This is a genomic window from Pseudomonas sp. AC463, assembly GCF_979253585.1.
In genome coordinates this window covers 199,119-397,855 of record NZ_CEEDDZ010000002.1, presented here as the reverse complement: position 1 = coordinate 397,855, position 198,737 = coordinate 199,119, and the positions used below count along the sequence as shown (strand labels likewise).

184 protein-coding genes, 1 other RNA gene and 1 riboswitch (1 of these 186 only partly in view) are annotated in these 198,737 nt (G+C 61.4%); of the genes, 76 read left to right on the top strand and 109 right to left on the bottom strand.

Annotated features, from left to right (window positions below; all coding sequences use genetic code 11):
• Positions 1–111 precede the first annotated feature (111 nt).
• The 26 genes from AC0IYH_RS04030 to AC0IYH_RS03905 form a co-directional block, all read right to left on the bottom strand.
• Positions 112–459 carry an Hpt domain-containing protein gene (locus AC0IYH_RS04030; protein ID WP_116626202.1) on the bottom strand — a complete coding sequence of 116 codons (348 nt, stop codon included), beginning with the start codon at positions 457–459 and terminating at the stop codon, positions 112–114.
• Between the two features lie 30 nt (positions 460–489).
• Complete coding sequence (locus AC0IYH_RS04025; protein WP_471833013.1) at positions 490–2,208, bottom strand: ATP-binding SpoIIE family protein phosphatase; 1,719 nt, start codon at positions 2,206–2,208, stop codon at positions 490–492.
• Entirely contained in the window at positions 2,205–2,510 is a 306-nt protein-coding gene (locus tag AC0IYH_RS04020) for an STAS domain-containing protein (protein WP_471833012.1), read from the bottom strand. The genes AC0IYH_RS04025 and AC0IYH_RS04020 overlap by 4 nt, the downstream gene beginning before the upstream one ends.
• Positions 2,511–2,582: 72 nt before the next feature.
• Positions 2,583–3,032 (bottom strand): flagellar export protein FliJ, encoded by a 450-nt coding sequence (gene fliJ / locus AC0IYH_RS04015; RefSeq protein WP_101272330.1) that lies wholly within the window; start codon positions 3,030–3,032, stop codon positions 2,583–2,585.
• 3 nt (positions 3,033–3,035) lie between these two features.
• Positions 3,036–4,394, bottom strand: coding sequence for a flagellar protein export ATPase FliI (gene fliI, locus AC0IYH_RS04010; RefSeq protein ID WP_116626199.1), 1,359 nt, complete (start codon positions 4,392–4,394; stop codon positions 3,036–3,038).
• Complete coding sequence (gene fliH, locus AC0IYH_RS04005) at positions 4,384–5,148, bottom strand: flagellar assembly protein FliH (protein WP_122772307.1); 765 nt, start codon at positions 5,146–5,148, stop codon at positions 4,384–4,386. Before fliH ends, fliI begins: the two co-directional genes overlap by 11 nt.
• Before the next feature lie 10 nt (positions 5,149–5,158).
• Entirely contained in the window at positions 5,159–6,178 is a 1,020-nt protein-coding gene (gene fliG / locus AC0IYH_RS04000; protein WP_010563975.1) for a flagellar motor switch protein FliG, read from the bottom strand.
• Positions 6,171–7,949: a flagellar basal-body MS-ring/collar protein FliF gene (gene fliF, locus AC0IYH_RS03995; protein ID WP_116626197.1), complete on the bottom strand. Its 1,779-nt coding sequence runs from the start codon at positions 7,947–7,949 to the stop codon at positions 6,171–6,173. The genes fliG and fliF overlap by 8 nt, the downstream gene beginning before the upstream one ends.
• 16 nt (positions 7,950–7,965) lie before the next feature.
• Positions 7,966–8,295 (bottom strand): flagellar hook-basal body complex protein FliE, encoded by a 330-nt coding sequence (gene fliE, locus AC0IYH_RS03990; RefSeq protein WP_116626196.1) that lies wholly within the window; start codon positions 8,293–8,295, stop codon positions 7,966–7,968.
• Between the two features lie 147 nt (positions 8,296–8,442).
• Positions 8,443–9,819, bottom strand: a complete 1,377-nt coding sequence (locus AC0IYH_RS03985) for a sigma-54-dependent transcriptional regulator (protein WP_471833011.1) — start codon at positions 9,817–9,819, stop codon at positions 8,443–8,445.
• A gap of 7 nt (positions 9,820–9,826) precedes the next feature.
• Positions 9,827–11,038: a sensor histidine kinase gene (locus AC0IYH_RS03980; RefSeq protein WP_471833010.1), complete on the bottom strand. Its 1,212-nt coding sequence runs from the start codon at positions 11,036–11,038 to the stop codon at positions 9,827–9,829.
• Positions 11,039–11,148: 110 nt separating this feature from the next.
• Positions 11,149–12,624: a sigma-54-dependent transcriptional regulator gene (locus tag AC0IYH_RS03975; protein ID WP_116626193.1), complete on the bottom strand. Its 1,476-nt coding sequence runs from the start codon at positions 12,622–12,624 to the stop codon at positions 11,149–11,151.
• Positions 12,625–12,792: 168 nt separating this feature from the next.
• The gene (gene fliT, locus AC0IYH_RS03970; protein ID WP_101272335.1) at positions 12,793–13,089 is read right to left on the bottom strand and encodes a flagellar protein FliT; all 297 of its coding nucleotides are present in this window, start codon (positions 13,087–13,089) and stop codon (positions 12,793–12,795) included.
• Between the two features lie 41 nt (positions 13,090–13,130).
• Complete coding sequence (fliS, locus tag AC0IYH_RS03965) at positions 13,131–13,535, bottom strand: flagellar export chaperone FliS (RefSeq protein WP_101272336.1); 405 nt, start codon at positions 13,533–13,535, stop codon at positions 13,131–13,133.
• Between the two features lie 140 nt (positions 13,536–13,675).
• Positions 13,676–15,082, bottom strand: coding sequence for a flagellar filament capping protein FliD (fliD, locus tag AC0IYH_RS03960; protein WP_471833009.1), 1,407 nt, complete (start codon positions 15,080–15,082; stop codon positions 13,676–13,678).
• Positions 15,083–15,162: 80 nt separating this feature from the next.
• A complete protein-coding gene (locus tag AC0IYH_RS03955) occupies positions 15,163–15,513 on the bottom strand; it encodes a flagellar protein FlaG (RefSeq protein ID WP_471833008.1) in 351 nt (116 codons plus the stop codon).
• A 74-nt stretch (positions 15,514–15,587) separates the two neighbouring features.
• Complete coding sequence (locus AC0IYH_RS03950; protein WP_471833007.1) at positions 15,588–17,012, bottom strand: flagellin N-terminal helical domain-containing protein; 1,425 nt, start codon at positions 17,010–17,012, stop codon at positions 15,588–15,590.
• A 265-nt stretch (positions 17,013–17,277) separates the two neighbouring features.
• Positions 17,278–18,207, bottom strand: coding sequence for a ketoacyl-ACP synthase III (locus AC0IYH_RS03945; protein WP_116626189.1), 930 nt, complete (start codon positions 18,205–18,207; stop codon positions 17,278–17,280).
• 278 nt (positions 18,208–18,485) lie between these two features.
• Positions 18,486–20,120 (bottom strand): flagellar hook-associated protein 3, encoded by a 1,635-nt coding sequence (locus tag AC0IYH_RS03940; RefSeq protein WP_471833006.1) that lies wholly within the window; start codon positions 20,118–20,120, stop codon positions 18,486–18,488.
• Between the two features lie 14 nt (positions 20,121–20,134).
• Positions 20,135–22,189: a flagellar hook-associated protein FlgK gene (flgK, locus tag AC0IYH_RS03935; protein ID WP_116626187.1), complete on the bottom strand. Its 2,055-nt coding sequence runs from the start codon at positions 22,187–22,189 to the stop codon at positions 20,135–20,137.
• Between the two features lie 10 nt (positions 22,190–22,199).
• Positions 22,200–23,471 carry a flagellar assembly peptidoglycan hydrolase FlgJ gene (gene flgJ / locus AC0IYH_RS03930; RefSeq protein ID WP_116626186.1) on the bottom strand — a complete coding sequence of 424 codons (1,272 nt, stop codon included), beginning with the start codon at positions 23,469–23,471 and terminating at the stop codon, positions 22,200–22,202.
• 4 nt (positions 23,472–23,475) lie between these two features.
• Entirely contained in the window at positions 23,476–24,585 is a 1,110-nt protein-coding gene (locus AC0IYH_RS03925) for a flagellar basal body P-ring protein FlgI (protein WP_163821314.1), read from the bottom strand.
• A 6-nt stretch (positions 24,586–24,591) separates the two neighbouring features.
• The gene (flgH, locus tag AC0IYH_RS03920; RefSeq protein ID WP_116626184.1) at positions 24,592–25,287 is read right to left on the bottom strand and encodes a flagellar basal body L-ring protein FlgH; all 696 of its coding nucleotides are present in this window, start codon (positions 25,285–25,287) and stop codon (positions 24,592–24,594) included.
• Positions 25,288–25,340: 53 nt separating this feature from the next.
• Positions 25,341–26,126, bottom strand: a complete 786-nt coding sequence (flgG, locus tag AC0IYH_RS03915) for a flagellar basal-body rod protein FlgG (RefSeq protein WP_078734118.1) — start codon at positions 26,124–26,126, stop codon at positions 25,341–25,343.
• 68 nt (positions 26,127–26,194) lie between these two features.
• Positions 26,195–26,935 carry a flagellar basal body rod protein FlgF gene (locus AC0IYH_RS03910; protein ID WP_116626183.1) on the bottom strand — a complete coding sequence of 247 codons (741 nt, stop codon included), beginning with the start codon at positions 26,933–26,935 and terminating at the stop codon, positions 26,195–26,197.
• 263 nt (positions 26,936–27,198) lie between these two features.
• Positions 27,199–28,761 carry a sigma-54-dependent transcriptional regulator gene (locus AC0IYH_RS03905; RefSeq protein WP_122772312.1) on the bottom strand — a complete coding sequence of 521 codons (1,563 nt, stop codon included), beginning with the start codon at positions 28,759–28,761 and terminating at the stop codon, positions 27,199–27,201.
• Positions 28,762–29,018: 257 nt separating this feature from the next.
• Here AC0IYH_RS03905 and phhA point away from each other — a divergent pair, with 257 nt between their 5' ends.
• From phhA to AC0IYH_RS03890, 3 genes are all read left to right on the top strand, one after another.
• Entirely contained in the window at positions 29,019–29,825 is an 807-nt protein-coding gene (gene phhA, locus AC0IYH_RS03900) for a phenylalanine 4-monooxygenase (RefSeq protein WP_116626180.1), read from the top strand.
• Between the two features lie 99 nt (positions 29,826–29,924).
• A complete protein-coding gene (locus tag AC0IYH_RS03895; protein WP_010208721.1) occupies positions 29,925–30,281 on the top strand; it encodes a 4a-hydroxytetrahydrobiopterin dehydratase in 357 nt (118 codons plus the stop codon).
• Positions 30,281–31,474, top strand: a complete 1,194-nt coding sequence (locus AC0IYH_RS03890) for an amino acid aminotransferase (protein ID WP_471833005.1) — start codon at positions 30,281–30,283, stop codon at positions 31,472–31,474. Before AC0IYH_RS03895 ends, AC0IYH_RS03890 begins: the two co-directional genes overlap by 1 nt.
• Positions 31,475–31,536: 62 nt before the next feature.
• Here the strand turns inward: AC0IYH_RS03890 and AC0IYH_RS03885 are convergent, their stop codons facing one another.
• Positions 31,537–32,346, bottom strand: coding sequence for a UDP-2,3-diacylglucosamine diphosphatase (locus AC0IYH_RS03885; RefSeq protein WP_122772315.1), 810 nt, complete (start codon positions 32,344–32,346; stop codon positions 31,537–31,539).
• Positions 32,347–32,482: 136 nt separating this feature from the next.
• On the opposite strand from AC0IYH_RS03885, the gene AC0IYH_RS03880 reads away from it, so the two are divergent.
• From AC0IYH_RS03880 to AC0IYH_RS03870, 3 genes are all read left to right on the top strand, one after another.
• The gene (locus tag AC0IYH_RS03880) at positions 32,483–33,232 is read left to right on the top strand and encodes an AraC family transcriptional regulator (protein WP_122772316.1); all 750 of its coding nucleotides are present in this window, start codon (positions 32,483–32,485) and stop codon (positions 33,230–33,232) included.
• 101 nt (positions 33,233–33,333) lie between these two features.
• Positions 33,334–34,218, top strand: coding sequence for a DMT family transporter (locus tag AC0IYH_RS03875; RefSeq protein ID WP_116626176.1), 885 nt, complete (start codon positions 33,334–33,336; stop codon positions 34,216–34,218).
• Between the two features lie 128 nt (positions 34,219–34,346).
• Positions 34,347–34,628, top strand: a complete 282-nt coding sequence (locus AC0IYH_RS03870; protein ID WP_471833004.1) for a hypothetical protein — start codon at positions 34,347–34,349, stop codon at positions 34,626–34,628.
• A gap of 41 nt (positions 34,629–34,669) precedes the next feature.
• On the opposite strand, the gene AC0IYH_RS03865 is transcribed toward AC0IYH_RS03870, so the two are convergent.
• Positions 34,670–34,957 carry an Rdx family protein gene (locus tag AC0IYH_RS03865; RefSeq protein ID WP_116626174.1) on the bottom strand — a complete coding sequence of 96 codons (288 nt, stop codon included), beginning with the start codon at positions 34,955–34,957 and terminating at the stop codon, positions 34,670–34,672.
• A gap of 84 nt (positions 34,958–35,041) precedes the next feature.
• Between AC0IYH_RS03865 and AC0IYH_RS03860 the strand changes: the two genes are divergently transcribed.
• Positions 35,042–37,225: a patatin-like phospholipase family protein gene (locus tag AC0IYH_RS03860; protein WP_471833003.1), complete on the top strand. Its 2,184-nt coding sequence runs from the start codon at positions 35,042–35,044 to the stop codon at positions 37,223–37,225.
• Positions 37,226–37,276: 51 nt separating this feature from the next.
• Here the strand turns inward: AC0IYH_RS03860 and AC0IYH_RS03855 are convergent, their stop codons facing one another.
• A complete protein-coding gene (locus AC0IYH_RS03855; RefSeq protein WP_101272355.1) occupies positions 37,277–37,711 on the bottom strand; it encodes a MarR family transcriptional regulator in 435 nt (144 codons plus the stop codon).
• A 121-nt stretch (positions 37,712–37,832) separates the two neighbouring features.
• A complete protein-coding gene (gene recQ, locus AC0IYH_RS03850) occupies positions 37,833–39,962 on the bottom strand; it encodes a DNA helicase RecQ (protein WP_471833002.1) in 2,130 nt (709 codons plus the stop codon).
• Between the two features lie 264 nt (positions 39,963–40,226).
• On the opposite strand from recQ, the gene AC0IYH_RS03845 reads away from it, so the two are divergent.
• The 3 genes from AC0IYH_RS03845 (at position 40,227) to AC0IYH_RS03835 (ending at position 44,803) form a co-directional block, all read left to right on the top strand.
• Entirely contained in the window at positions 40,227–40,814 is a 588-nt protein-coding gene (locus tag AC0IYH_RS03845; RefSeq protein ID WP_116626171.1) for a YecA family protein, read from the top strand.
• Positions 40,815–40,834: 20 nt separating this feature from the next.
• Complete coding sequence (locus AC0IYH_RS03840; protein WP_116626170.1) at positions 40,835–41,218, top strand: YbaN family protein; 384 nt, start codon at positions 40,835–40,837, stop codon at positions 41,216–41,218.
• Between the two features lie 114 nt (positions 41,219–41,332).
• The gene (locus tag AC0IYH_RS03835) at positions 41,333–44,803 is read left to right on the top strand and encodes a hybrid sensor histidine kinase/response regulator (RefSeq protein WP_471833001.1); all 3,471 of its coding nucleotides are present in this window, start codon (positions 41,333–41,335) and stop codon (positions 44,801–44,803) included.
• 39 nt (positions 44,804–44,842) lie between these two features.
• Here AC0IYH_RS03835 and AC0IYH_RS03830 read toward each other — a convergent pair whose 3' ends face one another.
• Positions 44,843–46,207 carry a DNA recombination protein RmuC gene (locus AC0IYH_RS03830; RefSeq protein ID WP_163821316.1) on the bottom strand — a complete coding sequence of 455 codons (1,365 nt, stop codon included), beginning with the start codon at positions 46,205–46,207 and terminating at the stop codon, positions 44,843–44,845.
• Between the two features lie 175 nt (positions 46,208–46,382).
• The gene (locus tag AC0IYH_RS03825) at positions 46,383–46,706 is read right to left on the bottom strand and encodes an SEL1-like repeat protein (RefSeq protein WP_101272361.1); all 324 of its coding nucleotides are present in this window, start codon (positions 46,704–46,706) and stop codon (positions 46,383–46,385) included.
• 457 nt (positions 46,707–47,163) lie between these two features.
• Here AC0IYH_RS03825 and AC0IYH_RS03820 point away from each other — a divergent pair, with 457 nt between their 5' ends.
• The 4 genes from AC0IYH_RS03820 to AC0IYH_RS03805 all read left to right on the top strand — a co-directional run bounded on the left by AC0IYH_RS03820 (position 47,164) and on the right by AC0IYH_RS03805 (position 50,345).
• Positions 47,164–47,469 carry a hypothetical protein gene (locus AC0IYH_RS03820; RefSeq protein WP_116626166.1) on the top strand — a complete coding sequence of 102 codons (306 nt, stop codon included), beginning with the start codon at positions 47,164–47,166 and terminating at the stop codon, positions 47,467–47,469.
• Between the two features lie 443 nt (positions 47,470–47,912).
• Complete coding sequence (locus AC0IYH_RS03815; RefSeq protein WP_024076751.1) at positions 47,913–48,134, top strand: hypothetical protein; 222 nt, start codon at positions 47,913–47,915, stop codon at positions 48,132–48,134.
• Positions 48,135–48,411: 277 nt separating this feature from the next.
• A complete protein-coding gene (locus AC0IYH_RS03810; protein WP_101272363.1) occupies positions 48,412–48,894 on the top strand; it encodes a hypothetical protein in 483 nt (160 codons plus the stop codon).
• Positions 48,895–49,040: 146 nt separating this feature from the next.
• A complete protein-coding gene (locus AC0IYH_RS03805) occupies positions 49,041–50,345 on the top strand; it encodes an outer membrane protein transport protein (protein WP_122772322.1) in 1,305 nt (434 codons plus the stop codon).
• 65 nt (positions 50,346–50,410) lie between these two features.
• Here the strand turns inward: AC0IYH_RS03805 and AC0IYH_RS03800 are convergent, their stop codons facing one another.
• From AC0IYH_RS03800 to AC0IYH_RS03710, 19 genes are all read right to left on the bottom strand, one after another.
• Positions 50,411–50,965 carry a redoxin domain-containing protein gene (locus AC0IYH_RS03800; protein WP_116626164.1) on the bottom strand — a complete coding sequence of 185 codons (555 nt, stop codon included), beginning with the start codon at positions 50,963–50,965 and terminating at the stop codon, positions 50,411–50,413.
• Between the two features lie 34 nt (positions 50,966–50,999).
• On the bottom strand, positions 51,000–51,122 hold the full coding sequence (locus AC0IYH_RS03795) for a hypothetical protein (RefSeq protein ID WP_277420874.1): 123 nt from the start codon (positions 51,120–51,122) through the stop codon (positions 51,000–51,002).
• The gene (locus AC0IYH_RS03790; RefSeq protein WP_163821335.1) at positions 51,119–52,318 is read right to left on the bottom strand and encodes an MFS transporter; all 1,200 of its coding nucleotides are present in this window, start codon (positions 52,316–52,318) and stop codon (positions 51,119–51,121) included. The genes AC0IYH_RS03795 and AC0IYH_RS03790 overlap by 4 nt, the downstream gene beginning before the upstream one ends.
• 63 nt (positions 52,319–52,381) lie before the next feature.
• The gene (locus AC0IYH_RS03785; protein ID WP_116626162.1) at positions 52,382–52,786 is read right to left on the bottom strand and encodes a MarR family transcriptional regulator; all 405 of its coding nucleotides are present in this window, start codon (positions 52,784–52,786) and stop codon (positions 52,382–52,384) included.
• A 42-nt stretch (positions 52,787–52,828) separates the two neighbouring features.
• Positions 52,829–53,557, bottom strand: coding sequence for an adenosylcobinamide-GDP ribazoletransferase (locus AC0IYH_RS03780; protein WP_471833000.1), 729 nt, complete (start codon positions 53,555–53,557; stop codon positions 52,829–52,831).
• A 2-nt stretch (positions 53,558–53,559) separates the two neighbouring features.
• Positions 53,560–54,135: an alpha-ribazole phosphatase family protein gene (cobC, locus tag AC0IYH_RS03775; protein ID WP_471832999.1), complete on the bottom strand. Its 576-nt coding sequence runs from the start codon at positions 54,133–54,135 to the stop codon at positions 53,560–53,562.
• Positions 54,132–55,187, bottom strand: coding sequence for a nicotinate-nucleotide--dimethylbenzimidazole phosphoribosyltransferase (gene cobT, locus AC0IYH_RS03770; RefSeq protein WP_471832998.1), 1,056 nt, complete (start codon positions 55,185–55,187; stop codon positions 54,132–54,134). Before cobT ends, cobC begins: the two co-directional genes overlap by 4 nt.
• Positions 55,184–55,705: a bifunctional adenosylcobinamide kinase/adenosylcobinamide-phosphate guanylyltransferase gene (cobU, locus tag AC0IYH_RS03765; protein ID WP_471832997.1), complete on the bottom strand. Its 522-nt coding sequence runs from the start codon at positions 55,703–55,705 to the stop codon at positions 55,184–55,186. The genes cobT and cobU overlap by 4 nt, the downstream gene beginning before the upstream one ends.
• A 373-nt stretch (positions 55,706–56,078) precedes the next feature.
• Positions 56,079–57,530: a cobyric acid synthase gene (locus AC0IYH_RS03760; RefSeq protein WP_471832995.1), complete on the bottom strand. Its 1,452-nt coding sequence runs from the start codon at positions 57,528–57,530 to the stop codon at positions 56,079–56,081.
• Positions 57,527–58,516 carry a threonine-phosphate decarboxylase CobD gene (gene cobD / locus AC0IYH_RS03755; RefSeq protein ID WP_471832994.1) on the bottom strand — a complete coding sequence of 330 codons (990 nt, stop codon included), beginning with the start codon at positions 58,514–58,516 and terminating at the stop codon, positions 57,527–57,529. Before cobD ends, AC0IYH_RS03760 begins: the two co-directional genes overlap by 4 nt.
• Entirely contained in the window at positions 58,509–59,417 is a 909-nt protein-coding gene (gene cbiB / locus AC0IYH_RS03750) for an adenosylcobinamide-phosphate synthase CbiB (RefSeq protein ID WP_471832993.1), read from the bottom strand. The genes cobD and cbiB overlap by 8 nt, the downstream gene beginning before the upstream one ends.
• The gene (gene bluB / locus AC0IYH_RS03745) at positions 59,414–60,064 is read right to left on the bottom strand and encodes a 5,6-dimethylbenzimidazole synthase (protein WP_471832992.1); all 651 of its coding nucleotides are present in this window, start codon (positions 60,062–60,064) and stop codon (positions 59,414–59,416) included. The genes cbiB and bluB overlap by 4 nt, the downstream gene beginning before the upstream one ends.
• Positions 60,061–61,458, bottom strand: coding sequence for a cobyrinate a,c-diamide synthase (locus AC0IYH_RS03740; RefSeq protein ID WP_471832991.1), 1,398 nt, complete (start codon positions 61,456–61,458; stop codon positions 60,061–60,063). The genes bluB and AC0IYH_RS03740 overlap by 4 nt, the downstream gene beginning before the upstream one ends.
• Positions 61,455–62,066: a cob(I)yrinic acid a,c-diamide adenosyltransferase gene (cobO, locus tag AC0IYH_RS03735; RefSeq protein ID WP_158876912.1), complete on the bottom strand. Its 612-nt coding sequence runs from the start codon at positions 62,064–62,066 to the stop codon at positions 61,455–61,457. Before cobO ends, AC0IYH_RS03740 begins: the two co-directional genes overlap by 4 nt.
• A 78-nt stretch (positions 62,067–62,144) precedes the next feature.
• Positions 62,145–62,380: riboswitch (cobalamin riboswitch) on the bottom strand.
• Positions 62,381–62,452: 72 nt separating this feature from the next.
• Entirely contained in the window at positions 62,453–62,992 is a 540-nt protein-coding gene (locus AC0IYH_RS03730) for a C40 family peptidase (protein ID WP_471832990.1), read from the bottom strand.
• Between the two features lie 144 nt (positions 62,993–63,136).
• Positions 63,137–63,766 (bottom strand): NlpC/P60 family protein, encoded by a 630-nt coding sequence (locus AC0IYH_RS03725; RefSeq protein WP_122772333.1) that lies wholly within the window; start codon positions 63,764–63,766, stop codon positions 63,137–63,139.
• Positions 63,767–63,975: 209 nt separating this feature from the next.
• On the bottom strand, positions 63,976–64,680 hold the full coding sequence (gene hda, locus AC0IYH_RS03720; protein WP_471832989.1) for a DnaA regulatory inactivator Hda: 705 nt from the start codon (positions 64,678–64,680) through the stop codon (positions 63,976–63,978).
• A 195-nt stretch (positions 64,681–64,875) separates the two neighbouring features.
• Positions 64,876–65,949 carry an AI-2E family transporter gene (locus AC0IYH_RS03715; protein ID WP_101272380.1) on the bottom strand — a complete coding sequence of 358 codons (1,074 nt, stop codon included), beginning with the start codon at positions 65,947–65,949 and terminating at the stop codon, positions 64,876–64,878.
• 68 nt (positions 65,950–66,017) lie between these two features.
• Positions 66,018–67,058, bottom strand: a complete 1,041-nt coding sequence (locus AC0IYH_RS03710; protein WP_116626147.1) for a DUF2066 domain-containing protein — start codon at positions 67,056–67,058, stop codon at positions 66,018–66,020.
• A 355-nt stretch (positions 67,059–67,413) separates the two neighbouring features.
• On the opposite strand from AC0IYH_RS03710, the gene purM reads away from it, so the two are divergent.
• The 4 genes from purM (at position 67,414) to AC0IYH_RS03690 (ending at position 70,350) form a co-directional block, all read left to right on the top strand.
• Positions 67,414–68,472, top strand: a complete 1,059-nt coding sequence (purM, locus tag AC0IYH_RS03705) for a phosphoribosylformylglycinamidine cyclo-ligase (RefSeq protein WP_122772335.1) — start codon at positions 67,414–67,416, stop codon at positions 68,470–68,472.
• Entirely contained in the window at positions 68,472–69,122 is a 651-nt protein-coding gene (gene purN, locus AC0IYH_RS03700) for a phosphoribosylglycinamide formyltransferase (protein ID WP_471832988.1), read from the top strand. The genes purM and purN overlap by 1 nt, the downstream gene beginning before the upstream one ends.
• Before the next feature lie 8 nt (positions 69,123–69,130).
• On the top strand, positions 69,131–69,844 hold the full coding sequence (locus AC0IYH_RS03695; protein WP_122772336.1) for a DUF3108 domain-containing protein: 714 nt from the start codon (positions 69,131–69,133) through the stop codon (positions 69,842–69,844).
• 317 nt (positions 69,845–70,161) lie between these two features.
• On the top strand, positions 70,162–70,350 hold the full coding sequence (locus AC0IYH_RS03690; RefSeq protein ID WP_101272384.1) for a hypothetical protein: 189 nt from the start codon (positions 70,162–70,164) through the stop codon (positions 70,348–70,350).
• A 94-nt stretch (positions 70,351–70,444) separates the two neighbouring features.
• Here AC0IYH_RS03690 and AC0IYH_RS03685 read toward each other — a convergent pair whose 3' ends face one another.
• The 7 genes from AC0IYH_RS03685 to AC0IYH_RS03655 form a co-directional block, all read right to left on the bottom strand.
• Positions 70,445–70,990: a DUF2058 domain-containing protein gene (locus tag AC0IYH_RS03685; protein WP_101272385.1), complete on the bottom strand. Its 546-nt coding sequence runs from the start codon at positions 70,988–70,990 to the stop codon at positions 70,445–70,447.
• A gap of 25 nt (positions 70,991–71,015) precedes the next feature.
• Complete coding sequence (gene mazG / locus AC0IYH_RS03680; protein ID WP_122772337.1) at positions 71,016–71,849, bottom strand: nucleoside triphosphate pyrophosphohydrolase; 834 nt, start codon at positions 71,847–71,849, stop codon at positions 71,016–71,018.
• Positions 71,850–71,913: 64 nt separating this feature from the next.
• On the bottom strand, positions 71,914–74,157 hold the full coding sequence (gene relA, locus AC0IYH_RS03675; RefSeq protein WP_471832987.1) for a GTP diphosphokinase: 2,244 nt from the start codon (positions 74,155–74,157) through the stop codon (positions 71,914–71,916).
• 123 nt (positions 74,158–74,280) lie between these two features.
• Entirely contained in the window at positions 74,281–75,633 is a 1,353-nt protein-coding gene (gene rlmD / locus AC0IYH_RS03670) for a 23S rRNA (uracil(1939)-C(5))-methyltransferase RlmD (RefSeq protein WP_122772338.1), read from the bottom strand.
• Positions 75,633–76,535 carry a cysteine synthase CysM gene (gene cysM, locus AC0IYH_RS03665; RefSeq protein ID WP_124363840.1) on the bottom strand — a complete coding sequence of 301 codons (903 nt, stop codon included), beginning with the start codon at positions 76,533–76,535 and terminating at the stop codon, positions 75,633–75,635. Before cysM ends, rlmD begins: the two co-directional genes overlap by 1 nt.
• Before the next feature lie 209 nt (positions 76,536–76,744).
• A complete protein-coding gene (locus AC0IYH_RS03660) occupies positions 76,745–77,350 on the bottom strand; it encodes a tRNA-uridine aminocarboxypropyltransferase (protein WP_471832986.1) in 606 nt (201 codons plus the stop codon).
• Between the two features lie 6 nt (positions 77,351–77,356).
• The gene (locus AC0IYH_RS03655; protein WP_078049670.1) at positions 77,357–78,250 is read right to left on the bottom strand and encodes a LysR family transcriptional regulator; all 894 of its coding nucleotides are present in this window, start codon (positions 78,248–78,250) and stop codon (positions 77,357–77,359) included.
• 149 nt (positions 78,251–78,399) lie between these two features.
• Here AC0IYH_RS03655 and speB point away from each other — a divergent pair, with 149 nt between their 5' ends.
• The 4 genes from speB to AC0IYH_RS03635 are packed head-to-tail and all read left to right on the top strand — an operon-like array spanning position 78,400 to position 82,709.
• Entirely contained in the window at positions 78,400–79,350 is a 951-nt protein-coding gene (gene speB / locus AC0IYH_RS03650; RefSeq protein ID WP_101272391.1) for an agmatinase, read from the top strand.
• Positions 79,350–79,769 carry a YybH family protein gene (locus tag AC0IYH_RS03645; RefSeq protein WP_471832985.1) on the top strand — a complete coding sequence of 140 codons (420 nt, stop codon included), beginning with the start codon at positions 79,350–79,352 and terminating at the stop codon, positions 79,767–79,769. The genes speB and AC0IYH_RS03645 overlap by 1 nt, the downstream gene beginning before the upstream one ends.
• A 21-nt stretch (positions 79,770–79,790) precedes the next feature.
• Positions 79,791–81,302: a purine-cytosine permease family protein gene (locus AC0IYH_RS03640; protein WP_471832984.1), complete on the top strand. Its 1,512-nt coding sequence runs from the start codon at positions 79,791–79,793 to the stop codon at positions 81,300–81,302.
• A 24-nt stretch (positions 81,303–81,326) separates the two neighbouring features.
• The gene (locus AC0IYH_RS03635) at positions 81,327–82,709 is read left to right on the top strand and encodes a sodium:solute symporter family protein (RefSeq protein ID WP_116626136.1); all 1,383 of its coding nucleotides are present in this window, start codon (positions 81,327–81,329) and stop codon (positions 82,707–82,709) included.
• 206 nt (positions 82,710–82,915) lie between these two features.
• Here AC0IYH_RS03635 and AC0IYH_RS03630 read toward each other — a convergent pair whose 3' ends face one another.
• The gene (locus AC0IYH_RS03630; RefSeq protein WP_256347311.1) at positions 82,916–83,038 is read right to left on the bottom strand and encodes a PA1414 family protein; all 123 of its coding nucleotides are present in this window, start codon (positions 83,036–83,038) and stop codon (positions 82,916–82,918) included.
• A gap of 142 nt (positions 83,039–83,180) precedes the next feature.
• Complete coding sequence (gene ptrR / locus AC0IYH_RS03625; RefSeq protein WP_471832983.1) at positions 83,181–84,074, bottom strand: putrescine utilization regulator PtrR; 894 nt, start codon at positions 84,072–84,074, stop codon at positions 83,181–83,183.
• Between the two features lie 103 nt (positions 84,075–84,177).
• On the opposite strand from ptrR, the gene AC0IYH_RS03620 reads away from it, so the two are divergent.
• On the top strand, positions 84,178–85,383 hold the full coding sequence (locus AC0IYH_RS03620; RefSeq protein ID WP_471832982.1) for an MFS transporter: 1,206 nt from the start codon (positions 84,178–84,180) through the stop codon (positions 85,381–85,383).
• On the opposite strand, the gene AC0IYH_RS03615 is transcribed toward AC0IYH_RS03620, so the two are convergent.
• The 3 genes from AC0IYH_RS03615 to AC0IYH_RS03605 all read right to left on the bottom strand — a co-directional run bounded on the left by AC0IYH_RS03615 (position 85,295) and on the right by AC0IYH_RS03605 (position 88,211).
• Positions 85,295–86,737: an NCS1 family nucleobase:cation symporter-1 gene (locus AC0IYH_RS03615; protein WP_116626132.1), complete on the bottom strand. Its 1,443-nt coding sequence runs from the start codon at positions 86,735–86,737 to the stop codon at positions 85,295–85,297. The two genes, AC0IYH_RS03620 and AC0IYH_RS03615, sit on opposite strands and share 89 nt — an antisense overlap.
• A 186-nt stretch (positions 86,738–86,923) precedes the next feature.
• Positions 86,924–87,322 (bottom strand): DUF2177 family protein, encoded by a 399-nt coding sequence (locus tag AC0IYH_RS03610; protein ID WP_116626131.1) that lies wholly within the window; start codon positions 87,320–87,322, stop codon positions 86,924–86,926.
• 52 nt (positions 87,323–87,374) lie between these two features.
• The gene (locus AC0IYH_RS03605) at positions 87,375–88,211 is read right to left on the bottom strand and encodes a CvfB family protein (RefSeq protein WP_471832981.1); all 837 of its coding nucleotides are present in this window, start codon (positions 88,209–88,211) and stop codon (positions 87,375–87,377) included.
• A 322-nt stretch (positions 88,212–88,533) separates the two neighbouring features.
• On the opposite strand from AC0IYH_RS03605, the gene AC0IYH_RS03600 reads away from it, so the two are divergent.
• From AC0IYH_RS03600 to AC0IYH_RS03590, 3 genes are all read left to right on the top strand, one after another.
• Positions 88,534–88,713, top strand: coding sequence for a hypothetical protein (locus AC0IYH_RS03600; RefSeq protein WP_003193095.1), 180 nt, complete (start codon positions 88,534–88,536; stop codon positions 88,711–88,713).
• Between the two features lie 205 nt (positions 88,714–88,918).
• A complete protein-coding gene (locus AC0IYH_RS03595; RefSeq protein ID WP_471832980.1) occupies positions 88,919–89,641 on the top strand; it encodes a TorF family putative porin in 723 nt (240 codons plus the stop codon).
• 66 nt (positions 89,642–89,707) lie between these two features.
• Positions 89,708–90,574, top strand: coding sequence for a DUF6279 family lipoprotein (locus AC0IYH_RS03590; protein WP_116626128.1), 867 nt, complete (start codon positions 89,708–89,710; stop codon positions 90,572–90,574).
• Positions 90,575–90,701: 127 nt separating this feature from the next.
• Here AC0IYH_RS03590 and AC0IYH_RS03585 read toward each other — a convergent pair whose 3' ends face one another.
• Complete coding sequence (locus AC0IYH_RS03585; RefSeq protein WP_116626127.1) at positions 90,702–91,091, bottom strand: transcriptional regulator; 390 nt, start codon at positions 91,089–91,091, stop codon at positions 90,702–90,704.
• A gap of 157 nt (positions 91,092–91,248) precedes the next feature.
• Here AC0IYH_RS03585 and AC0IYH_RS03580 point away from each other — a divergent pair, with 157 nt between their 5' ends.
• On the top strand, positions 91,249–91,524 hold the full coding sequence (locus tag AC0IYH_RS03580) for a hypothetical protein (RefSeq protein WP_471832979.1): 276 nt from the start codon (positions 91,249–91,251) through the stop codon (positions 91,522–91,524).
• 49 nt (positions 91,525–91,573) lie between these two features.
• Here AC0IYH_RS03580 and AC0IYH_RS03575 read toward each other — a convergent pair whose 3' ends face one another.
• Positions 91,574–92,920 carry a DEAD/DEAH box helicase gene (locus tag AC0IYH_RS03575; RefSeq protein WP_116626125.1) on the bottom strand — a complete coding sequence of 449 codons (1,347 nt, stop codon included), beginning with the start codon at positions 92,918–92,920 and terminating at the stop codon, positions 91,574–91,576.
• A 193-nt stretch (positions 92,921–93,113) separates the two neighbouring features.
• Here AC0IYH_RS03575 and AC0IYH_RS03570 point away from each other — a divergent pair, with 193 nt between their 5' ends.
• Together AC0IYH_RS03570 and AC0IYH_RS03565 are read left to right on the top strand one after the other, a co-directional pair.
• Positions 93,114–94,412, top strand: coding sequence for a mechanosensitive ion channel family protein (locus AC0IYH_RS03570; RefSeq protein WP_116626124.1), 1,299 nt, complete (start codon positions 93,114–93,116; stop codon positions 94,410–94,412).
• An 83-nt stretch (positions 94,413–94,495) separates the two neighbouring features.
• Positions 94,496–95,773 carry an OprD family porin gene (locus tag AC0IYH_RS03565; RefSeq protein WP_471832978.1) on the top strand — a complete coding sequence of 426 codons (1,278 nt, stop codon included), beginning with the start codon at positions 94,496–94,498 and terminating at the stop codon, positions 95,771–95,773.
• Here AC0IYH_RS03565 and AC0IYH_RS03560 read toward each other — a convergent pair.
• The 3 genes from AC0IYH_RS03560 to AC0IYH_RS03550 form a co-directional block, all read right to left on the bottom strand.
• A complete protein-coding gene (locus AC0IYH_RS03560; protein WP_471832976.1) occupies positions 95,763–96,629 on the bottom strand; it encodes a carboxylate/amino acid/amine transporter in 867 nt (288 codons plus the stop codon). The two genes, AC0IYH_RS03565 and AC0IYH_RS03560, sit on opposite strands and share 11 nt — an antisense overlap.
• 203 nt (positions 96,630–96,832) lie before the next feature.
• Positions 96,833–97,432 carry an FMN-dependent NADH-azoreductase gene (locus AC0IYH_RS03555; RefSeq protein WP_471832975.1) on the bottom strand — a complete coding sequence of 200 codons (600 nt, stop codon included), beginning with the start codon at positions 97,430–97,432 and terminating at the stop codon, positions 96,833–96,835.
• 151 nt (positions 97,433–97,583) lie between these two features.
• Complete coding sequence (locus AC0IYH_RS03550) at positions 97,584–97,898, bottom strand: 3-phosphoglycerate kinase (protein WP_122772350.1); 315 nt, start codon at positions 97,896–97,898, stop codon at positions 97,584–97,586.
• A 49-nt stretch (positions 97,899–97,947) separates the two neighbouring features.
• Between AC0IYH_RS03550 and AC0IYH_RS03545 the strand changes: the two genes are divergently transcribed.
• From AC0IYH_RS03545 to aqpZ, 5 genes are all read left to right on the top strand, one after another.
• Complete coding sequence (locus tag AC0IYH_RS03545) at positions 97,948–98,871, top strand: LysR family transcriptional regulator (RefSeq protein WP_116626119.1); 924 nt, start codon at positions 97,948–97,950, stop codon at positions 98,869–98,871.
• Between the two features lie 14 nt (positions 98,872–98,885).
• A complete protein-coding gene (locus AC0IYH_RS03540; protein ID WP_471832974.1) occupies positions 98,886–99,689 on the top strand; it encodes an alpha/beta fold hydrolase in 804 nt (267 codons plus the stop codon).
• Positions 99,690–99,692: 3 nt separating this feature from the next.
• Positions 99,693–100,256 carry a peptidylprolyl isomerase gene (locus tag AC0IYH_RS03535; protein ID WP_116626117.1) on the top strand — a complete coding sequence of 188 codons (564 nt, stop codon included), beginning with the start codon at positions 99,693–99,695 and terminating at the stop codon, positions 100,254–100,256.
• Positions 100,257–100,339: 83 nt separating this feature from the next.
• Positions 100,340–102,172: an ABC transporter ATP-binding protein gene (locus AC0IYH_RS03530; RefSeq protein WP_471832973.1), complete on the top strand. Its 1,833-nt coding sequence runs from the start codon at positions 100,340–100,342 to the stop codon at positions 102,170–102,172.
• 202 nt (positions 102,173–102,374) lie between these two features.
• Complete coding sequence (gene aqpZ, locus AC0IYH_RS03525) at positions 102,375–103,076, top strand: aquaporin Z (protein ID WP_116626115.1); 702 nt, start codon at positions 102,375–102,377, stop codon at positions 103,074–103,076.
• Positions 103,077–103,087: 11 nt separating this feature from the next.
• Here aqpZ and AC0IYH_RS03520 read toward each other — a convergent pair whose 3' ends face one another.
• Positions 103,088–104,212: a GNAT family N-acetyltransferase gene (locus AC0IYH_RS03520; protein ID WP_116626639.1), complete on the bottom strand. Its 1,125-nt coding sequence runs from the start codon at positions 104,210–104,212 to the stop codon at positions 103,088–103,090.
• A gap of 283 nt (positions 104,213–104,495) precedes the next feature.
• Between AC0IYH_RS03520 and AC0IYH_RS03515 the strand changes: the two genes are divergently transcribed.
• Positions 104,496–105,839, top strand: coding sequence for a putative porin (locus AC0IYH_RS03515; RefSeq protein WP_122772353.1), 1,344 nt, complete (start codon positions 104,496–104,498; stop codon positions 105,837–105,839).
• 107 nt (positions 105,840–105,946) lie between these two features.
• On the opposite strand, the gene AC0IYH_RS03510 is transcribed toward AC0IYH_RS03515, so the two are convergent.
• The 5 genes from AC0IYH_RS03510 to aceK all read right to left on the bottom strand — a co-directional run bounded on the left by AC0IYH_RS03510 (position 105,947) and on the right by aceK (position 113,938).
• On the bottom strand, positions 105,947–106,192 hold the full coding sequence (locus AC0IYH_RS03510) for a zf-HC2 domain-containing protein (protein ID WP_116626111.1): 246 nt from the start codon (positions 106,190–106,192) through the stop codon (positions 105,947–105,949).
• The gene (locus AC0IYH_RS03505; protein WP_116626110.1) at positions 106,186–106,800 is read right to left on the bottom strand and encodes an RNA polymerase sigma factor; all 615 of its coding nucleotides are present in this window, start codon (positions 106,798–106,800) and stop codon (positions 106,186–106,188) included. The genes AC0IYH_RS03510 and AC0IYH_RS03505 overlap by 7 nt, the downstream gene beginning before the upstream one ends.
• 17 nt (positions 106,801–106,817) lie before the next feature.
• Entirely contained in the window at positions 106,818–107,939 is a 1,122-nt protein-coding gene (locus AC0IYH_RS03500) for a beta-ketoacyl-ACP synthase III (protein WP_116626109.1), read from the bottom strand.
• A gap of 244 nt (positions 107,940–108,183) precedes the next feature.
• Positions 108,184–112,095 (bottom strand): ATP-dependent RNA helicase HrpA, encoded by a 3,912-nt coding sequence (hrpA, locus tag AC0IYH_RS03495; protein ID WP_471832972.1) that lies wholly within the window; start codon positions 112,093–112,095, stop codon positions 108,184–108,186.
• Between the two features lie 127 nt (positions 112,096–112,222).
• The gene (aceK, locus tag AC0IYH_RS03490; RefSeq protein ID WP_471832971.1) at positions 112,223–113,938 is read right to left on the bottom strand and encodes a bifunctional isocitrate dehydrogenase kinase/phosphatase; all 1,716 of its coding nucleotides are present in this window, start codon (positions 113,936–113,938) and stop codon (positions 112,223–112,225) included.
• Between the two features lie 389 nt (positions 113,939–114,327).
• Here aceK and AC0IYH_RS03485 point away from each other — a divergent pair, with 389 nt between their 5' ends.
• From AC0IYH_RS03485 to AC0IYH_RS03475, 3 genes are all read left to right on the top strand, one after another.
• Positions 114,328–115,953, top strand: coding sequence for a methyl-accepting chemotaxis protein (locus AC0IYH_RS03485; RefSeq protein WP_471832970.1), 1,626 nt, complete (start codon positions 114,328–114,330; stop codon positions 115,951–115,953).
• Between the two features lie 65 nt (positions 115,954–116,018).
• Positions 116,019–116,921 carry a DMT family transporter gene (locus tag AC0IYH_RS03480; RefSeq protein ID WP_471832969.1) on the top strand — a complete coding sequence of 301 codons (903 nt, stop codon included), beginning with the start codon at positions 116,019–116,021 and terminating at the stop codon, positions 116,919–116,921.
• A gap of 58 nt (positions 116,922–116,979) precedes the next feature.
• Positions 116,980–118,545 carry a methyl-accepting chemotaxis protein gene (locus AC0IYH_RS03475; RefSeq protein WP_116626104.1) on the top strand — a complete coding sequence of 522 codons (1,566 nt, stop codon included), beginning with the start codon at positions 116,980–116,982 and terminating at the stop codon, positions 118,543–118,545.
• Between the two features lie 102 nt (positions 118,546–118,647).
• On the opposite strand, the gene AC0IYH_RS03470 is transcribed toward AC0IYH_RS03475, so the two are convergent.
• Positions 118,648–119,340 carry an alpha/beta family hydrolase gene (locus AC0IYH_RS03470; RefSeq protein ID WP_471832968.1) on the bottom strand — a complete coding sequence of 231 codons (693 nt, stop codon included), beginning with the start codon at positions 119,338–119,340 and terminating at the stop codon, positions 118,648–118,650.
• A gap of 79 nt (positions 119,341–119,419) precedes the next feature.
• Here AC0IYH_RS03470 and ccoN (AC0IYH_RS03465) point away from each other — a divergent pair, with 79 nt between their 5' ends.
• The 16 genes from ccoN (AC0IYH_RS03465) to hemN all read left to right on the top strand — a co-directional run bounded on the left by ccoN (AC0IYH_RS03465) (position 119,420) and on the right by hemN (position 134,110).
• Positions 119,420–120,844 carry a cytochrome-c oxidase, cbb3-type subunit I gene (gene ccoN / locus AC0IYH_RS03465; protein WP_116626102.1) on the top strand — a complete coding sequence of 475 codons (1,425 nt, stop codon included), beginning with the start codon at positions 119,420–119,422 and terminating at the stop codon, positions 120,842–120,844.
• 10 nt (positions 120,845–120,854) lie between these two features.
• Positions 120,855–121,463 carry a cytochrome-c oxidase, cbb3-type subunit II gene (ccoO, locus tag AC0IYH_RS03460; protein ID WP_017735321.1) on the top strand — a complete coding sequence of 203 codons (609 nt, stop codon included), beginning with the start codon at positions 120,855–120,857 and terminating at the stop codon, positions 121,461–121,463.
• Positions 121,464–121,466: 3 nt separating this feature from the next.
• Positions 121,467–121,667, top strand: coding sequence for a cbb3-type cytochrome oxidase subunit 3 (locus AC0IYH_RS03455; RefSeq protein WP_116626101.1), 201 nt, complete (start codon positions 121,467–121,469; stop codon positions 121,665–121,667).
• Positions 121,664–122,611 carry a cytochrome-c oxidase, cbb3-type subunit III gene (ccoP, locus tag AC0IYH_RS03450; protein WP_471832967.1) on the top strand — a complete coding sequence of 316 codons (948 nt, stop codon included), beginning with the start codon at positions 121,664–121,666 and terminating at the stop codon, positions 122,609–122,611. Before AC0IYH_RS03455 ends, ccoP (AC0IYH_RS03450) begins: the two co-directional genes overlap by 4 nt.
• Positions 122,612–122,948: 337 nt before the next feature.
• Complete coding sequence (ccoN, locus tag AC0IYH_RS03445) at positions 122,949–124,391, top strand: cytochrome-c oxidase, cbb3-type subunit I (RefSeq protein WP_116626099.1); 1,443 nt, start codon at positions 122,949–122,951, stop codon at positions 124,389–124,391.
• Positions 124,391–124,999 (top strand): cytochrome-c oxidase, cbb3-type subunit II, encoded by a 609-nt coding sequence (gene ccoO / locus AC0IYH_RS03440; RefSeq protein WP_003193167.1) that lies wholly within the window; start codon positions 124,391–124,393, stop codon positions 124,997–124,999. Before ccoN (AC0IYH_RS03445) ends, ccoO (AC0IYH_RS03440) begins: the two co-directional genes overlap by 1 nt.
• Positions 125,000–125,004: 5 nt before the next feature.
• Positions 125,005–125,190 (top strand): CcoQ/FixQ family Cbb3-type cytochrome c oxidase assembly chaperone, encoded by a 186-nt coding sequence (locus AC0IYH_RS03435; RefSeq protein WP_005790274.1) that lies wholly within the window; start codon positions 125,005–125,007, stop codon positions 125,188–125,190.
• Positions 125,187–126,164: a cytochrome-c oxidase, cbb3-type subunit III gene (gene ccoP, locus AC0IYH_RS03430; RefSeq protein ID WP_116626098.1), complete on the top strand. Its 978-nt coding sequence runs from the start codon at positions 125,187–125,189 to the stop codon at positions 126,162–126,164. Before AC0IYH_RS03435 ends, ccoP (AC0IYH_RS03430) begins: the two co-directional genes overlap by 4 nt.
• Positions 126,165–126,316: 152 nt before the next feature.
• A complete protein-coding gene (locus AC0IYH_RS03425) occupies positions 126,317–126,571 on the top strand; it encodes a type II toxin-antitoxin system Phd/YefM family antitoxin (protein ID WP_116626097.1) in 255 nt (84 codons plus the stop codon).
• Positions 126,571–126,981 carry a PIN domain-containing protein gene (locus tag AC0IYH_RS03420; protein WP_471832966.1) on the top strand — a complete coding sequence of 137 codons (411 nt, stop codon included), beginning with the start codon at positions 126,571–126,573 and terminating at the stop codon, positions 126,979–126,981. Before AC0IYH_RS03425 ends, AC0IYH_RS03420 begins: the two co-directional genes overlap by 1 nt.
• 207 nt (positions 126,982–127,188) lie before the next feature.
• Positions 127,189–128,592: a cytochrome c oxidase accessory protein CcoG gene (gene ccoG / locus AC0IYH_RS03415; protein WP_116626095.1), complete on the top strand. Its 1,404-nt coding sequence runs from the start codon at positions 127,189–127,191 to the stop codon at positions 128,590–128,592.
• 15 nt (positions 128,593–128,607) lie between these two features.
• A complete protein-coding gene (locus AC0IYH_RS03410; RefSeq protein WP_116626094.1) occupies positions 128,608–129,147 on the top strand; it encodes a FixH family protein in 540 nt (179 codons plus the stop codon).
• Between the two features lie 115 nt (positions 129,148–129,262).
• A complete protein-coding gene (locus tag AC0IYH_RS03405) occupies positions 129,263–131,713 on the top strand; it encodes a heavy metal translocating P-type ATPase (RefSeq protein ID WP_471833019.1) in 2,451 nt (816 codons plus the stop codon).
• A gap of 22 nt (positions 131,714–131,735) precedes the next feature.
• Positions 131,736–131,948: a cbb3-type cytochrome oxidase assembly protein CcoS gene (gene ccoS / locus AC0IYH_RS03400; RefSeq protein ID WP_116626092.1), complete on the top strand. Its 213-nt coding sequence runs from the start codon at positions 131,736–131,738 to the stop codon at positions 131,946–131,948.
• Complete coding sequence (locus tag AC0IYH_RS03395; protein WP_471832965.1) at positions 131,941–132,624, top strand: sulfite exporter TauE/SafE family protein; 684 nt, start codon at positions 131,941–131,943, stop codon at positions 132,622–132,624. Before ccoS ends, AC0IYH_RS03395 begins: the two co-directional genes overlap by 8 nt.
• Before the next feature lie 103 nt (positions 132,625–132,727).
• Positions 132,728–134,110: an oxygen-independent coproporphyrinogen III oxidase gene (gene hemN / locus AC0IYH_RS03390; protein WP_471832964.1), complete on the top strand. Its 1,383-nt coding sequence runs from the start codon at positions 132,728–132,730 to the stop codon at positions 134,108–134,110.
• Here the strand turns inward: hemN and AC0IYH_RS03385 are convergent, their stop codons facing one another.
• Positions 134,111–134,578 (bottom strand): hypothetical protein, encoded by a 468-nt coding sequence (locus tag AC0IYH_RS03385; protein WP_471832963.1) that lies wholly within the window; start codon positions 134,576–134,578, stop codon positions 134,111–134,113. It lies immediately after the preceding gene.
• 153 nt (positions 134,579–134,731) lie between these two features.
• Between AC0IYH_RS03385 and fnr the strand changes: the two genes are divergently transcribed.
• Positions 134,732–135,466 (top strand): fumarate/nitrate reduction transcriptional regulator Fnr, encoded by a 735-nt coding sequence (fnr, locus tag AC0IYH_RS03380; RefSeq protein ID WP_116626088.1) that lies wholly within the window; start codon positions 134,732–134,734, stop codon positions 135,464–135,466.
• Positions 135,467–135,545: 79 nt separating this feature from the next.
• Positions 135,546–136,094, top strand: a complete 549-nt coding sequence (locus AC0IYH_RS03375) for an adenine phosphoribosyltransferase (RefSeq protein WP_122717944.1) — start codon at positions 135,546–135,548, stop codon at positions 136,092–136,094.
• Between the two features lie 63 nt (positions 136,095–136,157).
• Here the strand turns inward: AC0IYH_RS03375 and AC0IYH_RS03370 are convergent, their stop codons facing one another.
• From AC0IYH_RS03370 to dnaX, 5 genes are all read right to left on the bottom strand, one after another.
• On the bottom strand, positions 136,158–137,306 hold the full coding sequence (locus AC0IYH_RS03370; protein ID WP_471832962.1) for an acyl-CoA dehydrogenase family protein: 1,149 nt from the start codon (positions 137,304–137,306) through the stop codon (positions 136,158–136,160).
• A 109-nt stretch (positions 137,307–137,415) separates the two neighbouring features.
• A complete protein-coding gene (gene recR / locus AC0IYH_RS03365) occupies positions 137,416–138,018 on the bottom strand; it encodes a recombination mediator RecR (RefSeq protein ID WP_471832961.1) in 603 nt (200 codons plus the stop codon).
• 66 nt (positions 138,019–138,084) lie between these two features.
• Positions 138,085–139,119: an NADP-dependent oxidoreductase gene (locus AC0IYH_RS03360; RefSeq protein WP_116626084.1), complete on the bottom strand. Its 1,035-nt coding sequence runs from the start codon at positions 139,117–139,119 to the stop codon at positions 138,085–138,087.
• A 132-nt stretch (positions 139,120–139,251) separates the two neighbouring features.
• A complete protein-coding gene (locus tag AC0IYH_RS03355) occupies positions 139,252–139,590 on the bottom strand; it encodes a YbaB/EbfC family nucleoid-associated protein (protein WP_116626083.1) in 339 nt (112 codons plus the stop codon).
• Between the two features lie 43 nt (positions 139,591–139,633).
• Positions 139,634–141,691 carry a DNA polymerase III subunit gamma/tau gene (dnaX, locus tag AC0IYH_RS03350; RefSeq protein WP_471832959.1) on the bottom strand — a complete coding sequence of 686 codons (2,058 nt, stop codon included), beginning with the start codon at positions 141,689–141,691 and terminating at the stop codon, positions 139,634–139,636.
• A 133-nt stretch (positions 141,692–141,824) separates the two neighbouring features.
• Here dnaX and AC0IYH_RS03345 point away from each other — a divergent pair, with 133 nt between their 5' ends.
• The gene (locus tag AC0IYH_RS03345) at positions 141,825–142,583 is read left to right on the top strand and encodes a type 2 periplasmic-binding domain-containing protein (protein WP_116626081.1); all 759 of its coding nucleotides are present in this window, start codon (positions 141,825–141,827) and stop codon (positions 142,581–142,583) included.
• Here the strand turns inward: AC0IYH_RS03345 and AC0IYH_RS03340 are convergent.
• Positions 142,534–143,433, bottom strand: coding sequence for a DMT family transporter (locus tag AC0IYH_RS03340; protein WP_471832958.1), 900 nt, complete (start codon positions 143,431–143,433; stop codon positions 142,534–142,536). The genes AC0IYH_RS03345 and AC0IYH_RS03340 overlap by 50 nt on opposite strands.
• A gap of 102 nt (positions 143,434–143,535) precedes the next feature.
• Between AC0IYH_RS03340 and AC0IYH_RS03335 the strand changes: the two genes are divergently transcribed.
• Positions 143,536–144,399 (top strand): LysR family transcriptional regulator, encoded by an 864-nt coding sequence (locus AC0IYH_RS03335; RefSeq protein ID WP_471832957.1) that lies wholly within the window; start codon positions 143,536–143,538, stop codon positions 144,397–144,399.
• A 61-nt stretch (positions 144,400–144,460) separates the two neighbouring features.
• Positions 144,461–145,363, top strand: coding sequence for a DUF2167 domain-containing protein (locus AC0IYH_RS03330; protein ID WP_116626078.1), 903 nt, complete (start codon positions 144,461–144,463; stop codon positions 145,361–145,363).
• 57 nt (positions 145,364–145,420) lie between these two features.
• Here the strand turns inward: AC0IYH_RS03330 and AC0IYH_RS03325 are convergent, their stop codons facing one another.
• The 3 genes from AC0IYH_RS03325 to AC0IYH_RS03315 all read right to left on the bottom strand — a co-directional run bounded on the left by AC0IYH_RS03325 (position 145,421) and on the right by AC0IYH_RS03315 (position 148,251).
• Positions 145,421–146,017, bottom strand: coding sequence for a hypothetical protein (locus AC0IYH_RS03325; RefSeq protein WP_116626077.1), 597 nt, complete (start codon positions 146,015–146,017; stop codon positions 145,421–145,423).
• Position 146,018: 1 nt separating this feature from the next.
• A complete protein-coding gene (locus AC0IYH_RS03320) occupies positions 146,019–147,065 on the bottom strand; it encodes an N-acetylmuramidase family protein (RefSeq protein ID WP_116626076.1) in 1,047 nt (348 codons plus the stop codon).
• Between the two features lie 184 nt (positions 147,066–147,249).
• Positions 147,250–148,251 (bottom strand): N-acetylmuramidase family protein, encoded by a 1,002-nt coding sequence (locus AC0IYH_RS03315; RefSeq protein WP_471832956.1) that lies wholly within the window; start codon positions 148,249–148,251, stop codon positions 147,250–147,252.
• Positions 148,252–148,551: 300 nt separating this feature from the next.
• Between AC0IYH_RS03315 and AC0IYH_RS03310 the strand changes: the two genes are divergently transcribed.
• Complete coding sequence (locus AC0IYH_RS03310) at positions 148,552–149,109, top strand: hypothetical protein (RefSeq protein WP_116626074.1); 558 nt, start codon at positions 148,552–148,554, stop codon at positions 149,107–149,109.
• A gap of 199 nt (positions 149,110–149,308) precedes the next feature.
• On the opposite strand, the gene ffs is transcribed toward AC0IYH_RS03310, so the two are convergent.
• The 6 genes from ffs to AC0IYH_RS03280 all read right to left on the bottom strand — a co-directional run bounded on the left by ffs (position 149,309) and on the right by AC0IYH_RS03280 (position 158,623).
• An RNA gene (gene ffs, locus AC0IYH_RS03305) (signal recognition particle sRNA small type) lies at positions 149,309–149,405 on the bottom strand.
• Positions 149,406–149,604: 199 nt separating this feature from the next.
• On the bottom strand, positions 149,605–150,771 hold the full coding sequence (locus AC0IYH_RS03300) for a putative zinc-binding peptidase (RefSeq protein ID WP_116626073.1): 1,167 nt from the start codon (positions 150,769–150,771) through the stop codon (positions 149,605–149,607).
• Positions 150,772–150,890: 119 nt separating this feature from the next.
• Positions 150,891–153,257 (bottom strand): NAD-dependent DNA ligase LigA, encoded by a 2,367-nt coding sequence (gene ligA / locus AC0IYH_RS03295; RefSeq protein WP_471832955.1) that lies wholly within the window; start codon positions 153,255–153,257, stop codon positions 150,891–150,893.
• 86 nt (positions 153,258–153,343) lie between these two features.
• Positions 153,344–154,213 (bottom strand): cell division protein ZipA, encoded by an 870-nt coding sequence (zipA, locus tag AC0IYH_RS03290; protein WP_471832954.1) that lies wholly within the window; start codon positions 154,211–154,213, stop codon positions 153,344–153,346.
• A gap of 259 nt (positions 154,214–154,472) precedes the next feature.
• Positions 154,473–157,961: a chromosome segregation protein SMC gene (smc, locus tag AC0IYH_RS03285; RefSeq protein WP_471832953.1), complete on the bottom strand. Its 3,489-nt coding sequence runs from the start codon at positions 157,959–157,961 to the stop codon at positions 154,473–154,475.
• A gap of 2 nt (positions 157,962–157,963) precedes the next feature.
• Positions 157,964–158,623, bottom strand: a complete 660-nt coding sequence (locus AC0IYH_RS03280; RefSeq protein ID WP_116626069.1) for a GntR family transcriptional regulator — start codon at positions 158,621–158,623, stop codon at positions 157,964–157,966.
• A gap of 280 nt (positions 158,624–158,903) precedes the next feature.
• Here AC0IYH_RS03280 and xdhA point away from each other — a divergent pair, with 280 nt between their 5' ends.
• The 4 genes from xdhA (at position 158,904) to guaD (ending at position 165,012) form a co-directional block, all read left to right on the top strand.
• Positions 158,904–160,352 (top strand): xanthine dehydrogenase small subunit, encoded by a 1,449-nt coding sequence (xdhA, locus tag AC0IYH_RS03275; RefSeq protein ID WP_122772374.1) that lies wholly within the window; start codon positions 158,904–158,906, stop codon positions 160,350–160,352.
• Positions 160,345–162,744, top strand: coding sequence for a xanthine dehydrogenase molybdopterin binding subunit (gene xdhB / locus AC0IYH_RS03270; RefSeq protein ID WP_471832951.1), 2,400 nt, complete (start codon positions 160,345–160,347; stop codon positions 162,742–162,744). Before xdhA ends, xdhB begins: the two co-directional genes overlap by 8 nt.
• A 111-nt stretch (positions 162,745–162,855) precedes the next feature.
• Complete coding sequence (gene xdhC / locus AC0IYH_RS03265; RefSeq protein ID WP_471832950.1) at positions 162,856–163,695, top strand: xanthine dehydrogenase accessory protein XdhC; 840 nt, start codon at positions 162,856–162,858, stop codon at positions 163,693–163,695.
• 12 nt (positions 163,696–163,707) lie between these two features.
• Positions 163,708–165,012 carry a guanine deaminase gene (gene guaD, locus AC0IYH_RS03260; protein ID WP_471832949.1) on the top strand — a complete coding sequence of 435 codons (1,305 nt, stop codon included), beginning with the start codon at positions 163,708–163,710 and terminating at the stop codon, positions 165,010–165,012.
• 152 nt (positions 165,013–165,164) lie between these two features.
• On the opposite strand, the gene AC0IYH_RS03255 is transcribed toward guaD, so the two are convergent.
• Positions 165,165–165,929 (bottom strand): GntR family transcriptional regulator, encoded by a 765-nt coding sequence (locus AC0IYH_RS03255; protein ID WP_116626064.1) that lies wholly within the window; start codon positions 165,927–165,929, stop codon positions 165,165–165,167.
• Positions 165,930–166,143: 214 nt separating this feature from the next.
• Between AC0IYH_RS03255 and AC0IYH_RS03250 the strand changes: the two genes are divergently transcribed.
• On the top strand, positions 166,144–167,334 hold the full coding sequence (locus AC0IYH_RS03250) for a benzoate/H(+) symporter BenE family transporter (protein ID WP_471832948.1): 1,191 nt from the start codon (positions 166,144–166,146) through the stop codon (positions 167,332–167,334).
• Positions 167,335–167,371: 37 nt separating this feature from the next.
• On the opposite strand, the gene AC0IYH_RS03245 is transcribed toward AC0IYH_RS03250, so the two are convergent.
• A complete protein-coding gene (locus AC0IYH_RS03245; RefSeq protein WP_016979277.1) occupies positions 167,372–167,716 on the bottom strand; it encodes a YggL family protein in 345 nt (114 codons plus the stop codon).
• 236 nt (positions 167,717–167,952) lie between these two features.
• Here AC0IYH_RS03245 and dacB point away from each other — a divergent pair, with 236 nt between their 5' ends.
• Positions 167,953–169,413, top strand: a complete 1,461-nt coding sequence (gene dacB / locus AC0IYH_RS03240; protein WP_116626062.1) for a D-alanyl-D-alanine carboxypeptidase/D-alanyl-D-alanine endopeptidase — start codon at positions 167,953–167,955, stop codon at positions 169,411–169,413.
• A gap of 35 nt (positions 169,414–169,448) precedes the next feature.
• Here dacB and AC0IYH_RS03235 read toward each other — a convergent pair whose 3' ends face one another.
• Positions 169,449–171,848, bottom strand: a complete 2,400-nt coding sequence (locus tag AC0IYH_RS03235; RefSeq protein ID WP_471832947.1) for a sensor domain-containing diguanylate cyclase — start codon at positions 171,846–171,848, stop codon at positions 169,449–169,451.
• A gap of 139 nt (positions 171,849–171,987) precedes the next feature.
• Positions 171,988–174,252 carry a bifunctional 23S rRNA (guanine(2069)-N(7))-methyltransferase RlmK/23S rRNA (guanine(2445)-N(2))-methyltransferase RlmL gene (rlmKL, locus tag AC0IYH_RS03230; protein ID WP_116626060.1) on the bottom strand — a complete coding sequence of 755 codons (2,265 nt, stop codon included), beginning with the start codon at positions 174,250–174,252 and terminating at the stop codon, positions 171,988–171,990.
• A 532-nt stretch (positions 174,253–174,784) separates the two neighbouring features.
• Here rlmKL and rmf point away from each other — a divergent pair.
• Positions 174,785–175,000: a ribosome modulation factor gene (gene rmf, locus AC0IYH_RS03225; protein ID WP_002553055.1), complete on the top strand. Its 216-nt coding sequence runs from the start codon at positions 174,785–174,787 to the stop codon at positions 174,998–175,000.
• A gap of 121 nt (positions 175,001–175,121) precedes the next feature.
• Here rmf and AC0IYH_RS03220 read toward each other — a convergent pair whose 3' ends face one another.
• From AC0IYH_RS03220 to sctC, 5 genes are all read right to left on the bottom strand, one after another.
• The gene (locus AC0IYH_RS03220; RefSeq protein WP_116626059.1) at positions 175,122–176,150 is read right to left on the bottom strand and encodes a quinone-dependent dihydroorotate dehydrogenase; all 1,029 of its coding nucleotides are present in this window, start codon (positions 176,148–176,150) and stop codon (positions 175,122–175,124) included.
• Between the two features lie 86 nt (positions 176,151–176,236).
• Entirely contained in the window at positions 176,237–176,698 is a 462-nt protein-coding gene (locus AC0IYH_RS03215) for a transglycosylase SLT domain-containing protein (RefSeq protein WP_116626058.1), read from the bottom strand.
• Entirely contained in the window at positions 176,691–177,107 is a 417-nt protein-coding gene (locus tag AC0IYH_RS03210; protein WP_471832946.1) for a winged helix-turn-helix domain-containing protein, read from the bottom strand. Before AC0IYH_RS03210 ends, AC0IYH_RS03215 begins: the two co-directional genes overlap by 8 nt.
• Before the next feature lie 155 nt (positions 177,108–177,262).
• Positions 177,263–177,475 carry a FliM/FliN family flagellar motor switch protein gene (locus AC0IYH_RS03205; protein ID WP_116626056.1) on the bottom strand — a complete coding sequence of 71 codons (213 nt, stop codon included), beginning with the start codon at positions 177,473–177,475 and terminating at the stop codon, positions 177,263–177,265.
• 15 nt (positions 177,476–177,490) lie between these two features.
• Positions 177,491–178,930, bottom strand: a complete 1,440-nt coding sequence (gene sctC / locus AC0IYH_RS03200; RefSeq protein WP_122772408.1) for a type III secretion system outer membrane ring subunit SctC — start codon at positions 178,928–178,930, stop codon at positions 177,491–177,493.
• A 274-nt stretch (positions 178,931–179,204) separates the two neighbouring features.
• Between sctC and AC0IYH_RS03195 the strand changes: the two genes are divergently transcribed.
• From AC0IYH_RS03195 to cobA, 5 genes are all read left to right on the top strand, one after another.
• A complete protein-coding gene (locus AC0IYH_RS03195) occupies positions 179,205–180,431 on the top strand; it encodes a CmpA/NrtA family ABC transporter substrate-binding protein (protein WP_122772409.1) in 1,227 nt (408 codons plus the stop codon).
• A gap of 12 nt (positions 180,432–180,443) precedes the next feature.
• A complete protein-coding gene (locus AC0IYH_RS03190; RefSeq protein ID WP_065940675.1) occupies positions 180,444–181,019 on the top strand; it encodes an ANTAR domain-containing response regulator in 576 nt (191 codons plus the stop codon).
• 210 nt (positions 181,020–181,229) lie between these two features.
• On the top strand, positions 181,230–182,441 hold the full coding sequence (locus tag AC0IYH_RS03185; protein ID WP_116626054.1) for an MFS transporter: 1,212 nt from the start codon (positions 181,230–181,232) through the stop codon (positions 182,439–182,441).
• Positions 182,441–184,111, top strand: coding sequence for a protein kinase domain-containing protein (locus AC0IYH_RS03180; protein ID WP_471833018.1), 1,671 nt, complete (start codon positions 182,441–182,443; stop codon positions 184,109–184,111). The genes AC0IYH_RS03185 and AC0IYH_RS03180 overlap by 1 nt, the downstream gene beginning before the upstream one ends.
• Before the next feature lie 26 nt (positions 184,112–184,137).
• The gene (cobA, locus tag AC0IYH_RS03175) at positions 184,138–184,881 is read left to right on the top strand and encodes a uroporphyrinogen-III C-methyltransferase (protein ID WP_116626053.1); all 744 of its coding nucleotides are present in this window, start codon (positions 184,138–184,140) and stop codon (positions 184,879–184,881) included.
• Positions 184,882–184,941: 60 nt separating this feature from the next.
• Here the strand turns inward: cobA and AC0IYH_RS03170 are convergent, their stop codons facing one another.
• The 8 genes from AC0IYH_RS03170 to ppsA form a co-directional block, all read right to left on the bottom strand.
• Positions 184,942–185,922, bottom strand: coding sequence for an OmpA family protein (locus tag AC0IYH_RS03170; RefSeq protein WP_116626052.1), 981 nt, complete (start codon positions 185,920–185,922; stop codon positions 184,942–184,944).
• Positions 185,923–186,029: 107 nt separating this feature from the next.
• The gene (gene sigX / locus AC0IYH_RS03165) at positions 186,030–186,620 is read right to left on the bottom strand and encodes an RNA polymerase sigma factor SigX (protein WP_116626051.1); all 591 of its coding nucleotides are present in this window, start codon (positions 186,618–186,620) and stop codon (positions 186,030–186,032) included.
• Positions 186,621–186,707: 87 nt separating this feature from the next.
• Positions 186,708–187,532 carry a mechanosensitive ion channel family protein gene (locus AC0IYH_RS03160; RefSeq protein WP_003175519.1) on the bottom strand — a complete coding sequence of 275 codons (825 nt, stop codon included), beginning with the start codon at positions 187,530–187,532 and terminating at the stop codon, positions 186,708–186,710.
• A 2-nt stretch (positions 187,533–187,534) separates the two neighbouring features.
• Positions 187,535–187,780 (bottom strand): hypothetical protein, encoded by a 246-nt coding sequence (locus AC0IYH_RS03155; RefSeq protein ID WP_005790375.1) that lies wholly within the window; start codon positions 187,778–187,780, stop codon positions 187,535–187,537.
• Between the two features lie 85 nt (positions 187,781–187,865).
• The gene (locus AC0IYH_RS03150) at positions 187,866–188,861 is read right to left on the bottom strand and encodes a zinc transporter ZntB (protein WP_471832945.1); all 996 of its coding nucleotides are present in this window, start codon (positions 188,859–188,861) and stop codon (positions 187,866–187,868) included.
• A 25-nt stretch (positions 188,862–188,886) separates the two neighbouring features.
• Positions 188,887–189,378, bottom strand: a complete 492-nt coding sequence (gene rraA / locus AC0IYH_RS03145; protein ID WP_049711998.1) for a ribonuclease E activity regulator RraA — start codon at positions 189,376–189,378, stop codon at positions 188,887–188,889.
• Positions 189,379–189,565: 187 nt separating this feature from the next.
• Positions 189,566–190,555 (bottom strand): alpha/beta fold hydrolase, encoded by a 990-nt coding sequence (locus tag AC0IYH_RS03140; protein WP_471832944.1) that lies wholly within the window; start codon positions 190,553–190,555, stop codon positions 189,566–189,568.
• Between the two features lie 105 nt (positions 190,556–190,660).
• Complete coding sequence (gene ppsA, locus AC0IYH_RS03135) at positions 190,661–193,036, bottom strand: phosphoenolpyruvate synthase (RefSeq protein ID WP_471832943.1); 2,376 nt, start codon at positions 193,034–193,036, stop codon at positions 190,661–190,663.
• A 178-nt stretch (positions 193,037–193,214) separates the two neighbouring features.
• Here ppsA and ppsR point away from each other — a divergent pair, with 178 nt between their 5' ends.
• Positions 193,215–194,033, top strand: coding sequence for a posphoenolpyruvate synthetase regulatory kinase/phosphorylase PpsR (gene ppsR / locus AC0IYH_RS03130; RefSeq protein WP_116626047.1), 819 nt, complete (start codon positions 193,215–193,217; stop codon positions 194,031–194,033).
• A 54-nt stretch (positions 194,034–194,087) separates the two neighbouring features.
• Here the strand turns inward: ppsR and AC0IYH_RS03125 are convergent, their stop codons facing one another.
• Complete coding sequence (locus AC0IYH_RS03125) at positions 194,088–195,512, bottom strand: aminotransferase-like domain-containing protein (RefSeq protein ID WP_116626046.1); 1,425 nt, start codon at positions 195,510–195,512, stop codon at positions 194,088–194,090.
• Between the two features lie 160 nt (positions 195,513–195,672).
• On the opposite strand from AC0IYH_RS03125, the gene AC0IYH_RS03120 reads away from it, so the two are divergent.
• The 3 genes in view from AC0IYH_RS03120 to AC0IYH_RS03110 are tightly spaced (at most 26 nt apart) and all read left to right on the top strand, a layout consistent with a single transcriptional unit that may run on beyond the window.
• Positions 195,673–196,566, top strand: a complete 894-nt coding sequence (locus AC0IYH_RS03120) for an EamA family transporter (protein WP_163821339.1) — start codon at positions 195,673–195,675, stop codon at positions 196,564–196,566.
• Between the two features lie 26 nt (positions 196,567–196,592).
• Positions 196,593–198,455: a molybdopterin-synthase adenylyltransferase MoeB gene (gene moeB, locus AC0IYH_RS03115; protein WP_471832942.1), complete on the top strand. Its 1,863-nt coding sequence runs from the start codon at positions 196,593–196,595 to the stop codon at positions 198,453–198,455.
• 24 nt (positions 198,456–198,479) lie between these two features.
• A protein-coding gene (locus tag AC0IYH_RS03110) for a PLP-dependent cysteine synthase family protein (protein WP_471833017.1) crosses the window boundary here: on the top strand, positions 198,480–198,737 show its beginning. 657 nt of this gene lie beyond the right edge of the window; the window shows 258 of its 915 coding nt (coding positions 1–258); it begins with the start codon at positions 198,480–198,482; its stop codon lies beyond the right edge, outside the window.

Sequence of the window (198,737 nt, the reverse complement as noted above, 5' to 3'; positions counted from 1 at the left end):
CGAGTGGTGGGGCGAGGACCTTTTGGTTACTTTTGGGTCCTTCCAAAAGTGACCCGCTGTAAGAGCGGAACCATAAGCCGCCGTTACCTAAACAACGGATATACACACAACTCAAACCCCGGCAAACCGCTCCCGCTCGGACTCATACAAAGGCCGGACCAAAGCAAACTCCCGATCAATCTGGTCCACCAAATCCCCAAGGTCCGCCGTCACCTCAGACGACTCCACCTCAAGCCGCTGACACAACTGCGCCAACCGCACCGCCCCCAAATTCCCGCTGCTACCTTTAAAACTATGGGCAATCCGCCCCAAAGCCGGCGCATCCCCCCGCGCCTTGCGCAACGCCTCGACCCGCTTCTGGGAGTCATCAAGAAAGGTATCCAGCAACTTGGGGTACTCGCCTTCCATGACCTCCTGCAAACCCGACAACACCTCCGGGTCCATATGAATCTCTGCCACTTGCTCGCTCCTTGATCAAGAATCGGCGGATTATGCCAGACCCCCCCAGCAAAACTCCACGCAGACGCTACGCCCGCCGTCCGACCAGCGTACATCGCTGCTCAACTGACGCACCAGGCTCAGCCCCCGGCCAGACAGACGGTCGATATCCAGCGGTCGGGCCAGCACCTGCTCCACGTCAAACCCCGGGCCGCTGTCTTCCAGGCGCAAGCTCATTTTGCCGCCCGATGGCGTCGGCACCACCTCCACATGCACGCGCAAAAACCCCGTGTTCAATAGCGCCAGGCGGTCATTACGCTGACGGTAATACTCGGCAAAACCTTGAGCATCGCGTTTGAGCCGCGAGTCCAGGCCCAGCACGCCATGCTCCAGCGCATTGGAATACAGCTCGGCCATCACACTGTAGAGCGCCCCGCTCTGCTCACGCAGCCCATGAATCTCCAGCAGCAGTTGCAGCAGGTAGGGCAGCGGGTTGTAGCGCTTGAGGGTTTCGGCGCGAAACTCGAAACTCACCGACCAATCCAGCGGGCACGACTGGCCGCTGTCGGCATACAGCGGCCCGGTGGCGCGCAGCGCCTGGCCGTCCTGCAGGGTGATTTCGACCATGCTCACGTCATCGCGCACTTCACCGCGAAACGCCGCCAGGGCTTGCTCGATGTCTTCGAACAGGCGGTTCGGCTCGCGGTTGGCGGCGAACACCTGCTGCAAACGCTCGGCGCCAAATAGCTGGTCATTCGCGTCGGCGGTGTCCAGCACGCCATCGGAAAGCAAAAACACGCGGTCACCCAGCGCCATGGGCCAAACTTCGGTGCGGTCATCAAACGCCTGCGCTGACAGCACGCCCAAGGGCAAATGCCGCGACTGCAGCGACGTGCGTTTGCCGGTGGCAACCTCATGCACATAGCCATCAGGCATGCCGCCGTTCCACACCTCCACCACCCGCCGCTGGGTGCTCAGGCACAACAAGGTGGCGCAGCAGAACATGTCCACCGGCAGGATACGCTTGAGCTTGGCGTTCATCTCGCGCAGGGTCTGCGCCAGGCCGTAGCCCTTGGCGGTCATGCCGTAGAACACTTCTGCCAGGGGCATGGCACCTACCGCTGCCGGCAGGCCATGGCCGGTAAAGTCGCCGAGCAGCACATGCATGTCACCGGAGGGCGTGTACGCCGCCAGCAGCAGGTCACCGTTGAACAGCGCATAGGGCGACTGCAGGTAACGGATATTCGGCGCGGCATTGATACAACCGGAATGCGCGACCTTGTCGAACACCGCCTTGGCCACGCGCTGCTCATGCAATAGATAGTCATGGTGCTTGGCAATCAAGTCGCGCTGCTGCAACACCGTGGCTTGCAGGCGGCGCAGGCGGTCCATGGCGTTGATCTTCGCCGCCAGGATCAGCTGGTTGTAGGGTTTGGGCAAAAAGTCATCGCCACCGGCATCCAGACACTGGGCCAGCGCTTCGCTTTCGCGCAGGGAGGTGAGGAAGATGATCGGCACCAGCTCTTCACCGGCCAGCTGCTTGATCCGGCGCGCGGCCTCGAAGCCGTCCATCACCGGCATCAGCGCGTCCATCAACACCAGTTGCGGACGCTCGCGGGTGAACACCTCCACCGCTTGCGCGCCATTGCTGGCGGTGAGGACCTGATGGCCCTGGCGGCGCACGATGGTCGACAGCAGCAGCAGGTCGGCGGCGCTGTCCTCGGCGATCAGGATGGTCAGCGCTTCAAGCACGGGGGCCAGGGCGCTCAACTGATGTCGAACAATTTGTCGAAGTTGGAGATAGCGAGGATCTTGCGCACATCGGAATTGCTGTTGACCACCCGCACATCCGCACCATCACCGCCGGCATGGTCACGCAGCAGCAACAGCATGCCGAGGGCAGAACTGTCGAGGTAGGTGGTTTCTTTCAAATCCACCACGATGGCATCGGGCCTGGAGTCGATACGTTCGTAGGCTTCACGGAAGCACTGGTGGCTGCTGAAATCGAAGCGTCCCTTGATCAGGATCGTCAATTTTTTCCTGTCTTCGGATATTTCAGAAACGACTGACATGCGACTGCTTCCTTGTCATTGGCAATGTGCAACAAGGTTTAGCAGGTGAACCGACTGTGGGCAACACCACATTTAGAACTGTGACTGGCGCGGAAGTCGCTGGGAAAGCTCATCCAGCAGCTTTTGTTCGCGCTTGTCTTCAATCGCGCGGGCTTCGTCGATGTAGCGCTGCACCAGCTTGCGCAAGCCTTCGACGCGGGCAAAGGCTTCCTGCCAGCTCTCGCGAGCCTTGTCGAGGTTGTTCTGGTGCCAGGCCAGGCTCTGGCGCTGCTGGCCGACGGCGGTTTCCAGCTGGTTGAGAAAGCCCTGGTAACCCATCAGCCACTGGCCCGACACGCCTTTGGTGCCGCGCTCGATCCATTGCTCCTGGTATTCGGCGCGAAAGCGCTCGAGGTCGCCCAGCTTGCTTTCGGCCAAGCGCACTTGGCCCTGGAAATAACCCAGGCGCTGCACCGCGGTTTTCTCGGCCTTTTCGGCCATGTCCACCACTGGGGCCAGGCGTGAAGAGCGGGTGCTGGCCATGGCTTAGCCGCCTGGCGCCGGGGCGAAGATCGAGCCCAGGTGCGCTTCGCTTTCACCCATGCTGATCTTGTCGTTGAGGCCCTGGCGCAGGTAGGTCACCAACTGCGGTTGCAGCGCGATGGCCAGGTCGGTTTCGCGGTCACCGCCGGCCACATAGGCGCCCACGCTGATCAGGTCGCGGCTTTGTTGATAGCGCGACCACAACTGTTTGAAATGCTGCGCGCGGGCCATATGCTCCGGCGTGACCACCGCCGGCATTACCCGGCTGATGGACGCTTCGATATCGATGGCCGGGTAATGCCCCTCTTCCGCCAGGCGCCGCGACAGCACGATGTGGCCGTCGAGTACGCCCCGCGCCGAGTCGGCAATCGGGTCTTGTTGGTCATCGCCTTCGGACAACACGGTGTAGAACGCGGTGATCGAACCGCCGCCCGCCTCGGCGTTACCGGCACGTTCCACCAGCTTGGGCAGCTTGGCGAACACCGACGGCGGGTAGCCCTTGGTCGCCGGCGGTTCGCCGATGGCCAGGGCGATTTCCCGCTGGGCCTGGGCGAAACGCGTGAGCGAGTCCATCAGCAACAGGACGTTCTTGCCCTTGTCGCGAAAATATTCGGCAATACGCGTGCAGTACATGGCGGCGCGCAAACGCATGAGCGGCGCGTCATCCGCCGGCGAAGCGACCACCACCGAACGCTTGAGGCCTTCTTCGCCGAGGCTGTGCTCGATGAACTCCTTCACCTCGCGACCCCGCTCGCCGATCAGCCCGACCACAATAATGTCGGCCTCGGTAAAGCGCGTCATCATGCCCAGCAACACCGACTTACCTACACCGGTACCGGCAAACAGGCCCAGACGCTGGCCGCGGCCGACCGTCAATAAGCCGTTGATGCTGCGAATGCCCACGTCCAGCGGCACGCTGATGGGGTTACGGTTGAGCGGGTTGATGGTGGGGCCGTCCATCGGCACCCAGTCTTCGGCTTTCATGCCGCCCTTGCCGTCCAGCGCGCGACCGGCGCCGTCGAGTACGCGGCCAAGCATGCTCATGCCCATGGGCAGGCGGCCGGTGTCGGCCAGCGGCACCACGCGGGCGCCGGGGGCGATACCGGCCAGGCTGCCGACGGGCATCAGGAAAATCTTGTTGCCGGAAAAGCCCATCACTTCGGCTTCGACCTGCACCGGATGGTAGCTGTCGTCGTTGATCACCATGCAGCGGCTGCCCATGGCGGCGCGCAGGCCTTCGGCTTCGAGGGTCAGGCCGACCATGCGCAGCAGGCGCCCTTCGAGGATCGGCTGGGCCGGCAATTCGGTGGCCTCGACGTAGCCGCTCAGGCGCTTGGCGAAGCTGGTGCGGTCAAGGCGCATCGGGGGCGTCCAGGTCCACGCTCAGGTCCGGCTCGGCCGGGTTCAACACCTGTTCGTGCACTTGATCGAGCAACTTGGCCATGATCTGGCTGATGCGGGTTTCCACCGTGGCATCGATGCGGCTGTGTTCGGTTTCGACGCGGCAACCGCCGGGCTGCAGCGCCGCGTCCTCGACAATGCGCCAGGTTTCTTCATGGCGCTCGCGCAGGGCTTTGACCTGTTCGAAATCCTGCGGATTGATGTACAGCCGCACATTGCCGACGCCCAGGGGCAGCAGCTTGAGGGCTTCGCGCATCACGCTTTCGATATGGCTGGAGTCGAGCACCAGCTCGCGCTGGATCACCTGGCGAGCGATGTGCTCCACCAGGCCGACCATGGATTTTTCGATCTGCGAGTCCTGCTCGGCGATGGGGTCGAACAGCGTGCCCATCAGGCGTTCCAGGCTGGCCAGCTTGACGCTCAGGGCCTCCTCGGCTTCCTGGCGCACCTTGAGGGTGGTGGCGCGAAAACCGTCTTTTTCGCCGGCGGCAAAGCCTTCGTTGTAGGCCTCCTGGCGGATGCTTTCCAACTCTTCCAGGGTCAGTGGCTGGACTTCGTCCAGCGGCACTTCTTCCATTTCTGCCGGTAGTTCCTCAACCGGCTCCGGCTCAGGCTCGGGCACATGCGGGTCGAAGCTGGGCAACGACCAGATGTCGAACCCACCGACGTCCCGTGCGCGAATCAGATCGCTGGGCGCCTCATCTTTGTTCGACATGAGGGGCGCCTTAGATCATTTCTTCGCCGCCCTTCCCACCGAGAACGATTTCTCCGGCTTCGGCCATACGGCGGGCAATGGTGAGGATTTCTTTCTGTGCGGTTTCCACGTCGCTGACGCGCACCGGGCCTTTGGCCTCGAGGTCGTCGCGCAACAGTTCGGAGGCACGCTTGGACATGTTCTTGAAGATCTTCTCTTTGACGCCTTCGTCCGAGCCTTTGAGGGCCAGCACCAGCACGTCGGAGGACACTTCGCGCAGCAACGCCTGGATGCCACGGTCGTCGACATCGGAGAGGTTGTTGAACACGAACATGAGGTCTTCGATCTGGCCGGACAGGGTGTCGTCGATCTCGCGGATCGAGTCCATCAACTGGCCTTCGACCGAGCTGTCGAGGAAGTTCATGATGTCCGCCGCGCGCTTGATACCACCCAGGGTGGTGCGCGAGGCATTCGAGTTGCCGGAGAACTGCTTCTCCAGAATCGTGTTGAGTTCTTTCAGGGCCGCTGGCTGCACAGTGTTCAGCGACGACACGCGCAGGATGATGTCCAGGCGCACTTTATGGTCGAAGTGGCCGAGCACTTCACCGGCCTGGTCGGGGTCGAGGTACGCCACCACAATCGCCTGGATCTGCGGGTGTTCGTAGCGGATCACGTCGGCCACGGCGCGCGGCTCCATCCACTTGAGGCTGTCCAGCCCGCTGGTGTTGCCACCCAGCAGGATGCGGTCGATCAGGCCGTTGGCCTTGTCTTCGCCCAGCGCCGAGGTGAGCATCTTGCGGATATAGCTGTCGGAGCCGACGCCCAGGCTGGTCTGGTCGCCGACGATCTCGACGAACTCGCTCATCACCTGCTCGACTTGCTCGCGGTGCACATTGCGCATTTGCGCCATGGCCACGCCCACGCGCTGGACCTCTTTGGGGCCCATGTGGCGCAGCACTTGGGCGGCGTCGGTTTCACCGAGGGACAGCAGCAAAACTGCGGCTTTGTCGACCTTGGTGAGCTTGGCAACAGCGGCTCGATTATCACTCATCTGCGTTGATCCACTCTTTCACGACCTGGGCCACACGACCCGGGTCTTCTGCCACCAGACTTTTGATTGCGTTCAGCTGAGCGTCGTAACCTTCGCTCGGGCTAGGCAACAGGATGCTTTGCGGGCCGCCGAGGCTCACACGGTCGTTGGCCAGTTCGCCATCCAGACCGCCCATGCCACCCAGCTCGACGTCGCTGCCACCGAAGGCGGCGAGTTGTTTCTTGCCATTGCCGGTGATGTTGTTGAGCACCGGGCGCAGCACGCCGAACACCAGCACCAGGATGAACAACACACCCAGCACTTGCTTGACGATGTCCCAGAACCACGGCTGGGTGTAGAACGCTGCTTCGGCGATCACTTCGCCACGCTCGGCGGAGAACGGCATGTTGATCACGCTGACGCTGTCACCACGGCTGGCGTCGAAACCGACGGCGTCCTGCACCAGGCGAGTGAAGCGCGCCAATTCGTCGGCGCTCCACGGGGCACGGGTGACGGCGCCGTCAGCGGCATTGACCTTGACCTGGTCATCGACCACCACCGACACCGACAGGCGATTGACGCGACCCTGTTGCTGCTTGGTGTGGCTGATGGAACGGTCGAGTTCGAAGTTCTTGGTCGACTGGTTACGCTTGTCGGCCGGGTACGGGGCGAGCATTGGCTGGCCGGTGGCCGGGTCCATGATCTGCTGGCCGTTGGCGTCCAACAGTGGCTGGCCAGGCTGGATCGCGCCAGCGGTGGCGGCGGCGCCGCCGGTGGTTTGCGGGGCCGAGGCCGGCGCCGGTGGCTGGTTGCTCAGGGCCCCCGGCACACCTTGCGGGCCGTTGCTGGCGGTGCGTTGTTCGCTGGTGGACTGCTCGCTGCGCAGGGCGGGCTGGTCCGGGTTGAACTGTTCGGAGGTCGATTCGACCGCACTGAAGTCCACATCGGCGGACACTTCAGCCTTGTAGCGGTCGTTGCCCAGCACCGGTTGCAGGATGTTGTGCACACGCTGGGTGAGCATGCTTTCCATGCGTCGGCTGTAATCGAACTGCTTGCCGGCCTGGGTCAGCGCGGAGTTTTCGGCCATGTCGGAGAGCAGGTTGCCCTTCTGGTCGACCACGGTGATTTGCGATTTGCTCAGCTCGGGAACACTGGTGGCCACCAGGTTGATGATCGCAAGCACCTGGCCAGGCTCCAGGGAGCGGCCGGAGAACAGCTCAACCAGTACCGAGGCGCTTGGCTTGCGCTCGTCGCGCACAAACACCGAGCTTTTCGGGATGGCCAGGTGCACGCGGGCACCCTTGACGTTGTTCAGGCTGGAGATGGTGCGCGCCAGTTCGCCTTCGAGGCCACGACGGTAGCGGGTGGCTTCCATGAACTGGCTGGTACCCAGGCCCTGGTCCTTGTCGAGGATTTCGAAACCGATATTGCTGTCGGACGGGGTCACGCCGGCGGCCGCGAGCTTCATGCGCGCACGGGCCACGTCGTCAGCCTTGACCAGCAGAGCGCCGGAGTTGGGCTCCACGGTGTAGGCGATGTCGGCAGCGGCCAGGGTTTCCATGATCTGCTTGGAATCCATGCCGGCCAGGCTGCCGTACAGCGGCCGGTAATCCGGTTGCTGCGACCACAGCACCACGGCAAAACCAATCGCCACGCTGGCAGCCAGGCCGACCATCAGGCCCACCTGACGCAGCATGGTCATTTCCGAGAGGTTTTCCAGGAACGACAGGCCAAACAGCGGCGGCTTGCCGTCTGTCTTGGCGGGTACGTTATCCACGACTGCTTCTGCCATGACTTAAATCTCGTCCTTAAACCGGCATCTGCATGATGTCTTGATAGGCTTGAACCAACTTGTTACGCACTTGGGTCAATGCCTGGAACGAGACGCTGGCTTTTTGCGAAGCGACCATCACGTCGGTGAGGTCCACGCCGCTTTTGCCGATCTCGAACGCGTTGGCGAGCTGGCTGGAGGCTTGCTGGGTGTCGCTGACTTTGTTGATAGCCGAACCGAGCATGTCGGCAAAACTGCTTTGGCCCAATTCCGGCGCCTGCGCGACGGATTTCGGTTGAGCCATGGCATCCATTTGCATGGAGCGCATATCCAACATCAACCGATTGAACTCAATACCCTGGCTCATGACCTTCTCTCTCCGGCAACACGCAAATTTTTGACACTAGGCAGCGATTACTAGGGGAGGTAGCAACAAGGGTGCCAGCTCTGTATCAACTCGTAAGAAAAGGCGACAAAGGTTGTCGACCTTGTTACCGGTTGTTATTACCGGTGGTCAGGTGGCGAACAGATACGCTTCCACATCCATCCCGGCATCGCGCATCTGCGCCAGCTTGTAGCGCAGGGTGCGTGGGCTGATGCCCAAGCGTTCGGCGGCCTCTTTGCGGCGGCCGCGCTCGGCGCGCAGGGTGTCGATGATCATCTGGAATTCGCGGCGGCGCAGATCGTCGCCCAGGGCACCGGCCGATTCGGCTTCGGCCACCACCGGCGCAGGCGCCAGGGTGGGGAGTGGCGCGGCGCCGCTGCCCATGGCCAGGCAGAAATCCTGGGGCTGGATCAGGCCGCCCTGCTGCAAAATCAGCGCGCGCTGGATGGCGTTGTCCAATTCCCGCACATTGCCCGGCCACGGGTAGCTGATCAGGCAAGCCTGGGCCTCGGCCGATAGCCGCGCCTGGGCGTGCTTCATTTTTTTGACGTGGTTGTTCAGCAGGCGCTCGGCCAGCGGAATGATGTCCGCCGGGCGTTCGCGCAACGGGCGCCAGGCCAGCGGGAACACCGACAGCCGGTAGAACAAATCTTCACGGAAGCGCCCCGCCGCTACTTCACCGGCAAGGTCGCGGTTGGTGGTGGCGACCACGCGGATGTCCAGCTGGATCGGCTTGCGTGCGCCGACGCGCTCAACCTCACGCTCCTGCAGCACGCGCAGCAATTTGGCTTGCAGGCCCAGGGGCATTTCCGAGATTTCATCCAGCAATATGGTGCCGCCATCCGCCTGTTCGAACTTGCCCGCCTGGGCCGCGATGGCGCCGGTGAACGAGCCTTTTTCATGGCCGAACAGCGTGGCTTCGAGCATGTTGTCGGGGATCGCCGCGCAGTTGATGGCGATAAACGGCTGTTTGGCGCGGGTCGATTGCTGGTGGATATAGCGCGCCAGCACCTCTTTACCGGTGCCGGACTCGCCGGAGATCAACACGGTGGAATCGCTGCGCGCCACGCGGGCGGCCAGTTCGAGCAATTGCGCACTGGCGGGCTCGAAGGCAATCGGGCCCTCGCCTTCACTGGCCGCGATCACGCCGAGGGCATGCCGTGCTACCAGTTCGATCAGCGCCTTGGGCTCGAAGGGTTTGACCAGATAATCCGCCGCGCCCTGGCGCATGGCATCCACCGCGCGCTCCACGGCGCCATGGGCGGTCATCAGCAACACCGGCAGTTGCGGCTGGCGCGCGCGCAGCAGGCCGAGCAACTGGTGGCCGTCCATGCCAGGCATGTTCACGTCGCTGACCACCAGGCTGAAGGTTTCCTGCTCCACCGCCTCCAAGGCGTCCTCGGCAGAACCGACCGCCCGGTAGTCATGGCCCGCCAACAGCAGCGTGTCAGCCAATGCTTCACGCAGGGCGCGATCGTCTTCCACCAACAGAACCTTGATAGCCATTACTTTTTTACTCCGCGCTTGCCGCGCATGAAAACAGCGGCAAGGTCATCAATGCACAAGTGCCACGCCCTACACGGGAATGCAGCTGCAATTCTCCCTGATGGGCACGGGCCACGGCCTTGACCACGGTCAGCCCGAGGCCGGTGCCGTTGGTCTTGGTGGTAAAAAACGGCTCGCCCAGACGTTGCAGCACGGCAGGGTCGATGCCGCTGCCGCTGTCGCTGATGCACAGGCGCAGGGTTTGCCCGCGGTTGTACAGGTGCACCTTGAGCCGCGCGCCGGGGCCGCTGGCCTGGGTGGCGTTTTCGATCAGGTTGAGCAGCGAACCGACCAGGGTGTCGCGGTTGCACAGCAATTCGCCGAGGTGGCTGTCGCACTGCCAGCGCACCTGGACATCTTCGATATGGGTGGCGGCAGCCGCTTGCAGGGCCTGCATCAGCTCGGCCGGGGTGAGGCGGTCGGTGAGCGGCAATTCGCCACGGGCAAACACCAGCATGTCACGCACCTGGTGCTCCAACTCATGCAGGCGCTCCTTGAGGCGGCCGGCAAATCGCTGGTGGGTGGCGGCGGGCAATTGCTCATCAGTCAAATGACTGGCGTAGATCAACGCCGCCGACAGCGGCGTGCGGATCTGATGCGCCAGAGAAGCGACCATGCGCCCCAGCGACGACAACCGCTCATGCCGTGCAAGCTGGTCTTGCAGGTGACGGGTTTCAGTCAGGTCGTTGAGCAGCACCAGCTGGCCCGGTTCCGCGTCCAGGGAACGGGTGGCGATGGACAAGCGGCGGCCGTCTTTCAGGGAAATTTCATGGCCGTCGTCTTCACGCGGCGCAAAGCAGCGGGTGATGACGTGGCGCCACAGCTCGCCTTCCAGCGGCAGGCCGAGCATGTCGCAGGCAGCCGGGTTGGCTTCGCGCACGCGGCCCTCTTCATCGATGACGATCACGCCACCGGGCAACAGCGACAGCAGGTTTTGCAGACGGTTGGCCAGGCGTTCTTTCTCGGCCAACTCTTCCATGCGCTGGGCACTGACCACCGCCAGCTCACCCTTGAGCTCGGACACCCGCGCTTCGAGCAGGCTGTAGGAGTCAGTCAATTGGCTCGACATCTGGTTGAACAGCGAAAAGGCCGTTTCAAGGCCCTGACGGCTTTGCTGCTCTACAGACGGAAGAAGCCCCGGGATGGCAGGGCTGGCGGATTGTTGGGCGGCGTGGGGCATCATGCTCTCTCGCTGGCTGACCGTCAGTTAAACGGAACGTTGCGAGGGCTGTAGCAATACCCGTGCCGAAAAAAAACCGCTGATAAATCAGCGGTCTTTGGAATCAGGCGTCAATCATCTGCCTGTTCATCGCCTTCACGGCGGCTCATGCCGTACTTGCGCATCTTCTCCACCAGGGTGGTGCGGCGGATGCGCAGGCGCTCGGCGGCACGGGCGACGATGCCGTTGGCGTCGTCCAACGCCTGTTGAATCAGGCCTTGCTCGAGGTTGCCGAGGTAGTCCTTCAGATCCAGGCCTTCGGGCGGCAGCATCGCGGTGGAACCGAAGTCCGGAGTGTGGCCGTTGATGGCCACGCGCTCTTCCATGTCGCTGCGCAGGCTGTCGACAAGTTGCTCGTCTTCGTCGTCGACATAGCGGAATTTCTTCGGCAGCTCGACCACGCCGATCACGCCGTAGGGGTGCATGATCGCCATGCGCTCCACCAGGTTGGCCAGCTCGCGGACGTTGCCCGGCCAGCCGTGGCGGCACAGGGACATGATCGCGGCGGAGTTGAAGCGGATGGAGCCGCGCTTTTCGTGTTCCATGCGCGAGATCAGCTCGTTCATCAGCAGCGGGATGTCTTCCACGCGCTCACGCAGCGGGGCCATCTCGATTGGGAAGACGTTGAGGCGGTAGTACAGGTCTTCGCGGAAGCTGCCCACCTCGATCATGCTTTCGAGGTTCTTGTGGGTGGCCGCGATGATGCGCACGTCGACGCTCTGGGTCTTGTTGCTGCCCACGCGCTCGAAGGTGCGTTCCTGCAACACGCGCAGCAGCTTGACCTGCATCGGCAGCGGCATATCGCCGATTTCGTCGAGGAACAGGGTGCCGCCGTTGGCCAGCTCGAAACGCCCGGCACGGCTGGTGATCGCCCCGGTAAAGGCGCCCTTCTCGTGGCCGAACAATTCGCTTTCGAGCAGCTCTGCCGGGATCGCCCCGCAGTTGACCGGCACAAATGGCCCGTCGCGGCGCTTGGAGTGGTAGTGCAGGTTGCGCGCGACCACTTCCTTACCGGTGCCGGACTCGCCGAGGATCAGCACGCTGGCGTCGGTATCGGCCACTTGCTGCATCATCTGGCGCACGTGCTGGATCGCACGGCTGGTGCCGACCAGGCTACGGAACAGGTTGGGTTCGCGGTGGCGACCGCGCTCGCGGGCCTGGTCGTACATCTCGCGATAGACCTGGGCGCGGTGCAGGGAGTCGAGCAATTTGCTGTAGCTGGGCGGCATTTCCAGGGTGGAAAGCACGCGGCGGCGCTGGTCTTCAGGCAGGTCGACGGAAGAAATATCGCCCATCAGCAACACGGGAAGGAACTCATCCCAGGTTGACAGTGTCTTTAACAAGCCCAAAACAGCGCCAGGAGCGTTTACCGTCCCGATCAGCACACAAATGACTTCACGGCTCGATGACAATGAGCTGACCGCCTGCTGCCAGTCATGGCTGCCGCAGGGAAGATTTTCTTCGCCAAGAAAATTCAAAATCACCGCCAAATCGCGGCGGCGGACGCTATCGTCATCAATCAGCAGAATTTTGGTTTCACGCCACATGCAATAGCAACTTCCCTAGTCAATCGCTCTGCCCAGAGTGAGGGCAATCGAGACGTCTGTAAGACTTCTTACATTAAGAGACGTCTGAAATCTGAAAACAGCACTAGTTAAGTCAAAAAAACTCGCGCAGTCAAATTTATGGCGCGCATTCGGATTAACTGAGCCAGTTCAGCCGAACAGATGGTAAACCTTTGACGCGTTTTTCGCTTGGTTGATCTGCGACATCTCTTCGAAAATCGCCTGGCGCTCGCCAGTCGTCACTTCCAAAAGCTGCTGATACACCGCCAGCAAACTCTCCAGCTTCTCACGCAACGCATCCTCGTCCACCGGCGCCTCGCTGAGCACCTGCTCGATCACGTCGCGACAGCCCAGATCCAGCTCGCCGATGGCGTCCCAGTTACGGTCCGCCAGCGCGCCCATCAGCGCCTCGCGGGTTTCATCAATGCGTTGCAGTGCTTGGCTCATGACATATTCCTCAAGGCCCTCGGGCCCTTCTCTGCTGCGCCTTACTCGGTTACAGCCTGTGGCGCGGCGATAGCATCCCAGCCTTCTTTCACGGTAATCAGCAAACGCGCGACTTCGTCGATCATGTCGGCGTCGTTGTGCAGGTTGGCTTCCATCAGACGGTTGGTCATGTAGGCGTACAGACTTTCCAACTGCTGGACGTAAGCAGGGTTATCACTCTTTTCTGCATCCAGGCCGTCACGCAGGCCGATCACGATGTCGATGGCCTTGCCGAGCATCAGGCCCTTGGCCGCGATGTCACCACGCGCCAGCGCGCCTTTGGCCTGGGCCATGCGGTCGAGCCCGCCTTCCATCAGCATCTGCACCAGGCGGTGTGGGCTGGCTTCAGAGATCTGAGCATGGGAATTGACCTTCTGGTATTGGCGAAGGGCTCTCATGGGATTCATGTTTCTACCTCGTGACAGGCGACAGCGAAAAGGATTCTAGTAACCAATATGTCGACGGGTTCGCAAAAAGCTTTAGCGCCAGTCGTCTTGGGATAAAAAAAGGCCAGGCAGGTTGCCTGGCCTTTTTGGTCAGCCGTGGATCAAGTATTGGTCTTGACGTTGTTCAAGGCATTGAGCGTGGTCATGACGCTGGTGCTTTGCTGGCGCAGTTGGGCGACCAGGGTGTCCATGGCGTTGTATTTGGCCGACAGGCTGCTGGTGAGCAGGGTCATACGCTCGTCGAGCGAGGACTGCTGCTTGGTCAGGTCCTTGAGGGTGTCGGACAACGATGTGGAGCGTGTTGCCAGGATGCCAGTGCTCGTCTTGGCGAAATCATCCGTGGCGCTTTTCATGCGCGCCAACATGCCATCCTTGCCGGAAAACATGCTGCTGATGTCGGCGGCGTTGGTTTTAACGGCCGCATCCCACTTTTTATCGTCCAGTGTCAGCAACCCGGTGCTCGAGCTGGTGCTCACACCAAATTGCGCCAGGGACTTCAACGTACCAGTGCCCGACAGGGCATTGAACTCGTTGCGGATCGCATTCTGCAGCGAGCGCATAGTCGAGTCGCCGGTCAGTGCTGCCGCCGTGGTGCTACCGTCAAGGTTGGTGGTGACCTTGGTTTCGGCGTTCATCGCAGTGATCAGGGCGTTGTAGGTATCGACAAAGCCTTTGACCCCGGACTTCAGGGCTGCGTTGTTGGTGCTGACCGTAATCAGCGTGGCGTTCCTTACGGCGTCTACACCACCTGTATCGCCAGCCGTCGTCAGTGCAGAAACCGACACCAGCTTGATGTTCACCCCGCTGAGGGCGCCTTCAATGCTGTTGGTCTTGGAAACGGATTTGACACCATCAATGCTGTACAGCGCATCCAACGGCTTATCAACCACCGTCGCGCCGGTGTCCAACCCGGAAGTGCCCGACAGCGTCAGGTCCGAGCCCGTACCCATGGTGGTCGAGGTCAGGATCAGCCGCGAGCCGTTGGAGTCAGTCTGGATGTTGGCACTCAAGCCCGAGGTGCCGAACTGGGTGTTGATCGAGTCACGCACCTGTTGCAGGGTCGCACCGGCGGGCACGCTCAGGTCGTAGCCCTTGCCCGACTGGGTAATGGTCAGGGTCGTCGGCTTGTCGGTGGCGTTTACCACGGTGGTTGCACCACCGGCGTAGTTTGCACTCGACAACTTGGACGCCTGCGCCAGCTGGCTCACGATCAAACGGAAACTACCGTTGGAGGCCGTGTTGCTGGCCGTCATGGTGGCGACCTTTTCGTCCGAAGAAGAGCCGGTCAAGCCAGTGAAGCTGTTGCCCGTGGACATGGTGTCCAGGGCGCCACGGAACGCATCCAGCGCCGCCTGAATCTTGCCGATCGAAGACAGCGTGGTGGTCGCTTTCGCGGACGCGGTATTGATCTGCGTCTGCTTGGGCACCTTCTCGGCGTTGACCAAGGATGTCACGATCGCTTGCGTATCGATGTTCGAACCGATACCACTTACCGTTGAACCCGCCATCATCTATCTCCTGTTCGGTGGCTGCCGTTATCTTGACTTATTACGCCTCAAGCCACGACAGCAACAAGTTTCATGCCAGCTCAGGCCTTGTCGTCAAACAACAAGTTGCTTGCGCTGGAAAGGTTCTGTGCCAGCTTCAATGCTGTTTCCGACGGAATCTGGCGAATCACTTCACCATTGTCGGTATTGATGACCTTGACCACCACACGGTGGGTGGAATCATCAATCGAAAAATCCAGGCTGCGCTGAGTCGATTGTACAAACTCACGCATATCGGTAACCGCTTTTTCCAGGTCCGCGCGCTCCGGCTGCTTGCCGATGGCGGGTGCTTCCTGGACGGTGTTAATGCTTTTGTCGGCTGCCACCTGAGCAGGTGCGCTTTGAGGTGCAACCGGCTGATAAGACTGGTTCAGCTTTACACTCATGTCCATGTCAAATCTCCTCTAAACCGAAAAAACGGAAGGGCACGTAGACGCGCCCTTCCGTTAGTTACCAAGCGCTGGAATTACTGAAGCAGTTTCAGTACAGCGGATGGCAGCTGGTTAGCCTGCGACAGGATCGCGGTGGAAGCCGACTGCAGGGTTTGTTGCTTGGTCAGCTCGGCGGTTTCGGAAGCGAAGTCGACGTCCTGAACGGTGGAACGTGCAGCGGTGGAGTTCTTCTGAATGTTCTGCAGGTTGTCTGCAGTGGTAGTCAGACGGTTCTGGGTAGCACCCAGGCCCGAACGAACGCCGTCGATGGTGCCGATGGCCTTGTCGATTACAGCCAGGGCGTTCTGTGCCTTGGTAGCGTCGGTCACGTCGGTTTGAGCAACGGTGGTCTTGGTCGAAGCAGCTTCGGTGGCAGCACCGGCAGCGAACAGACCGGCAACACCAGCGCCAGCCAGGGAGTAGCCTTTGGCGGAGTCCAGCGACACTTGACCGGTAACGATCAGGTTGTCGGCCAGGGCAACGGCAGTACCGTAAGCGCCTGCACCGTCTTTAGCAGCAACAGTTACCGAACCAGGAGCAGTCGAGCCGCTGACCACGATGTTTTCACCGGTGTCGGACTTCACTTCCAGAGTCTTTTTGCTTTCGTCGTAGCTGACGCTGATACCCAGCTTGGCGGCGTTGGATTTCAGTTGGTCGGCCAGGCCGGCTTGGCTGGTCACACCTTTGAAGTCAACGGCAGCACCGCCAACGGTCAGGGTAAACGAGGCAGGAGCCAGTTTGGCGGCAGCTTCGTCTACAGCGAACTTGGCTTCGGTGCTGGAAGTTGCAGTCAGGCCACCGATGATGCCGTTCAGGTTGCTGGCGATGGTTTTAGCCGAGTCACCTACACCGGCAGTGTAGGTACCGGTTTGGCCGTTACCCGTTACAACGATGTCGCCTGCAACAGTACCGGTGCCTGGAGCGATGGCAACGCTTTTCAGCTGCTGGGAGCCGATGTTGTTGGCCGAAACGTTTTCCAGGCTCAGGTTGATGGTTTCGTTAGCGTTGGCGCCAACCTGGATAGCTTTGGTACCGTACGAACCGTCCAGCAGCTTCTGGCCACCGAAAGTGGTGGTGGTGGAGATACGGGTCAGTTCCGAAGTCAGAGCCTGGTATTCGTCGTTGTTCGACTTACGGTCGTCAGCGCTGAGGGAGCCAGTAGCGGAGGACAGAGCCAGGGTACGCATTTTTTGCAGGATGTCGGTCGAAGCCTGCATCGCGCCTTCAGCGGTTTGAGCGATGGAGATACCGTCGTTCACGTTTTTTACTGCTTGGCCCAGGCCGTTGATTTGGCTGGTCAGGCGGTTAGCGATCTGCAGGCCGGCAGCGTCGTCTTTAGCGCTGTTGATACGCAGGCCGGAAGACAGGCGCTGCATGGAAGTGGCCAGGGCGCCGCCAGCTTTGTTCAGGTTACCCTGAGTAGTGATCGAAGCAATGTTGGTGTTTACTGTTAAAGCCATGACGAAATCCTCGTTGGATGGATACTGCGGCTTCCGGCCCTGGCAACCGCCGGGTGTGGCCTGAGAACCTACGTAATAGTTATCGTCGTGGTGGGCAGTTGCTTGAGGATTTTTTTGATTTTTTTTACTGGCGCCGTGCCACCCCTTGCAATTCAAGGGTTTACGTCAGCTCAAAACCCCGCATTCATTGGCTTTTCTGGCGCCAAATAAAAAACGCCGATGATCGTTCGATCATCGGCGTTTTCGCTTGCAACCTATTAAGGTGTTACGGGCGATAGAGAATCGCCGATCCCCACGACAGGCCCACACCAAAACCGCTGATGGCCACGCGCTTCCAGGTGGCGTCCATCACGTGCTTTTCCAGCAGCAGCGGAATGCTCGACGACACGGTGTTGCCGGTCTCGACCATGTCCTTGATGAACTTGTCCACCGGCGCATCTTCAAAGCGGCGCGCCACGGCGTCGACAATCGCCGCACTGCCCTGGTGAATGCAGAACGCATCGATCTCATCGGCCTTGAGGTTCGATTCGTTGAGCAGCTCGTGCAAGTGCGCCGGCACTTTAAGCAGTGCGAAGTTGAAGACCTGGCGGCCGTTCATGAAGAACACGCCGTCGCTGACCTTCAAATGCGGGGCGCCGGAGCCGTCGGTGCCGAACTTCGACTTGCCCAGCAGCCACGGCGCGTCTTCGCCCATCCAGGTGGCGGTGGCGGCGTCGCCGAACAGCATGGTGGTGTTGCGGTCTTCCGGGTCGACGATCTTCGAATACGGGTCGGCGGTGATCAGCAGGCCGTTTTTCAGGCCGGCGGCTTCCATGAAGCCCTTCATCGCGTAGATGCCGTAGACATAGCCGGAGCAGCCCAGGGAAATATCAAAGGCGGCGACGTGGGTCGGCAGGCCGAGTTTGTCCTGGACGATCGCGGCGGTGTGGGGCAATCCCTCTTCGTCGCCGTTCTGGGTGACGACGATCAGCGCGTCAATCGATTCGCGCTTCAAATCCGGGTTGTTGGCAAACAAAGCGTTGACCGCCTCGACACACAGATCGGAGGTTTCCTGCGCAGCTTCCTTGCGCGGCAGGAACGCCGAACCGATCTTGCCAATGATGAACTCTTCATCCTTGGCGAATTTGGCACCCTGGGCGTAGTTATCGATCCCGTCTGCCGGCACGTAACTGGCGATGCTTTTTATGCCAATCATTGTGGCTTCCCAATACTAAATAGCTGGAGAACACCCCGAGGGCTACGCCCGGGGTGCTGACAATAAAGGGGGGTAACCCCATAAAAAATTTCGCTGAAAGCCGCCCTGCACGGACCCTGTGACGACTTATCCTTTTCACACGATACAGTGAAGATGCGCTTTATGACTCACAGGTCACTCAATTGTGTGTGGTTTATGCAAAACCTTCAAACAATTAAACCCCGCAAATGCAAACGGCCCAGCCTGTTTCCAGGCTGGGCCGTTTGCGGTAACGCTGCTTACATCTTGTTGAACAGGCTCAACTGCGAGACTTTCACAAACGCCAGCTGCGAGGCTTCGAGCATGGTTTGCTGCAAGGTCAGGTTGATTGCCGCCTCACCCATGTCGATGTTGGCTAGGTCGCTCATGGTGGTCTTGTTGGCCAGGCCGACACTGGTGTTTTCGCTGGCCTGCACGTCGAGGGCGTTCTGGCGCGCGCCGATCGAGCCGCGCACATTGTCGACCTGGTCGGACGAATTGGTCAGGTTACTGACCGCCGCGTTCAAGGCGTCCTGGAGCTTCACGCGCGCCCCCGGGATACCGTCTGCCGGCAGTTCCAACGCCCGGCGCAGTTGGCCCAGGGTGTCGAGGGCGTTCTGGGTTTTCTGGGTGGTGTTGCCCACCGCAAACTGATCGCCGCCGTTCGGCGCGCTGCTCAGTTGGAAGGTGACGCCCGCCGCAGTGATGGTGTCCTTGGCTGGCGGTGTGCCGGCGACGACCGCGCCAGTGTCGATCGGCTTGCTGTTGGCGGTATAGGGCTGGGCATACACCTTGTACTGCGTCGCGTCGGTGTCGTCGAACTTGATCAGGATGCCGCTGTTGCCAGGAAAGGTGCTGGCATAGTCAGCCGAGCTGCTGACCGTCGCGCCAACCAATTGCGTCGCCGAGGTATTGCTCGCGGTGCGCGAGACGTTGAACGCGTCCGGCTTGGCGTTCAGGCTGAACTCACGCCCTGCCACCAGTGCATCGGCATTCGGCCCAGTGGAGGTGTCGGTCAGGTCGACGGTGATATCGAACTTGACCCCGCGCACGTTGATGCTGGCGCTGCCTTCCTTGGTGGAATCGAACGTGCCATTACCTGGGAGCTGCGAGGTAATGTCGTTGTTGTCCTTATCCCTCACCACGTACTGCGTGCTGCTGGTGAAGGTCACCTTGTACGGCTGGCCGTCGGCAAACTGCTTGGTGTAGTCGATGCCCGACGTGACCAGGCCTGCCGAGATCGCGACCTTGTGGTCATCCACCAGCGGCGGCGAAATCGCCGGCGCCACCGGGCCAGTTGCCGGCGCAATATAGTTGGACTGGGTGCGACTGGTGTTCACCGCCCCTTCCAGGATGGTCTTGCCGGTGTCGCTGGTGCGCACATTCAGGGTCTCGGACACCTGCAGGCTCAGCTCGTTTTCATCACCCTGGTAGCTGTAAGTACCATCGTTATTGCGCGAGTACGGCGGCGTGTCGGTCTTGGAACCGGAGAACAGGTAGTTGCCGGCCGAATCCTTGCTGTTAAGCAACCCAAGCAGCTGATCTTCCAGGGCGCCCACTTCGACCGCAATCGACTTGCGGTCAGCATCGCTGGTCACGCCGCCCGCGCGCAGGGCCAACTGGCTGCCGGCCTGGATCGTGGTGCTGATCGCCGTCAGCACGCTCTCTTCGTTGGTCAGCGTATTTTGAATGCTGGTGATATTGCCGCTGTACTGGGCCAGCATGTCTTTCTGCTGTTGCAGCATCAGCAGGCGTTGCGCGGCAACGGGATCATCGGCAGCGGTCTGCACACGCACGCCGGAACTGGCCTGCTGCTGGGCCTGCACCACACTGGAATAGTTGCTCTGATACTTGCTGGCACTGGTGTCGAAATACTGCTGAGTAGAAATGCGCATCGTCCCAGACTCCCTTAAAGACTATTGATCAGCGTACTGAAGGTTTCTTGCGCAGCCTTGATGATCTGCGACGACGCGGTGTAGTACTGCTGGAACTTGATCATGTCGCCCGCCTCTTCGTCCAGGTTGACCTGGGACACCGAGTTGCGCGCGTTCTTGTTGGCCGTCAACAGCGCGGTGGTGGCCGTGGTGTCGGTAGCGGCCGCAGCCGCCTTGGCGCCGACGGTCGAGACCAACTTGCTGTTGGCGCCTACCAGGCTGGTGCCGCCAGTGCCATCTGCCGCCACACCCACCGTCGCCTTGGTTTGCAGGTTGATCAGCTGCTGGGCGTTGCGGTTGTCGGACTTGCCGGTGGCATTGAACGAAAACGAGGTGCTGTCGCCGTTGGTCGGCGAACCGGCCACCGTGGTGTCGAAGCTGAAGCTCTTGGCCGGGTTCAACAGTTCGCCATCCGCGCCACGCATCGGCACGTTGATGGTGATCTTGTTGGCCTGCCCCGGCACGATGGTGCCCGTGCCGATCGGGTCGCCCTTGGCGTTGCTGAGGGTATAGCTCTGCGTGCCATCGGCCGCGGTGTCGCCGAAGACCATTTTCACCGGCATCGAATTGGCGATGCCAACGCGCAGTTGCGCGGCGTCGGCGCCACCCTCGATATCGATTGGCACGGTCAGGGTCGGCGGCGTGAACGTGCCGGTGCCCTGGTTGGTCTTGCCCGCCTCGCCCTGCAACGGCCCGGCAAACGCAATCTTGCTCGGGTCGGTGAGCACGGTGCCGATTTCCTTGGCGCCGTTGGCGGTCGGGCTGACCTTGAAGCTGTCACCGGCCGACACGCCCAGCGCGCCGTTGTTGACCGCCAGGGTAAACCCGTCGATGACCGGCGGCGGCGTGGTGCTCAGATCGTAGGTACCCATGGCCTTGCCGTCCGAACGCAGCACGGTGACCTTGTTGAGGTCGGCGGCATCGTTGAAGGAGACCTTGTAGTCGAAGTTGGTCAGCTTGCTGCTGTCCGCAATCGTCACGCCCAGGCTTGCGTCGCCCTTGTTGCCTTGTGCCGCCTGGCTGCGCAGGGCCACGGAGGCTGCGTTGTTGATGTCCTTGAACATCGACGCGCCGAACTCACCGTTCAGGTCTACGCCCTGCCCCAATTGGCTGTTGATTGCGTCGGCGGTGACGATGGCAATCCGGCCCAGGTCGTTGATCGCCGGCATCAGCACGTCGCTGCGATAGCGCATCAGGCCGCCGATGCTGCCGCCGCTGACCACATTGGCCAGGTCGAGCGCGGTGCCGCCCGGCATATTGAGCTGGATGGTGTACTGGCTGGTGTCGCTGCTGCTCGGCACGGCGGAAATCGTGTTGGAGCGGTCACCCAGCACCAGGGATTGCCCGCTGCCGGTGCTGACGCTGAACACGCCGTTTTGCTCGGTGGCGGTCACGCCGATCAGCTCATTGAGCGAACGCACGGCTTCGGCGCGCGCATCCAGCAGGTTGGCCGGCGTAGTGTTCGACGAGCCCTGCACCTGGTTGATCTGCTTGTTCAGCGACGCAATCGAGGAGGTCAGTTGGTTGACCTGATCACTCATGGAGGTCAACTGGCTGTTGATGGTTTCTTTCTGCTGGCTCAACTGGGTGGAGATCGAGTTGAAGCGGTTGCTCAAGGTCTGGGCGTTGGTCAGCAGGATCTGGCGCGCCGAGGTGTCGCTCGGGTTGGCCGACGCGGTCTGCACAGCAGCGAAGAACGAGCTGAGGACGGCCGACATGCCGGTGGTCTTGTCCGACAGGGTCTTGTCCACGGCGCTGACCTGATCCAGGTACGCGGCCGCATCGCTATTGAGCGAGGTGCTGTTCTGGTAGGCGGTGTCCAGGTACTCGTTGTACACCCGGCGCACGTCGGCCAGGGTGGTGCCGCTGCCGATGAACACGCCGCCATACTGGTTCGACGCGTTGGCACTCTGCGTGGTCTGCTGACGCGAATAACCGGCGGTATTGGCATTGGCAATGTTGTTACTCAAGACCGACAACGATCCTTGAGCGGCATTGAGCCCTGACATCCCGATACTGAGCAAACTCATGGTTCAGACCTTATAAATGTGTGGTTGCGCCAGCGGCAGCGTAGTTCTGGTAACTGTCCATCGTTTTGGCGATCTGCGAAATCTTGCTGGCATAGGCCGGGTCGGTGGCGTAACCGGCTTTTTGCAACTCGCGTACAAACTGTTCCGGGTTGTCGGCCGACTTCACAACTTCTTTATAGCGATCATTGCTTTGCAGCAATGTCACGAGGTCATGGAAGCTGTCCTGGTAGGAGTCGTAGGAACGGAACTGCGCCGTTTCCTTGACCATCGCACCATCACGAAACTCGCTGGTGATTGCGCGTGCCTGGCCGCCCTGCCAACTCTGGCCGGCCTTGATGCCGAACAGGTTATGGCTGCTGCTGCCGTCCTCGGCGCGCATCACCGATTTACCCCAACCGGTTTCCAGGGCGGCCTGGGCCACCAGGTATTTCGGATCGACACCAATACGCGCGGCGGCCGCCTTGGCCATCGGCAACATGGTGGCGACAAATTCATCCTGCGAACTGAAGGCCTTTTTCGCCGGCGCCAACGGTGGCTGGGCGACTGCGCGGCCATATACCTGCATGCCGCCACTAGGCACGGCAAAGGTGCGCGCCGTGCTGTTGACCACGTTGTCGGCGGCGGCGCTGTTACGCAGCGGCGCGGCCTGGGCGACAGTGGTTGCATCGGTGGCAGGCACGATGCCGGCCAGCAGGCGGTCGGTCAGCTTGCTTGGCAAGGCGATACGGCGCTGGTTCATCAACTCCATGTCGTTGCTGTGGGACGCCGCGGCGCCGGCCTGGGGCTCGGCCACGCGGTAGGCCCACAGCGGGCGCTGGCCATTGGAGCGGCCCAGCGGCCCTTCGGCCTGGGTGCCGGCGGCAATCTCGGTCGGCACCGCGACTTTCTTCACCGGCTCGGCCGCAGCCGGGCCCTGCAAGGTGGCCGCCTGGGCGTCCACCGGCTTGTTCTTTTGCATCTGGCGCATCAGCACGTCGGCCAGGCCGATGCCGCCGCCCTCGCGGGACATCGAGACCGCCAGTTGCTGGTCGTACATCTCCTGGTACTGCTTGGCCGCCGGGGTGTTCAGCGGGTTGTCCTTGCCCAGGGCCTCGGTGGCCGAGCGCATCGACTTGAGCATCTCGCTCAGGAACAACGACTCGAACTCCTGCGCGACTTTGCGCATGTTGCCTTCGCTGTTCTTGTCGTCGCCGACCTTGAGCTGGTTAAGCCGATTCAAGTCGGAATAAGACCCCGAGTCCGCCGTGCTGCTGATCCCGCTCTTGCGCATATCCATGGCCATGGCCTCAGATCACGATCAGGTCGGCTTGCAAGGCGCCGGCCTGTTTCAGTGCTTCGAGGATCGCCATCAAGTCGCCCGGGGCTGCGCCCACCTGGTTCACCGCGCGGACAATCTCGTCCAGGGTGGTACCGGGGCCGAACTTGAACATCGGCTTGGCTTCCTGCTCGGCATTCACCCGCGAGCGCGGCACCACGGCGGTCTGGCCATTGGACAAAGGCCCAGGCTGGCTGACGATCGGGTCTTCGGTGATGGTCACGGTCAGGCTGCCGTGGGTCACTGCCGCCGGCGAGACCTTGACGTTCTGGCCGATCACGATGGTGCCGGTACGCGAGTTGATGATGACTTTGGCCACTGCCTGGCCCGGGTCGACTTCAAGGTTTTCCAGGATCGACAGGTAGTCGACGCGCTGGCTTGGGTCCAGCGGTGCCGTCACGCGGATCGAGCCGCCGTCGATGGCCTGGGCCACGCCAGGGCCGAGCATGTCGTTGATCTTGTCGACCACGCGCTTGGCGGTGGTGAAGTCGGAACGGTTGAGGTTCAAGGTCAGGCTGTTGCCTTGGTTGAAACCGCTCGGCACGGTGCGTTCAACCGTTGCGCCGCCGGGAATACGACCGGCCGACGGCACGTTGACGGTGATCTTCGAACCGTCGCGGCCTTCGGCGTCAAACCCGCCGACCACCAGGTTGCCCTGAGCGATGGCGTAGACGTTGCCGTCGATACCTTTGAGCGGCGTCATCAGCAAGGTGCCGCCGCGCAGGCTTTTCGAGTTACCGATGGACGACACGGTAATGTCGACCACCTGGCCCGGCTTGGAAAACGCCGGCAAGTCGGCACTGATCGACACCGCCGCAACGTTTTTCAACTGCACATTGCCCGAGCCCGCCGGCACCTTGATGCCGAACTGCGAGAGCATGTTGTTGAAGGTCTGCAGGGTGAACGGGGTCTGGGTGGTCTGGTCACCCGTACCGTTGAGCCCCACCACCAGGCCGTAGCCGATCAACTGGTTGGACCGCACGCCGGAGATGCTGGCGATGTCTTTGAGGCGCTCGGCCTGGGCGACAGCGCTCAAGGAAAGCAGGAGTGCCGCCGCCATCAGCTGTTTGAGTTTCAAAATGGCCACCTAGAAAGGGAACAGCGGGCTAAGGAAGAAACGGTCGAACCAGCCCGGCTGACTGGCATCAGCAAACGAACCTGTACCCGAGTAGGTAATGCGCGCATCGGCAATTCGCGTCGATGGCACGGTGTTGTCGGTGGCGATGTCATCGGCGCGGATCATCCCGGCGATGCGCACCAGCTCGTCGCCGGTGTTGAGGGTCATCCACTTTTCACCGCGTACGGCGATGATGCCGTTGGGCAATACATCCGCCACCGTCACGGTGATCGAACCGGTCAGGGTGTTGCCCTGCGCGGCAGCGCTCTTGCCGTTGGTGGCACGGCTGCCGTTATAGCCGGCGTTCAACGTCAAGTCGCCATCGCCCAGCGGGTTATTCGTATTTGGCACCGCGCCAAACAATGAGGTCAGGCCGAGGTTGGCTGCGGAGGTCTTGTCGATCTGCGAGTTGGCATTCTTGCTGGCCTGGGTCCGCTCGTTCAGGGTGATGGTGATGATGTCACCGACCCGGAACGCCTTGCGGTCGCTGTACAGGTTCTGTTCGAAGCCGGCCTGGTAGATCGAGCCATTGTTGGCGGCCGCCGGCAGCGGCGTGCGTGGCAACACCGGCGCGTAGTACGGGTCATTGGGTTTTGGCGTCGGGGCGACACAGCCCGCGAGCACGGCAATCCCACTCAATGCCAGAACGGAAACATAGCGATTCATGACCCTTACCTCACGGTGTTGCAGGCGCCCTCAAGAGCGCCCCATAGACTTGATTACAGATTCTGCGTTACGAACGAAAGCATCTGGTCGGCGGTGGAAATCACCTTGGAGTTCATCTCGTAGGCGCGCTGAGTGGTGATCATGTTGACCATCTCTTCAACCGTGCTCACGTTGGAGGTTTCCAGGGTGCTTTGCAGCGTGGTACCGAAACCGTTCAGGCCAGGGGTGCCGATTTGCGGCGCGCCGCTGGAAGCGGTTTCCAGGAACAGGTTGTTACCCATGGCCTGCAGGCCGGCCGGGTTGATGAAGTCGGCGGTTTGCAGGTTGCCGATCACTTGCGAGGCCGGGTTGCCGGCCACGGTGATCGACACGGTGCCGTCGTTGCCGACGGTGAAGGTCTTGGCGTCGGCTGGAACGATCACGGCCGGTTCCAGGGAAAAACCGTTGGCGGTGACGATCTGGCCGTTGGAGTCCAGGTGGAAAGTACCGTCACGGGTGTAGGACGTGGTGCCATCCGGCTGCAGGATCTGGAAGAAACCACGGCCGTTGATGGCCATGTCCAGCGGCTGCCCGGTTTGCTGCAGGTTACCGGCGCTGAAGTTTTTCTGGGTGCCGACGATCTGCACACCGGTACCCAGTTGCAGGCCCGATGGCAACTCGCTGTCCTGGGTCGACTGGGCGCCCGGCTGCTTCTTGATCTGGTAGAGCAAGTCCTGGAACTCGGCGCGGTCACGTTTGAAACCCGTGGTCGACACGTTGGCCAGGTTGTTGGAAATGGTGGTCAGGTTGGTGTCCTGGGCGGACAAACCTGTTTTGGCAACCCATAGAGCCGGAAGCATGCTGTTCTCCTTCGTGCGCCTGTTTGTTGGCGCTGCGTTGCAAAATTAGGTGTCGGTGGACGCGGCTATCAGGTCATCGCCATGACGCGAGTCATGGCCTGGTCGTCTTCCTTGGCGCTGTTCATCATCTTGATGTGCAGCTCGAACTGCTTGGAAAGCGCCAGCACTGCGGTCATTTCTTCCACCGCATTGACGTTGCTCGCCTGCAGGAAGCCCGAGGTCAGGGTGACAGTCGCATCGGCCTGGGCCGGCTGGCCATCCTTGGTGTGGATGGTGCCGTCGAGGCCTTTATTCATGTTTTTGAGGTCTGGCTGGACCAGCTTGATGCGGTCCACTTCAGCCATTACCCGTGGGCCTTCGCCCATGGCGCGGATGCTGATGGTGCCATCAGAACCCACTTCGATTTTCTGCTGCGGCGGCACGGCAATCGGGCCACCGTTGCCCATGATCGGCATACCGTTGCCGGCCCGCAGCACGCCCAATGCATCGACGTTCATGCTGGCGCTGCGCACGTAGGCTTCGCTGCCGTCCGGGGTTTGCACGGCCATCCAGCCGTTGCCGCTCACGGCCACATCCAGGTCGCGACCGGTTTCGATCATCGCACCCGGGGTGAAGTCGGTGGCTGGGCGTTCGGTCAGGGCAAAAGCCCGCGCCGGAAAGCTGTCGCCGAACACCGGCATCGAACGCGCCTGTTCCAGGTCACGTTGGAAACCATTGGTGGAAATGTTCGCCAGGTTGTTGGCATGGGCCTTCTGCGCCAGAGCATTCTGGCTGGCGCCGGTCATTGCCACATAAAGGTACTTGTCCACGCTTCTTCCTCTTTCTGACGGACGCTTGCCGCCCACCGCTGTACTGATGAGGCTTAAGCAATTTGCGAACCAACTTTTTGAAATGGGCTGAAAGGCAAGTGGGGCGGGGGTTTTCGCGTCAGGCTGTGGAAATGTGGGGAGATGGATAGTCGAAAAAACGGCGGAGTACTGCCGCCGGCGGCAAGGGGTGGTCTGTTGGGTTAGATATCCGCTGATGTACGCAGATCAACTGTGGGAGGGGGCTTGCCCCCTCCCACTTTCAGCTACTTGTCCGCCTTGAGAATTTCGTAATCGCGCAACTTATTGGCAATCGTGGTGTGAGACACCCCCAACCGCTTGCCCAACTGCCGGCTGCTCGGGTGTTCGGCATACAGGCTTTCCAAAACCGCCTTCTCGAAGCGCCCGACGATCGCTTCCAAACCGCCCTCCAGGGAAAAATCGCCAAGCGGCTGACGCACGCCATAATCCGGCAGGCGAATATGCTCGGCCTTGACCGTGCCCCCCTCACACAACGACACCGCCTGGAACAGCACGTTTTCCAACTGCCGCACGTTGCCCGGCCAGTGGTAGTGGCTCAGACGCTCCATCGCGGCGGGCGCCAGCCTGGGCAGCGGGCAACCAATTTGCCGGCTGGCCTGATCGAGAAAGTGCTCGACCAAGGGAGCGAGTCCGTCGAGGCATTCGCGCAACGGCGGGATGTGCAGGGACAGCACATTGAGGCGGTGGTAAAGATCCTGACGAAACTCCCCACGGGCGCACAGCTCGGATAAATCCACCTGGGTGGCGCAAATCACCCGCACATCCAGGTACACCTCTTCATCACTGCCCACCCGGCGAAAGCAGCCGTCCTGCAGAAAACGCAGCAATTTCACCTGCAAGCGCGCGCTCATTTCCCCCACGCCATCGAGAAACAACGTACCGCCCGCCGTCAGCTCCAGCAGCCCCAGCTTGCCCTCGGCCCGCGCGCCTTCAAACGCGCCGGGGCCGTAGCCGAACAGCTCGGTCTCGGCCATCGACTCGGGCAAGCCTGCGCAGTTAAGCGCCATCAGGGGCGATTGCCCGCGCGGGCTGGCCAGGTGGCAGGCGCGCGCCAGCAGTTCCTTGCCGGTGCCGGTTTCGCCTTCTATTAATAGAGGTGCATCCAGCGGCGCCATGCGCCGGGCTTCGCGCACCACGGCAGCCATGACCCTGGAGCTTTGGAAAATACTGTCGAAGCCGCGCAGCTCTTGCTTGCGCACGTTGTAGATGCGCTCACCCACGCGGTCAGCGCGGTGCAGGGTCAGCACCGCGCCAGCCATGGCTTCGCTGTCATCGTGCTCGGAAGATTGCAGCGGCGCGATGTCCGCCAGAAACACGTCGCCCTTGACCTTGACCCGCAAACCATTGATCCGCGATTTACTCGCGCGCACCAGCTCCGGCAAATCGAAATCCTCGGCGTAGCGCGACAACGGGATGCCCGGCACCTCATCCACCCGCACCCCAAGCAACTGCGCCGCCGCGCGGTTGGCCGCGACGATGGAGCCGCCCATGTCGATGGACAGCACCGGAAACTCCAGGGCGCCGAGCAGCGCATTGAGCTCCATATGCCGGCGCTCACTGGGCATCAGCCCTACCCTTTTAACCCCGAATACCCCGGCAATCGCTTCGAACTGCGGGCGCAGCGCCTGGAACTGCATGTTCACCAGATTCGGGCAAAACAGGTAGATCGCGTTGCCGTGTTCGCCGCCGACCTCGCCCTTGGCGACGTTGACGCCGTATTCCACCAGCAGGTTGAGGATGTCCCGAAGGATGCCGATGCGGTTCTGGCAGTGCACTTTGATACGCATGAAGAGGCCCGAAAAGTGGGAAGGCGCCGCGTCTTTTTGCCGCTGGGCGCAGATAGTCGTCAAGATTATGTGACAGCTGCGGTCCTTTTCACAGCCCACCACCGTCGACACGCCCACATCCGTAACGAATACTTTACGAAAAACAGTAACTTTTCCTACAGATTACGGCCGGGGGTAGCTGGCATCTCACCGCGCTCGGCGTATCAATAGAGGCATCGCAGGACATAACAAGAACGAATGCCTAGCAGGAGAGCCGTATGAAGCAGACGCACTACGTGGCCCGCGAGCCCGATGCGCAAGGTTTTATCCACTACCCGCCGGAAGAACACGCGGTGTGGAACACCCTGATCACACGCCAGCTGAAAGTGATCGAGGGCCGCGCCTGCCAGGAATACCTGGACGGCATCGACAAGCTCGGCCTGCCCCTGGATCGCATCCCGCAACTGGGCGAAGTCAACAAAGTGCTGGCCGACACCACCGGCTGGCAAGTCGCCCGCGTACCGGCGCTGATCCCCTTCCAGACCTTTTTCGAATTGCTCGCCAGCAAACAGTTTCCGGTGGCGACCTTTATTCGCACCCGTGAAGAACTGGACTACCTGCAAGAGCCGGATATTTTCCACGAGATCTTTGGCCACTGCCCGCTGCTGACCAACCCCTGGTTCGCCGAATTCACCCACACCTACGGCAAGCTCGGCCTGGCGGCCACCAAGGAGCAACGCGTTTACCTGGCGCGCCTGTACTGGATGACCATCGAGTTCGGCCTGGTGGACACGCCCGCCGGCCTGCGCATCTACGGTGGCGGGATTTTGTCGTCGCCCAAGGAGACGGTGTATAGCTTGTCGTCCGAGCCCAAGCACCAAGCCTTCGACCCGCTGGAAGCGATGCGCACGCCGTATCGCATCGACATCCTGCAGCCGCTGTATTTCGTCCTGCCTGAACTAAAGCGCCTGTTCGACGTGGCGCAGGAAGACATCATGGGCATGGTCGAGCGCGGCATGCAGTTGGGTTTGCATGCGCCGCTCTTCACCCCAAAGGCAGTCCCACCCAAGCCAAAGGCGGCTTGAGCCTTACATCTTGAGGCCAGGTGCGTCTGTTCCCTGGCCCCGCGTTGCTTTAGGGTAACGCCCACTGATCTTCACTCATTCGAATTCAGGACACCCCACATGACCACCTTGAACCAAGCCCATTGCGAAGCCTGCCGCGCCGACGCCCCGCAAGTCAGCGACGAAGAACTGCCGGTGCTGCTCAAGCAGATCCCCGACTGGAACATCGAAGTGCGCGACGGCGTGATGCAACTGGAAAAGGTTTTCCTGTTCAAGAACTTCAAGTTTGCCCTGGCCTTCACCAACGCCATGGGTGAAATCTCCGAAGCCGAAGGCCATCACCCAGGCCTGCTCACCGAATGGGGCAAAGTCACCGTGACCTGGTGGAGCCACTCCATCAAGGGCCTGCACCGCAACGATTTCATCATGGCCGCGCGCACCGACGAAGTGGCCAAGGACGCCGAGGGCCGCAAGTAATGCATTTCGATGCCATTGGCCGCGTGCCCGGCGACCCGATCCTGGGCCTGATGGACCTGTACGCCCAGGACAAAAACCCGAACAAGTTCGACCTCGGCGTGGGCGTCTATAAGGACGACCAGGGCCTGACGCCGATTCCACACTCGGTAAAACTCGCCGAACAGCGCCTGGTCGATCGCCAAACCACCAAGACCTACATCGGCGGCCACGGCGACGCAGCCTTCGGCCAGTTGCTCAGCGAGCTGGTACTCGGCGCAGACTCCGCGCTGCTGCGCGAGCACCGCGCCGGCGCCACCCAGACCCCAGGCGGCACCGGCGCATTGCGCCTGAGCGCCGACTTTATCGCCCACAGCCTGCCCGGCCGTGGCGTGTGGCTGAGCAACCCGACCTGGCCGATCCACGAAACCATTTTCGCCAAGGCCGGAATCAAGGTCAGCCACTACCCGTATGTGGGCGCGGACAACCGCCTGGATGTGGCGGCGATGCTCGCGACGCTGGCCAGCGTGCCCAAGGGCGACGTGGTGTTGCTGCACGCCTGCTGCCATAACCCGACCGGCTTCGACCTGTCCCAGGATGACTGGCGCCAGGTGCTGCAGATCGTGCGCGAACGCCAGTTGCTGCCACTGATCGACTTCGCCTACCAGGGCTTTGGCGACGGGTTGGAGCAGGACGCCTGGGCGGTTCGGCTGTTTGCCGCCGAGCTGCCGGAAGTGCTGGTCACCAGTTCCTGCTCGAAGAATTTCGGCCTCTACCGCGACCGCGTCGGCGCGCTGATCGTGTGTGCGGCGGATGCCGAGAAGCTCACGGATGTACGCAGCCAGCTGGCGAATACCGCGCGCAACCTGTGGTCGACACCGCCGGATCATGGTGCGGCAGTCGTCGCGACCATCCTCGGCGATGCCGAGCTGAAACAGTTGTGGAGCGACGAAGTTGAAGCCATGCGCTCGCGGATCGCGCAGTTGCGCTCCGGGCTGGTGGAAGCACTGGCGCCCCATGGGCTGGCCGAGCGGTTCGCGCATATCGGTGCGCAGCGCGGGATGTTTTCCTACACCGGCTTGAGTGCCGAGCAGGTCAAGCAGCTGCGTGAGAAGCACAGCGTGTATATGGTCAGTTCGGGGCGGGCGAATGTGGCGGGGGTTGATGCGACACGCCTCACCCTGCTGGCCCAAGCCATCGCCGACGTCTCCAACTGACGAAACAAGGAACAAATGTGGGAGGGGGCAAGCCCCCTCCCACATTTAAACTGTGTAGACCTTTAGCCCGCGACCATCTCAGCCTTGAGCAGCGCCTCTTTCGCCTGCGCATCCGCCAATCGATACAACTCGATACTGCCATCCCAGTGCTCGATCAACGCCGTGCACGACTCCACCCAATCCCCGCAGTTTAGGTAGTCCACCTCGCCCACCTTGCGGATCTCGGCATGGTGGATATGCCCGCACACCACGCCATGCAGTTCGCGCTTGGTCACTTCATGGGCGATGGCTTCTTCAAAATCGCTGATAAAGCTCACCGCAGTTTTGACCTTGTGTTTCAAGTACGCCGACAGCGACCAATAGCCGTAGCCATAACGCGCGCGCCAGTGGTTCAACCAGCGGTTCAAGGTGAGGGTGAACTCGTAGGCCGAGTCGCCCAGGAATGCCAGCCAGCGGTGGTAGCGCGTGATCACGTCAAACTGGTCGCCGTGGATCACCAGCAAGTGGCGGCCATCGGCGGTGACGTGCACGGCTTCGTCCACCAACTGAATATTGCCGAGGATCAGCTTGGAGTAGCGCCTTAAAAATTCATCGTGGTTGCCGGTGACGTAGATCACCTCGGTGCCGCGCTTGGCCATGGTCAGCAGGCGGCGGATCACGTTGGTGTGGGCCTGGGGCCAATACATGCCGCCGCGCAGTTTCCAGCCGTCGATGATATCGCCCACCAGGTACACCTTGTCGGCGTGGTAGCCCTTGAGAAACTGCGACAAATGTTCGGCCTGGCAATCCCGCGTGCCCAGGTGCACATCGGAAATCCACAGGGTACGCACCCGTTGCTTGCGGCTGGGCTTGGTGAACTCGGCACTGGTCATGGGCATCCCTCGACGGTGTTTTCGCGAGCTTGCGCCGTGGCGGTTAATAGCCCATGACAGTCGTGCGTCAGTCTGATGACAGCGCCTGCCGCCCGCAAAGCGTTGTAGACTGGCGCCTGCAGCCCAGGAGACCGTGATGAGCCCGAGCCTCACGCTACGCCACTACCTCGAAGCGCCTATCGCCCACAGCCATGACCATGCGCAGTTGGTGTTTGGCCTGTCCGGCCATCTGGACCTGGAAGTCGATGGCCATGGCAGCCAGGTGCGCGAAAGCAGCGTGATGGTGCTGCCCTTCGCTGCCCACCACGCCTGCGGCAGTCGCGATGGCAGCCGCTGCCTGGTGCTGGACGTACCCACCGAACACTGGGTGCTGCAATCCTTGGGCGAACATGCCGATGCCAGCCGCCGCCTGCTCGACCAACCGGCACGCCTGGCTCTGGATTCGCGGCAAAACCAGCTGGTGCAGTGGCTGGCCCACAGCCCGGTGGACGACCCGCTGATCGCCCAGCAAGGGGCGGTACTGTTGCTGGCCAGCCTCAATCATCCGCTGGCGCAGCCGCTGTCGGGCCGACGCCTGCCGTATGCCGCGTTCAATGCGCATATCGAGCGGCACCTGGCGCACCCGCTGCAAGTCGCCGACCTTGCGCGCATCGCCGACCTCTCCGTAGCCCGCCTGCACGCGCGCTTCGTGGCCGAGTGCGGGCAGACGCCGATGGACTATATCCGCAGCCGTCGCTTGCAGATGGCCCTGGGACTGTTGCGCGAAACGCCGCTGCCGATCGGTGAGGTGGCCGAGCGTGTCGGCTACGGTTCGCAAAGTGCGTTTGCCGCTGCCATGCTGCGCGAGTTCGGCGCGTCCCCCGGTGCGTTGCGCCGCCGCGCATGAGCAAGAGCCCTGCGCTATAAATCGCGAGCCCCGCGACAGACACCCACACAGGTAACCTTCTAGACTGCGAACCTGTCACTCCCGTTGGTTCAAGGATCGCAATGACTCCCCGCTCAGCCCTCGGCGCCCTGCATATCGGCGCATTGATGTTTGGCCTCACCGGCGTATTCGGCAAACTGGCGGCGGCCTCGCCGTCGATCATCGTGTTTGGCCGCGCCGTGTTTGCAGTGATGGCCCTGGCGCTGTTTGCCCGGTTTGCCAGCAATACCGTCTGGAAAAAACTCGAGCTGCGCGATTGGCGCCGCCTGCTGGTCAGCGGCGTATTGCTGGCGGCGCACTGGGTGACCTTCTTCATCGCCGTCAAAGTCGCCGGCGTGGCCGTGGCGACCCTGGGGTTCACCGCGTTCCCGGCATTTACCGTGATCCTCGAAGGCTTGATCTTCCGCGAACGCATCCGCGCCAACGAAGTGGTGTTGGTGGCGCTGGTCACGGTCGGCCTGGTGCTGGTGACGCCGGACTTCAACCTGGCCAGCGAGGCCACCGGCGGCCTGCTCTGGGGGATCGCCTCGGGGCTGCTGTTCTCGTTGCTGTCGCTGAATAACCGCGCCAGCTCCGGGCGGATTCCGGCCGTGCAGGCGGCGCTGTGCCAGAACGTGGTGGTCGCGCTGTGCCTGCTGCCGGTGGCGGCGCCGGGGCTGGCCGAGGTGCGCGCGCTGGACTGGCTGTGGATCGGCCTGCTCGGCGTGTTCTGCACCGGCCTGGCCCACAGCCTGTTTGTCGCCAGCCTGGCGGTGATCAAGGCGCGCACCGCTTCGGTGGTGTTTGCCATGGAGCCGGTCTACGGCATCACCGTGGCGTGGCTGCTGTTCGCCGAAACACCCACCCTGCGCATGCTGCTGGGCGGCGCGCTGATCATCGTCGCCATCGTGCTGTCCGGGCTGATGGGCAGCGCCAGCCAAGCCAAACAACCCGCTGCCACGGCCTGATCTATACTTTGCCTATCCGCAACAGTTTGTCGTCGTTCAACGGATAAAGACGCCTCGACGACAGCCATGAACCTTGAAGTTGCTGCACGCGAGTGGTCACCCCATTAACGCAATGCAGGGGCTTCACCATGGAAATGCTCATCAGCTTGCTGGTTCAAATCATCAGCGGCGCCATCGGCGGTAATGTCGCCAGCATGACCAAACAGAGCCTGGGGACCGGGCTCAATACTTTCATTGGCGGCGTCGGCGGCCTGGTGCTGGGCCAGATTGTCGCAGCGGTCACGGGTTCCTCCAGTGCCGAAGCGCTGGACGTGGCGGTGGTGGGCAGCAATATCGTCGGCGGAGGCGTCGGCGGCCTGGTGTTGACGCTTATCGTCGGCTTCGTCAAGCACAAGTTGGAAACCCAGTAACGCCAGCCTGCCCGATTGCCGCCTGGGAATGGCGGTGGCCGTCAGGCCGTACGGTCGTTATGCCCAAGGTCGCGTTGCGGGTCGATCTGGTCGCGCACGCGCTGCTTGAGCACCTTGGCCTCGGGAAACCCACCATCGGCCTTGCGCTCCCAGATCTGCACACCATCGCAGGTGATGCGAAACGCCCCGCCGGTGGCCGGCTCCAGCGCCACTTTGCCCAGGTCGTCGGCAAAGGTGCTCAACAACTCCTGCGCCAGCCACGCGGCGCGCAGCAGCCATTGGCACTGGGTGCAATAGGTGATGACGATCTCGGGTTTGATCTGCGACATATTTTGACTGGTTCCTCGCGTAACGGGCTCGGCGGGTCGAGTGGCTATAATACCGGCCTTTATCGCCCAGCCCCGAGATTGATGATGCGTCGCCTGTTTCTGCTCCTGCTCCTTTTGCCTCTCTTCGCCCATGCCGTCGAAACCCCTCGCCCGAAAATCGGCCTGGTACTGTCCGGCGGTGCCGCCCGTGGCCTGGCGCATATCGGCGTGCTCAAGGCGCTGGAAGAACAAGGCATCCACATCGATGCCATCGCCGGCACCAGCATGGGCGCGGTGATCGGCGGGCTGTATGCGTCGGGCTACAAGATCGACGAGCTGGAGAAACTGGCGCTGGGTATCGACTGGCAACAGGCCCTGTCCGATGCGCCGCCGCGCGAAGACGTGCCGTTTCGACGCAAGCAGGATGACCGGGATTTCCTGGTCAAGCAGAAACTCAGCTTCCGCGACGACGGCAGCCTCGGCCTGCCCCTGGGCGTGATCCAGGGGCAGAACCTGGCGCTGCTGCTGGAAAGCATGTTCGCCCACAGCAGCGACACGCGTAATTTCGACAAGCTGCCGATCCCGTTCCGCGCCGTGGCCACCGACATCACCACGGGGGAAAAGGTGGTGTTTCGCAAGGGCCACCTGCCCCAGGTGATCCGCGCCAGCATGTCGATCCCGGCGGTGTTCGCGCCGGTAGAGCTGGACGGTCGGCTGCTGGTGGACGGCGGCATGACCGACAACATCCCACTGGATGTGGCGCGGGAGATGGGCGTCGATATCGCCATCGTGGTCGACATCGGCACCCCGCTGCGCTCACGCAAGCAACTGGCCACGGTGGTCGATGTGCTCAACCAGTCCATCACCCTGATGACCCGGCGCAATTCCGAGGAACAACTCAAGGCCCTGCGCCCCAAGGACGTGCTGATCCAACCGCCGCTGTCCGCCTACGGCGTGACCGATTTCGGCCGCGCCAAGGACATGATCGACGCCGGCTACCGCGCGACCCGCGCCCTCGACGCACGACTGGCGCACCTGCGCCCCGCCGAGCCGATCGACCCGCAATTGGTGGCCGCACGCACCCCAGGCGAACGCACCCCGGTGATCACCGCCATCGACGTAGAGAACGATTCGAAAGTCAGCGACGACGTGATCCGCTACTACATCCGCCAACCTCTGGGTGAGGCGCTGAACCTGGGACGCCTGCAAACGGACATGGGCACTCTGTACGGCCTGGATTACTTCGAGCAGGTGCAATACCGCGTGATCAAGAAAGGCCAGGACAACACTTTGGTGATCAGCGCGCGCGGCAAACGCAGCGGCACCGACTACCTGCGCCTGGGGCTGAGCCTGTCGGATGACATGCGTGGCGACAGCGCTTTCAACCTGGGCGCCAGTTACCGCATGAACGGCATCAACCGCCTCGGCGCCGAGTGGCTGACGCGCGTGCAGATCGGTGATCGGCAAGAGCTGTACAGCGAGTTCTACCAGCCGATGGACACCGGTTCGCGCTACTTCGTCGCGCCTTATATCAGTGCCCAGGCGCAGAACGTGGAGCTGATTCTGGACAACGACCCGATCTCCGAATACCGCCTGGAACGCTACGGTTTCGGCCTGAACGTGGGCCGCCAGATCGGCAACAGCGGCGAGATCCGCTTCGGCGTCGGCGAGGCCTGGGGCAAGGCGGATGTGCGTATCGGCGATCGGAGCCTGCCAAGCGTGAGCTTCAGCGAAGGCTTCTATGAGCTGAAGTATTCCTTCGACACCCTGGATAACGTGTACTTCCCCCACACCGGCGAAGATATCGGCCTGGCCTACCGCGAATTCGAACCCGGGCTGGGCTCCGACCAGCGCTACCGCCAATGGGAATTCAAGCTGGACAAGGCCATGAGTCATGGCCCGGACACTCTGGTACTGGGCGGCCGCTACGGACGCACCCTGGATGATTCGGATGTGGTGATTTCCAGCTTCCTGCTCGGCGGTGCGCGGCAGTTGTCGGGCTTCCGCCAGGATGCGATCTCGGGGCAGAACATCAGCTTGATGCGTGCGGTTTACTACCGCCGGCTGACGCCGCGCTCGTACCTGCCGCTGGATTTCCCGTTGTATTTGGGCGCGTCACTGGAACGCGGTCGGGCGTGGAACAACGACAATGAGTTCGACAGCGGCTATATCAACGCAGCGAGTATTTTCCTGGGGTTCGATACGCCGCTGGGGCCGCTGAATTTCAGTTATGGGTTCAACGATGATAATCAGAAGGCGGTATACCTGAACCTGGGCCAAACCTTCTAATGTGAGAGGGGGCAAGCCCCCTCCCACATTTGATCACCAGTGCTGTCTGGGTCAGGACTTTTCCAGGTTAGCCAGAATGTGCCCGTGCACACGCATGCACACACTCAAATCTGCTTCATCCACACCCACAAACAGCTCATGGCGCAGGGCGGTGGCGATGGTCTCAATTTGCTCGATCAACGGGCGGGCGGTGTCACACAGCAGGATACGTTTAGCCCGACGATCCTCCACCACGGCCTGGCGTTGCACCAAACCCTGGCCTTCCAGGCTGTCGAGCAACCGCGCCAGGGTCGGCCCTTCAACCCCTACGCTTTGCGCCAGCTCACGTTGAGTCGGCGGCTCTTCAAAACGCGCCAGATGCAGCAGCACCAGCCAGCGCGCCTGGGACAAACCCAGCCCGGCCAGGCGGCGATCCAGCTCGGCGCGCCAACCTCGGGACATTTGCGCCAGCTGCATGCCAAAACGGTGTTGATCGGTTAACGGCATAAAAAACTCATGGTTTAGACTGAAAATAGAGTGTGGCTAATTATTAGTCAGCTAAGCATGAGCCATGCCAGTAGGCAAGAGTTGCTATGTACTGATTCGTTACATTGTCGTAATTGGCACACTAAATTTCGAATTCAGACTGCAAAGCAGCGCGCACGCAGTACAAAACACCCTCAGGAACACGGCCGGTAAACAACGGTGCAATCTCCGTAACCGGTGGCAATTCGCCTTCGCCGTCGAGGAAGGCGTCCTGGATTTCACCGAGCAGATCTTCCGGCAAATCAAGGGCCTGCTCCAACGACACCTGCTGCTGGCCGATGGCTTCAGCCAGCAAGGTGTACACGTTTTTTTCCGAGCATTGCAGCTGGCCGGCGATCTGGATCGGCGTCATGCCGGCACGCGCCAGGCTGATCAGTTCGTGGCGAATATCGGCGACTTCCTTGGGCGCTTCGGCTTGGCCGCCGAGCACTTCGAGGAACGCCTGGCCATAACGCTCCAGCTTGCGTGCGCCCACACCGCTGACACGCCCCATCTCGGCCATGGTGGTGGGCTGCTCACGCAGCATCTCGAGCAGCGTGGAGTCGGGGAAGATGACATACGGCGGTACGCTGTGTTCCTGCGCCAGTTTGCGCCGCAGCGCACGCAGGGCTTCCCATTGCTCGCGCTCCTCAGTACGCACCAGTTGGCTGGCCGGGCTGGTGCTGCTGCTTTTGGCGGTGGTCTGCGGCTTGAGGTCGCGGCGCAGCTCCAGGCTCACTTCGCCCTTGAGCAAGGGCCGGCAACTGTCGTTCAGGCGCAGGCCGCCATAACCTTCAATGTCGATGTCGACGAGGTTGCGCGCAACCATCTGCCGGAACAGCGAACGCCACTCGCCTTCGGCACGGGCCTTGCCGACGCCGTAGACCGAGAGTTTTTCGTGGCCGAAGCTGCGCACCTTCTCGTTGTCCTTGCCCAGCAATACATCCACCAGATGCCCCACGCCGTAGCGCTGGCCGGTGCGGTAGATGGTCGACAACGCCTGGCGCGCCGGCTCGGTGGCGTCCCAGGTTTGCACGCCATCGGTGCAGTTGTCGCAGTGGCCGCACGGCTCGGGCATGTCTTCGTCGAAATACGCCAGCAGCGTCTGACGGCGGCAACGGGTTTCTTCGCACAGCGAGAGCATGGCGTCGAGTTTGTGCTGCTCCAGGCGCTTGTGGCGTTCGTCGCCTTCGGAGTTCTGCAGCATCTGCTTGAGCATCACCACGTCTTGCAGGCCGTAGACCATCCAGGCATCCGCCGGCAGGCCATCACGGCCGGCGCGACCGGTTTCCTGGTAATACGCCTCAAGGGACTTGGGCAGGTCCATGTGGGCCACGAAGCGCACGTTGGACTTGTCGATGCCCATGCCGAACGCGATGGTCGCCACCATGATCAGGCCTTCCTCATTGAGGAAGCGTTTCTGGTGCGCCGAGCGCGTTTCGTTGGGCAGGCCGGCGTGGTACGGAAGCGCCGGGTAGCCCTGCTCGCAGAGGAACGCGGCGACTTCATCAACTTTTTTACGCGACAGGCAATACACGATGCCGGCATCGCTGCGTCGCTCGGACAGGAACGCCAGCAACTGCTTGCGTGGCTGCTCCTTGGGCACGATGCGGTAGAAAATATTCGGCCGGTCGAAGCTCGACAGGAAGCGCTCGGCGTTCTGCAAATGCAGGCGCTCGACGATTTCTTCGCGGGTACGTTTGTCGGCGGTGGCGGTCAGGGCGATACGCGGCACGTCGGGAAACAGTTCGGCCAATTGCCCCAGCTGCAGGTATTCGCGACGGAAATCGTGACCCCATTGCGACACACAGTGAGCTTCATCGATGGCGAACAGGGCAATTTCCAGGCTTTGCAAGAAGGCCAGCATGCGCGGCTGCACCAGCCGCTCGGGGGCCAGGTAGAGCATCTTCACTTCACCGCGCTTGATCCGCGCGGCCAGGTCGCGTTGTTGCTCGGCGCTGAGGGTGGAGTTCAGCGACGCGGCGGCAACGCCGAGTTCTTCCAGCGTGGCGACCTGGTCATCCATCAACGCGATCAGTGGCGAGACCACCACGGCCAGGCCGTTGCGCAACAGCGCCGGCACCTGGAAGCACAGCGACTTGCCGCCGCCGGTAGGCATCAAGACCAGCGCATCACCGCCACTGGCCACGCGCTCAATGATCGCACCCTGGCGGCCACGAAAACTGTCGTAGCCGAAGATGTCCTTGAGGACGCGTTGAGCCTGCTCGAGCATGTAAAACTCCAAATATTGCCGAAATCCCTCTGTACAGGCTGGCCGAAAAAACCCGCCGGCACGGGAAATAATCCGTAAGCGAAGTTTTCTCAGGTTGGCGCTTGGCCTGCAGGGGCATCACAAAACGCGGCAGTATACCCGAGCCTCACCCGGCAAAGGGCGCCGCTGACGAATAGCGGCCGCCATCTAAAATGCCGTGCGGCTGGCCTGGGCGCTCAAGAAAGCCTAGAATTCAGCATCGTTTATTCCCAAGGTAACTCTTCAATGTCCTTCGCTGAGCAACTAACCCGCCTGCAAGCCTTCCTCGACGCCGATGAGCTGCATGACGAGGCGCTGGACTACGTGGCCGCCCACGGCTACCTGACCGCCCTGTCGATCTGCTCCGAGGTCGTCCCCGACCGTGAATGGATCGACGCGCTGTTCGCCGAAGAGCCGCACTACACCGACGACGCCCAACGCGAAGAAATCGAATCGACCTTGCTGGCCCTCAAGGCCCACATCGGTCGCCAGCTGGCTTCCGACGAGGAATTCGAACTGCCATGCGAGCTGGACCTCGGCGAAGAACCGGATGACTCCGACCTGCGCGGCTGGTGCATCGGTTTCATGGAAGGCGTATTCCTGCGTGAAGCCGCCTGGTTCGAAACCGCCGAAGAAGAAGTCAGCGAAATGCTGTTGCCGATCATGGTCGGCTCGGGCCTGTTCGACGACCAGCCGGAATTCGCCGACATCGCTTCCGACGCCAACCTGATGGACGACATGATCGTACAGATCCCGGAAGCCCTGACCGCCCTGTACCTGCTGTGCAACGCCCCTGACGAAAAACCGGCGATCCTCAAGCCACGTCACCACTGAGTCGCTTGCCCGTGACACCCATGGGCAATCGCTCGCTGCTCCTGCGCTACGTGCTGCTGGCCATCGGCTGGCTCAGTGTAGCGCTGGGGGTCATCGGCATCTTCCTGCCGGTGCTGCCTACCACCCCTTTCCTGCTGCTCGCCGCCGCCTGCTTCGCGCGAAGTTCCCCGCGCTTCTATCACTGGCTGGTGGAACACCCGCGCCTGGGCCCGTGGATCCGCGATTATCTCGACGGCAATGGCATCCCGCTCAAGGGCAAGGTCTACGCCATCGGCTTGATGTGGCTGAGCATCGGTTTCTCCTGCTACCTGGTGCCGTTGCCGTGGGCCCGTGGCTTCATGCTGACCAGCGCCGTGCTGGTGACGATCTACATCCTGCGTCAGAAAACCCTGCCACCGCGCTAAGCCGCGACATCAGGTCGCGCTCAGACCTTGGTCGACACTGACTAACCCCAAGCATCATGCGAGACTGTCCAACCGGGCCTGGAATGCCCGGGTGTTCTTATGCGCGGAGTTACCATGACGTTGTCCAGCGGGCTGATCGCCGCCGTTGCCCTGGCCTATATGGCCATTATGTTTGCCATTGCCTTTTATGGTGACCGCCGCCGCGCGCCGTTGCCGCCGCGCATGCGTGCCTGGGTGTATAGCCTGTCGCTGGCGGTGTATTGCACCAGCTGGACCTTCTTTGGCGCCGTAGGCCAGGCTGCCGAACAGTTGTGGGCATTTTTACCGATCTACCTGGGGCCGGTACTGCTGCTGGTGTTGGCGCCCTGGGTGCTGCAAAAGATGATCCTGATCAGCAAACAGGAAAACATCACCTCCATCGCCGACTTTATCGCCGCGCGCTACGGTAAATCCCAGTCCCTGGCCGTGGTGGTGGCGTTGATCTGCCTGGTCGGCGTGCTGCCCTATATCGCCCTGCAACTCAAGGGCATCGTGCTGGGGGTCAACCTGCTGATCGGTGCGGGGGCCGACACCACCGGCACCCGCGCGCAGGACACCGCGCTGATTGTGTCGCTGGTGCTGGCGCTGTTCACCATTGTGTTCGGCACACGCAACCTCGACGCCACCGAGCACCACCGGGGCATGGTGCTGGCGATTGCGTTTGAATCGCTGGTCAAGCTGTTCGCCTTTCTGGCGGTCGGCGCATTCGTGACCTTCGGCCTGTATGACGGTTTCGGCGACCTGTTCAGCCAGGCGATGCTCGCCCCGAGGCTTGAGGAATACTGGAAAGAAACCATCAACTGGCCCTCGATGGTGGTGCAGACCGGCGTGGCCATGATGGCGATCATCTGTCTGCCCCGGCAGTTTCACGTCACCGTGGTGGAGAACATCGACCCGCAGGACCTGCGCCTGGCCAAGTGGGTGTTCCCGGCCTACCTGATCCTCGCCGCACTGTTTGTAATCCCTATTGCCTTGGGCGGTAAGATGATGCTGCCCGGTTCGGTGCTGCCGGACTCCTACGTGATCAGCCTGCCCCTGGCCGAAGCCCATCCGGCCCTGGCGGTGCTGGCGTTTATCGGCGGCGCATCGGCGGCCACCGGCATGGTGATCGTGGCGAGCATCGCGTTGTCGACCATGGTCTCCAACGATATGTTGCTGCCCTGGCTGCTGCGCCGCTCCAGCGCCGAGCGGCCGTTCGAAGTGTTCCGCCACTGGATGCTCTCGGTGCGCCGTGTGAGTATCGTGATCATCCTGTTGCTGGCGTATGTCAGCTACCGCCTGCTCGGCTCCAGCGCGAGCCTGGCGACCATCGGCCAGATCGCCTTCGCCGCCGTGACCCAACTGGCACCGGCCATGCTCGGCGCGTTGTATTGGAAACAGGCCAACCGCCGTGGGGTGTTCGCCGGGTTGGCGGCGGGGACTTTCTTGTGGTTCTACACCCTGGTCCTACCGGTTACGGCGAAAAGCCTGGGCTGGTCCTTGAGCCTTTTCCCCGGCCTGACGTGGATGCATTCCCACCCACTGGGCTTGTCAGTCACTTCGCTGACCCTGGGCACCGTGTTTTCCCTGGCGGGCAACTTCACGTTGTTTGTGTGGGTGTCGATGCTGTCGCGCACACGCGTGTCGGAACACTGGCAGGCCGGTCGTTTTATCGGCCAGGAAATCAGCCAGCGCGCCAGCGCCCGTTCGATGTTGTCAGTCCAGATCAGCGACCTGCTCAGCCTCGCGGCGCGGTTTGTAGGCGACGAGCGCGCGCAGCAGAGTTTCATCCGCTTCGCCTATCGCCAGGGCAAAGGCTTCAATCCCAACCAGAACGCCGATAACGACTGGATCGCCCACACCGAGCGACTGCTGGCGGGCGTGCTCGGTGCATCGTCGACCCGGGCGGTGGTGAAAGCCGCCATCGAAGGGCGGGAAATGCAGCTGGAGGACGTAGTACGCATCGCCGACGAAGCGTCGGAAGTGCTGCAGTTCAACCGCGCATTGCTGCAAGGCGCCATCGAGAACATCACCCAGGGCATCAGCGTGGTGGACCAGTCGCTCAAGCTGGTGGCCTGGAACCGACGCTACCTGGAGCTGTTCAACTACCCCGACGGGCTGATCAGCGTGGGCCGGCCGATTGCCGACATTATTCGCTACAACGCCGAGCGCGGCCTGTGCGGGCCGGGCGAAGCCGAGGTGCACGTGGCGCGCCGCCTGCACTGGATGCGCCAGGGCCGTGCGCACACCTCCGAGCGCCTGTTCCCGAACGGCCGCGTGATCGAGCTGATCGGCAACCCGATGCCCGGTGGCGGTTTTGTCATGAGTTTTACCGACATTACGGCGTTCCGCGAAGCCGAGCAGGCCCTCACCGAGGCCAACGAAGGCCTGGAACAACGGGTCACCGAGCGCACCCATGAGCTGTCGCAACTGAATGTGGCGCTCACCGACGCCAAGGGTGTGGCCGAGTCTGCCAGCCAGTCGAAGACGCGCTTTCTCGCGGCGGTCAGCCATGACTTGATGCAGCCGTTGAACGCTGCACGCCTGTTTTCGGCCGCCCTCTCCCACCAGCACGACGGCCTGTCCAGCGAGGCTCGGCAACTGGTGCAGCATCTGGATAGCTCGCTGCGCTCCGCCGAAGACCTGATCAGCGACTTGCTGGATATCTCTCGCCTGGAAAACGGCAAGATCAACCCGCAGCGCCAGCCCTTTGTACTCAACGAACTGTTCGACACCCTCGGCGCCGAGTTCAAGGCGCTGGCCCAGGAGCAAGGTTTGCGCTTCCGCCTGCGTGGCAGCCGCTTGCGGGTAGACAGTGACATCAAGTTGCTCAGGCGAATTCTGCAGAATTTTCTGACTAACGCCTTCCGTTATGCCGACGGCCCCGTGTTACTTGGCGTACGCCGGCGCAAGGGCGAGCTGTGCCTGGAAGTGTGGGACCGTGGCCCCGGTATCCCGCAGGATAAACAGAAGGTGATCTTCGAAGAGTTCAAGCGCCTCGACAGCCACCAGACCCGCGCCGAGAAAGGCCTGGGCCTGGGCCTGGCGATTGCCGACGGCTTGTGCCGCGTACTGGGGCACCGCTTGAGCGTGCGCTCCTGGCCGGGCAAAGGCAGCGTGTTCAGCGTGCGTGTGCCGCTGGCGCGCAACCAGGCCAGCCCGCAGGTCAAACCCGTGCAGGAAAACGGCCTGCCGCTGAGCGGTGCACAGGTGCTGTGCGTGGATAACGAAGAAAGCATCCTGATCGGCATGCGCAGCTTGCTCACGCGCTGGGGCTGCGAGGTATGGACCGCCACCGACCAGGCGCAATGCGCGGCGTTGCTGGCCGAAGGCGTGCGCCCGCAGCTGGCACTGGTGGATTACCACCTGGACCACGGCGAAACCGGCACCGAATTGATGGGCTGGCTGCGGGCGCAACTGGCGGAGCCGATTCCCGGGGTGGTCATCAGCGCCGACGGCCGCCCGGAGATGGTGGCCGAGGTGCATGCGGCGGGGTTGGACTACCTGGCCAAGCCGGTAAAGCCGGCGGCGTTGCGGGCGTTGTTGAGTCGGCATTTGCCGCTATAGCAAGGATGTACACCGCCCCTCCCACATTTGGATCTGCATTTACTCGGGGACGTGCGCTACACCATCTGAATCGGTCATTGCCCGCTCCAGCAGATCTGCCGGCAGGCTTTTACTCGCCCGGGCGCCGAGTAACCTCAGTTGCTCGGTGCGGCTGACCAGATTTCCGCGTCCATCTGTCAGCTTGTTTCGCGCCGCGCTGTAAGCCTTGTCCAACTGCTGCAAGCGGTTGCCCACTTCATCCAAGTCCTGGATAAACAGCACGAACTTGTCGTACAGCCAACCGGCACGCTCGGCGATTTCCCGGGCATTCTGGCTTTGGCGTTCCTGCTTCCACAGGCTGTCAATCACCCGCAAGGTGGCCAGCAAAGTCGTCGGGCTGACGATAACGATATGGCGGTCGAAGGCTTCCTGAAACAGGTTGGGCTCGGCCTGCAAGGCTGCGGAAAACGCCGCTTCGATCGGCACGAAGAGCAACACGAAATCCAGGCTGTGCAGGCCTTCCAAACGTTTGTAATCCTTGCCGGCCAAGCCTTTGACGTGATTGCGCAGCGACAGCACGTGCTGCTTCAGCGCGGCCTGGCCGATCACCTCGTCGTCCGCTGCCACGTATTGTTGATACGCGGTCAGGCTGACCTTGGAATCCACCACCACCTGTTTGTCGCCAGGCAACATGATCAACACGTCTGGCTGAAAGCGCTCGCCGTCCGGGCCCTTGAGGCTGACTTGGGTCTGGTACTCGCGGCCCTTTTCCAGGCCGGCATGTTCCAGCACGCGCTCGAGAATCAGCTCACCCCAGTTGCCCTGGGTTTTCTGGCCCTTGAGGGCGCGGGTCAGGTTGGTGGCTTCGTCTGAGAGGCGCAGGTTCAACTGCTGTAGGCGTTCAAGCTCCTTGGCCAGGGAAAAGCGCTCGCGTGCTTCATTCTGGTAGCTTTCTTCCACGCGTTTTTCGAACGACTGGATGCGTTCCTTCAATGGATCGAGCAATTGCCCCAAGCGTTCCTGGCTGGTTTCGGCGAAACGCTGCTCGCGCTCGTCAAAAATCTTGCCGGCCAGTTCAGCAAACTGCGCGCGCAGCTCGTCCCGCGAGCCTTGCAGGTCGGTGAGGCGCTGTTGATGGCTGTCCTGTTGCTCGCGCAGTTCGGCGCGCAAGGCCGCCGACAGCGCGTCGAGGCGGCGCAATTCGGTTTCCTTGGCGCTACGGTCGAGGTTCCAGGCGTGGGCGGCGTCGCGGGCATTGTCGCGGTCGATCTGCAGCAACTCGACTTCACGGCGCACGGCGGCCAGATCGGCCTGCTTGGCGGCATTGGCATGGCTCAGGTCGCTGATCTCGTCGCGGCTGGCGTCCAGTTGGGCGGCCAGGCCTTCCTGAGCCAGTTGCGCAGTGGCCAGGCGCTCTTCGAGCAGTTCCCAGCCCGTGGTGCGCGCGGTCAACCGCCGCTGGATCTGCCAGCACACGGCCAATAAAGGCACTGCAGCGCCAGCGAGACCCAAGGCAATACTGGTCCAGTCAAAAGCCATAGCCATTTCTGCCATTACCGAAAAAGAGCAAGGTTAACCAAGCACAGGGCGGGAGGACAGCTCAGTCTTCGACCTGGCCCAGTTCCCGCTGGGCGCGGCGGTCGCCGGCACGAGCGGCGAGGCGCAGCAGGTCGTGGCCGATGCGGCGGTCGCGGGCGTTGCCGCACTCACGGCACATCAACTGGCCCAGGCGGCTTTGTGCCGCGACTACACCCTCGCGGGCCGGCTGCTTGAGTAAACGCCCGGCGAAGTGTTTGACGTTGGTGTTATGGCCCAGGCGCGGGCTGTCGAGCAACCACAGGGCGACCTTCAAGGAAAAACGCTTGGGTACGGTAACAGTCTGCGGGGTGTCGGTAACAGAAGGTGATACTGAGCGAAACTTCATAAAGCACTGCGGGACAGAACGGAAGGCGCGCCACTCTACTCTTTTTTTCCTACAGGTAAAGCTGAAAAAACCTTGCACGCCCGTTCTAGAGCAAGCGCTCGGGACAATCCACAGAAGCTGTGGATAACTCAGTGGACAACCCCCCTTTAAGGCTCGCAAAGCCCCATGGAATGGGGGCCGCAGTCAAACTGACGATTTTTTCACCAATAAAAAAAAGCCAGATTTTTCATTGACTTAAATTTCCATTGCAGGCTAACGGCGTCCCGACAAGGTAGATGACGGCGTGGTTACACATGCCGCAACTAATGTGCACAAGTACACACCCTCCGGTTATATCAGTGGCTTTGTTTGAAGCGACAGGCTGCAAAAATGTTACCGCAGGGGCCGACCAGGGACTTTTCAAATCGTTGCGGGCTCGCCACACTCTCGACCTGCATCGCGACGGTGAGTGAGGTCGATGAAAGGAATTCTGTTATTCGCCGTGTTGTTACTTGCAATCTGTGTGATTTCGCTGGGGATCAACGCAGCACTGCCATCGCCGGATGGCGCATTGTTTGCCATCGCTATCCTGCTGTCTGCGGCGTTCACCGCCGTGAGCCTGTGCATCGAACTGGGCGAAGGCCGCATCAATGATATGCGCGATGTGATGAAGGTGGTCGAGACGGGGCAATCCCTGCGCCTGACCCTGGCAGCGTATGGGCTGGGCTGCTCGATGGCGGCGGCTACCACGGTGCTGGTGTATCGCGGGCTGCTGGGTGGCTAGTTGAAGTTTTTTGGCTAGCACACTTCCCTTCCCGGTTTCAATCCGTTACTATCCGCGGCGTTAGTACCAAGCTGAAAGTCAATTCTGGTCGAACAACTCCCCTGAACAACACGGGATCGACCACCTCGATGGTTTCCAGGTATCACTTGCGACGACACTGCCTTTGAACAAGCAAAGGGTGTCGCGAAGTCTCAATACTCTGACCGAACCAGCCTGCAAATTGATCAGGATCTTCACCCCGGGCCCAGAACCTTTGCCCCTGTTGTGTTGCCTGCCCTCCTAAGTACCTACCTGCCAGCCCAAGCGCGCCTAACTTATCAGCGCTTCAAACTGGCTGCTTTGTTCCAGTCGGGTTCTTCGTTCGATCAATGGTGATCAACGTCACTGGAACGTTTTAACGTTGCACGGTTCTTAACCGTGTCATTTGTAGGAACACCAATAATATGTCGACTATCCACACTCAGGATGCCATTCGCACCCTCACCAACGCTTTTGCTCCAATGAACTGCCTGATCATGGCCGCTCGCAAAGGCTGCTTCAGCTTCACCCTGGTCAACGAACACGGCATCGCTCGTCACAGCGAACGCCTGTACCCCGATCAATACTCCAGCGCAGAACCGCTGCAGGCCGTGATCGAGCGTACCCGTCAGGCACTGGTTGCCTGATCGACCCGAGTCGCTGAAACACAAAAAACCCTGTTTAAAACACAGGGTTTTTTATTGCCTGGCATTTCTAATTTGAGCCTTTGCGCTAAGTTCAAATAGATATAAGCGTTATAACTGCATGGCGAAGATGTTTTAAAAACAGTCCTTTACATCACAAATATGACACTACACTTCAACTCAAGCGGCATGATCCGCTTCCGGCGAGCCTGAGATCCGATTCACTGCTGCCAAGCCCCCCCTCAGGCCTCGTCGACCACTTTCACGGATTGAGGCATGTATGGGTATCGCTGCCAGCGAATTGTGTCGTTATGTGATCCGGCCGACGTTGATGTACCTCGGTCGCCATAACCAGACGGCTGAATCCCTGCTGCTGGGCATTGCCGCCAGTCAGTCGGAACTGGGCTCGGCCTTGCACGACCGCCGCGGGCACGGTCTGTACAGCATAACCGAACCCCGCCATCGCGCCCTGTGGGATAACTACCTGGCCCTGGACCCCGAGCGCGCCAGCCTGGTACGCGGGCTGGCCAGCCAGCATGCGTTTCTCAGCGCGCCTCAACTTGAACTGACGGTAAACCTGCGTTACGCCACCGCCATCGCCTGGCTGCTGGTAGAGCAACACACCCCTGCACTCCCTCCGCCGGGCGATGTTTTGGCCATGGCGCGTATCTGGAAAGAAATTTTTCACCCTCAAGGAAGGCTGCGCGATTTCACTCAAGCGTGGCAAACCTGCGTTTCACCCATGAATCACGTGGTTTGCTGACCGGGCAATTTGCAAGATTCGCCAAAAACCCTGAATTCTGGTCGGATTGTCCTACAAAACCGCTCTATCTCCTGCATTACAGCCTATAGCGCGATGTTAAATTTATTGTTACTTTCCGCAGCGGTGATCACCACGGAGTTCTAATAATGAAAAAAGTAATGCTCAAGACCACACTTAGCCTCGCCGTTGCCATGGCCTCTTCCAGCATCTTCGCAAGCGGCTTTGCCCTTAACGAACAAGATGTCGCCGGGATGGGTACAGGATTCGCAGGCCGCTCTTCTTCTGCCGATAACGCAAGCACTGTTTATGGTAACCCTGCCGGTATGGCTCGCCTCGAAGGCCAGCAGATTACGGGTGGTGTTGCAGTCATCGACGCCTCCACAGATATCAAAGATGCAGGCGGCCGCTCTTCCGGCAGTAACAAGGGTGACATGGTTCCTTTCACCGGGGTTCCATTCGGCTTCTACACCAACAAACTCAACGAACAGTGGGCGATCGGCTTCGGTGTTTATGCGCCGTTTGGCCTGAAGACCGACTACGAAAGTGGCTTCCAGGGCCGTGCCTTTGGCAGCAAGAGCGAAGTGTCGGTTATCACCTTCCAACCGACCGTCAGCTACGCCTTCAATGACAAAGTTTCGATCGGTTTTGGCCCGACCATCAACCGGATCGCCGGCACTCTGGAATCGCAGCCAAGCCTGGCATCAGTTCCACTTCCAGGCCTCGCCGGTACCGGTGACAGCAAGATCAAGGTCAAGGGCGATGACACGGCCCTTGGTTTCAACGCCGGTATCCTGGTGCAAGCCACCGACACTACACGCGTTGGCCTGACCTACCACTCGAAAGTGAAGTACAAGCTCAAAGGCCACACCGAAGTGACTCCAGGTACCGGCGTACCGGCAGGCTACTTGGCGGGCGCCCGCTACGACGCATCGCTGAAAGTCGATACCCCTGAATCCTGGGATGCCTCGGTCACTCAAGATTTGAGTGATGACTGGAAGCTGTATGGCGGCGCGACCTGGACCCGCTGGAGCCGTTTGAAAGACATTACGGTCAACAACGAAGGCGTAACAGTCGCTAATGGCGGTGCACTGGCACCGCGGATTGTCAGCCAGATTTCAGAACCGCAGAACTGGCACGACACTTGGGCCTACGCTGTGGGTACCTCGTACCAGTTGACCAAACAAGTCGTGCTGCGTACCGGTCTGACCTTCGACCAATCCCCAACCAACAACAAGGATCGTTCGCCACGTATCCCTACCGGCGACCGCACCATTTTCAGCTTGGGCCTGGGCTACGCCGTAATGGATAACATGACCATCGACGTGGCTTACTCCTACCTCAAGGAAGAACCGGTCAAGATCAACAAGACCAACGAACTGGGCTCGTCCTACAGCTCCAAGTACAAAAACAGCGCCAACGGTTTCGGCCTGGGCCTGACGTACAAGTTCTGATCTAAAACTGCATAAAAAAGCCCCGCTCTCCTGCAAAGGAGGCGGGGCTTTTTAGTCGCCGCTGATCAGGGTTTAGAAGCTATCGCCTCCTCCACCGCCTTGATCAACTCCGGGCTGTCCGGCTTGGTCAGACTGGAGAAGTTAGCTATCACCTTGCCCTGGCGGTCCACCACATACTTGTAGAAATTCCACTTCGGCGGCGCGTCGGTCTGCTGCGCCAGCACCTTGAACAGGTGCACCGCGTCCGGCCCCTTGACCCTCTGCGGCTCGGTCATGGTGAAGGTCACGCCGTAATTCACGTAGCAGACCTTGGCGGTCTCTTCGCCGGTCTTGGCTTCCTGCTTGAAGTCATCCGACGGCACGCCGATCACCTCCAGTCCTTCACCCTTGTAGCGTTGGTACAGCGCTTCAAGGCCTTTGAATTGCGGCGCGAAGCCACAGAAGCTCGCCGTGTTGACGATCACCAGCGGCTTGCCGGCAAAGCGTTGGCACAAGTCGATGGATTCCTTGGCGCGCAGCTTGGGCAATTGCCCTTCGAGCAAGGGAGGGCAATCGGCAGCCATCGCCACGCCACCAAACGCAGCCATCAGCACGGGTACAGCGAGCCAGCGCATCTGCATGTCGAAACGTCCTATAGAAGTACAGGCATCGAACTTAACAGATCGACATACCCAGTTGCATCAACGCCAGGCCACCGCGCTGCCAACCCCACCAGGCCAGCAGCAACAAAAGCGTGACTGCTGCGGCCCCACCCAACAGGTACCCGTTGAAACTCATGCTGCCTCCAGTTGCGCCTGCAAGCGCGCCACCGGCCGCTCACGCACCGGCCAGTTGAGGGCGGCGGCGAGCAGGCTCAACAGAATCGCGACCTGCCAGATCAAATCGTAGTTACCGGTTCGATCATAGACCACCCCGCCCAACCAGCCGCCGAGGAACGAACCCAATTGGTGGAAGAGGAACACGATCCCACCGAGCATCGAGAGATTTCGCACACCAAACAGCGTGGCGACGGTGCCGTTGGTCAGCGGCACCGTGGACAACCACAGGAAGCCCATGGCCATGCCGAACAGGTACGCCGTGACTTCAGTCACCGGCGCCCACAGGAACAGCGCAATCACCACCGCGCGCAGCAGGTACAGACCGGTGAGCAAGCGCGGCTTGGACATGCGCCCGCCCAACCAGCCGGCGGTGTAGGTACCGAAGATATTGAACAGGCCGATCAACGCCAGCACCGTCGTGCCGACGGTCGCCGGCAAGTGTTGATCGACCAGGTACGCCGGCAGGTGCACACCGATAAACACCACCTGGAAACCGCAGACAAAAAAGCCGAACGCCAACAGCCAGAACCCGGAATGGGAGCAGGCTTCCTTCAGCGCTTCACCCAGGGTTTGCTGGCCGGCCATCACCGGCAGCGGCTTGTCCTTGAGCATGCTGACCAGCGGCAGGATCAACGCCACCATCAAGCCCAGCGCAAGCAAGGCGGCCGACCAGCCGAGCCAACTGATCAGGCCCAGGGTGCCCGGCACCATGGCGAACTGGCCGAACGACCCGGCCGCACTGGCAATGCCCATGGCCATGCTGCGTTTTTCCGGCGCCACGGCACGCCCGACCACGCCGAGAATCACCGAGAACGAGGTACCGGACAGCCCAATGCCAATCAGCAGGCCCGCGCTCAGGGACAGCGACCACGCCGAATCCGACATGCCCATCAACACCAGGCCTACGGCGTACAGTACACCGCCGACAAACACCGCTTTGGTGGCGCCAAAACGGTCGGCCAGCGCGCCGGTAAACGGCTGCGCCAGGCCCCAGATCAGGTTCTGCAAGGCGATGGCAAACGCAAACGTCTCACGGCCCCAACCAAACTCGCTGCTCATCGGCGCCAAAAAAAGACCGAAACCATGCCGCACGCCCAACGACAACGCCAGGATCAGCGCACTCCCCACAAGGATCCAACCACTGGTGCGCCACATCGAGGTCATTTCTTATTCTCCGCTCGCGGGTATATACCCGCTTGTATTCGAACAAACCCGCCTTCAGGCGAGTTCATCCAGCAAGGCCAACAAGGTTTCGCGTTTATCCGCGCCGAGTTGATCGATCAATTTCTGCTGCGCCGCTTCCCAGGCCGGCAAGGCGGCGGCCAGACGTTCTGCACCGGCGTCGGTGAGCAACACCAGGCGGTTGCGCAGGTCATTGCCTTCGACCAACTGCACCAGCCCTTCGCACTCCAGCACCCGCAGGTTGCGCCCCAAGGTGCTGCGATCCAGGCCCATGGCTTCGGCCAGGCTGGAAATACTTGGCTGATCGAGGCGCTGCAAGTTGCACAGCAAAGAATACTGGGCGACGTTGATTCCGAAGCCGTCGAGGGCGCCGTCGTAATACCGGCTGACGCCACGGGCGGCACGTCGCAGGTTGGTGCATAAACATTGGGAAGCAAGCATGGAGCGTGTATATACCCGCGATTAAGGAAATGCAAGAAAGTGTTACAGCGCCAGGCCGACCAACACCGCCACTTCCAACAGCTCCAGCAACGCGCCGGCGGTGTCACCGGTGGTGCCGCCGAGGCGGTTGATCATCAATTGGCGCAGCCCCATAAAGCACAGCGTAGCGAGCAACACGGCGATCCCGCCGCTGAAACCGCCGATGAGGATGCACGCCAGGCCGCTGAGGATCAGCACCTGTTGGCCGACAACTCTGGGTAAATGATCCGACAGCGCCTGGCCCAATCCGCCTGCACGCACATAACGCGTGGTCAGGAACAATGCGAGCATCGACGCGCGCCCGATCAGCGGAGCAAGAATCAGCGCCGCGCCGTTGTGCTGCTCGATCAACGCCACCAACGCGGTGAACTTGAGCAGCAACACCAGCCCCAGGGTAACCACCGCAATCGGCCCGCTGCGCGGGTCTTTCATGATGGTGAGCGTGCGCTCGCGGTCGCCGAAGCCACCCAGCCAGGCATCGGCGCTGTCCGCCAGGCCGTCCAGGTGCAGGCCGCCACTGAGCAATACCCAGGCGGTCAGCAGCAAGGCGGCGTGCAGTAACAACGGTGCGCCCATCAATGCCGTATTCAGAGCCCATAGCAGCACGCCGAATAACAGGCCGACCACCGGATAAAACAGCAGCGAACGCCCCAACTCCTGAGGCTGCGGCATGCCCGGCAACCGAATCGGCAGGCTGCTGAGAAATTGCAGGGCGATCCAGAACGCCAGCATGCTTATTCGCCTTCCTTCAATACGCCATCCGCCGCCACCTGCAGGCTGAACAGCCCGCCGTGACCGACTTCGACATTCAGCAGTTGCTCGCGAGGCAAGCCACGTGCCCGCGCCAGCAACAGGCGCATTACGCCGCCATGGCTGATTAGCAACACGCGCTCACCGGCATAAGCCTGATGCAAGCGTGAGACCGCGCCGAGAACGCGATGGGAAAATTCGCTGACCGGCTCCCCCTCGGGCGGCGTAAAGCCATAGGGATCCGCCCAGAACAGGCCCAGCCCCTCGGCATCCGTCTCCATCAACGCCGCCGCACTCTGCCCTTCCCAGGCGCCGAAGTGCAGCTCCTGCAGATCCTTTTCCAGGCTCACCGGCACATTAAGTTGCGCGCCCAACTCATGGGCGAACAGCGCGCAACGCTGCAACGGCGAGCTGACCAACCGATCCCAAGGCCCGCGCGCCACCACGGCGGCGCGCATCTGCTCCCAGCCCTTGGCGGTCAGCGCATCATCCAGGCTGCCACGCAGGCCGCCGCCCAGCTCGGTTTCGCCGTGGCGCAGCAGGTCCAGGTACAAAGTCATGCCGGGCGGTCTGCCACGGAAGCTTCGGCGAAGGTTGCCATCTGCCCATGCAGCGCACACGCCAGGCGCAACAACGGCACCGCCAGCGCCGCGCCACTGCCCTCGCCCAGGCGCAGACCAAGTTCCAGCAACGGCTGCGCATCAAGGCTATGCAGCACATGCTGATGACCCGGCTCGGCGCCACGATGGCCAAACACCAGCCACTCACGGCAAGCCGGATTCAAACGCGTGGCAACCAACGCCGCAACGCTGCAGATAAACCCGTCAACCAGCACCACGACGCCTTCCTGGGCACAGGCCAGATAGGCCCCCACCAACGCCGCAATCTCAAAACCACCCAGGTTGAACAGCGTCTGCAACCCATCCCCGCGCTGCGCCGCATGCAACGCCAACGCGCGCTCGATCACCGCCACCTTGTGGCTGACGCCCTGAGCATTCAACCCGGTGCCCGGCCCTGTGAGATCGCTGACCTGACAATCGAGCAACGCACACGCCAACGCACTCGCAGCGGTGGTATTGCCGATACCCATCTCGCCGCCGATAAACAACTGCGCACCGCTTTCACGCGCGCGCAGCACACTGTCGCGACCCGCTTGCAGCGCCAGGCGCCCCTGAGCCTCAGTCATCGCCGGGCCGTTAACAAAATTCGCCGTGCCCGCGCCGATATTCAAATGGCGCACACCCGGCAACTCCAGCGACGGCGTGACGGTGCCAAGATCAACCACTTCCAACCGAGCATCCAACTGCCGCGCCAACACACTGATAGCCGCGCCACCGGTGACAAAGTTATGCAGCATCTGCCCCGTCACTTCCTGAGGAAACGCCGACACCCCTTCCGCCACCACACCGTGATCACCGGCAAAAATCGCAATCCACACCTGCTCCACCGACGGCTTGACCCGCCCTTGCAGCCCAGCCAACTGCACCGCCAGCGCCTCCAGTTGCCCCAGAGAACCGGCCGGCTTAGTCAATTGCTGCTGGCGCGCCAGAGCTTGTTCGTACGCCGAGGCATCAATCGCCTTACAAGGGTTGAGCCACCAGGTGTCAGTCATAACGCAATACCTTTCAAAGTCAGAGGCAGGCCGGCAACCGTCAGGACAACACGCTGACACCGCTCGGCCAAAGCTTGATGCAGCCAACCGGCTTCATCCACATAGCGGCGAGTCAATTCGCCCAGCGGCACGACACCCAGACCGGTCTCGTTGCTGACAAAAATGATTTCACCTGGCAACGACGCCAGGGTTTCAAGCAATTGATCGCGCTCGAAGGCGAGGCGATCGGCGTCTTCGAGCATCAGCAGATTGGTAAGCCAGAGGGTCAGGCAATCCACCAACAAGCAGCGTCCTACGGCGGCGTTCTCACGCAGCACCCGCGCCAACTCAACAGGTTCTTCGATCAACCCCCAATGCTCAGGACGACGCTGACGATGCAGCGCGACGCGCTCATTCATCTCCCCATCCAACGGCTGGCTGGTGGCGATGTAAATAACGGCCAACGCACTATCGCTGGCGAGCTTTTCAGCCAGCCGACTCTTCCCAGACCGAGCCCCACCCAAAATCAGTTGAAGCACGAAACACCCCCACCCATCTGCAATGCGAAGCGAGTCGCCCTTGATCTTGATCTGAGATCGCCCCGTAAACCACGCTGGCCGAACGCAGGCTTGAATCCGTGGGTAACCCGGCAGGACGCCGGGTTAGCCGCGCTGGGCCAAGGATGGCCCATCGCGGCGGCCCACGGATTCAAGCCTTCGTTCGGGCACACCGAGCTTAAGCGAGGTGCCGAGTGGTGGGGCGAAGACCTTTTGGTTACTTTTGGGTCTTTCCAAAAGTGACCCGCTGTAAGAGCGGAACCGTAGGCCGCCGTTACCGCAGGAATGGATATGTACACAGATACATAGCTATCGGGAGCAAGCCCCCTCCCACATTTCAACCGCGTACACATAGTCAAATCCCGCATAGCTTGCGCAACAGATCAGTGTCGAGGTGATCCGAGACCAAGTCAGCCAACCGCTCGATATCCCGCTCGCGCAACGCGTGATAATCAACCTCCTGCACATCCTCCAACCCAGCCCACCGCAACAAGGCGCTGCAAGCCGCCGGCGTCTCAAACAACCCATGCAGATACGTACCAAGAATCTGCCCGTCCGCACTCAAAGCCCCATCACTACGACCGTCATCCAACAGCACAGCGGCATGCTCCAGAGCACTACCGGACGTCACCCCGGCATGAATCTCATACCCACTGACCTCTGCCCCCTCAAGCACCAACCGCCCCCGCACATTGCGCAACTGCTTCTCTTCTTCAAGCGCCGTACTAAACGCCAACAACCCCAACCCATCACTGGAACCGGCAGGCCCCTCCAACCCCAACGGGTCATGCACCTGCTCCCCCAGCATCTGCAACCCACCACAAATCCCCAACACCTTGCCGCCATACCGCAAATGCCGCGCCACCGCCGTGTCCCACCCATTGGCACGCAAATAGGCCAAATCACTGCGCACACTTTTAGAGCCCGGCAAAATAATCAGATCCGCCGCCGGAATCGCCTGCCCCGGTCCCACAAACTGCAAATCCACCTGCGGATGCAGGCGCAACGGATCAAAATCCGTATGGTTACTGATACGCGGCAACACCGGCACCACCACCTTGAGCACCTGGGCCGCCTTATCAATCTGACGCCGATCGATACCGTCCTCAGCCTCCAGGTGCAGGTCCATCACATAAGGCAACACCCCCACCACCGGCTTCCCGGTGCGCGCTTCCAGCCAATCCAGCCCCGGCTGCAACAACGCGATGTCCCCGCGAAACCGGTTGATGATAAAACCCTGGACCCGCGCCTGCTCACTGGGCGACAGCAACTCCAGCGTCCCAACCAAATGCGCAAACACCCCACCGCGATTGATATCGGCGATCAACAGCACCGGGCAATCCACCGCCTCGGCAAAGCCCATATTGGCGATGTCATTGGCGCGTAGATTGATCTCCGCCGGCGACCCCGCGCCCTCGACCACCACCACCGGGTAGGCCGCGCTCAACCGCGCGTGAGAGGCCAGTACCGCCTGCATCGCGATGGCTTTGTAGTCGTGATAGGCCACCGCGTTCATGCTGGTGACGGCGCGGCCGTGGATGATCACCTGGGAGCCGGTGTCGCTGTTGGGCTTGAGCAGCACCGGGTTCATGTCGGTGTGCGGCGCGAGGTTGGCCGCCTGGGCCTGCACCGCCTGGGCGCGACCGATTTCGCCGCCCTCGGCGGTCACGGCGCTGTTGAGCGCCATGTTCTGCGGCTTGAACGGCGCCACCGCCACGCCCTGGCGCACCAGCCAACGGCACAGCGCGGTCACCAGGGTGCTTTTACCGGCGTCGGAGGTGGTGCCTTGCACCATCAGCGTACTCATACCGCTTCCTTGTAGGCCGCCAAAGCGGCGTCGAGGCGCTGCCAGTCGGCGTCGGTGTCGGGCAGGCCGAAACGCAGGCTGCTGTCGTGGGCAAACAGGCGCAACAGGATGCCGCGCTGGGCCATGAATTCATGCATGCGCTCGGCGTGCGGCGTGATCAGCCATTGGAACAACGCGCAGCCGCCCTGCGGCTGAAAACCATGGCGTTCAAGCAAGGCGTACAGGCGCTGGCCGGCTTCGATGCAGCGCGCACGTTGCTGCGCATGCCCCGCGGTGTCGCGCAGGCACACCTGGCCCAGCACCCGCGTCGGCCCGCCGACCGCCCACGGCCCGACCTGTTCGGCGAGCAACTTGAGCAGCCTGCGTTCGGCCAGCACAAAGCCCAGGCGCACACCGGCCAGGCCGAAAAACTTGCCGAACGAACGCAGCACAATCAGGCCGACCTGATGGGCCTGGCCGGCCAGGCTCAGCTGCGGGGTCACGTCCATGAAGGCTTCATCCACCACCAGCCAGCCGCCGCGCTGGGCCAGCCGCGTGTGCCAGTCGAGCAGGCGTTGCGGGCTCAGGCTCAGGCCGGTGGGGTTGTTGGGGTTGACCACCACCAGCACATCGAGGCTGTCGAGGAAGAAATCGACCTCCTGCTCCTGCACTTCGCGCACCACGTAACCGGCGCGACGCCAAGCTTCGGCGTGCTCGGCGTAGCACGGCGACAGCACGCCGACCTTGCCGGCCCGGCGCAGGCGCGGCAGCAACTGGATCGCCGCCTGGGAGCCGGGCACCGGCAACAGATGCGCAGCGCCGTAATACTCGCTGGCGGCCTGCTCCAGGCCGTCGTCGGTTTCGGGCAAGCGTGCCCAGGCCCGCAGCGGAATCTCGGGGATCGGCCACGGCCAGGGCGCGAGGCCGCTGGACAGGTCCAACCAATCCGCCTCGGCAATCCCGTACTGGAGCGCCGCCTTGCGCAACCGGCCACCGTGTTCAAGCATAGAATTGCGCCCCCGCACATAGGATCAGCAGCCACAACCATACGCCGCGCTGCACCAGTTGCCAGCCCCGGTCGATGGAATCGGCATCCGCCGCCGGGCCTTCGCCCAACTGAGGGCGTTGGTGCACTTCGCCGTGGTAAATCGCGGCACCGCCAAGCTCCACGCCCAGCGCGCCTGCACCGGCTGCCATCACCGGGCCGGCGTTGGGGCTGTCCCAGGTCGGGCCCTGGGTGCGCCAGCATTTGAGGGCGAGGCGAGTATTGCCCAAGACGACGTAGGTCAACGCCACCAGGCGTGCAGGAATGTAGTTCAGCACATCGTCGATTTTTGCTGCGGCCCAGCCGAAGCGTTCGAAGCGTTCGTTGCGATAACCCCACATGGCATCCAGGGTATTGCTCAGGCGGTAGAGCACCACGCCCGGCACGCCGGCGACCACAAACCAGAAAATCGCCGCGAACACCGCGTCGCTGCCGTTTTCCAGCACCGATTCGGTGGCGGCGCGGGCGACTTCGGTGCGGTCCAGCTCGCTGGTCTGGCGGCTGACCAGGTAGCTCACACGCTTGCGCGCCTCCTCCAGGTCATCGCTGCGCAACGCCTGGGCCACCGGAATCACGTGTTCGCCGAGGCTGCGCATGCCCAGCGCCAAGTACAACGCGATAATCTCCAGCACCCAGCCGATATACGGCGCCCACGACAACGCGGTAGCCAGCAGGGTCAGCGGCACCACGGCGATAAACCATGCAGTCACGCCGTGGCTGCGCCAGCCACGGCCACCGCTGTTGAAACGCTGCTCGATACGCCCGGCAAAATTACCGAACGCTACCAGCGGATGCCAGCGCCTGGGTTCGCCCAGCAGCGCATCCAGCGCCACCGCCGCGACACACAGCAAGGCCACACTCATTGACTCACTCCCCACACATTTTCATACAACATGTCACTCAGCGGCCGCGGTTCGGTCCAGCCTTCGAGCTGCAACATCGGTGCCGGATAGAACTCGGCGACGGGCCCCAGGCACAACACGGCCAGGGGTTTGGCGCCAGGCGGCAGGCCCAGCAGGTCGGCCAGAGCCTGGGGCTCGAACAGCGAGACCCAGCCCATGCCCAGCCCCTCGACGCGCGCCGCCAGCCACAGGTTCTGGATCGCGCAGGACAGCGAGGCCATGTCCATTTCCGGCAAGGTGCGGCGCCCGAAGATATGCCGCTCGCGATCATCCATCAGCGCCGCCACCAGCACTTCGGCGCAATCGTGGATGCCTTCGACCTTGAGCTTCATGAATTCGTCGGAGCGTTCGCCCAAGGCCTCGGCGGTGCGTACGCGCTCTTCTTCCACCAGTTGCTGAATCTGCCCACGCAGGTGGCGGTCGCTGATGCGGATGAAGCGCCACGGTTGCATCAGGCCCACGCTGGGGGCCTGGTGTGCGGCCTGGAGCAGGCGGTGCAGCAATTCGGGGGCGACCGTGCCGCCGCTGAAGTGGCGCATGTCGCGGCGTTCGGCGATGGCGCGGTAGACGGCCTGGCGGTCGGCCTCGGGGAAGGCGTTGTCGGTCATGGCCTCATCGAGGGCAAGCCCCCTCCCACATTTGGAACACGGTCAACTGTGGGAGGGGCGGTGCGACGATTCGACTTGCCCCCGATGGCGAACTCAGGGTTCGGCGCAAAAAGTGCGGCAACGGCAGCAGGGTTGGACGGAAAATAAAAGTGCACATAGGAAGCCGTCATGCGCCCCTGCCGATACACCGCTTCGGCGCCGCGCCCACCATTGGGGCTCAGGCCGCGAGCAATCGGCTCCCATTCCGTCGTGGTCAACGAATGGTGATAGGTATGCCCGCGCAACGTGCCCTCCGGCAGATCGACATTTTGCAGGGCCAGCGCCGCGAGTTTCTTTTGCATCACGGCGTCGCCCTGCAGCAGGCCGACCAGTTCGGCACGGGTGCCGTCGACGTCGGTGAGCGAATCGAGCAGGTAAAGCATGCCGCCACACTCGGCGAGCAAAGGCTTGCCGGCGGCGTGATGGGCACGGATGGCGTCGAGCATCGGGGTGTTTTCCGACAGCGCGACGTGGTGCAGTTCCGGGTAACCGCCGGGCAGATAGAGGCTGTCTGCGTCAGGCAATTCGCGATCATGGATCGGAGAAAAGAATTTCAGCTCGGCGCCCATCGCCCGCAGCAGGTCGAGGCTGGCGCCGTAGGTAAAGGCGAAGGCCTCGTCGCGGGCGACGGCAATACGCACCCCGGCCAGCAACGGTTCGGCGTCGATCACTTGCGGCGCGGCGAAGGTCACTGGTGGCGGCAAAGCGACTTCGCAACTACTGCCCAAGGCTTGGGCGGCGGCGTCCAGGCGCACGTCGAGATCATTCAGTTCGCTGGCCTGCACCAGGCCGAGGTGGCGGCTGGGCAGTTCAATCCCGGTTTCACGGGACAGCGCGCCGTACCAGCGCAGACCTTCGGTGAGACTGCCTTCGAGCAATTGCGCATGGCGCAGGGTGCCGACGCGATTGGCCAGCACGCCGGCGAATGGCAGGTCCGGCTGGTAACGCGCCAGGCCCAGGGCCAGAGCGCCGAAGGTCTGGGCCATAGCGGTGCCGTCGATCACGCCCAACACCGGCACGCCAAAGTGGCGCGCCAGGTCGGCGCTGGACGGCGTGCCGTCGAACAGGCCCATCACGCCTTCGATCAGGATCAGGTCGGCTTCCCCCGCCGCTTCCCACAACAGGCGACGACTTTCCTGCTCGCCCACCATCCACATGTCCAACTGATACACCGGCGCGCCGCTGGCACGCTCATGGATCATCGGGTCGAGGAAGTCCGGGCCGCACTTGAACACACGCACCTTGCGCCCCAGGTTGCGATGCAACCGGGCCAGCGCAGCGGTGACGGTGGTTTTGCCCTGGCCGGACGCCGGTGCGGCGATCAACACGGCCGGGCAATGACGGGGCTCGTTCAAAGTTCGACGCCCTTCTGTGCCTTGATACCGGCCTGGAAGGCGTGCTTGAGCATGCCCATTTCGGTGACGGTGTCGCCCATTTCGATCAACTCAGGCTTGGCGCCACGGCCGGTGACCACCACGTGCTGCATGGGTGGGCGGGCTTGCAGGTCGCTGAGCACCTGGTCGAGGTCGAGGTAGCCGTGCTTGAGGGCGATGTTCAGTTCATCCAGCACGACCAGGCCAATGGACGGGTCTTGCAGCAGCTCGCGGGACACCGCCCAGGCGGCTTCGGCGGCGGCGATGTCGCGCTGGCGGTCCTGGGTTTCCCAGGTGAACCCTTCGCCCATCACGTGGAAGCGCACTTGCTCGGGGAAGCGGCGGAAAAACAGCTCCTCACCGGTGCTGTTGCGGCCCTTGATGAACTGCACCACGCCGCACTGCATGCCGTGGCCCATGGCCCGGGCCAGCATGCCGAACGCCGAGCTGCTTTTGCCCTTGCCGTTGCCGGTGAGTACCAGCAGCAGGCCGCATTCATTCGGGGAGTTGGCGATGCGCTCGTCGATCACGGCTTTTTTGCGCAGCATGCGCGCCAGGTGGCGTTCGTCGCGGTCGGGGGTATCGGTCATGGCAGCTCTCCGTTGGGGCTGAACAAAAACGGCGGGCAGGAAAAAAACGTACAGACAGCCAAGCATCGCCCACCGTGATGCTGTTGAATGGTTCAGGCCGGTCTCCGGGCTCATGAGTGGCAAGCAGGCCGACGCTGCGCCTTCCCATATCGCGCGCGATACAGTGGCAGAAGGCAGCGTTTTTTCTCATTTACCGTTGCGGGGGCAGCGCCGGGATCGCGGCAGCATTGTGTACAAATGCGCTCACTCACCGGCTTCCCTGTTTCACTCGGTCGACCCGTGGGTCACAGAGCACCTGAAACAAGCGGCGAAGGTTAGTGGGTTGGGGGGCTAGCTGCAAGCGGCAAGCAGGCGTTGCGCCGTCTTGCCGCGTATAAATCAGCTTTCTAGGGATTACGCGCCAGGTTCGCTGGCAATACGCGCTTGGCGCTGAGGTAGGCATTCTGCCAATAGGCCTTGGATAAGGTGTCCAGCTTCACCGTACCGCCGGTTTGCGGCGCGTGCACAAAGCGGCCTTCGCCAACGTAGATACCCGCGTGGCTGACCTGGGAGCCGCCACCAGTGGCGAAGAACAGCAGGTCACCGGTTTGCAGGTTCTGCTCACTGACATCCTGGGCACGCATCACGATCAGTTCGCGGGTGGTGCGTGGCAGGGAGATGCCGGCGGCATCACGGTAGACGAACCCGATCAGGCCACTGCAATCAAAACCCGAATCCGGCGTGTTGCCGCCCCAACGGTAAGGCGTGCCGACCAGGCCCAGCGCACGGAAGAGCACGTCTTCGGCAGCAGGCGAGAAATTCTGGGTGGAATAGTTGAACACCGGCTTGGGCTTGACCGCTACGGGAGCGGGCGGCGGTGGGCGGCTTGCGCAGGCGCTGAGGAGCGCGGCGCAAACAATGAGAATCAAGCGGGCTGACGTCGACATGTGCAGAACAATCCTGGTCTGGATGCGGCTTTCGCTGCCGAACGCTGAAAACCAGAACGCGCAAGCAAAGCTCGCGCGAACGGATTACAACAATGTCCAGGGATTCTAGCGCTTACACGTCAAACTTCAAGTATCACTTTAAGTTTACTTGCTGGCGGTAACCGTCGTCGGGGCCATGGCGAGTGCGCGCTTGGCTTCGATGAAGGTTTTGCTCCAGTAGCTGTCGCCCAGGTTGTCGACTCGGACACCACCACTGCGACGGCTGCTGGAGTGGATAAACTGGTTATCGCCCAAGTAGATACCGGCATGGCTGACACGACCGCGGCCTGCAGTACTGAAGAAAAGCAGATCACCGGGCTTGAGGTTGTTGCGTGCGACCAACGGTGCTTTCACGTTGATCATTTCGCGGGTGGAGCGTGGCAGGTTCATGCCAGCTTCTTCACGAAACAGGTAGCCGATGAAACCGCTGCAGTCGAAACCGGCTTCGGAGGTACCGCCGAAACGGTAACGGGTACCGATCAGGGACATGCCGCGTTCGAGGATGCTGTCGGCCAGAACTGGAAGCTGGTAAGGCTTGTTGCTGGCGAAGCCAGCCAGTTCGTTCTCCGTAGCAACTTCTTCCTCATAGACAGTGGAAGACTGCGCTGCAACGAATTTAGCCTGGGATTGTTGTTGAGGCTTTTGCTGCTCAACCACCTGTTGAGGGTGGGAGGCACAACCAAACAACAGGGTAACGAGTGCGAGAGGCACGAGGGGTGCGAAGCGATTTAGCATGGGCACGACCGTGGCTGGTATGTAAAGAAGTCGAGACTATGCCCACTATCACATCGATTTGCAAATTCAATCGTGATCTATGTGACTTCGCGATTGGACTATGACATCTAAGCCGTAATTCCATTTTTAGCTTCAAATGCGTAGCCAGACGGGCTCAAACGCAGGTTTTCTGACGCCTGTAAAATGCCGAAACCTACAAATTCAACAGGTTACCAACCCAAAGTCTCTTTCAAGAAAGGGATCGTCAATTTTCTTTGCGCTTGCAGGGAAGCCTGATCGAGCTGTTCGAGCAAATCGAACAATGCGCTCATGCTGCGGGTGCCGCGCGTGAGAATAAAGTGCCCGACTTCATCGGTGAGGTGCAGGCCGCGACGCGATGCGCGCAACTGCAGGGCGCGCAACTTATCTTCGTCGGACAAGGGGCGCATCTGGAAGATCAGCGCCAGGGTCAGGCGCGACTTGAGGTCGGCCAGCTTTATCGGCAATTCACGCGGCGAGGTGGAGGCGGCAATCAGCAAGCGCCGGCCGCTGTCACGCAAGCGGTTGAACAGGTGAAACAGCGCCTCTTCCCACTCCGCCTTGCCGGCGATGGCTTGCAGATCGTCCAGGCACACCAGTTCGTATTGCTCAAGCTGATCGAAGATGCCGATACCGCGGTCCATCAACTCCGCCAGCGGCAAGTAAACTGCCGGCTCGCCCATCTGCTCGAAACGCAGGCACGCCGCCTGCAACAGGTGGGTACGCCCCACGCCGTGCTTGCCCCACAGATAGATCAGGCTTTCGGTCCACCCGGCGTCGGCTTCGCAGAGCCGCTCGACATAGCCGAGTGCTGCGGCATTGGCGCCTGGGTAGTAGTTGATAAAGGTGGCGTCATCACGCAGACGCACACCCAAGGGCAGCTGAATCGGTTTCATGCTGACTGAACGGCTCCAAACGAACCGTTAGTGGCCTCTGTGTAAAGTTTGCAAAGTTTATACCCGTGACGCCGGGCGCACAATGCAGCAGACCACAAGCAAAATCAAAGGTTTGCGTTAACTTGGTGGTTTTGCGCAAATTGTTTGACACACCAGACGACAAACCCGGCCGAAGCCGGGTTTGTGATGCGGCAATTACAGGTCGGGGTCTTCGACCCCGGTATACACATCCGAATCCTTGTACAGGTCGTGCACATGGCGCACCAGCACCATGATCACCGCCGCCACCGGCAGCGCCAGCAGGATGCCGGTAAAGCCGAACAGCTCACCGCCCGCCAGGATCGCAAAGATCACCGCCACCGGGTGCAGGCCAATCCGATCCCCTACCAGCAACGGCGTCAGCACCATGCCTTCAAGGGCCTGGCCGACCATGAATACCGCAACGATGCCCAGCATCGGGTACAGGTCACCGCCAAACTGGAACAGCCCGGCGACCAGCGCCGCGCCGATGCCAATCACAAAGCCCATGTACGGCACGATAGCTGCCAGGCCGGCGATCAAGCCGATCAACAGGCCCAGCTCCAGGCCGATAGCCATCAAGCCGGCCGCGTAGATGATCCCCAGCGCCAGCATCACCAGCAGTTGGCCGCGCACGAATGCCCCCAGCACCTCATGACACTCGCCGGCCAGAGAGACGATGCGCTCTTCGTTGTTGCGCGGGAGCAGGCTGCGGATCTTGGCCATCATGATGTCCCAGTCCCGCAGCAAGTAGAACGCTACCACCGGGATCAGCACCAGGTTGGTCAGCCAACCGATCAGCGCCAGGCTGGAAGCGGTTGCCTGGCTGAGCACCACGCCGACGATATCGGTGGTCTGGCCCATATGCTCGCTGATGGCCGCCTTGACCTTGTCGAACTTCCAGAACCCGTCCGCCAACCCCAACTTGGCCTGGGCCCACGGCATCGCCGTGTGCTGCAACCAGTCGAGCATTTGCGGCGCCAGCTCATACAGGCGGAACAGCTGCTTGGCCAGCATCGGCACCAGCACCAGCACCAACGCGGTGATGATCAGCGTGAACAGGGCAAACACCGCCACCACGCCCAAGGTCCGCGACAGACCGGCTTTCTCCAGGCGATCCACCACGGGATCGAACAGATAGGCCAGCAACAACGCAACCAGGAACGGCGTCAGGATCGAATGCAGCAAGAACACAAAAACGCACAGCAGGACAATCCCGCCAAGCCACACCCAACGACGCGTATCCGCCATAAACCACTCCATCTGTTATTGCTTCTATATAGAAAGAAACTTTTTACCAACGAAACCGCTGCTGCGCCTTACCAACGAAACCGCAGCTGTGCCTGAGGCTCAGGTGCCACCGCCGGTTGCGTGCCATCGACCACAGGTTGCTGGGCAGGCGCTTCACCGGCAGGTACCTCCTGCAACTTGGCCAGGCTCAACTGAGTGCGCAGCTGCTCGGCGCTGCCGTTGACGCGATACACAATGCGATTGCCATCCACCAGCTGTGGCTGGCCGCCAAACGGCTCCAGCAGATGCCCGAGGGCGGCATAGCGCTCCAGAGTCATGCCCTGCACTTCCAGCAACTGCTCGGCGCTCACCCCCGGTTTGACCGCGAAGCGCGGCGCCAGCTTCTGGCTCACCGCCAGCAACACGGCATCAGCCACGGCGGCAGTGTCGGCGCCTTGCGCGGTGCCCTGCTCGCTCTTGTCGCCCAACCACAGGCGCCACTTGGCCTGCCACTGGCTGCCCTCCTGGCGCGCATGCACGGCCAGCAAGGCGTCGGCGCCGTAGCGTTCGGAGGCGGCGCGCAATGGCGTGGCGTCGGCGCTTTCAAGATTCGGTGCAGTGGCGACCACTTGCTCATCCAGGTCGCCCAACGGCAGGCGCAGCGGCAGGCCACGGTGTTGTGCCGCGCGGCGCAGGGCTGCCGCGATGGTCTGGCCATCGCCCACCAGGCTGCTGCCTTCGGTGGAATCGTTCAGCCACCAGCCGAGGATCGACGGCCGATTGCTGCCCCAGATCGACAGGCCCGCGTCACGCAGCGCCCGGTCGGTGCTGACCGGGTCGAAATCCACCTGCAGGCTCTCGGGCGGGCCAGCGTCGTAGCCGTATTGAGTGATGATTTGCTGCGGGTCCTTGCGGATCGCCGCCAGGCCAGGGCCCTCGGCGGCCTTGGCGTCGCCGGTGAGGCGAATCACCAGGGTCTGCACGGCACGCTGGGTAGCCTGGTCGCGCTCTTGCGGCGATTGGCTGCTGACGGGTTCAAGTACTTGATAGAGGCCATTGAGGGTTTCGGCATGACTCGCCAGGCTGACCAACGACAAGCAGCCCACAAATAAGAATTTACACAGACGCATGGAAGATTCCCGAACGACAAATTTAGCGGCTGGAACAGACCGCGTGAACTTGGTTTGCCAAGGCTGTGACCACAGCCACCGACAAAACATTCACAGGGTCCTGGTAAGTTTTCATGCTGTCATAACGACAGCCGGTTCAAGGCTATACCTTAATACGCACCACGGCAGAGCCGATTAGCATTTTTTTAACCGGCTTTTTAACCTATATGGCCCTGCCCGTCGGCCCGAGGATGGCCGCTGCCCCTCAAGCCTGATAAAATCGCGCGCCTTCGCAGACCGTCAACGGCTGGGCCTTTTACCAAAAGCGCCTGCCCGCTCGGTCGTTACCCCTGAATCCCCCCTAAAGGCCTGGATCATGAGCAAGCAACCCTCCCTGAGCTACAAGGACGCCGGTGTAGACATCGACGCCGGTGAAGCATTGGTCGAACGCATCAAGAGCGTCGCCAAGCGCACTGCGCGCCCCGAAGTCATGGGCGGCCTGGGCGGTTTTGGCGCCCTCTGCGAGATCCCGGCCGGCTACAAGCAGCCTGTGCTGGTGTCCGGCACCGACGGCGTGGGCACCAAGCTGCGCCTGGCGCTGAACCTGAACAAGCACGACAGCATCGGCATCGACCTGGTTGCCATGTGCGTCAACGACCTAGTGGTGTGCGGCGCCGAGCCGTTGTTCTTCCTGGACTACTACGCCACCGGCAAGCTCAACGTCGAGACCGCTACCCAGGTAGTCACCGGCATTGGCGCGGGTTGCGAACTGTCGGGTTGCTCCCTGGTCGGCGGCGAAACCGCTGAAATGCCAGGCATGTACGAAGGCGAAGACTACGACCTGGCCGGCTTCTGCGTCGGTGTGGTAGAAAAATCCGAGATCATCGACGGCTCCAAAGTTGCCGCCGGTGACGCGCTGCTCGCCCTGCCATCCTCCGGCCCGCACTCCAACGGCTACTCGCTGATCCGCAAGATCATCGAAGTGTCCGGCGCCGACATCGAGAACATCCAGCTCGACGGCAAGCCGCTGACCGACCTGCTGATGGCCCCGACGCGCATCTACGTCAAGCCACTGCTCAAGCTGATCAAGGACACTGGCGCAGTAAAAGCCATGGCCCACATCACCGGCGGCGGCCTGCTGGACAACATCCCGCGCGTCCTGCCAAAAGGCGCCCAGGCGATTGTCGACGTGGCCAGCTGGACTCGCCCTGCCGTGTTCGATTGGCTGCAAGAGAAAGGCAACGTCAACGAAACCGAAATGCACCGCGTGCTGAACTGCGGCGTGGGCATGGTGATCTGCGTGGCGCAAGAGCACGTTGAAACCGCGCTGAACGTCCTGCGTGAAGCCGGCGAGCAGCCATGGGTGATCGGTCAGATCGCGACTGCCGCCGAAGGCGCAGCTCAGGTTGAACTGAAGAACCTCAAGGCTCATTAATGTCCCAGACCTGTGATGTCGTGGTGCTGCTTTCCGGCACCGGCAGTAACTTGCAGGCCCTGATCGACAGCACGCGCACCGGCGACAGCCCGGTGCGCATCGCTGCGGTGATCTCCAACCGCAGCGACGCCTACGGCCTGCAACGCGCCAGGGACGCGGGCATCGAAACCCGCTCGCTGGATCACAAGGCTTTCGAAGGTCGCGAGGCCTTCGACAGCGCCTTGGTCGACCTGATCGACACCTTCAACCCCAAGCTCGTAGTTCTCGCCGGTTTCATGCGCATTCTCAGCGCTGACTTCGTTCGGCATTACCAAGGTCGCCTGCTGAATATCCACCCTTCCCTGCTGCCCAAATACAAAGGGTTACATACGCACCAACGTGCCCTCGAGGCCGGCGACACGGAGCATGGCTGCAGCGTGCACTTCGTCACCGAGGAACTCGATGGCGGGCCTCTGGTCGTACAGGCAGTGGTTCCGGTAGAGTCTGACGACTCGGCGCAGACCCTTGCGCAACGGGTTCATACCCAGGAACACAGGATTTACCCGCTGGCTGTTCGCTGGTTTGCCGAGGGGCGGTTGATTCTTGGCGACCAGGGTGCATTATTGGACGGTCAGTTACTTGCGGCCAGCGGCCACTTGATTCGAACCTAGGAGATTTTATGCGTCGCGCCTTGCTCTTCGCTTTTGCGCTGTTCGCCTTGCCCGCCGTGCAAGCAGCAGACCTACACCCCTTCTCCGTCAGCTACACCGCCGACTGGAAACAGTTGCCCATGAGTGGTTCGGCTGAGCGCAGCCTGACCAAAAACGACAACGGCTCCTGGACCTTGAATTTCAAGGCTTCCATGATGATCGCCAGCCTGACCGAAACCAGCGTGATCCTGTTTGACAAGGACACCCTGCAGCCGAAGAGCTACACCTTCGAACGCGGCGGCCTGGGCAAAGCCAAGAAGATCAACCTGGACTTCGACCAGGCGACCAAGAAAGTCACCGGTTTTGAAAACAAGGACGCGGTCAACGTGCCCCTGCAAAGCGGCATGCTCGACAAGTCGACCTACCAGTTGGCCCTGCAGCGCGACGTGGCTGCCGGCAAGAAAAGCATGAGCTACAACGTGGTTGAAGGCACCGATGTCGACACCTACGACTTCCGCGTGATCGGCCCGGAAAAGGTCCAGACCAAGGTCGGCTCCATCGACGCGATCAAGGTCGAGCGCGTGCGCGACCCGACACAAAGCAAGCGCATCACCCAGATGTGGTTTGCCAAGGACCAGGGCGGCATCCTGGTTGCCCTGCGTCAGGTTGAAACTGACGGCAAGGAATACAACATCATGCTGCAAGACGGTACCGTTGACGGCAAGGCTGTCAAAGGTAGCTGATGCGCTGATGCCTCCGAGAAGAGAGCCTCGCTGAATGCGGGGCTTTTTTTTGCCTGCAGATTTTGCTTTGAAGCTTGCCCCCGATGGCAGTGGAAGGGTCAATACATCTCTTAAAAGCCTGTCACCAACATGAAACTTTTGTCATAAAACTCAGCCCCCTGCGACGCAATGTCGCGGTTTACGCCGCCTCCAGCACTGTTGCGTTTCCTGCAATGATTTGTTGCGCGAAAAGTCGGTTTACTTAGCAAGCTAACAAAACATATAACAAAGACCTGCGACGACTTGCCGCAGACCCCACCAGAGATTGGAGCAAGCAGATGACTGTAAAAGTAACTGAGCGCGACGACGAACATATGTCCCATGAAGCGGTAGCTCACGGGATACACATCTGGGATGTACATCAACAAGACCAACTGGTCGGCATGTTCCATAACGAGAACGAAGCCCACAATTATAAAAACGAGCTCGAAACTCTCGAAATGAAACGCCAGGCGCAAAGCTCCTGAAACTCTGAAATCCAGTAGGCATCCCCGCCCCACGCAGCGGGGGTGCCTATAAACACAAACCCCGCCTTTTGAGCGGGGTTTGTGTTTTAGGGCTTTACCACATCAGATCATCCGGGATCTGGTAGGCGGCGTACGGATCATCTTCATCCGGCACTTGGCTTTCGGTGAGGATATTGAGCTGCACAATGCGCTCCGGGGCGCGCTCCTGGATCTTCAGCGCCGCTTCACGCGGGATCACTTCGTAACCGCCACCGTGGTGCACGATCGCCAGGGAGCCGTTGCTCAGCTTGTTGCGCATCAAGGTGTTGACCGACAGGCGCTTGACCTTCTTGTCATCCACGAAGTTGTAGTAGTCCTCGGTGGTCAGCTTGGGCAGGCGCGAGGTTTCGATCAGTTGCTTGACCTGGGCGGTGCGGGCCTTGGCCTCGGCTTTTTCCTGCTGTTGGCGGTTCAGCTCCTGGTCGCGCTTGACCTTCTCGGCCTGCGCTTCGGCAGCCAGGCGGGCCTGGGTGTCATCAGCCTCGATCTGGCCCTTGTGGACCAGGCGCTGCTGCTTCTGTTTCTCTTTGCCGACCTGCTTGGCCTGCTTCTGGTTGACCAGCCCTGCTTTGAGCAACTGGTCGCGAAGGGAAATGCTCATGGTGCTTACTCACTTAGGCAACTGCTCAACCGCAGCTGGACAGGTTCTTTTCCTGACGTTTGGCTTCGCCCCACAGGGCGTCCAACTCTTCGAGGGTGCAATCTTCTATGGGTTTGTGCGTATCGCGCAATGCCTGTTCGATAAATCGGAAACGTCGTTCGAACTTGGCATTGGCGCCACGCAGCGCGGTTTCCGGGTCGACCTTGAGATGTCGGGCCAGGTTGACCGCCGCAAACAGCAGGTCACCGACCTCATCGGCGATGGCCACCGAGTCGTTGTCGGCCATGGCTTCGAGCACTTCATCGAGCTCTTCGCGCACGTTGTCCACCACCGGCAAGGCGGACGGCCAGTCGAAACCGACCTGGCTGGCGCGCTTTTGCAACTTGGCGGCACGCGACAGAGACGGCAGCGCAGTAGGCACATCATCGAGCAGGGAAAGTTGCTCCGGCGCGTCGGATTTTTCTGCACGTTCCTCGGCCTTGATCTGCTCCCAACGCTCCTTGACCTGCTCCTCGCTCAGTTGCGGAACATCCAGCGGCGCATACAGATCACCGGTCGGGAATACATGCGGATGGCGACGGATCAGCTTGCGCGTGATGCTGTCGATCACCCCGGCGAATTCGAAACGCCCTTCTTCCCGCGCCAGCTGGCTGTAATACACCACCTGGAACAGCAGGTCGCCCAACTCGCCTTGCAGGTGATCGAAGTCGCCGCGCTCGATGGCGTCGGCGACTTCGTAGGCTTCTTCGAGGGTGTGCGGCACGATGGTCGCGTAGGTTTGCTTGATGTCCCACGGGCAGCCGTATTGCGGGTCCCGCAGGCGGTTCATCAGGTGCAGCAAGTCTTCCAGCGAATACATAATTCTATTTCCGATCAGGTATGAACACCCCCTCCCACATTTCAGACTGTGTTCATCCAGCTACTCATGGGGTGCGGTTGCGCCGGGTTTCAATGATGTTCGGCAACTGGGAAATCCGCCCCAGCAACCGCCCCAGCGCGTCCAGCCCCGGAATCTCGATGGTCAGGGACATCAACGCGGTGTTGTCCTCTTTGTTCGAGCGGGTGTTGACCGCCAGCACGTTGATCCGCTCATTGAGCAGCACTTGCGACACGTCACGCAGCAAACCGGAACGGTCGTAGGCGCGGATGATGATGTCCACCGGGTAGGTGAGCACCGGCACCGGGCCCCAGCTGACCTGGATGATGCGCTCCGGCTCACGCCCGCCCAGCTGCAGCACCGAGGCGCAATCCTGGCGGTGAATGCTCACCCCACGGCCCTGGGTGATGTAGCCGACGATGGCGTCGCCCGGCAACGGCTGGCAGCAGCCGGCGATCTGTGTCATCAGGTTGCCGACGCCCTGGATCTGGATATCGCCGCGCTTGCCAGGCTTGTAGCCGATGGCTTTGCGTGGGATCAGTTCCAGCTGCTCGCTGCCGCGCTCCGGCTCGACCAGTTGCTGGGCCAGGTTGACCAGTTGCGCCAGGCGCAGGTCGCCGGCACCGAGGGCGGCGAACATGTCTTCGGCAATCTTCATGTTGGCCTTTTCGGCCAACTTGTCGAAGTCCACTTGCGGCAGGCCCAGGCGGCCCAGTTCGCGCTCGAGCAAGGTCTTGCCGGCGGCGACGTTCTGGTCGCGCGCCTGCAATTTGAACCAGTGGACGATCTTCGCCCGCGCCCGCGAGGTGGTGATGTAGCCCAGGTTCGGGTTCAGCCAGTCGCGGCTTGGCGTACCGTGCTTGCTGGTGATGATCTCGACCTGTTCACCGGTCTGCAGGCTGTAGTTGAGCGGCACGATGCGCCCGTTGATCTTCGCGCCACGGCAGTTGTGGCCGATCTCGGTGTGCACGCGGTAGGCAAAATCCAGCGGCGTGGCGCCCTTGGGCAGGTCGATCGCGTGGCCGTCGGGAGTGAAGATGTAGACGCGGTCCGGCTCGATATCCACGCGCAGCTGTTCGGCGAGGCCGCCGATGTCGCCGAGTTCTTCGTGCCATTCCAGCACTTGGCGCAGCCAGGAGATTTTCTCTTCGTACTGGTTGGACCCGGCCTTGACGTCGGTGCCCTTGTAGCGCCAGTGCGCGCACACGCCCAGCTCGGCCTCTTCGTGCATGGCGTGGGTGCGGATCTGCACTTCCAGCACCTTGCCCTCGGGGCCGATCACGGCGGTGTGCAGCGAGCGGTAGCCGTTTTCCTTGGGGTTGGCGATGTAGTCGTCGAACTCCTTGGGAATGTGCCGCCACAGGGTGTGGACGATGCCCAGCGCGGTGTAGCAATCGCGCATTTCCGGCACCAGCACGCGCACCGCACGCACGTCGTAGATCTGGCTGAACGCCAGGCCCTTGCGCTGCATTTTGCGCCAGATCGAATAGATGTGCTTGGCCCGGCCGCTGATGTCGGCGTCGACGCCGGTGGCCTGCAACTCCGAACGCAGCTGGCCCATCACGTCGCTGATAAAACGCTCGCGGTCGAGCCGCCGCTCATGCAGCAGCGTGGCAATCTGTTTGTATTGGTCGGGCTCGAGGTAGCGGAAGGACAAGTCCTCCAGCTCCCATTTGATATGGCCGATGCCCAGGCGGTGCGCCAGCGGCGCGTAGATGTCGAACACCTCGCGGGCGACGCGGTTGCGTTTCTCGTCGTCGGCGGTTTTCACCGCACGGATCGCGCAGGTGCGTTCGGCCAGCTTGATCAGGGCGACGCGTACGTCGTCGACCATTGCCACCAGCATCTTGCGCAGGTTCTCGACCTGGCCCTGGGTGCCCAGCACCATGGACTGGCGCGGGCTGAGGCTGGCACTGATGGCGGCCATGCGCAGCACGCCGTCGATCAGCTTGGCGACCACCGAGCCGAAACGCTGGCCCACGGTGGCCAACGGAATATGCCCTTCACGCACGCCGCGATAGAGCACGGCGGCGATCAGCGAATCCTGGTCCAGCTTGAGATCGGCAAGGATCTCGGCGATTTCCAACCCGGTACGAAAGCTTGAAGTGCCTTCGGCCCACAGGTTCTTGGCCGCATTGTCTTGCTGCTCAGACTCGCGAGCGAACTCGCAGGCTGCTTTCAAGGCTTCACGGTCCAGTGCCGGGTCGACACTGATGGCATGATCCAGCCATGCCTCGAGATTGATACTGCCGTCGGTGTTGATCGGCTGGTGTGCTCTCACCTGTACCATCTTGCTTACCTTCCCTACGACGCACCTTGGATGCGCCAAAATCATCGCCGACCTTTTTACTGCGAGCTCCGTGGCAGTTCATAGGCCTTGGAGAACGCAGGCCAGTCGGATTAAACGGGCGTCCTAGCCCGCTTCAAATAACGCCATGGCCTCGACATGCGCAGTCTGCGGAAACATGTCGAGGATCCCGGCACGTTTTAGCCGGTAGCCTTGCTTGACCAACTCAACCGTGTCCCGCGCCAGCGTCGCCGGGTTGCAGGACACATACACCAGGCGCTTGGCGCCCAGGGTGGCGAGCTTGCGCACAACCTCTTGGGCACCATCACGGGGTGGGTCCAAGAGTACCGCAGAAAAGCCCTGTTTGGCCCATTCTGCGTCGGTCAAAGGCTGGGACAAATCGGCCTGAAAAAACTGCGCATTATGCAAATTGTTGCTGACGGCATTCAGCGCCGCCCGGTCGACCATGGTCTGCACGCCTTCGACCGCAACCACTTCACGCACCTGTTTGGCCAGCGGCAAGGCAAAGTTGCCGAGGCCGCAGAACAGGTCCAGCACCCGCTCATCGGGCTGTGGCGCCAGCCATTCCAGGGCCTGGGAGACCATCGCCTCGTTGACTCCGGCGTTGACCTGGACAAAATCCCCCGGCCGGTAAGCCAGCTCCAGATCCCAGGCCTCCAATCGAAAACCGAGCGCCTGGTCGGGCTCCACGGGTTGCGGCTGGCCCTCGCCATGCAGCCACAATTGGGCTTCATGGAAAGCGCAAAATTCTTTCAACACCTGCAGGTCCGCGTCCGACAACGGCGCCATATGCCGCAGCAACACGGCGATGGACGAACCACTGAACAACTCCACATGCCCCAACGCCTGAGGCTTGCTCAGGCGGCGCAGCATATTCGGCAAGCGCTGCATGATCGGTTGCAAGGCCTGTACCAGCACCGGGCAATCATCGATGGCGACGATGTCCTGGCTGGCCACGGCGCGGAAACCCACCTCGAGTGTTTTCGCCTTGGCATCCCAGCGCACGGCCACACGGGCGCGGCGTCGGTAGCCGAATTCCGGCCCGCTCAAAGGCGCGGCCCACTCTTGCGGTTCGACACCGGCCACGCGGGACAGTTGCTCGGCGAGCATGCGCTGTTTCAGGGCGAGTTGTTCGTCATGGGGCAGGTGTTGCACGCTGCAACCGCCGCAGCGGCCGAAGTGTGCACACGGTGCCGGGCGGCGCAGTTCGCTGGCCTTGAACACGCGCTCGGTGCGCGCCTCGACCACTTTGCCGTGGGTGCCCAGTACCCGCGCTTCGACGTCTTCGCCGGCGAGCGCACCGTTTACAAACCAGGTACGACCTTCAAAGAACACGATGCCCCGGCCGTCATTGGCCAGGCGCTCGATGGTCAGGCGTTGTTTCTTGCCCACGGGAATCTGTGGGGCCCGGCTGCCGCCCGTCGGTTGGAAGCGCAGGCCTCTCTCGTGCTTGGCCATCAGTTGGGTTCGTCGAAGATGCCGGTCGACAGGTAACGGTCGCCTCGGTCACAGATGATCGCGACGATCACCGCGTTTTCCACTTCTCTGGACAGGCGCAACATGCCGGCCACCGCACCACCTGAGGACACGCCGCAGAAGATGCCTTCTTCACGGGCCAGGCGGCGCGTGGTGTCTTCGGCTTCGCGCTGGGCCATGTCGATGATGCGGTCCACGCGGGTCGCGTTGTAGATCTTCGGCAAGTACTCTTCGGGCCAGCGGCGGATACCGGGGATGGCCGCGCCTTCCATCGGTTGCAAGCCAACGATCTGGATCGCCGGGTTCTGCTCCTTGAGGTAGCGCGAGTTGCCCATGATGGTACCAGTGGTGCCCATGGAGCTGACGAAATGGGTGATGGTGCCCTGGGTCTGACGCCAGATTTCCGGGCCGGTGCTGGTGTAGTGCGCCTCGGGATTATCACCGTTGGCGAACTGGTCCAGCACCACGCCACGGCCTTCGGCGGCCATGCGCTCGGCGAGGTCGCGGGCACCTTCCATGCCCTCTTCCTGGGTGACCAGCACCAGCTCCGCGCCATAGGCGGTCATGGCGGCCTTGCGCTCGGCACTGCCGTTGTCGGGCATGATCAGCACCATCTTGTAACCCTTGATCGCAGCGGCCATGGCCAGGGCGATCCCGGTGTTACCCGAGGTGGCTTCGATCAGGGTGTCGCCGGGCTTGATCTGCCCGCGCAACTCGGCGCGGGTGATCATCGACAGCGCCGGGCGGTCCTTGACCGAGCCGGCCGGGTTGTTGCCTTCGAGCTTGAGCAACAGGGTATTGCTGGTTTCACCCGCCATGCGTTGCAAGCGGACCAGGGGCGTGTTGCCGACGCAATCGGCGATTGTTGGGTACTGCAAGGTCATGGCGTATTCGCAATCCAGACTGCGGGGGCGAACATCATACCGGGAAAGGCCGGCGGGCCATATCACGCAAAGTGTGGTGCTTATGGCTTAAAGGAATAAGGTGACGGTGAGGGCCCCATCGGGGGCAAGCCCCCTCCCACCCTTGAATTGCGAATACAGTCAAAAGTGGGAGGGGGCTTGCCCCCGATGGCCGCGACTCGATACCCCGCCTAGCCCAAATGCCCGTCGCCATGATTTCTCTGAAACACCTCCTCACCCATCGCCGCAATCTGCCCTTCGATCAACGCCTCGAACGGTTTGAGCAACGGCTCGAAGGACACCGGCGCTTCCAATACCTGCAACGCCTGCACAATGGCTTCGATAGTCGACAACGCCCCCGGCCCCGGCGCCTTGCGCAACCGATAACGCGACACACCACCCTCGGCCAACGTTACCCGTGGCAACGCCGCCAGCAGCGGGTTCAGATGCAACAACTTGCGCGCCTTGCGCCAGGTACCATCGGGCACCACCAGCAACAGCGGCTGATCCGATGGTGTGTAAGCCTGCAACACTTGAGCATCATCGGCTGGAAACAACAGCCGCGCCTGATAACCCGGCGGGCTCAACAACCTCGCCAAATCATCAAACACCTCTCCCACCACCAACTGGGCATTATTCAAGCCCAACGCCGCCAACCGCGCGGTATTCAGCGCGTGGCTGACCTCGCTCGGGTGCTGCAACAGCAACACGCGGGTGCGGCTGTCGAGGCTGGGGATCAGCGCGCACAGGCAGTGGGCGATCGGCCGCAGGCATTCGGAACATTGGGGTCTGGACATGATTTTTCAGGCCTGGTTGAGCTGGGCTTTGAGCAGATCGCGGAAGGTCTGGATCAGCGGTTCACGGCTGCGGCCCCGGCGCATGATCATCGAGAATGGCGCCTGGTAGCCGAAGGTCGCTGGCAACAACACGCGCAGGTCTCCCTTGTCGGCCCAGGCCTGGGCGTAATGCTCGGGCAGGTAGCCGATGTAGGCGCCGGACAGCACCAGAATCAGCTGCGCTTCCATACTTTCTACCGTGGCGGCGCTGTGCTTGAAACCGTGACGGGCGAGTTCCGCCTGGCTCCAGTAGCCGCGACCGACCATGCGTTGTTGGGTGATGACCTGCTCGGGGATGCGTCGCTCGTTGAATAAAGGATGCCGCGTGCTGCAATACAGCCAGTGCTGCTCGCGGTACAGCGGCATGTAGATCAGACCGCTCATGCGGTTGGAGAAGGCGCCGATGGCCAGGTCGAGGCGGTTGTCCTGCACGCCTAGCTGCAATTCATAAGGGCTCATCACCGACAAATGCAGGTGCACCGCCGGGTGCTCCAGGCTGTAGGCGCCGATCACTTCGGCGAACGGCAAGGCCTTGTCGCTGACGGTGGAGTCGAGCACGCCGAGTTTGAGAGTGCCGCGCAACTCGCCCTTGAGCGCGGCGGCGTATTGCTCGAAGCCTTCGAGCTCACCGAGCAGGCGCAGGGTTTCATGGTGGAACAGCTCGCCCTTGCTGGTCAGGCTGAACCCTCCCCGCCCGCGATGGCACAGCACCAGGCCCAAGGCGCTTTCCAACTGGCTCATATACGTGCTGATGGCCGAGGTGGACAGGTTGAGTTCGTGCTGGGCATTGGCGAACCCCTGGTGCCGCACGACGCTGACGAAGATGCGCAGGAGTTTCAGGTCGGGCAAGGCGTTGGCCATGGTCGGCTCCAGGGATGAATGCGGGCAGTCTACCCGCCGGCATTAGTTTAGAAAAATCTGAACTAAGTATTTGCCCCTGCCGATTCTTTCGTACCGGCGCATTTCGCAGAATCGACCCCTAATAAACAAAACAACGATGAGGCAATCCCGTGGACAAGATTTTCCACCAACCACTGGGCGGCAACGAAATGCCGCGCTTCGCCGGCATCGCCACCATGATGCGACTTCCCCACTTGCAGTCGGCCAAGGGCCTGGACGCCGCGTTTGTCGGCGTGCCCCTGGACATCGGCACCTCGCTGCGCGCCGGCACTCGCTTCGGGCCGCGTGAAATCCGCGCCGAATCGGTGATGATCCGCCCGTACAACATGGCCACCGGCGCCGCGCCGTTTGACTCGCTGTCGGTAGCCGACATCGGCGACGTGGCGATCAACACCTTCAACCTGCTGGACGCCGTGCGCATCATCGAAGAGGCCTACGACGAGATCCTCGAACACGACGTGATCCCCATGACCCTGGGCGGCGACCACACCATCACCCTGCCGATCCTGCGCGCGATCCACAAGAAACACGGCAAGGTCGGGCTGGTGCACATCGATGCCCACGCCGACGTCAACGACCATATGTTCGGCGAGAAAATCGCCCACGGCACCACCTTCCGCCGCGCAGTGGAAGAAGGCCTGCTCGACTGCGACCGCGTGGTCCAAATCGGCCTGCGCGCCCAGGGCTACACCGCCGAAGACTTCAACTGGAGCCGCAAACAGGGCTTCCGTGTGGTCCAGGCCGAAGAATGCTGGCACCACTCGCTCGCGCCGTTGATGGCCGAAGTGCGCGAAAAAGTCGGCGGCGGCCCGGTGTACCTGAGCTTCGATATCGACGGCATCGACCCCGCCTGGGCGCCCGGCACCGGCACCCCGGAAATCGGCGGGCTGACCACCATCCAGGCGATCGAAATCATCCGTGGCTGCCAGGGCCTCGACCTGATTGGTTGTGATCTGGTAGAAGTTTCGCCGCCTTACGACACCACCGGCAACACCTCGCTGCTCGGCGCCAACTTGCTGTACGAAATGCTCTGCGTACTACCTGGCGTGGCGCATCGCTGATGAGCGCGCAACCGGTGTTGCAAGCCGCCGCCGACCTGGTGTCGGCTTTCGCCCGCAACGACCGCGAAGCCTACTTCGCGGCGTTCACGGCCGATGCCAGCTTTGTCTTTTACACCCTCCCCCAGCCGCTGCTGAGCCGCGATGCCTACCAGGTGTTGTGGGACCGCTGGCGTCGGGACGAGGGGTTCGAGGTGTTGTCGTGCACCTCGAACAACGCCTTTGTCAGCCTGCAGGGTGACGTGGCGATTTTTATTCATGACGTGGCCACCGAGCTGCGCATGAACGGGGAGCAATTTTTCAGCCAGGAACGCGAGACCATTGTCTTCAAACGGCAAGGGTCTGGCACACAACAAGAAGGCCTGTGGCTGGCCTGTCACGAACATTTGTCCGCTATGCCGGAAGGGCTGCCGCCCCCTTAGCCAATGTGATCGGAGCTGATCATGAATAATAAAAACAACGATAAAAGTATTCGAAAGATAGAAACCAACGGGGTCGAACAGATCCCGGACCACGAACGTACCGCAGGCCCCAAGGATCTGTTTCGACTGATCTTCGGCGGTGCAAATACCTTCGCCACTGCCGTGCTGGGCTCGTTTCCGGTGCTGTTCGGCTTGTCGTTCCAGGCCGGTGTCTGGGCGATTGTGCTGGGCGTGCTGGTGGGTGCGCTGATCCTGGCACCCATGGGCCTGTTCGGGCCGATCAATGGCACCAACAACGCTGTGTCCTCCGGTGCGCACTTTGGTGTGCATGGGCGGATTGTCGGCTCGTTTCTGTCGCTGCTGACGGCAATTGCCTTCTTCTCACTGTCGGTGTGGAGTTCAGGCGATGCGCTGGTAGGCGGTGCGAAACGTCTGGTGGGGCTGCCGGAAACCGACCTGACCCTGGGCCTGGCTTACGGCCTGTTCGCCCTGCTGGTGCTGACCGTTTGCATCTACGGGTTTCGCTTCATGCTGTGGGTCAACCGCATTGCGGTGTGGGCAGCGAGCCTGCTGTTTCTGCTCGGTATCTTCGCCTTCGCGCCGGCCTTCGACAGTCATTTCGCCGGCAGCGTCGCCTTGGGCCAGACTGGTTTCTGGGCGGCTTTTATCGGCGCCGCGCTGGTGGCCATGAGCAACCCGATTTCCTTCGGTGCGTTCCTCGGCGACTGGTCGCGCTACATCCCACGTGAAACGCCGAAGATGCGCATCATGCTGGCGGTGGTATTCGCACAGATCGCCACCTTGATCCCGTTCCTGTTCGGCCTGGCCACCGCGACCATCGTGGCGATCAAGGCTCCGGACTACATCGCGGCCAACAACTATGTCGGCGGTTTGCTGGCGGTGGCGCCGGCGTGGTTCTTCCTGCCGGTGTGCCTGATTGCGGTGATCGGCGGTATGTCCACCGGCACCACCTCGCTGTATGGCACCGGGCTGGACATGTCCAGCGTGTTCCCACGGCTGCTGTCGCGGGTCAAGGCCACGCTGCTGATTGGGGTGATGTCGATTGCCTTCATCTTTATCGGACGTTTCGCCGCCAACCTGGTGCAGAGCGTGTCGACCTTTGCCGTGTTGATCATCACCTGCACCACGCCGTGGATGGTGATGATGATCATCGGCCTGATCGTGCGTCGCGGCTTCTACTGCCCGGATGACCTGCAGGTGTTCACCCGTGGTGAAACCGGCGGCCGCTACTGGTTCAGCCACGGCTGGAACTGGCGCGGGCTGGGGGCGTGGATTCCAAGTGCGCTGGTGGGGCTGTGTTTTGTGAACCTGCCGGGGCAGTTTGTCGGGCCGCTGGGTAATTTGGCCGATGGCATCGATATCAGCTTGCCGGTGACGCTGGGGTTGGCGTCGGTGGTTTATCTGACGTTGCTTCGGCTGTTTCCAGAGCCCGCAGAGGTGTATGGACCCAGAGGAACAAGCCCCCTCACCACACAAAGCTCTATAGCCACTGCAAGCGTCCCCACTGCATAAAACAATAATCGGAGAATCGCCGTCATGGCTTTGGATTTATTCGTCGTACTCATCTACGCCGCCGGCATGCTGGTGCTCGGCTATTACGGCATGCGCCGCGCCAAGACCCACGAAGACTACCTGGTGGCCGGGCGCAACCTGGGCCCGACGCTGTACATGGGCACCATGGCCGCCACGGTATTGGGCGGTGCATCCACCGTCGGCACCGTGCGCCTGGGTTACGTGCATGGCATCTCCGGCTTCTGGCTGTGCGCCGCGCTGGGCATGGGGATCATTGCGCTGAACCTGTTCCTGGCCAAGCCGCTGCTGAAGCTGAAGATTTTCACCGTGACCCAGGTGCTGGAAAAACGCTACAACCCCATGGCCCGCCAGGCCAGTGCGGTGATCATGCTGGCCTACGCGCTGATGATCGGCGTGACCTCGATCCTGGCCATCGGCACCGTGCTGCAAGTGCTGTTCGGCCTGCCGTTCTGGATTTCGGTGTTGTTGGGTGGTGGTGTGGTGGTGGTCTATTCGACCATCGGCGGCATGTGGTCGCTGACCCTCACCGACATCGTGCAATTCGTGATCAAGACCGTGGGACTGATGTTCATCCTGCTGCCGATCTGCCTGTACCGCGTCGGTGGCTGGGACGAACTGGTGGCCAAGCTGCCAGCGTCTAGCTTCAGCTTCACCGCGATCGGCTGGGACACGATCATCACCTACTTCATGATCTACTTCTTCGGCATCCTGATCGGCCAGGACATCTGGCAACGGGTGTTCACCGCCCGTGACGAAAAAGTGGCCAAGTACGCCGGCACCTTCGCGGGTTTCTACTGCATCCTCTACGGCCTGGCCTGCGCGCTGATTGGTATGGCGGCGCATGTGTTGATTCCGGACCTGGATAACGTCAACAACGCGTTTGCGGCCATCGTCAAAATGTCGCTGCCCGACGGCATCCGTGGCCTGGTGATTGCCGCTGCGCTGGCCGCGATGATGTCCACTGCCAGTGCCGGCTTGCTGGCTGCATCCACCGTGTTGACTGAAGACCTGTTGCCGCGTTTGCGCGGGGGTAAACAGTCGAGCCTGAACATCAACCGCCTGTTCACCCTGCTGACCGGCATTGCCGTGCTGGGTATTGCGTTGGTGGTGAGCGACGTGATCAGCGCCCTGACCCTGGCCTACAACCTGTTGGTGGGCGGCATGCTGATCCCGCTGATCGGGGCGATCTTCTGGAAGCGCGCGACGACGTCGGGGGCAATCACGTCCATGGCCCTGGGCTTTGTGACTGCGCTGGCGTTCATGATCAAAGATGGTTTGGACGCGAACACGCCGATCTACTACAGCCTGGCCGTGGGCCTGGTGAGCTTTGTGCTGGTGAGTTTGCTGTCGCGCCGGCCACAAGCGGTGGCGGCTCGGGCGGTGTAAGAAAGAATAATGCTTGGAAGGGTTTCTTCAGCGGGTGCGACGTCGGATGTCGCGCCCGTTTTTTTTGACCTTGCATAAAACAACTGTGGGAGTGGGCTTGCCCGCGAGTGCGGTGAGTCAGTCAATGATTTATCGACTGATACACCGCACTCGCGGGCAAGCCCACTCCCACATTTAAAACTGCCATGGCCCAGCGAGCGCGGACTTTACCGGCGGCGTGGACGACGCTGCTCATCGTCGGTGCGAATCGGCACCGGTTGGAGTGGAGGCTCGATCAAGCCCAGTGCAACCCCAACGTCATGGAGCCAGTTTTGGATTTTCTCTTTCATGGTTGCCCCCTTTGAGGGTAATGCTGGTAGGCGCAAGTTCTGTCGCCTTTTCCTACACTGATAGTAGCCCTAAGTCCTACGTAATGCTTGAACGAAAGCACAACGAACTATTACTGAATTGATCCGAATCCTGACTGATCGTTCAAGCAATCGCGCGGGTGTCTGGTAATAGCTCAGCCTTACCCGCCTGCTGGAGGTCGATCCACGCATTGAGGTTAGCGCCGAGCATACCCTTTCGCCACATCAGCCAGGTGGTCGCAGTGGCAAAAGGCCCTGTCAACGGATGAACGGACACGCTGTCCTTGCCCGGTAGGCTGTCGAGCATGGATTCGGACATCAGCGCCACACCGGAACCGGCGATCACGCACGCCAGCATGCCCTGGTAGGACTCAATCTCGATGGCCCGCCCCATGGCCACCCGTTCGTGGGAAAACCAGGTTTCCAGGCGCGCACGGTAGGCGCAGCTGCGTCGGAAGGTGAACACCGAGCGGCCAGCAACGTCCTGGGGCCCGCGCACCGGTGGATGGTCGGCTTCGCAAATCAGCACCAGGCGCTCTTCGCACAGGGGCACGCCGTCCAGCGTGGCGATTGTGATTGGGCCGTCGACAAAGGCCGCATCCAGGCGCCCGGTGATCAGGCCTTCAAGCAGCTCGCCGCTGGGCGCGGACTGCACCTGCAGGTTCACCATCGGATACGACTTGTGATAGCGCGCCAACAGCTTCGGCAAATGCACCGCCGCCGTGCTGTACATGCTGCCTACGACAAAATCGCCCGCCGGCTGCCCGCCTTGCACGGCGCCATGGGCTTCGTCATGCAGGGCCAGCAGGCGCGTGCTGTAGTCCAGCAACACCTTGCCAGCAGGAGAAAGCTGCAAACGCTGGCGCTCGCGCACAAACAGCTCTACACCCAACTGCTCCTCCATTTGCTTGAGGCGGGTCGACAGGTTCGATGGCACGCGGTGCAGGCGCTCGGCAGCCCGGGTAATGGAGCCCTCCTCCGCCACCGCCTGGAAGATGCGCAATTGACTGAACTCCATACCTTTCTCCAAAACTGAACAAGTTACTCACTATTATTCAATTTTACAGAAAGTCAATCCGCTTTAGCCTGAGGGTCATCGCTTCTTTGCAGGAAACCTGAACATGTCACCCCTGATCCGCTTACTCGCAAGCTTTGTCGCCCTGATGATGGCCATGGGCATCGGCCGCTTCGCCCTCACCCCGCAGATGCCGCACCTGCTCAGCGAAGGGCAGATCGACCTGACCGGCGCCGGGCTGATTGCCGCGGCCAATTACCTCGGCTACTTCGTCGGTGCGGTGGATTCGATCTTCGCCCGCAGCCACCACCATGTGCGCGGTCGCCTGTATGGCGGCCTATGGCTGTGCGTGCTGCTGACGTTTGCGTCGTACTGGGCCCATGGGTTCTGGCCGCACCTGCTGTTGCGCTTTGGCACCGGTATGGCCAGTGCCTGGGCCCTGGTGATGATCACCAGCCTGAGCCAGCCGCTGGCGATTGCCGCCGGGCGCCCACGTCTCGGCGCCCTGGTGTTCGCCGGCCCGGGCCTGGGGATTTTTCTGACCGGGTTGCTGGCGCTGGGCTCCAACCTGCTGGGGCAAAACTCCGCAACGTTATGGCTGGTGTATGGCGTGGTCGCGCTAGTGATGTTGCTGGCGATCCTGCCCTTTCTACCCAAGCCCGCCACCGGCACACCGGTGGCCAGCCATACGCAGGCAGGCAGCAACGGCAGCATTGCGCACCTGTGCTGGATCTATGTGTTGTACGGCTTGGGCTACATCATTCCGGCGACGTTTCTGTCGCAGATGGCCAGCGCGCAGTTCAAGGGCGCCTGGCAGGCGGATCTGTTCTGGCCGTGCTTTGGCCTGGCGGCGGCGATCGGCGTGGTAGTCGCCAGCCTGCGTCGCAAGGACCCGGACACCACCCGTCGCTGGCTGATGACCACCTTATGGCTGCAAGCTGCGGGGGTTTTTGCCTGCCTGCTGAGCAACGGCTGGGGGTTGGCGTTGGGTGTGTTGCTGTGCGGCGCGCCGTTCCTGGCGTGCATGCAGTTGGTCATGGCGCGCTTGCGGGACGTGGCGCCCCACGGCTACCAGCGCAACACCGGGCTGCTCACCGCCAGCTTTGCCATCGGTCAACTGAGCGGGCCGTTGCTGGCATCGGTAAGCAGCCACCTCAGCGGCGGCCTGCAACCGGCATTGGTGATCGCCGGAGCAGGCCTGCTGCTGGCGGGCGGGATATTACTTAGCCCGCAACCAGCGGGGCTGGCGCGCGAAGCTGCTCGCGCCGCGCCAACACCAGGAAAAACAGCCCACCCAGGAAGCACCCGGTAAACCAGGCGAAGTTGGCCATGCCCTGCAACGCCGGGGTGAAGGTGATCGCGACGCCCACCAGCGTCGCGGGCACCAGTGCCTTGACCGCCGTCCAGTTCACGCCGCCATCGAAGTAATAGCGCCCACTCGGGCTGTCATCGAACAACGCGTCCACGTCGATTTTCTGCTTTTTGATCAGGTAGAAATCCACCAGCAGGATCCCGAACAGCGGGCCAATGAAGGCCGCAAGGATATCCAGGGTGTAGTGAATCATCAGCGGGTTATTGAACAGGTTCCACGGGGTGATGAAGATTGACGCCACCGCCGCGATCATCCCGCCGGCACGCCAGCTGATTTTGCTCGGCGCTACGTTGGCAAAGTCAAACGCCGGGGACACGAAGTTGGCGACAATGTTGATACCAATCGTCGCGGTGACAAAGGCAAAGGCGCCGAGCAACACCGCCATGCTGTTATCGATACGCGAGACGGTGGCAATCGGGTCGTGGAGCATTTCGCCAAACACCGGCAAGGTGCCCGATACGATCACCACGGTCACAAGGGAAAACGCCAGGAAATTCACCGGCAGCCCCCAAAAGTTACCGCGTCGCACATCCTGCATGCTGCGGCAGTAGCGGCTGAAGTCGCCGAAATTCAGGGTCGGCCCGGAGAAGTAAGACACCACCAGCGCCGTCGCCACAATCACTTGGCCAAAGGCCTGCCAGCCCGACAAGGATTTTTCCGACAGGGTAAAGCTGATATTCGCCCAGCCTGCTTTCCATACAATCCAGCCCGCCAACGCGAACATCACCGCGTACACCACCGGCCCCGCCCAATCGATAAAGCGGCGAATCGACTCCATGCCAGCCCAGAACACCGCCGCCTGCAGCACCCAGAGGCTGAGGAAACCAAACCAGCCCAAGTAGGACAAGCCGGCGAAATGCGGTTCTGCATATACCGCCATTTGTGGGAAAAACCGCAGCACTACGATGATCAAGGCGCTCGACGCCAGGTAGGTCTGAATCCCGTACCAGGCCACGGCGATCAGGCCGCGAATCACCGCAGGAATATTCGCGCCAAACACCCCAAAGGCCAGCCGGCAGATCACCGGATACGGCACTGCCGCTTGCTGGCTCGGCTTGGCGACCAGGTTGGCAATCAACTGCACGATGCAGATACCGGCGAGCAAGGCGATCAACACCTGCCAGCTGGCGAGGCCCAGGGCAAACAGGCTGGCGGCGAATACATAGCCGCCGACGCTGTGCACGTCGCTCATCCAGAAGGCGAAGATGTTGTACCAGGTCCATTTTTGCGGCAGCGGGCCTAGGTCCTGATTGTACAGGCGCGGGCTGTAGCCTTTGGGCAAGTGTTCGGTCATTGCTGGGCTCCTCGAAATACCGGCCTGCGCTACCGTCGCGGGTGCATACGGTAGGCGGCATGGTTTGTATACGAAGGAGTCAGCAGAATACGTGCCAATGGCACACAATCCCTCTACAACGGGGTTCCAAAGGGTTTATGAGAAGGGCCGGCGCTCAGCAACGGTGCACATAAATCCTGTACACAATCATTGGTGCACTCGATGTGCACACAGGTAGCCAACCGTACAACAGGCTGCCGTCAGAACGGTGCCCCACGCCATGTCCATCACCGCCAACCCGGCCGACCAGCCTTGCAGCGTGGCCCAGTTGCTTAAGTCGTAGGTGCCGTAGGCGACCAATCCCAACAAAGAACCCAGGCGCGCGGCACGTTGCCAGCTGGCGCTTGGCAGGATCACCAGCACCACACAACCGAGGGCATACAGCAGATAGAACAGCACGGCGGGCAGCAGGCGCGGCTGATCAAGCATCAGCGGGCCCAGCAGGGATTTGTAGGTCGGGCCCATGAGAACACCGAGCCAGAGGCCGTCGAGCACCAAAAAAGCCAGCAAGGTGCCGAGGTAAGCGAACAGCGATTTTTTGGACATGGATGCAACCTCTGTAAGCGCCCGTTGGCGCCTACAGAAGAGCAAACCGCACTCAGCTTAGTTCAATGCGATCCGCGTGAATCACGATCTGGCCCTGCTTGTAGAGAGCACCAATCGCCTTCTTGAAGTTGCCCTTGCTCACGCCGAACAAGTTGCTGATCAGCGCCGGGTCGCTTTTGTCGCTGACCGGCAGGCTGCCGTTGTTTTCACGCAACTTGGCGAGGATCTTCGAGTTAAGGCTGGAGGCCGCTTCCTGGCCGACCGGTTGCAGGCTCAGGCTGATGTTGCCATCGGCGCGGATCTCTTTGATAAAGCCTTTTTCTTCTTTACCCGGGCGCAGGAACTTGAACACTTCGTTCTTGTGAATCAGGCCCCAATGCTTGTTGTTGATGATCGCCTTGAAGCCCATGTCGGTGGCCTCGGCCACCAGCAGGTCGACTTCTTGGCCCACCTGGTAGTTGGCCGGGGTCTTGTCCAGGTAACGATCAAGGCGCGCCGTCGCGGTGATGCGCTTGGTGTGCTTGTCGAGGTAGACGTGCACCACACAATACTCACCGGCGGTCATCTGGCGCTTTTCTTCCGAATACGGCAGCAACAGGTCCTTTGGCAAACCCCAGTCGAGGAATACACCAATGCTGTTGACTTCGACTACTTTCAAACTGGCGAACTCGCCCACTTGAACTTTCGGCTTTTCAGTCGTGGCGATAAGTTTGTCATCGCTGTCCAGATAAATGAAAACGTTAAGCCAGTCTTCATCTTCACTGGGAATATCTTTGGGGATGTACCGATTAGGCAAGAGGATTTCACCGTCTTGCGCACCGTCCAGGTACAAACCAAAGTTAGTATGTTTAACCACTTGCAAACTGTTGTAGCGCCCGACTAAAGCCATTTCCAATACCCTCATTGCGTGGGCGGCATTCTACCCGAGTTGCGCCCGCTACGCGCGCGCGCCTTGCAAATCACGGGCTGGCGTGGCGTTCTACTGGCCCCGCCCCGCTCGTCCGATCACGTGGCTGAATTTTGCCATGCGGCCCGCACTGATTCGCGCAGTGGTTTCGAGTCAAAACAGTAAGTTAGCCGCTTATTTCAAGGACGAACTTTGGCTATTTCCATCCGCAGCACTTATTCCTGGAGGATATTTGCCAAGCAATTGTCAAGTATTTCCTGTACGATGCCTGGCCAAGTTAATTTTCTACAGGTTAGTGGCCGCCATGCGTGTAAAAGCATCCAACAGCAAAGCAAAGCCAGCTCCCGCCGTTGAAACGAGCGAATCGATCAACAGCCAGATTGCTGCTTTCCTCAAGTCCGGCGGCGAAATCCAGCAAATTGCCAAGGGCGTGAGCGGCCAGACTTTCGGCCCGTCCAAGCAGATCAGCCTGGGTAAAAAGTAACACCGCGCAATACACCTGGTCCCTAAGCGCCTTGCCTTCAAGGCGCTAGGACTAGAGCACGAGACACCCTCCTGAAACACCCAATATCACGCTAATCGACGAACGGGCCTCACCGCCGGGCATTCGCCGGTATCCTTGCACACGTCTAGCACGGGCCTCTGCCGCCCTTTTTCGTTACTGCTCCTCGCTTTTCATGGAGTGAAGCATGCTCAAACCCTGCATTTCCCTGCTCGCAGCCCTGGCCGCCAGCCCCCTCGCCGAAGCGCAGATCTTCCAGCGGGAATTGGGCGACTTCGACCTGAAATTGGGCACCACTCCCAGCCGCAGCATGGCTCAGGGCCTGGTCAAACCGACCTCGCCAGGCAGTGACGCGTTCCATGGCGGCCTCGACCTGAGCCACGACAGCGGCCTGTATTTCGGGCAGTTTTCGCCGAGCATGGGCCTGTCCCCCAGCACCAACCTCGAAGTCGATTCCTACATGGGCTTCAAACACCCCTTCGACCAGACTCTGGGCTACGAAGTGGGCCTGATCCACTACAGCTACCCCAAGCTCAGCCCCCTCGACAGCCAGGAGTTCTACGGCGGCCTGAACCTGCTGGGCAACCGCTTCGGCGCCTCGTTCAGCAACGACCCGGACCGCCAGGACAGCACGCTGTTTGCCGACCTGGGGGGCACACAGCCGTTCGGCATCGGCGTCAGCATGAAATACACCACCCATCAGCTGGGCACCCCGGTGTCGGTGGCAAACGGCTCCATCAGCACCTTCAGCGACTGGTCGGTGCAGTTCTCTCGGCAGTGGATGGGCGTTGACCTGAACCTGATCTACAGCGACTCCAGCCTCAGCGGCGGCGATTGCTCGGCCTACTCCGGACACAATTCGCAATGCGATGGCCTGTTGACGCTGAAGGCAGCGCGGTCGTTTTATTGATGGGCTGAACTGTCGCGCGCGCCGCAGGTTCACATGCATTAACTCCCTCTGCCCAAGGACTCACTCATGCTGCGTCGGCTCAAACTACTGCTGGTATTGCTGACCCTGAGCCTGGCGCTCGCCAGTTGCAGCCGCGTGGGCCTGGCCTACCGCAATCTGGACGTGATCATCCCCTGGACCCTCAACGACTACCTGGACATGAACGCCGGGCAAAAGAGCTGGTTCAACGACAAACTCAAGGAACACCTGGCCTGGCACTGCACCACGCAATTGCCTGGCTACCTGGATTGGCTGGATCGCCTGCAACAAATGGTCGATGACAACCAGGTCACCGATGCCGCGTTAAAGGCCCGTACTGTCGAAGCCGAACAAGCCATCGCCGACGTCGCCCGTGAAATCACGCCGTCAGCGATCGAGCTGCTCAAAGGCCTGGATGATCAGCAAGTCCAGGAAATGAACAACGCCCTGGCCAAGGACCTGCGCAAACGCCAAGACGAATACCTCAAGCCACCACTGGACCAGCAGATCAAGGAGCGCGCCACCCGCATGAGCAAACGCCTGGACACGTGGATGGGCCCGCTGAGTAGCAGCCAGCAAAACCGCGTGACCGCGTGGTCCATTGCCCTGGGTGAGCAGAATCAGGAGTGGATCGGCAACCGCGCCCGTTGGCAGGCGCAATTTATCGAGGCGGTGCAGCAGCGCCGGAGCGCCGACTTTGCGCAGAAGATGCAGCAGCTGCTGGTGGATCGTGAAAGCCTGTGGACCCCGGAGTATCGCGCGGCGTATGCCCAAACGGAGGCCGCAGCACGCAGCCTGATTGTCGATTTGATGGCTGAAAGTACTGTGCAACAACGTTTGAAACTGACGCAAAAAATCGACGGTGTACGCAGCGACTTCAAAGCCCTCAAATGCTTAAAGGCCGCCGCAATTTAAAAATGTGGGAGGGGCGGTGCGACGATTCGACTTGCCCCCGATAGCGGTGCATCAGTGATAGATAAGCTGCCTGACACTCCGCTATCGGGGGCAAGCCCCCTCCCACATTTGACCTGTATTGTGCCGGTTAGGCGATCTGCGCCTTGGAGGCCACCTCGGCAAACGTATCCGGGTCCAGCGCATCCGCCTGCTCATCCAGCACCTGGCGCGGGTGATCATTGCCGGGAATCGAGCTGTCGATCAGCGCCAGCAACTGCGCGCCGAGCGGGGTCAGGATGAAGTTCTCACCATTGCCGCCCTGATCCTCCGGCCGCGACTCAATAAACCCACGCTTGAACAACAGCGCTTCGTAATCCGCGGCAGTTTTTTTCAACGCATCCAGATTGCCCGTATCCTCGCCCGCCGTGGCCTTCTCGGCTGCTTCCTGCTCGGCATACTTGCGCGGCGCGAAGCTGCCTTCGCCGTTCTGCACTTCGTGCAGCAGACGTTCGATCAAATCCCAGTTGTAAGTCGTCATCCTGATTCCTCCTGCAGGCCGGTGGAAAAGTAGCCCGTCAAAAGGTGTGACCCCAGCGCGCCGCCCGCCGTTCAACCGGCCGGACAGCCGTCATTTCTCTGAACTTTCCAGACGTTCACCGCCTCAACAGCACATCATCACCAAGGAGGTCCCAACCATGAACACCCTGATGAACTTGGCCGTCGCCGCCGCACTGCTCAGCGCCCTACCCGCCTGGGCCTGCACCCCGGAAGAGGCCACGGCCAAGCGCGAAGCACTGGCCAAGGAAGTCACCCAATTGACCGAGCAGAACCCGACCAAAGCCAAGGAAATGAACGCCGAACTGCAGAAGATGGACCTCGACACTGAAAGCGCGGAATTCCCCGACAAGTGCCAATTGATCGACGCGCGCATGAAAGAATTGAAGGAAGCCGCCGCCAAGGCTAAAAACTGAGGGCATAAAAAAACCGGACAGCGTCCGGTTTTTTCACATCAGCCCCGTGTTACTCGGCGGCTGGCGCTTCTGGCTTGCGGCGCTTGAGCGGCGCCATGCCGTCCTTGCTGACGAGCGACAGATTGTCGGTCTTCGGCCGGTTGGCGATTTTGCGCTTGGTCGGCGACTTGGCGCCGGTTTTCTTCTTGTCGCCCTTGGCGTCGGTCTTTTTCTTCTTCACGCCAACCGCCTTGCCCGACGCCTTGACCTTCTTCGGCCCCGTGTAGGTGCCTTTGACTTCCTTGATGGTGCGGCGCTCGAACGACTGCTTGAGGTAGCGTTCGATGCTCGACATCAGGTTCCAGTCGCCGTGGCAGATCAGCGAGATGGCCAGGCCATCATTGCCGGCACGCCCGGTACGGCCGATACGGTGTACGTACTCATCGCCGCTGCGGGGCATGTCGAAGTTGATCACCATGTCCAGGCCATCCACGTCGAGGCCGCGCGCGGCAACGTCGGTGGCTACCAGGATCTTCACGCCGCCCTGCTTGAGGCGATCAATCGCCAGCTTGCGGTCTTTCTGATCTTTCTCACCGTGCAGGACGAAGGTTTTGTAGTCCTGGGCCACCAGACGACCGTAGATACGGTCAGCCGCAGCGCGTGTGTTGGTGAACACGATGGCCTTCTGATAGGTCTCGTTGGCCAACAGCCAGTTCAAGATCTGCTCTTTGTGCACGTTGTGGTCGGCCATCACGATCTGCTGACGCGTGGTCGCGTTCAGGTCGCTGACGTTGTTGACCTGCAAGTGCTCAGGGTTGTTCAGGACCTTGGCGACCATGTCGCGCAGGGTCGAACCGCCAGTGGTGGCGGAGAACAGCATGGTCTGCTGACGGTTGACGCACTCGCCTACAAGGCGCTGCACGTCGTCGGCGAAGCCCATGTCGAGCATACGGTCGGCTTCATCCAGCACCAGCACTTCGACTTCCTTGAGGTCGAGGTTGCCGGCGTTGAGTTGCTCGATCATGCGGCCCGGGGTGCCGATCAGGATATCCGGCACCTTGCGCAGCATGGCGGCCTGGACCTTGAAGTCTTCGCCGCCGGTAATGATGCCGGACTTGATGAAGGTGAACTGCGAGAAGCGCTCCACTTCCTTCAAGGTCTGCTGGGCCAGCTCGCGAGTTGGCAGCAGGATCAGGGTCTTGATGCTGACGCGGACCTTGGCCGGGCCGATCAGGCGGTTCAGGACCGGCAGGACGAAAGCGGCGGTCTTGCCGCTGCCGGTTTGTGCCGTCACCCGCAGGTCACGCCCTTCGAGCGCGAGCGGGATGGCCGCTGCTTGCACAGGCGTAGGCTCGACAAATTTAAGCTCGGCCACGGCTTTGAGCAGGCGTTCGTGCAGGGCGAATTGGGAAAACACGGGTGCTACCTCGAAGAAATACAAAAAATCAGCTGCATAGGGTACCGGTTTCGGGCGCCCAAACCGAGTGTCTTTACGCGAACGGTGCTAATCAGCGGCTTTTTTGTCAGGGCATTTGTCCAGAACGTCAACTTTGCCGCACTTAAATGCTCTAATCGCCCCGTGTTGTCTTACAGAAGATTTGGTTTTACCCATGGATATCAAACAGCTCTGGCTCAATGCCCAGGACCTCTGGGGCGCCCTCGACGAACACCCGCTGCTGCATGCCAGCCTCGGCTTGCTGGTGTTGCTGGTGGTGGCCCTGCTGCTCGGACGGGTGGCGCGCTACCTCATCCTCCACGCCGTCAAATTGCTCGGCCGGCAACCGGCGCTGCACTGGCTCAATGACCTGCGGCACAACAAAGTCTTTCACCGCCTGGCACAGATGACGCCGTCGCTGGTGATCCAGTTCGGCCTGTACCTGGTGCCGGACCTGAGCAAAACCGCGATCCTGTTCATCGGCAACGTCGCACTGGCGCTCACCATCCTGTTCATGACCCTGGCCGTGAGCGCCCTGCTCAATGCGCTGCTGGACATCTACGCGCGCACCGAACATGCGCGCACGCGCTCGATCAAGGGTTACGTGCAGTTGGCCAAGATGGTGCTGTTCGTGTTTGCCGCGATCATCATCGTCGCCACCTTGATCGACCGCTCGCCGCTGTTGCTGCTGTCCGGCCTCGGTGCGATGTCGGCCGTAATTCTGTTGGTGTACAAGGACACGCTGCTGTCGTTCGTCGCCAGCGTGCAACTGACCAGCAACGACATGCTGCGCGTCGGCGACTGGATCGAGATGCCCCAGGTCGGCGCCGACGGCGATGTGGTGGACATCACCCTGCACACCGTCAAGGTGCAGAATTTCGACAAGACCATCGTCTCCATCCCCACCTGGCGCCTGATGTCCGAGTCGTTCAAGAACTGGCGCGGCATGCAGGCCTCCGGTGGGCGCCGCATCAAGCGCAGCCTGTATATCGACGCCAGCGGCGTGCGCTTTTTGCATGACGACGAAGAAGTACGCATGACCCAGGTGCATTTGCTCACCGACTACATCAGCCGCAAACAGGCCGAACTCAAGGCCTGGAACGAAGCCCAGGGCAACAGCGCGCAACTGTCGGCCAACCGCCGGCGCATGACCAACCTAGGCACCTTCCGCGCCTATGCCCTGGCCTACCTGAAAAGCCACCCGGACATACAGCCGAACATGACCTGCATGGTGCGCCAGATGCAAACCACCGCCCAGGGCGTGCCGCTGGAGATCTACTGCTTCACCCGCACCACGGCGTGGGCCGATTACGAGCGGATCCAGGGCGATATCTTCGATTACCTGCTGGCGGTGTTGCCGGAGTTTGGCTTGAGTTTGTACCAGCAGCCGAGCGGCAATGATTTGCGCGCGGGGATGTTGCCTGCGGTGCTGGGTGCAAGTCATTTGCCTGAACCGCAAAAAGCCTTGATCTAGAGCGATTCAGCACAGCCATCCAATCACTGCGCGGAACATTTGGCGACTCTTGGCCTCATTGGAAATCCTTTGAGGCAACGCCGATGCGCGCTCCAACCTTGTACTCACTGCTGCTGGCCGGCACTTGCAACAGCGTGATGGCGGCGGGGTTTATCGAGGATTCAAGCCTCGATGTGCTCAGCCGCAATTTCTACCTCGACAACAAAGAGCGCTCCCCCGCGAGCAAACCCCACAAGGAAGAATGGGCCCAGGGCTTTATTGCCGCATTCACCTCCGGGTTCACACCGGGCACGCTTGGCGTGGGGGTCGATGCCCACGCGTTTGTCGGCCTGAAACTCGATGGCGGCAAAGGCCACTCCGGCACCGGCCTGTTACCCGTGGACAGCGACGGGCGCAGTGAGCGCAATTATTCCAGTGCGGGCGGCGCACTCAAGCTGCGCCTGGCGAAAACCACCCTGTCGGTGGGCGAAATGACCGTCGAAACGCCAGTGTTCGACACCTCGGACAAACGCCTGCAACCCGAATACGCCAGCGGCCTGCTGATCGACAGCCGCGACATCGACGCCCTGCACTGGCAGGCCGGCCACTTTACCGCCTTCAAGAACCAGGACGCGTCCAGCGGGCATGGCGATTTCGATGGTTATGGCGCCAGCACCCGCAGCGGCGCCATCGACTTTATCGGCGGGCAATTCTTCGAAGGCCAGCCCGTGGGGGGCGCCCTGTACACCTCGCAATTGAGCGACACCTGGCGCCAGTACTACGCCAACCTGCACTGGTCGCCGGCCGACTGGCTGTTGGACAGCAATATCTACCGCAGCGAAGATCAAGGCCGCGCCGTGGCCGGCGCCATCGCCAACACCGCCTACAGCCTGGCCGGCAAGTACAGCTTCGGCGCACAATCGGTGACCCTGGCCTATCAGAAGATCAACGGCAACACGCCCTTCGACTTCGTCGGCGGCGACTCCATCTACCTCGCCAACTCGATCAAATACGCCGACTTCAACGGCCCCGGCGAAGGCTCCTGGCAACTGCGCTACGACCTCAACCTCGCCACCTTCGGCATTCCCGGCCTGAAGTTCATGACCCGCTACGTGACCGGCCGCGGCATCGACGGCACCCACGCGCCCCTGGGCGGCGCCTACAACCCTTTGGATGCCGACAGCGGTGCGTACCAACCCCAGCAAGGCAGCGGCGGCCGCCACTGGGAACGCGATATCGACCTGCATTACGTAGTGCAATCCGGCCCGGCCAAGGACCTGTCGGTGCAGCTATCCCATGTCAGCCACCGCGCCAACAGTGCCCAGGCCGGCGACGATATCGACCGTGTGTACGTGGTGGTCGAATACCCGATCAAGCTTTAGCGACGGCCGAACGCACGCCCAGGCGACTGATCCACACCGCACCCACAATCACCAACCCGCCGAGGGCCAGGCGGCCCAGCGGTTCGTGCTGGTTCCAGATCAGCAGGTTGAGCAACAGGCCCACCGGCACATGCAGGTTGTTCATCACCGCCAGGGTGCCGCCGTGGACCAGGCAGGCGCCCTTGTTCCACCAGTACATGCCCAGCGCGGTGCTGACCAGGCCAAGGAACACCAGCACGCCCCATTGCAGCGGCGCGTCCGGCAGGAAGTTGCTCTTGCCGAACATCAGGAATGCCGGCAACACCACGATCAACGCGCCGAGGTAGAAATACCCGAAGCGCCGGTAGTGCGGCAGGTCGCTTGGATGACGTGCTACCAGGTGCTTGTACATCACCTGCCCGGCGGCATAGGTGAAGTTGGCCAGTTGCAGCAGCAAAAAGCCCATCAGGAAGTGCGGGGTGATCTGGTCGAAACGGATCACCGCCGCGCCCGCCACCGCCACCAGCGCGGCAATCAGCGCCCAAGGGTTGAAGCGGCGGTTGATGGCGTCTTCGATCAGGGTCACGTGCAATGGCGTAAGGATGGTAAACAGCAGCACTTCCGGCACCGTGAGCACGCGAAAGCTCAGGTACAGGCATACGTAGGTGATACCGAACTGCAACGCGCCGATCACCAGCATGCCGCGCATGAAGGCCGGTTCCACCGAGCGCCAGCGGGTCAGCGGGATAAATACCAGCCCGGCCAGCACCACGCGCACCAGCACGGCGAAGTAGCTGTCGACGTGACCGGCGAGGTATTCGCCGATCAAGCTGAAGGAAAATGCCTGAATCAGGGTGACAACCAGTAGATAGCCCATGCGCGCCTCGTTTCGAATGGGCGCGACATTAAAGGTTTTCGGCGGTTGAAGAAACTCGAGGCAAAAAAAACCCGACCTCGCTAAAGCGTCAGTCGGGCAGGAGCACTCAGGAGCAAAAAGTGCAAAGGGAGGTTCGTTACGCGTACTTGAAGGGTTTGCGTGGGTGGATATAAACACCACCCGATTATGTGACGATTAAACGATCAGGCCACCTGGGCCAACAGCGCCTTGGCGTGGTTGATGCCCTTTTCCTGGAAGTCACCGCTCAGGTTCACGCCCTCGGCATGAATGAACGTGACGTCGTGGATGCCGATAAAGCCCATCACCTGGCGCAGGTACGGTTCCTGGTGGTCGGAGCTGGCACCGGTGTGGATGCCGCCACGGGCGGTCAACACAATGGCGCGCTTGCCGGTGAGCAACCCCTGAGGGCCGGTCGGTGTGTACTTGAAGGTCACACCGGCGCGCAGCACGTGGTCCAACCAGGCTTTAAGGGTGCTGGGGATCGCGAAGTTGTACATCGGCGCGGCCATCACCAGCACGTCGGCGGCCAGCAGTTCATCGGTCAATTCGTTGGAGCGGTCGAGGGAAGCCTGTTCGTTGCCGTTGCGCTGATCGGCGGGCTTCATCCAGCCGCCGAGCAAGTCTGCGTCCAGGTGCGGCACCGGGTTGAGGGCCACGTCACGCACGCTGATCTGATCCGCCGGGTGGGCCGCTTGCCATTGGCTGATGAACTGCCGGGTCAGTTGGCGGGAGATCGAGTCCTGCTGGCGGGCGCTGCTTTCGATGATCAGAACATTGGACATGGCTTCGTAGGCTCCATCTGTATTTGCTGTAAGTCGATGGAGTGAAGATTAAACAGAGCCAATTCGATAAAAAAGCGCAAAAAACTGCTACAACCCATCTAGAAATTTGTTTATATGCGGAGTATTCCTGTAGACATGCTCCGCTGCTGCTTTATTTTGGGGCGCACGCCAAAGCGATTCGCATCTTGATAATGGCGCGATTGAACTTGACCGTGGTGTTGGTGCTTTTACCCGCCGGTACCGTCACCGTGCGGCGACGTGGAGCTTCCGGGCCGTTGGTGAAGGTGACCGAACACACGGCGTCGTTGGTGCCGTAGTTGTTCAGTTGGATCGAGCTGATGTCGCCGTCCACGTCGGACGGGGTGTAGTCGATGCTCACGCCGTCGATTTTTTTAGTCACGTCGATGGGGTAGGCAAACGCACTCATCGGCAGCAGCGCCAGCAACACACAACAGAATTTTCTCATTCGGCAGTCTCCAATAAGGACCGCCAGCTTAGGACAAGAGGAACCCATCTTGAAAGCGCCCCGCGTTACCCTCGATCAATGGCGCACGCTGCAAGCCGTGGTCGACCATGGCGGCTTCGCCCAGGCGGCCGAAGCGCTGCACCGTTCGCAGTCTTCGGTGAGCTACACCGTGGCCCGCATGCAAGACCAGCTCGGCGTGCCGCTGCTGCGCATCGACGGGCGCAAGGCGGTGCTCACCGAGGCCGGTGAAGTGCTGTTGCGCCGCTCCCGGCAACTGGTGAAAAACGCCAGCCAGCTCGAAGACCTCGCCCACCATATGGAACAGGGCTGGGAAGCCGAGGTGCGCCTGGTGGTCGACGCCGCCTACCCGAATGCCCGCCTGGTGCGCGCCCTCACCGCTTTTATGCCGCAAAGCCGTGGCTGCCGGGTGCGCCTGCGCGAAGAGGTGCTGTCGGGCGTCGAGGAGCTGTTGATGGAAGGCGTGGCCGACCTGGCGATTTGCGGCTTCAGCATCCCCGGCTACCTGGGCACGGAAATGAGCGATGTGGAATTTGTCGCCGTGGCCCACCCCGAGCATCCCTTGCACCGCATGAACCGTGAACTCAGCTTCCAGGACCTGGAAAGCCAGATGCAGGTGGTGATCCGCGACTCCGGCCGCCAGCAACCGCGCGACGTCGGCTGGCTCGGCGCCGAACAGCGCTGGACCGTCGGCAGCCTGGCCACCGCCGCCGCGTTTGTGGGCAGCGGCCTGGGCTTTGCCTGGCTGCCCCGGCACATGATCGAGCGCGAACTCGCCGAAGGCGTGCTCAAGCAGCTACCCTTGGAACAGGGCGGCAGCCGCCACCCCACGTTCTACCTGTACTCGAACAAGGACAAACCGTTGGGGCCGGCGACGCAGATCCTCGTGGAACTGCTGCGCACCTTTGACACCGCCCCACTGGACGCGCCTTTCGCCGCCCCGCAGCAAGCCTGAAACGGAGTTCACCCATGGCCTGGTTCGACCATGAAGGATGCAGCCTGCACTACGAGGAATACGGCCACGGCACCCCGCTGATCCTGATCCACGGCCTGGGCTCCAGCTGCCAGGACTGGGAGCTGCAGATCCCGGTGCTGGCCAGGCATTACCGCCTGGTCGTGGTGGATGTACGCGGCCACGGGCGCTCCGACAAACCCCGCGAGCGCTACAGCATCGAAGGTTTCACCTTTGACCTGCTCGCCCTGATCGAACACCTCAACCTGCCCGCCGCCCATGTGGTGGGGCTGTCCATGGGCGGCATGATCGCCTTCCAGTTGGCAGTGAGCGAACCCGCGCGGGTCAAGAGCCTGTGCATCGTCAACAGCGCGCCCGAGGTCAAGCTGCGCAAACCCCATGAATACTGGTGGTGGGTGCAGCGCTGGACCCTTTCGCGCGTGCTCAGCCTGGCCACCATCGGCAAGGCCCTGGGCGAGCGGCTGTTCCCCAAACCCGCGCAGGCCGACCTGCGCCGCAAGATGGCCGAACGCTGGGCAAAAAACGACAAACGTGCTTATCTCGCCAGCTTCGACGCGATTGTGGGCTGGGGCGTGCAGGAACGACTTTCCAGAATTACCTGTCCAACCCTGGTCATCAGCGCCGACCACGACTACACCCCCGTGGCGCACAAACAAAACTATGTAAAACTGCTGCCCGATGCGCGGCTGGTGGTGATCGAGGATTCCCGCCATGCCACGCCCTTGGATCAACCCGAAGTCTTTAACACCACCCTGCTCGATTTTCTAAAGACAGTCGAAACCACTACCCAGGATCACTGACCCATGCTGAAAAAAATCGCCTTCCTTGCCGGTTCTGTTCTGTTCGCTGCCAACCTGATGGCCGCCGAGCCCGCCAAGGCGCCCCACGTACTGATCACCACCACCAACGGCGACATTGAAATCGAACTGGACCCGGTCAAGGCACCGATCAGCACCAAGAATTTCCTGGCCTATGTCGACAAGGGTTTCTACACCAACACGATTTTCCACCGTGTGATCCCGGGCTTCATGGTCCAGGGCGGCGGGTTCACCGCGCAGATGTCGCAAAAGCCGACCGAAGCGCCGATCAAGAACGAAGCCAGCAATGGCCTGCATAACGTGCGTGGCACCTTGTCGATGGCCCGCACCAATGACCCGAACTCGGCCACCAGCCAGTTCTTCATCAACGTGGCCGACAACGCCTTCCTCGACCCGGGCCGCGATGCCGGTTATGCCGTGTTCGCCAAAGTGGTCAAGGGCATGGACGTGGTTGATGTGATCGTCAACTCGCAGACCACCACCAAGCAGGGCATGCAGAACGTGCCAATCGATCCTGTTGTGATCAAGTCGGCCAAGCGCATCGACTGAGGTCTGCAGGTAGCTTCGCGCGGTGCCCACAAGGCACCGCGCGCATTTGAACAGGAGAGCCCGCCAGGCGGGCGTCAACCCTAATGCTCTATCGTCGTTTTGAACAACTGATCGATATTTTCCGCGACGCTCCCAGCGCGGCTCCTCCCGATAAAGTCCTGCCCTTCTACCTCTATTACCTGCGCCAGGTGTGGCCATGTTTTGCCGCGTTGCTGGTGGTGGGACTGGTCGGTGCGTTGATCGAAGTGGCGCTGTTCAGCTACCTCAGCCGCATCATCGATCTGGCCCAAGGCACGCCACCGGCCAACTTCTTCCAGATTCACAGCACCGAGCTGATCTGGATGGCCGTGGTCGCCCTGCTGCTGCGCCCGATCTTCAACGGCCTGCATGACTTGCTGGTGCACCAGACCATCAACCCCGGCATGACCAGCCTGATCCGCTGGCAAAACCACAGCTACGTGCTCAAGCAGAGCCTGAATTTCTTCCAGAATGATTTTGCCGGGCGGATTGCCCAACGCATCATGCAAACCGGCAATTCCTTGCGCGACTCGGCGGTGGCGACGGCGGAGGCCATCTGGCACGTGTCGATCTACGCCATCACCTCCCTGGTGTTGTTCGCCGAGGCGGATTGGCGCCTGATGATTCCGTTGATCACCTGGATCGTTGGCTACTGCCTGGCCTTGCGTTACTTCGTGCCGAGGGTCAAAGAGCGGTCGGTAATTTCTTCTGAAGCGCGCTCCAAACTCATGGGGCGTATCGTCGATGGCTACACCAATATCACCACCTTGAAGCTGTTCGCGCATACCCAGAATGAGCAGGAATACGCCAAGGAAGCGATCATTGAGCAAACCGAAAAAACCCAGCTGGCAGCCCGCGTGCTCACCAGCATGGACGCGGTCATCACCGTCCTCAACGGCCTGCTAATCGTCACCACCACCGGCCTGGCCCTGTGGCTGTGGACGCAGTCGCTGATCTCCGTAGGCGCAATCGCCCTGGCCACCGGCCTGGTGATTCGCATCGTCAATATGTCCGGCTGGATCATGTGGGTGGTCAACGGCATTTTCGAAAACATCGGCATCGTGCAGGACGGCCTCAAGACCATCGCCCAGCCGCTGGCGGTCATAGACCGCGACAACGCCCCGCGCCTGACCGTACCCCATGGCGAAGTGCGCTTTGAACAGGTGGATTTCCACTACGGCAAAAAGAGCGGGATCATTGGCGGCCTGAACCTTGAGATCAAGGCCGGTGAAAAAATCGGCCTGATCGGCCCGTCCGGTGCGGGCAAGTCAACCCTGGTCAACCTGCTGCTGCGCCTGTATGACCTGCAAGGCGGGCGCATCCTGATCGACGGTCAGAACATCGCCGAAGTGGCTCAGGAAACCCTGCGCGAACAGATCGGCATGATCACCCAGGACACCTCGCTGCTGCACCGCTCGATCCGCGACAACCTGCTGTATGGCAAGCCGGACGCGACTGAAGAAGAACTCCAGGCCGCCATCCGCAAGGCCCGCGCCGACGAGTTTATCCCTCTGCTGTCGGACGCCGAAGGGCGTACCGGGCTGGATGCCCATGTGGGCGAGCGCGGCGTGAAGCTCTCGGGCGGCCAACGTCAGCGCATCGCCATTGCACGGGTGCTGCTCAAGGACGCGCCGATCCTGATCATGGACGAAGCCACCTCCGCGCTGGATTCGGAAGTGGAAGCGGCGATCCAGGAAAGCCTGGAGACCTTGATGCAGGGCAAGACGGTGATTGCGATCGCGCACCGGTTGTCGACCATTGCGCGCATGGACCGCCTGGTGGTGCTGGAGAAAGGCCAGATCGCCGAAAGCGGCAGCCATGCAGAGTTGCTGGCTCACAAGGGCTTGTATGCCCGGTTGTGGCAGCACCAGACGGGTGGCTTCGTCGGCATCGACTAAAGCAAACATTGTTTAAAAATGTGGGAGGGGCGGTGCGACGATTCGACTTGCCCCCTCCCACATTTGATTGCATCCGTTCAGCAACATTTGCGTAAAAACTCTGCTGTACTCAGTGCAGTGCCCAGACGGGCGCTGAAGTAAATCTGCAGGGAGCATCACTGATTTACTGATTCGGTAGAGATATCTATCAAGGACGTGTTGCATGTCTTTGTTCAAGCGTTCAGTCACAGAGGGGTTAGGTACGTTTTGGCTGGTGTTGGGCGGTTGCGGGAGTGCGGTGTTGGCCGCCGCGTTCCCGGCAGTCGGGATCGGGTTGCTGGGTGTGTCCCTGGCGTTCGGGCTCACCGTGCTGACCATGGCATTTGCCATCGGGCATATCAGCGGTTGTCACCTCAACCCGGCGGTATCGGTGGGGCTGGTCGTGGGCGGGAGGTTTCCGGCCAGGGAGTTACCGGCGTATATCGTGGCCCAAGTCATTGGCGGGGTAGTCGCCGCCGCGTTGCTGTATTTCATTGCCAGTGGCAAGCCGGGCTTTGAACTGGCGTCAGGCCTGGCGTCCAACGGCTATGCCGAGCATTCGCCAGGGGGCTACTCGCTGGCGGCGGGGTTTGTGAGTGAGGTGGTGATGACGGCGATGTTCCTGCTGATCATCCTCGGTGCCACTGACCACCGCGCGCCCAAGGGTCTCGCGCCCATCGCCATCGGCCTGGCCCTGACATTGATCCACCTGATCTCCATTCCCGTAACCAACACCTCAGTCAACCCGGCGCGCAGTACCGGGCCTGCGCTGATCGTCGGCGGGTGGGCGATCCAGCAGTTGTGGATGTTCTGGCTCGCGCCGATCCTGGGCGCGGCCATTGCCGGCGTGGCCTATCGATGGCTGGGCAAGGAGGAGCCGGCCTAGCGCAAACGGAGTCAGCCCTGCCGATAAGGCAGGGCTGCCCTCGCCTCTTCGGCGTACGCCAAAATCCCTACCCGCTCACGCTCGAGGAAATCCTCCACGGCATTCTTCAACCCCGGGTGGCGCAGGTAGTGCCATGAGTGGGTGATCACCGGTTCAAACCCGCGAATCAGCTTGTGCTCGCCCTGGGCGCCGGCGTCGAAGCGTTGCAGGCCGTGGGCGATGGCATAGTCCATGCCCTGGTAGAAACAGGTTTCGAAATGCAGGCGGTCGAACTCGGCCAGGCAGCCCCAGTAACGACCGTAGAAGCTATCGCCACCGATCAGGCTGAAGGCCATGGCCACCGGCCGTGAACCCTGCTTGGCCAGCACCACGCGGATGGCTTCGGGCATGCGTTCGGCCAACAGACTGAAAAACGCGCGGGTCAGGTAGGGCGTTTGCCGGCGTACCGCGTAGGTATTGGCGTAGCAGGCGTAGACAAAATCCCACTGCGCCTCGCTCAGTTCATGGCCTTGCAACCACTCGAAGTCGATGCCCTGCCCCGCCACTTGCTCGCGCTCCTTGCGCATCTGTTTGCGCTTGCGTGAGCTGAGGGCGTCGAGGAAATCCTGGAAGTCGCGGTAGCCACGGTTCTGCCAGTGAAACTGGCAACCGAGGCGTTGCAACCAGCCCGGTTGCTGGGCCAGGGCATCATCGGCGAGCACGTCGGTGAAGTTGATGTGAGCACTGGAGAGGCCTTCGATTTCCAGGTAACCCGGCAGGCTTTTGAGCAGCTCGAAACCGTCCTCGGCGCTACCCGCCAGCAAGCGCGGGCCGCTGACCGGGCTGAACGGCACGGCCGTGAGCAGCTTGGGAAAGTAATCAATGCCCGCGCGCTCACAGGCGTCGGCCCAGCCGTGATCGAACACGTACTCGCCATAGGAGTGCCACTTGCGATAGCTGGGCAAGGCCGCCACCAGCCGATCGCCCTCCCAGTGCAACAGATGCTCCGGTTGCCAACCCGAATGCGGGCCCAGGCTGGCGCTGTCTTCCAGCGCGCTGAGGAAGGCATGCCGCACAAAGGGCTGAGCCTGTGGGACCAGTGCATCCCAAACCTGCGGGGCGATTTCGGACAGGCTGTCCAGGCGTTGCAACGGCATCGGCATCCTCACTGAATCATGGCGTGAAAGCCTCGCGAGTATCGCTTATCGCCGGGCCCAAAACACCCCCGATTCGCGCGACAACGCTCTAAATCAATAGTTTCATTCTTAAATAATTTGTCATCTAGATGACATCAGTTCGCCACTGCTGCGTCATAAACGATCGTGATACTGACGCCTGTTTTTAGAGCGCCTGGTTCTAACAGGTGGTTATTTTTCCGTCCGTCATCGGTCGGTTGTGTCCTGGATGGTTTGCCATCCCTCCTCACTTTCGGAGATTGATATGCGTCTTGCTTCCACTAAAACTGCGGCGGTCCTGTGCGGCGGCCTGTTGCTGGCCCTGAGCATTCCGGCCACCGCTGCAGTCGACGCTAAATTGCTCGACATGCTCAAGGCTAACGGCCAGATCACCACTGCGCAGTACACCGAACTGCAAAACGAATTGGCCAAAGACCAGAAAGAACAGCAGATCGCACGGCAAGCTCAACAAGAGACCAACGAACAGATCGCGGCCACCGCGAAGAAAACCAACGAGCTGAGCAGCTTCGACCAGAAGCTGGCCTGGGCCGCCAAGACTCAGTTCAAGGGTGATGTGCGCATGCGTCACGAGACCATTAAGGTCGAAGGCGAGAATGGCGTCACCCGTGCCGGCGTGACCGGTCGTGACAAGGACCGCGAACGCATCCGTGCACGCCTCGGGGCCTACACCGAAATCAACCCACAGGTGGACACCGGTATCCGTATCGCCACCGGCGGCGGCAGCGATGCACGCTCAACCAACCAGGACCTGGACGGCTACTTCGATAAAAAATCGATCTGGCTGGACCTCGGCTACATCGACTACCACCCTGACCAGATCAAAAACCTGCACATCATCGGCGGCAAAATGCTGCAGCCGTGGGTCAACATGGGCGACGTGATCTGGGATAGCGACATCAACCCGGAAGGCCTGGCCGTCACCTACAAGTACCCACTGGGCGGCAGCGCCGAGCTGTTCGGCAGCCTGGGTAACTACAACCTCAAGGACAACGTGGACGGCGACGGCGTGCAATACCGCCATGACCTGCGCCTGACCACCGGCCAGTTGGGTACCCGTTTCTCGGTGACCGACAACCTCAAAGTGACCCTGGGCGGCAGTGTCTACGCCTACCAGAACGATGAAGACAGCCGTGCCGCGGGGACCAGCACGCCGAACGTACTGGCCACCAACGGCAACACGCCAAATGGTGAGTTCCGCCTGTATGAAGGCTTCAGCCAAGTCGATATCGGCGGCCTGGCAGTCCCTCTGGCCTTCTACGGCCAGTACGTGAAAAACAACGACGCCATCGACGATGCGGACACCGCCTGGTTGCTGGGTGCCAAGTCCAAGGTGTTTGGCTTCAACCTGGACTACAACTATCGCGACGTAGAGAAAAACGCCGTGGTCGGCGCATTCACCGATTCGGACTTCGGCGGCGGCTTCACCGGTTCCCGTGGTCACAAGTTCAAGGTCGGCTACGACATCGACAAGAACTTCGCCATCGGTGCCACTTACTTCCTGACCAAGACCGACACCTACAGCCGCACGCTCGTAGACCGCAGCGCCAAGGCCAACACCTTCCAGCTGGACGCCGAAGCCAAGTTCTGATCCGAGTGTTTCAAGCCTTGGGCCAGGACGGCCCGAGGTCGCTGCAACAGCCTTGCGTGGGTGGAACGGTCCCCATCATCCGTCCGGTCCACCTACGCGAGCCTGCTTTATTCCCCGCCTTGCTGATCCTTGAGCCGCTCGGCAGCCAGCCGCTGCGCCAAGGCATCCACATCCTTTACCGGCTCCTCGGGCATTATCTTCAGCGTCGCCTGCATCAGGCGCATCTGGCGGATAAACCGTCGGCAGTTGGGGCAGAACATCAAGTGATGGCGCACCAGCAAGCGCTCTCGAAAGCTCAATTGCCCATCGAGATAGTCACTGGAACGCGCCACTTGTTCTTTACAGGTCAGCATTCGCCCGTTTCCTCAAAATGCTCCACCGTGGCGAAGACTTTAAGCCGTGCTCGATGCAACAGCACACGGACATTGGAGAGCGACAGCGTCAGAAGATTACAGATCTCTTCCAACTCCAGGCCCTGGCGTTCACGCAGTACCAGCACGCTGCTTTGCAGTTCAGACAGGCTCAACAACGTGTGTTCCAGGCATTTGCGCAGTTCGTCCTCGGTCAGCAGGGCTTCCGGGGTGTCCTGGTGCCAGGCATACGGGGCGACGGCCCAGTGACCATCGTCGGGCACAAAACGCTCATCACCGATGGTGCCATGAGGCGACGGTAAATCGTCGAGCAACACTTCCCGGCGATTCTGTTTGTAGCGGCCTTTGGCGGCGTTGGCGGTGATGGTCAGCAGCCAGGTCTTGAGGCTGGAACGCCCCTCGAACTTGGCCAGGTTGCGCACCACCGACAGCCAGGCGTCCTGCACCACTTCGTCGGCATGGCGCTGGCCGACGATGGCATACGCCACCGCCCGCATCGCGCTCTGGTAGGTGGTGACCAATTCCTTATAGGCCCGCTGCTCACCCTTGAGCAGGCGTTCAAGCAGGTGCGCGTCGTCCGCTGCTGCCATTCAAGACCTCGATGTGGTTAGCGTTTGCGCAGGATCACGCTACCGATCGAGTAACCCGCGCCAAACGAACTGAGTACCGCGACGGCGCCCTTGGGCAGGTCGTCCTGGTAGGTGTGGAAAGCAATCACCGAGCCCGCCGAGCTGGTATTGGCGTAAGTATCGAGGATCACCGGCGCTTCTTCCACCGTGGCTTCGCGGCCCAGCAGTTTCTTCACAATCAGGTGGTTCATGCTCAGGTTGGCCTGGTGCAGCCAGAAGCGCTTCACGTCGGTGACGCTCAACTGGTTTTCTTCCAGGTGCACGCCGATCAGCTCGGCAACCATCGGGCAGACATCACGGAAGACTTTGCGGCCTTCCTGCACGAACAGCTTGTCCGGCGCGCCGATGCCTTCTTCCGCCGTGCGGTTGAGGAAGCCGAAGTTGTTGCGGATATTGTTCGAGAACTTGGTCAGCAGCTTGGTGCTCACCACGTCGAACTGGTGCTCGGAGGTGGCCAGGTCGGCGCGCTCCAGGACCACGGCGGTGGCGGCGTCGCCGAAGATGAAGTGGCTGTCGCGGTCACGGAAATTCAGGTGGCCGGTGCAGACTTCCGGGTTGACCATCAGGATCGCCCGCGCCTGGCCCAGCTGGATGCTGTTGGCAGCGTTCTGGATGCCGAAGGTCGCCGAGGAACACGCCACGTTCATGTCGAAACCGAAGCCGGCAATGCCCAGGGCTTCCTGGACTTCGATGGCGATGGCCGGGTAGGCGCGTTGCAGGTTGGAACAGGCGACGATCACGCCGTCGATATCGGCGGCGGTCTTGCCGGCGCGCTGCAGGGCTTGTTCGGCAGCGCCGATGGCCATCTGGCAGAGCACCGACCACTCGTCGTTGCTGCGCTCGGGCAGGCGTGGGGCCATGCGCTGCGGGTCGAGGATGCCGTCCTTGTCCATCACAAAGCGGCTCTTGATGCCCGAGGCCTTTTCGATAAAGGCCGCGCTGGATTCGGTCAGTGCCTGCACATCGCCGCGCTCGATGGCGTCAGCGTTGTCGCTGTTGAACTGCTGCACGTAGGCATTGAAAGACTGCACCAGCTCTTCGTTGGAAATGCTGTTGGCCGGTGTGTACAGGCCAGTGCCGCTGATGACGACGTTATGCACGGTCGTTCCTCTAAATCTGTCAGGCAGAGAAGATGTTGGTACCGACGTACCAAACTGTAAGTAGTTTTATTCCGCGTGGCGGACATCAAACTGGCATCGCTTTATTCCATCGCGCCGCACTCACACACGACGATCCCGGCATTTATAGGCGCGAAGTTTGCCACAACCCCGGGGATTTGGCGCCACTTCCCAGATAAACACCTTTTAAATGTGGGAGGGGTAGCCTTGGGGACAGAGAACAGGATCAGGCGTCGACCTGACTCCATTGCTTGCTCAAGCGCTTGTCGGAAATCGGCACCTTGGTGCCCAACTGCTGGGCAAACAACGACACCCGATATTCCTCCAGCCACCAGCGGTAGAGCGCCAACTCGGGATCGCGCTTGCCTTCCTGCGCATGCTTGTTCAGGCGGTTCTGGTACTGCGCCCACAACCCGCCCAGCTCGCTGCTCCACACCCGATCCTTTTGCACCTGGCTCGGCAGTTTCTCCAGGCGCAACTCGATGGCCTTGAGGTAACGCGGCAATTCCTTGAACCATTGCGCCGGGGTTTCCCGCACAAAACCGGGGTACACCAGGTTGCTCAGCTGTTGCTTGATGTCGTTGAGGGCCACGGCCTGGGCCAGGTCGATCTTGCCCTTGAAGCGCTTTTGCAAGCCGTGCCAGAGTTTCAGCACCTCCAGGGTCAGGCGCGCCAGGCGTTCGGCGTGTTCGGTCCAACTGCCGCGCTTGCGTTCCGCCAGGGCGGCCAGGCCGGCGCCGTCACGTGGCAGACTGGTTTCGCCTTCGAGCACGCAGGTGTCGAGGCTGGCCAGCAGAATATCTTCGACCAGCGCGTCGATGCGCCCCAGCTCGCGGTACATCAGGCCCAATTCGGTAAGGCCTGGCAGTTTGCCGCGCAGGAATTTCGCCGGTTCCGCCAGTTGCTGCATCAGCAGGCGCTGCAAGGCGCGGCGGTGCTGGAACTCGGCCTCGGCGGCGGTCGAAAAACGCCCTTCCTTGACCGTACCGTTTTCTTCCACCAGCGCCGGGTACACCGTCATTTTCAAACCGGCGATGTTTTGCTGGGTGGTTTCAGCCACCGCGGCAAACACCTTGGCTTCCACTGGCTGCTGGCTTTTCGCGGTTTGCGGCACGGCCAATGCAGCCTGGCTGGCTTCGGCGAAACGCGCGGTCAGCTCGGCCAGGTCGCGGCCTTCGCCGAGGAACTTGCCCTGGGCGTCGACCACTTCCAGGTTCATTTTCAGGTGGTTTTCCACCTGCTGCGCGGCTTCGGCCCAGGCCTCATCGCTGACCCGCGCGCCGGTCATGCGCAGCAGTTCACGGCCCAGGGCCTGGGGCAACGAACCCTGGCCGAATTCGATACGCTGCAACGCGGCCTTGACGAAATCCGGCACGGGCACGAAGTTCTTGCGCAGCGCCTTGGGCAGGTTGCGCACCAGGGCGATGCACTTGGCTTCGATCACCCCCGGCACCAGCCACTCCAGGCGCTCCGGCGGTAGGGCCGGCAGCAGCGGCGCCGGCACGCGCAGGGTCACGCCATCGCGCGGGTGGTTGGGCTCGAAGTGATAACTCAGCGCCAGGGCCAGGTCGCCCAGGTGCAGGGTGTCGGGGTAATGCTCGGCGGTAACTTCACTGGCCTCGCGGGCCAGCACGTCTTCTTCGCGCATGATCAGCAATTGCGGGTCTTTCTGGCTGTTGACCTTGTACCAACTGTCGAAGGTCGCGGTCTGGTGGATCTCCGCCGGCAGGCGCGCGTCGTAGAAGGCGTACAGGGTTTCTTCGTCGGCGAGGATGTCGCGGCGGCGGGCCTTGGCTTCCAGTTCGTCGAGTTGCTCAAGCAGTTGCTGGTTGGCCGTGAGGCACTTGGCGCGGGACTGAATCTCGCCGCGCACCAGGCCTTCGCGAATAAACAGCTCGCGCGACACCACCGGGTCAATCGGCCCGTAATGCACCGGCCGGCGGCCCACCACAATCAGCCCGAACAGGGTGATCTGCTCAAACGCCACCACTTGGCCGCGCTTCTTCTCCCAGTGCGGTTCGAAGTGGTTCTTCTTGATCAGGTGCCCGGCCAGCGGCTCGATCCAGTCGGCATCGATCTTGGCCACCATGCGCGCGTAGAGCTTGGTGGTTTCCACCAGCTCGGCGGTCATCAGCCATTGCGGGCGTTTTTTGCCGATGCCCGACGACGGGTGAATCCAGAAGCGTCGCTGACGCGCGCCAAGGTAGTCGCCGTCTTCGGTTTTCTGGCCAATCTGGCTGAGCAGCCCGGACAGCACCGCCTTGTGCAACTTGGGAAAATCCGCCGGTTCCTTGTTGACGGTCAGCTGCATGTCGCGGCAGATCAGGCTCAACTGGCGATGGGAATCGCGCCACTCGCGCAGACGCAAATAATTCAGGAAGTTCTTGCGGCACCAGTTGCGCAGCGGGCTGGCGGTCAGCTCCTGGCGCTGCTCTTCAAAGCCGCGCCACAGGTTAACCAACCCGGCGAAGTCCGAATCCGGGTCTTTCCACTGGGCGTGGGCCTGGTCGGCAGCTTGCTGACGCTCCGGCGGGCGCTCGCGCGGGTCCTGGATCGACATGGCGCTGGCCACGATCAACACTTCCTGCAGGCTGCCCAACTTGGCCGCTTCGAGCAGCATGCGGCCCATACGCGGGTCCACCGGCAGGCGCGCCAGCTGGCGGCCCAGCGGCGTGAGCTGGCTGTTGCGGTCGACCGCCGACAACTCTTGCAGCAGGTTGAAACCGTCGCTGATGGCCTTGCCGTCCGGCGGCTCGATAAACGGGAAATCGGTGATCTCGCCCAGGCGCAGATGCAGCATCTGCAGGATCACGGCGGCGAGGTTGGTGCGCAGGATTTCCGGATCGGTAAATTCCGGGCGCCCGATAAAGTCTTCTTCGCTGTACAAACGGATGCAGATGCCCGGCTCGACCCGGCCGCAACGGCCTTTACGCTGGTTGGCGCTGGCCTGGGAAATCGCCTCGATCGGCAGGCGCTGCACCTTGGCGCGGTAGCTGTAGCGGCTGATGCGCGCGGTGCCGCTGTCGATCACGTAGCGAATGCCTGGCACGGTCAGCGAGGTTTCCGCGACGTTAGTCGCCAGCACCACGCGACGGCCCGGGTGGGACTGGAAAATCCGCTGCTGCTCGGCCGGCGACAAACGCGCATACAGCGGCAGAATTTCGGTGTGCTTGAGCTGGGCCTTGCGCAGCATTTCGGCGGCGTCGCGAATCTCGCGCTCGCCCGGCAAAAACACCAGCACATCGCCAGGGCTGCGGCGCTCGCTGCGCTCGTAGGCGGCGATTTCATCGAGGGTAGCGAGGATCGCCTGGTCGACGGTCAAGTCGTCCTCGACGCGGTTGCCCTCCTCGTCCTGTTCCAGGGTCAGCGGGCGGTACCAGGTATCGACCGGGAAGGTGCGGCCCGACACCTCCACGATCGGCGCATCGTCGAAGTGCTTGGAAAAGCGCTCCAGGTCGATGGTCGCCGAGGTGATGATGACTTTCAGGTCCGGGCGACGCGGCAGCAGGGTTTTCAGGTAGCCGAGCAGGAAGTCGATGTTGAGGCTGCGCTCGTGGGCTTCGTCGACGATGATCGTGTCGTAGCGTTCCAGGTAACGGTCGTTCTGGGTTTCCGCCAGCAGGATGCCGTCGGTCATCAGTTTGATCAGCGTGTTGGAATCGCTTTGGTCTTCGAAGCGCACCTGATAACCGACCAGCGCGCCCAAAGGGGTAGCAAGCTCTTCGGCGACCCGGCTGGCGACGCTGCGCGCGGCGATGCGGCGTGGCTGGGTGTGACCGATCAGGCCGTACTGGCCACGACCGACTTCCAGGCAAATTTTCGGCAGCTGGGTGGTTTTGCCCGAACCGGTTTCGCCGGCAATGATCAGCACTTGATGCTTGAGCAATGCCTCCTTGATCTCGTCGCGCTTGGCGGCGATGGGCAGGCTGTCGTCATAGCGGATCACCGGCAGGCTGGCGCGCCGCGCGGTGACCTGGGCGCAGGACGCCTGCATGCGCGTGACCCACTGCGCCAGCTTCTCCTCGTCGGGCTTCTTGCGCAGCTCGAGCAACTGGCGCCGCAAGCGGTGGCGGTCGGCGAGCATGGCGTGATCGAGGTTTTTCAGCAGTTGGTCGATAGCGGGCACTTGGTCAGTCATCAGGTACTTTGCAGGTCGTCGATTTAGGCACGGCCGGCAAGTGTGGCAGAAAAGCGGTTGGGAGCGCCAAGCTTCACGCGCGCCCCAGGTGTAAACCGCAAGCAAATGTGGGAGGTGTGGGTGCAGCTTATAGCGGGTCTTTGCGGCGGTAGGGGAACACATCGATCACCTTGCCGGCGCGGATCGCGTCCTGCAGGCCTTTCCAGTAGTCGGCGTTGTACAACTCGCCATGCAGCTCGTCGAATAGCCTGCGCTGGCCGGCGTCGGCAAACAGGAACGGCGGAAATTCTTCCGGGAACACGTCCAGCGGGCCGATGGAGTACCAGGGTTCGGAGGCCATTTCATCCTCCGGGGTGCGCGGTGCGGGGATGTGGCGGAAGTTGGCCTCGGTAAGAAAGCAGATTTCGTCGTAGTCATAGAACACCACGCGGCCGTGGCGGGTGACGCCAAAGTTTTTCAGCAGCATGTCGCCGGGGAAGATATTCGCCGCCGCCAGTTGCTTGATCGCCAGGCCGTAGTCTTCCAGGGCTTCGCGCACCTGGGCGGGGTTGGCGTTTTCCAGGTAGAGGTTGAGCGGGGTCATGCGCCGCTCGGTCCAGCAGTGGCGGATCAGCACGGTGTCGCCCTCGACTTCAACGGTGCCGGCGGCCACTTCGAGCAACTCGGCCAGGCACTCGGGCTCGAATTTGCTCAAGGGGAAACGGAAGTCGGCGAACTCCTGGGTGTCGGCCATGCGCCCCACGCGGTCGACGCTTTTGACCAGGCGGTACTTCTCGATCACCGTGGCGCGGTTGACGTTTTTCGACGGTGAAAAGCGGTCCTTGATGATCTTGAACACGGTGTTGAAGCCCGGCAGGGTAAACACGCTCATGACCATGCCGCGCACGCCCGGCGCCATGATGAATTGATCGTCGGTGCTGGCCAGGTGGTTGATCAGCGCGCGGTAGAACTCCGACTTGCCGTGCTTGTAGAAACCGATGGAGGTGTACAGCTCGGCGATGTGCTTGCCCGGCAGGATACGCCTGAGAAAGCCGATGAATTCCGCCGGCACCGGCACGTCGACCATGAAGTAGGAGCGGGTGAACGAAAAGATGATCGACACCTCGGCTTCGTCGGTGATCAGCGCATCGATCTGGATGCCCTGCCCTTCGCGGTGCAGCAGCGGAATCACCAGCGGCCATTGCTCGTCGCGGGTGTAGATGCGGCCGACCAGGTAGGCGCCTTTATTGCGGTAGAGCACCGAGGAAAACAGCTCGACGCCCAGCTCCGGGTCTTTGCACACCCAGTCGGGCAGGTTCTCGCGCAGTTGCGCTTCAAGGCGGCCCAGGTCGGTGGCCAGGTCGGCATAGGGTTCGCTGAAGCGATAATCGGCAAAGATCTGCGCGAGCATCTCGGGGATCTTCCCGGTCGGCGTGTAGGTGCGGGTTTGCGCGGCCCGCGCGCGGCGCAGGCTCGGGCGGGTGGTGTGGATGAACATGCAGCCGTCGCTGATCAGGTCATGGCTGAACAGGCCGCAGAAGATCGAGTTGTACCAGGTCTCGGAGAGTTCATCGTCAAAACGCAGGTCGATCAGGCCGATGTAGGCGCTTTTCACCAGGGGCCACAGGTCGATGTCCAACAGGTCGGCGTCAGCGAAACCGGCGCGCAGGCCGCTGGTCACTTCAAAGACTTTCTCTTCATACAGGTTGATGCGCGCCGCCGAGGCTGCCTGGCCCTGCTGCCACTGGGCCTTTTCAAACCGCTCGCGGGCGCCATCGGTGATCTGGCGGAAGTGTTCGCGGTAATCGTCGAACCCTTCGAGGATCGTGCGGGCAATGGCGAGGGCGGGCGTGGCTGGCGACATGCGGGAAACCTCTGCGGGCATCTGGAAGCCCTGAGCTTAGCCAGTGAACAGAGGCAGGAGAAGCGGCATTTGCGCCGCCTTCCCGTACAACTTCGTTCAATGCGCACATTTACTTTCAATTTATTTAATTCGACCGCCCGGTCAATAAACGCACCAAAAAGTCGCACGGCGTTTTCACTGCAAGCCTTCAACGCCGTGGCTTGCCAGCGTGGTGCCGGAAAACTGCCAGGCCAGATGGGCGTAATCCCTTGGTCGGGTTTTGGATCCAACTAAGGGAAACCCTGATTACCACCTTAGTGGCACTTTGATATATAGCGCGCCCTCTCCCGCCCTAACAAGGTCAAAAGACCGACTCGGGAACAGGTTTTAATCGCCCAAGGAGCATTGAGATGTCATTGAGGAATATGCGGATCGGTTTGCGCGCCGGTCTGAGTTTTGCGGTTTTGGCCAGCTTGCTGGTGATTGTCGGCCTGTTTGGCCTGGGCCAGATGGCCAAGCTGCGCGAAAGCGCGCTGGTTATCGAGGAATCGTGGATGCCGAGCATCGAGAATATCCACGACAGCGCGGCCTACGTGGCCAGCATCCGCCTGGAAGCCCTGCGCATGGCAACCACCGATGAATCGCGGATTCGCGACACCAGTAAAAACCTGATTACCCGCCACCGCGGCGAGCTGCAAACCCTGCTGGACCGCCACGAAAGCCTGCTGAGCAATGACGAAGAACGCGAGATGCTCGCGCTGGTGAAAACCAATGTGGCCGGCTACCTCAGCATCGTCAGCCAGATGGTCGCCCTGGTGGACAAGGACCAGCAGCAAGACGCCATTGACCTGCTCAACAACCGCCTCGCGCCACAAGGCACGGTCCTCACCCAGAGCCTGGAAAACCTGATTACCTTTAACCAGAACGGCGTCGAAGCCGCCGCCGACTCCGCCGCGCAGATGTATACGCGCGCGCAGTGGGTGGTTGGCCTGATCATCGTGATAGCACTGATTGCGACCCTGCTACTCGCCTGGCTGCTGACCCGCAGCATCACCGCTCCGCTTGGCCAGGCGTTGGCCGTGGCGCGCACCATCGCCGCCGGCGACTTGAGCCAGCCGATTGCGGTCAGCGGCATTGACGAACCGGCCCAATTGCTCGGCGCCCTGGCGACCATGCAGACCCAGCTGCAAACCACCATCCGTGGCATCAGCGAATCGGCGCAGCAGCTGGCCTCCGCCGCCGAAGAGATGAGCTCGGTGATGGAGCAGAGCACCCGCGGCCTGCAAGCGCAGAACGATGAAATCGAACAGGCCGCCACCGCCGTCACCGAGATGAGCGCGGCCGTCGACGAAGTGGCGGGCAATGCGGTGTCCAGCGCCGAGGCTTCCAAGGCGTCCGATGAAGACAGCAAGCACGGCCACTACCAGATCAGCGAAACCATCAGCTCGATCCAGAACCTGGTGGACGAAGTGCTCGGCGCCTCGAACAAGGCCGAAGGCCTGGCCGTGCAGGCTCAGGACATCAGCAAGGTGCTGGAAGTGATCCGTGGGATTGCCGGGCAAACCAACCTGCTGGCGCTCAACGCGGCGATTGAAGCCGCGCGCGCCGGTGAGGCCGGGCGCGGCTTTGCGGTGGTGGCCGACGAGGTGCGTTCGCTGGCGCAGCGTACCCAAGACTCTACCGAGGAAATCGAGCAGATGATTAGCGGCATCCAGCAAGGCACCCAGGACACCGTCGAGGCGCTCAACAGCAGCGCCGAACACGCAGGCACTACCCTGCAACGCGCCAACAGCGCCGGCAGCGCACTGGAAAAAATCACCGCGGCCATCTCGCAGATCAGCCAGCGCAACCTGGTGATCGCCAGTGCCGCCGAGCAGCAGGCGCTGGTGGCGCGGGATGTGGACCGCAGTTTGGTGAACATCCGCGACCTGTCCACGCAAACCGCCGCCGGTGCCACCCAGACCTCGGCCGCCAGCCAGGAGCTGTCGCGCCTGGCGGTGGACCTCAATGGCATGGTCACGCGGTTTGTGCTGTAAACAGTGATTGTGTCGTGCAGGCCACTGGGCAACACTCGCGGCCTTCTTTACGTAGGACGTTTACCGTGAGACCTGTCGACACCCTGTACCTGCTCGGGCTCGCCGCCATCTGGGGCGCGAGCTTTCTGTTTATGCGCATCATCGCGCCGGAAATCGGCGCGGTGCCGACTGCGTTTTTCCGTGTGTCGATTGCCGCCGCCGGGTTGCTGGTGATCCTCGCGGCGATGCGCGTGCGCTGGGATTTCCAGGGCAAGTTCAAGACGGTTTTGCTGCTGGGGGTGATCAACTCCGGCATCCCGGCGAGCATGTATTCGGTGGCGGCCCAGGTGCTGCCGGCGGGTTACTCGGCGATCTTCAACGCCACCACGCCGTTGATGGGTGTGCTGATCGGCGGGCTGTTTTTCCACGAACGCCTTACCCCGTCGAAAGTCGCCGGGGTGAGCCTGGGTTTGCTCGGCGTCGGCATCCTGACCCGCGCCGGCCCGGTGGCCTTCGACCTGGACCTGTTGATGGGCGCCCTCGCCTGCCTGCTGGCCACCACCTGCTATGGCTTTGCCGGTTTCCTCGCACGCCGCTGGCTCGACCAGCGCGGCGGGCTGGACAGTCGCCTGTCGGCGCTGGGCAGCATGCTCGGCGCGACCCTGTTCCTGCTGCCGGTCTTTGCCTACAACGCCATCAGCCATCCACCCGCGAGCTGGGGTGGCTGGCAGGTGTGGTTGTCGCTGCTGGGGTTGGGGCTGGTGTGTACGGCGCTGGCCTACATTCTGTACTTCCGTTTGCTGTCGTCCATTGGCCCGGTGAAGTCGATGACCGTCACGTTCATGATTCCGCCGTTCGGCGTACTGTGGGGCGCGCTGCTGCTGGATGAGCCGCTGTCGATGGCGCATGTGTATGGCGGGGTGTTGATTGCGGGGGCGTTGTGGCTGGTGTTGCGGCCGGCAAGAGCCGGTCGATTGTTGCAAAAATAAGTTAAATAAACCGCCGCCAAGGCCGATAACCCCTGAAAGCCTTGCGGATTGAACAATCATGCGTAATAACCAACCCGTTACCCAGCGCGAACGTACCTTCCCCGCTCAGCAACGGTTGATCTCCACCACGGATGCCAAGGGTGTGATCACTTACTGTAACGACGCGTTTGTCGAGATCAGTGGGTTCACCCGCGAAGAACTGCTGCGCGCACCCCACAACCTGGTGCGCCACCCGGATGTGCCGGCGGCGGTGTTCGGGCATATGTGGACGACGCTCAAACAAGGCTTGCCATGGATGGGCATTGTCAAGAATCGCTGCAAGACCGGGGATCACTATTGGGTTAACGCCTATGTGACGCCGGTTTTCGAAGGCAACCAGGTGGTCGGCTACGAATCGGTGCGCATCAAGCCCACCGCCGAGCAGATCCGCCGCGCCGAAGCGCTCTACCAACGCATCAACCAGGGCAAGTCGGCCGTGCCCCAGCGCGACAAGTGGCTGCCGGTGTTGCAGGATTGGCTGCCGTTTATCCTGGTGAGCCAGTTGAGCTTCATGATCGGCGCCACCCTCACTTCCCAATGGGGCTTTGCCCTGGCGGCGGGGTTGTCGGTGCCGCTCGGCCTGCTGGGCCTGAGCTGGCAACAGCGCGGCCTCAAGCGCCTGCTGCGCCTGGCCGAGCAGACCACCTCCGACCCGTTGATCGCGCAGATGTACACCGACAGCCGTGGCGCCCAGGCGCGCCTGGAGATGTCGATCCTCAGCCAGGAGGCGCGTCTGAAGACCTGCCTCACGCGCTTGCAGGACACCGCGGAGCACCTCAACACCCAGGCGGCGCAGTCCAATACCTACGCACATAACAGCTCCAGCGGCCTGGAACGCCAGCGCGTGGAAACCGAGCAGGTGGCCACTGCCGTCAACCAGATGGCGGCCACCACCCAGGAAGTCGCCAGCCATGTGCAGCGCACGGCCGACGCCACCCAGGAAGCCAATCGCCTGACCGGTCGCGGCCGCCACATCGCCGGGGAAACCCGCGAGGCGATCCAGCGTCTGTCGGTAGCGGTGGGCGAGACCGGCGTAACGGTCACCCAGCTGGCCAAAGACAGCGACGAGATCGGCGGCGTAGTTGACGTGATCAAAGGCATTGCCGACCAGACCAACCTGCTGGCGCTCAACGCCGCCATCGAAGCGGCCCGTGCCGGTGAGATGGGCCGTGGGTTTGCGGTAGTGGCCGATGAAGTGCGCCAGTTGGCGCAGCGCACGGCCGAATCGACCGGGCAGATCCATGCCCTGATCGCCAAGCTGCAGCAAACCGCCGCCGCCGCCGTGCAAACCATGGACGCCGGGCATCGCCAGGCCGAAGAAGGTGTGGCGCGGGTGATGGAAGCGGACCAGGCGCTGGTGGGGATCAGTGAAGCGGTGGCGCACATTACCGACATGACCACGCAGATTGCGGCAGCGACCGAAGAGCAAAGCTCGGTGGCGGAAGAGATCAGCCGCAATATCAGCACCATTGCGCTGTTGGCGGATCAGACGTCGGAGCAGGCGTTGAACTCGGCGCAGTTGAGTGAAGATCTGACGCATACGGCGAATACCCAGTATTCGCTGGTGGAGCGGTTTAACCGCTGATACCGCTATCGGGGGCAAGCCCCCTCCCACATTTAACTGTGTTCACACATTTTGATCTGTGAATACATTCAAGTGTGGGAGGGGCTTGCCCCCGATGGGGCCCTACAGCCCACCCAAAAACCCAGCCACCTTCACCGCAGCAGCCTCCAAATGCTGCTCATGGCTAAACCCCGAAGCCTTCAACGGCTTCAAATCATGATCCCCCGCCACCAGCCACAACACCTCGATAGTCGGCGACAACACATACCCCTCCACCGCCGCCCGATTGCCCAACGCATCGCGCTCCCCTTGCACAATCAACGTCGGCGTCTTCAACCCCGCCAAGTGCTCGACCCGTGGTTTCTCCGGCTTGCCCACCGCATAAAACGGATACCCCAGGCACACCAACCCACCAGCGCCTAGCTCATCAGCCAACAAACTGGCCATGCGCCCGCCCATGGACTTGCCGCCAATGGCCAGTGTCCCAGCGACATGACGTCGCACCAGCGCATACACCTCGCGCCAGGCTTCGAGCAATTTAGGCGCCGGGTTGGGCGGGCGTTTGCCCCCGTCCAAGCGGCGCTGGGCCATGTAGGGAAACTCGAAGCGCAATACGTTCACGCCGTGCCCGGCAAGGCGTGCAGCCATGTCGTTCATGAAGCCTGAGTCCATCGGTGCGCCGGCGCCGTGGGCCAGGATCAGCGTGACCGGCGTACGCGCGATAGACCCTTTCGCTTCGTCCCACAACCAGCCGCGCTCACGCACACACTGCGCCCATTGATCCCCGTCAATACTGGCCTTGTGCTCTTTGCCCATGCTTGCCTCGCTATTTAGTCTGCCTATAACTCCAGCCCAAGTGCCGCACTTGCTTGGGTTGAACCGTGGATGGGGAACCATGAACACTACTTTAAGTACCGCCTATAACTACAAGGTGGTCCGCCAATTCGCCATTATGACGGTGGTGTGGGGCATCGTCGGCATGGGGCTCGGGGTTTTTCTCGCCGCCCAATTGGTCTGGCCCGCGCTCAACTTCGATTTGCCCTGGACCAGCTTCGGCCGTTTGCGCCCGCTGCACACCAACGCAGTGATCTTCGCCTTCGGCGGCTGCGCGCTATTTGCCAGCTCGTTCTACTCGGTGCAACGCACCTGCCAGACCACCTTGTTCGCGCCGAAAATCGCCGCGTTCTGCTTCTGGGGCTGGCAGCTGGTCATCCTGCTGGCCGCGATCACCTTGCCGCTGGGCTACACCAGCTCCAAGGAATACGCCGAGCTGGAATGGCCGATCGACATCCTCATCACCATCGTCTGGGTGGCCTACGCCATCGTGTTCTTCGGCACGGTGATGAAGCGCAACACCAAGCACATCTACGTCGGTAACTGGTTCTTCGGTGCGTTCATCATCACCGTGGCCATCCTGCATATCGTCAACAACCTGGAAATCCCGGTCAGCCTGACCAAGTCGTACAGCCTCTACGGCGGTGCGACGGATGCCATGGTGCAATGGTGGTATGGGCATAACGCGGTAGGCTTTTTCCTCACCGCAGGCTTTTTGGGGATGATGTACTACTTCGTGCCCAAGCAGGCCGAGCGCCCGGTGTACTCCTATCGTTTGTCCATCGTGCACTTCTGGGCACTGATCACCCTGTACATATGGGCCGGCCCGCACCACTTGCACTACACCGCGCTGCCGGACTGGGCACAGTCTCTGGGCATGGTGATGTCGCTGGTGCTGCTGGCACCGAGCTGGGGCGGCATGATCAACGGCATGATGACCCTTTCGGGCGCCTGGCATAAATTGCGCAGCGACCCGATTTTGCGCTTCCTGGTGGTCTCCCTGGCGTTCTACGGCATGTCGACCTTCGAAGGCCCGATGATGGCGATCAAGACCGTCAACGCCCTCTCCCACTACACCGACTGGACCATCGGCCACGTACACGCCGGGGCGCTGGGTTGGGTGGCGATGATCTCCATCGGCGCGCTGTACCACATGATCCCGAAAGTCTTCGGTCGCGAGCAGATGTACAGCCTCGGCCTGATCAACGCGCACTTCTGGCTGGCCACCATCGGCACCGTGCTCTACATCGCCTCGATGTGGGTCAACGGCATCGCCCAGGGCCTGATGTGGCGTGCGGTCAACGAAGACGGGACGCTGACCTACTCCTTCGTCGAAACCCTGGTGGCCAGCCACCCTGGCTTCGTCGTGCGCCTGGTAGGCGGTGCGGTGTTCCTCAGCGGCATGTTCCTGATGGCTTACAACACCTGGCGCACCGTGCGTTCGGCGCAGCCAGTCGAAGCCACTACCACTGCGCAGCTGGCCTGAGGAGTCTGTGATGAAACACGAAACGATTGAAAAAAACGTCGGCCTGCTGATGCTGCTCATGGTGCTTGCCGTGAGCATCGGCGGCCTGACCCAGATCGTCCCGCTGTTCTTCCAGGACGTGACCAACAAGCCGGTGGAAGGTATGAAGCCCTACACCGCGCTGCAACTGGAAGGCCGCGACATCTACATCCGCGAAGGCTGCGTGCAATGCCACTCGCAGATGATTCGCCCGTTCCGCGCCGAAACCGAACGCTACGGCCATTACTCGGTGGCCGGCGAAAGCGTGTGGGACCACCCGTTCCTGTGGGGTTCCAAACGTACCGGGCCGGACCTGGCACGCGTCGGCGCACGCTACTCGGACGACTGGCACCGCGCGCACTTGTACAACCCGCGCAACGTGGTGCCCGAGTCGAAAATGCCGGCCTACCCGTGGCTGGTCACGGCCGCCGTGGACAGCAGCCACACCGAGACCAAGTTGAAGGTGATGCGCACCCTCGGCGTGCCCTACACCGACGACGACATCAGTGGCGCCGTCGCCAGCCTCAAGGGCAAGACCGAGATGGACGCGCTGGTCTCGTACCTGCAAGTGCTCGGCACTGCCATCAAGAGCAAGAGGTGAGCCATGGGATTTGAATTCGATGCAGGCACCATCCGCGGCCTCGGCACGCTGGTGGTCGCCATCGCCTTTATCGGCCTGTCGCTGTGGGTGTTCAACAACCGGCGCAATGCGGAATTCGAGCAGGCGCGCCTGCTGCCCTTCGCCGATGAGCCTCTTCCATCCGACGCGCAAGAAGCGCCTGCAACAAGGAGCACCCAGCCATGACCCTGTTCTGGAGTACATGGATCTGCGTTCTGACCCTCGGCAGCCTGATCGGCCTGACCTGGCTCTTGATCGGCACCCGCAAGGGCGAAACCCGTGGCAGCGTCGACCAGACCATGGGCCACGCTTTCGACGGTATCGAGGAATACGACAACCCGCTGCCCCAGTGGTGGTTCATGCTGTTCGTCGGCACCCTGGTGTTTGCGGTCGGCTACCTGATCCTCTACCCGGGCCTGGGCAACTGGAAAGGCGTGCTGCCGGGCTATGAAGACGGCTGGACCTCGACCAAGGAATGGGACAAGGAAATGGCCAAGGCCGACACCAAATTCGGGCCGATCTTCGCCAAATTCTCGGCCATGCCCGTGGAAGAGGTGGCCAAGGACCCACAGGCGTTGAAAATGGGCGGTCGCCTGTTCGCCTCCAACTGCGCGGTGTGCCACGGCTCGGATGCCAAAGGCGCGTATGGCTTCCCGAACCTGGCGGACAACATCTGGCGCTGGGGCGGTTCGGCCGAGGCGATCAAGACCACCATCCTCAACGGCCGCCACGCGGCAATGCCGGCCTGGGGTGACATGCTCGGCGACGACGGCGTGAAAAACGTTGCCGCCTATGTTCGCCACGACCTGGCCAAGCTGCCCTTGCCGGCCGACAGCACGGCCGACCTGGCCGCCGGCCAAACGGCGTTCAACACCACCTGCGTGGCTTGCCACGGCCCGCAAGGCCACGGCATGGAAGCCATGGGCGCGCCGGACCTGACCAAACCGGCCGGCTACATCTACGGCACCAGCCTTGCGCAGTTGCAGCAGACCATCCGCCACGGCCGCCAGGGCCAGATGCCGGCGCAGGAGGTGCTGCAAGGCAACGACAAGGTGCACCTGCTGGCCGCGTATGTTTACAGCCTGTCCCATAACGCCGATGGCGCAACGCCAGAAAGCCAAACCGAATAACCTCCGACTGCCTCCCCTGCTCAGGGGAGGCCCCGCTTACCTGTGGTGCACCCCTTCCACAGCACACCTTTCCCCTCCTGACATTCGGGTCTACGCTTGCTGCACAGCGGGCGGTTTTGGCGTACGCGACGGCCTTCGTCGCGGCCTGGAAAAATTCCTGTCCACTTGATCAGCTTTCGATTTCTGATTTTGTCCTTACACCAAACATGGAAAGGGCGCAGAATCTGGCGCGGAACGCATTGATACAGGTCAGTCATTGCGTTGCAATGGCCCCTCGGTTTCTACATACTTGCGGCCGATTTTACCTATAAAAAAACCTAAACCGTGGAACCTTAGAATGAGCACAGCAATCAGTCCGACTGCTTATAACTATAAGGTAGTCCGCCAGTTCGCCATCATGACGGTGGTCTGGGGGATCCTTGGCATGGGGCTCGGGGTGTTCATCGCCTCGCAACTGGTCTGGCCGGAATTGAACTTCGGCTTGCCATGGACGAGCTTCGGCCGTCTGCGCCCGCTGCACACCAACCTGGTGATTTTCGCCTTCGGTGGATGTGCACTGTTTGCCACCTCCTACTATGTCGTGCAGCGAACCTGCCAGACGCGACTGATCTCCGACGGCCTCGCGGCCTTCACCTTCTGGGGCTGGCAAGCCGTTATCGTCGGCGCCATCGTCACCCTGCCCCTGGGCTACACCACCACCAAGGAATACGCCGAGCTGGAATGGCCGATCGCCATTTTGCTCGCCATCGTCTGGGTGACCTACGCCCTGGTGTTCTTCGGCACCATCGTCAAGCGCAAGACCAAGCACATTTATGTGGGCAACTGGTTCTACGGCGCGTTTATCCTGGTGACGGCGATGTTGCACATCGTCAACCACGCCTCGCTGCCGGTGAGCCTGTTCAAGTCCTACTCGGCCTACGCCGGGGCCACGGATGCGATGATCCAGTGGTGGTACGGCCACAACGCGGTGGGGTTTTTCCTGACCACCGGTTTTCTCGGGATGATGTACTACTTCGTGCCCAAACAGGCCGAACGGCCTATTTACTCGTACCGTTTGTCCATCGTGCACTTCTGGGCGCTGATCACCCTGTACATCTGGGCCGGCCCGCACCACTTGCACTACACCGCGCTGCCGGACTGGGCGCAGTCGCTCGGCATGGCGATGTCGATCATCCTGCTGGCACCCAGCTGGGGCGGCATGATCAACGGCATGATGACCCTTTCGGGCGCCTGGCATAAGTTGCGCACCGACCCGATCCTGCGCTTTCTGGTGGTGTCGCTGGCGTTCTACGGCATGTCGACCTTTGAAGGCCCGATGATGGCGATCAAGACCGTCAACTCGCTGTCCCACTACACCGACTGGACCATCGGCCACGTACACGCCGGCGCCCTCGGCTGGGTGGCGATGATCTCCATCGGCGCGCTGTACCACATGATCCCCAAACTGTTCGGCCGTGTGCAGATGCACAGCGTCGGGCTGATCAACGCGCACTTCTGGCTGGCCACTATCGGCACCGTGCTCTACATCGCCTCGATGTGGGTCAACGGCATCACCCAGGGCCTGATGTGGCGTGCGATCAACGATGACGGCACCCTCACCTACTCCTTCGTCGAAGCGCTGCAAGCCAGCCACCCTGGCTACATCGTGCGCGCCCTGGGCGGTGCGTTCTTTGCCTCCGGCATGTTCCTGATGGCCTACAACGTCTGGCGCACCGTGCGTGCATCCGACCCTGCAGAAGCTGAAGCCGCCGCCAAGATCGCCGTAGTGGGAGCGCACTGATGAAGCATGAAGTAGTCGAGAAGAATATCGGCCTGCTGGCCTTCTTCATGGTCATCGCCGTGAGCATCGGCGGCCTGACCCAGATCGTCCCGCTGTTTTTCCAGGACGTGACCAACAAGCCGGTCGAAGGCATGAAGCCGCGCACCGCCCTTGAACTGGAAGGCCGCGACGTCTACATCGCCAACGGTTGCGTGGGCTGCCATTCGCAGATGATTCGCCCGTTCCGCGCCGAAACCGAACGCTACGGCCACTACTCGGTGGCCGGCGAAAGCGTGTGGGACCACCCGTTCCTGTGGGGCTCCAAGCGCACCGGGCCGGACCTGGCGCGTGTGGGTGGGCGTTACTCCGATGACTGGCAGCGCGCGCACTTGTACAACCCGCGCAACGTGGTGCCTGAGTCGAAAATGCCGGCGTACCCGTTCCTCGTGGAAAACAAGCTCGACGGCAAGGACACCGCGAAGAAGATGGAAGTCTTGCGCACCCTGGGCGTGCCCTACACCGACGAAGACATCGCCGGTGCAGCCGCCGCCGTGAAGGGCAAGACCGAAATGGACGCATTGGTGGCCTACCTGCAAGGCCTTGGCACCATCATCAAAAGCAAACGGTGACCTTCATGGATATCGGGATGATTCGAGGCCTGGGCACCGTTGTGGTGATGGTGGCCTTTGTCGGCCTGGCGTTGTGGGTGTTCAGCCCCCGCCGCAAGTCGGAGTTCGACGACGCGACCATGCTGCCCTTTGCAGATGATCCCGAAGCCATCAAGCACGTCGAGCAAGCTTCTAGGAGTAACAAAGAATGACTACGTTCTGGAGTCTGTACGTCACAGTCCTCAGTCTGGGTACCATTTTCGCCCTGACCTGGCTGCTGCTGTCGACCCGCAAGGGCCAGCGCGCCGAGCAGACCGACGAGACCGTCGGCCACTCGTTCGATGGCATCGAGGAGTACGACAACCCGCTGCCAAAATGGTGGTTCATGCTGTTCGTCGGCACCATCATCTTCGCCCTCGGCTACCTGGCGTTGTACCCAGGGTTAGGCAACTGGAAAGGCCTGCTGCCGGGCTACAACTACCTCGACAACGACAAGCAAACCCCATTCGCCAATGGCCAGACCGGCTGGACCGGCGTACACGAATGGGAAAAGGAAATGGCCAAGTCGGACGCCAGGTTCGGGCCGATCTTCGCCAAGTTCGCTGCGATGCCGATTGAAGAGGTGGCCAAGGACCCGCAAGCCTTGAAGATGGGTGGCCGCCTGTTCGCCTCCAACTGCTCGGTGTGCCACGGTTCCGACGCCAAGGGCGCCTATGGCTTCCCCAACCTGACCGACGCCGACTGGCGCTGGGGCGGCGAGCCAGCCACCATCAAGGAAACCATCATGAAAGGCCGCCACGCGGTGATGCCGGCCTGGGCCGAAGTCATCGGCGAGCAAGGCGTGGCCGACGTGGCGGGCTTTGTGGTGACCAACCTCGATGGCCGCAAACTGCCGGAAGGCGCCAAGGCCGACGTGGAAAACGGCGCGAAACTCTTCGCCGCCAACTGCGTCGCCTGCCACGGCCCGGCCGGCAAAGGCACCCCCGCCATGGGCGCGCCGGACCTGACCCACCCGGGCGCATTCATCTACGGTTCGAGCTTCGCCCAACTGCAACAGACCATCCGCTACGGCCGCCAGGGCCAGATGCCTGCGCAGGAGTTGCTGCAAGGCAATGACAAGGTGCACTTGCTGGCGGCATATGTGTACAGCTTGTCCCATGGGGACAAGAAGGCTGAGGAACAGTAAGCCTTTGCAACGCTAAAGCCCCGCGCAGTGAACACTGCGCGGGGCTTTGTTTTTTCTGCAAGGGATACTCACCGTTCGTAACTTCAAGCTTGTTCCTCACGCGACCAAGGTAGTAACGTGCCTACATCCAACCAGACGAAGGGGGACACCCCATGAGCATCACCACCATTTCCAGCCGCGAATTCAACCAGGACACAAGTGGTGCCAAAAAAGCCGCCCGCCAAGGGCCGGTTTTTATCACTGACCGCGGCAAGCCTGCCCATGTACTGCTAAGCATTGAGGAGTACCAGAAACTCACCGGCCTGCACGCCGATATCGTTGACCTGCTGGTGATGCCGGAAGCGGCCGATATCGACTTCGAAACCGAACGCGCCGTGATCACTCATCGCCCCGTGGACCTCTCTTGATGTATCTACTCGACACCAACGTAATCTCTGAACTTCGCAAACCCCAGGCGGACGCAAAGGTGGTCGCCTGGGCCAAAAGCGCCGTCGCAAACCGTATGTTTATCTCGGCGATTACCTTGAAAGAGTTGGAAACCGGGGTACTGCGCATGGAGCGCAAGGACCCGGCCCAGGGCAAGGTGTTGCGTACCTGGCTCAAGCGCAATGTGATACCGGCGTTCGATGCCAGGATATTGCCGGTGGATGCCGCCGTTGCGCTGCGCTGCGCCCACCTGCATGTGCCGGACCAGGCCAACGAAAGTGATGCGTTGATCGCCGCAACTGCCCTGGTGCACGGGCTCACCGTGGTCACGCGTAACGTCAGTGACTTCACGTCCAGCGGCGTTCCACTGATAAATCCATGGGACGAATGACCTGCCTGGCGACGAAAACCGGCCATACTTCCCAAGTCAATTGATCCAGATCACATATACCATCAATTGATTTCCCCCAACGCGACCAACGGTCGCACCCTTTGAGGGAGATCGGGGGCGTATCATTACGCCACTGCAACACCCCCAATTTGACCCCGGTTGGCACGTACTGGCCGAGGCAAATCTCCACCGCCGTGGGATGCAATGATGAGCGACCAAATACCGGTACATAACGTTACCCCGCCTGCCAAAACCGTCGACCTCTATGCGTCGCGAGAAAAAATCTACACCCGCGCCTTCACCGGTCTGTTCCGCAATCTGCGCATGCTCGGTGGCGCTGTTTTGTTCCTGCTCTACTTCGGCACCGTATGGCTGAACTGGGGTGGCCACCAAGCCGTGTGGTGGAACCTGCCGGAGCGTAAGTTCTTTATTTTTGGCGCGACCTTCTGGCCCCAGGATTTCATCCTGCTGTCGGGCATCCTCATCGTCGCAGCATTCGGCCTGTTCTTTATCACCGTGTACGCCGGGCGCGTATGGTGCGGCTATACCTGCCCGCAAAGCGTGTGGACGTGGATTTTCATGTGGTGCGAAAAGGTCACCGAAGGCGACCGCAACCAGCGCATCAAGCTCGACAAAGCGCCCATGGGCGCGAACAAATTCCTGCGCAAATTCAGCAAGCACACGCTGTGGCTGCTGATCGGGTTTGCCACCGGCATGACCTTTGTCGGTTACTTCTCGCCGATACGCGAACTGGTGTTCGACTTCTTCACCGGCCAGGCCGATGGCTGGTCGTATTTCTGGGTCGGTTTCTTCACCCTCGCCACCTACGGCAACGCCGGCTGGCTGCGCGAGCAGGTGTGTATCTACATGTGCCCGTACGCGCGCTTCCAGAGCGTGATGTTCGACAAGGACACCCTGATCGTCTCCTACGACCCACGCCGTGGCGAGCTGCGTGGCCCGCGCAAAAAAGGCATCGACTACAAGGCCCAGGGCCTGGGCGATTGCATCGATTGCACAATGTGCGTGCAGGTGTGCCCCACCGGCATCGACATCCGCGACGGCCTGCAGATCGAATGCATCGGCTGCGCCGCCTGCATCGATGCCTGCGACAACATCATGGACAAGATGGAGTACCCACGCGGCCTGATCAGCTACACCACCGAGCACAACCTGTCGGGGCAGAAAACCCAAAAGCTGCGCCCGCGCCTGATCGGGTATGCGCTGGTGTTGCTGGCGATGATCAGCCTGTTGGCGGGGGCGTTTTTCATGCGATCGCTGGTGGGGTTCGACGTCAGCAAGGACCGCGTGCTCTACCGCGAGAACGCCGAAGGGCGGATCGAAAACGTCTACAGCCTGAAGATCATGAACAAGGACCAGCGCGACCACACCTACGTGCTCGACGCCGCCGGCCTCCCCGACCTGAAGCTGCAGGGCAGGCGCGAAATCAAGGTGGCCGCTGGCGATATCGTCAGCATGCCGGTGGAGCTGTCCAGTGCGCCGGAGCAATTGCCGTCGAGTACCAACGAGGTGAAATTCATCCTCACCGATGCCGACGACGACAGCGTTCGTATTGAAGCCAAGAGCCGATTCATCGGCCCCCAAGTCCGTTAAACAGAGAGCCCAACAATGCCCGCAGCCACTGCCGCAAGCCCCTGGTACAAGCACCTTTGGCCCTGGATCATCATCGGGATCCTGGCCTGCTCGGTGACCTTGACCTTGTCCATGGTGACCATCGCGGTGAACAACCCTGACAACCTGGTCAACGACAACTACTACGAGGCCGGCAAAGGCATCAACCGCGCCCTGGACCGTGAACTGCTGGCCCAGACCCTGCAACTGCGCGCCAAGGTGCACCTGGACGAGTTGACCGGCGAGGTCGAGGTGCACCTCACAGGCAACAGCAACCCGGCTACCCTGGAACTGAACCTGATTTCCCCGACCCAGCCCGAGAAGGATCGCAAGATCAACCTTGCCCTCAGCGCCAGCGAGCCCGGGCGCTACATCGGCCAGGTCACCGACAAGGTCGACGGCCGCCGTTTCGTCGAGTTGCTCGGTGTGGAAGGCGACCGCACCTGGCGCATGTTCGAAGAAGAACAGGTCAGCCACGACAAGGACTTGCTGCTGGGCGATGAGCCGTTGCAAGGTGCCGAGGACCTTAAGAAGTAAAAGCCGCGCTTCGCGCATCGGGGGCAAGCCCCCCTCCCACCTTTGATCTGTGAATACATTCAAAATGTGGGAGGCGGCTTGCCCCCGATGAGGCCCTCCCTGCCAACCAAGATCAATAACCATGCCCACCCCCTGCTACCACTGCGCCCTGCCCGTCCCCCCCGGCAGCCGCTTCACCGCCGTGATCCTCGGCGAGCGCCGCGAGCTGTGCTGCCCGGGCTGCCAGGCGGTGGCCGAAGCCATCGTGGCCGGCGGCCTGGAAAGCTATTACCAGCACCGCAGCGAAGCCTCGGCCAACCCCGAGGCGCTGCCGGTGCAGTTGGTCGACGAACTGGCGCTGTACGACCGCGCCGACGTGCAACAACCCTTCGTGCGCCATCAGGGCGACCTCGCCGAAACCACCCTGCTGATGGAAGGCATCAGCTGCGCCGCCTGTGGCTGGCTGATCGAAAAACATCTGCGCAGCCTGCCCGCCGTGGCCGAAGCGCGGCTGAACCTGTCCAACCATCGCCTGCATGTACGCTGGGCCGACGGGCAATTGCCGTTGAGCCAGCTGCTCAGTGAGTTGCGCCATATCGGCTACGCCGCCCACCCTTACCAGGCCGACCGCGCGGCGGAACAGCTGGCCAGCGAAAACCGCCTGGCCCTGCGCCAATTGGGGGTGGCCGGGCTGCTGTGGTTCCAGGCGATGATGGCGACCATGGCCACCTGGCCGGAATTCAATATCGACCTGAGCCCCGAGCTGCACGTGATCCTGCGCTGGGTGGCGATGTTTCTGACAACCCCCATCGTGTTCTACAGCTGCGCGCCGTTCTTCAAGGGCGCCATGCGTGACCTGCGCACGCGGCATCTGACCATGGATGTGTCGGTGTCCCTGGCGATTGGTGGCGCCTACCTGGCAGGCATCTGGACCGCAATCACCGGCGTCGGCGAGTTGTACTTCGACGCGGTGGGCATGTTCGCCCTGTTCCTGCTGGCCGGCCGCTACCTGGAGCGGCGCGCTCGGGAGCGCACAGCCGCCGCCACCGCGCAACTGGTCAACCTGCTGCCGGCGTCGTGCCTGCGGCTCAAGGCCGATGGCCAGAGCGAACGCATCCTGCTGCGCGAACTGGCCATAGGCGACCGCGTGCTGGTGCATCCGGGCGCGGTGCTGCCGGCGGATGGCGTGATCCTCGACGGCCACTCCAGCGTCGATGAATCCCTGCTCACCGGCGAGTACCTGCCACAGCCCAGGCACGTGGGCGATGCCGTCACGGCGGGCACGCTGAACGTCGAGGGCGCGCTGACCGTGCAAGTCCGCGCCCTCGGCCACGACACCCGGCTGTCGGCCATCGTGCGTCTGCTCGAGCGCGCCCAGGCAGAGAAACCGCGCCTGGCGCAGATCGCCGACCGTGCCGCGCAATGGTTCCTGCTGTGCTCGCTGATCGCGGCGGCCGTGATCGGCCTGGTGTGGTGGCAACTGGACCCGTCGCGAGCCTTCTGGATTGTGCTGGCGATGCTGGTGGCGACCTGCCCGTGCGCGTTGTCGTTGGCTACCCCCACCGCCCTTACCGCCGCCACCGGCACCTTGCACAAACTCGGGCTGCTGCTGACCCGCGGCCACGTGCTGGAAGGCTTGAACCAGATCGACACAGTGATTTTCGACAAGACCGGCACCCTCACCGAAGGCCGCCTGGCCTTGCGCGCGATCCGGCCCTTGGGCACCACCAGCAGCGACCTGTGCCTGGCCCTCGCCGCCGCCCTCGAAAACCGCTCCGAACACCCGATTGCCCGCGCCTTTGGCCGTGCGCCATTGGCCGCTGATGAAGTGCTCAGCAGCCCCGGCCTGGGCCTGGAAGGTCGCGTCGGCGAACGCCTGTTGCGCATCGGCCAGCCTGGTTTCGTGTGTGAACTCAGCGGCTGCCCGATCCCCACCTCACCCAACGAAGCCGGCCAGTGGCTGCTGCTCGGCGACCGCGAGGGCGCCCTCGCCTGGTTTGTGCTCGATGACCGCCTGCGCAGCGACGCCCCGGCCCTGTTGGCCGCGTGCAAGGCGCGCGGCTGGCGCACCTTGCTGCTGTCGGGAGACACCTCGCCGATGGTCGCCAGCGTGGCCGCCGAACTGGGTATCGACGAAGCCCACGGCGGCCTGCGTCCCGACGACAAGCTGCAAGTACTGCAACGTTTGCATCAGGAAGGCCGCAAGGTGCTGATGCTCGGCGATGGCGTCAATGATGTGCCGGTGCTGGCCGCCGCCGATATCAGCGTGGCCATGGGTTCGGCCACCGACCTGGCCAAGACCAGCGCCGATGCGGTGCTGTTGTCCAACCGCCTCGACGCGCTGATACACGCGTTTTCCCTGGCGCGGCGCACGCGTCGGGTAATCATTGAAAACCTGCTGTGGGCCGGGCTGTACAATGGCCTGATGCTGCCGTTTGCCGCCCTCGGTTGGATCACTCCGATCTGGGCGGCGGTCGGCATGTCCCTCAGTTCGTTGACCGTGGTGCTCAACGCCCTGCGCCTGACTCGCCTGCCGAGTGCGCAGGCACCCAGCGCCCCGACCCTAACCCGCCCACTGCCGGCTTGAGCCGCGCGGGCCTGGAGTGCAGATGCCAGCTCTATACGTGATGATCCCGGCGGCGCTGCTGCTAGTCGGTGTGGCCATCTACATCTTCTTCTGGGCGGTGGACAGCGGCCAGTACGACGACCTCGACGGCCCGGCCCACAGCGTGCTGTTCGACGACCAGGACCCCAACCACCTGGCCGCCGTCGACGAGGCCAACCGCCCCGAGCAGCCGCCCAAAGAACCTCCTCATGCTTGAATTGGCGCCGCTGCTGGTTTCCGCGCTGATCCTCGGCCTGCTCGGCGGCGGCCATTGCCTGGGCATGTGCGGCGGGCTGATGGGCGCGCTGACCCTGGCAATTCCCAAGGAGCAGCGCAGTCGGCGGTTTCGCTTGCTGCTGGCGTACAACCTGGGGCGCATCCTCAGCTATGCCACGGCCGGCCTGCTGATCGGCCTGGCCGGCTGGGCGGTGGCCAACAGCCCGGCGGCGATGTTCATGCGTGTGCTCGCCGGCTTGCTGCTGATCAGCATGGGCTTGTACCTCGCCGGCTGGTGGAGCGGCCTGACCCGCATCGAAAGCCTCGGGCGCGGCCTGTGGCGCCACATACAGCCGGTGGCCAACCGTTTGCTGCCGGTGTCCAGCCTGCCGCGCGCGTTGCTGCTGGGCGCGCTGTGGGGCTGGTTGCCGTGCGGGTTGGTCTACAGCACCCTGCTGTGGGCCGCCAGCCAAGGCAATGCGCTGGACAGTGCGCTGCTGATGCTCGCATTCGGCCTGGGCACCTGGCCGGTGCTGCTGGCCACCGGGCTGGCGGCTGATCGCGTGACGGCATTGCTGCGCAAACGCAGCGTGCGCATGGCAGGCGGGCTGCTGGTGATCCTCTTCGGCATCTGGACGCTGCCCGGCCCGCATCAGCACTGGCTAATGGGCCATTGAAAGGCCATGTGGCATAGCGCCGCTCCCCGTTGATGCAAATCAACATGGCTTAGCGGTCACGCCCCTAGACTCGGCCCACTAGCCTATCCGGGGGACCGCCCGCATGCTCGACGCCATTCGTTGGGACACCGATCTGATTCACCGCTACGACCTGGCGGGACCGCGCTACACGTCCTACCCCACCGCCGTACAATTCGACAGCCAGGTCGGCACCTTCGACCTGCTCCACGCCCTGCGCGAGAGCCGCAAGGCGGTGCGGCCGTTGTCGATGTATGTGCACGTGCCTTTCTGCGCGAACATTTGCTACTACTGCGCCTGCAACAAAGTCATCACCAAGGACCGTGGCCGCGCCCAGGCCTACCTGCAACGCCTGGAGCAGGAAATCCAGCTGGTCGCCTGCCACCTCGACCCCAAGCAGCCGGTGGAGCAACTGCATTTTGGCGGCGGCACGCCGACCTTCCTCAGCCACGACGAACTGCGCCAGGTCATGGCCAGCCTGCGCCAGCACTTCAACCTGCTGGACGATGACTCCGGCGACTACGGCATCGAGATCGACCCCCGCGAGGCCGACTGGGCGACCATGGGCTTGCTGCGTGAATTGGGCTTCAACCGCGTGAGCATCGGCCTGCAGGACCTCGACCCCGACGTGCAGCGCGCAGTCAACCGCCTGCAAAGCCTGGACGAAACCCGCGCGGTGATCGACGCGGCGCGCACCCTGCAGTTTCGCTCGATCAACCTCGACTTGATCTACGGCCTGCCCAAGCAAACGCCGATCAACTTCGCGCGCACCGTCGAAGAAGTGATCAAGCTGCAACCGGACCGCCTGTCGGTGTTCAACTACGCGCACCTGCCGGAGCGTTTCATGCCCCAGCGGCGCATCAACAGTGACGACCTGCCGTCGCCAGCCGCCAAGCTGCTGATGCTGCAAACCACCATCGAACAACTGACCCAGGCCGGCTACCGCTACATCGGCATGGACCACTTCGCCCTGCCCGACGACGAACTCGCCATTGCCCAGGAAGAAGGCACCTTGCAGCGCAACTTCCAGGGCTACACCACCCACGGGCATTGCGACCTGATCGGCCTCGGTGTGTCGGCCATCAGCCAGATCGGCGACCTGTATTGCCAGAACACCAGTGACCTCAGCGCCTACCAGAACACCCTGGCCGGCGCGCAATTGGCCACCAGCCGTGGCTTGCGCTGCACCACGGACGATCGGTTGCGACGGGAAGTGATTCAGCAGTTGATCTGTACTTTCAGCCTGGCATTCGAGCAGATCGAACAGGCCTTCAACATTGATTTTCGCCGGTATTTCGACGACGTTTGGCCACAACTCGAGACCATGGCCGAGGACGGCCTGATCGAGTTGGACGCCCAGGGCATCCGCGTACTGCCGGCCGGGCGCCTGCTGGTGCGCTCGGTGTGCATGGTGTTCGATGCCTATCTGGAGCACCAGAATCGGCAGCGATTTTCACGGGTGATCTGATTACATCGAGAGCGAGGCGGTCTTCATCGCGTCGTCGGCGCTCATGCCTTTCATCGACTTGGCCAGGGAGGTTTGCGCCGACATCAGCCCGGCCTGCAAAGAACTGATTTCGCTTTGCAGGGCGCTGGTTTTCGCACGTGCCTCTTCCGGGGAGAGGTTATTGGCCGCGGCGACCGCTGCCAGCTCCGCCTGTTTTTCGGCGATCTGCTGTTTCAACTGACGGATCATTTTCAGCACTTGCTTGACGTTATCGGCAAGACCGCTGTCATCGATATCGGCATTCGAACTCTTGGCCGCCCCCGCCGCCTTGAAGGCATCGGCAGAAATGGTCACGGTCACCCCTTCAACCACCTTGGTTACCGCTGCCGGTGTGGCAGTCGCAGCTTTTTCCTCGGCCACAGGCTCTGCCTTGGCTTGCGGCACCACGGGGATGCGAATGGACGGGTTGTTGGCAGCAATAATGGACATGTTCAGAGCTCCGGCTCTTGGAGGTACACCGCTGTATCGGCCCCGACACAAAAAGCTTTATACCGCTGCCGGTTTTTTGTACAGGCTGGCCTGACCGCACCCCAGTGCGTTACCCTTACGTCTTATGTGTGTTTTCCCACAAGGATTTAAGAAATGTCCGAGCCAGTCAAACTGCGCGCTCATAGCCAGGCTCATTGCAAGGATTGCAGCCTGGCCCCCCTCTGCCTGCCACTTTCGCTGAATCTGGAAGACATGGATGCGCTGGACGAGATCGTTAAACGCGGTCGCCCGCTGAAGAAAGGCGAGTTTCTGTTTCGCCAGGGCGACAAGTTCGATTCCGTCTATGCAGTGCGCTCGGGTGCATTAAAGACCTTCAGCCTGAGCGATGGCGGCGAAGAACAGATCACCGGCTTCCACCTGCCCAGCGAACTGGTGGGGTTGTCGGGCATGGACACCGAGATGCATCCGGTGTCGGCCCAGGCGCTGGAGACTACATCGGTATGCGAAATCCCCTTCGAGCGCTTGGACGAATTGGCCCTGCAACTGCCGCAACTGCGCCGCCAGTTGATGCGCGTGATGAGCCGCGAAATCCGTGACGACCAGCAAATGATGCTGCTGTTGTCGAAGAAAACCGCCGACGAGCGCATCGCCACCTTCCTGGTCAACCTGTCGGCGCGCTTCCGTGCCCGGGGTTTCTCGGCCAACCAGTTCCGCCTGAGCATGTCGCGTAACGAAATCGGCAACTACCTGGGCCTCGCGGTGGAAACCGTGTCCCGCGTGTTCACGCGTTTTCAGCAGAACGAGTTGATTGCTGCCGAAGGCAAGGAAGTGCATATCCTCGACCCGATCCAGCTGTGCGCGCTGGCCGGTGGTTCCCTGGAAAGCTGATGCCAAGGCTTGCGGCCGCGCCAATCGGCGAGGCCGCAGGTATACTTCGAGTCCGTTTCCAGCCCAGGACTCTTCGACGATGACCTTCGATTCGTTCGACATCAAATCCCTGATCCGCCCCGTCATCGACTTCCCCAAGCCTGGGGTGATCTTCCGTGACATCACGCCACTGTTCCAATCGCCCCGCGCCCTGCGCCTGGTGGCCGACACCTTTGCCCAGCGTTATGTCGAAGCCGACTTTACCCATATCGGTGCGATGGATGCGCGAGGCTTTCTGATCGGCTCGATCATCGCCTACCAACTGAACAAACCGCTGATCCTGTTCCGCAAACAGGGCAAGCTGCCGGCTGACGTGCTGGCCGAGGGTTACCAGACCGAATACGGCGAAGCCTTCCTGGAAGTGCACGCCGACAGCCTGTGCGAAGGCGACTCGGTGCTGATGTTCGATGACCTGATCGCCACCGGCGGCACCTTGATTGCGGCGGCCAACCTGGTGCGGCGCATGGGGGCGAAGATTTTTGAAGCGGCGGCGATTATTGATCTGCCGGAGCTGGGGGGGTCGCAGCGGTTAGAGGATATGGGCATTCCGACTTTTTGTTTGACGCAGTTTGCGTTGACTGAAAGGTAGCCTTTGTCTGCACTGGCCTTATCGGGGGCAAGCCCCCGATGAGGCCCTCAAAAACACTGCAAATCACAACCCCATCTGCTTACTGATGATTTCATTCATCACTTCCCGAGTCCCGCCACCAATGGACAGGATCCGGTTATCCCGATACAGCCGCTCCACCAGGCTGCCGCGCATATAACCCTGCCCACCCAGAATCTGCACGGCATCATAGGTAACCCGGTCGGCCGTATCCGTGGCCAAATTCTTGGCCATGGAAATCTCCTTTATCACACTCTTGCCGGCCGCCATCTTCGCCGCCTGCCGATAGGTAAACTCCCGCGAAACTTCCACCGCCGTGGCCATCTCCGCCAGGCGATGCTTGAGCACCTGGAATTTGCCGATGGGTTTGCCGAACGCCTCGCGCTGGCTGGCCCAGTTGAGGCTTTCCTCCAGGGCCATCTGCGCGGTCATATTGGCCATCAGGGCCAGCGCCAGGCGTTCGCTCTGGAAGTTGCCCATGATGCAGGCAAAGCCCATGTTCTCGGCGCCGATCAGGTTGCCTACGGGCACCCGACAATCATCGAAGAATAATTCGGCAGTGTCCGACGCCCACCAGCCCATTTTTTTCAGGGGTTGGCCGACGCTGAAACCGGGGGTGTTCTTTTCGATCAGCAGCAGGCTGATGCCGGCAAAGCCTGGCCCGCCGGTGCGCACGGCGACGGTGTAGAAGTCGGCGCGGACGCCGCTGGTGATGAAGGTCTTGCTGCCGCTCACGCGGTAATACTCGCCATCACGCACGGCGCGGGTTTGCAGGTTGGCCACGTCGGAGCCGCCGCCGGGTTCGGTCACGGCCAGGGCGATGATCTTTTCGCCCGCCAGCACCTGGGGCGCCACGCGCTCGCGTACCTCGGGCCGTGCCCATTTGACCACCGGAGGCAAACCGATATCCAGCGAGCCCAACCCTGCCACGACGCCGCCGGAACCGCAGCGCATCAGCTCCTCACTGGCCGCCACCTTGGCAAACAGGTCGCCTTCGTGGCTACCGCCCAAGGCTTCGGGGTAGCCAATGCCAAGGATCCCCGCCGCGCCGGCCTTGAGGTACAGCTCGCGGGGAAAGCTTTCGGCCTCCTCCCATTGCTCGATACCCGGCAACAGCTCGCGCTCGACAAAACGGCGCACGCTGTCGCGGACCAATTGGTGGCTGGGGTCGAAGTAGTCCTGATAGGCAGACATCGGCAAGCTCCACGGAGGGGTGGAGCGAAATTACCAAGCGCTTGCTTGGTTTTCAAGCTGAACGCAGTTATCACCGACAATACAAAAACCAATGTGGGAGGGGCGGTCTTTAGAGGGCGATTGGCTTACGGCCAGCGAATGAGTGCGCCAGCGTCCCGCCATCCACCAACTCCAGCTCGCCACCCAGCGGCACGCCATGGGCGATACGCGAGGTGATCAGGCCTTTGTTGATCAGCAACTGGGCGATGTAATGCGCCGTCGCCTCGCCTTCCACCGTCGGGTTGGTGGCCAGGATCACTTCGGTAAAGGTGCTCTGCTCTTCAATTCGCGCCACCAGCTGCGGAATGCCGATGGCCTCCGGGCCCAGGCCGTCGAGGGGCGACAGGTGCCCCTTGAGCACAAAGTAGCGCCCGCGATAGCCGGTCTGCTCCACTGCGTACACATCCATCGGCCCTTCGACCACGCACAGTAAAGTGTCGTCGCGACGTGGGTCGGCGCATTGCGGGCAGAGGTCTTCTTCGGTAAGGGTGCGGCACTGGCGGCAGTGCCCCACGCCGGTCATGGCCTGGCTCAGGGCCTGGGCCAACCGGGTGCCGCCGCTGCGGTCACGCTCCAGCAGTTGCAGCGCCATGCGCTGGGCGGTTTTCTGGCCGACGCCTGGCAACGTGCGCAGGGCGTCGATCAGTTGGCGAATCAGGGGGCTGAAGCTCATGGGCGATGGGTCCGACAAAACAACGAGACGCGGTTTATACCCGCGCCTCGAAGTAGCGTCAAATCCTCAGTCCTGCGCGACACGTACCACCAACTTGCCGAAGTTGCGCCCTTCGAGCAAACCGATAAAGGCTTCGGGCGCCTGCTCCAGGCCGTCAACCACGTCCTCGCGAAACTTCACCTTGCCCTCGCGCACCCAGGGCGCCATGGCACTGATGAACTCCGGATGGCGGTCGCCGTAGTCGTCGAACACGATAAACCCCTGAATACGCACGCGCTTGGTCAGCAAGGTGCGTTGCAACGCCGGCAGGCGATCCGGCCCGCTCGGCGCTTCATGGGCGTTGTAGCCGGCAATCAGCCCGCACAGCGGCACACGCGCCTTGGGGTTGAGCAACGGCAGCACTGCATCGAAGACCTTGCCGCCGACGTTTTCGAAGTAGATATCCACGCCCTTGAAGCAGGCCTGGGCCAGCTCGTCGGCGAAATCCGCGCTCTTGTGGTCGATGCAGGCGTCAAAGCCCAACTCGTCCACCACGTAGCGGCACTTGTCGGCGCCACCGGCGATGCCCACTACGCGCAAGCCCTTGAGCTTGGCCACCTGCCCCACCACCGAACCCACGGCGCCGGATGCGGCCGCCACCACCAGGGTTTCCCCGGCGTTGGGCTGGCCGATGTCCATCAGGCCCATGTAGGCGGTCATGCCCGGCATGCCCAACACGCCCAAGGCCATGGACGGGCTGGCCAGGCCCTTGGGCACCGGCATCAGGTTGCGGCCATCGGAAATGCTGTGGCTCTGCCAGCCGGTGGAGCCGACCACCAGGTCGCCCACTTCGAATTTTGGATTACGCGACTGCTCGATACGGCTGACAGCCCCACCAGTCATCACTTCGTCAATTTCCACCGGCGCGGCGTAAGAAGGTGCGTCGCTCATGCGACCACGCATGTAGGGGTCAAGGGACAGGTACAGGGTTTTCAGCAGCACCTGGCCGTCTGCCAACTCCGGCAGGGTCACGCGCTCCAGGCGAAAGTTTTCCGGGGTGGGCGCGCCCTGGGGGCGCGAGACCAGCACGATTCGCTGATTGAGGGTCTGTTCTTGAGGCATCAGGGGCTCCTTTAACGAATGCTTCGGTATAGGGTGCAGACCATGGCTGCCGCGCCAGGGTTCGATTGGATTGGCACAAACAAAAATGCCAGGCACGGGGCCTGGCATTGGAGTCTAGCTAATGTTGCGGGATCAGAACGGCAGCTTCATGCCCGGTGGCAGTTGCATGCCGGCGGTCGCGGCGCCCATTTTTTCCTGGCTGTTGGCTTCGATCTTGCGCACGGCGTCGTTGACGGCCGCGGCGAACAGCGCTTCGAGCATTTCCAGGTCATCTTCGCTCACGCCTGGCAGCACGCTTGGGTCGATGCTCACACGCTTAATGTCGTGACGACCGGTCATCACCACGCTGACCATATCGCCACCGGCCTTACCGGTGACTTCGGCGTTGGCCAGTTCTTCCTGCATCTTGGCCATTTTTTCCTGCATCTGCTGCGCCTGCTTCATCAGGCCGGCCATGCCACCTTTCATCATGGGAATCACCTCAAAAGTACGTGGATCAATTAGTAGCCCGGTGTCAGGACGCCTGGGGCACCGGGGCTTCGACGGGTTCAATAGTATCGTGACGGACGACCGCACCGAACTGTTGCATCATTTGCTGGATGAGCGGATCGGCGTGGATCGAGTCTTCGGCTTCGCGCTGGCGGTTGATACGCCGGCGCGTGGCGGCCTGGGCCGGGGTTTCCTGCTCGGGCTTGATCAGCTCGATGGCGATGGTCAGCGTGCGCTCATGGTACTGGTTCAGCGCGTCGTTGAGGCGGCGCTGCTGGGTCGCGTTGAACAGGGCGCTGTGGGCCGGGTCCAGGTGCAACAGCCAGTGGTCGCCATCGACCGCGATCAGGGTGCAGTTGGCGGCGATGCTGCCGGTCATGCCGGAAATCGGCAGTTTCGGGAACAATTCCAGCCATTGCAGGGCCAGGCCGGTGGCCGGCGCCGCTGCCGGCTCGGCCTCGGGTTCCGGCGCTGGCTCGGCGGTGTGTTCGCTGGCCAGCTCGTCCAGGTAGCTGTAGGCCGAATCCATGTCCGGCTCGATGTAGTCTTCGTCCAGCGGCGGTTCGTCGTCGAGGTCGATGCCCGGCGTTGCGGCCTCGACCTGCGCCACGCTCGGCTCCGGCACGGGCGCGGCGACCCACTCCGGCGCGTCCGGCACTACGCTGTCGGGCGTCGGTGTGGGCATCGGGGTCAGCTCGGGCTGCTCGCCGGTGGTTTCCAGCACCGGTTCCACGTAGGGCTGCTGCTCGGGTTCGGGCTCGGCGTCTACCGGGTCGTTCCATGGCAGGTCGACGACGGGCGCAGGTTCGGGCTCGGGCACCACAACCGGCTCGGGCTCGACCGCAGGCGCGGCCACCACAGGTTCAGGTTCAGGTTCAGGTTCGGGCGCAGCAACCACTGGCGCAACCACCGCCGCACCAGCCACTGGTTTGGCGGAATCAACTGTGGCCTGGCTGATCCCCACTGGCTTTAGCGGCTGTCTCGGCGCATCGGCCGAGTCTGCGGGCCGGAAGGCCAGCATCCGCAGCAGGACCATCTCGAAGCCACCGCGCGGGTCGGGCGCCAGGGGCAGGTCACGGCGGCCGATCAGGCCCATCTGGTAATAAAACTGTACGTCTTCGGCCGGCAGCGCCTGGGCCAGGGCCAACACGCGGTCGCGGTCGCCATGGCCGTTGTCGACACCTTCAGGCAACGCCTGGGCGATGGCAACGCGGTGCAGCACATTGAGGATTTCCGAGAGCACGCCATTCCAGTCCGGGCCTTGCTCCGACAGGTGGCGCACCGCCTCGAGCAGCGCCTTGGCGTCGCCCTCGATCAGCGCGTGCAGCACGTCGAAGACCTGGCCGTGGTCGAGGGTGCCGAGCATGGCGCGCACATCGGCGGCCATGACCTTGCCTTCACCAAAGGCGATGGCTTGGTCGGTAAGGCTCATGGCATCGCGCATCGAACCATCGGCGGCGCGGCCGAGCAGCCACAGCGCGTCGTCTTCGAACGGCACGTTCTCGACGCCCAGCACGTGGGTCAAATGCTCGACCACGCGCTCGGGGGTCATGTTTTTCAGGGAGAACTGCAGGCACCGCGACAGAATCGTTGCAGGGAGTTTCTGCGGGTCGGTGGTGGCCAGGATGAATTTGACGTACGGCGGCGGCTCTTCCAGGGTTTTCAACAGCGCGTTGAAAGAGTGGCTGGAGAGCATGTGCACTTCGTCGATCAGGTAGACCTTGAAGCGGCCACGGCTCGGCGCGTACTGCACGTTGTCGAGCAGCTCGCGGGTGTCTTCGACCTTGGTGCGGCTGGCGGCGTCGATCTCGATCAGGTCGACGAAGCGCCCTTCGTCGATTTCCTTGCACACCGAGCAGGTGCCGCAGGGCGTCGACGTGATACCGGTTTCACAGTTCAGGCATTTGGCGATTATGCGCGCGATGGTGGTCTTGCCCACCCCCCGCGTACCGGTGAACAGGTAGGCGTGGTGCAGCCGCTGGCTGTCCAAGGCATTGATCAGAGCCTTGAGCACATGGGTCTGGCCGACCATTTCGCGGAACGAGCGCGGACGCCATTTACGTGCAAGAACCTGATAACTCATCGAAAACCGTCGCAACTGGGAAGCGGAAGCCGGTAATGCTAGCGGAGCAAGGGGGAAATTGCATCCGGCACGCTCGCCTAATCTGACTAAGCTCTGCGCATTGGCCTCGAAAAGGCCTGTACCCGGAGAGTGTATGCGCGTAGTCCTGGGCGCTTTATGGATGATCACCACGGTTTGCCTGGCGGCGCCTGCGCCCTTGCGCTTCTCGGTTTCCGACAGCTGGGCAATGCCCATGGTGCAACTGGAGGACGGCCGGCCCGTGCAGGGCATTTTGTATGACGTGATGTTAAGCCTGGCCACCCAGGTCGGGCGCCCGGCGCAGTTCAATGTGCTGGCGCGGGCACGCATCTCCGCCGCCATGGAACACGGCGACATCGACGTGCGCTGTTATGTCACCCAGGCCTGGTTCGACAATATGTCCGGTGATTACACCTGGAGCATTCCGCTGATGGTGCAGCGCAACCTGCTGGTGAGCACCCAGGTGCCCGCCCAGCCGGTAAACGTGAGCAGCCTGGCGCCGCAATCGATCGGCACGGTGCTCAACTATCGCTACGTCACCCTCGACCCGCTGTTTGCCAGCGGCCGGCTCAGCCGCGATGACGCGCGCAGCGAAGAACAGGTATTGCACAAGCTGGTGGCCGGGCGTTTCAAGTACGCCGTGAGCAATGAATGGATCCTCGACCGCTTCAACCAACGCATGCCGGTCGGCAAAAAGCTGCACAAGGTGGCCGTGATCGATGAGCAGAAACTCGGCTGCACCGTGCGCAATGACCCGAACGTGCCGGTGCAGCGAATCCTGCGCACGCTGCTGCGGATGAAGATGTCGGGGGAGATCGATGAAATCATCCAGCTATACACCGGGGAAACCGCAGCCAACGCCCTTCCAGACTGATCGCGGCCACGCTGGCCAGCACGATCACCGCGCCCAGCATCACCTGCAGGGCGATGTGCTCGCCCAGCAGCGTCGCCGCCATCGCCATCGCCACCGGCGGGATCAGGTACATCGCCACCGACGCGCGGCTGACCTCGACATGCTTGAGCACATAACCCCAGGCCAGGTAGGCCAGGGCGCTGGGGAAAATCCCCAGGACCAGCACTGCCAGGTTCTCCGGCAGCGGGGCCTTTGCTACGGCGGCAGGCAGGCCCGGCAGGTTCACGCAGAGCATCAAGGTGCCCGCCCACACCATGTAGCACGCCATGGTCAGTGGGCTGTAACGGTGGGCAAAGTGTTTCTGGATCGCGAAATACACACTCCATGACAGCGCTGCCAACAGGATCAACAAACCGCGCGGGTCAATATCGCCCACGCCTTGATCACCCCAGATCACCACCAGTACGCCGAGCAGCCCCAGCAACACGCAGCTCCAGCGCCACAGGCTGACCCGTTCCTTCAAGCAGAAAAACGCAATCAACACACTGAACAGCGGCGCAGACTGCGCCAGCACGCTGGAGGCCGCAGCGGTCACGAACTGCTGCCCGTAATTAAGGCTGGCGTGATGCAGGAACACCCCAAAAAAACTCAACACCAGCAGCCACGGCACATCCCGCAGACGCGGCCGGTCGATGCCCAGCACCAGCGCCACGCCCGCCATAAATACCGAGGCAATCAGAAACCGCAGCAACGCCAGCTGGCCGGGGCTATAGCTGTGCAGCCCCATGTGCACGCCAATCGGCGAATAGGCCCAACAGAGGATGACGCTGGCGATCACTAGCGTAAGCTTTACGGGCGAAGGGGTATTCATCGACGGCGTCCAGACACTCAGAAGGAATGCCGCCAGTCTTGGCCCCGCCAAGGCGCAGGACAATTAACCGTTTCTGACAGCTGAAATCACTGGAACTGAGCAATGGAACTGGCCCAACTGAAGATGGTACGAGCCGTGGCGCAAACCGGCAGCGTGGCCCAGGCCGCCCTGCAATTGCATTGCGTGCCGTCCAACATCACCACGCGCATCAAACAGTTGGAAAGCGAGTTGGGCACGCCGCTGTTTATCCGCGCCGGGCGTGGGCTGGCGATCAGCGCGGCCGGTGAGATCTTCCTCGATTACTGCGAACGCATCCTCGCCCTGGTGGACGAATCCAAACGCGCCGTGGATGCCAATGCCATCCCCCGAGGCACGCTGCGCATCGGTGCGGTGGAGTCGAGTGCCAGCGGCCGCTTGCCGCCGCTGCTGGCGGAATACCACCAGCGCTACCCCGAGGTCAGCCTGGAGCTGGTGACCGGCGCCTGGGGCCAGTTGCTCGATGACCTGCAGCACCATCGCCTGGACGTGGCGTTGGTCGCCTCTGGAAACAAACGCGCGAAGCTGGAACACAGCGTGGTCTACAGCGAGCGCTTGGTGTTGATTGCCAGCGCGTCCAGCGAGCCCATCCACAGCGCCAAGGACCTCGCCGGCCGCACGTTGCTGGTGTGGCCGCCCGGCTGCCCCTATCGCGCGGCGCTGGAGAATTGGGTCAAGCCCCACGACTTCAAGCCCGCCATCGCCAGCTATGCCAGTTGGGGCACGATCATCGGCTGCGTCAGCGCGGGGATTGGCGTGGCGTTGGCGCCGGAAGGCATCCTGGCGCGCTATGAGCAGGCCAATCAGTTGGCGTCGTACCGGTTTGAGGAATTGCAGGCAGTGGACAACCTGCTGTTCTGGCACAAAGACACCCAGCGACACCTGGCGCGGGACGCGTTTGCCGGGCTGCCGCGGGAGACGTTCGGCTAACCTGTAACAGGTTATTTCAGGTATTCTCCGGCGAAATTAATTCAAAATGTAAGGGACTACCATGAATTACTTCCGCCTGATCGTGGCGGCGGCCTTGCTGAGCCTGCCTGTCGCACCCGCCTTTGCCGCATCCTCACCTGCGCCTGCCGAAGCCAGCGCCCCTGCTGAAACCGCCGAGCATTTTCTCGCCTCTCTCAAGCAGAAGACCGGCACGATCACCCTGCCCAGCGGCATTGCCAACCTCAAGCTCAACGACGAGTTCTACTACCTCGACCCCGCCGACACCGAGCGCCTGCTGACCGATGGCTGGGGCAACCCGCCGGGTTTCAAGACCTTGGGCATGATCGTGCCAAAAGCCGTCAGCCCGTTGTCGGAGCGCGGCTGGGGCGTGATCGTCAGCTATAAGAACGACGGGCATATCTCCGACGAGGACGCCGCAAAAATCGACTACGCCGACCTGCTCAAGCAGATGCAAGAAGAAGACGAAGCCGAGAACAAGGAACGCCAGAAACAAGGCTACGCCGGCCTGCATCTGTTGGGCTGGGCCGAGCCGCCGCGCTACGACGACACCAGCCACAAGATGTACTGGGCCCGCGAGTTGAAAGCCGACGACGCCGACCAGACCACCCTCAACTACAGCATCCGCGTGCTGGGCCGTGAGGGCGTGCTGGAACTCAACGCCGTCGCCGCCATGGCCGACCTGGCCACCATCAAACAGGAAATGCCCAAGGTGCTGGCCTTCACCAACTTCACCGACGGCAACCTGTACACCGACTTCAACCCGAGCACCGACAAGCTGGCCACCTATGGCCTGGCAGCGCTGGTTGCCGGCGGGATTGCCGCCAAGGCCGGGCTGTTCGCCAAGATCGGCATTTTCCTGCTGGCCGCGAAGAAGTTCCTGGTGATCGGCGTGGTGGCGCTGTTGGCCCTGATTCGCAAACTGTTCAACCGCAACAAGGCCTGAACCCCGCCCACAAAAACGCCGCAATGTGCCAGGCACATTGCGGCGTGCGGGGGTGACTCAGTGTTGCGTCGCAGGTATGGCCAGGCGGCTGAATTGGTCCTGGCTGATCCAGCCGGTAAACGCGCGGTCCTCGGCGTTGGTGAACTCGACTTCGGCCCAGCCGTCCTTGAATGCGAGTACGCCCACCACATCACCCTTGACGATATACGCGCGCTTGGCCGCGCTCGCGCCCGGGGTCTTGAGCAGGTAGGCCTTGTCGGCGGACACCGTGACCAGACCGATCCAGTTTTTTTCGGCGGTCTGGGTCAGCTCCAGGCCCGTGGCAATCTCCGGCATCAGCACGCTCAGGCAGCCGGGATGTTGCCGGCCCTGCTCCACCGTCAGGGTCACCCCGTCGGAGGAAGACGCCACGCTGCCGGGATAGGCCTCGTCAACCCAGGTCGTCAGCGCCTCGGGCTTGCCTTGCAAATAGAACGTGCAGCGGCGGGTCACGCCTTCACCCAACTCCTCGGCGTAGAAACCTTCAACCTGATGCTGCGGCGTCACCGCCAACATCAGCCCTTCGTACTGGCCCGAATGCAACGCGCCCGAAACAGCAAAGGCAGGCGCCGCGGCACACAACGACAGCACGCAAATCGCGAGAGAACGAATCATCTTATTTTTTCCCTTCAAGTTTTTCGTAGGCCTTTTGCATAAGGACGTCGTAGTTGCCGTAGTCCTCGCCGTTATAGTTACGGGCCATGCCGGTAAAGTCCTTGGCTTTCATGGCTTTTATCAACGCCGGGCTCTTGCTGCAAAAACCCAGGAACGCTTTAAGTTGATTGCCGGCATTCACCTTCAATGCCGCCGAGAACTCAAACACGGTTTTATAACCGCACGACGCAAAGTTGAACCCCATGATTTGAAACATGCCCCAGGACGCCGACATCAAGGCCGCCTCCTGGTCAAGCGCAAAGGCGGTGGCCATGGTTTCCCAGGCCTTGGCCTGATCCTTGTTGTTGGCCTGCCACTGCGGCCCGGCCTTTTTCTTGTAGGGGTACGACAGCAGCGGGTGCGCCTGGTCGTAGATGTGCTTGGTGTACTTGCGAAACAAGTGGCCTTCGAAGGCGATCACCGGCAACTTGGCCGGCCCGAACCCGGAGCGACCGCCGGATTCCACGGTGGCGAAGGCCTTGATGATATTCACCGAAATACCATTGCCCAACTGCGTGGCGGCGTTCTGAAAGTCCGTCTCGCTCAGGCTCATGCCGCCGTCGCACGTGGCCTGGAGCATCAATTGCCGGTTGCGCCGCTCGGCCTCGACCATCGCGCGCATACGGTCCAGGTACACATTGACGGTGGCTTGCACCGCATCGCCCTGGTTACTGCCGAACACATTCAAAAAGCTCGGAATACGCAGGGTCGGGAACGCCTTCACCGGCACTTTCACGGCTTCTTCGATCAGGCTGTTGAAGGTGCGACCGGTGGGGTCGATCACACCATCGGGATGCGCATATTTAAGATGGCGAAACTGGTACTGGCTGATGCACTGCACCAGTTGACCATCACACTTGCCGTTTTCGGTAAGCGGGAAACCCATCTTGGGAATGATCAAATTGAACAAGTACTGAATGCACTGAACATCGGCGGGCAAGTTGCGGGCTTTGCCCGGAGCGCCTACGGAAGCACTGATAAGACGCGGCAACCCTTGCAGGCTTTTCATCACAGACATCCTTGTTAGTTAAAAAGTGATATCACTTCAATATCAAACCACCACCCTGTCACACTTTGAAACAAGTGCCGGCGCAAACTAGCAAGGCGGTTTTAGGTTGTCCAGCGGGTCTTTTGAAAGTTGTGAGATAGCCATCATCGGTTGCGCGGCAAACACCGAAATCGCTATCGCCGCGTTATTTCTTTCGCTCAAGCGTTTCATAGGCCCTCTGGATTCGCCTGTCGTAGTCGCCGAAATCCTTTCCGTTGTAATTACCGGCCATGCCGATGTAATCCTTATTTTTCATGGCTTTGACCAATGCCGGCTTTTTGCGGCAAAAACCGACGAACGCCATCAGTTGCTGACCGGCATTGAGCTTCATTGCCGCGGCAAATTCGAACACCGTGCCGTAACCGCAGGCGGCAAAATTGAAGCCCATGACCTGAAACATGCCCCAGGACGCCGACATCAACGCCGCCTCCGGGTCGAGCTCAAATGCAGCGGCCATGGTCTGCCAGGCTTTTGTCTGGTCTTTATTATTGGTTCGCCATTGCGGGCCGGCCTTGACCAGGTACGGGTACGACAACAAGGGGTGGGTCTTGTCGTACTTCTGCTGGGTGTACTTGCGGAAGATATGCCCCTCGAAGGCGATCACCGGCATATAAGCCGGGCCGAAGCCGGAGCGCCCACCGGACTCCACGGCGGCGAATGCCGTGATGATATTCACCGAAATACCATTGCCCAGCGCAGTGGAGGCCCTCTGGAAATCCGCCTCGGTAAGGGTCACTCCGCCGTCGCATGTCGCCTGCACCACCAGTTGCTGCTTGCGCTGCTCAGCCTCGACCAACGCACGGGCCCGGCTCAGGTACTGGTTGACCCTGGCGCGAATCACGTCGCTGCCTTGCCCTCCCTGGCTGGCCTTGAGCGCGTCTTCGATCAGACGGCCGAACGTGCGGCCACCGGGGTCAATCACGCCATCAGGCTGGGTGAACTTGAGCTGAATGGATTGAAATTGGCTGATGCGCTGGACCAACTGGCCGTCGCTCACGCCGTTCTCCGCCAGGGGCAAGGCGGTTTGTGGCGTGATGAGGTTGAAGAGGTATTGGATGCATTGAACATCGGCAGGCACATTGCGCGCCTTGCCAAGGGTGCCAACTGAAGCACTGATAAGGCTGGGTAACCCTTGGAGTATGGGCATGGCAATCATCCTCATTGAATAAGGAGTGCCATCACCTCTTCACTACTCCAGCACCACGTTTTTTAAATGCACACAATTGAAGCTAGCAGGCGCCGTGGGGTTGTCCAGTGGGTATTTTGGAAAGACGCAAGAAGTCGTCAACACTGCGCAAGGAATCAGCAGAAGATCGAATAAGGATGTGTTTGATCAGGTTGCAGAATGAGCGTTATGGAGGCAACCCCGATAGACGAAGTATTCACTGACGCGTTGGGCTACTGTTACATGCGTAAAATACACTAACGCCCCTTTTCAAGGATTGAAATGAAAGCCACATTGCTTATGTTGTCCGCCTTCTTCCTGCTCTATGGCTGCGCCACGCCGCTCACCTCCGACATGTCCAGTCCGTCTATTGCCGACACCAAAACGGTGGTGTTCGGCGGTAAGACGTTCGTCCTGAAATTCCAAAAATCGGGCTTGTGGGAGTATTTTCCCGCAGAGGAAAGCATGGATGCCTGGAATGAAATGGTGGACTTTACCGTCGTGCCTCGCGAGATGAACCGCTTCAAGCCCCTCGACCTGGCCAAACACGCCATCCAGCTTCATCAGCAGGAAAACCCGAACATGCCGGCAGTGCTGCTGACCGACAATAGAACCGGGATCGATTACGCGATGATGTTTTTCCCCCGTTCACTGCGTAAAGACGGGCAGTTTTCGGAGATCAGCTATTTCAAGTATTACAAGGATGGCACCACCGGCCAGACCATCATCTTTCACTTCGCCAGGAATATTCCAAAACCGAGCGACCCCTCTGCCAGCGCAGCAGAGATGGGCCAGGAGATACCACCGCTAATGGAAGCATTCCCGCTTTACCGGCCGTAATGCGGCTCAGCGAAATTGATTGGTAAGAGGAACAACGGGCGAATGATATCCGGCACCACGAATCGGACGCAGTAGACCGAGTGGCGGCACAGCAAAAGTCAGGACGGGAAGGTCGACACGAATGTATCACTCCTTGTACCACCGCGTGGCAAAGGGTGAAACCGTCAAAAATCAATCAGAAAGAGCGTTATGGAGGCAACCCCACCAGCCACACCCCGGCACACAATGTTCCCGCTGTGGCTGCTGCCTTCCGGCTCTGACCAGGTTCACGGGTAATCGTTGCGGGGGGACCGATGGGGTCACCATAACGACGCCTGCCTCTCGGCAAGCGGGGCCATTGTACCGATCTCATCGGAAGTTACAACCGTTGGTTCCGGATTAAAAAATGAGAAGGTTCAAGTACTTGCCAGGTAGGAGGGGGCTTGGTACAGCCACCAGCCAATTCATCGCCTGATCCACCGTCATCGGGGGCAAGCCCCCTCCCACATTGGTGCTTCATTGTGCCAGTACTACTTCATCGGCGCGGCCGCCCTCTTGCTGGATGACCAAGTGGATAAAGTGCAGCTTGGCGATGACCGCAGGCGGCAGCACAAAGGGGTAGAAATCCGGCTGGCCCATGCTGCGCGACAGTTCGTTGAGCATGCCGGCCAGTTCGATCCAGGCGTTGACGAACGCCAGGAAGGCCGTGCCGCCGGGGTGTTCGGGGTCGTAAAGCGTCGTGAGGGGGAATGGCTGGTAATCCAGGTCCATCTCGCGGGCGCTCATGCCAAAACCCAGGGCGGTGTCGACGGCGTCCATCATGTGCAGGTAATGGGCCCAGGTTTCGGCCCAGTCTTCCCAGGGGTGCATGGTCGCGTAGGCACTCACGCAGGTTTGCTGCCAGTCAGGCCGTGGGCCGTTCTGGTAGTGCTGGTCGAGGGCATCGGCGTAACTGGCGCGTTCATCGCCGAACAGGCGGCGAAACGGTTCAAGCCAGGGGCTGTTGGCGATCAGGCGATCCCAGTAATAGTGGCCGACTTCATGGCGAAAATGGCCGAGCAAGGTGCGATAGGGTTCGCGCATCTGCACGCGGATTTTCTCGCGGTGGGCGTCGTCGGCTTCCTTGATGTCGAGGGTGATCAGGCCGTTGGCGTGGCCGGTCATGGGCGCGTTGCCTTCCAGGTCGATGCCGACGAAGTCGAAGGCCAGGCCAGCGTCTTCGTCGACGCTTTTAGGCACCACTTGCAAACCAAGGCTGATCAGTTGCGCCACCAGGCGACGCTTGGCGGTTTCCACCTTGCGCCAGCGTTCGGGGTTTTCCGCGATCGACAGGTCAGGGATGGTGCGATTGAGGCTGCAGGCCACACACAACGGCGCGGTGCTGTGCGCCGGAATCAGCCAGTTGCAGGCGGCCGGGGTGTCGAGGTTGGCGCAGCGGCGGAAGGCGCCGGCGTCGAGGTTGCCGTCCTGTAGCCAGGTGTCCACGACAGGGCCGGGTTGCAGGGACGACAAGCGGCTCTGCTGCGGCGCATAGCCCAGCAGCGCCTGGCAGGCCAGGCACTGGCTGTTGCGAAAGAACAGGGACTGCCCGCAACGGCATTGCCACACCTTGCTGTTGCGGGAGGATCCCGCCGTGAACGGTGCAGCGATGCGCGAACTGAGTTGCTCGAAGTAGCGGAACATGGCGATCTCTCCCTGGGTGACTGAGACTAGATCATTTGCGCTTCAAGAACGTTCCACTTTGTTAGAGAGGGCTGCTGCGCAGCCCGGCGGGAGCAAGCTCCCTCGCCACTTAAACCGCATTACACCGTGATGTTGTGTTTGGCCAGGAAGGCGACGAAGGCTTCCTCATCGAGGACTTTGAGCCCCAGTTCGCTGGCCTTGGCCAACTTAGAACCGGCGCCAGGGCCGGCCACCACGCAGTGGGTTTTTGCCGAGACGGAACCGGCAACCTTGGCGCCCAGGCTTTCGAGCTTGTCCTTGGCCACATCGCGGCTCATCAGTTCCAGGGAGCCGGTGAGTACCCAGGTGTGGCCGGCTTCGGGCAGGCCTTCGACGACCTTCTTCTCGCTCTGCCAGTGCATGCCGAAGTCCTTGAGCTGTTGCTCGATGGCCAGGGCGCGGTTGGCGTTGTCCGGGTTGTCGAAAAACTCGCGCACGGCCTTGGCCTGCTTCTCGGGCAGCGCCTGGCGCATGTCCAGCCAGTCGGCCTTGATCACGCCTTCGAGGCTGGCGAACTTGTCTGCGAGTTTTTGCGCAGCGCCTGGGCCCACGGAGGGCACGTGGAGTTTGTCGAGCAAACCGCCGAGGGTGGTGCTGGCGGCAAACTCGGCGCTCAACTCGCCTTGGTCCTGCAACTGCAAGCCGCATTCGTCCGGCGACAGCAGCGCGCCGATCACCTGCTGGTTATGGCTGTCTTCAAAGAAGCTGTGGATCTCGTGCGCGACTTCCAGGCCCACGTCCGGCAAGTACGTCAGCACTTCCGGCAAGGCCTTCTGCACGCGTTCAAGGGAGGCCAGGGAGCGCGCCAGCACCTTGGCGGTCTCCTCGCCCACATCCGGGATGCCAAGGGCGTAGATGAAGCGCGCCAGGGTCGGCTGCTTGCTGTTTTCGATGGCGGTGATCAGCTTCTTGCTGGAGATATCGGCAAAGCCTTCCAGGTCGATGATCTGCTCGTATTTGAGCTTGTAGAGGTCAGCCGGCGAACCGATGAGTTTTTCATCCACCAACTGCTCGATGGTCTTGTCGCCCAGGCCGTCGATGTCCATGGCGCGGCGCGAGACGAAGTGAATAATCGCCTGCTTGAGCTGCGCGCCACAGGCCAGGCGGCCGACGCAGCGGTACACCGCGCCTTCGCTGACGGTTTCCTTGCCCTTGCTGCGCTTGACCAGCTGCGTGCGTTCCACATGGGAACCGCACACCGGGCAGGTTTGCGGGATTTGCACGGCGCGAGCGTTACTAGGTCTCCGGTCTTTGACGATCTGCATAATCTGCGGAATTACATCGCCAGCTCGGCGAACAATTACCGTATCGCCAATCATCAGACCAAGACGCTCAACCTCGTCCATATTGTGTAGGGTCGCGTTTGAAACAATGACACCAGCTACTCGGACAGGCTTCAACCGAGCAACGGGAGTAACCGCACCCGTGCGCCCAACTTGAAACTCCACGTCGAGAAGCTCAGTCAACTCCTCTAAGGCTGGAAACTTATAAGCAATAGCCCATCTAGGCTCACGAGCTCTGAAACCTAGCTCACGCTGGGACGCTAGGCTGTTGACCTTAAAAACAACACCGTCGATCTCGTAAGATAAGCTGCTTCGGCGGCCCCCAATGTCGCGATAATAAGCAAGGCATTCTTCAATGCCCTTCGCACGCTTTAGATCTCGACTTATGGGTAAACCCCAATTTTGGAGCTTCTCCAAAATATCGACATGTGTATGGGGCAAACTTCCCTGAACTTGACCAATGCCATAGCTACAGAAATCCAATGGACGAGTAGCTGTAATCCTGGGGTCGAGCTGTCGAAGGCTACCTGCAGCGGCATTGCGCGGATTGGCAAATGTCTTTCCGCCACACTCAGCTTGAATAGCGTTTAGCCGCTCAAACCCTGCTTTTGACATAAAAACTTCACCGCGAACCTCAAGCACGGAGGGCCAGCCGGCTCCATGCAACGAAAGAGGGATACTGCGCACCGTCCGCACATTTAGAGTGACATCCTCTCCAGTGGTACCATCGCCACGAGTAGCACCCTGAACTAGAACACCGTTCTTATAGAGCAGGCTGACGGCCAGCCCGTCAAGCTTAGGCTCACAGCTATATTCGATGTCTTCAAAAAACAAATCACTATCCAAGTCCAGCCCGCCTCGTACGCGTCGATCGAACTCGAACATGCTGCTCTCATCGAAAGCGTTTCCAAGGCTCAGCATCGAAACCTCATGGCGAACCTGTCGGAATGTCGCAAGAGCTGTACTACCAACGCGCTGAGTAGGAGAATCCGAAGTGACCAATGTTGGCCATTTGGCCTCAAGAGCCTTTAGCTCCCTGAACAGTCGATCGTACTCAGAGTCGGGGACAGTCGGCTCATCCAAAACGTAATACCGATGATTGTGCTCTCGCAGCTCCGCACGGAGCCGAAAAATTCGCTGGGTATCGTTTTCAATGTCAGACATGGGATTTTCTCATAAAGCAAAAGAGCAGCCGAAGCTGCTCAATATGTTAGTGCGCTTATTCTACTGACAACGCTGAAGAGCAATCCTCAGCGTTTCTGTGTCAGGGCGCGACGCTCGAACTCGACGATGCGCTGACGGTAATGCTCGATGGTCTGGGCGGTCAGGACGCTGCGTTGATCGTCCTTCAGCTCGCCGTTGAGTTCCTGGGACAGCTTGCGGGCGGCGGCCACCATCACGTCGAACGCTTGTTTCGGGTGACGCGGGCCTGGCAAACCGAGGAAGAAACTCACGGCAGGGGTGCTGAACAGGTCGATATCGTCCAGGTCGAAGGTGCCCGGCTTGACCGCATTGGCCATGGAGAACAGTACTTCGCCATTACCCGCCATGCTTTCGTGACGGTGGAAGATATCCATCTCGCCAAAGCGCAGGCCGCTTTCGAGGATATTCTGCAACAGCGCCGGGCCTTTGAAGCCGGCGGCGTCACGGCAGATCACGCTGATCACCAGCACTTCTTCGGCCGCCGGCTGGTCGTTGACCGATTGGCGCGGCGCAGTGGAAGTCTTGCCGACGTTTTCATCCGGGAAATCATCATCGCGGCTGCTGAAGCTCGGGCCTTCGTCGACATCGAGGTTCAGGTCGCCCTGATGCGGCTCGGCACCGGCCGCGCTCGCGCGTTTGCCGCGCTTGGAGGACGGCTCGCGAGCTTCGCGCAAGGGTGCGCTCATGGACGGCAAGTCGTGCTCGTCCAGTTGCGGCTCTTTATGGGTATCCAGCACGCGGGGCGGGCCCAGCAGCTCGGCGCTGCCGTCGTCGTCAGGCAGGTTGGACAGGTTGCTGTCCAGACGGAATTTGAGCTTGCCCTTGCCACCGCGCATCCGGCGCCAGCCATCAAAAAGAATACCGGCAATGACAATAATGCCGATGACTATCAGCCACTCGCGCAGACCGATTTCCATGTAATCCCGTGCCTCTAATAAAAAATGCTGAAAAATAAGGGGTTTAGCACCGTGCAAACCGCTTTAAAACGTGGCGCCAACTCTATGTTCTGACTGACGTTTTGCCCACGCACACGAAAAATTGACATTAAACTAGCACGACCAAAGATAACTTTACACCGTCTGTCAAAATGCCTTGAACAAATATGTCCATTTGCCACTTTCGCCAGACCGATAAACCACCTTACATCGCGCTACAAAAAATCTCTCAAGGCGTGGTTCAGGATTCCACCATCGCCATCGCTTCTTCCACATCCACTGCCACCAAACGCGAACAACCCGGTTCGTGCATGGTGACACCCATCAACTGATCGGCCATCTCCATGGCGATCTTGTTGTGGGTGATATAGATGAACTGCACGGTCTGGGACATCTCTTTAACCAAACGCGCGTAGCGTCCAACGTTAGCGTCATCCAGCGGCGCGTCAACTTCGTCGAGCATGCAGAACGGCGCCGGGTTCAACTTGAAGATGGCAAATACCAGGGCCAATGCGGTCAGGGCTTTTTCGCCGCCGGACAACAAATGGATGGTGCTGTTCTTCTTGCCCGGAGGCCGCGCCATGATCGTCACCCCTGTATCGAGTAGATCTTCGCCCGTCAGTTCCAAGTAAGCGCTGCCACCGCCGAAAACTTTTGGGAATAACGCCTGTAAACCGCCATTAATCTGATCAAAGGTATCTTTGAAGCGGTTGCGGGTTTCCTTGTCGATCTTGCGGATCACGTTTTCCAGGGTGTCCAGCGCTTCCACCAGGTCGGCGTCCTGAGCATCCAGGTAACGTTTACGCTCGGACTGCTGCTGGTATTCATCGATGGCCGCGAGGTTGATCGCGCCCAGGCGTTGGATACGTGCGGCAATCCGTTCAAGTTCTTCTTCGGCTTCTTTCTCGTTGGCGTGGGCGGTCAAGGTGTTGAGCACGCCGTGCAGGTCGTAGCCGTCTTCCAGCAACTGATCTTGCAGGGTCTTGCGGCGCACGGTCAGGGCTTGCCATTCCATGCGTTGCTGTTCGAGTTGGCCGCGAATCAGCTGGGATTGCTGCTCGGCCTGGGTCCGGCGTTTTTCCGCGTCGCGCAGTTCGCGGTCGGCGTCTTCCAGGGCGATCTGCGCGGTCTTGAGTTCTTCGTCGACGGTCATGCGTTTGTCGAGCAACTCTTCGAGCTTGAGGCGCAACTCTTCCAGCGGCGCTTCGCCCTCCTCCAGGTTGAGGCTCAGTTGCTCGCGCTTTTCGGTGAGGCGTTCGGACTGCATCTCCAGGCGCTCAAGGGCCTGGGCGGTGGAATTATGCTGAGCCTTGAGCGAACCCAGGCGCACCGCCAATTGGTGGGCGTGGTCCTTGTGCTGGCGGGCCTCCTGGCGCACGCGGTCGAGGCGCTCGCGCAGGCTGTCGCGCTGGGCCAGCAGCAGCTCGCGCTGCTCGGTGTCCAGGGCCATGCTGTCGAGGGCCTCCTGCAACTGCAGGCGCGCCTCGCCGATCTGTTCGTGTTCGAGGGCGCGCTGCTCGCCCATCTCGGCCACTTCTTCATCCAGTCGGGTGCGGCGCAGGGTCAGTTGCTCGGCCTTGGCCTTGCTCGCCGACAGCTGGGCCTTGAGTTCGCCTTGCTGGCGCGCTTCGTCTTGCAACAGGCGGCGCAGGTGTTCGCGGCCGGTCTCTTGCTGACGCTGGGTGGCGCGCAGGGTTTGCAGTTCGGTTTCGAGGCTTTCGAGGGTGGCTTCGCGCTCTTCACGCTCGGCGATCAGATTGACGATTTCCTGGCCACGGGCCAATACGCCGCTCTCCGCTTCGCTGGCGCGGCGTACACGCAGGAAATGGCGGCCGACCCAATAGCCGTCGCGGCTGATCAGGCTTTCGCCCGCCGCCAGTTGGCCGCGCTGGGCCAACGCCTGCTCCAGGGATTCCACCGGTTTGACCTGACCCAGCCACGGCGACAAATCAATCGCCGCCTCGACCTTATCCAGCAGGCTGCCCGGCACCCGGGCGCCATCGGCAGCCGGGCTGAGCAAACGCAGATCGCCCTGGGCAAAACCGGCCAGGTCGAAGCCGCCAAAATCGTCCACCAGTACCGCTTGCAGGTCGGCGCCTAAAACGGTTTCCACCGCCAGCTCCCAACCTGCTTCAACTTTCAAGCCTTCGGCCAGGCGCGGGCGCTCGGCCAGGTGCTGGTCACGCAGCCATTCGGCGGTGCCGGTGCCGGGGTCCAGCGCGGCTTGTTGCAAGGCTTCAAGCGAGGCCAGCCGGCCATTGAGCCGCTGCAAATCGCCCTGTGCCTGCTGCTGGGCCTGGGTCGCCTGTTGCAGTTGCTGACGCAATTGCTCCAGGCGCTCCACTTGCTGTTCTTCGCTGGCTTCCAACTCTTCGAGGGTCATCTCGCTTTCGGCGAGTTGCTCGCTCAGTTCCATGATCGCCGCGTCTTCCGGATCGGCGGCAAGCAGCGCGCGCTCTTCCTGCATGCGCCGCTGGCGTTCGGCCAGGCGCTCCATGCTGGTTTCCAGTTGCTGGATGCGCGACTGCTGCACCTCGGCCTGGCGGCGCGGTTCGGCGGATTGCAAGTTGAAGGCGTCCCACTGCTCCTGCCAGCCATGCATGGTGGTTTCGGATTCTTCCAACGCGGCGGCCGCTTCTTCGGCGGCGGCGCTGGTGATCTCCTGCTCGGGGGTGAGCATGTCCAGCTCTTCGCCGAGGGTCAGCAGCAGCGTGCGGTCGTGGCCCAGGTGCGACTCGGTTTCCAGGCGCGCGCGCTCGGCTTCTTTCAAGTCGTCCTGCAATTGGCGCAGGCGCTGCTGGCCGTGCTGGATGCTCTGCTCGACCCGGGCAATATCGCCACCCACCGAATAGAAGCGGCCCTGCACCAGATTGAAGCGCTCGGACAGGTCATGGTGCCCGTCACGCAGGCGCTCGATGGCGGCGTCGGCATTGCGTTGCTCGGCCACCAGCGCTTCGAAGCTGATTTCCTGGGTGCCGATAATCGCTTCGCGCTGGCCCACCTGATCATTCAGCGCCTGCCAGCGCAGGGCCGAGAGTTGCGCCTTGAGCTGGCGCTCCTCGCCCTTGTATTCCTGATACTTCTCGGCGGCCTGGGCCTGGCGGTGCAGGCGCTCCAGCTGACGCTCCAGCTCTTCGCGCAGGTCGGTCAGGCGGGCGAGGTTCTCGTGGGTGCGGCGGATACGGTTTTCGGTCTCGCGGCGGCGCTCCTTGTATTTGGAGATGCCCGCCGCTTCCTCGATAAAGTTGCGCAGGTCTTCGGGCTTGGCTTCGATCAGCTTGGAGATCATGCCCTGTTCGATGATCGAATAGCTGCGCGGGCCCAGGCCGGTGCCGAGGAAGATGTCGGTGATGTCGCGTCGACGGCACTTGGTGCCGTTGAGGAAGTAACTGTTCTGGCTGTCGCGCGTGACCTTACGGCGGATCGAAATTTCCGCGTAGGCCGCGTATTCGCCAATCAGGGTGCCGTCGGAGTTATCGAACACCAGCTCGATACTGGCCTGGCTCACCGGCTTGCGGCTGGTGGAGCCGTTGAAGATGACGTCGGTCATCGACTCGCCACGCAGGTTTTTTGCCGAGCTCTCGCCCATCACCCAGCGTACGGCGTCGATGATGTTCGACTTGCCGCAACCATTGGGCCCGACCACCGCCGCCATGTTACTGGGGAAGTTCACCGTGGTCGGGTCGACGAAGGATTTGAACCCCGCCAGTTTGATGCACTTGAGCCGCACGCTTAGGCGTCCGCCAACGCGGCGATCACCAGCGAGGCACTGCGCTGGCAGTAGGCCGACAACACCTGGCGAATCTGCGGCACGTCACGGGCGAGCACGGCGGCGAGCAGTTGCTCGAACAGCGCCAGGTATTCGCTCATCGACGCCTTGCGCTGATCCAGGGCCAGGTAATAGGCGCGGTTCATCGCCGGTTGCAGGTTCTCGACGGTTTCCTGCAGGTACGGGTTATTGGCAAAGGGGTACGCGGCGCGCATCACATTGAAGCATTCTTCGACAAACGCGCGGATGTCCTGGCGCTCGAAATTGGCCACCAGGCGCTGCTGGATCTGCACGAACGGCGCCATGTCGACCTGGGTCTGCCAGCCTTCGGCGACCGCATTGCCGAGCAGGATATACAGCTCGCTCATCAACGTGCACAGGCTCTGCACCTTGTGCGCGGTGAGTTCGGTGACGTGGGCGCCACGGCGCGGCAGGATCGCGATCAGGTGGCGGCGTTCAAGGATCAGCAAGGCTTCACGCACGGAACCACGGCTGACATTGAGTGCCAGCGTGACTTTCTGCTCCTGGATCCGCTCCCCAGGCTTGAGATCGCCGCGAATGATACGTTCGGCGAGGTGGTGAGCAATTTGCTCGGCGAGACTGTCCGGCGCCTTGAACGTCATGTTTTCCCTTCAAAATCGTCTATCGATACAAGCGCGGCAGTGTAGCGCATTGGCTGGCTGATGGCGCTACGCCCACAGGGGCGAATTTGGCACGGAATAAGCAGCGCTGAAAAGCCACACGCCGCCAAAAACACCGGTTTCAGAAGACTGGACCATAATTGAAAGTGTTGTAATCGCTATTTCTTGACCTTCCGGTCAGAAAATCATTGACCGAAAAGTCAGACATGACTAGATTCGGCGCAAAGCGGTTAACAACAATAATGAGTCTGCGAGGCCTTCCGTGATCCAGTTTTTACTCAACCAGGAACTCCGTAGCGAGCACGTCCTGGACCCGAACCTGACCGTGCTCAACTATTTGCGCGAGCACCTGGGCAAATCCGGTACCAAGGAAGGCTGCGCCAGCGGCGACTGCGGCGCCTGCACCGTGGTGGTCGGCGAGCTGCATACCGACGATCAAGGCGCGGAGCAGATTCGTTATCGCAGCCTCAATTCGTGCCTGACCTTTGTGTCGTCCCTGCACGGCAAGCAATTGATCAGCGTCGAAGACCTCAAGCACCAGGGCCAACTGCACAGCGTGCAACAGGCCATGGTCGAGTGCCACGGTTCGCAATGCGGCTTTTGCACCCCGGGTTTTGTGATGTCGTTGTTCGCCCTGCAAAAGAACAGCGACGCCCCCGACAGCCAAAAGGCCCACGAAGCGCTGGCCGGCAACCTGTGCCGCTGCACCGGTTATCGCCCGATCCTGGCCGCTGCCGAACAGGCCTGCTGCAACAAACCGGTGGATCAGTTCGACAGCCGCCAGGCCGAAACCATCGCTCGCCTCAAAGCCATCGCGCCGACACAAACCGGTGAACTCAACAGCGGCGACAAACGCTGCCTGGTGCCGCTCACCGTCGCCGACCTGGCCGACCTCTACGACGCCTACCCGCAAGCGCGCCTGCTGGCCGGCGGCACCGACCTGGCGCTGGAAGTCACACAGTTCCACCGCACGCTGCCGGTGATGATCTACGTGGGCAATATTGAAGAAATGAAGCGCATCGAAGACTTCGACGACCGCCTGGAAATCGGCGCCGCCACCGCCCTCTCCGACTGCTACACCGCGCTGCACCACGAATACCCGGACTTCGGCGAGCTGCTGCACCGCTTCGCCTCGCTGCAGATTCGCAACCAGGGCACGTTGGGCGGCAATATCGGCAACGCCTCGCCGATCGGTGACTCGCCGCCGCTGCTGATCGCCCTCGGCGCGCAGATCGTGCTGTGCAAGGGCAATACCCGCCGCACCCTGGCGCTGGAAGACTACTTCATCGACTACCGCGTCACCGCCCGCCAGGACAGTGAATTCATCGAGAAAATCATCGTGCCCAAGGGCCACGCGCTGTTCCGCGCCTACAAGGTATCCAAGCGCCTGGACGACGATATTTCTGCGGTCTGCGCCGCCTTCAACCTGAAAATCGAAAACGGTGTGATCAACGGAGCCCGCGTCGCCTTTGGCGGCATGGCCGCCACGCCCAAGCGCGCCAAAAGTTGCGAGGCTGTGCTGGTCGGCGCCACCTGGAACGCCGCCACTGTAGAAAAAGCCTGCGCTGCCCTGGCCGAAGATTTCACCCCGCTGTCGGACTTCCGCGCCAGCAAGGAATACCGCCTGCTCAGCGCCCAGAACCTGCTGCGCAAATACTTCATCGAGCTGCAAACGCCGCACATCGAGACTCGGGTGACCGCTTATGTCTAACCATCACGCCGTCGTTAAAACCCAGGCCGAACTCGCCGAATTGTTCGCCCAGGACCTGACCTCCGGAGTCGGCCGCAGCGTCAAGCATGACAGCGCCGCCAAGCACGTGTCCGGTGAAGCGCAGTACATCGATGACCGCCTGGAATTCCCCAACCAGTTGCACCTGTATGCGCGCATGTCCGACCGCGCCCACGCGAAAATCCTCAGCATCGACACCGCGCCCTGCTACGCCTTCGAAGGCGTGCGCATCGCCATCACCCACGAAGACGTACCGGGTCTGAAAGACATTGGCCCACTGATGCCCGGCGACCCGTTGCTGGCCATCGACACCGTACAGTTCGTTGGCCAGGTGGTGCTGGCCGTGGCCGCCCGCGACCTCGAAACCGCGCGCAAGGCCGCCATGGCCGCCGTGATCGAATACGAAGACCTGGAACCGGTGCTGGATGTGGTCGAGGCGTTCCGCAACAAGCATTTCGTACTCGACAGCCACACCCACCAGCGCGGTGATTCGGCCGGCGCACTGGCGACCGCGAAAAACCGCATTCAGGGCACCTTGCATATCGGCGGCCAGGAACACTTCTACCTGGAAACACAAATCTCGTCGGTAATGCCCACTGAAGACGGCGGCATGATCGTCTACTGCTCTACGCAAAACCCCACCGAAGTGCAGAAACTGGTGGCCGAAGTACTCGACGTGTCGATGAACAAAATCGTCGTCGACATGCGCCGCATGGGCGGTGGTTTCGGCGGCAAGGAAACCCAGGCCGCCAGCCCCGCGTGCCTGTGTGCGGTGGTCGCGCGCCTGACCGGGCAACCGACCAAGATGCGCCTGCCGCGCGTCGAAGACATGCTGATGACCGGCAAGCGCCACCCCTTCTATATCGAATACGACGTGGGCTTCGACGACAACGGCCGCCTGCATGGGATCAACCTGGAGCTGGCCGGTAACTGCGGTTGCTCGCCGGACCTGTCGAACTCGATTGTCGACCGCGCGATGTTCCACGCCGACAACTCGTATTACCTGGGCGACGCCACGGTTAATGGCCATCGCTGCAAGACCAACACCGCGTCCAATACCGCTTACCGCGGCTTCGGCGGTCCGCAAGGCATGGTCGCCATCGAGGAAGTGATGGACGCCATCGCCCGCCACCTGGCGCTGGACCCGCTGGCCGTGCGCAAGGCCAACTACTACGGCAAGACCGAGCGCAACGTCACCCACTACTACCAGACCGTCGAGCACAACATGCTCGAAGAGATGACCGCCGAGCTGGAAGCCAGCAGCCAATACGCCGAGCGCCGCGAAGCGATTCGCCTGTACAACGCCCACAGCCCGATCCTGAAAAAAGGCCTGGCGCTGACGCCGGTGAAATTCGGCATTTCGTTCACCGCAAGCTTCCTCAACCAGGCGGGCGCACTGATCCATATCTACACCGACGGCAGCATCCATCTGAACCACGGCGGCACCGAGATGGGCCAGGGTTTGAACACCAAGGTCGCGCAGGTGGTAGCCGAGGTGTTCCAGGTGGAAATCGACCGCGTGCAGATCACTGCGACCAACACCGATAAGGTGCCCAACACCTCGCCGACCGCTGCCTCCAGCGGTGCCGACCTGAACGGCAAGGCCGCGCAGAACGCCGCCGAAACCATCAAGCAACGCCTGGTGGAGTTCGCCGCGCGCAAGTACGACGTGAGCGAAGCCGACGTGGAGTTCCACAACGGCCATGTGCGCGTGCGTGACCAGATCCTGACGTTTGAGGCGTTGATCCAGCAGGCGTATTTCGCCCAGGTGTCGCTGTCGAGTACGGGCTTCTATAAAACCCCGAAAATCTTCTACGACCGCAGCCAGTCGCGCGGGCGGCCGTTCTATTACTTCGCCTTCGGCGCGGCCTGCTGCGAAGTGATCGTCGACACCCTCACCGGCGAATACAAGATGCTGCGCACCGACATCCTCCACGACGTGGGCGCCTCGCTGAACCCGGCCATCGACATCGGCCAGGTCGAAGGCGGTTTCATCCAGGGCATGGGCTGGCTGACCATGGAAGAGCTGGTGTGGAACAACAAGGGCAAGCTGATGACCAACGGCCCGGCCAGCTACAAGATCCCTGCCGTGGCCGACATGCCGCTGGATTTGCGCGTGAAGCTGGTGGAAAACCGCAAGAACCCGGAAGACACGGTGTTCCATTCCAAGGCCGTGGGTGAGCCGCCGTTCATGCTCGGGATTGCGTCGTGGTGTGCGATCAAGGATGCGGTGGCGAGCCTCGGTGATTATCGCCATCAGCCGAATATTGATGCGCCGGCGACGCCGGAGCGGGTGTTGTGGGGGTGTGAGCAGATGCGCAAGTTGACCGCCGCTGTGGCTGTGGATACCGAAACCGAGTTGGCTTCGCTTTAGGACCGAGGCGCTGCCATCGGGGGCAAGCCCCCTCCCACATGGGAACTCATTCCAAATGTGGGAGGGGGCTTGCCCCCGATAGCGGCCTCACAGACACCACAAGAGGTGACTATGAACAACTGGATCAGCGCCCTCGCCGACCTGCAAAACCAGGGCGAACCCTGCGTACTGGTAACCATCATCGAAGAACTCGGCTCCACACCCCGTAATGCCGGCTCCAAGATGGTCATCAGCGCCGCGCAGACCTTCGACACCATCGGCGGCGGGCACCTGGAATTCAAGGCCATGCAGCTCGCCCGCGACATGCTCGCACGCGGCCAGCAGAACACCCATCTGGAGCGCTTCAGCCTCGGCGCGAGCCTGGGCCAGTGCTGCGGTGGCGTGACCGTGCTGCTGTTCGAGCCCATGGGCCAGGTGCAGGCGCAGATCGCGGTGTTTGGCGCCGGCCATGTCGGCCGTGCGCTGGTGCCGTTGCTGGCGAGCCTGCCGTGCCGGGTGCGCTGGATTGATTCGCGCGATCAGGAATTCCCGGACCACATTCCCCAGGGCGTGCGTAAAATCGTCAGCGAAGAGCCGGTGGATGAAATTGCCGACCTGCCGGTGGGCAGTTACTGCATCGTCATGACCCACAATCACGCGCTGGACCTGGAACTCACCGCCGCCCTGCTCAAGCGCAATGACTTTGCCTACTTCGGCCTGATCGGCTCGAAGACCAAACGCGTGAAGTTCGAACACCGCCTGCGCGAGCGCGGCTTCGACACCGTGCAATTACAACGCATGCGCTGCCCCATGGGCCTCACCGAGGTGAAGGGCAAACTGCCGGTGGAGATCGCCATCTCTATCGCCGGCGAAATCATTGCCACCTATAACGCGAATTTCGGCCAGCACACCGCCAGCGCCGAACCGATTGCCAAACTGCTTGTGGCTTCGCGCCGCAGCCAAGCTATCTAAATCGAGAACACCATGCCTTTGACTCGCAAAGCCTACCGTGCCGCCATCCTGCACAGCCTCGCCGACCCTGCTGAGGTGGGAATCGAAGCCTCTTATGAGTACTTCGAAGACGGCCTGCTGGTGATCGATAACGGCCAGATCAGTGCCGTCGGCCATGCCGGCGACCTGCTGCCGACCCTGCCGGCCGATATCGAAGTGACCCATTACCAGGACGCGCTGATCACCCCGGGCCTGATCGACACCCATATCCACCTGCCGCAAACCGGTATGGTCGGCGCCTATGGCGAGCAGTTGCTGGACTGGCTCAACACCTACACCTTCCCGTGTGAAAGCCAGTTCGCCGACAAGGCCCATGCCGAGGAAGTCGCGGATATCTTCATCAAGGAACTGCTGCGCAACGGCACCACCACCGCGCTGGTGTTCGGCAGCGTACACCCGCAGTCGGTGAACTCGTTCTTCGAAGCGGCCGAGAAACTCGACCTGCGCATGATCGCCGGCAAGGTGATGATGGACCGCAACGCGCCGGACTACCTCACCGACACCGCCGAAACCGGTTACCAGGAAAGCAAGGCGCTGATCGAGCGCTGGCACGGCAAGGGCCGCCTGCACTATGCGGTTACGCCGCGCTTCGCCCCCACCTGCACGCCGGAGCAACTGGCATTGGCCGGGCAACTGCTGGGTGAATACCCGGATCTGTACATGCAGACCCATATCAGTGAGAACAAGCAGGAAGTCGAGTGGGTCAAGGAGCTGTTCCCGGAGCGCAAAGGCTACCTGGATGTGTACGACCACTACAAATTGCTCGGCGAGCGCTCGGTGTTTGCCCACGGCGTGCACCTGTGCGACGACGAATGCGCGCGCCTGGCGCAAACCGGTTCGGCCGTGGCGTTCTGCCCGACTTCGAACTTCTTCCTCGGCAGCGGCTTGTTCAACTTGCCGATGGCTGAGAAGCATAAATTGAATGTGGGCCTGGGCACCGACGTGGGCGGCGGCACCAGCTTCTCGCTGCTGCAGACGCTGAACGAAGCCTACAAGGTCATGCAGTTGCAGGGCGCGCGGTTGAGCCCGTTCAAGTCACTGTATTTGGCCACGTTGGGCGGTGCGCGGGCGCTGCGGCTGGAAGACAAGATCGGTACGTTGCAACCGGGCACAGATGCGGACTTTTTGGTGCTGGATTACAACGCTACGCCGCTGCTGAGCTATCGCTTGAAACAAGCGAATAACATTGCCGAGACGTTGTTTGTGTTGATGACGCTTGGGGATGACCGGACGGTGTTGCAGACGTATGCGGCTGGGCAGCTGGTGCACCAACGCTGATCTAAAAGACACTGCAAACAAATGTGGGAGGGGGCTTGCCCCCGATTGCAGTGGGTCAGCTATACATAAGCTGACTGATCCACCGCCATCGGGGGCAAGTCGAATCGTCGCACCGCCCCTCCCACATTTTTGTCCCAGGTGAATCAGGGAAATTACAACTTTATGGACGAACGACCCGGCTTCTTGGTCTGCAACAAATGCGAAAACACCGCATGCAAATCATCCGACGCACCTTCCTCATCGAGGTTGAGCTTGCTGTCGATGTGATCCATGTGATGCATCATCAGATCCACCGCCAGCACCGCGTCCCGCGCTTCGATCGCGTCGATCAGCTGGGTGTGCTCATCGTAGGAACAGTGCGAGCGGTTGCCGCTTTCGTACTGGGCGATGATCAACGAGGTCTGGGACACCAGGCTGCGCTGGAAGCTGATCAGCGGCGCGTTCCTGGCCGCTTCGGCGAGCTTCAAATGGAATTCGCCGGAGAGGCGGATGCCCGCACCGCGATCACCACGGGAGAAGCTGTCGCGCTCGTCGTTGACCATCTGGCGCAGCTCGGCCAACTGGTCGGCGGTGGCGTGCTGCACGGCCAATTCGGTGATTGCCCGCTCCACCAGGCGCCGCGCCATGAAGACCTGACGCGCCTCCTCGACACTCGGGCTGGCGACTACCGCACCGCGATTGGGCCGCAGCAACACCACGCCTTCATGGGCGAGGCGCGACAACGCGCGGCGAATGATGGTGCGGCTCACGCCGAAGATTTCGCCCAGTGCCTCTTCACTCAATTTGGTTCCGGGCGCCAGGCGTTGTTCAAGGATGGCCTCGAAGATATGCGCGTAGACGATATCGTCCTGGGTTCCGCTGCGACCGGCCTTGCCGGCTCGCGGTTGTTTCTTGAGAGGTTGCAACTGTTCGTTCATGGGCACTCGGGTCGGGAGAACGGCGGCGAATTAACGGTAATACGGCAAGCGCGTGTCGCTGGCAAGTATCGCCTAAAAACAGGGCACATTGTACACAACCGAATGCGCCAACACACTGTACGGCTGTTTGCGGCCTCGGCTGTATTGCAATGAGTGGTTAGGTTTGAGTTTAGGCTTGAATCCGCTACTTCTCTGGTTAAAGGAACACCTTTTCATGACCGACGCCACCCAAGGGCGCCTGCGCCCGCTGGCCGACACTTCGCCCTCAGCCGTCGTCGCCGGTTTTATCGCCATGATGACCGGCTACACCAGCTCCCTGGTGCTGATGTTCCAGGCCGGCCAGGCCGCCGGCTTGACCACGGCGCAGATTTCTTCGTGGATCTGGGCGATCTCCATCGGCATGGCGGTATGCAGCATCGGCCTGTCGCTGCGCTATCGCACGCCGATCACCATCGCCTGGTCTACCCCCGGCGCGGCGCTGCTGATCACCAGCCTGGGCGGCGTCAGCTATGGCGAAGCGATCGGCGCCTACATCACCTGCGCCGTACTGGTGACGCTCTGCGGGCTGACCGGCAGCTTCGAAAAACTGGTCAAGCGCATCCCGGCGTCACTGGCGGCGGCGTTGCTGGCGGGGATTCTGTTCAAGATCGGCAGCGAAATATTCGTCGCCGCGCAGCACCGTACCGGCCTGGTGCTGGGAATGTTTTTCACCTACCTGATCATCAAGCGCCTGTCGCCGCGTTATGCAGTGCTGGCTGCGCTGCTGATCGGCACCGCGCTGTCTGGGCTGATGGGCTTGCTGGATTTCAGTGGTTTTCACCTGGAAGTGGCCACGCCGGTGTGGACCACGCCGCACTTCTCCCTGGCGGCGACCATCAGCATTGGCATCCCGCTATTTGTGGTGGCGATGACCTCGCAGAACATGCCCGGCGTTGCCGTATTGCGCGCCGACGGCTATACCGTGCCGGCCTCGCCGCTGATCACCAGCACCGGCCTGGCCTCGCTGGTGCTGGCGCCCTTTGGCTCCCACGGCATCAACCTGGCGGCGATCAGCGCGGCCATCTGCACCGGGCCCCACGCCCATGAAGACCGCAACAAACGCTACACCGCAGCGGTGTGGTGCGGGGTGTTCTACGGGATTGCCGGGGTGTTCGGCGCCACCTTGGCGGCCCTGTTCGCAGCGTTGCCCAAGGAACTGGTGCTGTCGATTGCGGCGTTGGCGTTGTTTGGCTCGATCATCAATGGCTTGAGCATCGCCATGAATGAGCCGAAGGAACGCGAAGCGGCGCTGATCACCTTTATGGTCACTGCGTCTGGCTTGACCCTGTTTTCCATCGGGTCGGCGTTCTGGGGGATTGTGGCGGGGGTGTTGACGCTGCTGATTCTGAACTGGCGCAAGGCATAAAAAAACGGCGACCCTCAGGTCGCCGTTTTTTTCAGTATCACTTAGCCGCGTTGATCGGCTTTTCCGGATACCACACGTCCAGCAACGGGCTTACTTCAGCCTTGGTCAGCTCGGAACGGGTTTTCAGCCAGGCTTCAACAGCAGCGCGCTGCTCTTCGGAAACCGAGCCACGCTTCTGCAGGCAAACCAGACCGAAGTCATCGCCGCCAACATAGCCCAGGCCGTTGGCTTCCATGGCTTCTTTGATGAATGCTTCGAGGAAAGCGTCGATAGCTTCTTCACTCAGGCCTTCGTTGAAGTCCAGGTTCAGTTCGAAACCCAGCTCTTGAAATTCATCAACGCACAGTTTTTTGCGCAGACGCTGGGAACGGTTAGTCGCCATTGGAACAATCCTCATAAGTAATAACGGGCGGCACTTTAGCAGTTTAAGGCGGCAATTGCCCGACTCTCTGGGACAGGCGGCACTTGGCCTGCAAAAAAACGCCGATTTCCGGCTATCGTTCAGCTACAAGTGGCCCCACCTTGGGGCATAATGCCGACACTTTCATGACCAATGAGGGATTTTCCTACATACCCCTCGCCTTTTTCACCCTTCTCAGCAGTAGGGTCTTACTTCTTATGATCAAATCTTTGCGCTCTGTAGTCCTTGCCGGTTTTCTTCTGCCACTGGCCTTTTCCACCTCCGCTGCCCCAGTCAATAACACCCTGCCGCCCAACGTTGCGCAGGCACTTGCCAAAGCCAAGCTGCAAAACACCGCGCTGTCCCTGGTGATGATCCCCCTGAACGGCCCCGGTACCCCCACCGTTTTCAACGCTGATGTCTCGGTAAACCCGGCTTCGACCATGAAGCTGGTCACCACCTATGCGGCCCTGGAAATGCTCGGCCCCAACCACCAGTGGAAAACCGAGTTCTACACCGACGGCACCCTCAGCGGTGGCGTGTTGCACGGCAACCTTTACCTCAAGGGCGGCGGCGACCCCAAGCTGAACATGGAAAAACTCTGGCTGCTGATGCGCGACCTGCGCGCCAACGGCGTGCAGCAAGTGACCGGCGACCTGGTGCTGGACCGCAGTTTCTTCAACCAGCCGCAGTTGCCCGAGTTCAATGACGACGGCAATGACGAGAACAAACCGTTCCTGGTCAAGCCCGACGCCCTGTTGGTTAACCTCAAGGCCTTGCGTTTCGTCACCCGTAACGACTCAGGCCGGGTGATCGTGTCGGTCGAGCCGCCAATCGCCAGTATCCGCATCGACAACCAGGTCAAGGTGTCAGCCGCCAAGCAATGCACCGGCGACGTGCGCTACAACCCGGTCACCGCCGCCGATGGCAGCGTGACAGTCACCGTCAGCGGCCAGTTGGCCGAGGGCTGCAGCTCGCAGACCTATCTGTCGCTGCTGGACCACGCGACCTACACCGCCGGCGCCGTTCGGGCGATCTGGCAGGAGTTGGGCGGCAGCATCCAGGGCCGTGATATCCAGGCGCCGGTGCCCAAGGACGCCAAGGTACTGGCCCGTGCGTTTTCGCCGGACCTGGCGGAAATCATCCGCGACATCAACAAATACAGTAACAACACCATGGCCCAGCAGCTGTTCCTGAGCCTGGGCGCGCAGTTCCGCAACGATGCCGACGGCGACGATGCCAAGGCCGCGCAACGCGTGGTGCGCCAGTGGCTGGCGAAAAAAGGCATCACCGCGCCGCACCTGGTGATGGAAAACGGCTCCGGCCTGTCCCGCGCCGAACGAGTCAGCGCCCGCGAAATGGCGGCCATGCTGCAAGCTGCGTGGAAGAGCCCGTACGCCGCCGAATACATCAGCTCGATGCCGATTGCCGGCACCGACGGCACCATGCGCAAACGCCTGAAGACCACCGCCATGCGCGGTGAAGCCCACGTGAAGACCGGCACCTTGAACACCGTGCGGGCGATTGCCGGCTTCAGCCGTGACAATAATGGCAACACCTGGGCGGTGGTGGCGATCCTCAATGATCCGAAGCCATGGGGTGCCTCGTCGGTGCTGGACCAGGTGCTGCTGGACCTGTATCGCCAGCCGAAAGTAGCTGCTGCAGCACCGGTGCTCTAATACCAATGTGGGAGGGGGCTTGCCCCCTCCCACAGTTAAGCCCGCAAGCGTTCTGATTCCACCCGATCCCTGCCCGCCTGCTTGGCCACATACACCGCCGAGTCGGCGCGCAGCAGCAACCCATCGATGCCTTCGTCAACCCGCCAGCTGGCCACGCCAAAACTGGCGGTGACGATGCCCACCGGCTCCATCGGCGCGTTGCGCAGCGACTGCCACAACTCCATCGCCAGGCTATAGGCGTGTTCGCCGTCGGTGTTGGGGCACAGCACCATAAACTCTTCGCCCCCCAGGCGGCAGAACACATCGGTGCGGCGCAGGCGCAGGCTGATGCGCTTGCACAACTCCTGCAGCACTCCGTCGCCGACCGCATGCCCATGCTGGTCGTTGATTCGCTTGAAGTGATCGATATCGAGCATGATCACCGATAGCGCCCCCGAGGTACGGTTGAGCCGCACCATCTCGGCCTTGAGGCGATCCTGGAAATAGCGGCGGTTGTGGATCCCGGTCAGGGAGTCGGTGATGGACAGCGCACGCAGCTCTTCTTCCACACGCTTGAGATCGGAAATATCCGACACATAGCCATGCCACAACGTACCGCCGCCCGGTAACTCTTCCGGGGTGGCCTCGCCGCGAATCCAGCGCAGGCCGCGTTGCGGCAACAGCACCCGATACTCTTCGCGCCAATGGCTCAACTGCAACGCCGACAAGCGAATCGACGCGCGTACCCGCTCCGCGTCCAGTGGGTGAATACGCTCGAAAACCTTGGCTGCATCCTGTTGCAACACGCCGGTTTCGATTTCATAGATGTCGCGCATGCCGTCGCTGGCGTAGATAAAGCGCCAGTTGTCCTGGGGCTCCAGGGTGAACTGGAAGATCCCGCCGGGCACATGGGCGCTGAGTTTCTTGAGCAGGCGGTCGCGGGCCGCCAGGGCCTCGTAGGCGCGTTTCTGCTCGGTAATGTCCAGGTAAATGGCCAGGTGGCCGATCCACAAACCATGGTCGTCGAGCAACACGGTGGCCAGCATGTTCACGGTCAACTGGCTGCGATCCTGGCGGATCAGGCTCCACTCACGGGCTTCGTGCAGGTTGTCTGGGCTCTCTACCAGCATCGCCTGGCTCGCCGGGATGCGTTTGCCCAAGGCCACACTCAGGCTGGCGGAACGCGCCTCCAGCTCCGAGGGCTGATGCAGGCTTTCGAGGGTCAACTTGCCCACCACCTGCTCGGCCTTGAAGCCGAGCATCCGCTCTGCACCGGCATTGAAGGTGTTGATGACGCCGCGCAGGTCGGTGGCAATGATCGCGACCTGGGTGGCGGCGTTCAGCACACTGCGCAACTGGCCGTGGGCGCCGCGCAGCTCCTGCTCGCGCTGGCGCAGCTGCAGGGTGCGCTGCTCCACCAGTTTCAACGCGCGCTGGCGCTGGCTCACCAGCACATAGAGCAAGGCGCTGAGCAACAGGCTGAGCAAGCCGCCCATGGTCAGGACCGTGGCCAGCGAAGAATGGTTGGCCTGGTCGAACACCTGGCTGGGGCGCAGGCTCAGGGCGTACACATGGTCACCGAGGGTGAGGCGCCGCGCGCCGCTGAGGTCACTGTCGCCCACGGTATTGGCGGATTCGAAGAGCACGCGTTTTTGCAGGTCGGAGGTGTCGACAATCTGCATCACCAGGTTGTCGCGGTCCGGCTTGGGCAAGCCATCAGCCACCAGCTGGCGCATGCTGATCACCGCCATCACATAGCCGTAGGGCTCATTCTGCGATTGCCCGGAGGTGGGCAAGCTGCTCACCGGCGCCACCAGCAATACGCCGGTGGCGTACGCAGGTTCTACGCCGACCAGTTGCATCGGTTGCGACACCGCCAGCTTGCCGCTCTTTTGCGCACGCTCCAGGGCCGAGCGCCGCAGCGGCTGGGCCAGCAGGTCAAAACCCAGCGGCGCGCCCAGCAGGCTTTGGGTCTGGCTGTAGAGGACCGGCACGTACTCCTCGCGCTCGGGCGCAGGGGCCAACTCACCGGCTGAATTCAATTCACGAATGACAAAAGGCGTACCGCGCTGGCGCGATACGTCCTGTTCAAATTGACTGCGCTGCTCGCGAAACACTCGGGGCGCCCATGAGTAGGCACGGGCACGCAGCAACAACGGCTGGGCGAAACCGTCGAATTCCTCGCGGGACACCTCATCGGAATTGGCGAAGAAACGCCGCAGGCTGTTCAGGCGCTGTTCCTGATCTTCGAAGCGCTCCTGCAAGCGGGTGTAACGCTCGTTGACCAGCAACTGAAAGCGTTGGCGCACCTGCTGCTGATAAAGATCGGAGGCCGCCCAGGCGACGATGAGAGTCAGGGCGCACCCGGCCAGAAACACCACCAATGCCACCAGCCAAGCCGACGCCTGCTCACTGATGAAGCCTAGGATTTTCGGGCGGACGGCTTGCAACGGCATAGGCAACACTCACAACGCCAGCGTGCGGGGGGTGTCACTTTGGCTAGGCCTTAGTTATAGCTACCGTCCCACTATTTGACCAGCGTAAAAAAGCCGCAAGGCCGGAATAATCCAGGCTTGCGGCTTCTGTTTACGGCGATCAGCGCGCGGTGATTTTCCACGCCCGGTGGATCTTCGCGTTACGCGCGAAATCCGGGTCGATGGTCTTGTCGCTGATTTCCTCGACGGCGTAGCGTTCGCTGAGGTTGTCCTCCAGCGCAAACTTGCGGAAGTTGTTCGAGAAATACAGCACACCGCCCGGTGCCAGGCGGGCCATGGCCAAGTCGAGCAACTGCACGTGGTCACGCTGCACGTCGAAGATGCCTTCCATGCGCTTGGAGTTGGAGAAGGTCGGCGGGTCGATGAAGATCATGTCGAACTCATCGCGGCTGGCCTCCAGCCACGCCATCACATCACCCTGCTCCAGGCGGTTCTTGTCGGAGAAACCGTTGAGGGAGAAGTTGCGGCGGGCCCAGTCCAGGTAGGTCTTGGACAGGTCGACGCTGGTGGTGCTGCGCGCGCCGCCCTTGGCTGCGTGCACACTCGCGGTGGCGGTGTAGCAATACAGGTTGAGGAAACGCTTGCCGGCGGCTTCCTTCTGGATGCGCAGGCGCATCGGGCGGTGATCGAGGAACAGCCCGGTGTCCAGGTAGTCGGTGAGGTTGACCAGCAGCTTCACGCCGCCTTCGCTGACCTCGGTGAACTTGCCCTGGGCGCTCTGGCGCTCGTACTGCTTGGTGCCGCTCTGACGCTCGCGACGCTTGACCACCACGCGGCTCTTGTCGATGTTCAGCGCCTGGGGAATCGCCGCCAGCGCATCGAACATGCGCGCCGAGGCTTTTTCCGGGTCGATGGACTTGGGTGCGGCGTATTCCTGCACGTGGACCCAGTCGTGGTAGAGGTCGATGGCCATCGAGTATTCCGGCATATCGGCGTCGTACACGCGGTAGCAATCCACGCCTTCACGCTTGGCCCACTTGCCCAGCAGCTTGAGGTTCTTTTGCAGGCGGTTGGCGAACATCTGCCCGCCTTCGCTCAGGCGTGCCTGCTCGACCACTGGCGCCGGGGCCGGCTTGATCGGGTTACCGTTCTTGTTGTACTGGCGCTCTTGCGGCTCGACCGGGGCCTGGTCATAAGCGGCTTGCTCACGCTCGGCCTGGCGCTGCTCCGGGGTGCGGCGCTCGCCGGTGACGAACTGATCCGGATTGACCTTGATCAGCAGCAATTTGCACGGCAACGCGCCGTTCCAGAACGAATACTGCTTGTGGCTGCGGATGCCCATGCGCTTGCCCAGGTCCGGGGCGCCGGTGAACACCGCCGCTTCCCAGCCCATGCACGCCTGACGCAGGCGCTCGCCGAGGTTCTGGTAGAGGTACAACAGGCTGGCTTCGTCACCCAGGCGCTCGCCGTAGGGTGGGTTGCAGATCACCAGGCCTTTCTGGTTCTGGTCCGGGCGCGGCTCGAAGGTGCCGACTTCGCCCTGGTACACCTTGATCCAGTGGCTCAGGCCTGCGCGTTCGATGTTGTTGCGCGCGGGCTGGATCAGACGCGGGTCAGCTTCGTAGCCACGCACCCACAACGGCGGTTTGTTCATGCCGATGGCGGCACGTTCCGACGCTTCGGTGTGCAACTTCTTCCACAGCGCCGGGACGTGACCGAGCCAGGTGGTGAAACCCCAGAGTTCGCGGTTCAGGTTCGGTGCCATGTCGGCGGCGATCATTGCGCCTTCGACCAGGAAGGTGCCCACGCCGCACATCGGGTCAGTCAGCGCGCCGCCTTCGGCAGCAATGCGCGGCCAGCCGGCGCGGATCAGGATCGCCGCCGCCAGGTTTTCCTTCAATGGCGCAGCGCCCTGCTGCAGGCGGTAACCGCGCTGGTGCAGGCTGTGACCGGAGAGGTCAAGGGACAGAATCGCTTCGCCACGGTCCAGGCGCAGGTGAATGCGCAGGTCGGGGTTGATCTTGTCGATGGACGGGCGTTCGCCGGTCGGGGTGCGCAGCTTGTCGACAATCGCATCCTTGACCTTCAGCGCGCCGAAGTGAGTGTTGTCGATGCCCGAACCGTGGCCGCTGAATTCCACAGCGAGGGTGCCGTCCGGAACCATGTGGTCGGCCCACTCGATATCCAGCACGCCGTGGTAGAGGTCTTCGGCGTCCTTCATCGGGAAGCGCTTGAGCACCAGCAGCACTCGGTTGGCCAGACGCGACCAGAGGCACAGGCGGTAGGCGGTTTCCATGTCGGCCATGCCGCGCACGGCCGAGGTGTGCTCGCGGGCTTCCTCAAGGCCAAGCCCGACGGCTTCCTCGATCAGCAGGCCTTCGAGGCCCTTGGGGCAGGTGAGGAAGAGTTCAAAACGGTCCGACATGGGGCATTCCAGGCTTTTCAGCAATAAATGAACGGGCGACGCATCGCCGGTTCGGTTTTCAATCAAGCACTTTTCTTGAAGAGTGCTCGCGTGGCACGAATGTGCCGTTCCACCCCGTCTGCCGGGCCCTTGAGCCTTTATTGACGGGGCAGAGTGAATTTTTGAAGCAACAAAAAGAAATATTCCGACCCTTCGTCGAATAATAACCGACTGCAACAGGCGGGCATTCTCACTAAAGGATTAAACCTGTCCTCTTTGCAGGGTGCATCATAGCTGGCTTTGCCCAATAAAAGGGGCGAAAAGCCATCCCAGCTTATGGCTATAGCATCGTTATCGTTACGTGCTTATGACAAAACGATCATTGAATCCATGTGACCTATTGGTTAGAACTCAACACAGGTTGGCGCCGTAACGACGCCGACACATAGGCTCGCCACGCCGGCAGCGAGCCCACCAACGGCAGAAAAACTCTGCCCGGCCCCAGACGAGGCCGAAGGATATCAAGACAGTCAACAAGTGAGGGAAACACCCTATGAGAAGACTTAAGCGTGATCCGTTGGAAAGAGCATTTTTACGCGGATATCAATATGGCGTTCATGGCAAATCCCGTGAGCTTTGCCCATTTACTCTACCGTCGGTACGCCAAGCCTGGATCAACGGCTGGCGAGAAGGACGCGGCGACAACTGGGACGGTATGACTGGCACTGCGGGAATCCACAGACTCAACGAACTTCACGCCGTCGGCTAATCAAGGGCATTTAATTCCGACACCACCATGAATATGTAACGACTTAACCACGCACGCCCTATCCAGGCGGCGGGCTTCGGCCCAGGGGCTCCTTCAAGGAGCCCTTTTTATTGCCTGCAGATCAAGACTTCTTCGGCAGTGCCGCAATTGCATCCACCGACTGGCGAATCAATTCAGGGCCCTTGTAGATAAAGCCCGAATACAACTGCACCAGGCTCGCACCCGCAGCGATCTTTTCAGCCGCATGCTTGCCTTCGGTAATGCCGCCCACCGCGATGATCGGCAAACGCCCGCCCAACTCAGCGGCCAGCACCTTGACGATATGCGTGCTCTGGTCGCGCACCGGGGCACCGGACAGGCCACCGGCTTCATCGCCATGGGCCAGGCCTTCAACGCCGACACGGCTGAGGGTGGTGTTGGTGGCGATGACTGCATCCATGCCCGAGTCCACCAGGGCCTGGGCGACCAGCACGGTTTCTTCGTCGCTCATGTCCGGGGCAATCTTGATGGCCAACGGCACGCGCTTGCCATGGCGCACGGCGAGGTCTTCCTGGCGCTGGCGCAAGGCTTCGAGCAATTGCTTGAGGGAGTCGCCAAACTGCAGGCTGCGCAGGCCTGGCGTGTTCGGCGAGCTGACGTTGACGGTGACGTAGCTGGCGTGGGCGTAGACCTTGTCCAGGCAGATCAGGTAGTCGTCGACGGCGCGCTCCACCGGGGTATCGAAGTTCTTGCCGATATTGATCCCCAGGATGCCCTTGTACTTCGCCGCCTGAACCCGCGACAGTAAATGATCAACGCCCAGGTTGTTGAAGCCCATGCGATTGATGATCGCCTCGGCTTCCGGCAGGCGGAAGATACGCGGCTTGGGGTTGCCCGGCTGCGGCCGTGGGGTCACGGTGCCGATTTCGACAAAACCGAAACCCAGCTGTGCAAAGCCATCGATGGCCGCGCCGTTCTTGTCCAGGCCAGCCGCCAGCCCGACCGGGTTGGGGAAGTCCAGTCCCATCACCGACACCGGCATTTTCGCCGGCGCCTTGCACACCAGACCATTGAGCCCCAGGCGGCCACCGGCACCGATCAGGTCCAGGGACAGATCGTGGGAGGTTTCCGGGGAGAGTTTGAACAACAGCTGGCGGGCCAGGGTATACATGGGCGGGCTAGACTCGGATGGCGGCGAAAGGTGGCGCCGATTATAGCCGGGGTCACGGCGCGCGCGCGAGGCGTGCCGTGCAAACGTCAATGCCGCTGCATGACCAGGGCCTCGTACTGCGTCCAGATTTTTTCTGCATAACGCAGGCGCAACGCCTCGAGCTGCGGCCCGCCGCCCACTCCCACGTTGTAGGAACCCACCGCCGTCCAGTTATAGCCAAAACGCTGGATGAACTCCGCGAGAATCGAAGCGCCCACCTCCACCGACAGGCAAGGCTCGGTCAACAGACGCTCCTCGGTAATCCCCTGCTTGAGCAGGCGCGGCAAATGAATGCTGTTTATCTGCATCAGGCCGATGTCTCGGGTGCCGTTGCTGTTGGTTGCGTTGACCGCCCCGGCACGGGAACCCGACTCCACCACGGCGATAGCTTGCAACAGTTCCGGCTCGATGTCGTAGCGACTGGCAGTCTCGGCCCAGCAATTGGCCAGCACCTGGTTGCTGCCCATCAAGATGCCGACCAACAGCCCTTTGCTCCAGAACCTAGCCATGTTTCAACCGCTCATGGCTGACCTGGCCGCAGACCGAACACACATGCCCTCTCTGCCCCCGTCCCCCCGCCGACGCTTCCCGATCGGTCTGCACCGCGCAGGTAAAACGATAACCTCGACCGTAGATCGTCTTGATAAACACCTTGTCCACGCCCAGGTATTTGCGCAGCGAGTAAATGCAACGTGTCAGCGACTCCTCAGAGACTTCCCCCTGCGGCCAGGCCAACTCCAGCAGGCGATCCTTGGTCATCAACCCACCACCGGAAGCCAGCAGCAATCGCAATACATGCCATTCCTTGGGCGGTAACTGAACATCTGACCCCTCCCCGGTCAGGCGCCCGTCGCCATGCAGGGTCCAACGCGCAAAAACCAGCGCATGTGTCGTCATTTCACTCTTCGCGACGACCATACATACCTCGGTATCCGACAACTGACATTGAAGCCCCTATTTCCAGTAACGGCGTATCCGCCCATGTCACAACTATAAAAACCTGCCCTACTCCTCACGCTAGGAAAAAACCTATATATCCAGAGATATCAAGAACCAAAACGTAGGACGCTTCCCTACCCTGCGCCCCCCTCATAAATCTCATGCAGCTCAACGCCCAAACGATCCTCCAACTGCACCAACTCCCCCAAGGCAAACAGCAGGCCATTGACGCGTACTTCCACGCAGTGAATAGCCTCAGGCGCCAATGGCAATACCTTGCCTGGCGCAAAAGCTGCGAGGCGCCTGCGGCTGACCAATTGTTCCTGTAGCAAGATTTCCAGATGCATGGGGTAACGCCTTCTTCACGGAGAAACTTCGCGGCCCGGTTGTACAAACGCACGCTGCACACGCTCGTATTGCGCCGCAGTCAATGGCGGAGGCCCGACGCCCCCTGCCGGAGTCTTGAACTCGTCACCCACGGCCCGCGCCTGAATGACAAACAGGCGCACCGGCGCCGAACGCCCGGCCACCGTGCTGCGCACCTGCTCTGTCGAGTCTCGTCGAAACGCTCCCAACCACAAACGTTTGCCTTGCGGCACACGAACCACGCTATCAATGCCCACCCACCCCACCGCTGAAGGCACGTCGCGTCGCGCCGCCTCGGTCATCTGGCGACCATCCTCGACATCAAGGTGCAACGCAATCTGGTTAGCCTCGGTAAAACGCGGCAATACGCTGACCTGCGTGCCATAACGCACGGGCTTCCAGTCGGCCTCATCGCTACCGGGGGCAGGCAAGTAGAAGGTGTGGTTGTCCTGGAACACCGCCGGCACATTCTCCTGGGTGAGAATCACCGGCAACGTCACCACCCTTGCGCGCCGCCGGCGTTCCAGCACCGTGATCTGCGCCATCAAACGGTTATCGTCCAGGGGGTCCATGATTCGAGTGGTCGAGGCTTCGCCGTCGTCCCCTCCACCGAGCCCGAGCTTCTTGAGCTCGTCACGATCCACGTCCACCAGCCACAACGACACTTCGATCGATCGCTTGGGTACATCCAGTTCGGCCACCAGTTTCTGGATCAAGCTCACCTGCGCCGGCTTGCCCTTGATCAGCAGGCTATTGGCGTCCGGAAAGGCGATCACTCCGATTGTCTTGTCGGCCAGCAATCCCTTGCGCTCACTGGCCAGCAACGTTTCGATCATCGATGCCATGCCCGGCACTGTGACCGGGCTGTCGCTGGCGCCGTAATGGCGATCTTCCACCTGGGTATTGAGTACCTGAACCACTGCAAAGGCCTGGGTACCTACGCGCAGGTCCGCCCGTTGCCGGTCCATCAGTTGGGCCAGGCGCAGAACCTGATCGACATAATTCGGCGGGCCGGACACGTAAAACGTCCGCCCTCCACTTACGCGCAAGGGATAGCGCGACTCATCGAGGCCCGAGCGGCGCATGAGGGCACGTAGCCTGTCGATGGAAATATGCCGCAACGCGACCGCCGAGTTCTTGGCTTCGCCAGCGTCATAGACATAAAGCACTTGCCCGTCGCTGTACCAGATCAAATCCTGTTGCAGCGCGAGTGCCTCCAGGGTCTGTTGCGGCGCATCGAGGTCAAGCAGCCCGCTGATGCGCTTGCGCGCCACCGCACGGCTCACGACGATGGGCACGCCCAACGGCAAAGACAATGCGGTAAACACGGTATGCAGGCTTTCGTCCTGTGCCTGGTAAGTTTCGCCACAGGCAAGCGAAGTGCCCAACATCAACGCGGCAAACAGCAGCCAGCGACAAAGCCAGCGGCGGGGCATGGTTGCGGAGAATTCAGCGTACACCGTGGGGCTCCCTGGGCAGCCTGGCATAAAGAAGCGGCCATACTGAAAGGCAGTCCAGTTTCAATCTTGATGGAAAGTTGACGGCCAGCCGCGCCTGTCGCCCCGTGGCATGTGCCTTGCTATGGACTCTGTATCAGAGCGCGCGCCAACGGCGGAGCGAGCTTACGGACAAAGGCGTCGTTACCTGCAATGGCTTACATCGCCAGGTGCAGGGAACGACGCTTTTTTTTGAAAGAAAAGGTAGGTCTTGATGAACGATTCGGTTGGCAACAGCCCGAGAAACGACGCGTTGGCCTGGGTCAACGGCAGTGATGCCCCGGAAAAAAGCAGCCTCGACCTCGGGTTCATGGCCCTGAGTGATTGCGCCTCGCTGGTGGTGGCCGCCACCCAGGGCTTCGCGCAACCCTATGGGCTGACCCTGAACCTCAAGCGCCAATCCTCATGGGCCAACCTGCGCGACAAACTGGTCAGCGGTGAACTGGACGCCGCCCACAGCCTGTACGGGCTGATCTATGCCGTGCACTTGGGCATCGGCGGCGTGGCCCCCACCGACATGGCAGTGCTGATGGGTCTGAACCAGAACGGCCAGAGCATCAACCTGTCCCGTGGCTTGCAGGAGCAAGGCGTGACCACTCCTGAGGCACTCGACCGCCACGTGCACCAAAGCCGAACAAAACTGACCTTCGCTCAGACCTTTCCCACAGGCACCCACGCCATGTGGCTGTATTACTGGCTGGCGAGCCAAGGCATTCACCCTTTACAGGATGTGAACAGCGTAGTGGTCCCGCCGCCGCAAATGGTCGCGCACCTGCAAGCCGGGCGTATCGACGGCTTTTGCGTCGGCGAGCCTTGGTGTGCCAGCGCTGTCCAGCAACACCAGGGTTTTACGCTGGCGACCACCCAGGCGATCTGGCCGGATCATCCGGAAAAAGTCCTCGGCTGCACCCAGGCCTTTGTCGATCAGTACCCCAACACCGCCCGCGTGCTGGTGATGGCGGTGCTGGAGGCCAGTCGTTTTATCGAACAGAGCATCGAGAACCGTCGCTCCACCGCGCAATTGCTCAGCGGGCGCGATTACCTTGATGCCCCGCTCGACTGCATCGAGCCGCGCTTGCTCGGCGCCTATGCCGATGGCCTCGGCAACAGGTGGCAGGATCCTCACGCCCTGCGCTTCTTTGGCGCTGGCGAAGTGAACCTGCCGTACCTGTCGGACGGCATGTGGTTCATGACCCAGTTCCGGCGCTGGGGCCTGCTGCGCGAAGACCCCGACTACCTGAGCGTTGCCCGCCAAGTGCAACAGCTGCGGCTCTACCGCCAGGCTGCCGAAGCCGTGGGGATCACGGCCAGTGGGCACGACATGCGCAGCAGCCAATTGATCGACGGCAAGGTCTGGGATGGCTCGGACCCCGCCGGCTATGCGCGCAGCTTCCGCCTGCATGCCATGGCCGACGCAGCCCACCGCCAAGCCTTGCGCTGACAGGAGCCCACCATGCTGCGAATCCTGTTGATCAACGACACGCCGCGCAAAGTCGGCCGGCTCAGGGCCGCGCTGATCGAGGCCGGTTTTGAGGTGATCGATGAGTCGGGCCTGACCATCGACCTGCCCGCGCGCGTCGAAACGGTGCGCCCGGACGTCATCCTGATCGATACCGAGTCACCGGGCCGTGATGTGATGGAGCAAGTGGTGCTGGTCAGTCGCGACCAGCCGCGGCCGATCGTGATGTTTACCGACGAGCATGACCCGGACGTGATGCGCCAGGCCATTAAATCCGGAGTCAGCGCCTACATTGTCGAAGGCATCCAGGCCCAGCGCCTGCAACCGATTCTCGACGTGGCCATGGCGCGCTTCGAAAGCGACCAGGCCCTGCGCGCCCAGCTCCAGGCCCGCGACCAGCAGTTGGCCGAGCGCAAGCGCATCGAGCTGGCCAAGGGCATGCTGATGAAAATGAAGGCCTGCAATGAGGAAGAGGCCTACACCCTGATGCGCCGCCAGGCCATGAGCCGCCAGCAGAAACTGATCCAGGTCGCGGAGCAGATTATCGCCATGAGTGAACTGCTCGGCTGATGTGGCTCAGCTCTTGCTAAAGAATCATTACAGGTAACCAACGGCGGTTGCCCCTCCACGACAAAGACGTCGCACACCCGGTTTGCCCTCGCGAACCCGGTGGCGGCGTTTTTTCGTTTTGGCCCCTTAACACGGGGCCGGTGGGGTGGCCTCAACCGGCAACTCCATCACCAGGCCTTCTTACAAGACTCCCAACCGTTGAGGTGCGTGATGAAATCAAGCTTCTGGAAATCCGGGCACACCCCGACCCTGTTTGCCGCGTTCCTGTATTTCGACCTGAGCTTTATGGTCTGGTACCTGCTGGGCCCGCTGGCGATACAAATTGCCGCCGACTTGCACTTGACCACTCAACAACGCGGCCTGATGGTTGCGACGCCGATCCTCGCCGGGGCGATATTGCGCTTTCTGATGGGCATGCTGGCCGACAAGCTGTCGCCCAAGACCGCCGGGCTGATCGGCCAGGTGATTGTGATCGTGGCGCTGTTCGGTGCCTGGAAGCTGGGCATCCACAGCTATGAACAGGCGCTGTTGCTGGGCGTGTTCCTGGGCATGGCCGGCGCGTCCTTTGCAGTGGCGCTGCCGCTGGCATCCCAGTGGTACCCGGCGGAACACCAGGGCAAGGCCATGGGCATCGCCGGTGCCGGTAACTCGGGCACTGTGTTTGCTGCGCTGCTCGCACCGGTGTTGGCTGCGGCGTTTGGCTGGAGCAATGTGTTTGGCTTTGCGCTGATCCCGCTGATCCTCACCCTGATCGTGTTCGCCTGGCTGGCCCGCAACGCCCCGGAACGCCCGAAAGCCAAATCCATGGCCGACTATTTCAAGGCCCTGGGCGACCGCGACAGCTGGTGGTTCATGTTTTTCTACAGCGTGACCTTCGGTGGTTTTATCGGCCTGGCCAGCGCCCTGCCCGGCTATTTCAACGACCAGTACGGCCTGAGCCCGGTCACCGCCGGCTACTACACCGCCGCCTGCGTGTTCGGCGGCAGCCTGATGCGCCCACTGGGCGGCGCCCTGGCCGACCGCTTCGGCGGGATCCGTACCCTGTTGGGCATGTACAGCGTGGCGGCGATCTGCATCGCGGCGGTCGGTTTCAACCTGCCAAGTTCCTACGCGGCACTGGCACTGTTCGTCTGCACCATGCTCGGTCTCGGCGCTGGCAATGGCGCCGTGTTCCAACTGGTGCCCCAGCGTTTCCGGCGTGAAATCGGGGTGATGACCGGGCTGATCGGTATGGCCGGCGGCATCGGCGGTTTCGCCCTGGCGGCGGGCATGGGCGCCATCAAACAAAGCACCGGCAGCTATCAACTGGCCCTCTGGCTGTTCGCAAGTTTGGGTGTGCTGGCCTGGTTCGGGCTGCATGGCGTCAAGCGTCGCTGGAGAACCACTTGGGGTTCCGCCGCCGTAACGGCCGCACGCGTCTGATGAGCCTGCAACTGAGCGTCGCCCAGGCCAGCGCCATCGGCCCCCGGGCCGAAAACCAGGACGCGCTGCGGGTGGTCACCCCGGTGGCGGAGCTGGCGGCAAGCAAAGGCTACCTGTGCGCCATGGCCGACGGTGTGAGCCAGTGCGCCGACGGCGGCCTGGCCGCTCGCTCGACCTTGCAGGCCCTGGCGTTGGACTACTACGCCACACCGCAAACCTGGGGCGTGGCGCAGGCGCTGGAGCGCTTGCTGCTGGCGCAAAATCGCTGGCTGCAGGCCAACGGTGGCGGCCAGCCATTGCTCACCACCCTCAGCGCCCTGGTGTTTCGCGGTCAACGCTTCACCCTGGCCCATGTCGGCGATTGCCGGGCTTATCGCTGGCTCGACGGTGAGTTGCAACGCATCAGCGAGGATCACGTATGGGAACAGCCCGGTATGCAGCATGTGCTCAAGCGCGCGCTGGGGCTGGACCAACACCTGGTGCTGGACTTCCTTGATGGCCAACTGCGCGAAGGCGAGTGCTTCCTGCTACTCAGCGATGGGGTGTGGGCGACCCTGGGCGATCACAGCATCAGCGCCATCCTGCGTGAGCAATTGGACCTGGAGCGGGCGGTCAACACCCTGGTGAGCGCCGCTCACCTGGCGGGCAGCCAGGACAATGCCAGCGCCCTGTTGGTGCGCGTCGACAGGCTCGGCGCGGCCACCCTCGGCGATGCCTTGGTGCAGTTGCAGCAATGGCCGTTGCCGCCGCCGTTGAAGGCAGGGCAACACTTTGAGGGCTGGCAGGTAGAAAGCGTATTGGCGCAGAGCCGGCAATCATTGTTGTACCGGGTGCGGGATGCCCAAGACCAACCCTGGCTGCTGAAAACCCTGCCCCTCAGCCACGACGATGACAGCGACGCCGGCCAGGCGTTGTTGTCCGAGGAGTGGTTTTTGCGGCGAGTGGCCGGGCGCGCCTTTCCTGAAGTGCATGCCGCCAGCGGCCGTCAGCATTTGTACTACGTGATGCGCGAATACCCGGGTAAAACCCTGGCCGAACTGTTCGCGCAACAAGGTCCGTTACCGCTGGCACAATGGCAGTCCGTGGCCGAGCGCCTGCTGCGGGCCGTGGGCATGCTGCATCGACGACAGATCCTGCACCGCGACATCAAGCCGGAAAACCTGCTGCTGGGGGACGACTCGGAACTGCGCGTACTGGATTTCGGCCTGGCGTACTGCCCAGGCCTGTCGCAAGACCGCGCTCACGTACTGCCCGGCACGCCGAGCTTTATCGCCCCCGAAGGCTTTAATGGTGAGCCTCCTACGAGCCAGCAGGATTTATACAGCGTCGGCGTCACCTTGTATTACCTGCTGACCGGGCATTACCCCTACGGTGAAATCGAAGCGTTCCAACGCCCCAGATTCACCCAGCCCATCAGCGCCAGCCGCTATCGCCCCGACCTGCCGGATTGGCTACCACTGAGCCTGGAACGGGCAGTGGCCGCCAACCCGGCACAGCGCTACGAAACCGCCGAGGAATGGTTGCGGGTATTGGAACAGGCCGACCGACAAGAGCTGAGCATTCGACCCAGACCGTTGCTGGAGCGCGAGCCCTTGAAGGTCTGGCGCACCTTGGCGCTGCTTTCGATGCTGATCAATCTGGTGCTGCTTTATTCACTTTTTCACAGCTGAACCAATCTCTACACGAGGGTAAACCCATGAATGCAAAAGTCTGGCTGGTGGGCGCAGGCCCCGGCGACCCGGAGTTGTTGACCCTCAAGGCAGTGCGAGCCATGAACGAAGCCGATGTGGTGCTGATCGATGATTTGGTCAACCCAGCGGTGCTGCAACATTGTGCCAAGGCGCGGGTGGTCACCGTGGGTAAACGCGGCGGCTGCCGATCCACCCCTCAGGCGTTTATTCACCGCCTGATGCTGCGCTACGCACGCCAGGGCAAGTGTGTGGTGCGGCTAAAGGGCGGAGATCCGTGCATTTTCGGACGCGCGGGTGAAGAGGCCATGTGGCTGCGCGAACGAGGAGTCGAGGTAGAGTTGGTCAACGGCATTACAGCAGGGCTGGCCGGGGCGACGAATTGCGATATTCCGCTGACCTTGCGCGGAGTCAGCCGTGGCGTAACCCTGGTCACGGCCCACACTCAGGACGACAGCCGCCTGAACTGGCGTGCATTGGCCGAAGGCGGAACCACGCTCGTGGTGTACATGGGCGTGGCAAAGCTGGAGGAAATTCGCCAGCAATTGCTGGAAGGCGGGATGGCGGCGGACATGCCGGTGGCGATGATCGAAAATGCCTCGTTGCCCCAGCAGCGCGAATGTCGCAGCGAGCTGTCGCGCATGTATGAGGATGCCCAGGCATTCGCGCTGAAGAGCCCGGCAATCCTGGTGATCGGCCGTGTTGCCTGCGCAGCCCAAGCTGCTTGTATCGCCTCGGTAGCCAGCGCCTGAGGCAAATCGCAGGCGAAAAAAAGCCCGGCCTAAGCCGGGCTTTTTTCTACCACTCAGTAATTACTGAGCTTGAGCTTCAACCGACGCTTCTACGCGACGGTTAACAGCACGACCAGCTTCAGTTGCGTTGTCAGCAACTGGGCGGGATTCGCCGTAACCTACAGCAGTTACACGGCTAGGAGCCACGCCGTCTTTAACCAGGACTTGCTTAACAGCGTCAGCACGACGCTGGGACAGCTTCTGGTTGTAAGCGTCTGGACCTACGGAGTCAGTGTGGCCAGCAACTTCTACGTTGGTAGCTGGGTACTGAGCCATGAAGTCGGCCAGGTTTTTAACGTCGCCGTAGCTGTTAGGCTTAACAACGGACTTGTCGAAGTCGAACTTAACGTCCAGCTCAACACGAACAACCTGAGCAACTGGAGCTTCTGGCTCTGGAGTTGGCTCTGGAGCTGGTGCTGGGGTAGGAGCTGGAGCTGCTGCGCCAGCGTTACCGCCGAAGTTCACACCCAGGCCGACCAGTGCGGAGTAGTCCCACTTGCCGTTGTCGATTGCGTAGTCAGCTTCAACACCAGCACGAGCGTACAGGTTGTTGGTGAAGTAGTACTTCACGCCAGCGCCAGCGATAGCCAGGGTCGACTGATCGCGACCACTGTGGCCGTCAGCCTGAACGTTGGTACGGCTCTGGTGGCCGAAACCGCCTTCAACGTATGGACGCAGGCTATCAACGCCAGCCTGACCGAAGTGGTACTGAGCAGTCAGGCTGCCGGTATCGCCTTTGATCTTCTGGTTGCCAGTGCCGTCGTTCGAACGGGTGTGGTTAGTCTTGTCGTACGACAGGTTCAAGGACAGGTCGTCGGTCAGGAAGTAACCAATGCGAGCGCCTGGATTGAAGCCGTCTTCGATGTGCTTGACGCTATCGTTGTACTGCTTCTTGTAGAACAGCTCGCCTTCAACTGCGCCTTGGCCTTGTGCCAGAACGCCGAAAGAAGTAGCGGCAATAAGAGAACCAATGGCCAAGCCCAAGGTGTTTTTCAGTTTCATCCGTTAAATCCCCATCTGGTGATTGTAAAGCAGTCCCACAAACCGGGGGACAACTCGGTGGCAAGTCTAACAGAACTTGCCTACACGTAAGAGATATTTGCCACGCACTAAGTTTCAGTCTCGCCCGCAAATTTCTCACGTAATTTATCTAGAGCACGTTTGTAACGCATTTTTGTAGCACTCAAACCCATGTGCATGATGTCAGCGATTTCCTGAAATTCCAGCTCTGCGACAAATCGTAGCACCAGAATTTCCCGGTCAATCGGGTTCACATACACCAGCCAGCGATCGAGTCCGCCCTTCTCCTCGGGTGCCGGCGTCTTTTCTTCAGACGCCTCCTCAAGGGGGTCAAGACTCAATGCGTCCATCAAGCGACGCTTTCGCCGTTCCTTCCGATACTGCGTGATGCACTCGTTGTACGTGATGCTGTATAGCCAGGTTTTGAACTTCGATTTGCCCTCGAAGTTCTTCAAGCCGTACAGCACCTTGAGCATCACTTCCTGACAGACATCATCCGCATCTCTATCGTTCCCTAAATACCTTGAACAAACGTTGAACAAAGTGCGTTGATATCTGCGCATCAATTCTTCGTAAGCGCGAGTTACGTGAAACAGCTCCGTGTGCGCGCGCGCGACCAACTCCTCATCAGAGAGCTCACGGGGGTCATAGCGCGTGGACAGCGTTTGGGCTTTATTCAAAACAAGTCGTGCCGACAGTCAGGTCAATGTCCGCTACAGCCCGGTCAGCCGGGTTTGCGGCGGCGTACATTAGCAGGGTTTACCGGGTTAGCGGCTACTGACCTGCTGCTCGAGGAGGATCCGATTGGACAACGACACCAGGTCGCCGTCATCGGTCAGCACCGTCGTCTTGACTGTGCCGATCTCTTCGATTTGCCCTTCGACCTCGCCCACACGCACCTGTTGCCCTACCTGATACAGCTCACGCACATAGATTCCCGCAAGAATCTGCCCGGCAATTTCCCGGCTTCCCAACCCCATGGCCAGCGCAACGGCCAGACCAACGGTAATCAAAACAATCACAATCACATGGTTGAGCAGGTCAGTCTTGACCTCCAACTGGCTGATTGCGACTGAAATACTGATGATGATCACCAGGCCCTGAGCGATTCGCCCCAGGCCGGCAGCATAGTCCAGCCCCACGCCTTCGGCCGCGCCGCGCACCAGGCCATTGGCCAGTTGCGCGAGCAAAACACCTACCAGCAGTACCAGCGCGCCACCGAAAACCTTCGGCAAATACAGCGCCAGCATGTCGAGCGTAGCTGAAACTCGCTCAAGTCCAAGGGATTGAGCCGCAGAAACCAGAAAAATCAGCAAAACAAACCAATAAACGATCTTGCCGATCAATGTGGAGATCGGCACTTGCAGCCCGGCACGCCCCAAAAGCTTGGTCAGGCCGGTGCCTGCCATCAAGCGATCAAGACCCAGCTTTGCGAGCAATTTGGACAGCAGGGTGTCGAGCAGTTTGGCCACGACAAAGCCCAGCAGTACCAGTACCAGGGCACCAAACAGGTTGGGAATGAAATTCGCCACCTTGGTCCACAATGCGGTCATCGCGGTGACCAGGCTCTGGGTCCAGAGATCAAGTTCCATATTCAATCAGCCTTATCAGCAGTGCGAGCAAGAGGTTTACGACGGGAAACAGGCGATACGTGGGCCGAACCGTTGTTCAGGGCCATCATCAACGCCGGCAGCCAGCGGCCGAGCAGACCGAACAGGTCACCCGCCCCCACCTGACGGTTGGCGGTTTTCAACACGCGGCCCAGGCAGGCATCGTCGTCACGGTTGGACGGCGAAGCATTGAGCATGTCACGCAAAGACTGTTCGAACGGATCGTGCATATAGACCTCTCGCAAGTGTTTTAAAAGACGAGGGTTAAATTCCCGGGGTCACATACCCCGTGCTTGCATTCAGCTCATATTCAGCTCAAACCCAGCGTAATCGTCGAAATAGCCACCATTGTCCGAATGCCACCGACACCATCAACAGGCACGCAATCACGAATCCGTAGGGGCTGGCGGAGAAGGGTATGCCCCCTACGTTGATGCCCAGCAAGCCGGTCAGGAAACTCATCGGGAGAAAGATCCCGGTGATGATGCCGAAGCGGTACATGGTGCGGTTCATGCGCACGCTCAAGCGCCGGTCTTCGGCCTCAAGCACAAGCCCCACGCGCTCCCGGGTCAATTCGAGCTCTTCCAGGTAGCGAGTCAGGCTGTTGTTCAATTCGTTCCAGTAGTCGGCATCGTCATCGCAGAACCACGGCAGTTTTATCCGGGTCAGCTGGGCGAAAATATCCCGCTGCGGGGCGAGGAATCGCTTGAGCCCCGCCGCTCGCCGACGGATCTGCAAAATGCTGCCATGCTCCGGCGTATACCGTTCGTCGGTATCGAGCTTTTCTTCCTCTGCGTCGACGACTTCCGACAAGTCAGTGACCAGATCCTGCACTTTATTGGTCAGGTACTGCGCCATATAAAGGATGAGTTCCGACGCGGTTTTCGGCCCTTTGCCATCGGCCAGTTGCACCAGCAACTCGTCGGTGGCGCGCAGCGGGCGCAAGCGCAGGGAAATCACGCGGCTGGCGGCGGCAAAAATACGCACCGAAACCATGTCTTCCGGCTCGGCCCCCGGGTTGAGGTTGACCCCACGCAGGAACAGCAGCAGTTCGGCGTCCGGCAGCGGCAACAGGCGCGGGCGGGTGTTTTCCTCCAGCAGCAGGTCACAGGCGAATTCGCTCAGGCCGCTGGATTTGCGCAGCCAGGTCTGGGTTTGCGGATGGCTACGATCCCAGTGCAGCCACAGGCTTTCGTGAGGCTGCAGTTGCAAGTCGTCGAGCTCAGTCCGGGCAATCGAACGCGCACCGCCTTTACCGTCCAGCACCAGGGCATGCACCAGCCCCCATTGCGCGTTTTCTTCCTCGAACATCCTCACCCCTGTCGGTTATTGCGGTTTATTCAGGCATTTTCAGCGGGCTGGGCGATACGATTACACCGTTATTGTCGGCATACACGTATTCACCCGGACGGAACGTCACGCCAGCAAAGGTCACCACCACGTTGAGGTCGCCGATGCCGCGCTTGTCGGTCTTCATCGGGTGGCTGGCCAGGGCCTGCACGCCCAGATCGGTCTGGGCGATCACATCCACATCACGGATGCAGCCGTAGATCACCAGCCCTTCCCAACCATTTTTCGCGGCTTTCTCGGCGATCATGTCGCCCAGTAGCGCGCGGCGCAGTGAACCACCACCGTCAACCACCAGCACCTTGCCAGCGCCCGGCTGGTCAGCCTGCTCCTTGACCAGGGAGTTATCCTCGAAGCATTTGATGGTGACAATCTCGCCACCAAAGGAATCTCGGCCGCCGAAGTTGCTGAACATCGGCTCAAGCACTTGCACCAGGTCCGGGTAGGCGTCGCACAGGTCAGGGGTCACGTAGTGGTTCATTGAAAAATTCCTTTCCGTCAAAGAAGCGTCTTTCGAAAGAAGCGTCGGCAATGCAGGTGCGCAACATCCCATCCGGATCGTCGCAACGCAATAGCCACTGCGCGACTGAATATGACCAGAAGCGTTTAACGCGTCATATGTTAGCCGCAACCAGACACGAGCGAAACGCCCTTGGCAGAGCGCCCTTTCACACCGTGGCCAACGCCTCGGAAGGCGCGCCGAACAGAGGTGTCAGCGGATCCTTCAGCCATTGTGCAACCAGCGGCCACACTTCAACCTGCGCGGCTTTGCTGACGAGCATTTCCACATGGCCGAAATCGCCGGTAAAACCTTGCTGGCGTCCCAGGCACAGGTATTGGCGGTGGTCGGAGCCAACCTGCTCGAAGAGCTTGCGGCAGGCCCAGTCGGGGTCTTGCTGATCACCTGCGGCGCTGACCGCCAACAGGGGCACATCGACCTCGGCCAGCCCCTTCCACCAGTCCTGCTTGCCCTCGCCAAAGCGCCCGAACAGGCCGTTCCAGCGCATGGCTTCGATCATCACGCCCGCCGGCTCATCCTCGGGGCCACGCTTGAGCCGTGAGCCGGACACCTCGCCGAAGCGTTTAAGCAGCAAACGCCCGGTCCACTCCACCGGTGGAATTTTCAACGGCCAATGGGTACGGCTGACCTGGGAGCCAAACAGGGCCACCGAGGCAGCCGCCGGCGCGCCAAGGTGCTGGCCGCCAAGTGCCGCTGCCAGGGCGATACCGCCCAGGGAATGGCCGAGCCAGTGCGGGATCTGCTTACTCTGCTCACGTACAAACGCACCAATGGCCGGCAAATCGTAACGCGCGTAGTCGGCCACGCGATTCTTCGCGTAGCCCTGGTTGCGCTTGGACAGGCCATGGCCGCGCATTTCCGGGATCCATACATCGAACCCCTGGCGCGCCAGATACGCGCCCAGGCCGATGCCCTTGGGTGAATACCAGAAGCGCCGATTGGAAAAACTGCCATGTAACAAAATGATCGGGATGCCCCGGTTTTCCGGGACATCGGCCAGGCCCAAACGAGTGACTGCCAACTCGACGGTGCCGTCGGGGCTGTTACCGGGTTTGAGGCGGTATACGTCTTCACTCAGGTCGCCACGACGTTCAGCGCTGATCAGGGCGACGGGAAATAGATTGCTGCTGCTTTGCATAATGCTCTTGCACAAAAAAGGGCGACGTCCGCAAAGATTCCGCCCTGTACAGATAAGAATGCCGGTCACCCACAACGGGTGACCGGCACTTTTGACGTATCGACCTTAAACGGACGCTTGGCCTTCCGCGAGGAAGAACCAGGTTTCCAGCACGGAGTCGGGGTTCAGCGAGACGCTTTCGATGCCCTGCTCCATCAGCCATTTGGCCAGGTCAGGGTGATCGGAAGGGCCTTGGCCGCAGATGCCGATGTACTTGCCAGCCTTGTTACAGGCCTGGATAGCGTTGGCCAGCAGCTTCTTGACCGCCGGGTTACGCTCGTCGAACAGGTGCGCAATGATCCCCGAGTCACGGTCCAGGCCCAGGGTGAGCTGGGTCAGGTCGTTGGAACCGATGGAGAAGCCGTCGAAGAACTCCAGGAACTCCTCGGCCAGGATGGCGTTGGACGGCAGTTCGCACATCATGATCACGCGCAGGCCGTTTTCGCCACGGGACAGGCCGTTTTCAGCCAGCAGGTCCACTACCTGGCTCGCCTCACCCAGGGTGCGTACGAACGGCACCATGATTTCGACGTTGGTCAGGCCCATCTCGTTGCGCACACGTTTCAGCGCGCGGCATTCGAGTTCGAAGCAGTCACGGAACGCTTCGCTGATGTAACGCGAGGCGCCACGGAAGCCCAGCATCGGGTTTTCTTCTTCCGGCTCGTAGAGCTTGCCGCCGATCAGGTTGGCGTATTCGTTGGACTTGAAGTCCGACAGTCGCACGATGACCTTTTTCGGGTAGAACGCCGCCGCCAGGGTGCTGATGCCTTCCACCAGCTTCTCGACGTAGAAGCCCACCGGGTCGTTGTAACCGGCGATGCGCTTGTCGACGCTTTCCTTGATCTCCAGCGGCAGGCCGTCGTAGTTCAACAGGGCCTTGGGGTGCACGCCGATCATGCGGTTGATGATGAACTCCAGGCGGGCCAGGCCCACACCGGCGTTCGGCAACTGCGCGAAATCGAAGGCGCGGTCCGGGTTACCAACGTTCATCATGATCTTGAACGGCAGGTCCGGCATCGCGTCGATGGAGTTTTGCTTGATGTCGAAGCCCAGTTCGCCTTCGAAGATGAAACCGGTGTCGCCTTCGGCGCAGGAAACGGTTACACCCTGGCCGTCTTTCAACAGTTGGGTGGCGTTGCCGCAACCGACGACTGCAGGAATCCCCAGCTCACGGGCGATGATCGCCGCGTGGCAGGTACGCCCGCCACGGTTGGTGACGATGGCGCTGGCGCGTTTCATCACCGGTTCCCAGTCCGGGTCGGTCATGTCGGACACCAGCACGTCGCCTGGCTGGACCTTGTCCATCTCGGACACGTCCTTGATGATCCGCACCTTGCCGGCGCCGATGCGCTGGCCGATGGCACGGCCTTCCACCAGCACGGTGCCGGTTTCTTTCAGCAGGTAGCGTTCCATGACGTTGGCCGAGGTGCGGCTTTTCACCGTCTCAGGGCGCGCCTGCACGATGTAGAGCTTGCCGTCGTCACCGTCCTTGGCCCACTCGATGTCCATCGGGCACTTGTAGTGCTTTTCGATGATCATCGCTTGTTTGGCCAGTTCGCTGACTTCAGCGTCGGTCAGGCAGAAGCGCGCGCGCTCGGCCTTGTCGACATCAACGGTTTTTACCGAACGACCGGCCTTGGCCTCGTCGCCGTAGATCATCTTGATGGCCTTGCTGCCCAGGTTGCGGCGCAGGATGGCCGGGCGGCCGGCTTCAAGGGTGTGTTTGTGGACGTAGAATTCGTCCGGGTTGACCGCGCCTTGTACGACGGTTTCGCCCAGGCCGTAGGCGCCGGTGATAAACACCACGTCACGGAAGCCGGATTCGGTGTCCAGGGTGAACATCACGCCGGCGGTGCCGGTTTCCGAACGCACCATGCGCTGCACGCCGGCAGACAGGGCCACGAGCTTGTGGTCGAAACCCTGGTGCACACGGTAGGAAATCGCGCGGTCGTTGAAGAGGGAGGCGAACACTTCCTTGGCCGCGCGGATCACGTTTTCCACGCCACGAATGTTAAGGAAGGTTTCCTGCTGGCCGGCGAAGGAGGCGTCGGGCAAGTCTTCGGCGGTGGCCGAGGAGCGCACGGCAACAGCCATGTCCGGGTTGCCGGCCGACAGTGTGGCGAAGGCGGTGCGGATTTCTTCGTTGAGCTTCTCGGGGAACTCGGCGTCCATGATCCACTGGCGGATCTGGCTGCCGGTCTTGGCCAGGGCGTTGACGTCATCGACGTCCAGGGCGTCCAGCGCGGCGTGGATCTGAGCGTTGAGGCCGCTCAGCTCGAGGAAATCGCGGTAAGCCTGGGCCGTGGTGGCGAAACCACCGGGCACCGACACACCAGCGCCTGCAAGATTACTGATCATCTCGCCGAGGGATGCGTTCTTGCCCCCCACGTGCTCTACATCATGGACGCCGAGCTTATCGAGGGAAACTACGTACTCTACCAAGGTGATCTCTCCACTAACTGTGTTGGAAAAGCTCAGGACGCCGGCAGCTCAGTAGGAGCTAACGCCTGCGCTTGTGGCCTGGACCTGGAAAATAAGTGAGAATGCGGCCCACTGCGGGACGGCAAAATCGCGCCTATCATATCCAAGATTCGCCATCAGCTTAAGGCCCAGGGCTCAAATGAAACGATCTGCTTTCTTTATCTCCGACGGCACCGGCATTACAGCCGAAACATTGGGCCAAAGCCTGCTCGCGCAGTTCGAAAACATTACCTTCGCCAAATTCACGCGGCCTTATATCGACAGCGTGGATAAAGCGCGGGCCATGGTACAACAAATCAATCTGGCGGCTGACAAAGACGGTTTCCGGCCGATCATTTTCGACACCATCGTCAATCAAGACATTCGTGAGATTCTCGCAACGTCGAATGGTTTCATGATCGACATTTTCTCGACCTTCCTGGCGCCGCTGGAGCAGGAGTTGAGTGAACACTCCTCTTATTCGGTAGGAAAGTCCCATTCCATTGGGCACAACTCCAACTACATGGAGCGTATCGAGGCAGTGAATTTTGCCCTCGACAACGACGACGGCGCCCGTACGCACTACTACGACAAGGCCGACCTGATCCTGGTGGGCGTGTCGCGCTGCGGCAAAACGCCTACCTGCCTGTACATGGCCATGCAATTCGGCATCCGCGCGGCCAACTACCCGCTGACCGAAGACGACATGGAGCACCTGACGCTGCCCGCCGCCCTGCGTGCGCATTCCCACAAGCTGTTCGGCCTGACCATCGACCCCGACCGACTGACAGCCATCCGCAATGAGCGCAAGCCCAACAGCCGCTATTCCAGCTATGCCCAGTGCGAGTTCGAAGTGCGCGAGGTGGAAAATCTGTTCCGTCGCGAGAATATTGCGCACATTAATTCCACGCATTTTTCGGTGGAAGAGATCTCGGCGAAAATTCTGGTGGAGAAGGGTGTGGAGCGGCGGTTCAAATAACCTGTGGGAGGGGGCAAGCCCCCTCCCACATTTGGGTCGGCGTACACTCCAAATCTACAGGTGAAACCTGCCCCCGCCCTGCCCCAACGCCGTGGCCAGCGCATCGAACCCCGCCCGCAGTAACTGATCATCCCCCGAGGTATTGCAGATACTCGCGCGGATAAACTGCGGCACCGCCGTTTGCCCCACGGCAAACGCCTCGGCGGTGGCGATCAGGTAATTGTTCTGCTTGAGTTCCGCCTCGATTTCCGACGCGCGCCAGGGCTCCGGTACTTCGATCCAGAAGTGCGGGCTGTTGAGGTGAGTGCGGTATGCAAGGCCGGCCAGCAGGTCCTGCACCAGGGCCTTGCGCCGGCTTATCTCGTTGATCTGCTGGCGCAGCAGGTATTCCGCCGTGCCGTTTTCGATCCACTGGGTGGCCAACTCCAGGGTCACCGGCGTGGCCATCCAACAGGTGGAACGCAAGGCCGCCGAGATGCGACTGACCAGCGCCGGCGGCGCATGCACATAACCCACACGCAAGCCGGCGGACACCGCCTTGCTCAGGCTGCTGATCAGAATCGTACGTTCAGGGGCGAAATGGCTGAGGGGCGCAGGCCGGTCTTCGACCAATACGCCGTGGGCTTCGTCTTCAAGAATCAACAGATTGTGTTCCCGGCACACCTTCACCAACGCTTCGCGGCGCGCCACCGATAACACCGCCGTGGTCGGGTTCTGGATGGTCGGCGTGCAATACAGCGCCGACACCCGGTGATTGCGACAGACCTCATCCAGCGCACTCGGCAGTACGCCTTCCTCGTCCATCTCCAGGCCGATCAGCCGGATCCCGAGCATGCGCGCGGCAGTGATCAGCCCAGGGTAGGTCAGCTGCTCGGTGACCACCGTATCGCCGGCCCGCAGCAACGCCATCATCGAGCAGAGCAAGCCATGCTGGCCGCCATTCACGCAAATGACCTGCTCTGGGATCGGATGAAAATCACGCTGCACCAGCCACTGCGCGCCGGCATCGCGATAACGCGGCAGGCCGGCGTCCGGGGTGTAGGCGCTGATGTCCTGGAGGAACTTGGCGTTGGTCGACAGGGTTTGGAAGCTCTGGGCCAGAAAGGCGGTTTCCTGCCCCGGGATATGCATGTTGCGGCTCATGTCGAAGTACTGGCGCGGCTCCTCGCTGAAGTTGCGAAAGCCTTCATCGCGCTGGCGCTCCATCCCACGCTTGCGCACGAAGGTTCCGTCACCCACCCGCGCCACTACCAACCCCAAGCGTTCCAACTCGCCGTAGGCCCGGCTGATGGTGCCGATGGTCACGCCCAGATTGTCGGAAAGCACCCGATGGGGCGGCAGTTTTCTTCCCGGTTCAATCAAGCCTTCGAGGATGCCCCGTTCCATGACATCGGACAGGCGCTTGTACTTCACGCCCTGCCCGTTGGACAACCCCTCACGCATAATTGACACCATGTCAATATTTGTTTTGACAGCCATCTTTCGCCCTAATAGTGTGCTTTTACGGGTTCAATCGCCGAATTTTACAACTCATTACAAGCTCAATATAGAGTTCAATTTCGGCTCAGGGAAGCAATAAACGATGCCAATGTCCGCCGTTCTCGAAAACACCGCCAAAACAAAAAGCCAAAAACAGTGGTTGGCCGGCCTGGTCACCAGCGTGATGTTCCTGATCGTGTGCCTGAGCTGGGGTACCACCTGGCTGGGCATCAAGATTGCCGTGGAGAGCGTGCCGCCGCTGACGTCCGCCGGCCTGCGCTTCCTCATCGCGTTCCCGCTGTTCCTGTGTTTCGCCCTGGTGCGCCGCGAGCCGATCATGTTTCCGCGTGAGAGCCGCTGGTTCTTCGTATTCGTAACCCTGTCCTACTTCAGCGTGCCTTATTACTTGCTCAACTACGGCGAGATGCATGTGTCGTCGGGCCTCACCGCCCTGCTGTTCAGCTGCATGCCGGTGTTTATCCTGATTTTCTCTGCGCTGTTTCTGCGCGAACGCATCTACTTCTCCCAGGTGGTCGGCATCGGCATCGGTTTCGGCAGCCTCTACATGATCATCCGCAGCCAGGGCCTGCACCTGGACCACGCCGAGTTTTTCGGGGTGCTGGCAATTCTGACCGCCGCGATCATGCACGCCTTGTGCTACGTGATCACCAAGCAGAAAGGCAGCGCCATCAGCGTGATCACCTACAACACCCTGCCCATCGGCATTGCCGGGCTGATGCTGTTCGTGGCGGGGCTGTGGTTTGAAACCCCCACGTTCGAAGACATCACCCTGCGGTCCTGGAGCGCCCTGTTCTACCTCGGGCTGGTGGCGTCGGTGGGCGGGTTTATCGTGTATTTCATGCTGCTCAAGCGTTTGAGCCCGATCATCCTGTCGTTCGTGTTCATCATCTTTCCGGTGTTCGCGGTGATCATCGGCGCCTGGTACGAGGGCGTGGCGATATCCCGCGACCTGATGCTGTATTCGGCCATCCTGCTGGCCGGTTTTGCGATCACCAAATTGCCCATCGAAAAACTCCTGGCCAAGAAAAATTGACCCTTCCACCTCTATGCGAGAGAAACATGGACGTCCTCCGCCCTACCGCCCTGGAACAGATCTACGCCCACGCCAGCCGCAGCTATCCCGAGGAATGCTGCGGTTTCGTCTTCGCCGACGGCAGCGTGTACCTGGGCAGCAATATCCAGAATGAGTTGCACCGCAAGAACCCCGAGATGTACCCGCGCAGCGCCGCCAACGGCTACACGTTCTCGGTGGCCGACACACTGTTGATGAACAAGGCGTTGCGTAGCGACAACCCGGTGGTGGTGATCTACCACTCCCACCCGGACGTCGGCGCGTATTTCAGCCAGGAAGACCAGGACAAGGCGCTGTTCATGGGCGAACCGATCTACCCGGTCAGTTACCTGGTGGTCGACGTACGCCAGGGCCAGGCCCTGGGTTCCAAACTGTTTGCCTGGGACGGCGAAGATTTTGCCCTTCAACCCTTCAACGACCTGCACACGGAGTTGTCCATGAACGCTGTCTCTTTCCCCGACATTCTGGTCCGCGTGGCCAAGCTGCCAGAGTCGACCCTTGAGGGCACCGGATCGACATTGCGCGAAGTCATTGAAAACCTCTGCAGCAGCCATCCGCAGTTGCGCCCGCACCTGTTTCACGAAAAGAACAACCAGCTCAAGGAACACTTCCTGTTTACGGCCGAGGAAGAGCTGATCAGCGCCGATGACCGGCTGCCGGAAAAGGCCAGGATTGAAGTGCTGCTCGCCACCTCGGGCGGCATGGATGTCGACACGTTGAGTAATGAAGAAGTACAGCGTTACGTACGCCACATCACCCTGCCCGGCGTTGGTCGCGAGGGCCAGTTGAACCTCAAGAAAGCCAAGGTCCTGGTGATCGGCACCGGCGGCCTGGGTTCACCCATCAGCCTCTACCTGGCGGCGGCCGGCGTTGGCACCCTGGGCCTGGTGGACTTCGATGTGGTCGAAAGCAGCAACCTGCAACGCCAGATCGTCCACGGCAACAGCACCCTTGGCATGCCCAAGGTCGACTCCGCCAAGCAGCGCCTGCACGACCTCAATGCGCATATCCAGATCAACGCCCACAACACCGCCTTGAATGCCGACAACGCTCTGGAACTGGTGGGCGCCTACGATCTGGTGATCGATGGCACAGATAATTTCGACACCCGCTACCTGGTCAACGATGCCTGCGTGCAACTCGACAAACCCCTGGTGTACGGCGCCATCTACCGTTTCGACGGGCAGATCAGCGTGCTTAACTACAAAGGCGGGCCCTGCTATCGCTGCCTGTTCCCCAGCGCACCACCGACGGAACTGGCACCCAATTGCAGCGCCGGCGGGGTGATTGGCGTGCTGCCCGGCGTGGTTGGGATGATCCAGGCCACCGAGGCGATCAAATTGCTGATCGGCATCGGCGAACCCCTGTCCGGGCGCTTGATGCGCTTCGATGCCCTGGCGATGAAATTCAGTGAGATTCGCTTCAAGCGCCGCGCCGACTGCCCGTGCTGTTCCGAGCTGCGTCACAGCGAAACATTGGCCCCGGCGGCCTGCGCCGATGCCGTGCCGAGCCGGCCAACGCTGGCCGAAGAGCGCTACATCAAGCCGCGAGTACTCAAGCAATTGCTCGACCACCCGCGCAGCGCCGACGTGCTGCTGGACGTGCGCGACGCCAGCGAACTGGAGGTGTGCAAGTTGCCCGGTGTGGTGCATATCCCCCTGGCCGAACTGGACGCGCAGCTCGCCAGCCTCAGCCGCGACAACACCCACTACCTGATCTGCTACGCCGGCACCCGCGCCGAGCAAGCCGCCAGCACCTTGCTGGCGGCGGGCTTCGCCAACACCAAAGTCCTGCAGGGCGGCATGAAACACTGGGTTCGCGACGTCGAACCCGACATGCCTTTGTACTGACCTCCGGCCATGGGCTTCTACCTGATGTTGCATAACTCCATCCTCGACGCCATCGGCCACACGCCGATCGTGCGCCTGGCGCAATTTTCCGAAGACCTCGGCATCGAGGTCTACGCCAAGCTCGAATCCCTCAACCCCGGCGGCAGCCACAAGGCGCGCATCGCCTTGGGCATGATCCTCGACGCCGAGCGTCGGGGCGTGCTGATCCGTGATTCCGGGCAAACCATCATCGAGCCCAGCGGCGGCAATACCGGCATCGGCCTGGTCATGGCCGGCAACGTG

What these genes read in the sequence shown, in the direction of transcription:
- AC0IYH_RS04020 (WP_471833012.1), bottom strand. Translation starts at nt 2,510, where the DNA reads ATGTCAGTCGTTTCTGAAATATCCGAAGACAGGAAAAAATTGACGATC.
- fliJ (WP_101272330.1), bottom strand. Translation starts at nt 3,032, where the DNA reads ATGGCCAGCACCCGCTCTTCACGCCTGGCCCCAGTGGTGGACATGGCC.
- fliI (WP_116626199.1), bottom strand. Translation starts at nt 4,394, where the DNA reads ATGCGCCTTGACCGCACCAGCTTCGCCAAGCGCCTGAGCGGCTACGTC.
- fliH (WP_122772307.1), bottom strand. Translation starts at nt 5,148, where the DNA reads ATGTCGAACAAAGATGAGGCGCCCAGCGATCTGATTCGCGCACGGGAC.
- fliG (WP_010563975.1), bottom strand. Translation starts at nt 6,178, where the DNA reads ATGAGTGATAATCGAGCCGCTGTTGCCAAGCTCACCAAGGTCGACAAA.
- fliF (WP_116626197.1), bottom strand. Translation starts at nt 7,949, where the DNA reads ATGGCAGAAGCAGTCGTGGATAACGTACCCGCCAAGACAGACGGCAAG.
- fliE (WP_116626196.1), bottom strand. Translation starts at nt 8,295, where the DNA reads ATGAGCCAGGGTATTGAGTTCAATCGGTTGATGTTGGATATGCGCTCC.
- AC0IYH_RS03985 (WP_471833011.1), bottom strand. Translation starts at nt 9,819, where the DNA reads ATGGCTATCAAGGTTCTGTTGGTGGAAGACGATCGCGCCCTGCGTGAA.
- AC0IYH_RS03980 (WP_471833010.1), bottom strand. Translation starts at nt 11,038, where the DNA reads ATGCCCCACGCCGCCCAACAATCCGCCAGCCCTGCCATCCCGGGGCTT.
- AC0IYH_RS03975 (WP_116626193.1), bottom strand. Translation starts at nt 12,624, where the DNA reads ATGTGGCGTGAAACCAAAATTCTGCTGATTGATGACGATAGCGTCCGC.
- fliT (WP_101272335.1), bottom strand. Translation starts at nt 13,089, where the DNA reads ATGAGCCAAGCACTGCAACGCATTGATGAAACCCGCGAGGCGCTGATG.
- fliS (WP_101272336.1), bottom strand. Translation starts at nt 13,535, where the DNA reads ATGAATCCCATGAGAGCCCTTCGCCAATACCAGAAGGTCAATTCCCAT.
- fliD (WP_471833009.1), bottom strand. Translation starts at nt 15,082, where the DNA reads ATGGCGGGTTCAACGGTAAGTGGTATCGGTTCGAACATCGATACGCAA.
- AC0IYH_RS03955 (WP_471833008.1), bottom strand. Translation starts at nt 15,513, where the DNA reads ATGGACATGAGTGTAAAGCTGAACCAGTCTTATCAGCCGGTTGCACCT.
- AC0IYH_RS03950 (WP_471833007.1), bottom strand. Translation starts at nt 17,012, where the DNA reads ATGGCTTTAACAGTAAACACCAACATTGCTTCGATCACTACTCAGGGT.
- AC0IYH_RS03945 (WP_116626189.1), bottom strand. Translation starts at nt 18,207, where the DNA reads ATGATTGGCATAAAAAGCATCGCCAGTTACGTGCCGGCAGACGGGATC.
- AC0IYH_RS03940 (WP_471833006.1), bottom strand. Translation starts at nt 20,120, where the DNA reads ATGCGCATTTCTACTCAGCAGTATTTCGACACCAGTGCCAGCAAGTAT.
- flgK (WP_116626187.1), bottom strand. Translation starts at nt 22,189, where the DNA reads ATGAGTTTGCTCAGTATCGGGATGTCAGGGCTCAATGCCGCTCAAGGA.
- flgJ (WP_116626186.1), bottom strand. Translation starts at nt 23,471, where the DNA reads ATGGCCATGGATATGCGCAAGAGCGGGATCAGCAGCACGGCGGACTCG.
- flgH (WP_116626184.1), bottom strand. Translation starts at nt 25,287, where the DNA reads ATGAATCGCTATGTTTCCGTTCTGGCATTGAGTGGGATTGCCGTGCTC.
- flgG (WP_078734118.1), bottom strand. Translation starts at nt 26,126, where the DNA reads ATGCTTCCGGCTCTATGGGTTGCCAAAACAGGTTTGTCCGCCCAGGAC.
- AC0IYH_RS03905 (WP_122772312.1), bottom strand. Translation starts at nt 28,761, where the DNA reads ATGCGTATCAAAGTGCACTGCCAGAACCGCATCGGCATCCTTCGGGAC.
- phhA (WP_116626180.1), top strand. Translation starts at nt 29,019, where the DNA reads ATGAAGCAGACGCACTACGTGGCCCGCGAGCCCGATGCGCAAGGTTTT.
- AC0IYH_RS03895 (WP_010208721.1), top strand. Translation starts at nt 29,925, where the DNA reads ATGACCACCTTGAACCAAGCCCATTGCGAAGCCTGCCGCGCCGACGCC.
- AC0IYH_RS03890 (WP_471833005.1), top strand. Translation starts at nt 30,281, where the DNA reads ATGCATTTCGATGCCATTGGCCGCGTGCCCGGCGACCCGATCCTGGGC.
- AC0IYH_RS03885 (WP_122772315.1), bottom strand. Translation starts at nt 32,346, where the DNA reads ATGACCAGTGCCGAGTTCACCAAGCCCAGCCGCAAGCAACGGGTGCGT.
- AC0IYH_RS03880 (WP_122772316.1), top strand. Translation starts at nt 32,483, where the DNA reads ATGAGCCCGAGCCTCACGCTACGCCACTACCTCGAAGCGCCTATCGCC.
- AC0IYH_RS03875 (WP_116626176.1), top strand. Translation starts at nt 33,334, where the DNA reads ATGACTCCCCGCTCAGCCCTCGGCGCCCTGCATATCGGCGCATTGATG.
- AC0IYH_RS03870 (WP_471833004.1), top strand. Translation starts at nt 34,347, where the DNA reads ATGGAAATGCTCATCAGCTTGCTGGTTCAAATCATCAGCGGCGCCATC.
- AC0IYH_RS03865 (WP_116626174.1), bottom strand. Translation starts at nt 34,957, where the DNA reads ATGTCGCAGATCAAACCCGAGATCGTCATCACCTATTGCACCCAGTGC.
- AC0IYH_RS03860 (WP_471833003.1), top strand. Translation starts at nt 35,042, where the DNA reads ATGCGTCGCCTGTTTCTGCTCCTGCTCCTTTTGCCTCTCTTCGCCCAT.
- AC0IYH_RS03855 (WP_101272355.1), bottom strand. Translation starts at nt 37,711, where the DNA reads ATGCCGTTAACCGATCAACACCGTTTTGGCATGCAGCTGGCGCAAATG.
- recQ (WP_471833002.1), bottom strand. Translation starts at nt 39,962, where the DNA reads ATGCTCGAGCAGGCTCAACGCGTCCTCAAGGACATCTTCGGCTACGAC.
- AC0IYH_RS03845 (WP_116626171.1), top strand. Translation starts at nt 40,227, where the DNA reads ATGTCCTTCGCTGAGCAACTAACCCGCCTGCAAGCCTTCCTCGACGCC.
- AC0IYH_RS03840 (WP_116626170.1), top strand. Translation starts at nt 40,835, where the DNA reads ATGGGCAATCGCTCGCTGCTCCTGCGCTACGTGCTGCTGGCCATCGGC.
- AC0IYH_RS03835 (WP_471833001.1), top strand. Translation starts at nt 41,333, where the DNA reads ATGACGTTGTCCAGCGGGCTGATCGCCGCCGTTGCCCTGGCCTATATG.
- AC0IYH_RS03825 (WP_101272361.1), bottom strand. Translation starts at nt 46,706, where the DNA reads ATGAAGTTTCGCTCAGTATCACCTTCTGTTACCGACACCCCGCAGACT.
- AC0IYH_RS03820 (WP_116626166.1), top strand. Translation starts at nt 47,164, where the DNA reads ATGAAAGGAATTCTGTTATTCGCCGTGTTGTTACTTGCAATCTGTGTG.
- AC0IYH_RS03815 (WP_024076751.1), top strand. Translation starts at nt 47,913, where the DNA reads ATGTCGACTATCCACACTCAGGATGCCATTCGCACCCTCACCAACGCT.
- AC0IYH_RS03810 (WP_101272363.1), top strand. Translation starts at nt 48,412, where the DNA reads ATGGGTATCGCTGCCAGCGAATTGTGTCGTTATGTGATCCGGCCGACG.
- AC0IYH_RS03805 (WP_122772322.1), top strand. Translation starts at nt 49,041, where the DNA reads ATGAAAAAAGTAATGCTCAAGACCACACTTAGCCTCGCCGTTGCCATG.
- AC0IYH_RS03800 (WP_116626164.1), bottom strand. Translation starts at nt 50,965, where the DNA reads ATGCAGATGCGCTGGCTCGCTGTACCCGTGCTGATGGCTGCGTTTGGT.
- AC0IYH_RS03795 (WP_277420874.1), bottom strand. Translation starts at nt 51,122, where the DNA reads ATGAGTTTCAACGGGTACCTGTTGGGTGGGGCCGCAGCAGTCACGCTT.
- AC0IYH_RS03790 (WP_163821335.1), bottom strand. Translation starts at nt 52,318, where the DNA reads ATGTGGCGCACCAGTGGTTGGATCCTTGTGGGGAGTGCGCTGATCCTG.
- AC0IYH_RS03785 (WP_116626162.1), bottom strand. Translation starts at nt 52,786, where the DNA reads ATGCTTGCTTCCCAATGTTTATGCACCAACCTGCGACGTGCCGCCCGT.
- AC0IYH_RS03780 (WP_471833000.1), bottom strand. Translation starts at nt 53,557, where the DNA reads ATGCTGGCGTTCTGGATCGCCCTGCAATTTCTCAGCAGCCTGCCGATT.
- cobC (WP_471832999.1), bottom strand. Translation starts at nt 54,135, where the DNA reads ATGACTTTGTACCTGGACCTGCTGCGCCACGGCGAAACCGAGCTGGGC.
- cobT (WP_471832998.1), bottom strand. Translation starts at nt 55,187, where the DNA reads ATGACTGACACCTGGTGGCTCAACCCTTGTAAGGCGATTGATGCCTCG.
- AC0IYH_RS03760 (WP_471832995.1), bottom strand. Translation starts at nt 57,530, where the DNA reads ATGAGTACGCTGATGGTGCAAGGCACCACCTCCGACGCCGGTAAAAGC.
- cobD (WP_471832994.1), bottom strand. Translation starts at nt 58,516, where the DNA reads ATGCTTGAACACGGTGGCCGGTTGCGCAAGGCGGCGCTCCAGTACGGG.
- cbiB (WP_471832993.1), bottom strand. Translation starts at nt 59,417, where the DNA reads ATGAGTGTGGCCTTGCTGTGTGTCGCGGCGGTGGCGCTGGATGCGCTG.
- bluB (WP_471832992.1), bottom strand. Translation starts at nt 60,064, where the DNA reads ATGACCGACAACGCCTTCCCCGAGGCCGACCGCCAGGCCGTCTACCGC.
- cobO (WP_158876912.1), bottom strand. Translation starts at nt 62,066, where the DNA reads ATGACCGATACCCCCGACCGCGACGAACGCCACCTGGCGCGCATGCTG.
- AC0IYH_RS03730 (WP_471832990.1), bottom strand. Translation starts at nt 62,992, where the DNA reads ATGTCGACGTCAGCCCGCTTGATTCTCATTGTTTGCGCCGCGCTCCTC.
- AC0IYH_RS03725 (WP_122772333.1), bottom strand. Translation starts at nt 63,766, where the DNA reads ATGCTAAATCGCTTCGCACCCCTCGTGCCTCTCGCACTCGTTACCCTG.
- hda (WP_471832989.1), bottom strand. Translation starts at nt 64,680, where the DNA reads ATGAAACCGATTCAGCTGCCCTTGGGTGTGCGTCTGCGTGATGACGCC.
- AC0IYH_RS03715 (WP_101272380.1), bottom strand. Translation starts at nt 65,949, where the DNA reads ATGGCGGATACGCGTCGTTGGGTGTGGCTTGGCGGGATTGTCCTGCTG.
- AC0IYH_RS03710 (WP_116626147.1), bottom strand. Translation starts at nt 67,058, where the DNA reads ATGCGTCTGTGTAAATTCTTATTTGTGGGCTGCTTGTCGTTGGTCAGC.
- purM (WP_122772335.1), top strand. Translation starts at nt 67,414, where the DNA reads ATGAGCAAGCAACCCTCCCTGAGCTACAAGGACGCCGGTGTAGACATC.
- purN (WP_471832988.1), top strand. Translation starts at nt 68,472, where the DNA reads ATGTCCCAGACCTGTGATGTCGTGGTGCTGCTTTCCGGCACCGGCAGT.
- AC0IYH_RS03695 (WP_122772336.1), top strand. Translation starts at nt 69,131, where the DNA reads ATGCGTCGCGCCTTGCTCTTCGCTTTTGCGCTGTTCGCCTTGCCCGCC.
- AC0IYH_RS03690 (WP_101272384.1), top strand. Translation starts at nt 70,162, where the DNA reads ATGACTGTAAAAGTAACTGAGCGCGACGACGAACATATGTCCCATGAA.
- AC0IYH_RS03685 (WP_101272385.1), bottom strand. Translation starts at nt 70,990, where the DNA reads ATGAGCATTTCCCTTCGCGACCAGTTGCTCAAAGCAGGGCTGGTCAAC.
- mazG (WP_122772337.1), bottom strand. Translation starts at nt 71,849, where the DNA reads ATGTATTCGCTGGAAGACTTGCTGCACCTGATGAACCGCCTGCGGGAC.
- relA (WP_471832987.1), bottom strand. Translation starts at nt 74,157, where the DNA reads ATGGTACAGGTGAGAGCACACCAGCCGATCAACACCGACGGCAGTATC.
- rlmD (WP_122772338.1), bottom strand. Translation starts at nt 75,633, where the DNA reads ATGGCCAAGCACGAGAGAGGCCTGCGCTTCCAACCGACGGGCGGCAGC.
- cysM (WP_124363840.1), bottom strand. Translation starts at nt 76,535, where the DNA reads ATGACCTTGCAGTACCCAACAATCGCCGATTGCGTCGGCAACACGCCC.
- AC0IYH_RS03660 (WP_471832986.1), bottom strand. Translation starts at nt 77,350, where the DNA reads ATGTCCAGACCCCAATGTTCCGAATGCCTGCGGCCGATCGCCCACTGC.
- AC0IYH_RS03655 (WP_078049670.1), bottom strand. Translation starts at nt 78,250, where the DNA reads ATGGCCAACGCCTTGCCCGACCTGAAACTCCTGCGCATCTTCGTCAGC.
- AC0IYH_RS03645 (WP_471832985.1), top strand. Translation starts at nt 79,350, where the DNA reads ATGAGCGCGCAACCGGTGTTGCAAGCCGCCGCCGACCTGGTGTCGGCT.
- AC0IYH_RS03640 (WP_471832984.1), top strand. Translation starts at nt 79,791, where the DNA reads ATGAATAATAAAAACAACGATAAAAGTATTCGAAAGATAGAAACCAAC.
- AC0IYH_RS03635 (WP_116626136.1), top strand. Translation starts at nt 81,327, where the DNA reads ATGGCTTTGGATTTATTCGTCGTACTCATCTACGCCGCCGGCATGCTG.
- AC0IYH_RS03630 (WP_256347311.1), bottom strand. Translation starts at nt 83,038, where the DNA reads ATGAAAGAGAAAATCCAAAACTGGCTCCATGACGTTGGGGTTGCACTG.
- ptrR (WP_471832983.1), bottom strand. Translation starts at nt 84,074, where the DNA reads ATGGAGTTCAGTCAATTGCGCATCTTCCAGGCGGTGGCGGAGGAGGGC.
- AC0IYH_RS03620 (WP_471832982.1), top strand. Translation starts at nt 84,178, where the DNA reads ATGTCACCCCTGATCCGCTTACTCGCAAGCTTTGTCGCCCTGATGATG.
- AC0IYH_RS03615 (WP_116626132.1), bottom strand. Translation starts at nt 86,737, where the DNA reads ATGACCGAACACTTGCCCAAAGGCTACAGCCCGCGCCTGTACAATCAG.
- AC0IYH_RS03610 (WP_116626131.1), bottom strand. Translation starts at nt 87,322, where the DNA reads ATGTCCAAAAAATCGCTGTTCGCTTACCTCGGCACCTTGCTGGCTTTT.
- AC0IYH_RS03605 (WP_471832981.1), bottom strand. Translation starts at nt 88,211, where the DNA reads ATGGCTTTAGTCGGGCGCTACAACAGTTTGCAAGTGGTTAAACATACT.
- AC0IYH_RS03600 (WP_003193095.1), top strand. Translation starts at nt 88,534, where the DNA reads ATGCGTGTAAAAGCATCCAACAGCAAAGCAAAGCCAGCTCCCGCCGTT.
- AC0IYH_RS03595 (WP_471832980.1), top strand. Translation starts at nt 88,919, where the DNA reads ATGCTCAAACCCTGCATTTCCCTGCTCGCAGCCCTGGCCGCCAGCCCC.
- AC0IYH_RS03590 (WP_116626128.1), top strand. Translation starts at nt 89,708, where the DNA reads ATGCTGCGTCGGCTCAAACTACTGCTGGTATTGCTGACCCTGAGCCTG.
- AC0IYH_RS03585 (WP_116626127.1), bottom strand. Translation starts at nt 91,091, where the DNA reads ATGACGACTTACAACTGGGATTTGATCGAACGTCTGCTGCACGAAGTG.
- AC0IYH_RS03580 (WP_471832979.1), top strand. Translation starts at nt 91,249, where the DNA reads ATGAACACCCTGATGAACTTGGCCGTCGCCGCCGCACTGCTCAGCGCC.
- AC0IYH_RS03570 (WP_116626124.1), top strand. Translation starts at nt 93,114, where the DNA reads ATGGATATCAAACAGCTCTGGCTCAATGCCCAGGACCTCTGGGGCGCC.
- AC0IYH_RS03565 (WP_471832978.1), top strand. Translation starts at nt 94,496, where the DNA reads ATGCGCGCTCCAACCTTGTACTCACTGCTGCTGGCCGGCACTTGCAAC.
- AC0IYH_RS03560 (WP_471832976.1), bottom strand. Translation starts at nt 96,629, where the DNA reads ATGGGCTATCTACTGGTTGTCACCCTGATTCAGGCATTTTCCTTCAGC.
- AC0IYH_RS03555 (WP_471832975.1), bottom strand. Translation starts at nt 97,432, where the DNA reads ATGTCCAATGTTCTGATCATCGAAAGCAGCGCCCGCCAGCAGGACTCG.
- AC0IYH_RS03550 (WP_122772350.1), bottom strand. Translation starts at nt 97,898, where the DNA reads ATGAGAAAATTCTGTTGTGTGTTGCTGGCGCTGCTGCCGATGAGTGCG.
- AC0IYH_RS03540 (WP_471832974.1), top strand. Translation starts at nt 98,886, where the DNA reads ATGGCCTGGTTCGACCATGAAGGATGCAGCCTGCACTACGAGGAATAC.
- AC0IYH_RS03535 (WP_116626117.1), top strand. Translation starts at nt 99,693, where the DNA reads ATGCTGAAAAAAATCGCCTTCCTTGCCGGTTCTGTTCTGTTCGCTGCC.
- AC0IYH_RS03530 (WP_471832973.1), top strand. Translation starts at nt 100,340, where the DNA reads ATGCTCTATCGTCGTTTTGAACAACTGATCGATATTTTCCGCGACGCT.
- aqpZ (WP_116626115.1), top strand. Translation starts at nt 102,375, where the DNA reads ATGTCTTTGTTCAAGCGTTCAGTCACAGAGGGGTTAGGTACGTTTTGG.
- AC0IYH_RS03520 (WP_116626639.1), bottom strand. Translation starts at nt 104,212, where the DNA reads ATGCCGTTGCAACGCCTGGACAGCCTGTCCGAAATCGCCCCGCAGGTT.
- AC0IYH_RS03515 (WP_122772353.1), top strand. Translation starts at nt 104,496, where the DNA reads ATGCGTCTTGCTTCCACTAAAACTGCGGCGGTCCTGTGCGGCGGCCTG.
- AC0IYH_RS03510 (WP_116626111.1), bottom strand. Translation starts at nt 106,192, where the DNA reads ATGCTGACCTGTAAAGAACAAGTGGCGCGTTCCAGTGACTATCTCGAT.
- AC0IYH_RS03505 (WP_116626110.1), bottom strand. Translation starts at nt 106,800, where the DNA reads ATGGCAGCAGCGGACGACGCGCACCTGCTTGAACGCCTGCTCAAGGGT.
- hrpA (WP_471832972.1), bottom strand. Translation starts at nt 112,095, where the DNA reads ATGACTGACCAAGTGCCCGCTATCGACCAACTGCTGAAAAACCTCGAT.
- aceK (WP_471832971.1), bottom strand. Translation starts at nt 113,938, where the DNA reads ATGTCGCCAGCCACGCCCGCCCTCGCCATTGCCCGCACGATCCTCGAA.
- AC0IYH_RS03485 (WP_471832970.1), top strand. Translation starts at nt 114,328, where the DNA reads ATGTCATTGAGGAATATGCGGATCGGTTTGCGCGCCGGTCTGAGTTTT.
- AC0IYH_RS03475 (WP_116626104.1), top strand. Translation starts at nt 116,980, where the DNA reads ATGCGTAATAACCAACCCGTTACCCAGCGCGAACGTACCTTCCCCGCT.
- AC0IYH_RS03470 (WP_471832968.1), bottom strand. Translation starts at nt 119,340, where the DNA reads ATGGGCAAAGAGCACAAGGCCAGTATTGACGGGGATCAATGGGCGCAG.
- ccoN (WP_116626102.1), top strand. Translation starts at nt 119,420, where the DNA reads ATGAACACTACTTTAAGTACCGCCTATAACTACAAGGTGGTCCGCCAA.
- ccoO (WP_017735321.1), top strand. Translation starts at nt 120,855, where the DNA reads ATGAAACACGAAACGATTGAAAAAAACGTCGGCCTGCTGATGCTGCTC.
- AC0IYH_RS03455 (WP_116626101.1), top strand. Translation starts at nt 121,467, where the DNA reads ATGGGATTTGAATTCGATGCAGGCACCATCCGCGGCCTCGGCACGCTG.
- ccoP (WP_471832967.1), top strand. Translation starts at nt 121,664, where the DNA reads ATGACCCTGTTCTGGAGTACATGGATCTGCGTTCTGACCCTCGGCAGC.
- ccoN (WP_116626099.1), top strand. Translation starts at nt 122,949, where the DNA reads ATGAGCACAGCAATCAGTCCGACTGCTTATAACTATAAGGTAGTCCGC.
- ccoO (WP_003193167.1), top strand. Translation starts at nt 124,391, where the DNA reads ATGAAGCATGAAGTAGTCGAGAAGAATATCGGCCTGCTGGCCTTCTTC.
- AC0IYH_RS03435 (WP_005790274.1), top strand. Translation starts at nt 125,005, where the DNA reads ATGGATATCGGGATGATTCGAGGCCTGGGCACCGTTGTGGTGATGGTG.
- ccoP (WP_116626098.1), top strand. Translation starts at nt 125,187, where the DNA reads ATGACTACGTTCTGGAGTCTGTACGTCACAGTCCTCAGTCTGGGTACC.
- AC0IYH_RS03425 (WP_116626097.1), top strand. Translation starts at nt 126,317, where the DNA reads ATGAGCATCACCACCATTTCCAGCCGCGAATTCAACCAGGACACAAGT.
- AC0IYH_RS03420 (WP_471832966.1), top strand. Translation starts at nt 126,571, where the DNA reads ATGTATCTACTCGACACCAACGTAATCTCTGAACTTCGCAAACCCCAG.
- ccoG (WP_116626095.1), top strand. Translation starts at nt 127,189, where the DNA reads ATGAGCGACCAAATACCGGTACATAACGTTACCCCGCCTGCCAAAACC.
- AC0IYH_RS03410 (WP_116626094.1), top strand. Translation starts at nt 128,608, where the DNA reads ATGCCCGCAGCCACTGCCGCAAGCCCCTGGTACAAGCACCTTTGGCCC.
- ccoS (WP_116626092.1), top strand. Translation starts at nt 131,736, where the DNA reads ATGCCAGCTCTATACGTGATGATCCCGGCGGCGCTGCTGCTAGTCGGT.
- AC0IYH_RS03395 (WP_471832965.1), top strand. Translation starts at nt 131,941, where the DNA reads ATGCTTGAATTGGCGCCGCTGCTGGTTTCCGCGCTGATCCTCGGCCTG.
- hemN (WP_471832964.1), top strand. Translation starts at nt 132,728, where the DNA reads ATGCTCGACGCCATTCGTTGGGACACCGATCTGATTCACCGCTACGAC.
- AC0IYH_RS03385 (WP_471832963.1), bottom strand. Translation starts at nt 134,578, where the DNA reads ATGTCCATTATTGCTGCCAACAACCCGTCCATTCGCATCCCCGTGGTG.
- fnr (WP_116626088.1), top strand. Translation starts at nt 134,732, where the DNA reads ATGTCCGAGCCAGTCAAACTGCGCGCTCATAGCCAGGCTCATTGCAAG.
- AC0IYH_RS03375 (WP_122717944.1), top strand. Translation starts at nt 135,546, where the DNA reads ATGACCTTCGATTCGTTCGACATCAAATCCCTGATCCGCCCCGTCATC.
- AC0IYH_RS03370 (WP_471832962.1), bottom strand. Translation starts at nt 137,306, where the DNA reads ATGTCTGCCTATCAGGACTACTTCGACCCCAGCCACCAATTGGTCCGC.
- recR (WP_471832961.1), bottom strand. Translation starts at nt 138,018, where the DNA reads ATGAGCTTCAGCCCCCTGATTCGCCAACTGATCGACGCCCTGCGCACG.
- AC0IYH_RS03360 (WP_116626084.1), bottom strand. Translation starts at nt 139,119, where the DNA reads ATGCCTCAAGAACAGACCCTCAATCAGCGAATCGTGCTGGTCTCGCGC.
- AC0IYH_RS03355 (WP_116626083.1), bottom strand. Translation starts at nt 139,590, where the DNA reads ATGATGAAAGGTGGCATGGCCGGCCTGATGAAGCAGGCGCAGCAGATG.
- dnaX (WP_471832959.1), bottom strand. Translation starts at nt 141,691, where the DNA reads ATGAGTTATCAGGTTCTTGCACGTAAATGGCGTCCGCGCTCGTTCCGC.
- AC0IYH_RS03345 (WP_116626081.1), top strand. Translation starts at nt 141,825, where the DNA reads ATGCGCGTAGTCCTGGGCGCTTTATGGATGATCACCACGGTTTGCCTG.
- AC0IYH_RS03340 (WP_471832958.1), bottom strand. Translation starts at nt 143,433, where the DNA reads ATGAATACCCCTTCGCCCGTAAAGCTTACGCTAGTGATCGCCAGCGTC.
- AC0IYH_RS03335 (WP_471832957.1), top strand. Translation starts at nt 143,536, where the DNA reads ATGGAACTGGCCCAACTGAAGATGGTACGAGCCGTGGCGCAAACCGGC.
- AC0IYH_RS03330 (WP_116626078.1), top strand. Translation starts at nt 144,461, where the DNA reads ATGAATTACTTCCGCCTGATCGTGGCGGCGGCCTTGCTGAGCCTGCCT.
- AC0IYH_RS03325 (WP_116626077.1), bottom strand. Translation starts at nt 146,017, where the DNA reads ATGATTCGTTCTCTCGCGATTTGCGTGCTGTCGTTGTGTGCCGCGGCG.
- AC0IYH_RS03320 (WP_116626076.1), bottom strand. Translation starts at nt 147,065, where the DNA reads ATGAAAAGCCTGCAAGGGTTGCCGCGTCTTATCAGTGCTTCCGTAGGC.
- AC0IYH_RS03315 (WP_471832956.1), bottom strand. Translation starts at nt 148,251, where the DNA reads ATGCCCATACTCCAAGGGTTACCCAGCCTTATCAGTGCTTCAGTTGGC.
- AC0IYH_RS03310 (WP_116626074.1), top strand. Translation starts at nt 148,552, where the DNA reads ATGAAAGCCACATTGCTTATGTTGTCCGCCTTCTTCCTGCTCTATGGC.
- AC0IYH_RS03300 (WP_116626073.1), bottom strand. Translation starts at nt 150,771, where the DNA reads ATGTTCCGCTACTTCGAGCAACTCAGTTCGCGCATCGCTGCACCGTTC.
- ligA (WP_471832955.1), bottom strand. Translation starts at nt 153,257, where the DNA reads ATGTCTGACATTGAAAACGATACCCAGCGAATTTTTCGGCTCCGTGCG.
- zipA (WP_471832954.1), bottom strand. Translation starts at nt 154,213, where the DNA reads ATGGAAATCGGTCTGCGCGAGTGGCTGATAGTCATCGGCATTATTGTC.
- AC0IYH_RS03280 (WP_116626069.1), bottom strand. Translation starts at nt 158,623, where the DNA reads ATGACGTTCAAGGCGCCGGACAGTCTCGCCGAGCAAATTGCTCACCAC.
- xdhB (WP_471832951.1), top strand. Translation starts at nt 160,345, where the DNA reads ATGTCTAACCATCACGCCGTCGTTAAAACCCAGGCCGAACTCGCCGAA.
- xdhC (WP_471832950.1), top strand. Translation starts at nt 162,856, where the DNA reads ATGAACAACTGGATCAGCGCCCTCGCCGACCTGCAAAACCAGGGCGAA.
- guaD (WP_471832949.1), top strand. Translation starts at nt 163,708, where the DNA reads ATGCCTTTGACTCGCAAAGCCTACCGTGCCGCCATCCTGCACAGCCTC.
- AC0IYH_RS03255 (WP_116626064.1), bottom strand. Translation starts at nt 165,929, where the DNA reads ATGAACGAACAGTTGCAACCTCTCAAGAAACAACCGCGAGCCGGCAAG.
- AC0IYH_RS03250 (WP_471832948.1), top strand. Translation starts at nt 166,144, where the DNA reads ATGACCGACGCCACCCAAGGGCGCCTGCGCCCGCTGGCCGACACTTCG.
- AC0IYH_RS03245 (WP_016979277.1), bottom strand. Translation starts at nt 167,716, where the DNA reads ATGGCGACTAACCGTTCCCAGCGTCTGCGCAAAAAACTGTGCGTTGAT.
- dacB (WP_116626062.1), top strand. Translation starts at nt 167,953, where the DNA reads ATGATCAAATCTTTGCGCTCTGTAGTCCTTGCCGGTTTTCTTCTGCCA.
- AC0IYH_RS03235 (WP_471832947.1), bottom strand. Translation starts at nt 171,848, where the DNA reads ATGCCGTTGCAAGCCGTCCGCCCGAAAATCCTAGGCTTCATCAGTGAG.
- rlmKL (WP_116626060.1), bottom strand. Translation starts at nt 174,252, where the DNA reads ATGTCGGACCGTTTTGAACTCTTCCTCACCTGCCCCAAGGGCCTCGAA.
- rmf (WP_002553055.1), top strand. Translation starts at nt 174,785, where the DNA reads ATGAGAAGACTTAAGCGTGATCCGTTGGAAAGAGCATTTTTACGCGGA.
- AC0IYH_RS03220 (WP_116626059.1), bottom strand. Translation starts at nt 176,150, where the DNA reads ATGTATACCCTGGCCCGCCAGCTGTTGTTCAAACTCTCCCCGGAAACC.
- AC0IYH_RS03215 (WP_116626058.1), bottom strand. Translation starts at nt 176,698, where the DNA reads ATGGCTAGGTTCTGGAGCAAAGGGCTGTTGGTCGGCATCTTGATGGGC.
- AC0IYH_RS03210 (WP_471832946.1), bottom strand. Translation starts at nt 177,107, where the DNA reads ATGGTCGTCGCGAAGAGTGAAATGACGACACATGCGCTGGTTTTTGCG.
- AC0IYH_RS03205 (WP_116626056.1), bottom strand. Translation starts at nt 177,475, where the DNA reads ATGCATCTGGAAATCTTGCTACAGGAACAATTGGTCAGCCGCAGGCGC.
- sctC (WP_122772408.1), bottom strand. Translation starts at nt 178,930, where the DNA reads ATGCCCCGCCGCTGGCTTTGTCGCTGGCTGCTGTTTGCCGCGTTGATG.
- AC0IYH_RS03195 (WP_122772409.1), top strand. Translation starts at nt 179,205, where the DNA reads ATGAACGATTCGGTTGGCAACAGCCCGAGAAACGACGCGTTGGCCTGG.
- AC0IYH_RS03190 (WP_065940675.1), top strand. Translation starts at nt 180,444, where the DNA reads ATGCTGCGAATCCTGTTGATCAACGACACGCCGCGCAAAGTCGGCCGG.
- AC0IYH_RS03185 (WP_116626054.1), top strand. Translation starts at nt 181,230, where the DNA reads ATGAAATCAAGCTTCTGGAAATCCGGGCACACCCCGACCCTGTTTGCC.
- AC0IYH_RS03180 (WP_471833018.1), top strand. Translation starts at nt 182,441, where the DNA reads ATGAGCCTGCAACTGAGCGTCGCCCAGGCCAGCGCCATCGGCCCCCGG.
- cobA (WP_116626053.1), top strand. Translation starts at nt 184,138, where the DNA reads ATGAATGCAAAAGTCTGGCTGGTGGGCGCAGGCCCCGGCGACCCGGAG.
- AC0IYH_RS03170 (WP_116626052.1), bottom strand. Translation starts at nt 185,922, where the DNA reads ATGAAACTGAAAAACACCTTGGGCTTGGCCATTGGTTCTCTTATTGCC.
- AC0IYH_RS03160 (WP_003175519.1), bottom strand. Translation starts at nt 187,532, where the DNA reads ATGGAACTTGATCTCTGGACCCAGAGCCTGGTCACCGCGATGACCGCA.
- AC0IYH_RS03155 (WP_005790375.1), bottom strand. Translation starts at nt 187,780, where the DNA reads ATGCACGATCCGTTCGAACAGTCTTTGCGTGACATGCTCAATGCTTCG.
- AC0IYH_RS03150 (WP_471832945.1), bottom strand. Translation starts at nt 188,861, where the DNA reads ATGTTCGAGGAAGAAAACGCGCAATGGGGGCTGGTGCATGCCCTGGTG.
- rraA (WP_049711998.1), bottom strand. Translation starts at nt 189,378, where the DNA reads ATGAACCACTACGTGACCCCTGACCTGTGCGACGCCTACCCGGACCTG.
- AC0IYH_RS03140 (WP_471832944.1), bottom strand. Translation starts at nt 190,555, where the DNA reads ATGCAAAGCAGCAGCAATCTATTTCCCGTCGCCCTGATCAGCGCTGAA.
- ppsR (WP_116626047.1), top strand. Translation starts at nt 193,215, where the DNA reads ATGAAACGATCTGCTTTCTTTATCTCCGACGGCACCGGCATTACAGCC.
- AC0IYH_RS03125 (WP_116626046.1), bottom strand. Translation starts at nt 195,512, where the DNA reads ATGGCTGTCAAAACAAATATTGACATGGTGTCAATTATGCGTGAGGGG.
- moeB (WP_471832942.1), top strand. Translation starts at nt 196,593, where the DNA reads ATGGACGTCCTCCGCCCTACCGCCCTGGAACAGATCTACGCCCACGCC.